Here is a 230,686-nt window from a genome sequence, read left to right on the forward strand (position 1 = left end):
GCGCTGGTAGCGGGGTCGTCGGCCTGGGCGAGGGTTTCGGGGTGTCGGTCTGGCTGATCCGGCAGTCCGACTGTGCGGTGAGTGATGAAGCGACCTGGGTCGCGAACTTGAACTCGACCCCGCCGTGACCGGCGAAGTAGACGTCGTGGTCGCCCGGCTTGTTCTTCATCACCCCAAAGCTGGTGGCACCGAACTGTTCGACGCCGTCCTTGACGATCTGCACGGCCTGCGGCCACTTGTCGTCGGGGATCGGCCCACTGAATCCCACCATAAAGTACGCCATCTTGGCGCTGGTCCATACATATTCGCCGCCACAGTGATTCCAGCTGTCAATGTCCATGGACCACGTCAGCCCCGGCACCAGGGCGGTGATGGCGTTGGCCAGCTGGGTCACCGCCGCCCGGTACTGGTCCTTGGCGGCCTCCAGCGGGGGCTTGGCGCGCAACGGGTTCTCAAGCTCGGCGACTCTCTCCGGGCTCAACGGCCCCTCCTCGCCGGCCCGCGTCCCGTGGCCGCCGGGTCCGCACCCAGTCGCCATCACACACACCAGGGCCAGCAGCCACGCCGTCGGCCACCGCATCAACGTCCCCCTCTCAGTGCTGGGCCGGGCGCTGCCGGCATGCCGCCACCCAGAATTGGCGGAAGCAGCGGCGGGCCCACCGTGTTGTCGGGCAGCCCCGCGGCGATCGCCGCCAGGTTATAGCCGGACATCCGCAGCTGCGGCTGGCCGGCGGCATCGAGGAAGGACCGCGGGTAGTCCCCGTGGGCATACACTCCGTCACGCTAGATCCCGCCCGGATCAAAACCCGCCTGTGACGACAGCTCCGTGAACCCGGGAGTCAGATAGGGGTCCAGGCCCCAGCCGTGCAGCGGCGCCAACGGCGCCACCAGAGTCGTGATGAGGTCGTGGGGAGCCTGCATGACATAGGCGTGCCCGTGATCGAGCCCGAGTTGCGCCGGGCTGTACAGCCCCAAGCCGGGTGAGCCGTAAAACACGACGTCGTTGACCGGATGGGCGCCCTGGGCGTCGAGGTCCTGCAACGCCAGCGATGCCGTCAGCGACCCATACGAGTGCCCCAACACGGTCAGGTGGCCACCGGGGTTATTGGCGCGCACCTGCTGCAAATACCGCGACAGATCGGCCGCGCCCGCGTGTGCTTGCCCATCGGTCATGGTCTGCCACAGATCGCCCGCCCTGTCGGTGTCGAGCGGGTTCGGCGGCGGGTGGTAGCCCATCCAGGCGATGGTGGCGACGGATGTCGGTTTGCCAGCATTCTTCAGTTGCCGGATTTCTTCGCCCTGCAGTGCGCGGGCTTCGGTCACCATGCCGGGCAGGGTGCCCCGGGTGGTGGACCCGACGCCGGGAACCGTCACCGACACATTGGCGGCGGTGTCGGGATTACCGACGGCCACGGCCGCCAGCACCTGCTGATTTGGGTCCTCGGGAATCTGCAGCTGGGTCAGGTAGGTCTCGGGGGCATTATGGAGCGCCTGGTCGACGGCATCGAGCTCACCCAGCCGGCCCCTGGCGGCGCTCAGCTGGTCGGTAAGCGCTGCCAGTCGGCCCACCGCGTCACCGTCGAGGAGGCCGTTGTGGTAGTCACGGGCGGCCCGCACACTCAGTTGGTCATACTCCGCCTGCAACCGCCCGAGGTGGGCCTGCAGACGGGCGCGCTCCTCGCGCAGCCGCTCCTCGTTGGCATCGCTGGCGAGCTGGGTCGGGGTCAGCCCCTCGGAACCGACCGGCGGGCCGGAATCGGCCGGGATGGGCGCGTCACCGTCGGCCATGTTGACCGCTGAGGCCAGCTCCTCGTCGACGGCATTGGCCTCGGCCATAATCGCATCCAGCTCCGCCTGCAGCTCCGTTTGCTTGGCCAGCGTCCGCGCCCACTGCGCCTCGGTGGATCGCAGCCCGGGGATCGGCACCACCTGGTTGGTCAGCGCATCGATCGTCAGCTCGGCGGCCGCGGCGGCTTGGCGTAGTGCGGCCAGCTCGGACTGAACCTTCACAATCCCGTCGGCGGCCCTGTCGGCCGCCCGGGCAACCGCCAGCGCCTCGTTGCCGTGGGCGTCGAGGTCTCGGCGAATGCCCGCGTTGTGGTGGGCCGCCGCCTCGGCGGTCTTGCCGCCGGAGTTCGCAAAGATCGACAGCGCCGCCAACTGACGCGACGCCTCGAACGTCACCTCGGCTCGGGCACTGGCCGCGTGAAACACCTCCCGGACCGCGTGCGCGTTCCACCGATCGATGTCGGCCACCGTCAACGGCACCGATCACGCCCCACGCGGGCCGGCTACAGCGTCGGCGGAAACACCCAGCCGGGCGAGCGCTCGCGCCCGCTCCGCCTCCGCCTCCGCATGCTGGAAAGCGGCCTCCCGCAGCCCGTATGCGTGATCACCGATCCTAGTCAGCAGCGCCCTCGACGCTTCCAGCCAGTCGTCCAGTTTGGCGTTGAGCGCCATCGCCGAGGCGCCCTGCCAGCCGAACTGGGCGGCCTGCATCCGATAGTCCGACGACAAATGTCCGGTTGCCAGGCTCTCCCCCTGGGTGGTCACGCGCGTCGCCGAGTGCATCCACTGCTCCGGATCGATCCGCAGCACCCCGGTTACCTCCCCCGCGTCCGTCGAATGGCACCCATTATGGATTGGCGGGAGCGCCGGCGAAATTCACCTCGCGCCGAGGGCGACGAACCCCTGTGACGACGCCGTGCCGACTTGTACACTCCCGGCAAAGAGACCGCCAGCGGACAGGGGGTGTCGTGCTCACCAAGGTGCGTCTGGTAGGAGCGATCGGCGCGCTGATCACGGCGCTCGTGTTGGGCTGGCAGTGTGCCCCGCCCGCGCCGACTGGCGGAGGGTCCGTCGAGCTGCGGTCAACCGCCGAACCTCTGTCGACCACGATGAAGAGTCCGATCGTGGAGACCACCGATCCGCGCCCGTTCGACCCGTGCGAGGACATCCCGTTCGACGCCGTGCAGCGGCTCGGCCTGGCATTCACACCTCCCCAACATGAGGACGGCCTGCGCTGCCACTATGACGCCGGCAACTACCAGATGGCCGTCGAGGCGATCATCTGGCGCAGCTACGCCCAGACGCTGCCCCCGGACGCCATCGAGACCACCATCGCCGGTCACCGCGCCGCGCAGTACTGGGTCATGAAGCCGACCTACCACAACAGCTTCTGGTATTTCTCCTGCATGGTAACGTTCAAGACCAGCTACGGGGTGATCCAGCAGTCGCTGTTCTATTCGACCGTCTACTCCGAGCCCGACGTGGACTGCCCGTCGACCAACCTGCAGCGGGCAAACGACCTCGTCCCCTACTACAAGTTCTAAGTCCCTACCCTGGGCGTCGTGAGTACCACCTCCGCTCGGCCCGAGCGGCCCACGCTACGCACCCTGACCGGACGAGTCGGTGGGCGGGCCCTGGGCGGACTGTTGGGTCTTCCCCGCGCAACCACCCGCTACACCGTCACTCACCTCCGGGTCCCGATGCGCGACGGCGTCAACCTGGCCGCCGACCACTACGCACCCGCCACGTCTCGGCCCGCCGGCACCCTGCTGGTCCGCGGACCCTATGGGCGCGGATTCCCGTTCTCCCTGGTGTTCGCCAGGCTGTATGCCGCCCGCGGCTACCACGTGGTGCTGCAGAGCGTGCGCGGCACGTTCGGCTCCGGCGGCACGTTCGAGCCGATGGTCAACGAAGCCGCCGACGGTGCCGACACGGTGGACTGGCTGCGTCGGCAGCCCTGGTTCACCGGACGGTTCGGCACCGTCGGAGTGTCGTATCTCGGATTCACCCAGTGGGCGTTGCTGTCCGATCCGCCGCCGGAGCTGGCGGCGGCCGTGATTACAGCGGGCCCGCATGACCTGCGGGCCTCGGTGTGGGGCACCGGCGCGTTCGCGGTCAACGACTTCCTGGGTTGGAGCGATCTGGTGGCCCATCAGGAGGATCCGGTGCGGGTGCGGCTCGCGATCCGCCAGCTGACCTCGCAACGGAGGATCAAGCGGGCTGCGGCCGCGTTGCCGCTCGGCGAGGGAGCCCGGAATCTGCTCGGCACCGGCGCGCCATGGTTCGAATCGTGGGTCCAACACACCGATGGGGACCATCCGTTCTGGGAGCCGCTGCGGATTGACGCCGCGCTGGACCGCGTGCGGGTGCCGGTGCTGCTGCTCGGTGGCTGGCAAGACATTTTCCTGCGCCAGACACTGCAGCAGTACCGACGGCTGCGCGGCCGCGGGGTCGACGTCGCGCTGACCGTGGGGCCATGGACCCACACGCAACTGCTCGGCAAAGGGCTGGCCACCAGCGTCCGGGAATCCCTGGACTGGCTGGATGCCCATGTGGGCGCCGGCCCCGCGGTGCGCCGTCCCAGCCCGGTCCACGTCTTCGTCACCGGGCGGGGCTGGCGCCACCTGTCGGACTGGCCGCCGGCGACCACCGAGCGGGCGTGGTACCTGCAGCCCGGCGGCGGCCTGGGCGAGACCGCACCAGCATCGGAAGCGCCTCCGGTGACCTTCCGCTATGACCCCGCCGACCCGACACCCACGACCGGAGGTCCGCTGCTGGCCCCGAGCGGCGGATACCGCGACGACAGCCGGCTGGCCACGCGCGCCGACGTGCTCGCCTTCACCGGCGCCACGCTGACCCAGGATCTTTGTGTCTACGGAAACCCCGTCGTCGAGCTGGAGCACGCGTCGGACAACCCGCATGTCGACGTGTTCGTGCGGGTCAGCGAGGTGGACCCGAAGGGCCGCTCCCGCAATGTCAGCGACGGCTACCGGCGCCTCGGTGACGCACCGGAACTGGTGCGCATCGAGCTCGATGCCGTCGCCCACCGCTTCCAGGCCGGCTCGCGGATCCGCGTGCTGATCGCCGGCGGCTGGTTTCCCCGCTACGCGCGCAACCTCGGAACCCCGGAGCCGGCGCTGACCGGCCGGCAGGTGCGGCCGGCCACCCATGCGGTGCACCTGGGACGCTCACGCCTGTTGCTTCCCGTCGGCACGGCGGATCTGGCACCCGACGGCGTCACGGCGTAGATGCGGGACGCGCGAGAGCTACGACCATAAGTCGAGATGCAGTTTCAAAGCCTCATCGAGCTGGGCAAGTTCGACGGCTGAAACTCGGCCGATCGGCCGCAGCAACCGCTCGGTAGCAATCGATCTGATTTGCTCGGCCTGCGCCTTGCAGTCGACCTGGAGACCAGTAGTGGTGGCCGACAACAACACCTGAAACGGGTAGACCTTGGCGATGTTGCTCGTCACCGGCACGACGGTGATGACGCCGCGCCCAAGACGCGTCGCGGTCGCGTTGGCCCGGTCGTTGCTGACGACGACGGCGGGGCGCTGCTTGTTCGCTTCGCTACCTCGAGCGGGGTCGAGATCGACCTGCCATATCTCACCGCGGCGCATCACCGACTCCGTCGCCGACGGTCTGCTCCCACACGTCCGTGTCGCCGGCTGCCGACCATTCTTGCCATGCGTTGGCATAGTCATCTTCGAGCGTGGGGTAGCGAAGCACGCGGATCGCATGCTGCAGGCCGGCGGAGCGGGATGGTAATCCCGCTCGTTTCACATATGCGTCCAGGATCGCGACGTCGTCATCGGACAGGCTCACGCTCAACTTCACAACCTAAGATGCTACCAGGGTCGTACCTAGGTAGTAATCGGTTCACCGGCTGGTCGCGCGCCAGTCGCGCAGCACCTCCTCGACCCGCTCCCCCACCTGACGCCGCGCCGTTTCCCGGTCGACACCCGACATCAGCAGTTCGTCGTACGAGGTGTCGGCATGCCGCACCGACGCGGCGACGGCCAGCGTCACCGCGTCGGGATCGAGCGCCCGCCCGGCCGCGCTGCGTCCGATCCTGCCGCTGCCGCGGGTGGCCGCGTGACGGGCGATCGCCTCGGCCCGGCCGGCGGGGCAGTTCGGGAACAGCGTACGAATCGCGGCGCCGAATTCGGCTTGCAGCCGCAGGTCCTCGTCGGCCCGTCGCGCCTCGTCGCGCTCCCGGCGCCGGGCGCGCACCTCCGCGTCGGCAAGGCACTCGTTTTCGGCGCGCTCCAGCGCCTGCGCCTCGACCAGGATGCCCTGACGCTCGTATCGCTTACGCGCCCGGCTCCACTTGACCACCACCGCCGAAAGCTGGCTCCCTCGCTTGGCCCGGCGGGTAAGCGCGGCGTTCCCAGAAGGCAGGAAAACGAGATGGCCCAGGTCCGCGCAGTCCAGGCACAGCGGCCCCGCATCCTCGAGGAACATCAGGTCACCGCTGCCGCTACACGACTCGCAGGTCCACTCCTTGATCGGCATGATCACGACCAGGTCGGGGGGCCGGTTCTGCCGCTCGACCGCACGCTCGGATAGCTGCGGCGACACCCAATGCGTGCGATACGCCCGTTCGATGGCGTCCTCGCCGGTGACGCTGAACCGCAGCCGACGGCGGTCGCGGGTGCGGGCGACGTAATCGGTCTCCGACGGGTTGAGCCCCCGGTCGCGGGCCCAGCGCCGGAGCGTGGCCATCGCGGTGGTGATCTTGCTGAGGTTGACCTGTACGACTTGTTCCAGCGAATCGACGCGGCCCTGCCGCCACTGGTCGACATGCGACGGCGCCAGCCAGCCCAGGCCGAGCAGCACATCGATCGCGCTGACGAACCGCTGTTGGGCCAGCGCCGCCTCCGCCGCCTGGGTGACCCGCTGCTCCAGAGGTTGACGCGCCATGACCTGCCCGAGCCTAGTCGGACTGCGCACCGAGGCCGCGGAACTGAGTTACTCCGACCAGCCGGACGCGCTCGGAGTGGCGATGCGCGACCGTCGGGAACAACAGAACCTCGTCGGTCGCCACGGAGAAACGCTTCTCGCCGAGGCCGCCTTTACCTCTGTCAGTTATCGCCGGTGTACGTGCGCTGCGATGCTCGCCTCGTCGACCAGCGCCGAAAGCTTGTCTTTGGCCTCAGTGAGCGGTACCGATTTCATAGCCACACGCTAGCCAAATTTCTAGCCACCATCTGGAAAGATTTCTAGCCTGACAAGGTTCGGGCTGCGTGATCGCGCTCGTCGGCGGCATGATCCACCAGCAAGACATCCCACGACGACAACATCAACACCGATCAGACGTCGACGAAGTACGTCTACAATACGTACATGCCCGAGACTCTGACTGGTCGCCTCAACTTCCGCCTGTCTCCTGAACAGGAGCAGGCCCTTCGCCGCGCCGCCGCGCTCACCGGCCAGAGCCTGTCGGGGTTCGTATTGTCCGCCGCGGTCGACCACGCCCACGATCTCTTGGCCCGGGCCAACCGGATCGAGCTGTCCGAGGCCGCTTTCCGCCGCTTCGTCGCCGCGCTCGACGAGCCCGACGAGGCGGCTCCCGAATTGGTGCGCCTCGCCAGACGGAAGAGCCGCATTCCCGCCCATTGAGCACCCCCGCGCTCGGCCCCGTCGAGCTGTTGGACCCGGACCGGCACGACACGGCGCGCTTCTCCAGCGGTGTTGAGGTTCTCGACCACTGGCTGCGTCGAGTCGCGCCCGTCGCGGCTGCGGCCGGCACGGCCGCTACGTGGGTGCTCTGTCGAGGCCGGCGGGTAGTTGGGTTCTACGCGCTCGCCATGGGGAGCATCGAGCGGATCCGGGTGCCATCGCGGCCGGGCCGGGGCCAACCCGACCCGATCCCGGTGCTCGTGCTCGCTCGCCTGGCACTCGACCGGCAGGAGCAGGGCACCGGTCTCGGTGGCGATCTTCTCCTCGATGCCCTCATCCGATCCGTGGCCGGCGCCCGGCAGTATGGCGCCCGCGCCCTGGTCGTAGACGCCCTCGACGACCGCGCCGCCGAGTTCTACCGTCACCACGGCTTCTTGCCCCTCGACGGTCGACGCCTCTACCGGCGGATCAGCGACATCGAGCGGGCGCTGGGAGTATGACGCGCTATCGTCGCTTAGCGACGTGCTGCCGACCTGTCACCTCGAATGGCCTCGTTGTTGCGTCGGTGATGGGGAGGGACAACGGCAAGATTTTGGACCGGGTGGTAGCCACCACGGGATGGGCCGCTTGACGGCGCGGCAGATGTTGACCGGCCCGAGGTTGCCAGGCCCGGCCGAGCAGGTCGACGGGCGTAGCCTTCGGCCTCGGGGCTTCAGCGACGAAGCCAGGGCGCTGCTGGAGCACGTGTGGGCCTTGATGGGCATGCCGTGCGGCAAGTACCGGGTGGTCATGCTTGACCTGTGGTTGCCGCTGTTGACCGCTGCCCGGTGATCTTGACAAGCCGTTCGCCATCGAGGCGTCGGTGGCCGAGTTGAAGGCGACAGCCCTACCAGGGGTGAATCGCATGCCGCACCGCGCCGCAGGGACACTCCCTGATGGCTTTCCGCCCGGGCGGTGAGGACGCGCACGTGAAAACCAACCCCCGGTACGGCCCGGCGTTCTACGCAGTGATGACGGTGTTGTTCCTGGCGCTGTTCGTGCTAAATGTGTGCACCCACGGCTCGACGCTGGGCCTGATCAGTACCGGAGGCCTCGCCGTGTTGATGGGCTACATCGGCTACCGGGGCTGGTCCGGCAAGCGCCACATAAACCGGCAATAGCGATCATCGACCGGTTCCGGCACACCTGACCAGCAACGTCGTCGGCCGCCAACCCCACGGCTCGTGTGCCAGCCGACGGTCACCGTGTCGCGGCGGCGGGACACGAGGAAACTGCCCACCAGCCACACCTAACTTCGCGCTCACTTTTATGTGAGGGTGCGACGCCCCAACCGACCGCAACAGCCCTCGGCAGTTCACGAAGCTGGCCACCCCACCCTGCTGCAACGGCGCGCCTTCGGACCTCGACGTCACTCCCCGCTCGGCTACAGGTAGGCAGCACATCCCGCAGCTGCGCCAACCGACGCGCGCAGCGCCCAGTCACCGCGGGTTGCGCCAAAGCATGACACTGGGAAGCGGTCGGAGAGTTCCTCGGCGATCTGCGGGGCCGACATCGCGCGTATGCGGGCAGCGACCAGCTCGATGGCCAGCGCCAACCCCTCTAAGCGGGCACAGATGCCCGCTATCGCGGTGGCGTTGTGGGCGTCGAGCTCGAATCCGGGCATCGCGGCGCGGGCGCGCTACACAAACAACTGCACGGCCTCATAGCCGGCCAGCGTGCGCACAGCGGTATTGTCACCGAGGGCCGGACACGACAGTGGCGAGAGGTGCAGCAGCGCTTCACCATCGACATCGACGACTTCGCGGCTGGTGGCCAGGATCCGCAGCCGTGGGCAACCCCGCAGCAGTATCTCGGTTAGTTTGGCCACATCGTCGATGAGGTGTTCACAGTTGTCGAATACCACCAGGGCCTGACGCTGCCCGAGGAAGTCGACCAGCACGTCGGTAGGACCTCGAGGACGACTGTTGACGTGCCCACGGTGCGAACCCGAACCTCGCCGCGGACGACAACATCGAAAGCGTCCTGGACGCAACGCTCATCCTCGCGACTTATCGCATGCTGTATGAAACCGCCGGCTTGCCCTGGCTGAACGTCCTCATCGGCTGATGGCTGCGAATCGCTGAAGAACATTTCGAGCACACCGGGATCACAAAGGCGTTGGCCGCGCCTGCGCTTTTGCTGCGGGAGCTCAGGATGGAGGCCACAGGCTCACTTGGCCCCGAGCCCAATCGGGCTCTTCAACCATGCCCATTCGCAACCCGCCCACTCGGCTATCCAGTCGAACGCGCCCAAGATCCACAACGACGCCACCGTCACGGCCACGGTGAACGCCATCCCAATGCCTTGCACTGCCACCTGCTGTCGAGGGAACCACCCCATTGCTGGCGTCGTAGCGACGGCGGACGTCCCGGACCCGGGTACGGGATCGCTATAAGCCCCACAGCCAGCAGCGTCAGACCGACGACACCGACGACCATGCGGTAGGCGAAATCGGCAACGAGCCAATCGCGCAGTCGTCCCACGCACGAGCCCATCGGCTCACGATTCGGCCGCGGTCTTCGTCAAGCGCGGGCGGCCGGGCGGCTACGGCAACCCGTTGTTGCCGTCGTTGCCGATCAACACGCCGTTGCCGCCGGCCCCGCCGGCGCCGCCACCATCGACCTAGCCTTCGTCGCCGCAGGACTGGCCGACGCCGCCATCATCGACGGCAACAAACCCTGGGACACCGCTGCGGGCGTACTCCTGGCACGCGAAGCCGGCGCCACCGTCACCGACCTCACCGGAAACCCGCACACAGCCACCGCGACCAGCACACTCGCCGCCACCGCCGCCATCGCAGCACGCCTCACGCAACTCATCGGCCAACCCGGCTGACCCCTATATGGGGGCGGCTACCTCCGGGCTCCACTTCGCTCCCTTCGCGTCCGTCCACTGCCGCTCCCGTCCGCGCCGGTCGCTGCACTACGCCCTGCGTCCGCCGCCCGCCACCACGACCACCACCACCCAAACGTGAAAAGCAACTGCAACGGCGGTGCCCGACGCGACCGCCTACGCCGTGTCCGCATGCAGGGCCGACTGAGCCGTCATCGCTGCAACGCATCGGTAACCCGACACCATCATCGGTGAGCTGGCCCGTGAGAACTTTCTTTACTGCTATCAAGGAGGTCAGGCTCATGCGCCGGGGTATCCCTGATGTCGCCCGGTGGTCTCGTCCCACACGTTCTCGCCCGGTGAGCATCACCGCTACAATCCCCGCATGGGCGACAGCCTTCGCGTCAACCCAGCCCAGTTGCGGGTGACCAGTACCGGCTGGCACATGGAGGTTTTCGATCTCCACGCCGCGCCACCAGCGCTGGAACCGTCTGGCGGGTGGCCCACGGTGCTCGCCGCCGCCGGGGTGACCGGCGCGGCCCAGGTCGCCACTGCCGATCTGCACACTAAGATCGCCACCACCGCCGGGATGACCCAGGTCGCGGCGACCGGTTATGAAGCCACCGACTCGGATGCCGCGGACATGCTGAAAAACGTGGCCACCACGATCACCGGAACAGCCCGTAACGCGTGATCCCCACCCAGTCGACGTTACGCGCTTACACCGTGTCGCATCTGACCGAGAATGCCGCGCACTGGCGCGAGCTGGCGGCGCGCCGCCGCTCGGTGGTGGGCACGATCAAGAGCCAGGCCGACTCGCTGGACTGGCAGGGTCACGGCGATGAGGCGATGAAAGCCGCGATGGCCCGCCACGCCGTCACCGCCGAACAGGAAGCCGAGCTGCTGGATACTGCAGCGGCCACCGCCGAGGACGGGGCCGCCATGCTGCACCAACAAAAGCACTCCATCTTCGCCACCGTCGAGCAGGCCAACCAGTCAGGGTTCGCGGTCGCCGAGGGCTGGACGGCGACCGACGCGATGTATGCGCCGGGCTCGATGGGCTGGTACGCCCGGCAGCCCAACGCCCAAGCCATCTCCGCCGATCTGCGTGTCCAGCTGACCCGTTTCACCGGCCAGGAAGTGCAGACCGCCACCGACGTGGCGCGCTCCGCCGGTGAGCTGGGCGGCGAAGGCGCGGTGCGCGGCCACATCCAGGCGGTCGCCGCCATCACCACCACCCACGCGCCGAATCCGACGGTGCCGCCATCACCGCTAGCCCCCTCAGCATCGCAGCTCGATGTCTTGACCGGCGCTAGCCCGCTGATACGGCACATATCACCGCAGGCCGCGGCCTCAGCAGCAGCACCAACGTGGCAAGCCCCACCAGCGGCCGGCGAGCTAGCGGGCATCGCGCCCCCGGTGCCGCTGCCGCCAGGTGCCGGCCCCCTGCCCGCCTTCGGCGGCAGCGTCGGTGGCGGGGCCGGGGCTGGCACCGGCGGCAGCTGGCTGTCCTCGCTGGCTGCCCGGCTGAGTTCGGGGATCGCCGCCACGGCCCCGGTCAGCAAGGGCGCGGTCTCGACGGCCGCCACCGTGACCAGCGCACCGGCCGCTGCTGCCGCGACCGCCGCGGCAACCCCGCTAGCACACGGCCAACCCCACCCGTCGCCGCCGACCGCCGAACCGCCAGCGACGCAGTTTGCCGATCCCGGGAAAGTGCGGCACGAACACGCACCGCAACACCTGCCCTCCACCGATCCGCCGCAGGCGGAATCGCCGCACGCGCGCCAATCCCCGGCCGCGCAGTCATCGCCCCCCACCCCCGCACCCGTCACACTCGAACCCGATCCCGCCGGTACCGCGCCGTCTGATACAACACCTGGTACTGGCAACAACGGTGTCCAAATGCTGGGCTTCGGCCCGCCAGGGCTCGTACCGGCCCCGACGGCACCATCTTTCCCCCTACCGCGTGACCCGGCCCTGTCACCCATGCCGGTCGACCCCAAAGACATGAGCGCCGAGCAGGCGATCGCAGAATGGGCCAATGTTAACGCTGAGATACGGGCGTGGAACGCCCGATGCGGCGTCGAAAACGTCGGGCCGCTGCCGCCGGCCCAATACAACGCCTGCATCGCCTCGCGCGGTCCTCTCCTTGAACGCCTAGCCGCAATCCGGGCCCGCTTAAACGACTTAGGCATACCCATAGGAGGCGAACACGCCCCGGCCACCACGCGGCCGGGTACAGCCGGTTCCGAGCCCCCGCCAAACCAACCGGGTACGCCTTCAAGCCAAGAGCCAGTCCCTCCAGCACAGGAAACACCGCCATTCCCGCCGCCTAACAGAATCAACGGAATCACCGATCATGGAGCAGGAAGGATCGCCGGACGCGACGGCGGTCATGGCGTCAGCGACAAGGCAATGCAAGATGCTGTTGCGAATCCTGTTGGGCCGCCCCAGTTTAAAGTGGATGAGCTTGGTAGAGGCGCTTACGTGTACGTTGGGAAAGACGCAACAGTGGTCCTAAACAAAGATGGCCAAGTGGTAACCGCCTGGGCGAACAGCCGGGCTGGATGGAGAAATCCGTGAGCAACGTTCTCGATGCTATTTCAACGGAGCACCGTCCCGTGATCGAGCAAGAATTAGAGAATCGTAATCCCGCTCTCTTCGACGAGCTTCGGCGCACAGAGAAGCCAACCAACGAACAGAGCGACGCTGTTATCGACGTGCTTTCCGACGCCTTGATGAAGACCTTTGGACCTGATTGGGTTCCGAATGATTATGGGTTGAAAATCGAACGAGCAATTGACGCATACTTAGAGACGTGGCCGATATACCGATAATCGCTTGACACCAACTATTGCCAGCACCAGGCGCGCACCGGGCATCGGGAGCGCGGCCGGGCTGGTATTCGCGTGGGACTGAAGGAGCTTAGGCAGGAACGCACATGACGTACGCAGCCAGGGACGATACGACGCTCCCCAAACTGCCCGCACAGATGCGGTGGGTGGTGCTGGTGGACAAGCGTCAGCTCGCGGTGCTGCTGCTAGAGAACGAGGTACCGGTCGCTTCCGCGACGGACACGTTGGATGCGCGCGGTGATAGCGACTATGAAAACCAGCCGGTCGACGCAGTGCAGCGGCTATGTCGGCGTTTGGCTGACCAGGCGGTGCGTCAGTGGGGTTTTATGCAGGGCCTCAAGCAGAAGCTCGGACCAGGTGTCGACGTGCGGATGAAGCTGGTGGAGTGGAACCGATGAGCTTTAATGGCTCTTCCGACTTAGCAGGGGTGTAGCTTACTGGCGCTGGGTGGCACTCGCCGTGATTGGCGGGTGCAGGCCCACCGTACCCGGCGGCGTTGGTTTTCTGGGTTGCGGAAGCCGAAGGCGACGCGGCCGACGTGTTTTACGATCCTGTTGTAGCCCTCGCTGCGCGCGTTCGACAGACCGGTGGTAATCGCGAGAAGTATTGGCTGTTGCCATGTTTCGATGATTTCGGCGAGGTCGTGGATCTCGGGGACTTTGGTGGCTCTTCATGATCGAGGGTGTAGTCGGGGTTTGAATCCGCCGGTTTCCAGGAGGGATCGGGTGATGTAGTGGGTGAGGTTGCGAAATCCCAGCGCAGAGCCGCGTAGGTGTTCGAGGCGGCCGTTGATCGCCTCGGTGGGTCCGTTGGATGTGCCCGGCCGGTCGAAGTAAGCCAGCACGTCGGCGGCGCGTTTCTTCAATGTGCGCCCCAGGGTGATGACCTCGGTCAATGCCGCGGGGACCGCGTCGCTGATCGACTCGATCAGCGCGCTCATCAGCTCGCGGCCCCTCCGGCGGTCGGGGTGGCGGTAGGCGCTGATCATGCGCTGGTAGATGCCCCAGGTCGCCTCGACTTCGATGTGGGTGTCGACGGCGAATAGCTTTGTCAGCCGGTCTTTTTGCTTGTCGGTGAGCAGGTCGGCCCCGGTCTGCAGGGTGCGCCGCGCGGCGTAGAGCGGATCAGTCTTGCGACCGCGGTGTCCACAGGTGTCGAGTTGAACGCGGCGCCGGCATTTATCCAGCGCCTCACCACCGAGCCGCACCACGTGGAAGGGATCCATCACCGCCACCGCGTCGGGCAGTCCCTCGCTGGTGGCGGTCTTAAACCCGGTGAACCCGTCCATCGCCACCACTTCCACCGCCTGGCGCCAGGATTCTTCTCGTTCGGCCAGCCAGGTCTTGAAGGCCTGCTTGGAGCGTCCTTCGACCATGTCCAGCAGCCGGGCCGGGCCGGTGCCCTCACGGATGCCGGTCAGGTCGATGATCACGGTGACGTACTTGTCGCCGCGCCGCGTGTGGCGCCACACGTGTTCGTCGACCCCGATCACCGTGACTTCGTCGAACCTGCCCGCATCGTCGATCAACACCCGCTTGCCCTCGGCCAACACGGCGTTGTTGGCGGTGTTCCACGACACCCCCAGCCCTTCGGCGACACGGGCGATGGTGAGGTGTTGGCACACAACGGCTTCCAATGCCCACCGCAGCCCATGGCGCGACAACTTCGCCCGCGGCTCGGCTGCCGCGCTGCTGTCTTGCCGCCACACATGAGCGCAGCCGGCACACCGATAGCGGCGCACGGTAAGCACCAAGGTCGTCGGGCGCCACCCGAAGGGCTCATGAGTAGCCCTGTGTCAAGCCGCCGTTTGGCGAACTTGGTTACGGAGAGCCTGCAGGGCTCGGTGTTGGGTGGGATCGTAAGCGACGCCGTCTTGCCAGCAGTGCCAGATGACGTAAAGCCAGGCGCGGGCGAGGATGCGTACGGCGTGAGGGTGGTCGTGGCCGCGGGCTCGGGCGCGGTTGTAAAGGTCGGCGGCCCAGGGGTTGGCTCGGCGGCTGTCGCCGGCGAAGTCGCAGACGGCGTCGCGGAGTTGTTTGTCTGCGGCCCAACGGAACCCGACGTGGGTGACTTTGCCGGACTGGCGGGTGGAGGGGGCGACGCCGGCCAAGCAGGCCAGCGATTCGGGCGTGGGAAAACGGGCTCGGCAGTCACCGATCTCGGCGAGCAGCCGGGCCGCGCGCACGGTGCCGGAGCGGGGCAGGGAGGTGAAGATGTGCGCGTCGGCGTGCAGGGCGAGCTGCTCGGCGATCTGCGCGTCGAGGGCCTTGATCTGCGTGGCGATGCTGGTAAGCGCAGCGAGCAGGGCGCGGGTGATGTGTGCGTTGGCGGCGCCGTCCTCACCTGTGACACCGCGCGGGGCGCCGGTGAGCCGGCCGTGAAGCACCGCGGGGTCGACGCGCCCGCAGTAGCCGGCGGCGGCCAGCCAGGCGGCCAGGCGCTTGACCGACAACCAGTCTGCGCGGTCCTGGCAGTCGAATCGGGTCAGGAACGCCAGGCTGATCGGCGAGTCGATGTCGGCGAACAGCCCGACCACGCCCGGAAAGACGATGCGCAGGTGCGCGCGCAGCTGGTTGGCCAACGCCACCCGGTGCCCGACCAGGTCTTTGCGAGCGCGACAGGTCCGGCGCAGGGTGGCCGTGGCCGCGGTGTCGGGCAGCAGTGGACGCAGCCGGGACCGGTCGGTGCGCAGCGTGTCGGCGAGCACGAACGCGTCGAAGCGGTCGTCCTTGTTGCCGGCCGAGCCGTAACGGCCGCGCAGATTCTTCAGCTGGTTCGGGCTGATCACCACCACCGTGAGCCCGGCCTCGAGCAGGGTGTCCACCACCGGGCCGTCCGGGCGTTCGATGGCGACCTCGCGCACACCGGCCCGGTTCAGCAGCTCGAGCAGCTCGCGCAGTCCGGCGGCGTTGTGCTCGATCGTGGCGCGGCGAACCTCGCGGCCACGCGCATCGACGATCGATACCGCGTGATCGTCTCGCGCCCAATCAATTCCACCCGTGACGCCGTTCTGCGGCTCGTCGCGCAATGTGGTTTCGGCAGTAGACTCCATAACAGCCTCCTCGCTGCTAGACCCAGTGGGGAGGCACCCTCGTGCGAGGCCCGAACGCGGCTGCCGCATCGCTCACTGTTCGGCGCTCGTCGGCGCTCAGTCCTGTCGACGGTCGGCGCGTCCGGGGCAACCGCCGGACTCCGCAAAACTCATGATGGACATCACGGCTGTCAAGCGAGCAGGGCGATAACCCAGCGGCGCCTCGGGTGCATCGGGCAATCCATCCAAGATCACCGACACAAGGATGGTGCACCAGTGAGCCAATCGGCGGGTCACGGTATCCCGGACGGCGCCTTGCTCGCCGCAACGTCGACACCATCGATCCTCGTCGGTGATCCGACACGCCGCCACCGCCCGCTCGGAATCCAGGTATTGGCCGGTCACCTCCACCCCGAGCTCATCAAGCCGGCAGAAAGCGGTCAGACCGGGGCGGACAAAGCCCGCACCACCGGTAGCGTCGTGCACGTCGAGGTCTTTCGGATGAGAGGTGTAGGAAACCCCATCATCGGAAGACCTCGACCCCTACCCCGGCAACGACGCGCCGACCCGCCCTACACCCTCAACTGCGAAGAGCCGGTTTTGGGTCTGACGACAGACACAAACCCGCGCACCGGCAGAAGCCCACTACCAGAGTTTCCGTCCCCTCTCGGGGTTTTGGGTCTGACGACTGATGGTGATTCGGTGGTCCTCACCTATCACGGAGAGTTTCCGTCCCCTCTCGGGGTTTTGGGTCTGACGACTTGACAGACGCGTGCTTAGCCGACGCGCGCTTGTTCGATGGTTTCCGTCCCCTCTCGGGGTTTTGGGTCTGACGACGTGGGCCAGACAATCCGGCCGACGCTACCCTTCTGGTTTCCGTCCCCTCTCGGGGTTTTGGGTCTGACGACTCTGACGACTTGCCGCCACCGACACCGATCAGGCCGTGTCGTGATGTTTCCGTCCCCTCTCGGGGTTTTGGGTCTGACGACCTGCGGGCTCGTCATGACCGGATCGCCGCGCAGAAGTTTCCGTCCCCTCTCGGGGTTTTGGGTCTGACGACGTACAGGAGAACACCGAACACCACTTCGACCTCTGGATGGTTTCCGTCCCCTCTCGGGGTTTTGGGTCTGACGACGACACGCCAACGCGCCGCCGTCGCCGGGCAACAACCAGTGTTTCCGTCCCCTCTCGGGGTTTTGGGTCTGACGACCACTGGGACAAGAAAACTGAAACCCGTTGAAACACACGTTTCCGTCCCCTCTCGGGGTTTTGGGTCTGACGACCTCGGCTGGAAAAAGGCGCGCGACAACCGCATTGTCAAGCGTTTCCGTCCCCTCTCGGGGTTTTGGGTCTGACGACTTGAATTGATCACAGTCCAAACATTTGGCGTCAACTAGTTTCCGTCCCCTCTCGGGGTTTTGGGTCTGACGACCTGTTAGGCATAAGCACACCAGCACCTCCCTTGGCAAGGGTTTCCGTCCCCTCTCGGGGTTTTGGGTCTGACGACATTAGGCGACTACGAACACACGCCTCAGCCCGGGGAGTTTCCGTCCCCTCTCGGGGTTTTGGGTCTGACGACGTGAACGAAACCCGCGGCGGCACAATCGAAGGTTTCCGTCCCCTCTCGGGGTTTTGGGTCTGACGACCCGCACTCTACTGCCGCACAGCTCGCTATGTACGCCAAGTTTCCGTCCCCTCTCGGGGTTTTGGGTCTGACGACGCTACGCGACCACCACATCCGCAACCGCGCCGCCATCGAGTTTCCGTCCCCTCTCGGGGTTTTGGGTCTGACGACTTTTTTACCCGGATACAGGCGAAACCGTCCATGCTGCTGTTTCCGTCCCCTCTCGGGGTTTTGGGTCTGACGACTGAAAGACCAGCCCACATGGCCCAATACAGCGTCGTTGAAGGTTTCCGTCCCCTCTCGGGGTTTTGGGTCTGACGACGGTTGCTGGATTCGCCCGTCGCTGCAATTTACTGAAGTTTCCGTCCCCTCTCGGGGTTTTGGGTCTGACGACTCGCCTTCGCCTGATCAGGCGTAATCGCCACATGTTTCCGTCCCCTCTCGGGGTTTTGGGTCTGACGACTTGACCGGCGCGGACTTGATCCGCGCAAACTTGTCGGTTTCCGTCCCCTCTCGGGGTTTTGGGTCTGACGACATTGAGGCTGGAAACGACGACGCGCTAGTCGGAATGTTTCCGTCCCCTCTCGGGGTTTTGGGTCTGACGACCTTCTGCGACGACCACTGGCGCGAATGTGCTTCCGGTATGTTTCCGTCCCCTCTCGGGGTTTTGGGTCTGACGACCTTCACGGACCTGTTCGTGGTCGTGCCCGATGACGCGGGTTTCCGTCCCCTCTCGGGGTTTTGGGTCTGACGACTTCTGAGCCGTGGACCTCGACGCGTAGACCTTGTTGGTTTCCGTCCCCTCTCGGGGTTTTGGGTCTGACGACACAGAGGTCTACGCTTCGCATCCATGGGGTCAGCACCGAGTTTCCGTCCCCTCTCGGGGTTTTGGGTCTGACGACCCGAGTTGGCCGCGGCCTAGTGGCCGCATCGAGCACCGCGTTTCCGTCCCCTCTCGGGGTTTTGGGTCTGACGACATCGCGGTCAACGGCGTCAAGTCATGGAAGATCACCAAGTTTCCGTCCCCTCTCGGGGTTTTGGGTCTGACGACTTCTCGGCGCCGCCGGGGCCGCTACCAGCGGGCATGTTTCCGTCCCCTCTCGGGGTTTTGGGTCTGACGACAATACCACGCAGTCGACGAATGCAACGACACCTCCAAGTTTCCGTCCCCTCTCGGGGTTTTGGGTCTGACGACTCGATGGACAATTCGTCCAGCGTGTGGTAACAATGCCTGCTGATGATGTCATAAGAACACAAACTCCTCTGCGCTGACAAGCCGTCCCCTTCCGTAGAACGTAACTGCCGCAACACCTCTTATCTTATAGATCCGGATGTTGTCGCAGTCGATGGCGAAGCGGTCGATACGTGCAACTAGTTTCGCGAGCTGGCCCTTCGTCAGCATCGCTTCGAATGCGGACTCTTGGACGCGATAGCCAAACCCGGCCAGGATCTTCGCAAGTGAAGCCCGCCGCCGGTTGTCGCTGATGTCGTATATTACGAGGACGAACATCTTGCCTATAGTGCCGCTGGATTCGTCCACTTTGAGCGGGAGATTGAAGTACTCCTCACGGCTGCGAGTGGGCATTTAGGCTCCGGATGGCTCGGAGGTGATATCGATATCGACGAGCCGCGACGGGTGCCCGGCTTCGATAACACGCACGAGGCTTTGCAGTTGCAAGTCGAGGGCGTACTGAAAGGTGTATCGGTGAGGATCGCCTTTGATGTAGGTGGCGGTTCGTGCGATTCGATTACCAAAGGCGCGCGCGATGGATCGTGTGGCTTCCCGTGTCGCGAAGACGGCCCCCGTGTCGGAGTTCTTGCTGAAAGCCCGGGTGTCGACCACACCGTCCGCGATCAATCGAAGTACGGTGTCATCGATGATCGGCGCCCGCCATACCTCCATGAGGTCGCTCGCCAACGTTGCGTGCCCTCGTGAATCCTGGTGTAGGAAACCGATATACGCGTTCAGGCTGTGACGCTCGATCGCCCCTATGATGTTCTTGTACAGCAGCGAATAGCCGAGGCTGACCATCGAGTTGAAGGCGTCCAACGGCGGCCGAGTCGAGCGGCCCTGGAATGCGAACTCCTGCGGGACGAGATGCCCCAGCGCGGTGAAGTATGCTTTTGCGGCATTTCCCTCGAACCCGTTCAACTCCGCCAGGGAGCCCGATCGATCGACCCAGGCCAGCGAGTGCTTCATCGTGCGGATGCTCTCAGCAACGTCTTGCCCCGACGTGTGTGCCCGAATCAAGGCCTGCTGATTCAGGATCTTCCTCGACACGATCCGCTTGCTTAACGACAGGCAGAACGCAGGATCGTCGGTGCGGTGAACTTGCTGACGGAGCCGCGGCGCGTATGACACGTCGGGTGTTGAGATCCGGCCCTGGTAGTGGCCGTCGGTCGTGAAGAGCTGGATGTCGCGCTCACGCTTGAGCATCTCAACGATGAAGGGCGTTGTCATCGTCGGCCGCCCAAACAGCGTGATACCGTCGAGCGTCTCGATCGGATACTGGCTCTCGCCGAGCTCCTCGCTCCACACGATCACCCGGCCGTCGGCAAAGCTGATCCGCGACACGGAGTCCGAGACATACAGCTGCACCATCTTGCGCACCTGTTAGCCCAGCGGTGCCATATCAATCTGCCGGATGATCTCGTCGTTCAACCGGTCGTAGAGCGTCAAATCAGCGCCTGTTTCGCGGGCGAGGATCTTCAACAGTTGTTCTGGGAGAAGGCCGCCATCCTTCGTGATGCGATCCTCACTGATTGAGACGATCTCGTGTGCTGCGGTGTTGCGGACCCGGCTCTCGAACCTTCCGAGTACTTCAAGAGCACCAACTCGATCGGGTGCGAATTGGCGGAGCAGTGCGAGCCAGTCCTTGGTGTAGAGGTACCACTCCGCGTTTGGCGATTTCGGAGGGTGCTTGAGCGCGCACCGTATCTCCGGCTCTCTTTCCAGCTTTCGGCGGTCGACGCGGCCCATGTCGTCGAGATAGCGGTCCTCCGGAAGGTGTTTTGCCACAGCCGCCCTGAGCACGATAGTGATTGCCGGGGTGGCTGCTCGTGCGAATTCAGCCCATTGCTCGCGCTTTGCCAGCAGCGCAAGAGCACTTACGTACTCAGCGACCTTGTTCGCGGGGTCATATGTGAACACAGTGCCTTTGAAGAACCTTGGCGCTACGAGGTGTTCCAGCCGCGAGCGGTGCATCGCGCCGCGGATCAGATTGCTCACGTGATCGGGTAGGCGTGAGTCCGCCGCGATCGTCACTGCTGCCGAGTAGTCGTACGACGCGATCAGCTGCTTCAGGTTAGCCCGCTCAAGCAGCGCGCCGAGCGCAGCGGAAGTTGTCTCAAAGCATCGGTTGGAAGCTGCAGGCTCGTTGTCGTCGTTGGCGTCCCACATCAGTTCGAGGTCGTAGGTGTCCGGGGATTCACGGTCGCCGGGCTTGCTCGATGCTCGAGCAGGCGTGCTTACTTGTACTGCCGTGGTCCTCGGAATGCCGAACACATTTATCGCCACCAGTGCCGCCTGCATCGCAGGGGTGCCGGAACTGGTATTCAGCAGGATTGTGGTGTCGGGAAACTCAGACGATAGCTGCGCCAGGTGATCGCGGAAGATCGGTACGAAGAGGTCGAATCTGTGCACCGACGGGTCGGTATGGATGACTGCGCGGACGTCGGTCTCAGGCGCGAGCCGCGTGATTGCCGCGGAGTACCGCCGGTCCGCGTTCTCAAAGGCAGCTATCTCGGCGCTGAGGAACAGCACCACGACTGTAGGTCGATAGTGGCGGACGATGTGTAGCATCGGGCCGTCGCCGAGCGCGGTGATCGGGTCCGCAGTTCCGATGGGCGAGAACAGGATCATTCGGCTCTCCTGATCGACAGCTCGCACTGACCCATCTCGTAGTACTTGTCACCGATCTTGGTCAGTTTCAAGACAAGTGGTGAGACGCCCAGGTCGCGCGTCTTGGCGACATGTTTGATCTTCGGAAATTGAGCGTCGAGCACCTTCGCCATGTCATCTTGCTGGGTCACGAATGTCTTGCTCCGATAGCCGGCTCCGCCGCCCAGATAGACGATCGGGCCGAACTGCGGATCATCGTCCCAGTACTTGGCTGCGTACTCGGCGTAGCGGGCCTTGTTCACGAATGCGACGGTGTCCGACAGCGTTTCAAGGAACCGCTCGCCCGCGGGCCAGCCGCCGCGAGCGGTGGGACTGGTGTCGACCACCACGCGGAGCGAGATTGAGGTTCCCGGCGCCAAACATTCCCGGAAGAGCGGCAGGCCATCAGGCTTGCCGTGGACATTCACATCCATCTTCTGGCAGATCAGCAGATCGCTTGTTCTCAGGCCTGGTGAGTCGGTGACCCTGATCGCCTGAAACAGGTCGTTGACCGCGTCTTGCGGACGGGTGTTGGGGCGCCCCGATTTGCGCAACTCCTTCCGCTCAAACCTTTCGCCGTACTGCCGGTGCTCCCGCGTCTGGTGTCCCGGAACACGAACAGGTTGGGCCGTCCGCTGATGCACAAGCGACTGCAGGTAGATGCTGCGAAGCATTCCCTTGACACTTGATCCTGGGACGTATGGATTCCCAAGCACGTCCTTGATGAACGAGTGAATATCGTTGAGCTGGCGCTGCTCTTGTATCATCTGACCATCGCGACCGCGATGCGCACGTCCCGGCACGATCGACCCGATCTTGACGCCGTACCCCCCATGATTCTTGGGGCTAACCTTGACTCCGTTTTCCGCTATCCATTCGTTGAATCGCTCATCCGGTTGCGCCTTACCGGTGTTCATCATGAACTCTTCGAAAGACTCCGACTTTCCTTGTGCCGCAACATCTGCATATAGACGTTCCATATCCGGGAAGTAGACCATGCTCGTGCTCGCGACATACTCCTTCGGGGTCCGCTTCTCGCCGGACCCTATGAACACCGGCCCTAGGCACCGCAGCGTGAGTTCGAAGGGCTTCAGGTATTGGCTCATGCTGCGGACTCCGGGAGTGCGAGGAATAGCGGTCGCGCGTAGCTGTAGACCGGGTGGTTTCCGCCCAGGCTGACGTCGAGGATGCCTCCTTGGAAGGGTCGCGAGAAGACCGAGCCGGCGGCGAGCTTGTAGATGTCGCGTTTGCGTCGTGGCGTCTCAGCGTATGTGGCCGACGCGACGAATCCACTGCGTTTGACGAGGCGGTATGTCGCGCCGGCGAGGGCCTGTTCAAGCTCGTCGTCGGTGGGGAGGGACGTCGTGAGCGTCATCAGGCTTGCCGCGGCGGTCGTTGGCGTGAGAGCGGCGGGTACTTCTGACTCGGTCGGGATGAACGCTCCGAACCCGCTCGTCCGTTCGCCGCCCAGCGCGGAGATCCCTTTCAACAGCCTGGTGAGTAGGCCGAGCTCGGACTCGGATCCGGTCGCCAGCAACCACAGACCCGCGTCCGGCTCGAACCGGAAGTAGCCGACACGGTACGGGTCGGCGTCTTTCTTTCCGTTGTGGATCGCTGCCTTCGCCGACACGGCGTGGACACCGATCTTGGTCTGCCGCGCCGCGAGGTCGTCAAGGTCGGCCGTGCCATCGAGGAAGCTGCCAAGCTGGGCAGCGGGAAGAAAGCCGATCTTCTTCGCCAGCTTCTTCTGCAGGCTTGAGCTGTCGGACCGAACGCTCTTGAGGGGCTTGGGAACGAGGTAGTCGGGCCCGACATAGGGCAGCAGATCGGTCAACCGCAGCGTCGAGCACGCAACGAGTTCGTCAAGCAGCTGCTGGCCACCCATCCGTAGCGCTTCAACGCAAAGCGCAGAGTAGAGGGTGTCCGCGGGGCAGCCAATCGTGGACGACTCAAGGCCGTGGTCGCCGAAGTGTGTGCGGACGACGTCGAACCTAAACAGCCGCGAGTTCATGGTTTAGCATCTCCAGCAGTGACCTGTCGAGTGTTCCGACTGCGGCCCGGGCTTTCAGGTCGCTGAACTTGACCTGCCCGTAGCCGCGAGTTCCGCTGCCGCCGAGGTAGTCGAGTTCGAGCAACTTCAGGCCGCGCGCGATGGCGTTGAAGTCCTCGATGATCTCATCGGAGGAAGGCAGAGACGCCTTCTGTTCCTCGTCGGGGGTGCCGAAGGAGACCTCGTAGACAAGTGAGAACGCGAACTCGCTGCCGGGGATCACGCGTTCCATCTGGCGAGGGTTCGCCTTGGCGGTCACCCGGTTGATGGCGTTCTCGAATTTCACCTCCGTGAGAGTCTTAGCGCCGCGAGCTTCAAGGTCGTCCTTGTTGGTGAGCTTCGTGTCGCGGAAGACGAGCCGGCCCGTCTTGTACTCCTTGGTGTCGCCGAATAGCCGACGGATCTGAGCAGGATCGTCATTCGGCTTCCTGTAAAACGTCTCTGTGTCGGCGCCGTATTGGCGGGACAACAGTGTACGGACCTTGCCCTTCAGGCTGGTACCCGGAATCATCGGCCACTTGGTCAACGGGTCACGAACGACAGGCTTGTCGACCGCACCGATGGCCGAGAAGCCATCGCCAGCACCGATGTGCAGGCCCGTCACGACGGTGATCGTGCCGGTGATCTCGATCTTCGCGTATCCAGTGATCATTCGGTTTCCTTGCTTGTCTCTTTAGGGTCGAGGAACTTCTTGTATGCGACCAGAGCCTCCATGTAGTGGCAGAATTTCAGCAGCCGGTCGCGGCTGTCGCCGATCTGCGCTAGTTCGTCCAGCAGGCCCGCCCTCTCGACGAAGACCCTGACCGCCTTCTCGCGGCCAGCCTGATAAACGAATCGCACACGGAGGTACTGAACTTTGTCCCGCAACGCAGGCGACAGGTTTTGATCGGAGCTGAGCTGCGCTTCGTCAAATAGCTGTGCGGTCAGGCTGAGTAGCACCCGCAGCTGGGTTGTGGTCAGCTCGAAGTCGCCGTTCTTCTTTGGCAGGCCGCGAATTACTTGCTCGGCCTGTTTCACATAGTCGTCTTGGATGACGCTCATTCGGACTCCTCCTTGCGGTTGCGATAGATGTAGAGGTGGAGCGCGGTCTTGAGTTGCTTGGCGTCGCTCGGATCTTGGAACCACTGGTGCAATCGGTTTGCAAACTGCTGGAAGCGCGTCGTGTCGTCGGTGGGGCCGCGCATGCGCATGAGGAAGTACACCCATCTGGCCTCTGTGATTCGATCGCCGCGTTGGTCGAGTAGTTCGAGCAGCTTGTAGATGAAGGCCATGCCGCGCTCTTCGTTGCACCTGAAGTAGTCGGCGATGTGCCGGTACTTCTCCTCGATCACCTTGCTGAGCAGCTCATCCCAGCGGAAGGTGAACTCGGGATCGAAGAGTGCAACCCCGTTCTTGCCGGGCAGCGACTTCGCCGCGCCTTCGAGATCTCCGACTTCGCGGGCCATCACGGAGATGGGGTACTTGTCGGGGAACATGCCGATGCCAGCCGACACGGTGAGTTTGCCCTGGGTGAATTCGTGGAACCGCTCCCGAAGCTCGATCCCGAACTCGATGACGTCGTCCCACGCGCCCACGACGAAGACGTCATCGCCGCCTGAGTAGATGATCGTGGCCCGCCGTGATCGCTCGGGATCGTCACCAGTAAGTGGACGCAGTTTAGGGTGTTTCAGCACGTAGTTGATGTGCTGCCGGAAGAACAACGACAGCATCCGGGAGAACGCGGCCGTGCGGCTGATCGTGTTGAACTTGCCGTTGCCCTGCTTCATGAAGCCGTGCGTGAATGCCTGGCCCAGGTTGTCGACGTCAAGGCGCAGAACCCCGAGGCGCGCGATTCCGCTCGCACGCTTCACGTAATCACCGAACTCCATCTGTGCGACGTAGTCGCCCACCCAGAGCCCGGTGCCCAAACTCTCGCCGGCGAAGAACTTGTTCTTCGCGTACAGCCTTCGCGTTTGCGGTTGCTGGAGGGCTTGCTTGGCGCCGGATTCGCTACAGAACGTGAGCGTGGCGCCGAACGGCAAGGGCAAACCATCCGAGGATTCCTCAGAGATGAGCAGGAAGCGGCGAGACTCGGATTGAATCTGCTGAGACGCAGCGGTCAGCGCTTGGCACAGGCTGCACAGGAGAAGATCGTTGATGGTTTTGATCGTGCGGTTGACCGTGTGGCACACGCTGCATTCCCGGTCACCTTTCTGACCGTCGTGATCGCTCGAGTTGAGTTCCCGCAGTTGGTCAGCGCTGTATCGGGCGAGCTTCTTCGCGGAAAGTTGCTCGCTCAACTCACGGTAGAGCCCGCTGTAGCGGAGGGCGCGGTCATGTGCCTGGGGCCCGCTCTCGTTCGGCCGACGCATCAGGTCGTTCGCGGCAAGCGGTACGCTGCCCGTGGCGATGAAGAGCCAGGTTGCGAAGTTTTCCAGCAGCCACTCGTTGGCCTCACGCTCGAATTCTTCGAGCGAATTGCGAGCGAACTCCGTGTTGGGCAGCAGCAGGTACGCGTGCCCGCCACCGGAGTAGTTGAGATTCGCGCGGCTGAGACCCACCCGCGCAAGTAGCTCGTCGATGAGATGCTCGGTCAGCATCTCCAGGTAGAAGCTGCGGGCACGCAGCATCTTCGCGGCACCCGAGGAATGGATCGTGTAGATGAAGTCCTGGATGCCTGAGACGTCGAAAGTTGTGAGCAGGAAGGCTTTTTCGTTGTAGAAGGTGTCCTGCTTGTCGAACAGCGCTGACTTGAAGTCGCTTTGTCCGGTGGCTTGTAGGTAGTGCCAGATGCAGGCGCCGAGCGCACCCGTCAGCTTCAGGTGGTCGAAGAGTGAGACGTCGACGACCTCGGACGCGTCGGTCGAGGACGGCACGAACGACAGCGTCGCCTCGAGGACGTTGAGGAGGCTGGCGAGGTAGGTGTCGGAACATTCGAGGTCGACCAGAACGGCTTCCAGCTTGTTGACGATCTCGGTGTAGCGGTACTTGTCGAACTCGATCCGGCGAGCCGACGGTATGTTCATCGGCTCGCGGTCATCGAGCATCTCCGGCGCGAACGTAAGATTCGCTGTATCAGCGCCGAATCGGTTGAACACCGAGTACAGGGGAGTGTCCGAATCCCAGGTACTCGCACCCTGGCCGTCATCGGAATCGGCCTTGCGGCGGTCAGTCCCGGCCGCGATGTTGTCAGCAATGTAAGCGACGTAGGCCGGCGCATCGGCGGCAAGGCGGCCATTCTCGGCCGCCGTACGCAGCGCAGAACTATGGTGATAGCTGATCGCGTCAAGAATGCGGCGGTCGAAGACCTCAATGTCAGGCTCGTACACCTCGTCTGCGAACTCCGACGGATTGCGCCCGTCGCGCAACCAGATTTTCTTCACGAACGCACGGCCGATTGCGCTGTGCCTACCCCGGTAGCCCAGCGCAGCCCGCTGGACCGGCTTGCCGATGTCGTGCAGGAGGCAACCGATCACGGTCTCGATAAGCGCCGGGATCATGGCTTCGGTGCGTCCTTTGGCCTCGGTGCCAGTGGCTGGACCCGGATCGCGCCCATCCCCATGGATGCCTTTATTCCGCATCCCGAGAACTCCCCGAACCACAACAGCGCCGCGATATAGCTCGCAAAAGTATCCACACCGCGGACGGTGAACGTGGCCGAGCCGGTGAAGCCGGGAACACGCGCCGCGCCCATCGCGAACGGGACCGATGCCACCCGGAACGCGGAAAGGCGAACCGACTGACCGAATTCGGCGATGAGGCCAGGATCGGGCTCTTCGCCGTCGACAACTGCGCCGTACTTCTGCGCGAGACTCTGAAACACGAGCCGCGGATCCGGCCAGAACACGTACTCGCCGGATTGCTTGAACGCGGTAGGCGTCAGGAACTCGACCCGGAACTTGCGCGTCTCGGGCCGCGCGTAGAAAATGCGCGCGAATTGACTTAGCGGGTTCTGCTCCAGCGATCGCGACGTGACCTGTGTCGTTATCCCTGTCGTGCGGAGCCGAAACCCCGCAAATACCTCGTCATTGATAGGCCCGACGATCTGCTGCCGCGCCTCGTTCGTCAGCGCGCTGACCTTCCACTCCAGCGATGTCGTCGAGCGGGCGAGCGCGTACTGACTGTACGGGTTCACCGGCACGGTGTGGAGGGTCTGCACATAATCGGCCGGGATCGACTCCATGAGGACGCCATGAAGATGCGGCCCCAGGGTCGACACTTTCGCTCGGTCGAGCGGGGCGTCGACCTCTAGAGTCAGCGTCAATCGCGACAAGTGTTCCGTCATCCGGCGATCTCCTCGGTGAGAAAAGCCCGTCAGAATAAGCGTTGGTGAAATTCAGGTCAAGCCTGCGGCGTGCCTCACCTACTTTGAGCGCGTAGCCGGTGGTGGTGCCTCAGCCATTTTGAGCGCGTGGCCCAGGAAGGCTTGCCCGATGTGGAGGGCAAGATCGATATGGCCGCGAGACGGCAGGTGACGAACAAGCTGCGGATTCAGTACCGCAAGGCGTCGAAGGCGGACAAGGGCAAGATTTTGGATCGGGTGGTGGCCACCACGGGGATGGGCCGCTCGACGGCGCGGCGGATGTTGACAGGCCCGAGATTGCCGGACCCGGCCGAGCAGGTCGACGGGCGTAGGCTGCGGGCGCGGGGGTTCAGCGACGACGCCAGGGCGCTGCTGGAGCATGTGTGGGCGTTGATGGGCATGCCGTGCGGCAAGTACCTGGTGGTCATGCTCGATCTGTGGTTGCCGCTACTGGCCGCTGCCGGTGATCTTGACAAGCCGTTCGCCACCGAGGCGTCAGTGGCCGAGTTGAAGGCGATGAGTGCGGCCACCGTGGACCGCTACCTGAAACCGGCTCGCGACCGGATGCGCATCAAGGGCATCTCGACAACGAAACCGTCTCCGCTGCTGCGTAATTCGATCAGCATTCGCACCTGCGCCGAGGAAGCGCCCAAGGCTCCGGGGGTGATCGAGGCCGACACCGTGGCGCACTGCGGCCCCACACTGATCGGCGAGTTCGCCCGCACCCTGACGATGACCGACCTGGTGATCGGCTGGACCGAGAACGCCTCGATCCGCAACAACGCCTCCAAGTGGATTGTGGAGGGCATCGAGGAGCTGCAGCAGCGGTTTCCGTTCCCAATGGTGACTTTCGACTCAGATTGCGGTGGCGAGTTCATCAATCACGACGTCGCCGCCTGGTTGCAGGCCCGCGATATCGAACAGACCCGCTCACGGCCGCACCAGAAGAACGACCAGGCGCACGTGGAGTCCAAGAACAACCACGTGGTGCGCAAGCATGCGTTCTATTGGCGCTACGACACTGAGCAGGAGCGGGAGCTGCTCAACCGGCTGTGGCGGCTGGTGTCGCTGCGTCTGAACTTTTTCACCCCGACGAAAAAGCCCGTCGGCTACACCACCACCGCCAACGGCCGCCGCAGGCGGATCTATGACAAACCGGCCACCCCCTGGCAACGCCTAAAAGCATCGAATGTAGTTGATGCCCAACATATCTCGGCTGTAACCGCACGGGTCGATGGGATCAACCCGGCCGATTTGACCCGGCAGATCAACGCCATCCAGACGCAGCTGCTCGACCTGGCCAAAACCAAGACCGAAGCCCTCGCTGCCGCCCGTCACGTCGACCTGGAAGCATTGCAACCGTCAATCAACCGATTGGTCAAGACGAAGTAGCGCAAGCCCCCCTACGCGCTCACCATGCGTGAGGCACCAGCCACTACTTCGCGCTCACTTTTGTGTGAGGCACCTCGGGGCCTGATTCCGCCGCACTCGCGCGATGTCGGCCTCGGGGCTGGCCACTCCGACGTAGCAGATCCGTCCTTCTGATGCCGCCTCGGCGAGCAGCCAAGGGATGGCTTCCTACCGACCGCGGTTTCCAACGCGGAGTCCGGGCATTCGTCTACCGCCCATTCGAGTAGCCGATTGCCCAGACCCCATCCCGCGGCGTAGGCCGTAGTTTGGCCCAATCCGGATTCGCCCCACCAATCGGCGCGCTGCCTCGTCGGGGTTGTAGCGGTCGGCGCCGGCCGCGCGGAGGATGGCGCCGCCGATGCTGCTCTTGTCTTGCCTGTCTTGCCCGCGCCGTCAATTGACGCCAGGAAGGACCGAACCGACGGCAGATCACTCACCGCGCCGACTGTGCGTACAGCTCACACCCAGGCGCTGCGCTATGGAGCGGCTCCAAAACTCAGCCCACCGCCTCGCGAACCCGGGCGGCGACCTCGGCCAGCGCGGCCTCGTCGTGCACCGGCGCCGTCAGCCGCGGCGTCACCGGCAACCGCACCCAGCTGGTGCAGCCGGCGTACTCGGGGGTGCGGGCCAGCCGAACCGGCTCCACGAGCGGGATCGCGGCGACCACCAGCACGGCCAGTTTGTGCTTGGGCCGAAAGTCGAGCCGGTCGGCGCGCACCGACTCGGCCGTCCAGATGTGCAGGCCCTCGATGGCGTCCAGACCCTCTGGCCGGTTAACGTTCACCGCGGCAACAACTTTCGCGGCGGCCCGCAGCAGCACGCACCCGTCGGTGCTGTCGGCGGCCGCCGGGCCCAGCAGGTCGCAGTGCTCGGGACGAACACGCTCGGCGTGGCTGTGCGCGACCGTCGGGAACAACAAGAACTCGTCGGCCGCCACCTCGAAGCGCTTCTCGCCGATGCCGCCCTTGCGCAGCAGCACCCACTGCCGGCCGTCCAGCAGCGCGTGTACCGCCGCACTCCACTCCTTTAGCGCCGGCGTCATGGGGATCCGGCGAGCCGGGCCACGACCTCGGGCCGGCGCAACGGCGGTACGGTCTTGGGCGGCTGCCGCCGTGGCGGCAACGCGTCCAGCAACCGCGTCGTCGTCGCGGTGACCTCGGCGACGGCGGCCTCGAACGCCTCGGCGGTGGCCGCCGACGGGTGGGTGATGCCGCTGACCTTGCGCACGTATTGGCGGGCCGCCGCCGCGATCTCGGAGGGCATGGCCGGGGGTTGCAGCCCGCGCAGTTCGGTGATGTTGCGGCACATGCTCTCAACGATAGGCGCGGCTACCAGACCGTGACCGGGCGCGGATGCCGATGACTTCGTAGCCGCCGGTCCTTGGTCACCAGCCGCCAGCCGTGTTCGATCGCCGTGGCGTAGATCAACCGGTCGGCCGGATCGCCGGGAAACGACGAGGGCAGCGCCACCGCCGTAGCGGCGACGGATGGAGTGATGCCGACGGTGCGGAGGTACTCGGCCAGCTGCCGAAGCCAGGACAGCACGGGAATCGCGAGGTGGATGCGTTCATGTTCGGCAAGCCAAGCCAGTTCGAACCACGAAATCGCGGCGACGGCAAGCTCATCGGCCTGCTCGACGGCCCGACTCGCGGTCTGGCTCAGACGTTCGGGCTCGGCCGACCACCAGTAGGCCACATGGGAGTCGAGCAACACCGTCGTCACGAGGCGTTCCAGGACACCCCGGTGGTGAAGAGTTCGTCGTCGTCGACGGCCGTCATCGCCACACCGCGGAATCGACCCTTCAGCGCGTGCGGCCCCGTCGCTCCCACCAGCCGGGCCACGGTGCGGCCGTGTTTGGTGATCTCGATCTCCTCGCCTTGGGCCACTTCATCAAGCAAGGCGAGGATCTTCGCCTTCACCTCCGTAGCGGCCATTTTTCTGGTCATGAAGATAGTTTACTGGTCCTGTTACGGTAATGGCATGACCGACGACATCCTGCTGATCGACACCGACGAGCGGGTGCGCACGCTCACCCTCAACCGGCCGCACTCCCGCAACGCGCTCTCGGCGGCGCTGCGGGACCGGTATTTCGCGGCGCTGGCCGACGCCGACACCGACGACGACATCGACGTCGTCATCCTCACTGGCGCCGATCCGGTGTTCTGCGCCGGACTGGACCTCAAGGAGCTGGCCGGGCAGACCGCGCTGCCGGACATCTCACCGCGGTGGCCGGCCATGACCAAGCCGGTGATCGGCGCGATCAACGGCGCCGCGGTCACCGGCGGGCTGGAGCTGGCGCTGTACTGCGACATCCTGATCGCCTCCGAGCACGCCCGCTTCGCCGACACCCACGCCCGGGTGGGCCTGCTGCCCACCTGGGGACTCAGCGTGCGCTTGCCGCAAAAGGTCGGCATCGGCCTGGCCCGGCGGATGAGCCTGACCGGCGACTACCTGTCCGCGACCGACGCGTTGCGGGCCGGCCTGGTCACCGAGGTGGTGGCCCACGACCAGCTGCTGCCCACCGCCCGCCGGGTGGCGGCGTCGATCGTCGGCAACAACCAGAACGCGGTGCGCGCGCTACTGGCGTCCTATCACCGCATCGACGAGTCTCAGACCGCCGCCGGGCTGTGGCTGGAAGCCTGCGCGGCCAAGCAATTTCGCACTAGCGGCGATACCATCGCCGCTAACCGCGAGGCCGTGCTGCAGCGCGGCCGCGCGCAGGTGCGTTAGCGCCAAAAGTCCTTCAGCGAAGCCGGGTCTCGGTGCGGCTGTCGAAGAGGCGCACCTCCTGCGAGTGCGGCACGATCGCTAACGACTCACCCACCCGCACCGCGGTGCGCCGGTCGGTGCGGAACACGATGCGCGGTGCGCGTGACGACCAGCCCCGCTGGTCGACCGGCGTTGCGTAGACGAAGGATTCGAAGCCGAGCTCCTCCACCAACTCGACGTGCACGGTCAACGATCCCGGGGTGCCGATCGATGCCACGTCCCAGGACTCCGGCCGCACGCCGACCAGCACCCGCTCGGCCGCCGGGTCCGGAACCGGTATCGCCAAATCCGGTGCCCGCACCACACCGTGGGCGACGGCGGCGTCGATGACGTTCATCGCCGGCGCCCCGATGAACGTGGCGACAAACGTGTTGACCGGGTCGTCATACAGCGCCCTCGGCGTGTCAACCTGTTGCAGCACACCGTCTTTGAGCACCGCCACCCGGTCGCCCATCGTCATCGCCTCCACCTGATCGTGGGTGACGTAGACGGTGGTGGTGCCCAACCGACGCTGCAATCCGGAGATCTGCGAGCGGGTGCTCACCCGCAGCTTGGCGTCCAGATTCGACAGCGGCTCGTCCATGCAGAACACCCGGGGCCGGCGCACGATCGCCCGGCCCATCGCCACCCGCTGCCGCTGCCCGCCGGAGAGCTTGGCGGGCTTGCGGTCCAGCAGCTCGGTCAGCTCCAGCATGTCGGCGACTTCCAGCACGCGCCGGCGGGTGTCCGCGCGCGACATCCCGGCGTTTCGCAGCGCGAACCCCATGTTGGCGGCCACCGTCATGTTCGGGTACAGCGCGTAGTTCTGGAACACCATCGCCACGTCACGCGCCCGCGGCGGCAGATGCGTCACATCAACGTCGCCGATGCTGATGCGCCCGCTCTCAATGGGTTCCAGCCCGGCCAGCACGCGCAGCGTGGTGGACTTGCCGCAACCGGACGGACCGACCAGAACCAGAAACTCCCCGTCGGCGATGTCGAGGTCCAAGTTGTCGACGGTCGGCGCGTCGGCGCCGGGATAGCGCTGGGTGACAGCAGAGTACTGAACGTTAGCCATGCCCCGCCAGCTTCCGCATGATCTGCCGATCCAGGATGACCTGCAACCGTTTTTGGATGTTCGTGAAGGTCTTGGTCACGTCGGCGCCGCGCAGCCCGATGGATTCCAGGCCGGCGGAGATGACCCGGTCACCACCGGGCAGGAAAACCCGTGCGTAGTCTTGTGTCCGGGTGTGTGGCAGCTGGTCGAGCGCCACCCGCGCACGGGGATTGTCCGCCAGATATTGCCGTTCGCTGGGATCGTCGACGGCGGACTTGCGCACCGGCAGATAGCCGGTGCGTTGGCTGAAAAATGCGGTATTTTCCGGGTTGGTGACGAATGCGATGAACTTGAGCGCGTTGACTTTTCGCTCCTCGGAGAGCTTGGCCGGTATCGCCAGCCCCGCACCGCCCGTCGGACAGGCGGGCGCTGCGCCCGGGCCCGTGGGCAGCGGTGCGGCGCCGAAGTCGAATCGGGCAGATGCGGTGATGCCGGCCAGCGAGCCGGTGGATGCCACGGCCGAGGCCAGGATTCCGGTGGCGAACTCGTTGGCAATATCGTTGGCGACCGCCGCATAACCCTTGCCATGGATGGAGTTCCGATAGAAGTTGCCGGCCGCGATCGTGGCGGGCTTGGTCAATGTCAATGTCCACTTGTCGGAGTAGGCACCGCCGAATGCCCAGTTCGGTCCCTGAAACGTCCACGAGATGAGGTCGGCGTTAGCCCAGCCGTGCGCCGATCGACCGGCGCCGACCACGCGCTGTAACGCCGGACCCCATTCGTCGAACTCTGACCAGGATTGCGGTCCGCGGTCGGGTAGGCCGGCCTGTTGCCACGCCGCCTTGTTGTAGTAGAACAGTGGCGTCGAGCGAGCATACGGCACAGCGTAATGGCGGCCGTTGAACTCATAGTCGGCCAACAGAGAGTCGACGTAATCCGTTGTGTCCACTCCAACTTGGCCGAACAGGTCGTCAAGGGCAGTGAGAACACCGCTGAGGGCGAAATGGAACCACCATCGGTCGTCGAGCAAAACGACGTCGGGCACGTCGGTTCCGATGAGCGCCGCATTGAATTTCTGTGCCACCTCGTCGTAGTCCTTGCCGGCGTCGATCAGCTTGACCGACAGAGTGGGGAATCGGTCCTGGAAACGACCGATCAGCTCCCGTTCCGCCGAGCTGGATTGGCCGGGATGACTGGACCAGAAGTCGATCGGACCCGAACCGGACTTCACCGAACCGCCGCCGCCCATCCCGGCGCAGCCGGCGGTCACGCCGGCGGCGGCAGCGGCCAGCGCGAGGAATTGTCGGCGGTTCAGCGGGTCCATGCCTATCCCTTGACCGCGCCCGAGGTGAGGCCCTTTATCATCTGCCGCTGCAAGGCGATGAAGACCAGCAAGATCGGCAGCATCGCCAACAGCGTCACCGCCATCACCGGGCCCCAGTTCGTCACACCCTCGGCCTGCTGCAGAAACGTCAGACCTATCGGCAGTGGCGCCACCGATTCATCGTCGGACATCAGGAACGGCCACAGGTATTCGTTCCATTCGTTGACCACGGTGATGACACCGACGGCGACCATGGTGGGCCGCGACATCGGCAACACCACCCGCAGCAGCAGTTGCCACCACCGCGCGCCGTCCATCCGGGCCGCCTCGATGATCTCGGCGGGCAGCGACAGAAAGTGGTTGCGCATCAAGAAGGTTCCAAACGCCACCCCCGCCAGAGGCAGGATGATGCCGGCAAAGGTGTTGCGCAGGCCCAGGTGTGAGATCAGCGCGTAGTTGGAAATCACGGTGATCTGGTTGGGCACCATCAACGCGGCGATGATCACCAAAAACACCGCCGTGCGGCCCGGGAACCGGACAAACACCAAGCCAAAGGCGCTGAGCACACCGAGCGTGAACTTCACCACCGCCAGCACCGACGTGATGATCAGCGAGTTGCGCAGAAACGTCCAGAACGGAATCTGCTCGGTGGCCGTGCGGTAGTTCTGCGGGTACCAGCGCGGCGGCCACCAACTGGTGCGCTGCGCATAGATGTCGGGCTGATCCTTGAACGAGGTGAAGAACACGAACAGCAACGGCCCGGCAATCAGCGTGACCACCAGCAACATGGCCGCGTAGCCAACGCTGCTACGGAGCCGATCCGGCGTCACTGCCGCTGCCCCCGATCCATCACCCGCACCTGGTAGTACGTCACGGCCAGCAGCACCAGGAACATGATCGTGGCCACCGTGGCGCCATAACCGGCCCGGAAATTGCGGAACGTCTCCACATACACCTGGTACACCATGGTGGTGGTGCCGGTGCCCTCCGGCCCGCCCCGGGTCATCACGTTGATCACATCGAACACCTGCAGCGAGTTGATCAGCACGGTGATCGACAAGAAAAACGTGGTCGGCCGCAGCTGCGGCAACAGCACTCGACGGAACACGGCCCACCGGCTGGCGCCGTCGATTTCGGCCGCCTCCAACAGATCTCGGCGTACCCCCTGCAACGCGGCCAGATAGATCACGAAGGTATAGCCGAGGTTCTTCCAGACGTAGGTGATGGTCACCATGAACAACGCCCAGCGCGCATCCTGGTAAAAGTCGGGCACCCCGACCCCGATCCGGCGCAACAGGTCTTGAATCAGACCGAAATGCGGGTCGAAGACGAACTGGGCGGCCAGGCCGACAGCGGCACCGGAGATCACGAACGGCGCGAAAACAGTGGAGCGCACCAGGTTTCGTCCACGCAACGGTCGATCGAGCAGCATCGCCAGCGCCAACCCCAGCACCATCGAGCCGATCACCGCGGCACCGGTGAAAACCGCCGTGTTGAACACGATCTGGCGGGTGTCCGACCGGGTGAACCACTCGGTGTAGTTGGATAACCCCACAAATCGGGCCGACGGATCGGAGATGTTCCAGTCGAAGAACGACAGCCGGATGTTGTCGGCCAACGGGCGATAGACGAACAGCAGCAATAGCGCCACATTGGGGCCGACCAACACGACGAACAGCGCATAATCGCGCACGCGCTCTTTCGATGACCGAAGCCGTGCTCGTTGCGGCGCCGCCATCGGCGCAGTGTAGCTCCGTATTCTGTCGGCGAGTTTGCCGCCACGGTCGATGAACCAATCACCGCCGTCACGGCAATGTCGGCCAGCTACGCCGCGCCCGTCACCGCCCACCGACCGCTGTACGCCCGCCATCCGACGAATATCAGCCGCAGCACGATAAACGTGCCCAGTCCCGACCAGATACCCGCCAGCCCCCAGCCATACGCCAGCGACAACCAGACAAGCGGCAAAAAGCCCACCAACGCACTCGCCACCGTCGCCGTCCGCATGAACGCGGCGTCGCCCGCGCCCAGCAGCACCCCGTCAACTGCGAAAACAATTCCCGCAAAAGGCAATTGGGCTACCATGAACCACCACGGCACCCCGATCGCGGCGAGTACCGATCGATCGTCGGTGAATAGCCCGGGCAGCACCGAGGAGCCTAGCCCTAACGCCGCTGCCAAAATTCCCGCCGCCAACAGCGAAAACGCCGTCACCCGCCATGCCACCGCCTTGGCGTGCCCGGCATCACCGGCACCCAACGCGGCACCAACCAGCGACTGCGCCGCAATCGCTAGCGAATCAAGAACCAGCGCAAGAAGACCCCACAACTGCAACACGACCTGGTGGGCCGCGAGCGCGGCAGCGCCGAACCTCGCGGCCACCGCCGCAGCCGAGACATAACAAACTTGGAAGGCCAGGGTCCGCACGATCAGGTCCCGCGCCATCATCAGCTGGGCGCCCAGCACGGCGCGGTCCGGCCGCAGCGACACCCGCTCGGCCAGTAACGCACCGGCAAACAGCAGCGCCGCCAGCCACTGCCCCACCAGATTGGCCACCGCCGAGCCGGTTAACCCCCAGCGGGGCAACCCCAGCCAACCGTGAACCAGCAGCGGGCACAGCAGAGCCGACGACCCGAAGCCGGCGACCACATACCGCAGCGGTCGCACGGTGTCCTGCACGCCGCGCAGCCAGCCGTTGCCGGCGAGCGAGACCAGGATCGCCGGCGTGCCCAGGATCGCGATCCGCAGCCACGGCAAGGCCGCCGCGGTGATGCCATCGCCAGAAGCGATCGCCGACACCAGCGGCGTCGCGGTGGCTTCCACCACGACGACGACCAACGCGCCCAGACCCAACGCCAACCAGGTCGCCTGTACACCTTCGGTGACCGCGGCCACCCGGTTGCCGGCACCGTAACGACGCGCCGCACGCGCTGTGGTGCCGTAGGACAAAAACGTCGCCTGGGAACCAACCAGGCCGAGCACCAGACTGCCGATGGCCAGACCCGCCAGCGATATCGCCCCCAGCCGGCCCACCACGGCGATGTCGAACAGCAGGTACAGCGGCTCGGCGGCCAGCACGCCCAGCGCGGGCAACGCCAGCTGCGCGATCTGACGGCCGCCCGCGCGGTGCCCCACCTGGCTCAACGGCGGCTAACCAAGCGCCGCGCGCAACGACGCCACAGCGTCGTCGATCGAGCCGGTGGTCGTATACCCCGCGGCCAGCCGGTGACCACCGCCACCGAACCCGGAGGCAACCGCGGCCAAATTCACGGTCTTAGCCCGCATCGACACCGACCACCGATGCGGTTCGACCTCCTTGAACACCGCCGCGACCTCGGCTTGTTGCGTGGTGCGGACGATGTCGACGATGCTTTCCACTTCCTCCGAGCGCGCAGCGACCCACTCCCGGTTGTCGACGACGACGTAAACCAGCCCGCGGCCACCGACCGCCTCGGACACCAGCTGCGCCGAACCCAACACCCGCGATAGCAACGGCAACCAGGTGAAGGGATGGCTGTCCATCAAGGTCCTGCTGACGGTGGCGTTGTCCACACCGATCTCTACCAGCCGCGCCGCCAGCCGATACCCCCGCACACTGGCCCAGCGAAACGACCCCGTGTCGGTCGCCAACCCGGCGTAGATGCAGTGCGCGACGCGCGGGTCTATCGGTTTCCCCCACGCGTCGAGGATCTCGGCAACCATCGTCGTGGTGGAATCCGCCGACGGGTCAATGAAATTCGCGGTGCCGAACAGGTCGTTGGAGGCGTGATGGTCGATTACCAGGAGCTCCCGCCCGGAATCAGTTAGATCGCCCAGAGCACCGAGCCGATCAACACTCGGAATGTCAACAGTCACAACCAAATCGACATCGCGGCGCATCACCTCAGGGCGGACCAGCAGATGGCAGCCCGGCAGCGAACGCAGCGACTCGGGCAGTGTCGCCGGCGCGGCAAAGCTGACCTCGACCCGCTTGCCGCACCCGTCCAACACCAATGCCAATGCCAATCCGGCGCCGATGGTGTCGGCATCGGGGTGGACGTGGCAGACTACCCCGACCCTGGCAGCGGCCGACAACAGCGCAGCGGCACCGACGGCGTCCACGCGGGCCCCCGCGCGACGCCGCCCGTCGACCAGCTCACTCCTTGGGTCGATCGTCGTCACCGGTGTCTCCCCCGCAAGTGAGCGGTGCCTCCACAGCCTCGGGTCTGTCGCTCGTTCTGATACCCAGTCCCCCGGGAGCCGGTGATTGCGCCACCGACCCGTTATCACGGTACGGGTCGGCCTCCCCCGCCGGTTTAGCGCCCACCCGGACCCGCGCCAGATCGGCATCCGCGGCGCGAGCGCGGGCCAGCAACTCGTCCATCCGGTGCACACTGTCCGAGATCGTGTCGAGCGTGAACGTCAAGGTGGGAGTGAACCGAACGCCGGTGCCCGCCCCGACCTTGGTGCGCAGCACCCCTTTGGCCCGTTCCAGCGCGGCGGCCGCGCCGGCGCAGTTCGGCTCGTCGTGTAGCGTGCGTCCCATCACCGTGTAGTACACCGTGGCATCGTGCAAGTCGGCGGTCACCTTCGCATCGGTGATGGTCACCCCGGCCAATCCAGGATCCTTGATCTCGTACTCGATCGCCGAGGCGACGATCGCGGCGATCCGTTTGGCCAGCCGCCGCGCCCTAGCAGCATCAGCCATCAGGCGCGTTCCTTCTGGACCAGCTCGTAGGACTCGATGACGTCGCCCTCCTTGATGTCGGCGTAACCCAGTGTCAGGCCACACTCGAAGCCGTCGCGCACCTCGGTCACGTCGTCCTTCTCCCGGCGCAGCGAAGCGATCGAAAGGTTCTCGGCGACCACGATGTTGTCCCGCAACAGCCGCGCCTTGGCGTTGCGCCGCATCACACCCGAGGTGACCAGGCAGCCGGCGATGAGGCCGACCTTCGAAGACCGGAACAACGCCCGGATCTCAGCCCGACCCAGCTGGTTTTCCTCGTAGATCGGCTTGAGCAGGCCACGCAGCGCCTGCTCGATCTCGTCGATCGCCTGGTAGATGACCGAGTAGTAGCGGATCTCCACGCCTTCGCGGCTGGCCAGCTCGGTCGCCTTGCCTTCGGCGCGCACATTGAAACCGATGATCACCGCATCGGAAGCCGACGCCAGGTTGACGTTGGTTTCGGTAATGCCGCCGACACCGCGGTCGATCACCCGCAGCACCACCTCGTCGTCCACCTGGATACCCATCAGGGCCTCTTCCAGCGCCTCGACGGTACCGGCGTTGTCGCCCTTGAGGATCAGGTTCAGCTGGCTGGTTTCCTTCAGCGCCGAGTCCAGGTCCTCCAGGCTGATCCGCTTGCGTGAGCGCGCCGCCAGGGCGTTGCGCTTGCGAGCGCTACGCCGGTCGGCGATTTGGCGGGCGATACGGTCCTCGTCGACGACGAGGAAGTTGTCGCCGGCGCCGGGCACCGACGTGAAGCCAATGACCTGCACAGGCCGCGACGGCAGCGCAACCTCGACGTCTTCGCCGTGTTCGTCGACCATGCGGCGAACACGGCCATAGGCGTCGCCGGCGACCACCGAGTCACCGACCCGCAAGGTGCCGCGCTGCACCAGCACGGTAGCCACTGGGCCTCGACCACGGTCCAAGTGCGCCTCGATCGCCACACCCTGGGCTTCCATGTCGGGGTTTGCCCGCAGGTCCAGCGCGGCGTCGGCGGTCAGCAACACGGCCTCCTCCAGCGCCTCGATATTGGTGCCCTGCTTGGCCGAGATGTCGACGAACATCGTGTCACCGCCGAATTCCTCTGGCACTAAACCATATTCGGTAAGCTGCCCGCGAATCTTGGCCGGGTCGGCACCCTCCTTGTCGATCTTGTTGACCGCCACCACGATCGGCACGTCGGCGGCCTGCGCGTGGTTGATGGCCTCGACCGTCTGCGGCATCACTCCATCGTCAGCGGCGACCACCAAAATGGCGATATCGGTCGCCTTGGCGCCACGGGCACGCATGGCGGTGAACGCCTCGTGGCCCGGGGTGTCGATAAAGGTAATCAGCCGCTGGCTGCCGTCCAGATCGACGGCCACCTGGTAGGCACCGATGTGCTGGGTGATGCCGCCGGCCTCGGCCTCGCGGACGTTGGCCTTGCGGATGGTGTCCAACAGCCGGGTCTTGCCGTGGTCGACGTGACCCATCACCGTCACCACCGGCGGGCGAACCTGAAGGTCCTCCTCGCCGCCCTCGTCCTCACCGTAGCTGAGGTCGAAGGATTCCAGCAGCTCGCGGTCTTCGTCCTCCGGGCTGACGACCTGAACGTTGTAGTTCATCTCGCTGCCCAGCAACTCCAGCGTCTCGTCGCCGACCGACTGGGTGGCCGTCACCATCTCGCCGAGGTTGAACAGCGCCTGCACCAGCGCCGCGGGGTTGGCGTCGATTTTGTCCGCGAAGTCGCTGAGCGACGCGCCGCGCGCGAGCCGGATCGTTTCGCCGTTGCCGTGCGGCAACCGCACCCCGCCGACGACCGGAGCCTGCATCGAGTCGTACTCCTGGCGCTTCTGCCGCTTGGACTTGCGGCCGCGCCGGGGCGCACCACCCGGGCGGCCGAACGCGCCGGCGGCACCGCCACGCTGCCCGGGACGGCCACCGCCGCCGCCCCCGGGACGGCCGCGGAAGCCCGTTCCGGGAGCGGCACCCACGCCGCCACCCCGGTAGTTGCCGCCGCCCGCGTCGGAACGGCCAGCGCCGGGCGCACCGGGCCGGCCCCCCGGTCGTGGCGCACCAGGACGTGGTGGACGGGCACCCCCGACAGCTCCACCGGGGCGTGGCGGCATGCTGCCGGGCGAGGCGCCCGGACGTGGAACCCCGGGCCGGGCGGTACCGGGGCGGGGAGCCGGCGGACGCGGGATGGGCCGGTCGGCGGGTTGCGCCGACGAGAACGGGTTGTTGCCGACGCGCGGGGTGCGAATCCCCGGCTTCGGCACCGGGCCCGGCCGCGCCCCGGGAGCCATGCCGGGGTGGGGTGCCTGAGGGCTGGGCGGCACTGCGGTCGGAGGCTCGGGTGCGGCGGGGGTAGTTGGGGAGACGATTGCCGCCCCGCCGGAATCGGCGGCCTTGGCGGGCGCGGCAGTCGCCTTGCCGTTGCCTGCGGCCATGTCGATCGCGGCGTCCAGCGCCTTGTCAAGGGACTTGTCGGGGCCTTTGCCGGGGGACTTGGCGGTGCCTTTCGCCGGGGCAGGTTTGCTGCCACCGAACGATTCACGCAGCCGACGGGCAACCGGTGCTTCCACCGTCGACGATGCTGATTTGACGAATTCGCCCTGCTCGCTCAGCCGGGCGAGAACTTCCTTGCTGGTTACACCGAGTTCCTTAGCCAACTCGTGTACGCGGGCCTTACCTGCTGCCACTACATCTCCTGTCCATGAGGCGACAGTCGTGGGCCGCGCCTCGGGTTTAGCTATGACGCATTGTCATCGGGACTTCACGGTGTGCTCATGTTCTATTGCTACCTGTTCTGTTGCCCGGTGGTTCGAGCTCGCCTAGAGACTCCAGGTACTCGACCACCGCGGATGTGTCCGGCGAACCGGCGATGCGCAGCGCTCTTGCGAAAGCCCGCCGCCGAATCGCTTGTTGCGCGCACTGCCGTAGCGGATGCAGCCACGCACCCCGCCCCGGCAGGCTGGTCGCTGTATCAACGATCGCGGCGTAGTTGCCGTTCCCGGTCGACACAGCCACCACTCGAAGCAGTTCGACGGCCAACCCTCGCTTTCGGCACCCGACACACGTCCGCACCGGTCCGCGGGGATTATCCGGGCGTCGATGCGCCGAGGCCGAAGGCTCGCGCTGGATCACGGCTAAGTGTAGCGTCACCGGGCAAGCCCGATTGCCCGGCTATCTGCCGTGGGATAACGCACGGCGCTAGCGGTCGTGCGCCATACCGCGGCTGACTCCGGGTTCGGGCTGACCGGGCGGGGGCGGCGGCGCATCGCCGCGAATATCGATACGCCACCCGGTGAGCCGGGCAGCCAGCCGGGCGTTCTGCCCTTCCTTTCCGATTGCCAGCGACAACTGGAAATCGGGCACCACCACGCGGGCGGCCCGGGCGGTCTGGTCGATCACCGACACCGACACCACCTTGGCCGGCGACAACGCGTTGGCGACAAAACGCGCCGGATCGTCGTCATAGTCGATGATGTCGATCTTCTCCCCGGACAGCTCGCTCATCACGTTGCGGACCCGTTGCCCCATCGGACCGATGCAAGCACCCTTGGCGTTCAAGCCGGCAACGTTGGACCGCACAGCGATCTTGGAGCGGTGGCCGGCCTCCCGGGCCACCGCGACGATCTCCACCGATCCGTCGGCGATCTCGGGGACTTCCAGCGAGAACAGCTTGCGCACCAGATTGGGGTGCGTGCGCGACAGCGTAATCAGCGGCTCGCGGGCACCTCGGGTTACACCAACTACGTAGCAGCGCAGCCGGTTGCCATGTTCATAGCTCTCCCCCGGTACCTGCTCAGCGGCCGGGATCACACCCTCGGAAGCCTTGGTCTCGGTGCCAATCCGGACGACGACCAGACCGCGGGCGTTGGCCCGGCTATCGCGCTGGATCACTCCCGCAACGATCTCGCCCTCGCGGGTGGAGAACTCGCCGTAGGTGCGCTCGTTCTCGGCGTCGCGGAATCGCTGCAACATCACTTGGCGTGCCGTCGTGGCGGCGATCCGGCCGAAGCCCTCTGGAGTGTCGTCCCACTCGCTGATGAGATTGCCAGCCTCATCGGTCTCACGGGCGATCACCCGAACGACACCGGTTTTCCGGTCGATCTCGATGCGCGCATCGGTCTGGTGACCTTGGGTGTGCCGGTAGGCAGTCAACAGCGCGGACTTGATCGTTTCGAGCAGTTCATTGACCGAGATACCCCGGTCCACCTCGATGGCATGCAGAGCAGCCATGTCGATGTTCATGCTCCGGCCTCCGTCCCGCGGGCCAGCCCCATCTCGGAAGACTGGGCCAGTTCCAACTCCGCCGGAGCCGGTGGCGAAAACTCAACCTGGACAACAGCTTTCACAATCTCAGCAAGCGGGATCTCACGGACTGCCCAGCCCCGGTCTTCCCGGATCACCAACGCCACCGTGCCAGCACGCATCTCGCCGACCCGGCCGGTCAGTCGCGATCCGTCTGACAACACCAGCTCAACCTTGCGGCCTCGAGCACGGCGGAAGTGCTTTTCGCTGGTCAGCGGGCGTTCCACACCGGGAGAGCTGACCTCGAGCAGGTAGCGGCCCCGGATCTTGTTCGCACCGTCCAGGCCGTCCAGCAAAGCCGATGCCCTGCGCGACAATGCGGCTATCGTATCCAGGTCGAGAGGGGCGTCACCGTCGGCGATCACCGCTATCCGCGGCGGGCGGGCCCGCGCATCGATGACCACGTCTTCGATCTCGTAGCCGGCGCACGCGAAATCTGCACCGAGTAGCTCGATCACCTGCCTCTGCGAAGGTAGCCCGGTGGTCACGGCGAGCTCCTCATCTTGAGTTGTCCGGTCATCTAGCGGAGGCGCCGCCAGGGCGGCTCCCAGTGTCCCGCCGGCACGCAGCAGCCGGCGTAGCTACCAACGATACGCCAGGAATCACGAATGACGCCGTGATCACGCCGTTCAACGTCTCGCCTGCCTTCGTAGCGGCGTCTTTCTGATGGCAGGATGTTGCTGTGCTTAGAGCAGCACCAGTCATCAACCGGCTCACGAATCGACCCATCAGCAGGCGGGGTGTGCTGGCCGGTGGCGCCGCGCTGGCCGCACTGGGAGTGGTGTCCGCCTGCGGCGAGTCCGCGCCCAAGGCACCCGCGGTCGAAGAGCTGCGCTCGCCGTTGGACCAGGCCCGACACGACGGTGCGCTCGCAGCTGCCGCCGCCACAGCCATCGGGATCCCGCCGCAGGTTGCCGCCGCGCTGACCGTCGTCGCCACTCAGCGAACCTCGCATGCTCGAGCGCTGGCCACCGAGATCGCCCGGGCCGCGGGCAAGCTGGTATCCGCTACGAGCGAAACCAGCAGCTCCAGTCCCAGCCCAACCGATCCGGCGGCACCGCCACCAGCGGTGTCCGACGTGATCGATTCGCTGCGCACGTCAGCGGGGGAAGCCAGTCGACTAGTGGCGACGACATCGGGCTACCGAGCAGGGTTGCTCGCCTCCATTGCCGCGTCCTGCACCGCCTCCTACACGGTTGCGCTCGTGCCTTCAGGCCCGTCGATATGACCTCGTCCGAACCCGCCCACGGTGCCACACCGAAGAGGTCCCCCTCCGAGGGGAGCGCCGACAACGCGGCGCTGTGCGATGCGCTTGCCGTCGAACACGCCACCATTTACGGCTACGGCATCGTCTCCGCGCTCTCGCCCCCTGGTGTCAACTTCTTGGTGGCGGACGCGTTGAAGCAGCACCGCCACCGTCGAGACGACGTGATCGTGATGCTGTCCGCGCGCGGAGTCACCGCCCCGATCGCTGCCGCCGGTTACCAGCTGCCCATGCAGGTCAGCAGCGCGGCCGACGCGGCACGACTAGCAGTGCGGATGGAGAACGACGGGGCAACGGCCTGGCGGGCGGTTGTCGAGCATGCCGAGACGGCCGATGACCGGGTGTTCGCTTCGACGGCTCTGACCGAGAGCGCGGTGATGGCCACCCGCTGGAACAGGGTGCTGGGCGCCTGGCCCATCACCGCGGCCTTTCCGGGCGGGGACGAATAGCTACCCGGTGACGGCCGCTGCGATATCGGTGGCCAGCGAGGCGCCGGCAACCAGCTCGCGAGTCTGACCGCTGAACCGGTCGCGCAGCTCGACCACGCCGTCCGCCCAGCCGCGCCCCACGACAACGATCCAGGGCATACCCAACAGCTCGGCATCTTTGAACTTGACGCCGGGCGATGCCTGGCGGTCGTCCAGCAACACCTCAACCCCCAGCCGATCCAGATCGGCGGCCAGCGCGGTCGCCCCGGCGCGAGCCTGCGCGTCCTTGTTCGCGATCACCAGGTGAACATCGAACGGCGCGACCGTCGACGGCCAGCGAAGGCCCAGCTCGTCGTGGTGCTGCTCGGCAACGACGGCAACCAACCGAGACACACCGATGCCGTAGGAACCCATGGTCAACCGCACCGGCTTGCCATCCTCGCCGAGCACGTCGGCGGTGAAGGCGTCGGTGTATTTGCTCCCCAGCTGGAAGATGTGCCCAATTTCGATACCGCGCGCCATGACCAGCGGACCGGCGCCGTCGGGAGATGGATCGCCTTCGCGCACCTCGGCGGCCTCAATGGTGCCGTCTGCGGTGAAGTCGCGGCCGGCCACCAAACCGACAACATGGCGGCCGGGTTGGTCCGCCCCGGTGATCCAGCTGGTGCCGTCGACTATCCGCGGGTCGACGAGATAGCGGACATTGTTCTCCCGCAACGCCTTTGGCCCGATATAACCCTTAACCAGGAACGGGTGCTTGGCGAAATCGTCGTCGTCGAGCAACGCGTAGTCAGCCGGTTCCAGCGCTGCGCCCAACCTTTTGTCATCGACCTCACGGTCGCCGGGCACGCCGATTGCCAGCAGTTCGGTGTCCCCTCCCGGCTGTCGGACTTTGATTAAGACGTTCTTCAGGGTGTCCGCGGCGGTCACCGTGCGGCCGAGATCGGCCTCGTTGGCCCAGGCCACCAGGCTGGCGATGGTTGGGGTGTCGCCGGTGTCGTGGACCACCGCCTCGGGCAGCCCATCGATGGGCAGGGTGTCCGGGCGGGCGGTGACAACCGCCTCGACGTTGGCCGCATAACCCGACTCGAGGCACCGGACAAATGCGTCCTCCCCGGACGGACTCTCAGCCAAGAACTCTTCGGACGCACTGCCGCCCATCGCCCCGGACACTGCCGAAACGATGACATAGCGCACCTGAAGTCGGTCAAATATGCGCTGGTAGGCCTCCCGGTGAGCGTGGTAGGCCGCCTTCAGCCCGGCGGCGTCGATGTCAAAGGAGTAGGAGTCCTTCATGACGAACTCCCGAGCGCGCAGGATGCCGGCCCGCGGCCGCGCCTCGTCGCGGTACTTGGTCTGGATTTGGTACAGCGTGAGCGGGAAGTCCTTGTAGGAGCTGTACTCGCCCTTCACGGTCAGGGTGAACAGCTCTTCGTGGGTGGGGCCCAGCAGGTAGTCGTTGCCGCGGCGGTCCTTGAGCCGAAACACGCTGTCGCCGTATTGGGTCCACCGGTTGGTCGTCTCGTACGGTGCCCGCGGCAGCAGGGCAGGAAATAGGATCTCCTGTCCACCGATGGCGTTCATCTCGTCGCGGATGACCCGTTCTATCTTGCGCAGCACTCGCAGGCCGAGCGGTAACCAGCTGTACAGCCCGGGCGCGACGGGCCGGATGTAGCCGGCCCGGATCAGCAGTTTGTGGCTGGCCACTTCGGCGTCGGCGGGATCGTCGCGCAGGGTGCGCAAGAACAACTCGGACATCCGGGTGATCACAGGCGGCAAGCCTAATTCGCCGAGCAGACGCAAAAGCGCCCAGGTCTGCCCGAAAAGGGGAGCTTTTATGACTGCTCGGCGGGAAGGGTTACAGCTCGCCGGCGTCGATCGCTTCCTTGACCTCCTGCGCATGGGCAACCTGCTGCGGCGTATACCCGATAAACAGCGCCATACCGCCGACGATGATGGCCGCTCCGGCCACCCACAGCAGGCCGTAGGTGTAGGCGTGGTCAAGCGCGGCCAACTGCACGTCGTTCATGAACTTCACCGGACCGGTGGTACCGCCCAGGTACAGCGTGCGCGACGTGATCACAGCCTGGATGACGGCGAGCACCAGCGGACCGCCCAGGCTCTGCAGCATCAGCGCAATTGCCGATACCGGACCGATCTGGTCGAAGCCGACGCCAGCGATCGCCGACAGAGTCAGCGGGACGACGGCCATGCCGATGCCAATCCCGCCGACGACGATCGGCATGACCAGGTTGGGGAAGTAGGGCACACCACGGTGCATGAAAAATGAGCCGTACAGCATGGCGCCGAATAGCAGATATCCGCCGCCGATGGTCAACACCCGTGGCGAAAATCGGGACACCAGCTGCGAGGACACACCTAGGCCGATTCCCATCGCGATGACGAACGGGATGAAACCTACGCCCGCGCGTAGCGCGCTGTAGCCCAAGATGTCCTGCACGTACAGGCCGATGCAGACGGTCAGGCTGAACATGACGCCGCCGGCCAACAGGATCGCGCTGAACGTGACCAACCGGTTGCGGTCGCGGAACAAATGGAACGGCACGACGGGGTTCTCGGCAGTGCGCTCCACGATGACAAACGCGACAGCGGCCGCCAAGGCCACCAGGCCCGAACCGATGGTAATGCCTGACATCCAGCCCTTTTCAGGACCGATCGAGAAGGCGAAAACCGCCGCGGTGCATGCCAGCGTGGCCAGTATGGCCCCGGTGGCGTCGAGCTTCATCCGTTCTTTGTTGGTTTCCCGTAGGGCGGTGCGGGCCAGGTAGATCATCACCAGCCCGATCGGCACGTTCACCAGGAACGCCCACCGCCATGACACCTCGGTCAGTGCTCCGCCGACCACCAGCCCCATCACCGACCCGATCGCGGTCATCGCGGCGAACACCGCCGTCGCGGCGTTGCGGGCAGGTCCCTTGGGGAACGTGGTCGCCACCAGCGCCAGACCGGTCGGAGATGCGATGGCCGACCCCACACCCTGGGACAACCGGGCGATCACCAACGTCGCCTCGTCCCAGGCGACCGCGCACAGCACCGACGAGATGGTAAATAGCGCAACGCCAACAATGAAGGTGCGTTTGCGCCCGATGGTGTCGCCAAGCCGGCCGCCGAGCAGCATCAGCCCGCCGAAGGTCAGCACGTAGGCGGTGATCACCCAGCTGCGGCCGGCATCAGACAAGCTCAGCTCGTTTTGAATCTTAGGTAGCGCGACGATGGCGACGGTGCTGTCCATGGTCGCCAGCAGCTGCATCCCGCCGATAGCAATAACCGCAGCGATAAAGCTGCGCGAGGGCAGCCAAGTCGGGTAGTACCTGCTGGGGCGCTCTGAAGCGGTCTCCTCCGAGCGCGGCGGGCGCATCGGGGCCGGACGTTGTGGGCGTCCGGCTGTCCAGTTACGGACCGCCCGCTCTGTGTCGTTGAGAGCCGTCATAGCGGGTTACCTTACAGTATTCTTAAGAATTGTTTAAACCCCGAACGCCGCTCAGGCCGACTACAGCCCCGATCACGATGATCGCGGGAGGTCGGATCCCCGCCGCGCGGACCTTCTCCGGCGTGTCGGCAAGGGTGGCCCGCAACGTCTGTTGAGCGGCGGTCGTCCCGTGTTGAACCACCAGTACCGGCGTATCCGCAGTTCGGCCACCCTTTAGCAGAACGTCAACGAAAAGCTCGATGCGTTCGACCGCCATCAGCAAAACGATGGTGCCCGTCAATGCAGCCAATGCATCCCAATTCACTAACGATTCGGGATGACCGGGCGCAAGATGGCCACTGACCACCACGAATTCGTGGGTCATGGCCCGGTGAGTGACTGGAACGCCCGCCATAGCGGGCACGGCTATGGCACTCGTCACACCTGGCACCACGGTAACCGGGATTCCGGCGTGGGCACATGCCAGCACTTCTTCATAGCCCCGGGCGAACACGAAGGGGTCGCCCCCTTTGAGACGGACCACAAAGTTGCCGGATCTGGCCCGTTCGATCAGGACAGCGTTGATCGCGTCCTGGGCCATGGCCCGGCCGTAAGGGATCTTGGCCGCGTCGATGACTTCTACGTGCGGCGGCAGCTCGGCCAGCAGTTCGGGCGGGGCGAGCCGGTCGGCGACCACGACATCGGCCTGGGCAAGCAGCCGGCGACCGCGAACCGTGATCAGTTCGGGATCGCCGGGACCGCCGCCGACCAACGCCACTCCGCCGCTGAGGACGTCGGAACTCTGCGCAGTGATGACGCCCTGCTGCAACGCCTCCCGGATTGCCGAGCGGATCGCCGCCGAACGGCGGTGCTCACCACCGGCGAGCACCCCCACCGACAGGCCCGCATAGCTGAATGACGCCGGGGTCACCGCCGTCCCCTCCACCGCGATATCGGCCCGGACGCAAAAGATCCGTCGGCGCTCCGCCTCGGCGACGACAGCCACGTTCACCCGCGCGTCATCGGTGGCCGCGATCGCATACCAGGCGCCGTCAAGGTCGCCGTCGCGGTAGTCACGCACCGACAAGGTGATCTGGTCCATCGCCTCGACGGCGGGGGTGACGCTGGGGGCGATCACGTGCACGTCCGCGCCACTGGCGATCAGCAGGGGTAACCGGCGCTGGGCGACCGTGCCCCCGCCGACCACGACGACCTTCTTGCCAGCCAGCCGTAACCCGACCAGATAGGGGTTCTCGGTCACCCGCCAAGCCTAGTGGCGATCGCAAGCGCGGGGACCGGGCGCCGCGGGTCGCCACCATCAGGGCCAGTGGCGATCGCAAGCGCGGGGACCGGGCGCCGCGGGTCGCCACCATCAGGGCCAGTGGCGATCGCAAGCGCGGGGACCGGGCGCCGCGGGTCGCCACCATCAGGGCCAGTGGCGATCGCAAGCGCGGGGACCGGGCGCCGCGGGTCGCCACCATCAGGGCCAGTGGCGATCGCAAGCGCGGGGACCGGGCGCCGCGGGTCGCCACCCCTTTGGCCGCGAATGTAACGCCACTGCGAATTTCCGGCCCGGCTTTTCGCAGTGCCGTTACGCTCGTGGAGTATTGCAGGCCGCATGTGCGACGAAACGCGCCACCGCACCGGGTGTTGCGGCCGGATGGGTATGCAGGTAGGACGCGTGCACGCCGCTGTGCACCGCGCCGTCTCGCACGTCGTCCACGTCTTGGCCCTGGTACACCCACGCGGGCTGATAGCTATCGGCGAATGTGACTGCGGTTCGGTGGAATTCATGTCCAACCACGCGCTCGCCGACGGAGTACAGCACCGAATCAACAACCGCGACGGCGTCGCGATAACCCAGCTTGAGATGCTGGGTGAACCGCGCCGATCCGGCCAGCACACCGCACATCGGGTGTCCGTCGAGTTCAGAAACCAGATAGAGCAGGCCGGCACATTCGGCATGCACCGGGGCGCCGGCAGCGGCCAGTTCGTTGATCTGCCGCCGGACGGTGTCGTTGGCGGACAACTCGGCGGTGAACTGCTCGGGGAATCCGCCGGGCAACACCACCGCGTCCGTACCCTCGGGCAGAGTTTCGCTGAGCGGGTCGAACTCGACCACTTCAGCCCCGGCGGCGCGCAACATCTCGGCGTGTTCGGCGTAGCCGAAGGTAAACGCCCTTCCGGCCGCGATGGCAACCGTGGCTGGCTGGCGGGCGGTGTTGCCGACGGCAATCACCGGGTCCCATGGCGGGTGGGCCGCCTGGCTCCCGGCGCAGGCGATCACCGCGGCCAGATCGACGTGGCGAGCGACCACAGCAGTCATCGCCTGCACGGCGAGCCGTGCGCGACGGCCGTACTCGACGGCGGTAACCAGACCCAGATACCTTGTCGGCAGCTCTAGTTCAGCTGTGCGTGGAATGGCGCCCAAGACCGCGACACCGGCCTGGTCACACGCCTGTCGCAGCACCTGTTCATGTCGGGCCGATCCGACCCGGTTGAGGATGACACCGGCGATCCGAGTTGCGGTGTCGAACGTGGAAAAGCCGTGCAGCAGTGCGGCAACGCTGTGACTCTGGCCGCGGGCATCGACCACCAGGATCACCGGGGCGCCAAGCAGAGCAGCGACGTGCGCGGTGGACCCCGCTGCGGGCGCGCCCCCGGCAGGCCCAATGCGCCCGTCGAACAGCCCCAGCACCCCTTCGATCACGGCGATGTCCGCGCCCGCAACTCCATGCGCGTACAGGGGGCCGATAAGCCGCTCCCCCACCAGTACCGGGTCGAGATTGCGGCCGGGCCGTCCCGCGGCCAGGGCGTGATAGCCGGGGTCGATAAAATCCGGGCCTACCTTAAACGGCGCGACGGTGTGACCGGCCTGCCGCAGCGCTCCGATCAAGCCCGTCGCGATCGTGGTCTTACCGCTGCCCGACGCAGGCGCGGCGACGGCCACCGCGGATACCCGCATCACCACTCGATGCCCTTCTGCCCCTTGCGGCCCGCATCCATCGGGTGCTTCACCTTGGTCATCTCGGTCACCAGATCGGCGGCCGCAACCAACCGCTGGGGTGCGTCTCGCCCGGTGATCACCACATGCTGATGGCCAGGCCGGGCTCGCAGGACATCGACGACTTCGTCGACGTCGAGCCAACCCCACTTCAGTGGGTAGGTGAACTCGTCCAGCAGATAGAAGTCGTGACGTTGCGTGGCCAGCCGGAGCGCGATCTCGGCCCAACCGTCCGCCGCCGCGGCCGCACGATCGACGTCGGTGCCGGCCTTGCGAGACGTACGTGTCCAGGACCAGCCCGCACCCATCTTGTGCCACTCCACCGCTCCGCCGATCCCGTGCTGGTCGTGCAGCCGGCCCAGTTGACGAAACGCCGCCTCCTCACCCACTTTCCACTTAGCGCTCTTGACAAACTGAAACACCGCGATGTCCAGACCAGCGTTCCACGCCCGCAACGCCATTCCGAACGCCGCGGTCGATTTTCCTTTGCCTTCACCGGTGTGTACCGCCAGTATCGGCATGTTGCGCCGGGCCCGGGTGGTCAGGCCATCGTTGGGCACTGCGAGCGGATTGCCCTGCGGCATGTGTGGTTACCTATCCATCGTCAAGCCACGCCACGCACGGCATGCACTAGATAATCCGCGTGCAACTGCTCCAACCGAACCACCGGCGCACCCAGCTGACGGGCCAGTTGCGCTGCCAAACCCAGCCGTACATACGACGTTTCGCAGTCCACCACCACCGCGGCCGCGCCCTCGGCGACCAGCCCGGCAGCCGCGGTTCGGCTGCGGCCCAACGGGTCCGGCCCGGCGGTGGCCCGGCCGTCGGTCAGCACGACCACCAGGGGGCGTCGGGCGCGGTCGCGTACCTTCTCCCGGATGATCAGCGCACGCGCGGCCAGCAGTCCCTCAGCCAGCGGGGTCTTGCCGCCGGTGCTGAATCGGGCCAGTCGCCGGCCGGCGATGTGCGCCGACGACGTCGGCGACAGCAACAGCGTTGCCTCGTGCTGGCGGAAGGTGATCACCGCCACCTTGTCCCTGCGCTGGTAGGCGTCGCGCAGCAGCGACAGGGTGGCGCCACTGACCGCAGCCATCCGGTCCCGAGCAGCCATCGATCCGGAAGCGTCGACGACGAAGATCACCAGATTGCCTTCGCGACCCTCGCGGATGGCCCGGCGCACATCGTCCGGCCACGGGCGCAACGGCCCGGCTCCGAACGCACGCTCGCCGGCGGCCAGCAGGGTAGCGAACAGGTGCAGTCCATGTGCGTCGGGGTCGCTGACCTCGGCGGCCGCCACCACACTGCCCGAGGCGTTGCGGGCCCGAGACCGTCGCCCCGGCGCGCCCGTGCCGACCCCCGGGACCCGCAGCGCGCGGGTCCGGAATATCTTTGACGGCGGCGCGCTCGGGCGCGGCGACGATCGCAAGCGCGGCGAAGCCGGGCGCGGCGGGTCGTCGCCCATCGAGCTCGGCGCACCAGGTTCTGTCGACTTCGAGCGTGAGTTCGGTTGTGAGGCAGGTTCATTGGCTGACTGGCCGCCCCCGGGCGGATCGGGCTCGGGCTCTGGGTCGACGCTCGCCAGCGCCAGCGCCTCATCCAGCTGGTCGCGGTCGATGCCGTGATCGTCGAACGGGTCGCGACGACGACGATGCGGCAACGCCAGTTCTGCTGCCGCCCGGATATCCTGCTCCTCAACGGTGCGGACACCACGCCAGGCGGCGTGCGCGGCGGCGGTCCGGGCCACTACCAGATCGGCCCGCATGCCGTCCACGTCGAACGCCGCGCACAACGCAGCGATGCGCCGCAACTCGTTGTCGCCCAACACCACATCGTCTACCGTGGCCCGGGCCGCGGCAATCCGGTGGGCCAGCTCCGCGTCGGCGTCGGCATAGCGTGCGACGAACGCATCCGGGTCGGCTTCGTAGGCCATCCGCCGGCGGATGACCTGTACCCGCACGTCGATGTCACGTGACGCCTGCACGTCGACGGTCAGCCCGAACCGGTCCAGCAGCTGCGGACGCAGTTCGCCCTCCTCCGGATTCATCGTGCCGATCAGCACGAAACGGGCCTCGTGGGAATGGGAGATGCCGTCGCGTTCGACGTGTACCCGTCCCATGGCGGCGGCGTCGAGCAGGATGTCAACCAGGTGATCATGCAGCAGATTGACCTCGTCGACGTAGAGCACGCCGCCGTGGGCGCGAGCCAGCAGTCCCGGAGAGAACGCGTGCTCGCCGTCGCGCATCACCCGCTGCAGATCCAGCGAGCCAACCACCCGGTCTTCGGTGGCCCCCAGCGGCAGCTCCACGAGGCCGGTCTCGGTGCTCCCGGTCGCGACCGACAACAACGCGGCCAGCCCGCGCACCGCCGTCGATTTCGCCGTGCCCTTCTCGCCACGGATGAGCGCCCCACCGATCTCCGGTCGCACGGCACACAACAACAACGCGAGCCGCAGCCGATCGTGCCCGACGATCGCGCTGAACGGATAAGGCTTCACGGCCGCTCCACCTGACCGGAGCCGGGCCGCAACATGGGCACATGCGGGATGCCGTCGTCCAGGAACTCGTCACCGTCGCGGACGAAGCCGTGCTGGGCATACATGGCCGTCAGGTAGGCCTGTGCATCAATCCGACAGGGGTAGTCGCCCACCTCAGCCAGTGCCGCGCACAGCAGCCGGTTGGAGTGGCCCTGTCCGCGGGCGTCGCGTTTAGTGCACAGCCGGCCGATCCGGAAGACCTTCTCACCCCCGGCGTGCTCTTCCATCAGGCGTAGCGTGCACGTCACCTCTCCGTCGGGCGTTTCCAACCAGAAATGCCTGGTCTCGGCAAGCAGGTCACGCCCGTCTAGCTCCGGGTATGGGCAGGCCTGTTCGACAACGAACACCTCCACCCTCAACTTGAGCAGCTCGTAAAGGGCCCGGGCGTCAAGGTCTTTGGCCCAGACGCGGCGCAGTGCTTCGGTCATAAGCGCCGCTCTCCCCCGCAAGCGGGCGGTACCCCCACTGTATCGTCGCCGGCGCGGGTCATGCGGCACCTAACTTCAGCGCCTTGGTGCTCCATGACCACACCTCGTCGAACAGCGCGGGTTCATTCGACAGCTGCACCCCCAGCGACGGCACCATTTCTTTGAGCGTGGGCAGCCAGGATTGATAGCGGTTGGCAAAGCATTTCTGCAGCACGTCCAGCATGATCGCCACCGCGGTCGAAGCCCCTGGGGAGCCGCCCAGTAGTCCGGCAATACTACCGTCAGCATCGCCGATGACCGTCGTGCCGAACTCGAGCACCCCGCCGTTGCGTTCATCTCGCCGGATCACCTGTACCCGCTGACCGGCTATCGTCAACTCCCAGTCCGAATCGATTGCGCTAGGGGCGAATTCGCGCAGCGCACTGACCCGCTCGGGTTCAGAGAGACGCAGCTGGCTGATCAAGTAGTTCAGCAGTCTCCGCTCGGTGAGGCCCACGCCGAGCACGGACAACAGATTGTCCGGCCTGATCGACCGGGGCAGGTCGCTGATCTGCCCGTGTTTCAAGAACTTCGGCGACCAGCCGGCGTATGGCCCGAACACCAGCCACGACTTGCCGTTGACAAACCGCAGATCCAGATGCAAGGCGCCCAACGGCGGGGCGCCCGGCGCCGGGAAGCCATATACCTTTGCCCGATGCGAGGCGGTGAGCGCCGGGTTCCCGGCGCGCAGGAACCGACCGCCAATCGGGAAGCCGGCGAAGCCTTTGACCTCTTTGATCCCGGATTTCTGCAGCACCGGCAAGGTGTCACCCCCGGCCCCGACAAAGACGAACTTGGTGTTCAACTTGCGCTTTTCGCCGGTCCGGCGGTTGCACATGGTGACCGTCCAGCTGCCGTCGGATTGCCGCGAGAGGTTGCGAACCTCGTGCCCGAACAACGCGGTAGTGCCATTTTGCACGCAATAGCCGATGAGTTGTTTGGCGAGGGCACCGAAGTCGACGTCGGTGCCGTCGGCGGCCCAGTTGAGCGCCACCGGCTCGGAGAAGGCCCGTTTAGCGGCCATGAACGGCAGCCGGCGGGCGAATTCGTCGGGACTCTCGATGAACTCGGTGCCGGCGAACAGCGGGTTGCCGGCCAACGCCTTTTGGCGGCGCCGTAGATACTCGACGCCCCGCGATCCATGGACGAAACTCACGTGCGGCACAGGGTTGAGGAAGCTGCGCACGTCGGTGAGGATGCCGTTTTCGGCCGCGTATGCCCAGAACTGGCGGGTGACCTGGAATTGCTCGTTGACACGCACCGCTTTGGTGATGTCGATCGAGCCGTCCGGCATTTCTGGGGTGTAGTTCATCTCGCACAGCGCGGAGTGCCCGGTGCCGGCGTTGTTCCAGGGACCGCTGCTTTCGGCGGCTACCGCGTCCAGCCGTTCGATCAGGGTGATTGACCAGTTCGGTTCGAGCCGACGCAGCAGCACTCCCAGCGTGGCGCTCATGATGCCCGCACCGATCAGCACGACGTCGGTTCTGGCTAGGTCTGACACCGGACGGTTGGTTCCTTCCTTGGCTGCGCCGCTCCCAGGTTATCCCGACGGGTGTTAACACGATGACGTCCGCCTCCTGGGCCAGTAACCCTGTGCAGCGCGGGGCAGCCAACCCAAGACAATTACCCCGAAGCCCACAATGTGCGTCCCTGGCCGCCATAGAATCCGCACTATCCGCCCAGTCCGGTTCTTCTTGGGAGGTAACGATGTTGTATGTAGTTGCGTCACCCGACTTGATGACCGCGGCGGCTACCAATCTGGCGGAGATTGGTTCGGCGATCAGCACGGCAAATGGTGCGGCGGCACTCCCGACTGTTGAGGTGGTGGCCGCGGCCGCCGACGAGGTGTCCACGCAGATCGCGGCTCTATTCGGAGCGCATGCCAGGAGCTACCAAACCCTCAGCACCCAGGCAGCGGCGTTTCATAGTCGGTTTGTGCAGGCGTTGACCACGGCCGCGGCTTCCTACGCCAGCGTAGAGGCCGCCAACGCGTCGCCACTTCAGGTTGCGCTAGACGTGATTAATGCGCCCGCCCAGACACTGCTCGGACGTCCGCTAATTGGTAACGGCGCCGACGGATCGACACCGGGGCAGGCCGGCGGGCCCGGCGGGTTGCTGTACGGCAACGGCGGTAATGGCGCCGCCGGTGGGCCCAACCAGGCCGGCGGCGCCGGCGGCAACGCCGGCTTGATCGGCAACGGCGGGGCGGGCGGCGCCGGGGGTGTTGGCGCGGTCGGGGGTAACGGCGGCACGGGCGGCCTGCTATTCGGCAACGGCGGGGCCGGCGGGCAAGGCGGGCTCGGCCTCGCAGGTATCAACGGCGGCAGCGGCGGGCAGGGAGGCCACGGTGGCAACGCCATCCTGTTCGGCCAGGGCGGTGCCGGCGGGCCAGGTGGCACCGGCGCCATGGGCGTCGCCGGCACCAATCCCACCCCCATCGGCACGGCAGCGCCTGGCAGCGACGGCGTAAATCAGATTGGGAACGGTGGTAACACGGACCTCACCGGCGGCGCCGGTGGCGACGGCAATGCCGGCAGCACCACCGTGAACGGCGGCAACGGCGGTACCGGCGGCGCAGCTAGGAATTCATCTGGTGGTACCGGTAACTCCTTTGGTGGTGCCGGCGGCGCCGGAGGCAACGGCGCCAACGGCGGCGACGGTGGCGCTGGCGGGGAAGCCCTCACCGAAGGCGGTGCCACCGCCGTTAGTGGTGCTGGTGGTAAGGGAGGTAACGCCGAGGCTGCCGGCGGCGCCGGCGGCAACGGCGGCAACGGTGGCTTTGCTCAGGCCACCACCAGCGTGACCAGGGGTAACGGCGGTAACGGTGGCAATGGCCACGACAGTGACGCGTCGGGCGGCGCTGGCGGCAGCGGTGGCGTCGGCGGTGACGGCGGCCGTGGCGGCCTGCTGGCCGGCAACGGCGGCACCGGCGGTGCCGGTGGCAACGGCGGTACCGGTGGCGCCGGTGCCCCCGGCGGTGCCGGCGGCGCCGGCGGCAAAGCCGACATCGCCAACAGCCTCGGCGACAATGCCACCGTAACCGGGGGCAATGGCGGGACAGGCGGAGACGGCGGCAGTGCGCTGGGCACCGGGGGGGCTGGGGGTGCCGGAGGTCTAGGTGGTCACGGGGGTGCAGGCGGGCTGCTGATTGGCAACGGTGGCGCCGGTGGCGCTGGCGGCCTCGGCGGTGCGGGCGGCGCCGGCGGTGCGGGCGGCGAGGGCGGTGCCGGCGGCGCCGGCGGCGAAGCTATTCCCGGCGGCGCGTCCACCAACTCCGCCGGCGGTGACGGAGGGGCGGGCGGTACTGGCGGCAATGGGGGTGACGGTGGTGCCGGCGGAGCCCCCGGCCTCGGTGGCGCGGGCGGGGCCGGCGGATGGTTGATCGGCCAGTCGGGCAGCACCGGCGGCGGTGGCGCCGGTGGTGCCGGTGGTGCCGGAGGTGCCGGTGGCGCGGGCGGCAGCGGCGGTGCGGGTGGCCATGGCGACACTACCTCCGGCAAGAACGGTTCGTCTGGTACCGCGGGCTTCGACGGCAACCCCGGGCAGCCCGGCTGAGCGGCACGAGATCTGAACGCGCTCTAAGCTGACCCCGTGACTGGCTGGGTGCCCGATGTGCTGCCCGGCTATTGGCAGTGCACAATTCCGCTCGGGCCGGATCCCGACGACGAGGGCGACATTGTCGCAACCCTGGTCGGCCGCGGTCCGCAAACAGGGAAAGCCCGCGGAGACACCACTGGGGCACACCACACGGTCCTGGCGGTGCACGGCTACACCGACTACTTCTTCCATACCGAGCTGGCCGATCACTTCGCCAACCGTGGCTTCGCGTTCTATGCACTTGACCTGCGCAAATGCGGCCGATCGCGAGCGCCCGGCCAGACGCCGCACTTCATCACCGACCTGGCCCGCTATGACACCGAACTCGAGCACTCCCTGTCCATCATCAACGAGCAGAACCGCTCGGCGAAGGTCCTGGTATACGGCCACTCCGCCGGCGGGCTCATCGTGTCGCTGTGGCTGGACCGGTTGCGCCAGCGCGGCGAGATCACCCGCGCGGGGGTCACCGGCCTGGTGCTCAATAGCCCGTTCCTGGATCTGCAAGGCCCGGCAATCCTGCGCCTACCGCTGACCTCGGCGTTCTTCGCCGCGATGGCGCGAATGCGCCCCAAGTGGGTAGCCCGGCCACCAAAAGAAGGCGGTTACGGTTGCACGCTGCACCGGGACTATGACGGAGAGTTCGACTACAACCTGCAATGGAAACCGGTGGGCGGTTTCCCGGTCACCTTCGGCTGGATTCATGCCAGCCGTCGTGGCCACGCACGGTTACATCGCGGGATCGACGTCGGTGTGCCCAACCTGATCCTGTGTTCGGATCACACGGTACGGGAAAAGGCCGACCCGGCGACCCTGCACCGCGGCGATGCGGTTCTCGACGTCACCCATATCACCCGCTGGGCCGGCTGCATCGGCAACCGCAGCACCGTCATCGCGGTGGCGGACGCCAAACACGATGTGTTCTTGTCGCTGCCGCAACCGCGCCAGATGGCTTATCGCCGACTGGATCTCTGGTTGGACGACTACCTCGGCACACACAACGACACCGACGCTTCGGCATCGTCGGGGAAAGGGTGATGGCCCCTACAAATGGAAACGTACGACATCGCGATCATCGGAACCGGTTCGGGCAACAGCATTCTCGACGAACGCTATGCCAGCAAGCGGGCGGCGATCTGCGAGCAGGGCACCTTCGGCGGCACCTGCCTCAATGTCGGGTGCATCCCCACAAAAATGTTCGTCTACGCCGCCGAGGTGGCCAAGACCATCCGAGGCGCGTCGCGTTACGGTATCGACGCGCACATCGACCGGGTGCGATGGGACGACGTCGTCTCGCGCGTCTTCGGGCGCATCGATCCGATCGCGCTGAGCGGCGAGGACTATCGAAGGTGTGCGCCCAACATCGACGTGTACCGCACACACACCCGTTTCGGGCCGGTTCAGGCCGATGGCCGCTACCTGTTGCGCACTGACGCGGGTGAAGAGTTCACCGCCGAGCAGGTGGTGATAGCCGCCGGATCGCGGCCGGTGATTCCGCCGGCCATCCTCGCGTCCGGCGTCGACTATCACACCAGCGATACCGTCATGCGGATCGCCGAGTTGCCGGAGCACATCGTGATCGTCGGAAGCGGCTTCATTGCAGCGGAATTCGCACATGTGTTTTCCGCTCTGGGCGTACGGGTCACCCTGGTGATCCGGGGCAGCTGCTTACTACGGCATTGTGACGACACCATCTGCGAACGGTTCACCCGCATCGCATCGACCAAATGGGAGCTGCGCACCCATCGCAACGTTGTGGACGGCCAGCAGCGCGGCTCGGGCGTCGCGCTGCGGCTAGACGATGGTTGCACCATCAACGCCGACCTACTGTTGGTAGCGACAGGCCGGGTGTCCAACGCCGACCTGCTGGATGCCGAGCAGGCCGGTGTCGATGTCGAGGACGGCCGGGTGATAGTCGACGAGTACCAACGGACTTCGGCGCGTGGGGTTTTTGCGCTGGGCGATGTCTCGTCGCCGTACTTGCTCAAGCATGTCGCCAACCACGAGGCCCGCGTCGTGCAGCACAATCTGCTCTGCGACTGGGAGGACACCCAGTCGATGATCGTCACCGACCACCGATACGTACCGGCTGCGGTATTCACCGATCCTCAGATCGCTGCCGTCGGACTCACTGAAAACCAAGCTGTGGCAAAGGGACTCGATATTTCGGTCAAGATACAGGACTATGGTGACGTCGCGTACGGCTGGGCGATGGAGGACACCAGTGGAATCGTCAAGCTCATCGCCGAGCGCGGCTCTGGGCGCTTACTGGGCGCACACATCATGGGTTACCAGGCATCCTCGCTCATCCAACCGTTGATCCAGGCGATGAGCTTTGGGCTGACCGCCGCCGAAATGGCCCGCGGCCAGTACTGGATTCATCCGGCGCTGCCGGAGGTGGTGGAAAACGCGCTGCTTGGCCTGCGTTGACCGCAACGGCGAGCCGTCGTCCGGCAAGCGATTTGCATCCCGTCAGCGCCTTACCTACAGTCGGGACATCGCGTTCTGCCCCGTGCTGGAAGGACCGACATGGCCAGCAGCCAGCTCGACAGGCAGAGGTCGCGGTCGGCCAAAATGAACCGCGCTCTGACAGCAGCAGAATGGTGGCGTCTGGGCCTGATGTTCGCGGTGATCGTCGCCTTGCATCTGGTTGGCTGGCTCACCGTGACGCTCTTGGTGGAGCCCGCGCGGCTCAGCTTGGGCGGCAAGACATTCGGCATCGGCGTCGGGCTGACGGCGTACACGCTGGGCTTACGGCACGCGTTCGACGCCGACCACATCGCCGCCATCGACAACACCACCCGCAAGCTGATGAGCGACGGACACCGACCCCTTGCCGTCGGGTTCTTCTTTTCACTGGGCCACTCCACGGTGGTCTTCGGGCTGGCGGTAATGCTGGTGACCGGACTCAAGGCTATCGTCGGACCGGTCGAGAACGACTCCTCGACGCTGCATCACTACACAGGCTTGATCGGTACCAGCATTTCCGGCGCGTTCCTGTATTTGATCGGCATCCTCAACGTCATCGTCCTGGTCGGCATCGTGCGTGTCTTCGCCCACCTGCGCCGCGGCGACTACGACGAAGCCGAACTCGAACAGCAGTTGGACAACCGCGGACTGCTCATCCGGTTCCTCGGCCGCTTCACCAAGTCACTCACCAAGTCCTGGCATATGTACCCGGTCGGATTTTTGTTCGGTCTCGGGTTCGACACCGCCACCGAGATCGCGCTGTTGGTGCTGGCGGGAACCAGTGCCGCGGCCGGCCTGCCCTGGTATGCCATCCTGTGCCTGCCCGTCTTGTTCGCCGCCGGCATGTGTCTGCTGGACACCATCGACGGTTCGTTCATGAATTTCGCGTACGGCTGGGCCTTCTCCAGCCCCGTGCGCAAGATCTACTACAACATCACCGTCACCGGACTGTCGGTGGCAGTCGCACTGTTGATTGGCAGCGTTGAGCTGCTGGGCCTGATCGCCAACCAGTTGGGTTGGCAGGGCCCGTTCTGGGACTGGCTTGGCGGCCTCGACCTCAACACCGTCGGCTTCGTCGTCGTCGCGATGTTCGCGCTCACCTGGGCCATTGCCCTGCTGGTCTGGCACTACGGCCGCGTTGAAGAGCGGTGGACCCCGGCGCCCGACCGCACAACTTGACCTCGGGCGATCAACCCTAGGGCGGTGCCGCCGGAATCGAGACGGTAGCCAAGCGAGCGGTCGACGTGTTGGAAAAGATCTTCGCCGAGAACGATGTCCGCGCGAACGTCAACCGGGCGGCGTTTGAGAACAACGGGATCCGCGCGCTGGACCTGATGAGCTCACCGGGGTCGGGGAAGACGACCGTGCTGGGCGCCGCGCTCGACGAGCACGCCGACCAATTCGCAATCGGCGTTATCGAAGGCGACATCACCACCGACCTGGATGCGGCCAATGGCCGCGGCACCCAGGTGTCGCTGCTGAACAACCAGCATGGCTTTTGCGCCGAATGCCACCTCGACGCACCTATGGTCAACCGCGCCCTAGCTGGTGCGCCCGACGGAGTTCGACGTCGGTAAGCGCCAAGGCGATGGTCTCCTCGGTCACCGAGGGCAAGGACAAGCCGCTGATGTACCCGGCGACGTTCCGCTCGAGGGATGTAGTGCTGCTCGACAAGATCGACTTGGTGCCCTTTCTGGACGCCGACGTGGACGCGTATATCGCGCATGTCCGCGAGGTCAACGCAGCCGCGACGATCCTGCCGACCAGCACGCGCACCGGAGCCGGCATGGGGTCCTGGTCATGAGCCGCCGGAAACGGCTCGTCTCATCGGCTTTCACGGTGAGGCCACCGCAGCCGAAATGGACAACGTTGATCGTCTTCCGGGCCTGACAGCAATCCGACTGTGAAATGCACTACGCGACACGCTAACCCGTTGCGCAGTTCACACTCGGGGCGCGATCACAGCGGAGTGACATAGGCCGAGCTGATCCCACCGTCGACCAGGAACGTCGAAGCGGTGATGAATGATGCGTCGTCGCTGGCTAAAAACGCTACCGCAGCAGCAATTTCGTCGGGCTCGGCGAACCGGCCCAGCGGCACATGCACCATGCGGCGAGCGGCCCGTTCCGGGTTCTTGGCGAAAAGCTCTTGCAGCAGTGGGGTGTTCACCGGCCCCGGGCACAACGCGTTGACCCGGATGCCCTGCCGAGCGAATTGCACGCCCAGTTCCCGTGACATAGCCAGCACTCCACCCTTGGAGGCGGTGTAGGAGATCTGCGACGTTGCCGAACCCATCACCGCAACGAAGGACGCCGTGTTGACGATGGAGCCTTTCCCAGCAAGCACCATGTGGCGCAGGGCCGCCCGGCAGCACAAGTACACCGACTTCAGGTTGACGTCTTGTACCCGTTGCCACGCCGCGAGCTCGGTGTTTTCGATCAGATTGTCCTCGGGTGGTGAGATGCCGGCGTTGTTGAACGCAATATCTATGCGGCCGTAGGTTTCGGCTGCTCCGTCGAACAGCCCGTTGACGGCGTCCTCATCGCAAACGTCGGTTGGCACAAACAAGCCTGATAGTTCGTCAGCGGCCGCACCACCGGCCTCGACGTCGACGTCGCCGACCACGATCGTGGCGCCTTCCGCCCGCATCCGACGGCCGGCAGCCAGGCCAATACCGCTGCCACCGCCTGTGATCACCGCCACCCGGCCGGCCAGCCGTTGGCTGAGGTCCATCACATCTCCTCCCCGACGGCGATGAACACATTTTTGGTTTCGGTGAACTGCAGCGGAGCGTCCGGCCCTAGCTCGCGGCCCACACCGGACTGCTTGAAACCGCCAAACGGGGTGTTGAAGCGCACCGACGAGTGCGAGTTTACCGACAGGTTGCCGGATTCGACCGCCCGCGCCACCCGCAGCGCGCGGGACAGGTCATCGGTCCAGATCGATCCGGACAGCCCGTACGCGGTGTCGTTGGCCAGGCTGATAGCGTCGGCCTCGTCGTCGAACGTCAGCACTACAACCACCGGCCCGAAGATTTCGTCGGTGACGGTGCGGTCGCCGCGTTTGGGTGTGAGAACGGTTGGTGGAAACCAAAATCCGCGCCCAGCCGGAGCCGTACCCCGAAACGCCACCGGAGCGTCGTCGAGCACATAACCGGCGACCTTGTCACGGTGTGCGCGCGATACCAGCGGACCCATCTCGGTGGCGCGTGATCCGGGGTCCCCGACGACAATGCTGTGTACCGCCGGCTCGAGCAGCTCCATAAACCGGTCGTAAACGCTGCGCTGCACCAGGATTCGACTTCGGGCACAGCAATCCTGCCCAGCGTTGTCGAAGACCCCGGCCGGCGCGGTCGCCGCGGCGCGCTCCAGGTCGCAGTCGTGGAAGACGATGTTGGCGCTCTTGCCACCCAGTTCCAACGTCACTCGTTTGACTTGAGCCGCGGCACCGGCCATGACCCGCTTGCCGACTTCGGTGGACCCGGTGAACACGATCTTGCGAATGTCGGGGTGGGTGACGAACCGCTCCCCGACCACCGTGCCCTTTCCCGGCAACACCTGCAGCAGGTCTTCGTCCAGCCCCGCCTCGACGGCCAGCTCACCGAGCCGCATCGTGGTCAGCGGCGTCAGTTCGGCGGGTTTGACCAGCACCGCGTTGCCGGCGGCCAGCGCCGGCGCGATGGCCCAGGACGCGATCACCATCGGGAAATTCCATGGCGTGATCACACCGACCACGCCCATCGGTTCGTTGAAAGTGACGTCCACCCCGCCGGCAACGGGAATCTGCCTGCCGGACAACCGTTCCGGGCTGGCGGCATAGAACGCCAACACGTCACGCACGTGGCCGGCTTCCCACTCGGCCGACACGATCGGATGTCCGGAATTGGCTACCTCGAGCGCGGCCAGTTCGTCGAGGTGGGCTTGCACGGCTGCCGCGAATGCGCGCAGGCCGGCCGCCCGCTGCGCCGGTGCCAACCGTGCCCAGCGCCGCTGCGCTGCTCGCGCGCGTTGCACGGCGTCGTCCACGGCGTTGGCGTCGGTGTGGTCAACTGAGGCCAGCACTTCCTCGGTGGCGGGATTGATCAGTTGCGTGGTACTCATCGTGGCTCCGCTTGGCTCTGCCGGCCCGCGTATCCGCCGGCGGCGTCCACCAACGCCTTAAACAGCCGCAGATCGTCCAACGACTTCTCCGGATGCCACTGCACCGCTAGTACGAACGTGTCCCCAGGTAGCTCCAGCGCCTCGATTACCCCGTCGACATCCACCGCACTGACCACCAGGCCCTCGCCCACCTGGTCGATGGCTTGGTGGTGGTAGCACGGCACGTCGGCGGATTCGCCGATCAGCTCGGCCAACCGGGTGCCCGATGCGGTGTGGACCGGCAACCTGGTGAAGACCCCGTTGCCCGCCCGATGCCCGCTATGGCCAAGGATGTCGGGCAGGTGCTGGTGCAGCGTGCCGCCGAGCGCGACGTTGAGCACCTGGGTGCCGCGACAGATGCCCAACACGGGCATCCCCCGCTGAAGCGCGCCCCGCAATAGCGCGAACTCCCAAGCGTCGCGGCCCGGGCGAGGGTGATCGGTGGCCGGATGCGGCTCCTGGCCATAAGCTGCCGGGTCCAGGTCGTAGCCCCCGGTGATCACCAGAGCGTGCAGGCTGTCCAGCACGCAGCCGACGCTCTCGGGGTCGACCGGCTGCGGCGGCAGCAGTACCGCAACACCCCCGGCCATGGTGATGCCTTCGAAGTAATCGGCGGGCAGATAACCCGCAGGAATATCCCAAACCCCGGTGCGCACCTGCTCCAGATAAGCCGTCAGGCCAACCACCGGGCGACTCGCGCCCAGTGGCGATCGCAAGCGCGGCGAAGCCGGGCGCAGCGGGTCGCCACCATCGGACACAGGCGATCGCAAGCGCGGCGAAGCCGGGCGCAGCGGGTCGCCACCATCGGACCTAGAGGCGCTCAAATCCACGTATCCTCTCCCAATCGGTGACCGCCGCGTTGAACGCCGCCAGCTCCACACGCGCGTTGTTCAGGTAGTGCGCGACAACATCCTCGCCGAACGCCTCGCGCACTAGCGCAGAATCCTCGAACAGCACCGCGGCGTCGGCCAGCGTAACCGGCAGCCGTTCGACATCGGCGGCTTGGTAGGCGTTGCCGACACAGGGCTCGGGCAGCTGAAGGCCCCGCTCGATACCGTACAACCCTCCAGCAATGAGAGCCGCCACCGCCAGGTACTGGTTGACATCACCGCCGGGAACCCGGCATTCGACCCGGATGTTTTGCCCGTGGCCAACCACCCGCAGGGCGCAGGTGCGATTGTCCAGCCCCCAAGCCAGCGCCGTCGGCGCGAAACTGCTATCGGCAAATCGCTTGTAGGAGTTAATGGTCGGCGCATAGCATAGCGTGAATTCGCGCAACGTGGCCAACTGGCCGGCGACGAAGCTGCGGAACATCGACGACATGCCGTGCGGCCCGTTACTGTCGGCAAACACCGCGGAGCCATCCGTGCCACGCAGCGAGACATGGATGTGACAGCTATTACCTTCGCGTTCATCGTATTTCGCCATGAACGTTAGGCTCTTGCCGTGCTGGTCGGCGATTTCCTTGGCGCCGTTCTTGTAGATCGCATGGTTGTCGCAGGTGACCAGCGCCTCGTCGTAACGAAACCCGATCTCCTGCTGGCCCATGTTGCATTCGCCTTTGACCGCCTCGAATCGCAGACCCGCACCGGCCATACCCAACCGGATGTCGCGCAGCAACGGCTCCATCCGCGAGGATGCCAATATCGCGTAGTCGATGTTGTAGTCGCTGGCCGGGGTCAGCCCGCGATACCCGCTGGCCCATGCCTGGCGATACGGCTGGTCGAACACGATGAACTCCAGCTCGGTGGCCACATCGGCGACCAGTCCGCGCGCCTTGAGCCGATCGAGCTGACGGCGCAGAATGCTGCGCGGCGAGACGGCGACCTCGCTGCCGTCGGCCCAGACCAGGTCGGCGATCACCAGCGCCGTTCCCGGTAGCCAAGGAATCAGCCGCAGAGTGGACAAGTCCGGCGTCATCACCATATCGCCGTAGCCGGTGTCCCAACTGGCCATCGCATAGCCGGGCACCGTGTTCAGGTCGACGTCCACGGCCAGCAGATAACTGCAGCACTCGACGCCGCGGGTGGCTATGTCGTCGACGAAATGCCGGCCCGATATCCGTTTGCCGGCCAGCCGGCCCTGCATGTCGGTGAACGCGACGATGACGGTGTCGACGTCACCGGCCGCGACCAATCGTTCCAACTCGGTCCACGCCAACGGCGGCGAACCGGGGCCGGTCACCGCACTTCCTCCCACACCATGGCCGCTAGTCAACCATCTATAGGCTCCGGGCCCACATGCTGGCTGTCGCGGGCACCGCGAACCGCCGGAGCCGGCGAGTAGACGCAAAAGAACATGATGGGCGCTGGTGCCCATCATGTTCTTTTGCGTCTACTCGCGCTACAGACAGGTCAGGATCTCGACGCCGGTATCGGTAACCAGCAGGGTGTGTTCGAACTGTGCGGTCCACTTGCGGTCCTTGGTGACCACCGTCCAACCGTCGTCCCAGATTTCGTAGTCCAGTGCGCCCAAGTTGATCATCGGCTCGATGGTGAAGGTCATCCCCGGCTGCATGATGGTCTCGACAGCGGGCTGGTCGTAGTGCAAGACGACCAGCCCGTTGTGGAACGTCGTGCCGATGCCATGACCAGTGAAGTCTCGAACCACGTTGTACCCGAACCGATTTGCATACGACTCGATGACACGACCGATAACGGACAACGCCCGCCCGGGCTTGACGGTGTTGATCGCACGCATGGTCGCTTCGCGGGTCCGGTCAACGAGCAACCGGTGTTCGTCTGCGACATCGCCGGCCGGAAACGTCGCGTTGGTGTCACCGTGCACCCCACCGATGTAGGCGGTGACGTCGATGTTGACGATGTCGCCGTCGGTGATCACCGTCGAGTCGGGGATTCCATGGCAGATGACCTCGTTGAGGGACGTGCAGCACGACTTCGGGAATCCCTTGTAGCCCAGCGTTGATGGGTAGGCGCCGTTGTCGACCAGGTATTCGTGCGCGATCCGGTCGAGTTCGTCGGTGGTTACCCCGGGCGCGACCGCCTTGCCCGCCTCGGCCAACGCACCTGCGGCGATCCGGCCTGCCACGCGCATCTTCTCGATGACCTCAGGTGTCTGCACCCACGGCTCGCTGCCCTCTTGGGCGGCCGGTTTGCCGACGTATTCGGGGCGCGCGATCCAGTTGGGCACCGGCCGTGTCGGGGACAGCACGCCGGGGGAGAGCGCGGTACGACTAGGCATCCCGCTAGCTTAGCCGGGCAAATTTTGGCCGCGCCCGGCTATCAGCCCCGGTGTCGGCGCAGCAGTGCGCGCCGCGGTCCCTTGATGACCACCGACCCGCACACCATCCGACCGGTCAACACGACATGCGGTGTTCCTTCCGCCGGTGCGTCCTTGCGGCGGTCGCTCGCGCTACCCACATAGACCTCGACGTCGTCGATCGACGCACTGGCGCCGTTGGGCAGCCGGACCTCAAGTGAGCCGAACATCATATCGAGTTCGATCACCACCACCGGCCCCGCGAAACGGGCCTTGACGAGGTCGAGTTCGATTGACCCCAGCCGACGCACCAGCGCCAGCCGGGTGGGCACGATCCATTCGCCGTGGCGTTTCAGGGAGCCGGCCCAGCCGCGCAGCTCCACCCGGTCGGCCGCGGACGTGACGATCGCGCCAGGCCTGGGCAGGTCACCGACCAGCCCATCCAGCTCGCTTCGCGTACGCGCGAAGGAAACCCGTGACGAGCGCTGCTCGAACTCGTCGATGTTGATAAGCCCGAGCGCCACGGCGTTGTGCAGTCGTCGCATTGTGCCGTTGCGGTCGGCGTCCGAGACCCGCAACGCCACCATGTCCCCACCGGTCTCCGTCATGGCCCATTCCCGAGAGTTCTGGCACGGCTTCAACGGCGAACTTCGCCTACCCCCCGCAACTTACCGCTGTTGAAAGGCCGCCGAAAACCTAGCAGTTTAGGTAATCCTTTCCGACGAAGAGCGGGAGGCGTTCCGGCAGCAAGCCGCAGCCCAGCAGATGTCCCTCAGTAACTGGCTGCGTCAAGCGGGGCTCAGGCAGCTCGAGGCACAGCGACAACGTCCCCTGCGCACCGCCCAGGAATTGCGCGAGTTCTTTGCGTCACGGCCCGACGAGACAGGGGCAGAACCTGATTGGCAGGCGCATCTGCAGGTGATGGCTGAATCGCGCCGTCGCGGCCTGCCGGCGCCATGATCTTCGTCGATACCAACGTCTTCATGTATGCGGTCGGTCGCGATCACCCATTGCGGATGCCCGCCCGTGAGTTCCTCGAGCACAGCCTCGAACACCAAGACCGCCTTGTCACGTCAGCCGAGGTCATGCAGGAATTGCTGAACGCGTATGTGCCCGTCGGGCGGAACTCGACGCTGGACTCAGCATTGACCTTGGTGCGGGCGCTGACGGAAATCTGGCCCGTCGAGGCGGCCGACGTCGCGCATGCGCGAACCCTGCACCACCGCCACCCCGGTCTGGGCGCGCGCGATCTGCTACACCTGGCATGCTGCCAGCGTCGCGGTGTCACGCGGATCAAGACGTTCGACCACACACTGGCCAGCGCATTCCGATCATGACGCGTCCGTGTGGGCGCGAGCGTCCGCAGTTGTACGGCCCTAACGGCGTGTCGTCGTACAAACGAGGAGGGGCGAGCCGCGCTACGCCAGGTACCCCGGCGGCAGCGATTCGAACATCACCTTGGTCATCCGCACCGCGTATTCCGAGCTACCGCCCCCGACGATCAGCGACGCAAATGCCAGATCGCCACGGTACCCGGCGAACCAGGAATGCGATCCGCCCGGGAATTCGGCTTCGCCAGTCTTACCGAACACCTCGCCACAGCCAGCGATCTCCTTGGCGGTGCCATTGGTCACCACCAACCGCATCATGGGCCGCAGCGCGTCGATCATCTTCTGGCTGATCGGTGTGGCATCGCCTTCGACGGCCGTCGGCCGGCCGGCGATCAGCTGTGGAACCGGGGTCTTCCCGGCGGCTACCGTCGCCGCCACCAAGGCCATGCCGAACGGGCTGGCCAGCACCTTGCCCTGGCCGAAACCGTCCTCGGTGCGTTCGGCCAGGTCCACCGTCGGCGGCACCGAACCGGTCACCGTGGTGATGCCGTCCACCTGGTAGTCAAGCCCGATCCCGTACCGCCGGGCCGCCTGAGTCAGACCGCGGGGAGGCAGCCTGCTGCTCAGCTCGGCGAAGGTGGTGTTGCAGGAACTGGCAAACGCGCGTGACATCGGCACCACGCCCAGATCAAAGCCACCGTAGTTGGGAATGGTGCGATGCCCGATGTCGATCTCCCCGGGGCAACCCAGCAGCGTCTCAGGGGTAGCCAGGTTACGCTCGACGGCCGCACCGGCGGTGATCATCTTGAATGTCGACCCGGGTGGATATAGACCGGTGGTCGCGACCGGACCGTCCGCATCGGCCCCGGCGTTCTGCGCGATCGCCAGGATCTCGCCGGTCGACGGCTTGATCACGACGATCATCGCCTTGCCGCCCCGGGTGTTCACCGCGTGTTGCGCGGCGTTTTGCACGACCCGATCCAACGTGATCGAAACCGACGACGCAGGTGATGGGGCGACCTCGTGCAGCACCGAGACGTCGACGCCATTTTGGTTGACGCTCACCACCCGCCAACCCGCCTTGCCGTCGAGTTCATCGACGACGGCCTTCTTGACATCGTTGAGGACCGCCGGCGCGAAGTGCTCGTCGGTCGGGAGCAGCTCGGCCTGCGGTGTGATCACCACGCCAGGCAGCTGCCCGATCGCCGCGGCCACCCGGTTGCTGTCGTCGGCGTGCAACGTGACCAGGTCCAACGGCTGGGTCGACGAGCTGGCCTGTTCGGCCAGCAGCTGCGGATCATTGAGCGTGTCGTCGAAGGGGTGCAGCGCGCCCACCACCGCGTGTGCCGTGCCGAAGAGCTCGCGGCCGGCCTGGCCGGCGTCCAGCGAGTAGTGATACAGATAGCCCGGCACCAGCACATCGGTGCCGCCGACTTCGTTCACCGAGGCGCGCCGCGGCGGGTCGGCTCGTAGCGCGAACGTTTGATGTTCGCCTAGCTTGGGATGCAACCCGCTGGTGGTCCAGCGAACGTGCCAACGCCCTTCGTCGCGGGCCATCTTCAGCTGGCCGTCATAGGTCCAGATTCGGTCCTTGGGCAGATGCCAGCTGAAGCGATAAGCGACCGTACCGGTGTCCTCGGCGTACTTGGCGCTGAGAACCTGCGCATCCAGGTGGGTGGCCTGCAGCCCCGCCCAGGCCGCGTTCAGCGCTTCGCGCGCCTCGTTGGGGTTGTCGCTGAGCTGGGCGGCGGAGGCGGTGTCACCGATGGCCAGCGCGGCGAAGAACTTTTCGGCCGCCGGACCGGGCCCTTGGGGACGCGGGGTGCAGCCCGACATGGCGACGACCGCAAGCAGCAGCAAACCTGAGGTGGCTGAGGCTAATGTTGTTTTAGTTACCATCGTTGCTGATGTTAAGAACTGTGACGGAGACACCGGCCGCGACACACCGAGACCGAACCGTTACGCCGAGACTAGGTCGCGAATGGAACACCACCGCGAAAATCGTGGCCAGAAATCGCAACCACGTTACGCTCGCGACCGCTCAATCGAGCAAGGCGCCGACCGCAAGCACCAGCAAACCTGAGACGCCGCGCACAAAGTGCGAAACCACTGGAAGGTGAGCCCTAATTTAGGGCTGAGCAGGACCTGTATAACGGCCTAGTATGGCGGTATGCGGATACTGCCGATTTCGAAGATCAAGGGCAAGCTCAATGAGTTCGTCGACGCGGTCTCGTCGACACAGGACCAGATCACCATCACCAAGAACGGTGCACCCGCAGCCGTTCTGGTCGGCGCCGACGAGTGGGAATCGTTGCAGGAGACGCTGTACTGGCTGGCGCAACCCGGAATCAGGGAGTCGATCGCTGAAGCCGACGCCGACATTGCCTCCGGCCGCACCTACGGCGAAGACGAGATCCGCGCCGAATTCGGCGTCCCGCGACGCCCCCACTGAGCGGTGCCTTACACCGTGCGGTTCACCACAACCGCGCGTCGAGACCTCCACAAGCTGCCACCGCGAATCCTCGCGGCAGTGGTCGAATTCGCGTTCGGCGATCTGTCGCGCGAGCCCCTGCGGGTGGGCAAGCCCCTTCGGCGCGAGTTGGCCGGCACGTTCAGCGCGCGTCGCGGAACGTACCGCCTGCTGTACCGGATTGACGACGAGCACACGACGGTAGTGATCCTGCGCGTCGATCACCGCGCGGACATCTACCGCCGATAGCAACTCACCGACGGGCGCTCTGCCGTCCGACGGCAGCCATGACTGAGATCGGTCGGCCGGGCGGCTCCGAAAAGACCTGAACAGAACCTCAGGATTCCTATGCTCCCGATGTGGCGGCAATCACGAACAAGCTAATCCTCGGCCAGATCCGGGAAGTGGCTGAGGCGAACGACGGCCGACCGCCCGGCCGTGAGCGCTTTTGCCGCCGAGACCGGAATTCCAGCAAGCGCGTGGCGTGGACGGTATTGCTAACCCATTCTTTCAAGACCGACGATCCTGTTGGCATCGAGAGGTACTGGCAGCGCCGACCCTTGCCAGACCGCATCGCCGTGCACAGGACGTCGTCAGCGCTGATATGCCCGCAGCTCGGCGCTCAGTCCAGCAACACCGTCGCGAACGTGCCGATCTCCTTAAAGCCCACCCGGGCGTAGGCGGCACGGGCCACCGTGTTGAAGCTGTTCACATACAGGCTGGCGATGCGCCCGCTGCCGACGATCACTGCGGCCAACGTTGCGGTACCAGCCGTGCCCAGACCGATACCGCGCCACTCCGGATGAACCCAGACCCCCTGGATCTGCCCGACGGCCGGAGATTGCGATCCCACTTCGGCCTTGAAGATCACCTGACCGTGCTCGAATCGGGCCCACGCGCGTCCGGCCGCGATGAGGCCGGCCACCCGGCGACGATAGCCGCGACCACCGTCTCCGAGCCGAGGGTCGACGCCGACTTCGCCGATGAACATGTCGACGGCGGCCACCAGGTAGGAGTCCAGTTCCTCGGGCCGTACCTGGCGTACGCCGGTGTCGATAGCGCAGCTGGGGTGAGTAGCCAGGGCCATCAGCGGTTGGTTGTCGCGGACATCCCGCGCCGGACCCCACACCGGCTCGAGCCGCTGCCACATCGGCAACACCAGGTCGGCCCTGCCGACCAGTGACGAACACCGTCGCGGCGTGCTCATCGCCACGTCGGCGAACGCATTCAGGTCGATCGGTCCGCCGCGCAGCGGGATGAGGTTGGCACCGGCGAAACACAGGGATTCGTGCGCGCCGCGTCGGGTCCACAGCTCCCCGCCAATCGCATTGGGATCGATGCCATGGTCTGCGACCCGGGCGGCGACCATGCACGATTCGATCGGGTCGTCGTCGAGTACCCGCCACACGGCGGCGGCGTCACGCACCACGGACACTTGCCGCTCGCCGACAAGCCGAGAGATGGGCGGAGCCGACATCTGCGAACTCCCTTTGGTGGGAACTGACGGCCACTGAATGAAAAGCTGACCCCTATCAGCTTACGGTCACAATAGGCGAACCGCTCGGTGTCGCGCCCGGATCTTGCTCGCCCATTTCGGCGGCCAGCCGCATCGCCTCCTCGATCAGCGTCTCGACGATCTGTGCTTCGGGCACGGTCTTGATCACTTCGCCCCGTACAAAGATCTGACCTTTGCCGTTGCCGGACGCCACGCCCAGGTCGGCCTCACGTGCTTCACCCGGACCATTGACGACACACCCCATCACGGCCACCCGCAACGGCACATCGAGACCATCCAGGCCGGCGGTTACCTCGTTGGCCAGGGTGTAGACGTCGACTTGCGCGCGACCGCACGACGGGCAAGACACGATCTCGAGCGAACGCGGCCGCAGGTTCAACGACTCGAGAACCTGATTGCCCACCTTGACTTCCTCGACCGGCGGGGCCGACAACGACACCCGGATGGTGTCGCCTATCCCCCGCGACAGCAACGCGCCGAAGGCAACCGCGGACTTGATGGTGCCCTGGAAAGCAGGGCCGGCCTCGGTGACACCGAGGTGCAGTGGGTAGTCGCACTGTGCAGCAAGCAGCTCGTAGGCGGCGACCATCACCACCGGGTCGTTGTGCTTGACGCTGATCTTGATGTCACCGAAGCCATGCTCCTCGAAAAGCGAAGCCTCCCACAGCGCCGACTCAACCAGCGCCTCGGGCGTGGCTTTGCCATACTTCTCCATGAACCGTTTGTCCAGCGAACCGGCGTTGACACCGATCCGGATCGGGATCCCGGCCGCACCCGCCGCCTTGGCGACCTCACCCACCCGGCCGTCAAACTCCTTGATGTTGCCCGGGTTGACCCGCACCGCGGCACATCCAGCGTCGATGGCGGCGAATATGTAGCGCGGCTGGAAATGTATGTCCGCGACTACCGGGATCTGGCTGTGCCGGGCGATCTCGGCCAGCGCGTCGGCGTCCTCCTGGCGCGGGCAGGCCACCCGCACGATGTCGCATCCGGCCGCGGTCAGCTCGGCGATTTGTTGCAATGTCGAGTTGACGTCGTGGGTTTTGGTGGTGCACATCGATTGCACCGAGACCGGATGGTCACTGCCCACGCCGACGTTGCCGACCATCAGCTGACGGGTGGCGCGCCGGGGAGCGAGCGTGGGTGCCGGGGGCTGCGGCATGCCCAAGCCAACAGTCACTGAAAATCCTTTCTACCTACTGGAAAAGCCTAATCGGGTTGACCAGGTCGGCGGTGACGGTCAAGAGCATGTACCCGACGACAAGAACCAAGACCACATAGGTCGCCGGCAAGAGTTTGAGGTAATTCACCGGTGCGGCCGCCACCTTGCCACGAGCCGACCGGACCATGTTGCGGATCCTCTCGAACACCGCGACGGCAATATGGCCGCCATCGAACGGCAGCAACGGCAGCAGGTTGATCGCAGCCAGGATGAGGTTCAGCTGGGCCAAGAAGAACCAGAACGCCACCCACAGCCCATGCTCGACGGTGTCGCCGCCGATGATGCTGGCGCCCACCACACTTATCGGCGTCTGCGGGTCACGCTGCCCGCCGCCGATCGCCCGCACCAGCGCACCTACCTTGGTCGGGAGGGCGGCCAGCGCCTTGCCCACCTCCACGGTCAGGTCGCCGGTGAACGCGACTGTGGCCGGCATGGCGGAGAACACGCCGTAGCGCACAGGCCCGACCCGGGCGGCGCCCACCCCAATCGCACCGACCGTTGCCGGCTGGAGCTCACCGCCCTGCCCGTTAGGGATCCAGCGTTGGGTGGATTCGATGTCCACGTAGGTAACAATCGCGGTGCCGTCACGCTCGACAACGATCGGGACGCTGCCGTGTGACTTGCGCACCGCGGCGGCCATCTCGTCGAAACTGGACACCGGGGTGTCACCGACCTTGACCACGACGTCACCGGAGCGAATTCCGGCCAGCGCCGCCGGACCGGGCCCGGTGCACTGCTCAAGCTTGCCCTGGCTCACTTCCTGTGCAACGCAGCCAGTTTCGCCGATTACGGCCCTGGTTGGCGGATGCAGGTTAGGCAGCCCCCAGACCAGCGCGATGGCATAGATCAGCACCAGGCAGATAGCGAGGTTCATTCCGGGCCCGGCGAATAACACTGCGACCCGCTTCCAGGTGGCCTGCTTGTACATCGCACGGTCACGTTCGTCGGGGTCGAGTTCCTCGACCGGGGTCATGCCGGCGATGTCACAGAAGCCGCCCAGCGGAACGGCTTTGACACCGTATTCGGTCTCGCCGCGCCGGGTCGACCACAACGTGGGGCCAAAGCCGACGAAATAGCGACGTACCTTCATCCCGGTGCGGCGCGCGACCCACATGTGACCACATTCGTGCAGGGCCACCGAAATCAGGATCGCGAGCGCGAACAGCACAATGCCGGTAACAAACATCATCGAGGTGTCAGGACCTTTCTAACGTCGATGCGTGTCGACCCGCTGCGCCCGGCTTCGCCGTGCTTGCGATCGCCACCGAAGCCATACCAGATACCGCGCGCTGCGCTCGCTCGCGGGCCCAGCGCTGCGCGTCGAGTACGTCATCCACGGTAGCGGGTTCGACGGCCCATTGGTCGGCAGCGTGCAACACGTCGGCGATGATGCCGACGATGGCCGGGAAGCCGATCCGGCCAGCAAGGAACGCCGCTGCTGCTTCTTCGTTCGCCGCATTGTAAACCGCGGTCATGCAGCCACCGGCTACGCCGGCCTGCCGGGCCAACTCGACCGCGGGGAAGACGTCGGTGTCCAACGGCTCGAACTCCCAGCTCGACGCGGTATGGAAATCACAGGCAGCAGCGGCGCCGCTGACCCGACGCGGCCAGCCCAGCGCTAACGAAATCGGTAGCTTCATGTCCGGGGGACTGGCCTGGGCGATCGTCGAACCGTCGATGAAGGTGACCATCGAATGGATGATCGACTGGGGGTGCACCACGACATCGATGCGGTCGTAGGGGATGCCGAACAGCAGGTGGGTTTCGATGACCTCAAGTCCCTTGTTGACCAGCGACGCCGAATTCAGCGTGTTCATCGGGCCCATCGACCACGTAGGATGCGCGCCGGCCTGCTCGGGGGTGACATGCTCGAGGTCGGCCGCGGACCAGCCCCGAAACGGCCCTCCCGAGGCCGTCAGCACCAGCTTGGCGACCTCGTCGGGAGTGCCGCCGCGCAGGCACTGGGCCAGCGCGGAGTGTTCGGAGTCGACCGGCACGATCTGACCGGGCCGCGCCGCCCGCAGCACCAGCGAACCACCGGCGACCAACGATTCCTTGTTGGCCAGCGCCAGCCGGGCACCCGTCTTGAGCGCGGCCAACGTCGGTCGCAGGCCCAACGCGCCGACCAGCGCATTGAGGACGACGTCGGCCTCGGTCTGCTCGACCAGCCGGGTGGCGGCGTCGGATCCGTGGTAGGGGATGTCGCCGACCCGCTGCGCCGCGTGCTCGTCAGCGACGGCAATATTGGTCACCCCGGTCTGCGCACGTTGTCGCAGCAACGTGTCCAGATGGGCGCCGCCAGCGGCCAGCCCGACTACCTCGAAACGGTCCGGATTGTCGGCGATGACCTGAAGCGCCTGGGTGCCGATCGAGCCGGTACTGCCCAGCACCACCACCCGCAACCGGCCGTCAGCGCGCCCGTCGGTCGAGTTGGTCACCTCATCATTGTGCGCCACCACCTCGTTGTCACCGCGCCGCCGGATCACGACGCGTCCACCGGTAGCCACACTTCCCCGTGGAATGCAATCGTTTTGATGCCTGCGCTTGATGCTAAGATGCCATGCGTGCGCACGACGATCCGTATCGATGACGAGCTGTACCGCGAGGTGAAAGCAAAGGCCGCTCGTTCCGGGCGTACCGTGGCCGCGGTTCTTGAAGATGCGGTGCGGCGTGGTCTCAACCCGCCTAAGCCGCAGGCCGCCGGCCGTTATCGAGTCCAGCCGTCGGGTAAGGGCGGCCTGCGGCCCGGTGTCGATCTATCGTCCAACGCCGCACTTGCCGAAGCGATGAACGACGGCGTGTCGGTCGATGCTGTGCGTTGATGTCAACGTGCTCGTTTACGCGCATCGGGCAGACCTACGGGAGCACACGGATTATCGGGGTTTGCTTGAGCGGCTGGCCAACGATGACGAGCCGCTGGGTCTACCAGATAGCGTGCTCGCCGGCTTCATCCGGGTGGTTACCAACCGCCGCGTCTTCACCGAGCCGACGAGCCCACAGGACGCATGGCAGGCAGTCGACGCCCTACTCGCGGCACCCGCAGCCATGCGACTTCGGCCTGGCGAGCGCCACTGGATGGCCTTTCGGCAGTTAGCGTCCGATGTTGATGCGAACGGCAACGACATTGCGGACGCGCACCTGGCCGCCTACGCGCTAGAGAACAACGCAACCTGGTTGAGCGCCGACCGCGGCTTTGCCCGTTTCCGTCGACTGCGCTGGCGTCATCCGTTGGACGGTCAGACCCATCTATAACCGGCCCCACTCCGAATCACTGGTGTCCACCCAGGAGGACGGCGTTCAACGCCGCCGCAGAAGCAAAGGAATCGAAGCGATGATCAACGTTCAGGCCAAACCGGTCGCAGCAGCGAGCCTCGCAGCCATCGCGATTGCGTTCTTAGCGGGTTGTTCGAGCACCAAACCCGTGTCGCAAGACACCAGCCCGAAACCGGCGACCAGCCCGGCGGCGCCCGTTACCACGGCGGCAATGGCTGACCCCGCAGCGGACCTGATTGGTCGTGGGTGCGCGCAATACGCGGCGCAAAATCCCACCGGTCCCGGATCGGTGGCCGGAATGGCGCAAGACCCGGTCGCTACCGCGGCTTCCAACAACCCGATGCTCAGTACCCTGACCTCGGCTCTGTCGGGCAAGCTGAACCCGGATGTGAATCTGGTCGACACCCTCAACGGCGGCGAGTACACCGTTTTCGCCCCCACCAACGCCGCATTCGACAAGCTGCCGGCGGCCACTATCGATCAACTCAAGACTGACGCCAAGCTGCTCAGCAGCATCCTGACCTACCACGTGATAGCCGGCCAGGCGAGTCCGAGCAGGATCGACGGCACCCATCAGACCCTGCAAGGTGCCGACCTGACGGTGATAGGCGCCCGCGACGACCTCATGGTCAACAACGCCGGTTTGGTATGTGGCGGAGTTCACACCGCCAACGCGACGGTGTACATGATCGATACGGTGCTGATGCCCCCGGCACAGTAACGTTCGGCGCGGTCAAGGCGAGGCAGCCCGTGTAGGCGGTTTGCCTCGCTCATCCGGCGGCTTCGTGCCGATAGATCACGTGATATCCCAAGCGCATGACGGTGACACCGCGCCCAGCGCAAGCCGATCCCCGCAGCATGCCTGCTGAAGTCGCGTCTCGCGAACTGCGCAACAACACCGCCGGGCTGCTACGGCGCGTGCAGGCCGGCGAAGACATCACCATCACTGCCAACGGCAAACCCGTTGCGCTGCTGACCGCAGGCAGCCCGCACGGCGCCGATGGTTGAGTCGAGACGAGCTGCTGCGGCGGCTTCGGCATACGCAAGCAGATGCGGGATTGCACCCGCGACCTCGCAACGCTCACTGGCGACACCACCGACGATCTCGGTCCCGTCCGGTGAGGGCCGCTGCCGTTGCCACGTCGCAAGGGGTGCCGGTCGTGACCCACGACGGCGACTTCGACGCCGTCGATGGTGTGGCCGATGTGGCTATCATTCGCATCTGACGGGTGGCGAGTTCGACGTGAACCGACTCTGTTAACAGCGCTCGCGTGAGCGGTCCTGCCAACTCGTTGCCGTCCCGGCAGATCCAAGACCTAAACGGCAACGAATAACCGATGTGTTGACCCTCGCACTAGTCGGCTTCCTCGGCGGCCTCATCACCGGAATATCACCATGCATTCTGCCGGTCCTGCCAGTAATCTTCTTCTCCGGCGCGCAGAGCGTCGATGCAGCGCAGGTGGCGAAACCCGAAGGCGCCGTGGCAGTCCGGCGCAAACGTGCGCTATCAGCGACATTGCGGCCCTACCGGGTGATCGGTGGTCTGGTGCTCAGTTTCGGCATGGTCACCCTGCTCGGCTCGGCATTGCTGTCAGTGCTGCATCTACCGCAGGACGCCATCCGCTGGGCCGCACTGGTCGCCTTGGTGGCAATCGGCGCCGGCCTCATTTTCCCGCGGTTTGAACAACTTCTGGAAAAACCGTTCTCCCGTATTCCGCAGAAGCAAATCGTCACTCGCAGCAACGGTTTCGGGCTGGGTCTAGCCCTGGGCGTGTTGTATGTCCCCTGCGCCGGCCCGATTCTAGCTGCGATCGTCGTGGCCGGGGCTACTGCCACCATCGGGTTGGGAACCGTCGTGCTCACCGCGACATTCGCACTCGGAGCCGCGTTGCCGTTGTTGTTCTTCGCCCTCGCCGGCCAACGGATAGCTGAGCGGGTGGGCGCTTTTCGGCGCCGCCAGCGTGAGATCAGGATCGCCACCGGTTCCGTGACGATCCTGCTGGCGGTGGCGTTGGTGTTCGATCTGCCGGCCGCGCTGCAGCGGGCTATTCCTGACTACACCGCATCGCTGCAGCAGCAGATCAGCACCGGCACGGAGATACGGGAACAACTGAACCTTGGCGGCATCGTCAACGCCCAGAACGCACAGCTGTCGAATTGCAGCGACGGGGCCGCACAACTCGAAAGCTGCGGCACTGCACCAGATCTCAAAGGCATCACCGGCTGGCTCAACACGCCCGGCAACAAGCCGATCGACCTGAAATCATTGCGTGGCAAGGTGGTGCTGATTGACTTTTGGGCCTACTCCTGCATTAACTGCCAACGGGCCATCCCCCACGTCGTCGGTTGGTATCAGGCCTACAAAGACAGTGGTTTGGCGGTCATCGGCGTGCACACCCCCGAGTACGCTTTCGAGAAGGTCCCGGGCAACGTCGCCAAAGGCGCGGCCAATCTGGGCATCAGCTATCCGATTGCGCTCGACAACAACTACGCCACTTGGACCAACTACCGGAATCGCTATTGGCCCGCCGAGTATCTGATCGACGCTACCGGGACGGTGCGGCACATCAAGTTCGGAGAAGGCGATTACAACGTCACCGAGACGTTGGTCAGGCAGTTGCTCAACGATGCCAAGCCCGGCGTCAAACTCCCCCAGCCCAGCAGCACCACCACGCCCGACCTTACCCCGCGGGCCGCACTTACTCCCGAGACGTACTTCGGAGTCGGCAAGGTGGTCAACTACGGCGGCGGCGGCGCATATGACGAAGGGTCGGCCGTGTTTGACTACCCGCCCAGTTTGGCAGCCAACAGCTTTGCACTGCGCGGCCGGTGGGCGCTGGACTATCAGGGTGCCACGTCCGACGGCAACGACGCCGCTATCAAATTGAATTACCACGCCAAAGACGTCTACATCGTTGTCGGTGGCACCGGCACCCTCACGGTCGTGAGGGACGGAAAGCCAGCCACACTACCGATCAGCGGGCCGCCGACCACCCATCAGGTGGTCGCCGGCGATCGGCTGGCGTCCGAAACACTTGAGGTGCGGCCCAGCAAGGGGCTACAGGTTTTTTCCTTCACCTACGGATGAATATCCATCCAAGACCCGGACGGCTCCGAAGAAATCATGTCGGGGGTAGCGAGACGGCACAAGCCGCCGTCTCCGGCAGCGAAGGAGTGAACGGCATGAAGGTAAAGAACACAATTGCGGCAACCAGTTTCGCGGCGGCCGGCCTGGCGGCTCTGGCGGTGGCTGTCTCACCGCCGGCGGCCGCAGGCGATCTGGTGGGCCCGGGCTGCGCGGAATACGCGGCAGCCAATCCCACTGGGCCGGCCTCGGTGCAGGGAATGTCGCAGGACCCGGTCGCGGTGGCGGCCTCGAACAATCCGGAGTTGACAACGCTGACGGCTGCACTGTCGGGCCAGCTCAATCCGCAAGTAAACCTGGTGGACACCCTCAACAGCGGTCAGTACACGGTGTTCGCACCGACCAACGCGGCATTTAGCAAGCTGCCGGCATCCACGATCGACGAGCTCAAGACCAACTCGTCACTGCTGACCAGCATCCTGACCTACCACGTAGTGGCCGGCCAAACCAGCCCGGCCAACGTCGTCGGCACCCGTCAGACCCTCCAGGGCGCCAGCGTGACGGTGACCGGTCAGGGTAACAGCCTCAAGGTCGGTAACGCCGACGTCGTCTGTGGTGGGGTGTCTACCGCCAACGCGACGGTGTACATGATTGACAGCGTGCTAATGCCTCCGGCGTAATCGTCCGCGGAGGCCGCCGACCCGCCCGAGAGCGACTGAGCATGTGCCAGAATGTTCGGGCAGTGGGAGTTCGACGTCAGTCCAACCGGAGGAATCGCCGTGGCAAGTACCGAGGTGGAGCACTTCGCCGGCTCGCAACATGAGGTCGACACCGCCGAGGTTCCATCTGCAGCGTGGGGGTGGAGCCGGATCGATCACCGCACCTGGCACATCGTCGGCCTGTGCATCTTCGGCTTCCTGCTGGCGATGCTGCGGGGCAACCACGTCGGCCACGTCGAGGACTGGTTCCTGATCACGTTTGCCGCAGTCGTGCTGTTCGTCTTGGCGCGCGACTTGTGGGGCCGACGACGCGGCTGGATCAGATAGCCAGCACACCGTTCGGTGTGCCCGACCCGGTCAGCGCCGCACCCGCCGAAACCAGGTACCGGCGAAGGCACCGACCACCAGCACAACCAGCAACACCGCCCAAGGCCATGCACCGTGCTGGTTAACCCAGCCAGCCAGGGCACCTTGCAGGCGGCCGGCCGCGGCAATCACCGCATCCTGGGGATTCGCCCCGACACCGGCAATCAGGCGCAGCTCGTAGAGACCGTAGTAACCCACGTACAGCCCGACCACCACCAGCAGCGCGCCACTGATCCGGTTGACGAACGGCAAGATTCGCCGTAGGCGGTCGGCCAGCGCCGAGCTCGCGGTCGCGGCCGCGACGGCAAGCACGCCGACAACGAGGGTCAGGCCCGCGACATAAGCCAGATAGATCGCTACGCTCCCGACGACCGAACCGCCCCGCAGGCCTGCCCCGGTAACCGCGAGAAACGGCCCGATGGTGCATGACAGCGAAGCAACCGCATAGCTGATGCCGTAGCCATACATGGAACCCAGCCGTACCGTTGGAGCCCAACGCACGCCGAGGGATCGGGGCGTCAACGCCGTCAGCCCTCGTCCCAACAGCAGCCACCCGCCGAGGGCGATGAGCGCCAGACCGATCAGCACCGTGGCATAGGGCAGGTATCGCTGCACCGCCGTGGCCGCGGAAATGGTCAGGGCTCCGAAGATGCCGAACACCGTCAAGAAGCCCAGCGCCATCCCGACCGTGGCGGCTGCCGCTCGGCCCACTGCGCTAAGCGGCCCCGTCCGGCCCGCCGAATCCTGCCCATGCACCACCAACAGCAGGTAGGCCGGCAACATGGCAAACCCGCATGGGTTCAGCGCAGCCACCAACCCGGCGGCGAACGCCAAACCGATCAGCGCCTCGTTCACCGGGTCAGGACGTCAGCGCAACCACCCGGCCGGACAGCTCGTCCTGAGACATGGCCGCGGTGGGGTTGTTGACGAACGTCGATGTGCCGTCCGCGCGATAGAACACAAATGCCGGTTGCCAAGGCACGTTGTAGCGGGCCCAGATCACACCATCGGCGTCATTGAGGTTGGTGAAATTCAGGTTGTACTTCGAGACAAAGCTCTGCATCGCCCCGACGTCGGCGCGGGTGGCGATTCCGACGAAGGTGACCGCCGGATTAGCGGCCGCTACCTGGCTGAGGCTGGGGGCTTCTGCGTTGCAGAACGGGCACCACGGCGTCCAGAACCACAACACCGCCGGCTTGCCTTGCAGGCTTGCGCCATCGAAGGGGGCACCGCTGAGCGTGGTTGCGGTGAACTGCAGACGTTCATCGGCTGCCACCGCTCGCGGTGTATTGGCCAGACCGAACATCAGGACAACCGCGATAGCAACGGCCACAATGCCGTCCGCAAACGCCTTGATCGGGGACACCAGGCGAAGACTCATGACAGACCTCACTTGTTCGTGTTTTGACCTAATGACGTAATACGCTCCGTGACGGTTCAGTACATCCCGGCGCCCCCTGCGCTCGCGGCCAGCTGTCCGCAGCGCTGGCTGATTCGGCTGCGCTCCAGCTACCCGCCTACGGCGGCCAGCTGTCCGCAGCGCTGGCTGATTCGCCTGCGCTCCAGCTACCCGCCTACGGCGGCCAGCTGTCCGCAGCGCTGGCTGATTCGCCTGCGCTCCAGCTACCCGCCTACGGCGGCCAGCTGTCCGCAGCGCTGGCTGATTCGCCTGCGCTCCAGCTACCCGCCTACGGCGGCCAGCTGTCCGCAGGCGGCGCTGATCTCCCGCCCACGGGTGTCTCGTACCGTGCAGGAAACTCCTTTCGCCCGAACCCGTTTGACGAATTCACGCTCAACCGGCTTGGGGCTGGCATCCCAATCACTGCCCGGAGTCGGGTTCAGCGGGATCAGGTTCACGTGCGCCAACGGCCCGAGAACACGATGCAGTCGCTTTCCCAGCAAGTCGGCCCGCCACGGTTGGTCGTTGACATCACGGATCAGCGCGTACTCAATAGACACCCGTCGCCCGGTCACATTGGCGTAGTACCGGGCCGCATCGAGCGCTTCGCTGATCCTCCACCGGTTGTTGACCGGAACTAGTGTATCGCGCAACCCGTCGTCGGGGGCGTGCAGCGACAGCGCCAGGGTCACACCGAGCCGCGCGTCGGCAAGGTTGCGGATAGCAGGGGCCAGACCCACCGTCGACACCGTCACCGCGCGGGCCGAAATCCCGAAACCGGACGGCGGCCGCGCGGTAATGCGCTGAACTGCGGCCAACACCCTGGCGTAGTTGGCCAGCGGCTCCCCCATACCCATGAACACCACATTCGACAACCGATCGCCGAAGTCGTCGCGCAACGCCGCGGCGCCGGCACGCACCTGCTCGAGGATCTCCGCCGTCGATAGGTTGCGAGTCAATCCGCCCTGGCCAGTGGCACAGAACGGGCAAGCCATGCCGCAGCCGGCCTGCGAGGAAATGCAGACCGTGTTGCGCCGCGGATAGCGCATCAGCACCGATTCGAACATGGTACCGTCGACGGCCCGCCACAACGTCTTTCGAGTCTGGCCGGCATCGCAGGTGATGTCGGCGGACGCGGTAAGCAAGTTCGGGAACATCGCTCCGGCGATCCGGTCGCGAACGGCCGCCGGAAGGTCGGTCATCTGACGCGGATCGGCGATCAGCCGACCGTAGTACTGGTGTGCAAGCTGCTTGGCCCGAAACGCCGGCAGCCCCAGCTCCGCGACGGCAGACGCTCGGCCCGCCGCGTCGAGATCGGCCAGGTGCCGCGGCGGCCGACCCGGACGCGGCTCATCGAACATCAACTCGGGGACCATGACCTGTCCAGTATCGCCGTTGTCAGGGCAGCAGTGTGAGGACTATCCAGGCCGCCACCGCGGAAGGCAGTATGCCGTCGAGCCGGTCCATCAGACCGCCGTGGCCGGGTAGCAGGCGGCCCATGTCTTTGATGCCGAGGTCACGTTTGACCTGCGACTCCACCAGGTCGCCCAGCGCGGTGGTGAGCACGAAAAGCACGCCGAGCAGTGCACCAATCCACGGCGTTTTGCCGACCAGGAAAGTCGCGGTGATGATCGTTGCGGTGATCCCGCACACCAGCGAACCGGCAAAGCCCTCCCACGACTTCTTCGGGCTGATCGTCGGAACCATCGGATGCTTGCCAAACAGCACCCCCACGGCGTAGCCGCCGACATCGGAAGCGATGACCGCGATCATCATGCAGAACACCCATCCCGAGCCATTTTCCGGGTAGACCAGCATTGCGCCGAAAGAGCAGAACAATGGGACCCACACGGCCAGGAAGACCGTGGCCGAGACGTCGGACAAGTAGTTTCCCGGCGACGGTGCACCGCCGGTCGTCGGGCGCGTCACGCTGTCCTGCATGAACAGTCGCCAAATCATGCAGACAACGACCATGCCACCAAAGCCCGCCAATGCGCCGACCGCGCCGAACGGCCAGGTCAGCCACACCGCGGCCTGCCCGCCAATCAGCAACGGGATAACCGGGATGAGATAGCCCGCTTCCCGCAACCTCCGCACCACCTCATGGGTAGCGACCAAGGTGGCGACGGCCACGATGGCAACCCAAACGCGCGGAACGAACACCAGCACCGCGATGAGGACTAGGCCTATGGAAAGGCCCACCACGATCGCTGCGCGCAAATCACGGCCGGCGCGGGACGTTTCGGTCGCCGGCTGCTGTTTAGCACCACGCGCCGGCTGCTCGGCGGGGTTTCCGGTGCCGGCATCGTTGGTTGTCACGGATTTTGTTGCTGAGCGGCCGCTAGACCTCCAGCAGCTCGCCTTCTTTGTGTTTAACCAGCTCATCAATTTGGGTGACGTATTGGTGCGTGGTCTTGTCGAGATCCTTTTCTGCGCGACCGACCTCATCCTCGCCGGCCTCGCCTTCCTTACGGATGCGATGGAGTTCCTCCATCGCTTTGCGACGGATATTACGCACCGAAACCTTGGCCTCCTCCCCCTTATGCTTTGCCTGTTTGACCAGCTCTCGCCGACGTTCTTCGGTGAGCTGCGGTACGGCCACGCGAATAAGGGCGCCGTCGTTGGTGGGATTCACTCCAAGGTCGGAGTTGCGAATTGCAGTCTCGATAGCGCGCAACTGATTGGCTTCATACGGCTTTATCACGACTAGCCGCGCCTCGGGGACATTGATGCTGGCCAGTTGCGTGATCGGGGTGGCCGCACCGTAGTAGTCGATGGTGATCCGAGAGAACATGCCAGGGTTGGCGCGGCCGGTACGGATAGTTGACAGGTCGTCACGTGCCACCGCCACAGCCTTCTCCATTTTCTCTTCGGCGTCGAAGAGAGCCTCATCAATCATCTGCGCCGCTCCTCCTCATCGCTGCGCTCTGCATCGTCGCCGGCGCTAACCATCTGCGCCGCTCCTCCTCATCGCTGCGCTCTGCATCGTCGCCGGCGCTAACCATCTGCGCCGCTCCTCCTCATCGCTGCGCTCTGCATCGTCGCCGGCATCAATCATCTGCGCCGCTCCTCCTCATCGCTGCGCTCTGCATCGTCGCCGGCGCTAACCATCTGCGCCGCTCCTCCTCATCGCTGCGCTCTGCATCGTCGCCGGCGCTAACCATCTGCGCCGCTCCTCCTCATCGCTGCGCTCTGCATCGTCGCCGGCGCGAAGCAGCGCGTAGTCCCCTTAGGTGGTGACCAGCGTTCCGATCTTCTCACCCCGAACAGCACGGGCGATATTGCCATCGGTCAGCAGGTTGAACACCAGGATCGGCATGCCATTGTCCATGCAAAGGCTGAACGCGGTGGCGTCGGCTACTCGCAGCCCGCGGTCGAGGACCTCACGATGACTGACGGCGGTGAGCAGTTCGGCCTCGGGGTTCACCCGCGGATCCTCAGCAAACACACCGTCGACCGCTTTAGCCATCAAGACCACGTCGGCACCGATCTCCAGCGCACGCTGCGCTGCGGTGGTATCCGTCGAAAAGTACGGCAGCCCCATGCCGGCACCGAAGATCACCACCCGTCCCTTCTCCAGGTGGCGGACGGCCCGCAACGGCAGGTACGGTTCGGCCACCTGGCCCATGGTGATCGCGGTCTGGACTCGGGTAACGATGCCTTCCTTCTCCAGGAAGTCTTGCAGTGCAAGGCTGTTCATGACAGTGCCGAGCATTCCCATATAGTCCGACCTGGTGCGCTCCATACCGAGCTGCTGCAGCTGTGCGCCCCGGAAAAAGTTGCCGCCGCCGATCACGACAGCGATCTGGACGCCGCCGCGCACCACATCGGCGATCTGGCGGGCCACCTGCGCGACGACATCGGGATCCAGCCCGACCTGGCCTCCGCCGAACATTTCCCCGCCGAGCTTGAGCAACACTCGCGAGTACCCGGACAGCTGAGCCGCCGACGCGGCGCCAGTGCTCGCAGGCTCCGGCTTCGAAGCCGGCGCGCCGGCGACATCGGGCTCTGTCATCTGACTCCTCGCACGACAGTGCCATCCCGGCACCACCAGGACGGCATCTCACATCCTGCCTCAATAGCCGCGCTCCGGCGTGGGCGGGGTGCGTTAGTCACGCAACAACGAGGGGCCGGCCGAGGCCAGGCCCGTCGACTATCTCAAGGTGTGAGCATCGCTCGAGCAACAAAGTTGGAATAGTTCTGTTCTGAACCGGGTACTCAGGGGTACCGGCAGACATCTCCGCGAGGGATGCCTACGGGCCCCACCAGGGGGAAGTGGCACCCTCATGAAGTTTGGAGATATCTCTTGGAAGTTCTACTTCTTACCGATGAAGCCGATCTTGAATCGGCTCTGCCGGAGCTGGAGTCGTTCGCGCAGTCGGTGCAGCGCGCACCGCTGGACGACCCAGGCGCGGCCAAGGGTGTGGACGCCGATGTCGCGATCATAGACGCGCGCGCCGACTTGGCGGCCGCTCGCCGGGTGTGCCGGCGGCTGACGACTAGCGCACCAGCCCTTGCCGTGGTGGCTGTTGTTGCGCCGGCCAACTTTGTGGCAGTGGACGGCGATTGGATATTCGATGACGTGCTGTTGAACGCGGCCGGCGGGGCCGAGCTGCAGGCACGGTTGCGGTTGGCGATCACACGTCGACGGAGCACGCTAGCGGGCACACTGCAATTCGGGGACCTCGTCCTTCACCCAGCCAGCTACACCGCGTCGCTGGGCGACCGGGACCTGGGGCTGACGCTCACCGAATTCAAACTCATGAATTTCCTTGTGCAGCATGCCGGTCGGGCGTTCACCCGGACTCGGCTCATGCGTGAGGTGTGGGGCTATGAGTGCCATGGTCGCATTCGTACCGTCGATGTTCACGTACGACGACTGCGCGCAAAGCTCGGAGCCGAGCACGAATCGATGATCGACACCGTTCGCGGTGTGGGTTATATGGCGGTGACGCCACCGCAGCCGCGCTGGATCATCAGCGAATCGATACTAAACCGTTGCAAGTGAGTGATCTTTAGTGGTCACGTGACTTGCACCCCGTCTCGGGGTTGTTCGCCGGCCGGGTGGCCGGTTGCCTTCCGCGCTTCACGGCCACCCGGCCGGGCCAGGCCCGGTCTTACGGTCGGCTCCACGCTTGACGGCGGCCCCAACTGGGCCGACGACGCTAGGTGGTTCCTCGTAGCGTGCGAGGTTGATCGCGGCGTTGTCGTCACGTTGGTGCGTGATCGAACAGCCGTCGCATTGCCATATTTCGTCCCAGCCGATGTCTTGCACATGCCGGCAGGCATGGCAGGTTTTCGACGATGGGAACCAGCGGTCGGCGACCACCAGACTCGATCCGTACCAGCCTGTCTTGTAGGACAGGTGACGGCGCGGGGTTGCCAGGGCTGCATCAGACAGTGCGCGCCGTCTGGCGCGCGCCCCCGGCAGTCCCTTTTGCCGCAGCATTCCCGCCGCATCCAGACCTTCGACAACGATACGGCCGTGGGTTTTGGCCAATCGTGTTGTCAGCACGTGCAGGTGGTGGGTACGGACATCGTTGACCCGACGGTGCAGCCGGGACAGTTCGGTGGTGCGCTCACAGTAGCGGCGTGAGCCTTTCGTGCAGCGTGAGCGTGCGCGGCTGACGCGGCGCAACCCGCGCAACGCAGCATCAAGCGGGCGAGGATTCGGCACTTGTTCAAGCACCGTGCCCTCAGCGTCTGCAACAGTGGCCAAACGCCGCACACCAACGTCGACACCCACCCGTGAATCAGGAAGCGCCACACGCCGCTGTTGGGGGCGTTGGACGAGCACCCGCACGCTCGCATCCAGGCGGGTGCCGTTGCGGCGCACGGTGATCGCCAGCACCCGCGCCCGACCTTTGGCGATGAGCCGCTCAACCCGGCGGGTGTTCTCGTACGTACGGATGGTGCCGATCACCGGCAAGGTGAGGTGGCGGCGGTCGGGCTCCACACGCATCGCACCGGTCGTGAAGCACACGCGATCGGCGTCGCGTCCCTTCTTCTTAAACCGGGGAAAGCCTACTGTTTTGCCAGCCCGTTTCCCGGCACGGCAGCTCTGCCAGTTCCAATACGCATCGACCGCGCCCGCGATGCCATCGGCATAGGCCTCTTTCGAGCATTCCGGCCACCACACCTGCCCGGTCTGCGCGTTGACACACACCTGGTCTTTGACCGTGTTCCACCGTTTGCGCAACACCCGCAGCGACGGCTTCGCCGACTCGGTGCCATCCGCGCGCCACGCCTTGATGTCGGCTTTAAGCGCCGTGACGGTCCAGTTGAATGCCTTACGGCGAGCACCAAAATGGCGCGCCAAGCTGGCAGCTTGCGTCTGGGTCGGGTTCAGCGTGAACCGAAACGCCTGCACACACCACCCCTCAGGCACCTTTAAGCGCGCCATCACCTAGCCTCGTGTCCCCCGGCGCGTGCCGCCGCGGCCACGGCACGCGCAGCACGGTTGCCAGCAGCGCGTTTGCCGTAGAGCCGCGCACACATCGACGTCAAGATCTCGGTGATATCGCCCACCACGTCGTCATCGCCATCGGCCGAATCGACCACAACCAGCTCACGGCCGTCAGCGGCCAGCACCGCCTGTACACACTCAAAGCCGAACCGCCCCAACCGGTCCCGACGTTTCATCACAATCCGCCTCACCGTCGGATCACCCAGCAGCGTAAGGAACGTGCGGCGGCGCCCGTACAGCGCCGACCCGACTTCAGTAACGACCTTGCCGACGGGTATCTGTTCCGCCGTGGCCCACGCGGTCACGCCTACCACTTGCCGATCCAGATCCACCTTCTGATCAGCCGACGACAACCGCGCACACACCGCCGTCCGCCCCCACCGCCCCGGCTGCCCGGCTGGCTCGTCGACAAGAATCACTCGCCCAACCCTGCGGGCGGGAACCGGCAACCGCCCGACACGCAACCAGCGATACGCAATAACCCGCGCCACACCGTTGCCCTCAGCCCACACCACCAGATTCATACTTCCGTTCCTACAACACACCACCGACAACCAACGACCACCCAAACGCAACAGCTGACAGCCCCTTCCGGGCATCGGCAGCACCGGCCGAAGACTCCACAGCGCGTTAATGCGCCCAGGTGTTTGCAACGGCGGTGTCGAAGGCTGCCGAGAACACGCCCACTGCGGCAATGCGATGTAGGCTTCACGCCCGTGGCTATGGTTCCCGCTCAAACGACCGGCGGCACTGCCCACAAGCGCCGGGAGCGCATAGGAACGATTTACCGTTCGGCCCGGCACATATGTCAGTATCCTTGACATGGGTCTAGCCGATGACGCCCCGCTGGGCTATCTGCTCTACCGGGTGGGAGCCGTACTGCGGCCAGAGGTTTCCGCTGCGCTCAGTCCACTCGGCCTGACGCTGCCTGAGTTCGTCTGCCTGAGAATGCTTTCGCAGTCACCGGGACTATCCAGCGCCGAATTGGCCCGGCACGCAAGCGTCACACCGCAGGCGATGAACACGGTGTTGCGCAAGCTGGAAGATGCCGGTGCGGTGGCCCGGCCCGCATCGGTGTCTTCCGGGCGTTCGCTACCGGCTACATTGACCGCTCGAGGCCGCGCCCTGGCGAAGCGCGCCGAGGCCGTCGTACGCGCCGCCGATGCCCGCGTCCTGGCCAGGCTGACCGCGCCTCAGCAACGCGAGTTCAAACGAATGCTGGAGAAGCTCGGGTCCGACTAGATCCGGACGCGGGCTACTCGGCGATATTTGGGGCGTGGATCCGGGCCCAGGGCCGGGCCTCTTCGAGTTCGTAAGCCAGCTCCAGCAGCAGCGCCTCGCGCCCAGTATCAGCCGAGAGCATCATGCCCACGGGCATGCCGTCCGCGGATTGAGCCAACGGTAGCGAAATCGCCGGCACCCCCGTGACGTTCTGCACTGGCGTGAACACGACCCAGCTGCTCAGCCGGTCGAGCACCGTCTGATAGTCGGTAGGCGCAAGGTATCCGACCTGCGGAGTGGCCTCCGCGACCGTTGGCGTGAGCAAGACGTCGTAGGTACCGAAGAACCGCACGCTGCGCCGCCGTAGCATGCGCAGACGCATGATCGCCAACGGCAGCCGGTGCAGGTTGCGGCCGGTATGGCGGGCCAGCCCCAAAGTCAGTTCGTCCAGCCGGGTAGGGTCGAACGTCCTGCCGAATGTGCGCCGGCCGCTGCGCACTTGCGCCAGGGCCAAGAACCCCCAATAGAGCACGAAATCGTCCACGAAACTGACCGGTGCCGGAGGGTGGTCGACGTGTTCTACCCGGTGACCTAGTTCCTCGAGCAGCCCTGCCAACTTCAGCGTCAGCTGCCGCACTTCGGGGCTGGCCTCGCGCAGAACCGAGCGGGTTACTACGGCAATCCTCAGCCGCTGCTTAACGGGGCTTGTGACGTCCCCGACCGGCGGCAGCTGGTGGTTACGCCAAAGGCGCTCGGCCTCGCGGTAGAAGGCTGCGGTGTCGCGTACCGTGCGGGTCAGGACGCCATTGGCGACGATGCCCACCGGCAACCTGCGATACTCCGGCTCCAGCGGCAACCGGCCGCGCGACGGCTTGAGCCCGACCAACCCGTTGCAGGCGGCCGGAATGCGGATCGAGCCGCCGCCGTCGTTGGCGTGCGCGATCGGCACCACGCCGGCTGCCACCAAGGCGCCCGATCCCGATGAGGAGGCACCCGCTGTGTAGTCGGTATTCCACGGATTACGGACCGGTCCCAGCCGAGGGTGTTCGGCCACGGCGCTGAAGCCGAATTCCGACAACTGCGTCTTGCCCAGGGACACCAGCCCGGTGCCCAGCACCACCCGGGTTATCTCGCTGTCGGCGACGGCCGCGTATGGTTCCCACGCGTCGGTGCCATGCATCGACGGCTGTCCGGCAACGTCGACGTTGTCCTTGATGAAGGTCGGCACTCCACTGAAGAACGCTTCCTGGCCCGTACCCATCGCGGCCGCGTCTCGCGCCACGTCGAAAGCCGCATACGCCAACGCGTTCAGTGCCGGGTTAACGGCTTCGGCGCGGGCGATGGCGGCCTCGACGACGTCTGCCCGACCCACTCGACCTGATCGGATGGCGTCGGCGAGGGCGACCGCGTCGAGGTCACCAAGGGCATCGTCAACGAAAGCGTGTACGCGCGACATACCCGGCTAAGCCTGGCCCACCTCGAAGCGGACGAACCGTGTCACCGTCACGCCGGCCACGTCGAGCAGGGCCTTGACGGTCTTCTTATTGTCGGACACCGACGCCTGCTCAAGCAGCACCGCATCCTTGAAGAAGCCGTTCAGCCGGCCCTCGACAATCTTGGGCAGCGCCTGCTCCGGCTTGCCCTCGGCCCTTGCCGTCTCCTCGGCGATGCGGCGTTCGCTGGCCACGATGTCTTCAGGCACGTCGTCGCGGGACAGGTACCGCGCCCGCAGCGCGGCGATTTGCAACGCAACGGCGTGCGCGGCGGCCGCGTCGTCGCCGCGGTACTCGACCAGTACACCCACCGCTGGCGGCAGGTCAGCGGAACGTCGATGCAGGTAGGCTTCCACGGTCCCGTCGAAAATCGCCACACGACGCAGCTCGAGCTTCTCGCCGATCTTGGCCGACAGCTCGGCGATCGCCTGCTCGACGGTCTTGTCGCCGATGCTGGCACCCTTGAGCGCGTCGACGTCGGCGGGCTTAGCTGCTGCCGCCGCCGCGACCACTTGGTCGGCCAGCGTTTGGAACTCCGCGTTCTTGGCAACAAAGTCAGTCTCGCAGTTGAGCTCGATCAGCGCGCCGTCCTTGGCCGCCACCAAGCCCTCGGCCGTAGCCCGCTCGGCACGCTTGCCGACATCCTTAGCGCCCTTGATCCGCAGCGCCTCGACGGCCTTGTCGAAGTCCCCGTCGGTTTCGGCCAGCGCGTTCTTACAGGCGAGCATGCCGGCGCCGGTCAGCTCCCTCAGCCGCTTGACGTCAGCGGCAGTGAAGTTCGCCATATCAGCCTTTCCTAGGATGCATCTGTGGTTGGTTCGGTTGCGCCTGCGGGGGCGTCGGTGAGGGCAGTTGTTGACGCGGTTGCTGATGGCGTTGCCGAAGCTGTCGCCGAGGCCAGCAGCTCTTGCTCCCATTCGGCCAGCGGCTCGGCGGCTTCGGCCTCCGGCTTGCCGTCGGCGCGCCCCAGTCCGGCACGGGCCTGCAGGCCCTCGGCGACCGCGGAAGCGATCACCCTAGTCAGCAGCGCGGCCGAGCGGATCGCGTCGTCGTTGCCTGGGATTGGGTAGTCGACCTCGTCGGGGTCGCAGTTCGTGTCAAGGATCGCGATGACCGGGATGCCCAGTTTGCGGGCCTCACCGACGGCAATGTGCTCTTTGTTCGTGTCGACGACCCAGATCGCCGACGGCACCTTGGCCATGTCGCGGATGCCGCCGAGGCTGCGCTCGAGCTTGTTCTTCTCGCGGGTCAATCCCAAGATTTCCTTCTTGGTGCGGCCCTCGAAGCCACCGGTCTGCTCCATCGCCTCAAGCTCCTTGAGGCGTTGCAGCCGCTTATGCACGGTGGAGAAGTTGGTGAGCATGCCTCCCAGCCAGCGCTGGTTCACATACGGCATGCCGACCCGGGTGGCTTCGGCGGCCACCGACTCCTGCGCCTGCTTCTTTGTGCCGACGAAGAGCACCGACCCACCGTGAGCGACGGTCTCTTTCACGAACTCGTACGCCTTATCGATGAAGGTCAACGTCTGCTGCAGGTCGATGATGTAGATGCCGTTGCGGTCGGTGAAGATGAAACGCTTCATCTTGGGATTCCAGCGACGGGTCTGATGCCCGAAGTGGGTGCCGCTGTCAAGCAGCTGCTTCATGGTGACTACGGCCATACCTATGCCTTACTCATGTGTCGGTTGTTCGCCCGGCATCGGCTGAAGCCGGGCCCTGGCGTCTGCCGCGATGCCGGACCCGGGAGGAAATCCCCGAAGGGAACCGCCGCGGGACCGCCCCGGCATGCTGTTGCGGATCCCGGAAAGGCGGGCCGCGGTGCAGACACGCGAAGTCAGCCCGCCGATGCGAGCTGCGCCGAGTAGTTTACACCGACCCAGCTGGTGATTTTCCCGGCAGCGGAATCCACAGCGACGACATTGTCCACAAAACGGGCGGCGGCGATTGGCCAAATCGCCCGCGCGGCGCTGCACTGCAAAGGTGCGGAGGGTTCTGAGCCGCAGCGTACTGATCCTTTGCTGGTCGCTGCTCGGTGCGGCGCCGGCCCATGCCGACGACTCCCGGCTGGGCTGGCCGCTGCGGCCGCCGCCGGCGGTAGTCCGGCAGTTCGACGCCGCATCGCCCAATTGGAATCCGGGGCACCGCGGTGTCGACCTGGCCGGGCGCCCCGGTCAGCCGGTATACGCGGCCGGCAGCGCGACGGTCGTATTCGCCGGGCTGCTCGCGGGACGGCCGGTGGTTTCACTGGCCCACCCGGGTGGGCTACGCACCAGCTACGAGCCGGTAGTCGCCCAGGTCCGGGTCGGTCAGCCGGTGTCGGCGCCCACCGTGATCGGCGCGCTGGCGGCCGGGCACCCCGGGTGCCAGGCCGCCGCCTGTCTGCACTGGGGGGCGATGTGGGGCCCGGCTTCGGGCGCCAACTATGTCGATCCGCTGGGCCTGCTGAAGTCCACACCGATACGGCTCAAGCCGCTATCCAGCGAAGGGCGGACGCTGCATTACCGCCAAGCGGAACCCGTATTTGTGAACGAAGCCGCCGCCGGTGCTCTGGCCGGCGCTGGCCATCGGAAATCCCCGAAGCAGGGCGTTTTCCGCGGTGCCGCGCAGGGCGGTGACATCGTCGCCCGGCAACCGCCAGGCCGCTGGGTTTGCCCATCGAGCGCGGGCGGCCCAATCGGGTGGCACCGACAATGAACCAGCCGAGCTCCCCTTCCCCAAAGCCGCCGATACCGATCCGCCAATGCTTTCTCGGTCTAGTGCCCAGTACCAGTACGGCTGGGGCGTCTGAACCCCGCCAACAGCACCGCCGCCTGCCACACTTGGGCTCGCCCGCGGGCCGGCGAAGATGGTTGGACCCCAGCTGTCAAGCACCGAGGATCCCGAGTCACCGGCGCCGCCCGGGGTGCCCGGGATCGCTTGCTGGGCGAGCGAAGCCTCGAATTGCAGTAGCCCTTCGTCGAAGTAGCTGATGCCCAGCAACCGAACGATCGTCATCCTGTTGTCAGGCGTAAGACCGAGAAGATTCTCCGCGAGCCATTGCTGCAATGCCGAGTACCACGGGATCAGTGACGTCGACGAGAGTTGCTGCAACAGTTGGGGCACCGCGGCAGTGGTGGCCACCGGTGGGACCGTCGACGATACCGTCGCCGCCGCCTGGCCGGCCAGCGCGGCAGGGCTGGTAGTCACTGGCGCCGGGGTGAACGGGGTCAACTCCGTGGCGATTGCCGCGGAGCCCGCATAGGTGTACATGGCGGCAGCGTCTTGGGCCCACATCTCGGCGTATTGGGCCTCGGTGGCCGCGATCGCCGGGGTGTTCTGCCCGAAAAAGTTGGTCGCGACCAGCGCCACCAACAGCGCGCGGTTGGCAACGACCACCGGCGGGGGCACCGTCATCGCAAACGCCAGCTCATAGGCTGCCGCGGCCGCTCTGGCCTGCATGCCCGCCTGTTCAGCCTGACCGGCGGTGGCGCTGAGCCACGCCACATAAGGCGTGACCGCGGCCACCATCGACGCCGCTGCGGGCCCCACCCAGTACGCACCGGTCAGCTCCGAGATGGCCAACCGGTAGCCGCCGGCGGCCAAGCCCAATTCAGCCGCCAAACTATCCCAGGCCGCCGCGGCGGCCATCATGGGCCCCGATCCCGGACCTGCGTACATTCGACCGGAGTTGATCTCGGGCGGCAACACCCCAAAGTCCAACGCCCATCCCTCCCTAGCCGGCCGGGATCACGGCGTGGTTACGCGCCCCACCCGAATAGGCGGTGGCACGTGATGCGGTCACGAACTGGTCTTGAATCGCCAGCCTCAGGTCGCTGATCGCTGACAGCGGCCCCGGTCGTCGAACAAGCCAGTCCATCCTGTGCCCTCATCGCTGATAGCTGGATTTTGGCGGCTTGACATCGGCCGCACCAGCGTTTCTGGGTAAGTGCTTACAAACGAGACGCATTTGCTGTGACCGGAGCCGAATGTTTGATTCCCGGCCAGCTACCGTTCACCTGAAGGAAGTCGGCGCGTTACCCACAGCTCGATATTCGGGGTCCTGCCGGCCCGAACCGCCACCGCACAATCGATGCCGGCTTCGCGGCTACCGTCGACTCCATGACCGTTGCCAGCACCGCTCACCATACACGTCGGCTACGTTTCGGGTTGGCGGCACCGTTGCCCCGCGCGGGCACCCAGATGCGCGCCTTCGCGCAGGCTGTCGAGGCCGCCGGGTTCGACGTGCTGGCCTTCCCGGACCACCTGGTGCCTTCGGTTTCGCCGTTCGCAGGCGCGACCGCCGCGGCGATGGCCACGCAACGACTGCACACCGGCACATTGGTGCTCAACAACGACTTTCGCCATCCCGTGGACACCGCTCGAGAGGCGGCCGGTGTGGCAACCCTCGCCGAAGGCCGCTTCGAACTGGGACTGGGCGCCGGACACCGGAGGTCCGAATACGACGCCGCCGGCATTACCTTCGATTCCGGGGCAACACGGGTGGCGCGGCTCATCGAATCGGCGCACCTGATCCGTGCGCTGCTGGACGCGGAGCCCGTCGACTTCGACGGGCAGCATTACCGGGTGCACGCCGAAGCGGGCTCACTGGTGGCACCGCCGAAGGTCCGGGTCCCCCTGCTAGTGGGCGGCAACGGGACCGAGGTGCTGCGGCTGGGCGGACGCATCGCCGACATTGTCGGCCTGGCCGGGATCAGCCACAACCGCGACGCCACCCAGGTCCGGTTCACCCACTTCGACGCCGACGGCCTGGCCGACCGGATCGCCGTGGTACGTCACGCGGCCGGCGATCGCTTCGAAGCCATTGAGCTCAACGCGCTGATCCAGGCGGTGGTCTGCACCAACGACCGAAACGCGGCGGCCGCCGAACTGGCCGCCACCTTGGGCGGGATCACGCCCGAGCAGGTCCTCGAGTCGCCGTTTCTGCTGCTCGGTACCCACGAGCAGATGGCCGAGGCTCTCGCCGCGCGGCAGCGGCGGTTCGGTGTCAGCTATTGGACGGTGTTCGACGAGTGGGCTGGCCGCGCGTCGGCAATGCGCGACATCGCCGAGGTCATCGCGCTCCTGCGCTACGGCTAGGCCCGCGGATGGGCCCGCTCGTGCACCGCCCGCAACCGGGCGACCGCGACGTGGGTGTACAGCTGCGTGGTCGCCAGGCTGGAATGACCGAGCAGCTCCTGGACCACCCGCAGGTCGGCGCCACCTTCCAGCAGGTGGGTCGCCGCGCTGTGCCGCAGCCCGTGCGGCCCCATATCGGGTGCGCCGTCCACCGCGGCCACGGTCTGGTGCACCGCAGTGCGTGCTTGCCGCACGTCAAGGCGCCGGCCCCGGGCACCCAGCAGCAGCGCGTGCCCGGACTCCGCGGTGACCAGCGCGCGACGGCCGTCGACCAGCCAGGCGTGCAGCGCATCGGCGGCTGGCTGCCCGAACGGGACGGTGCGCTGCTTGTTGCCCTTGCCGAGCACCCGAACCAACCGATGGCCGGTGTCGATGTCGTCGACGTCCAGGCCGCACAGCTCGCTGACCCGGATACCGGTGGCGTACAACAGCTCGACGATCAACCGGTCCCGCAGCGCCAGCGGATCACCTTGCTCTGCACCAGATTCGGCAGCCGCCATGGCGCGCAGCGCCTGATCCTGACGCAGCACCGCCGGCAAGGTGCGACGGGCCTTCGGCACCTGTAGCCGGGCCGCAGGATCACCGGCCAGTAGCCCGCGCCGCACCGCCCAGGCGGTGAATGCCTTAACCGCCGAAGTGCGCCGCGCCAGCGTCGTGCGGGCGGCGCCCGCTCCCGCCGTCGCGGCCAGCCAAGACCGCAGGACCGAAAGGGTTAGTGCGTCCAGACTCGATCCGCGATCGGCGAGAAACGCGAAGAGCGATCTTAGATCGCCCAGGTAGGCACGACGGGTGTGCACCGACCGACCGCATTGCAGGGCAAGGTATTCGTCGAACTCGTCAAGGATCGCCTGCACTCCCCCACAGTCGCAGGCATGACGTCTCGAGCCCGAGTCGACGCGCCGCACCGTGTCCGGGGTGAGATCTTTCGGCCTGGGATAGCCGACCTAGTGAGTCCCGGCCTCCGCCTCAGCCAGTTCTTTCTTCCATTTGCGGAACATCTCCTCGGTGCGTCCGCGCCGCCAGTAACCGGAGATCGACGACGCCCATTTGGCATCCACACCGCGCTCGTTGCGAACGTATGGCCGCAAGTTATGCATGACGGCTTGCGCCTCACCGTGAATAAAGACGTGGACCTGTCCCGGCAGCCACGCGGTGGTGGTGACCGCCTCGATCAGCGGCGCGTGATCACCGGCGCGGTCCTCGGGAACCAGATCGGCGCGCCCGCCGCGATAGACCCAGTTCACCTCGACGGCATCCGGCGCGGTCAGGCCGATCTCGTCGTCCGGGCCGGCAACTTCGATGAATGCCCTACCGATTGCGTCGGGGGGCAACGCTTCCAGCGCGGCGGCGATGGCGGGGATCGCCGATTCGTCACCCGCCAGCAAATGCCAGTCGGCGGCTGGGTCGGGGGCGTACGCGCCGCCGGGGCCCATCAGGTAGATCGGTTGCCCACGCTGGGCCCCAGCCGCCCACGGACCGGCTACCCCGTGCTCACCGTGCAGCACGATGTCCACGGCGATCTCGCGGGCCGCGGCGTCGACATGACGAACGGTCATGGTGCGCACCGGCGGCCGCTTCGCGGTGGGCAGGTCGGCGAAGCTGTCCAGGGTCAGCGGCCGGGGCAACCGCCCGACATCGACATCGTCGTCGACGAACACCAGCTTGATATAAGAGTCGGTGAAGTCGCTGGGGACGAATGTGTCGAAGCCGCTGCCGCCGAGCACTACCCGGACCATGTGCGGCGCGAGGTGTCGGGTAGCGACAACCTCAAAGGCGTGCAATGGTCGACCCGCCACATGTCCTCCTGTCCAGACCCGACCCGCGTCGACTATACGAGCCGGGCCGCTGCACCCTTGGCCGCGGCCTGACCACCACCGGCGCGCAATATTCGCCACCGCCCGTCGCGACACTCGGCCAACCCGGCGACCTCGAGGATTGCCAGCGGACCTAGCACCTGCGCGGGCAGCAGCCCGGAGCCGACAGCGATCTCATCAATGGTAGCGGCGCCGCGGCCCGGCAGGGCCTCGTACACTTGGCGTTCGGCTTCGCTTAGCACGTCGAGCGCTGCGCCGGGCCGCGGTTCATCACCGGCCAACTCACCGATGTGACCGACGAACTCGACGATATCGTCGGCCCGGGTGACCAACTCCGCGCCGTGGCGAAGCAGCGTATGACAGCCCGCCGATGCCGAGGATGTCACCGGGCCGGGCACCGCTGCCACCACCCGGCCCAATGCCCGCGCCCAGGCAGCGGTGTTGGCGGCGCCGCTGCGCAGGCCCGCTTCCACCACTACCGCCGCCCTCGCGACCGCGGCCACCAACCGGTTGCGGGTTAGGAACCGGTGCCGGGCCGGACGGACACCGGGCGGGTATTCGGTGAACAGCACCCCATGTTGGGCAATGCGATGTAGCAACGCCGAATGGCCCGCCGGATACGGGATGTCAAATCCGCCGGCCAGTACGGCCACGGTGATGCCCTCGGAATCCAGCGCCGCGCGGTGAGCCGCACCGTCGATCCCGTAGGCGCCACCGGAGACGACCGCGACGTCGCGCTCTGCCAACCCGGCGGCCAGATCGGCCGCGACATGCTCGCCGTAGGCCGTCGCAGCCCGGGTTCCAACGACGGCGGCCGCACGTGGTGCCACTTCGTCCAGGCGCGCGGGGCCCAGGGCCCACAACACCAGCGGCGAGTGGCCGCACGGCCTTGCCCGGGCTCCGGCGCCACTGAAAGCGGCGAACGCCAGCACCGGCCACTCGTCGTCGTCGGGAGTGATCAGACGCCCACCGCGGCGCATGAGTAGCTCGAGATCGTCTGCGGCCCGGTCTATTTCGCGTCGGGCACCGGTGTGCTGCGCCAGCTCGTTACCGACCTGCCCGCGGCGCACCCGGTCGGCGGCCTCCACGGGGCCCACACATCGCACCAGCGCGGCCAGCTGGGCGCACGGCGGTTCGGCCACCCGGGACAGATAGGCCCACGCCCGCGCCGTCGGATCGATCATCGTCGTGCTCCGGTTTGCCGGAAGCTCAGGGCGGCGGCGACCTCGTCGATGCCTGGCGATGTGCGACCGGCCAAGTCGGCCAAACTCCAGGCCACCCGCAAGGTGCGATCCACACCGCGGATGCTGAGTAGCCCGCGGTCCAGCGCGGTGCGCAACGGGAGCATCGCGGCGCTGCTGGGCCGAAACTTGCGGCGCAACAGCGGCCCGCTGACTTCGGCGTTGGTCCGGAACCCATGTGGCCGCCATCGTTGCGCGGCCGCCTCCCGGGCCAGCGCCACCCGCTGGCGAACCTGCGACGTCGACTCGCCGTCCGCGGCCGAGAACGCCCCGGCCCGAAGCCGATGCATCTGCACCCGTAGGTCCACCCGATCCAGCAACGGCCCAGACAGTTTGCCCAGATACCGTCGTTTGGTAGCCGCCGCACAGATGCAATCCTGTGGATCGGCGGGCGCGCACGGGCACGGGTTGGCGGCTAGCACGAGCTGAAACCGTGCCGGGTAGCACGCCACCCCGTCACGGCGCGCTAGGCGGATTTCACCGTCCTCCAACGGTGTTCGCAATGCTTCCAGCGCGCTAAGGCTGATCTCGGCGCACTCGTCCAGGAACAACACCCCGCGATGCGCCCTGCTGACCGCCCCTGGGCGAGCCATCCCCGATCCCCCGCCGACAAGCGCCGCAACGCTGGAACTGTGGTGCGGCGCCACGAACGGCGGCCGGGTAATCAACGGTGTGTCCCCCGACAGCAGGCCAGCCACCGAGTGGATCGCGGTCACCTCCAACGACTCGCTGCCCGACAGCGACGGCAACAGCCCCGGAAGACGTTGCGCCAGCATTGTTTTGCCGACACCCGGTGGACCAGTCAGCATGAGGTGATGCGCCCCGGCGGCGGCCACCTCGACGGCGAACCGTGCTTGGGACTGGCCCACCACATCGGCGAGGTCCGCCGCAGACTCGGGGGTGGTGTCGGCCGTGGTGATCCGCCCGGCCAAGCCGGTGGACCCGCGTAGCCAGCTCTGCAACTGCCCCAGCGTGCGAACACCCCGGACGTCGATTCCGTCCACCAGGCTGGCCTCGGGCAGGTTGTCGGCCGGAACGACGACGGCCGGCCAACCGTCACGTTTGGCTGCCAGCACGGCGGGCAACACCCCACGCACCGGACGCACCCGTCCGTCCAGCGACAATTCACCCAGCAGCAGCGTGTTCTCCAGACGTTCCCACGGCTTCTTTTGCTGCGCCGACAACACCGCCGCGGCCAGGGCGATGTCGTAGACCGAGCCCATTTTCGGCAGCGTCGCCGGCGACAGCGCGAGCGTGAGCCTGGCCATCGGCCAGCTGTTTCCGCAATTGGTGACCGCCGCGCGGACCCGGTCGCGGGACTCCTGCAATGCAGCATCGGGCAGACCCACCAGATGCACACCCGGCAACCCTGAGGTGATGTCGGCTTCGATTTCCACGATCTCGCCGTCCAGCCCCCGCACCGCGACCGAGAACGCACGCCCCAGCGCCATCAGCCGATCCCCTGCAGGTGGGTGAGCTCTGGGGTGCGGCCTGAATTCTTGGGGCCGACTCGCACGCCGATCACATCGATGCGCACCGCAGCCCAGCGCTCTTCCTGGTCGGCCAGCCACAGCCCGGCCAGGCGACGCAGGCGGCGAACCTTGCGCTCGGTCACCGCGTGCGCGAGCCCCCCATAACCGTCGCCGGTGCGGGTCTTGACCTCGACGAACACCACCGTGCGGGTGGCAGCGTCGCAGGCGATCACGTCCAGCTCGCCGTAGCGGCAACGCCAGTTGCGGTTCAAGATCCGCAACCCCATGCTGGTCAGGTAGTCCACCGCTAGGGCCTCGCCCATCGCTCCCAGCTGAACCCGAGTCATCGTCTTCAGGGTTGTCATGCGGCCAACCTGCACGCTGGCCCCGACATCACCTGCCACGAATCGCGTCTCACCGATGCCGCGACGACCAGTTATCCCCAGTCGCGGCCCTGTCCACAGCCCCAGTACTGCGCGGGATCACGACACCGCGTCCTTGTCATCATCGTCTCCGTCACATAGCAACTTCTCGGGTCCCGGCTACTCGCAACGCACCGCAGGCGGCACACGCCGATCCAGCAACATCATGTTCGGCGCCGGAAGAGTCCCGTTAGGTGATTCGGTCCGCTCTGGTGTAGACGTTCATCGAGTCCCCCCGCAGGAAAGCCACCAGCGTGATCCCGGACGCGTCGGCCAACGAAACCGCCAGCGACGACGGCGCGGATACCGCGGCCAGCACCGGAATCCCAGCCATCAGCGCCTTTTGGGTCAACTCGAACGACGCCCGCCCGCTGACCAACAACACCGAGGCGCCAAGCGGTATTCGGTCACGCTCGAAAGCCCAGCCGATGACCTTGTCGACCGCATTGTGCCGGCCGATATCCTCACGCACGGCAAGCATGGCGCCGTCCACCCCGAATAGTGCCGCAGCGTGCAGCCCACCGGTTCTCGCGAAAACCTTTTGCGCGCGCCGAAGTTGGTCCGGCATCGCCTTGAGAGTGTCGGCGGCGACGGTAGCGGGATCGCCGCCCGGTGCGAATCGGCTGACCTGGCTCACCGCCTGAAGCGACGCCTTACCACAGACTCCGCACGACGAGGTGGTGTAGAAGGTGCGGGTGACATCGACATCGGGCGGCTTGACGCCGGGCGCCAGAGCCACATCCAAAACGTTGTACGTGCTGGCCCCTGTGGCATTGCCCTCGACGCGCCTGCCACAGTAGCTAACGGTCAGCACGTCTTCGCGGTGCGCAACCACCCCTTCGGCAAGCAGAAAGCCTTGCACCAGTTCGAAATCCGATCCTGGCGTGCGCATGGTCACGGTAACCGGCGTCCCATTGACGCGGATCTCCAGCGGCTCCTCGACGGCCAAGGTTTCCGGCCGGGTGATCACCTGATCGGCGCTGAGATGCCTGACCCGCCGATGCGCCGTTGCGTACCCCACTAGGCCGTTGGCTCCAATCGCACGATGATCGCCTTCGACACCGGGGTGTTCGATTGGGCCGCGGTATGGTCGAGCGGAACCAGCGGATTGGTCTCCGGGTAGTAGGCCGCAGCATTGCCGACCGGCGTCGAATATGCCACCACCAGAAAGTCTTTTGCCCGCCGTTCTTGCAGACCGCCTTGGCCGTCGGTCCACTCCGACACCAGGTCGACACGGTCACCCGCCGTCAAACCGAACGTTTCGATGTCGGCCGGGTTGATGAACACCACCCGGCGTCCGCCCTTCACGCCGCGATATCGGTCGTCGAGCCCGTAGATCGTGGTGTTGTACTGGTCATGGCTGCGTAGGGTCTGTAGCACCAGCCGGCCGGGCGGCACCGGCACCCACTGCAACGGATTGACCGCGAAGTTAGCTTTGCCTGTGCTGGTACGGAATTCGCGCGCATCGCGCGGCGGGTGCGGCAATTGGAATCCGTCGGGCGCACGCACCTTGTGGTTGTAGTCGTCACAGCCGGGCACCACCGCGGCGATGGCGTCACGGATGGTGTCGTAGTCATCTGCGAACCGTTCCCATGGCACCGGATGTCCGGGGCCGAACAAGGCGCGGGCCAGCTGGCAGATGATCTGCACCTCGCTGCGCACCTGATCGCTGGGCGGGTGCAGGCTACCACGCGACAGATGCACCATCGACATCGAATCCTCAACCGACACCAATTGTTTGCGACCATTGCGGGTATCGCGATCGGTCCGACCCAGCGTCGGCAGGATCAGCGCGGTGGCGCCGTGGACAAGGTGGCTGCGGTTGAGCTTGGTCGAGACTTGCACAGTCAGCGCGCACCTGCGCAAGGCCGCCTCGGTGACGGCGGTGTCGGGGGTGGCCGACGCGAAGTTTCCGCCCATGCCCATGAAGACGCTGACCCGACCGTCGCGCATGGCCCGGATTGCGGCCACGGTGTCAAAGCCGTGCGCTCGGGGGCTGGTAATGCCGAACTCACGATCCAGCGCCGCCAGGAACTGCTCGGGCATCTTCTCCCAGATCCCCATCGTGCGGTCCCCTTGTACGTTGGAATGCCCGCGCACCGGGCACACCCCCGCGCCGGGTTTGCCGATCATGCCCCGCAGCAGCAGCACGTTGGTGACCTCACCGATGGTGGCCACGGCGTGGGCGTGTTGGGTCAAGCCCATAGCCCAGCAGATGACCGTGCGCTGCGACGCCATCAACATCGCGGCGACCCGCTGAAGTTGCGCGAGTTCGATGCCGGTGGCGTCCATCACGGTGTCCAAGCCGACCTGCAGAGTCCGGCGGCGGTACCCGTCGAATCCGGCACAATGGTTGTCGACGAACGACCGGTCGACAACGCTGCCGGGGACCCTCTCCTCGGCCTCCAACAACAACCTGCCTAACCCGGCGAACAATGCCATGTCCCCGCCGAGGCGGATCTGCACGAACTCGTCGGCGATCGGGATACCATGTCCCACAACCCCGTTCACCTTCTGCGGATCTTTGAACCGAATCAACCCGGCCTCGGGCAGCGGGTTCACGGCGATGATCTTGGCGCCGTTGGCCTTCGCTTTCCCCAGCACCGACAGCATGCGGGGATGATTGGTACCGGGGTTTTGTCCGGCGATCACGATCAGGTCGGCGTGCTCGACGTCACCGATGGTCACCGAGCCTTTTCCGATTCCGATCGAGTCGGTCAGCGCCGCACCCGAGGACTCGTGGCACATGTTGGAGCAGTCGGGCAGGTTGTTGGTGCCGAAAGAGCGCACGAGCAGCTGGTAACAGAACGCCGCTTCGTTGCTGGTGCGCCCCGATGTGTAGAACACGGCCCGGTCGGGACTGTCCAACCCGTTGAGCTGCTCGGCGATCAGCTGATAAGCGGCATCCCAGCTGATGGGCCGGTAGTGGTCATCACCGGGGCGCAAGACCATCGGGTGGGCGAGCCGGCCTTGCTGGGACAGCCAATATTCGGGCTTCCCGGACAGCTCCGCCACCGAGTGCCGAGCGAAGAACTCCGCAGTGACGGTACGCTTGGTGGCCTCTTCGGCGACTGCCTTGGCGCCGTTCTCGCAGAACTCGGCCAGCTTGCGTCCGCCGGGCTCCTCCGGCCACGCGCAGCCTGGGCAGTCGAAGCCGTTACGCTGATTCAACCGAGCCAGCGCCGCCGCGGTGCGCAGCGCGCCCATCTGCTGCATCCCCCGCTGCAGCGATACCATCACCGCCCGCACGCCCGCGGCCTCGCGTTTGCGCGGCGCCACCGTTACCGCCTGCTCGTCATAGTCGGCGAGGACGTCGCGAGACGCCGCCGACCGCTGCCACCTCACCGCCTCAACGTACATCCACGACCGACCGACTGCCGCACACAGCCGATTGACGTGTTACGGCGCTTGGGGCAGCTATTCCGGCAGGCGCAGCTCGGGTTTTTCGACTTCCTCGATGTTGACGTCCTTGAACGTGACCACCCGCACCTGTTTGACGAACCGTGCCGGCCGGTACATGTCCCACACCCAGGCGTCAGCCAGCCGCAGCTCGAAGTACACCTCACCGTCGGTATTCCGCGGCACCATCTCCACACTGTTTGCCAAATAGAAACGTCGCTCGGTTTCTACGACGTAGCTGAACTGGCCGACGATGTCCTTGTATTCGCGATACAGCGAGAGCTCCATCTCGGTTTCATACTTTTCGAGATCCTCTGCACTCATCTGCTCAGACGTCCTTCTCCCTGCCGGTTCCCCGGCTTCCCCGCTCAGTGCCCCTAAGTGCCCTGAGCGCGACCCGTGGCCCGCATTGTCGCTGGGTGGGAACTCTTGCTCCATCTTCCCTCACCCGTCTGTGCCGTCCCGTCCCGAGGGTCGGGTTGGCCGTCGGCGACCTCTGCGGTGTTCGACCCACTCGCCACCCGGCGAACATTGATGAACGAGTAACGGTGCTGCGGGCAGGGTCCCAATCGGGCCAGCGCCCGGCTGTGCGCCGGGGTGCTGTAACCCTTGTGCTCCGCGAAACCGTACCCGGGGTGATCGGCGTCCAACGCAACCATCACGCGGTCCCGGCTGACCTTGGCGAGCACGCTAGCCGCGGCGATGCAGGCGGCTGCCGCGTCGCCACCGATCACCGGCAACGACGGCATCGGCAGTCCTGGCACGCGAAAGCCGTCGCTGAGCACATAACCGGGCCGCACCGCCAGACCGGCCACCGCGCGCCGCATACCTTCGATATTGGCCACGTGCACGCCGCGGCGGTCGACCTCGGCCGACGGGATGAACACCACGTGATAGGCCACCGCATACCGGCAGATCAGCGGGAACAGCTTCTCCCGCGCTTGCTCGCTGAGCTTCTTCGAATCATCAAGGGCGGCAAGACTTGCTATCCGCCCGGGGCCAAGCACGCAGGCCGCGACCACCAACGGGCCAGCGCAGGCGCCGCGACCCACTTCGTCGACCCCGGCCACCGGCCCCAGACCACCACGATGCAGCGCGGACTCCAGGGTGCGCATTCCCCGCAAACCCCCAGATTTACGGATCACCGTCCGCGGTGGCCAGGTCTTGGTCATATTCCAGCCATGGCTACCGACCTTGCTGGGGATTCACCGAACGCACAACACCCCAACGCGACGGCGGCCACACGATCAACCTGGCCTTACCGATGACGTTGGCCACCGGCACGGTCCCCGGTAGCGGATCGTCAGTACATAGCAACGGGCAGTGAGCGCGGGAATCCGCCGAATGGGTGCGGTTGTCGCCCATCACCCAGACACGCCCGGGCGGGACGGTGACCGGCCCGAACTCGCTGCCCAGGCACGGGTATATCGACGGGTCGGCCATCATGGTGGCCGGATCCAGGTATGGCTCCTTCAGTGGCCTGCCGTTGACCGTCAGGCCGGTGTCGGACCGGCATTGAACCGTCTGTCCGCCGACCGCGATGACACGCTTGACCAGGTCGTTCTCGTCGGGAGGCACGAAACCGATGAACGACAACGCGTTCTGCACCCAGCGCACGGCGACGTTGTGCGAACGGATCGACTTGTAACCAACGTTCCACGACGGCGGTCCCCTGAAGACGATGACGTCGCCAGGTTGCGGTGAGCCGAAGCGGTAGCTGAGTTTGTCCACCATGATGCGGTCGCCGACGCACGTCGAACACCCGTGCAACGTGGGTTCCATCGATTCCGACGGAATCAGATAAGGGCGCGCGACAAACGTCAGCATGACGTAGTAGAGCACCACAGCAATCACCGCCAGCACCGCGAACTCCCGCAGCGTTGATCGCTTCGCGGGCCGCGGCTCGTCCGTTTTGGCCGCCTTGGAGTCGCCTTCGGAGTCCGCATCCGGGGCTGCGTCGAACGGGGCTGCGTCGAAGACCTGGCCGGCAATGTCCGGGTCCCGGGAGGAGAGCTCCGGCTCTGCCGGACCCGGCTGGCGCTCCGATGGGGAGTCCGTGGTTTCGGTCACGAGATCAGCGTAGCCAGCGCAGGTGGCGGCTTTCGAACATCGCCGAGACGTTCCCGGTCAGCGCTTCTCCTTGATCTTGGCCTTCTTTCCGCGCAGTTCGCGCAGGTAGTACAGCTTGGCGCGGCGAACATCGCCACGGGTCACCACCTCGATATGGTCGATGTTCGGCGAGTGCACGGGGAAGGTCCGTTCGACGCCGACGCCGTAGCTCTCCTTGCGCACCGTGAACGTCTCGCGGATGCCCCCGCCCTGCCGGCGGATCACCACGCCCTTGAACACCTGGAGACGTTCCTTGGCGCCCTCGATCACCTTGACATGCACGTTGATGGTGTCGCCCGGGTTGAACGCCGGGATGTCGTCGCGCAACGACGGCTTGTCGACGAAGTCCAGCCGGTTCATTGGAAATGACCATCCTTGGGGTCGCGGCGTGGTTACCCCCCACACGCAGCGTGCGGTGGTCACCAAGCCGGTGGGTTCGGGCTTATTGGTGCATCTCGCAGCAGGCGGCACGCAACCCGGCCGACCACCGCGACAGACAACTGCTCAATTGTGCCAGACGGTACGCATGCAGTGAAATCACAGGAAATCTCCGGTGGTTCGCGGCCGTCGAAAAGCGCCCGCAAATGGTACACATGACTTACATATGACTAGGGTCAAACCGCGCGTGTGGAAACCCGAAGCTTGGCGTGACACCCAACAGAGGGCACTTAAGAGGGCAATGCGGCCGCCTACCTGCACGTTTTCGCGATGTCAGAGGATGCCGAAGGAGAACAATGCGAGCACGGCCGCTGACGTTGCTCACCGCTTTGGCGGCGGTGACATTGGTGGTGGTTGCGGGCTGCGAGGCCCGAGTCGAGGCCGAAGCATATAGCGCGGCCGACCGCATTTCGTCTCGACCGCAAGCGCGACCTCAGCCGCAGCCGGTGGAGCTACTGCTGCGCGCCATCACGCCGCCTAGGGCTCCGGCGGCGTCGCCGAACGTCGGGTTTGGCGAACTGCCTACCCGGGTCCGGCAGGCAACCGATGAGGCCGCCGCCATGGGCGCCACCCTCTCGGTGGCGGTGCTCGATCGCGCCACTGGCCAGCTGGTCTCCAACGGCAACACGCAGATTATCGCTACCGCGTCGGTGGCCAAGCTGTTCATCGCCGACGATCTGCTGCTGGCCGAGGCCGAGGGCAAAGTCACATTGTCCCCAGAGGACCATCATGCGTTGGACGTCATGCTGCAGTCATCCGACGATGGTGCGGCCGAGCGATTCTGGAGTCAGGACGGCGGCAATGCCGTCGTCACTCAAGTCGCGCGCCGATATGGGCTCAGGTCGACCGCGCCTCCCAGCGACGGGCGCTGGTGGAACACAATCAGCTCCGCGCCAGACCTGATCCGCTACTACGACATGCTGCTCGACGGGTCCGGCGGCCTACCACTGGATCGGGCCGCCGTCATCATCGCCGACCTGGCCCAGTCCACACCGACCGGGATCGACGGCTACCCGCAGCGGTTCGGCATCCCCGACGGTTTGTACGCCGAACCGGTCGCAGTCAAACAGGGCTGGATGTGCTGTATCGGCAGCAGCTGGATGCATCTGTCCACCGGGGTGATCGGCCCGGAACGCCGCTACATCATGGTGATCGAGTCACTGCAGCCCGCCGACGACGCCACCGCTCGAGCAACCATCACGCAAGCCGTCAGAACGATGTTTCCCAACGGCCGGATCTGACGCTCGTCCGGTCGCCTCACCGGCGCGAGCAGACGCAAAAGCCACCACACGTTCGGCGTGTCGGGGGATTTCGCGTCTGCTCGCCAGCGGGGCTAGTCGGGGTGGGACAGGTCGGGGCGTCGTTCGCGGGTGCGCTGCAGCGAGACCTCTCTGCGCCAGGCGGCAATTCGGGCATGGTCGCCGGAGAGTAGGACCTCGGGTACATCGAGGCCACGCCAGCTCGCCGGCCGGGTGTAGCTCGGACCCTCAAGGAGCCCGTCCAGGCCCGTTGAGTGCGAATCATCTTGGTGGGAAGTGGGATTGCCGAGAACACCGGCCAACAGTCGCAGCACGGCTTCGACCATCACCACGGCCGCCGACTCCCCGCCGGGCAATACGTAGTCGCCGATCGAGACTTCTTCGACGCGCATTCGCCGGGCGGCATCCTGCACGACCCGCTGGTCGATGCCTTCGTAGCGGCCGCAGGCGAACACCAGATGGCTCTCGGTGGTCCAGCGCTGGGCGGTGGCCTGGGTAAACAACACACCGGCGGGCGTGGGAACAATCAACAACGTTTCGCTGGAACAAATTTCGTCAAGCGCTTCACCCCACACCGGCGCCTTCATCACCATTCCCGGGCCGCCGCCGTAGGGTGCGTCGTCCACCGAGTGATGCACATCGTGGGTCCAGCGCCGCAGGTCGTGCACGTTAAGGTCGACCAGGCCCGATTCGATCGCCTTGCCCGGCAACGACTGTCGCAACGGGTCCAGGCAGGCGGGGAAGATCGTCACGATATCGATGCGCACGCCTTACTCCAGATTCAGCAAGCCATGGGGCGGATCAATCTCAACGATGCCGTCGTCCAATGACACCGACGTGACGATGGCACGCACAAACGGCACCAAAACCTCATCGGAATCACGCTTGACCGCCAGCAACTCACCAGCGGCGGTGTGCACCACTTCGGTGACGACACCAACACCCTCCCCCGTCGCCGTCTGGACCATAAGCCCCACCAGCTGGTGATCGTAATAGGTGTCCGGCTCGTCGATCGGGGGCAAGTCATCGGCGTCGATCACGAACAAGCTGCCGCGCAACGCGTCGGCTGCGTCTCGATCGGCCACTCCAGCGAGTCGCACCAACAGGCGGCCGCCGTGCTGCCGCACACTTTCGATGACGTAACTCACCGCACTGCCCTCGGCACCACCGTCAAAAGGCCCCTTGGCGCGCAACCTGGTACCCGGCGCAAACCGGTCAGCTGGGTCGTCGGTGCGGATCTCGACGACGACCTCGCCGGTGACACCGTGCGACTTCACCACCCGCCCGACTACCAGCTCCATGAGCGGGGCTCCGCTACTGGTCGGTGTCCACCACGTCGACGCGGATACCGCGGCCACCGATACCGGCTACCAGAGTGCGCAATGCGGTAGCGGTGCGTCCCCCACGACCGATCACCTTGCCCAGGTCGTCTGGATGAACGTGGACTTCGACGGTGCGCCCCCGCCGACTGGTTATCAGGTCTACCCGGACATCGTCAGGATTGTCGACGATCCCACGGACCAGATGCTCAACAGCGTCAACGACGACGGCGCTCATTTCCCCGTCAGCTTTCCGCCGTCAGCTCGGCCTGCTCGCCACCCAGCGCCGGCGTGTCCGGCTGCTCAGGCTGCGGCGCTGGCTCAGCAGCCTTGGCAGCCTTTTTGGCCGGCGACTTCTTCTTCGGTTTGGTGGCCTCGGTGGTAGGACCACCGTCGGCGGCGGCCAACGCGGCGTTGAACACCTCGAGCTTGCTGGGCTTGGGTGCGGCGACCTTCAACCGGCCCTGAGCGCCAGGTAGGCCCTTAAACTTCTGCCAATCCCCGGTGATCTTCAGCAGCTTGAGGACGGGCTCGGTGGGCTGAGCACCCACCGAGAGCCAGTACTGGGCACGCTCGGAGTTGATCTCGATGAGACTCGGCTCTTCTTTGGGGTGGTACCGGCCGATTACCTCGATCGCTCGGCCGTCGCGGCGGGTGCGCGCATCGGCGACGGCGACGCGGTACTGAGGATTGCGGATCTTGCCAAGCCGAGTGAGCTTGATCTTCACAGCCATGATTGAGCGCTCCTATTGGTGTCACGCTGCAATTCAGCGACCCGGGCGGGATGCCCGGATCCGGTTTTGCCTCGCGTGTATGACCACCGGGCGGCAACCCCGAACAGGACAAGTCGTCGCGCGGTGGACAGCCGCCAATTGTGCCAGAACGTGATGCTGGGGCAGTAATTCGCCCAGCGGGCTTCACATCATTTTCTGGAAGCACTTGGTTTCGACCCGCCTGATGATCCGCCAGCCATCGGGGGTGCGCACGAAATCGTCGTCGTACCACAGTCCACAGAACAGCACTTGCTGCCGGTCGCCGGCGAACACCATCGGGTTGAAGCAGATCACCCGCGACGACGCGGTATCGCCGTCGACACGGACCGAGAAGTTGCCCAACATGTGCGCATATACCGGGAAGTTTCCCAGCACCTGCGACAGCCATTGCTTGATCTTCGGATACCTGCCGTCGATGCCACCTAGCGCGCGATAGTCGATATAGGCGTCGGGGGTGAACACCCGGTCAAGATCGTCGAATCGGCGCTGGTCAATCGCGCTGGAGTAGTCCACCAGCAACTGCTGGATTTCCAACCGGTCGGAAATTTCGGCCACGCTCAACATGCTCCGATCCAACACCGCACACATCGGCCGGACAGCCCCCGACCAGCCCGAGAATAGGCCTACCGGAGCCCTGGAAGTTAAACTCTGCGCCCATGCGAAAGCTCATGACCGCGACCGCCGCGCTCTGTGCCTGCGCAGTCACCGTCAGTGCGGGTGCCGCGTGGGCCGATGCCGACGTGCAGCCGGCCGGCTCCGTGCCGATCCCCGATGGCCCGGCTCAGACCTGGATCGTGGCCGACCTCGATAGCGGTCAGGTGCTAGCCGGCCGCGACCAAAACGTGGCCCATCCGCCCGCGAGCACCATCAAGGTGCTGTTGGCGCTGGTGGCACTCGACGAGCTGGACCTGAACTCCACGGTCGTCGCCGACGTCGCCGACACACAGGCCGAGTGCAACTGCGTCGGCGTCAAACCGGGGCGCAGCTACACCGCGCGCCAGCTGCTCGACGGCCTGTTGCTGGTGTCGGGCAACGACGCCGCCAACACGTTGGCGCACATGCTGGGTGGCCAAGACGTCACCGTGGCCAAGATGAACGCCAAAGCCGCCACCCTAGGTGCGACGTCCACCCACGCGACGACGCCGTCCGGCCTAGACGGACCCGGCGGCTCCGGGGCGTCCACCGCGCACGACCTGGTGGTCATCTTCCGGGCCGCGATGGCCAATCCGGTGTTCGCGCAGATCACCGCCGAGCCCTCGGCGATGTTCCCCAGCGATAACGGCGAACAGCTGATCGTCAACCAGGACGAGCTGCTGCAGCGGTACCCGGGCGCGATCGGCGGCAAGACGGGCTACACCAACGCCGCTCGCAAGACGTTCGTGGGTGCCGCCGCCCGCGGCGGCCGCCGCCTGGTGATCGCCATGATGTACGGGCTGGTCAAAGAGGGCGGACCGACGTATTGGGATCAGGCTGCGACCCTGTTCGACTGGGGTTTCGCCCTCAACCCGCAGGCCAGCGTCGGCTCGCTCTAGCACCGCGAGCAGACGTGGGCGCTGGTGCGCCCATCATGTTCTTTTGCGTCTGCTGGCGCTCATAGGCCGGCGGTCAGCAGCGCCGTCAGCATGGGAATCCGCTGTTCCTCGAGTTCGGGCTGCGGCAGTACCCCTCGCACAATGGCGGCGCCGTCGAAGACGTTGGTCATCAACGCCACGACGACCGGAAATGTCTCCTCCGGAAAGCTCTCGGCACCCGGCAGAGCACGCGCGGCGTCGTGGATCTTCGCGCTGTACTGCCCCAGCACATTCTGCAGCGTCTCCTTGAGCTTCTCGTCGGTGCGCGCGGCGACCATAAGCTCGTAGAGCACCGCATTCGTGGAGCCGGCCGTGATGTCCCGCAAAATCGTCAGCGCCGCCGGAAGCGCCGGCCGATCGGCCGGTATTTCGGCGACTTGCTTGGTGAACGTTTCCAGCTGACGGCGCAACACCTCGTATGCCGTGGCCGCCATGAAATCACCCATCGTTTCGAAGTGCCGGAACAGGGCGCCTACCGACACCCCAGCCCGCTTGGTGATCACGGCAGCCGATGCCCGCGCGTAGCCGACCTCGATGATCGTGTCGATGCTGGCCTGCAGAAGCCGTGCAACGGTTTCTTCGCGGCGCTGCTGCTGGGTCCTGGCCATGTCAGGCAGAACGGCTCAGAGCGGCGCCAAGCTCACCCGCCCGCAGGTAGCGACCCGACTTCACGTTCTGCCCGTAGCCGTCGCGGAACTGACCTCCGAACTGGCCTCCGCGGAATACCACGGTGCCGCCCACGCCCGTCGCAACCACGGTCGCATCGTTGCGGTTGACCATGCGTCGCAGACCGCCATAGTAGGGCACCGCCTCCTCGTGGTACCCGTCCACCGATTCATCTAGGTGGGTAGGGTCAATCACCGCGAAGTCCGCACGGTCACCCTGGCGCAACGTGCCCGCGCCTATACCGAACCACTCGGCCAACTCACCGGTGAGGCGATACACTGCCCGCTCGATGGACAGAAACGGTTGTCCGGCCCGGTCGGCGTCTCTGGCTCGTTTGAGCAGCCGAAGCCCGAAGTTGTAGAACGCCATATTGCGCAGGTGCGCGCCGGCGTCGGAGAAGCCCATGTGGACACTCGGTTCGGCGGCCAGCTTGTTCAGCTGGTTGGGCCGGTGATTGGCGACGATGGTGGTCCATCGGACATTGCGCTCCCCGTTGTCCACCAGCACATCGAGGAACGCGTCCAGCGGGTGCAGCCCGCGCTCGTCGGCTATTGCCCCGAAACTCTTACCGATCAACGACTTATCCGGGCATTCGACGATCACGGCGTCGTGGAAGTCCCGATGCCACAACGAAGGTCCGAGCTTGATGCGATCGAACTCGCGCCGGAACGACCGGCGGTAAGACCTGTCGGCCAGGAGCTCGTTGCGCTGCAGTTGGTCACGCAGATGAAGGGCCGCCGTTCCGGCGCCGAACTCCTCGAAGACCGGCAGGTCGATGCCGTCGGAGTACAGCTCGAACGGGACCGGCAGATGCTGGAATCGCACCTGAGAGCCTAAGAGCTTGTTCAGCACGCGGGTGCCCAACCCGAACACGTGTACCGCCAGCGGCATCGACTTGGCGTCGGCGGACACCAACATGCTCATTCGAACGCCCTTGCGCCGGTTGAATATCCGGCTGCTGGCCAAGAAAAACAGCAGCGCGGACACCGGGTTGTCGACGTCGGGTGCGCTCTGCAGTATCCGGCCCCGGCGGCGCAGCACCGAGATCAGCTTGCGACGCTCCCGCCAGGTCGCGAAGGTGGACGGCAGCGCACGCGAGCGGAAGCGGTCGCCGTCGAGCTTGTCGATAGCGGCGTCCATCCCGGACATGCCCAGCATCCCGGCCTCGAGCGCCTCATCGAGCAGTTTCGCCATCTTCGCCAGCTCGGCTTCGGTGGGCCGGACGGTGTCGTCGGTGGCACGATCAAGGCCCAGTACCGCGGTCCGCAGATCCGAATGGCCAAGCAGTGAACTCACATTCGGCCCGAGGGGCAGGGCGTCGATCGCTTCGATGTACTCCGCGGGCGTCGACCACGTCTGGTTGTCCCGCAGGGCACCCAGGACAAATTCGCGGGGCACCGCTTCAACACGGCTGAACAGGTCGGCGGCATCCTCGGAGTTGGCGTAGACCGTCGACAGCGAGCAGTTTCCCAGCAGCACCGTGGTGACACCGTGGCGCACCGACTCCCGCAAACCAGGATCGAGCAACACCTCGGCGTCATAGTGGGTGTGCACGTCGATGAAGCCAGGCACGACCCACTTCCCCGCCGCATCAACCACCTCCGGGCAGCCGGTCTCGTCCAGTGCGCCGGCAGCCACCGTGGCCACCACGCCGTCGCGAATGCCCAGAGTCCGAGTCAATGGCGCATTGCCGGTGCCGTCGAACCACAGTCCGTCGCGAATGATCACGTCGTAGGTCACCGTTTCCTCCAGGTCGTTGAGTTGCCGCCAAGCTAACATAGATAGCGATCACTCGCAATCTTTTTGGCTGACGCCGCTTCGCTGCCGCGGCGCTGGTCAAGTGGGTGTCAGCGACCGGGCCCCGGCGCCGTTGTGGTCGGCGGCGTCAGGGTGGCTGTGGACGTTGTATCGGGGGTATCAGGAATCGTTGCTGGGTCCGGCACGGTGACTGCCGGGGGAAGATCACCACTGCGGCTGGCCACCGCGGGAATCCGAATGACCGCTCCTTGTTGTCCACATTCGTTGCTATGCACAGTGACGACCATTTCGCCGACGAGGTCGCCCTGCGGTTGCGGTCGCAGTGCGAGCAACTGCGTCGTGGCCTGTGTACTCGGCGAGCCGTTGGGCCCGACGCACGGGAACTGCACCGTCTCCGGCCGCGACTTCCACTGGCCCTCGCCGAACTGCATGAGGAACGGCCTAACGGGCGGAGTCTTGGCCTGGGTGTGGTCGTTGTCGTCGAGCATCGTTGCGGCCGCGAGACATTCGGTCGGAGTGCACGAAGTGCGGAACGCCCACCAGGTGTTCACGTCCGGCGGTTGCGGCGTAGGGGTGTAGTCGTAGGTCTGCTTTGAGCGTTGGATCTCGATGCGGTATGTGCCGTCCAGTGGGACCGGCGCGGTGACCGCGACGGTGGTCGTCGGGGCGCTGGGCACAGCCGACCCACTGGTCGGCGGGCGCGCGACTTCGGTGGCGGTCGTGTTCGTCTTGCGCCCAATCACGATGCCGACCGCGAACAGGCCAGCCAATAGCAACACCGCTACCGCACCGACCAGGATCCGGCGTGGCCGGCGCCTGGTGGGGCTCGCCGGAGCCTTGGTGGCGGTGGAGAAGTTGTCCAGGCGGCGCGCCAGCACCCCGGCCGCTGACTGCAGCATCGAGCCGCGCCGTTGGGGGGTCGGGGCCGCCGGCGCCGGTGCCCGGGCGGATGGTTCTTTGCAGTCGACGGCCTCGGGCCAACCATAAGCCGGGTAGTCGACGACATACGCTTCCTCACCGGCCGCCGCGGTGACCTCAGAAGCGTCGACACCCCCCGAGCTCTGATCAGCGATCGCGACGCCGGCCTGTTCGTTCATCGCGTCGGCGAACTCGCGGCAGCTGCCGAACCGGTCCGCGGGCGCTGTGGCGAGCGCACGCGAGAGGACACCGTCGAGGCGTGCCAGGTCCGGGCGGAAGGCGGAGAGCTTCGGTGGCTGCAGCGGTCCGGTGTGCGAACGATCAACCGGCGGCGCACCGGCGAACAGGTGTATGGCGGTAAGCGCCAACGCGTACTGATCGGCACGCCCGTCAACGTCGGCCCCCGCCGACAGTTCGGGCGCCGGATAGCTGGGTTGGCTGGCAATTCCGAAGTCGGCCAACAGGATCCGTTGGTCGCCAGCACTCTGACTGGTTAGCACGACGTTGGCGGGGTTGACGTCACGATGCAGCAGGCCGCGCTGGTGGGCGTAGTCGAGAGCTCCGGCTACGGCAGTGACGATGGCGAGTACCTCACCAACCGGCAAGACCGCCGGAAACCGGTCGGCCATATGCTGCGTGGCGTCGATGCCATCGACGTAGTCCATCGCAATCCACAGCTGCCCGTCGAACTCACCGCGATCATGAACCTCCAGGATGTGCGGGTGAAATAGCCGCGCGGCAACCTCGGTCTCCCGTTGAAATCGGCGGCGAAATTCGTCGTCCGCAGCCATCGCCGGCGAAAGCACCTTCAGCGCCTGCCAGCCGGGGAATCCGGGATGTTGCACGAGGTAGACCTCACCCATCGCGGAACAACCCAGCATCCGCACGACGGTGTAGCCGGCAAAGGTCACGCCGCTGGCCAACGCCATTGGCCGATAGTAACCGCGTTCGGCACGGCCCGCGCGGCCAAAGCTAGGGCCCAAAAGTCCTGCCGCGCAAAATCACCAGATCGGGATGCTGTAGCACACCCGGACCCTGCCGCGGATCCTGGGCGTAGCACAACAGGTCGGCCGATGCCCTATCGTCCAGCCCGGGCCGGCCCAGCCAGCGTCGAGCATCCCAGCACGCCGCGCCCAACGCCTCGTGCGCGGTCATCCCAATCCTCTGCAGCGCCGCTACCTCGTCAGCGATCCGTCCGTGCTCGATCGTGCTGCCCGCATCGGTGCCCGCGTATACCGGCACCCCCGCCTCCCGCGCCGCAGCGACCCGCCCATAGCCGCGGGCATACAGGTCGCGCATGTGCGCGGCATAGGTTGGATAGCGCCCTGCCGCATCGGCAATGCCCGGAAAGTTTTCCAGGTTGATCAGCGTGGGGACCAACGCGGTGCCGTGCTCGAGCATCAAGGCGATGGTGTCGTCGGTGAGGCCGGTGCCGTGCTCGATGCAGTCGATGCCGGCGTTGATCAAGCCGGGCAGCGCGTCCTCGCTGAAAACGTGCGCGGTGACCCGGGCGCCCTGAGCGTGTGCCGTGTCGATGGCGGCTTTGAGCACGTCATCGGACCACAACGGGGCAAGATCGCCGATTTGACGGTCGATCCAGTCACCGACCAGCTTGACCCAGCCGTCACCGCGGCGGGCCTGCTCGGCTACCGCTGCCGGCAGCTGGGATTCGTCTTCGAGCTCGACCGCGAAGCCGGCGATGTAACGCTTGGGTCTGGCCAGGTGCCGTCCGGCGCGGATGATGCGGGGCAGGTCTTCGTGGTCGTCAAGGCCGCGGGTGTCGGTCGGCGAGCCGCAGTCCCGCAACAGCAGCGCGCCGACGTCACGTTCGGTCTCGGCCTGAGCGATCGCCTCGTCGAGTTCGACGTTGCCGTGTTTCCCAAGCCCGACATGGCAGTGCGCGTCGACCAGCCCGGGCAGGATCCAGCCGCCGTCAAAGACGGTGTCGGCTCCTGCCACCGGTTCGGTGCTAATGCGGCCGTCGACGATCCACAGTTGGATCGCCGTCTCGTCGGGCAGGCCCAAACCTCGCACGTGCAGGCGCACGGCGCGGCTACGGGGCCTGATGGTGTCGACCCGCTTCACCCGGCTCCGCCGCACTCGCGATCGCCACTACTTCTTGCCTGGGAACTTCAGCTTGGACAGGTCGAAGTCGGCCAGGCCGGGCGGCAGCTCGTCGAGACCTTTGGGCATCTGTGAGAGATCAGGGAGCCCCCCAGGTAGCCCAGCCAAGCCCGGCATCCCGGGCACGCCGAACGGGCTCTTGACCTTCGGCGGCGTCGGACCGCGCGTCCCCTTCTTACTCTTCTTGCCGGATTTGCCTTTTGCGCCCTTGCTCTTTCGCGTCGCGGATTTGCGCCCTATGCCCGGTATGCCCATGCCCCCGAGCATGGACGACATCATCTTGCGGGCTTCGAAGAAGCGCTCGACCAGCTGGTTGACCTCGGACACCGTGACGCCCGAGCCGTTGGCGATGCGCAGCCGCCGCGAGGCATTGATGATCTTGGGGTCTGCCCGTTCCTGCGGCGTCATGCCGCGAATGATGGCCTGGACACGATCGAGTTGTTTGTCGTCGACCTCGGCCAACGCGTCCTTCATCTGAGCCGCGCCGGGCAGCATGCCCAGCAGGTTGCCGATCGGGCCCATCTTGCGTACCGCGAGCATCTGCTCGAGGAAGTCCTCCAGGGTCAGCTCGCCGGCGCCGATCTTGGCTGCGGCCTCCTCGGCCTGTTGTGCATCGAAGACCTGCTCGGCCTGTTCGATCAGGCTCAGCACATCGCCCATGCCCAAGATGCGACTGGCCATCCGGTCCGGGTGGAAGACGTCGAAGTCCTCCAGCTTCTCCCCGGTGGAGGCGAAAAGGATTGGAACACCGGTCACTTCGCGCACCGATAACGCGGCACCACCGCGGGCGTCACCGTCGAGCTTGGTCAAGGCCACACCGGTGAACCCGACGCCCTCGCCGAACGCCGCAGCGGTGGTGACCGCGTCCTGGCCGATCATCGCGTCCAGGACGAACAGCACCTCGTCGGGGTTGATGGCGTCGCGGATGGCCGCGGCCTGGGCCATCAGCTCCTCGTCGATGCCCAGTCGTCCGGCGGTGTCGACGATGACGACGTCGAAGTGCTTGGCCCGGGCCTCGGCCAGCCCGGCCGCCGCCACCGCAACCGGGTCACCGGGGCCGGACTCCGGCGAGGCACCCGGATGCGGCGCGAACACCGGCACTCCGGCACGCTCGCCGACGACCTGCAGCTGGTTCACCGCGGCCGGCCGTTGCAGGTCACAAGCGACCAGCAGTGGCGTGTGTCCTTGTCCACGCAGGCGGGCGGCCAATTTGCCGGCCAGTGTCGTCTTCCCGGAGCCCTGCAGGCCGGCGAGCATCACGACGGTCGGCGGGGTCTTCGCAAACGCCAACTCGCGGGTTTCGCCGCCGAGGATGCTTATCAGTTCCTCGTTGACGATCTTGACGACCTGTTGAGCCGGGTTGAGGGCACTTGACACCTCGGCCCCGCGGGCGCGTTCTTTGATCCGGTGGATGAATGCCCGGACCACCGGTAGCGAAACATCGGCTTCCAGCAGCGCCAACCGAATTTCGCGGGTAGTGGCATCGATATCGGCATCGGTCAGTCGGCCCTTGCCGCGCAGCCCCTGCAGGGCGGCGGTCAAACGGTCAGACAGCGATTCAAACACGCCCGCCAGCCTAATGGTGATCGCGAGCGCCGCGCAGCGGCACCGTTATCCGTTGACTCTGCGTCCACCACGCAAAAGTGCGAGTAACCCGCCTGGTGGACGCAGAGTCAACACGATGCGACGTCGGACCTGCGCCGAAAAGCGTTGCCATGCTACATTTCACCGCCGCCACCTCACGGTTCCGGCTGGGGAGGGAGCGGGCAAATTCGGTCCGTAGCGACGGGGGGTGGGGAGTCTTGCAGCCGGTCAGCGCGACCTTCAACCCTCCGTTGCGGGGTTGGCAGCGCCGGGCGCTGGTGCAGTACCTGGGCACCCAGCCGCGGGATTTCCTCGCGGTGGCCACTCCCGGATCTGGCAAGACATCGTTCGCGCTGCGGATCGCAGCCGAACTACTCCGTTACCGCACTGTCGAGCAGGTCACCGTCGTCGTGCCCACAGAGCACCTCAAGGTGCAGTGGGCGCATGCTGCGGCAGCACACGGCCTTGCCCTGGACCCAAAGTTCGCCAACTCCAATCCGCAGACCTCACCGGAGTATCACGGCGTAATGGTCACCTACGCCCAGGTCGCTTCGCATCCTACGCTGCACCGAGTGCGTACCGAAGCGCGCAAGACGTTGGTGGTCTTCGACGAGATCCACCACGGCGGCGATGCCAAGACCTGGGGAGACGCCATCCGGGAAGCTTTCGGTGACGCCACCCGCCGCCTTGCCCTGACGGGTACACCGTTTCGCAGCGACGACAGCCCAATCCCGTTCGTCAGCTACCAGCCCGACGCGGATGGCGTGCTGCGTTCTCAGGCTGACCACACCTACGGCTATGCGGAAGCCCTCGCTGACGGTGTCGTCCGGCCGGTGGTCTTCCTCGCCTATTCGGGGCAGGCGCGCTGGCGGGACAGCGCCGGCGAGGAGTACGAGGCGCGACTGGGCGAGCCGCTGTCTGCCGAGCAGACCGCGCGGGCGTGGCGCACAGCGCTCGACCCGGAAGGCGAGTGGATGCCGGCGGTGATCACGGCGGCCGATCGACGGCTCCGACAACTGCGTGCGCACGTACCCGACGCGGGCGGCATGATCATCGCCTCGGATCGCACCACGGCCCGCGCTTATGCCCGCCTGCTCACCACGATGACGGCCGAAGAGCCCACGGTCGTGCTCTCCGACGACCCCGGATCGTCGGCGCGTATCACGGAATTTGCCCAGGGCACCAGCCGTTGGCTGGTCGCGGTCCGCATGGTCTCCGAAGGTGTCGACGTGCCCCGGCTTTCGGTCGGGGTTTACGCCACCAACGCCTCCACGCCGCTGTTCTTCGCACAGGCCATCGGTCGGTTCGTGAGGTCCCGCCGACCGGGTGAAACCGCGAGCATCTTCGTGCCGTCGGTGCCTAACCTGCTGCAGCTGGCCAGTGCGTTGGAGGTGCAGCGTAACCACGTGCTGGGCCGACCGCACCGCGAATCGGCCCACGATCCCCTCGATGGTGATCCCGCCACCAGGACGCAAACCGAGCGGGGCGGCGCGGAGCGGGGCTTCACCGCGTTGGGGGCCGATGCGGAACTCGATCAGGTCATCTTCGACGGTTCCTCGTTCGGCACCGCCACCCCAACCGGGAGCGACGAGGAGGCCGACTACCTAGGCATCCCCGGGCTGCTCGATGCCGAGCAGATGCGCGCCCTGCTGCACCGCCGCCAAGACGAGCAGCTGAGGAAACGGGCTCAGCTTCAGAAAGGGGCCACCCAGCCAGCAACGTCGGGGGCTTCGGCATCGGTGCATGGCCAACTGCGCGACCTGCGCCGCGAGCTCCACACGCTGGTGTCGATTGCGCACCACCGCACCGGCAAACCGCATGGCTGGATCCACGACGAACTGCGCCGCCGTTGTGGCGGGCCTCCGATCGCCGCTGCCACCCGCGCTCAGATCAAGGCACGCATCGATGCGTTGCGACAGCTCAACTCCGAGCGGTCATGAGCGTGCGATCCTAATCGCCGACGGGTTCGTCGACCACAACGTCGACGCTGGCGCCCAACACCTCCAGCAGGTGTTGCTCGACCGCGGCTCTCGCGTCCAACTCCGCGGGGACCGTCACACAGAACACATCGGCCGCGGTCGATCCGAACGTATTGACCTTCGCCCAGACAATGCCGGCTCCCGCGCCCTCCAGCGCCCCGGCCAGCAACGCGAGCAAACCCGCCCGATCCATGGCCCGAACTTCGAGGATCAGCTTGCCCGGCGCGGCGGTGTCGAGCCACAGGATGCGGGGCGGAGCGGCCGTACGAGTCACGGGCACCCCGGCCTGCACGTCCCCGGCCCGAGCGGATACCAAGCTGGCGGCATCGCTGTCCCGCTTCTGCAGCGTGCCCAGCACGTCGACGTCGCCGTTGAGGGCACCGACAAACTGCTGACGCACCAACTCCGCCGCGGGCGGGGACCCAAACAGTGGTGACACCACAAACTCGGTTATCGCGACACCCTGGTGGACGTTGACCGACGCCGAATGTACGCGCAGCGAGTTCAGCGCCAGCACCGCGGCGGCTTTCGACACCAGTCCCCGCTCGTCCGGCGCCACTATTACGGCGTCGATGCGTTCACCGTCGCGCGGACTAATCTCCACATGCACCCCGTGGTCGGCCGCCAGCGAAAGATAATGGGGTGCAGTCGGTTCGGCTTGAGGCAGCGACTCTCCGGCCATCACCATCCGGCAGCGACGCACCAGGTCATCGACCAGTGACGCCTTCCAATCGCTCCACACCCCGGGGCCGGTGGCCTTCGAGTCCGCCTCCGACAGGGCGTGCAAAACTTCGAGCAGTTGCGGATCCCCACCCAGCGCCTCGGACACCGCCTCGATGGTTTTGGGGTCGTTTAAGTCACGTCGGGTTGCCGTAATCGGCAGCAGCAGGTGGTGGCGGACCAGCTTGGAGAGCGTCCGCACGTCCGGCGGCGACAACCCCAGCCTGGTGCAAACCGGGATTACCAATTCGGCCCCGAGCACACTGTGATCGGTGCCCCGTCCCTTGCCGATGTCGTGCAGCAGCGCGCCAAGCGCAAGCAGGTCGGGACGTGCCACCCGGGTGGCCAGTGGCGCCGCATGCACCGCGGTCTCGACCACGTGTCGGTCAACCGTCCACTTGTGGGCGACGTCGCGCGGCGGAAGGTCGCGAATGGGCTCCCATTCCGGCAACAACCGGCCCCAGAGCCCGGTTCGGTCGAGCGCTTCGATGGTAGCCACCGTGGTGGGGCCGGCGGAGAGCACAACTAGTAAGTCGTCCAATGCCTCTTGCGGCCAGGGAGTCGGCAGATCCGGGACGCTGGCGGCCAACCGGCTCAGGGTGGCGGCGCCAATGGGCAATCCGGTGTCGGCCGACGCGGCGGCCACTCGGAGTACCAGGCCGGGATCGTGCTCGGGTTCGGCGTCGCGGGCGAGCACGATTTCGCCGGCATACTCGACGACACCCTCGTCGAGCGGTCGCCGCTTTGGCCGCCGCACCAAGGCCGAGATGCCGCGCCGCGGCAATGCATTCGCCGCAGTCCGCAGCCCCGCTTCGGCGTGGTAACCGATGGTGCGGCCAGCACTCGACAGTGTGCGCGCCAAATCGAATCGGTCACCGAAACCCAACGCGGCGCTGATCTCGTCGGCGAACTGGGCCAGCAGGTGGTCGCGTCCGCGGCCCGACACCCGGTGCAGTTCGGTGCGCACATCCAGCAAGGTGCGATACGCACCGTCCAGCGAACCCGCCGGCAGGTCCGTGTGGCCGATACCGTGCCGGTCGATGAGCTGGGCGAGAGCCAGCGCGTCTAGCAACTGGACGTCCCGAAGGCCGCCGCGACCCAATTTGAGATCGGGCTCTGCGCGCTGCGCGATCCGGCCACAGCGCCGCCAACGCGCATATGTCATTTCGACGAGTTCGCCCATGCGGGAACGAATTCCGTTGCGCCACTGGCGTCGCACGCCGTCGATCAACGCGAACGAGAGCTGCTGATCGCCGGCGATGTGGCGGGCTTCCAGCATGCCTAGAGCGGCCATCAGATCGGAATTGGCGATGGTCAATGCCTCACTAACCGTTCGCACACTGTGATCGAGCCGAATGTTGGCATCCCACAACGGATACCACAACCTGTCGGCGACGGGCCGCAAGATGTCAGCAGGCTTGCCATCGTGCAACAGCAACACGTCCAGGTCCGAATACGGCAGCAGCTCGCGGCGGCCGAGCCCGCCGACCCCGACGATTGCAAAACCACTGGCATCGGCGATCCCGATCTCGTCGGCCTTGTCGATCAGCCAAGACTCATGCAGATCCAGCCACGTCTGCCGCAGCCCGACCGGATCCAGCTCGCGATGGTTGCCGGACAGCAGCTCGCGTCGGGCGACAGCTAAATCGCTTGCGGCACAAGGACTTTCTGCCTCCATCTCCCTCGCTAGCGCTAATTGGTGCGGCCGGGTTGGTTCAGCACAGTGCGGCTAGTTTCATAACGCATCGTGTCCGCGTTCACCGGTGCGCACCCGCACGATGGTGTCTACCGGACTCACCCACACCTTGCCGTCGCCGATCTTGCCGGTGCGCGCCGCCCGGACAATGCTGTCCACGACCTTGTCGACAATGGAATCGTCAACAACGACCTCGATCCGAACCTTCGGTACGAAATCCACCGAGTATTCGGCCCCGCGGTAAACCTCCGTGTGGCCCTTCTGCCGTCCGTATCCCTGGATTTCGCTGACCGTCATCCCCAGCACTCCCGCGTCCTCGAGGCTCGTCTTGACGTCGTCGAGCGTGAACGGCTTCACGATCGCAGTGATCAGCTTCATTTCGGCTCCGCCTCCACTTTCTGGCCTATACGCTCCTGAATGCCGTTGCGGCTATCCTCCACGGTGACCCGCGGGGGGAGAACCGAGCCGCTGGCGACGGCGAAATCGTAGCCGCTTTCCGCGTGCTCAGCCTCGTCGATGCCGGTGCTCTCTTGCTCCGCGTCAAGCCTGAGCCCGATGGTGAATTTCAGGATCAATGCCAAGATCAGGGTGATGATTCCAGAGTAGACGAGAACACTGCAGGCACCGAGCGCCTGTCGTTCCAGCTGGGCGAAGCCTCCGCCGTAAAACAACCCCTTCGATACCCCGGCCACACCATTAATTGCCGGAGCCTCCGGAGCTGCCAGCAGACCCACCAGCAGTGTGCCCACCAGACCACCAACCAGGTGCACCCCGACCACGTCGAGCGAATCATCGAAGCCCAGTTTGAATTTCAGCCCCACCGCCAGCGCGCACAGCACCCCGGCCGACACGCCTACCGCCAAGGCACCCAGGACATTAACCGACGAGCAGGACGGCGTGATGGCGACCAGTCCGGCGACGATGCCCGACGCCGCGCCCAGCGTCGTAGCCTTGCCATCTCGGACGCGCTCCGTGAGCAGCCAGCCAAGCATGGCCGCGGCCGTCGCAATCGTGGTGGTGACAAACGTCGCCCCGGCAACACCGTTGGCGGTCGTCGCCGATCCTGCGTTGAACCCGTACCAGCCGAACCACAGCAGGGCGGCCCCGAGCATCACAAACGGCAGATTGTGCGGTCGAAACAGCGTCGCCGGCCAACCGCGTCTTTTGCCCAGCACGATCGCCAGCATCAAGGCCGCCACACCGGCGTTGATATGAACCGCGGTGCCGCCGGCGAAGTCGATGGCGTGCAGCTTGTTGGCGATCCAGCCGCCGTGCTCAGCGGCGAAACCGTCAAATGCGAAGACCCAGTGTGCGACCGGGAAATAGACGAACGTCGCCCACAAACCGGCGAACAACAGCCAGGCGCCGAACTTCAACCGGTCGGCCACCGCCCCGGAGATCAGCGCAACCGTGATGATCGCGAACATCAGCTGGAATGCCACAAACACGGTCGCCGGCAGGGTACCCGCCAGCGGAATATTCACCGCGGCGGTCTGCGTGCTCGGATCGGCAGCAACAGCATTGACGCCGATGAGACCTTTGAGACCCCAGTATTGGCTCGGGTTGCCGGCGATGTTGCCAACGTCATCACCGAACGCAATCGAGTAGCCGTAAAGCGCCCAGAGCACCGTCACGACACCCATCGCGCTGATGCTCATCATGATCATGTTCAGGACGCTCTTGGAACGCACCATGCCGCCGTAGAAAAATGCCAGACCCGGCGTCATCAACAGCACGAGCGCGGAACTCACCAGCATCCAGGCGGTGTCGCCGCCATCCGGAACGCCCATGATGGGGAATTGGTCCACTCGCTATCACCTCCAGTCGAGCGTTGGCACGGCCCCAGCCTTACGACTGACGACCTGATCCAGAACCATGCGCACTAGTTGTTGCGGCGATGGTGCCGCCATGTTTCATCAGGATTAACGTAAAACTTGCTGTGAAAGAGCTTTCCGTGGCGATCGCAAGCGCGGCGCAGCCGCGCGCAGCGGGTCGCCACCTCGGCTAGCCGAGCAGGGCGTCGACGAATGCGGCGGGTTCGAAAGGCGCCAGGTCATCGGGGCCTTCACCAAGCCCGACCAGCTTCACCGGCACCCCAAGTTCCTGTTGAACGCGGAACACAATGCCGCCCTTGGCCGTTCCGTCCAGTTTGGTGAGCACCGCGCCGCTGATGTCGACGACCTCGGCGAACACTCTGGCCTGCGCCAACCCGTTCTGTCCGATCGTGGCATCGAGCACCAGCAACACCTCGTCAACGGACGCTCGCCGAGTCACCACGCGCTTGACCTTGTCCAGCTCGTCCATCAGGCCAACCTTGGTGTGCAGCCGCCCGGCTGTATCGATGAGCACGACGTCTGCGCCGGCGGCGATGCCCTTGTCGACGGCGTCGAACGCCACCGATGCCGGGTCGGCGCCTTCGGGCCCGCGAACCACCGCTGCGCCAACCCGCGCCGCCCAGGTCTGTAGCTGATCGGCGGCGGCCGCACGGAAGGTGTCAGCCGCACCGAGTACGACCCCTCGGCCGTCGGCCACTAGTACCCGCGCCAACTTGCCGACCGTGGTGGTTTTTCCGGTGCCGTTGACGCCGACGACCAGCAACACCGAAGGATGGCCGGCGTGCGGTAGCGCGCGGATCGAGCGGTCCATGCCAGGTTGCAGTTCGTTGATCAGGACGTCACGCAATACCGCCCGGGCGTCGGCCTCGGTACGCACGTTGCCGCTGGCCAGGCGGCTGCGCAGCTGCGACACCACCGACGCGGTGGCCGCCGGTCCCAGGTCGGCGACCAGCAGGGTGTCCTCGACGTCTTGCCAGGAGTCCTCGTCCAGGTCGCCGCCGCCGATCAGTCCCAACAGGCCGCGCCCGAGGGCATTCTGCGATCTGGCGAGCCGTCCGCGCAGTCGTTCCAATCGACCTTCGGGCGGCGCGATGGCGTCAGCCTCGGGGACCTCTGGAGCCTGGGGTTCTGGCTCAAACTCGGGAAGGTGTACGTCGGCGATCGTGCGCTTGGGCGCGTCGCGAGGGACGGTCGCATCGTCGCCCACGGCGGGCAGTCCGCTCGTATCGATCCGCTCGGCCGGCTGGGTCGTCGGCGTCTGACTAAACGTGATGCCAGACGATGCGGTGTAACCGCCTGAGCGGTCGACAACGCCGCGCTCGGGCCGAGGCGACAGACTGATGCGCCGCCGACGGTAGAGCACCAGCCCCAGGGTCAGCGCAGCGATGACGACCAGGGCGGCGATGACCGCCGTGGCGATCCACAAACCTTCCCACACGCTGACAATCCTTCCAGGGGTCGCTTGCCCCGATGCTTAGGGACGAACCCTACGAGGAATTGGTAACCAGCTGATCCACCTGCTGACCGCGCATGCGCTGCGAGATGACCGCGGTGATGCCGTCGTTCTGCATGGTTACGCCGTACAGTGCGTCCGCGACCTCCATCGTCGGCTTCTGGTGGGTGATGATGATGATCTGCGACTGCTCTCGCAGCTGTTCGAACAGGCTGAGCAGTCGGCGCAGGTTCACGTCGTCGAGGGCGGCCTCCACCTCGTCCATGATGTAGAACGGCGATGGACGGGCACGAAAGATCGCGACCAGCATCGCCACCGCGGTCAGCGCCTTCTCGCCACCGGAGAGCAAAGACAGTCGGGTAATCTTCTTGCCCGGCGGGCGGGCTTCGACCTCGATGCCGGTGGTGAGCATGTCGTCGGGCTCGGTCAGCCGCAGCCGTCCTTCACCACCGGGGAACAATGCGGTGAACACGCCGCGAAATTCGCGTTCCACGTCTACGAACGCGTCATTGAACACCTGCAGGATGCGGGCGTCAACATCGGCGACGACGCCCAGCAGATCCTTGCGGGCAGCCTTGACATCCTCGAGTTGGGTGGACAGGAAATTGTAGCGCTCCTCCAAGGCAGCAAACTCTTCGAGCGCCAGCGGGTTGACCCTGCCCAACTCGGCAAGCGCACGCTCGGCGCGTTTGGCCCGGCGCTCCTGGGTAACCCGGTCGAACGGCATGGGGGCGGGCGCAATCACCTGCTCACCGCGTTCGCGGGCTTGCTCGAACTCAGCCATCTCGAGCTCGGTCGGTGGTAGCGCCACATGTGGACCGTATTCGGTGATCAAGTCGGCCGGCGCCATTCCGAACTGCTCTAGCACCATCTGCTCAAGCTGCTCGATACGCAGCGCCGCCTGCGCGTTAGCCAGCTCGTCGCGGTGCAGCGAATCGGTGAGTTCCCCCACTCGGGCGCTCAGCGTGTTCACCTCGTCGCGCACCGCGGCCATCGCCGCTAACCGCTGCTGACGTTGCGCGGCCGACGCGTCGCGCAGTTGCGACGCCCCGTCCACCGCCCGGTGCAACCGCCCGGCCAGCAGCCGTCCGCAGTCGGCGACCGCTGCGGCCACCGCGGCCGCATGCAGTCTTGCGGCGCGTGCTTGCTGAGCCCGCACCCGCGCCTCACGTTCCGCCGCAGCCGCACGGCGCAGCGAATCGGCCCGCCCGCGAACCGCGTTGGCGCGTTCCTCGGCGGTGCGCACCGCCAGCCGGGCTTCCACTTCGACACCGCGGGCGCGATCGGCAGCGGCACTGATCGCCTGGCGGTCGATCGGTTGGGCCACCTGCACCCGTTGGGTCTCCTGGGCCTTACGCAGCTGGGTCTCAAGTTGTATGACGTCGTCGAGAGTCTGTGTGCGCACGGCTTCCTGTTCCGTACGCTGCTGCAGCAACCGGTTCCACTCTTCTTCCGCCGCGCGGGCCTCCTGCCCGAGGCGGCCCAGCTGCTCGTACATCGCCGAGATGGCCGTGTCGGATTCGTTAAGCGCGGCCAAGGCTTGCTCGGCCGCGTCCTGGCGGGCGGACTGCTCGGTCAGCGCACCGGCCAGGGCCGCATTCAATTGCGCCGCCAGCGCCTCGGCAGCGGCCAGCTCACTCCTGGCCTTGTCGATCTCGGAGGTGACCTCCAAGGTGGACAGCTTGCGGTCCGATCCGCCGCTGACCCAGCCGGCGCCCACCAGATCACCGTCAACGGTGACCGCGCGTAGCTCCGGACGAATCTCGACCAGGCCCATTGCCTCAGTCAGGTCGTTGACCACCGCGACACCCGAAAGCATGGCGATCATCGCGCCAACCAACTGCGGTGGAGACTCGACCAGGTCTAGGGCCCACTGGGCGCCGCTAGGCAGCGTCTCCCCCGAGGCGGATTGGGGGGCTTGCGGGGCCGGCCAGTCACTCAGCACGAGGACCGCGCGACCGCCGTCGGCTTGTTTGAGTGCGCTGACGGCACTACCCGCGGCAGTCAGGCCGTCCACCGCAAGTGCGTCGGCCGCCGGCCCGAGCGCCGCGGCCAGTGCCGCTTCATAGCCGGAACGTACCTTCACCAATTGGGCGATCGAACCGAAAAGCCCTGCGCCACTGCGATTGTGCGCCAGCCACGCCGCGCCGTCCTTGCGCTGTAGCCCCACTGCGAGCGCATCGATGCGAGCCCGTAGCGATGCCACCTGGCGTTCGGCGGCGCGTTCGGCGGATTGCAGCTCGGCGACGCGTTCGTCGGCCAACCGCAACGCGGCCACAGTACGCTCGTGGTGCTCATCCAGGCCGACCTCGCCTTGATCCAGTTCACCGATGCGGCCCTGCACGGTTTCGAACTCGGCTCGGGTCTGCTGGGCGCGCATTGCGGCATCCTCGATCCGCTCGGACAACCGTGCCACGCTCTCATCGATCGATTCGACACGCGCCCGCATGGTCTCCACCTGGCCAGCCAGCCGCGCCAGTCCCTCACGGCGGTCCGCCTCCTCCCGGACCGCCGCCAGGTGTGCCCGGTCGGCCTCGGCGGCGCGGCGCTCCCGGTCGGCCAGCTCTGCACGGGCAGCATCGAGTCGGGCACGCGCCGCGTCCAGCTCCGCTAACAGTTGTTGCTCGGCGACGGCCACCTGCTGGGCCTCGGCTTCTAGCTCCTCGGGCTTTCTGGGGTCGGTGTCGCTGACCGCTACCGGCTCGATATCGAGATGATGGGCGCGTTCGCTGGCGATGCGCACCGTAGCGTCCACCCGTTCGGCCAGCGCAGACAGCCCGAACCAAGTGTGCTGGATCGACTCGGCCCGCGTCGAGAGTTCGGCGACCGCGGACTCATGCGCGGCCAGCTCCTCGGATGCCACCGCCAGCCGGGCGGCGGCCTCGTCATGCTCGCGGCGCATCGCAGCCTCGGCCTGAAAGACCGCTTCCCGTTCGGCTCTGCGGCTTACCAAGTCGTCGGCCGCCAGGCGCAGCCGGGCGTCGCGCAGATCGGCTTGGATGGCCGCGGCACGCTGGGCCGCCTCGGCCTGCCGGCCCAGCGGTTTGAGTTGACGCCGGAGCTCGGTGGTCAGATCGGTGAGCCGGGCCAGGTTCGCCGCCATCGTGTCGAGTTTGCGCAGAGCTTTTTCCTTGCGCTTGCGATGCTTGAGCACACCGGCGGCTTCCTCGATGAACGCCCGCCGATCCTCAGGCCGCGACTGCAAGATCTCCTCGAGCTTCCCTTGCCCAACAATCACATGCATCTCACGGCCGATGCCGGAGTCGCTCAGCAACTCCTGCACATCCATCAAACGGCAACTGCTGCCGTTGATTTCGTATTCGCTGGCACCGTCGCGAAACATTCTTCGGGTGATCGACACCTCGGTGTATTCGATAGGCAGTGCGTTGTCGGAGTTGTCGATGCTAACGGTGACTTCGGCGCGGCCCAGCGGCGCACGCGACGAGGTGCCGGCGAAGATGACGTCTTCCATCTTGCCGCCGCGCAGCGTCTTTGCCCCCTGCTCCCCCATCACCCACGCCAGGGCATCGACCACATTGGATTTGCCGGAGCCGTTGGGCCCAACGACGGCCGTAATGCCCGGCTCGAAGCGTAAAGTCGTCGGCGCGGCGAAGGACTTGAAGCCCTTCAACGTCAGACTCTTGAGGTACACGAGGGGCCAGATTACCGCTCGCTGAACCCGGTGATCTGCTCCGTCGACTGCGACCAGTCGGCGACGACTTTGGCGACGCGGCCCGGTGTCGTGTCGCCCTGCAGCAGCTGCAGCAGCTTCTGGCACGCAGCGCGCGGACCCTGGGCGACCACCAGCACGCGTCCGTCGGCGTGGTTGGCCGCGTAACCGGTCAGGCCGAGCTCCAACGCTCGGCAGCGGGTCCACCAGCGGAAACCGACTCCCTGCACCCACCCGTGCACCCAGGCGGTCAGCCGCACGTCAGGCGCCGACATCGACGACCTCCAAGTTGACCGTGGTGCCCGACTTGAGGGTGCGCCCGACGGTGCACGCCAGCTCCACCGCGCGGTTGATGACCACCAGCAGACGCTCCTTTTCGTCCTCGGTGAGGCCCGACAAGTCGAGCTCCATGGTCTCCTCGATCAGGGGATAGCGCTCCTGGTCGCGGTCGGCCGCACCGGATACCTTGACCACCGCCTGGTAGTCGTCGCCGAGCCGCCGGGCCAGCGGCTGGTCACTGGCCATCCCGCTGCATGCGGCGAGTGCGATCTTGAGCAGCTCTCCGGGGGTGAATACCCCGTCGACGTCCTCGGAGCCAACCAGCACCTGCGCCCCCCGCGTGCTGCGTCCGATGTAACGGCGCGTGCCGGTGCGCTCGACCCACAGTTGCGTCATGGCTTCTTTCTACCCGGGGGTCTTTGCGTCGAGATCGACGGCAGCGCCCCCGCGAGAGAGAGCATCGCGCTGACGTCGATCTCGATGCGTCAACACCCGCCCTACTTTCGGGGCCGCGGCTGGCATCGCGGGCAGTAGAACGACGAGCGGTTCATAAACCTCTCCCGGCGTATCACCGCGCCGCAGCGCCGACAGTTTTCGCCTTCGCGGCCATAAGCGTCCAGCGACCGCTCGAAGTAGCCCGACTCGCCGTTGACGTTGACATACAAAGAGTCGAACGAGGTGCCACCTTTCGCCAGCGCTTCGCGCATCACGTCGGCGGCGGCATGCAGGACCGCTCCCAGACGCCGGCACCTTAGTGTGGCGGCGACGTGGGCGCCGTTCACCTTGGCCCGCCACAGCGCCTCATCGGCATAGATGTTGCCGATTCCCGACACCACCCGCTGATCCAGCAGCTGGCGCTTGAGTTCGGAATGCTTGCGCCGCAACACTTTAACTACAGCGTCACAATCGAACCGCGGGTCAAGCGGGTCGCGCGCCAGGTGGGCGACCGGCACCGGTACCACGCTGCCGTCCACCGTCACCAGGTCGGCAAGCAGCCACCCTCCGAAGGTCCGTTGGTCAGCGAAGCTCAGCACGGTCCCGTCGTCGAGCAGCGCGGAAATCCGGACGTGAGCGGCACACGGCACCGCCCCGAGCAGCATCTGCCCACTCATGCCCAGGTGCACCACGAGTGCGGTGTCCGTCGGCCTATGGACCCCAGCCGTATTGAGTGTCAACCACAGGTACTTGCCGCGCCGATCGGTTCCGTTGATCCGCGCTCCCCGCAGCCGCGCCGTCAGATCCGCGGGCCCGGCATCGTGGCGGCGCACAGCGCGGGGGTGGTGCACCCGAACCTCGGTGATGGTCCGGCCGGTCACGTGAGCCTGCAAGCCGCGCCGCACCACCTCGACTTCGGGCAGCTCGGGCATCCAGTGATGATCGCAAGCGCGGCGAAGCCGGGCGCAGCGGGTCATCACCATCGAACCAGTGATGATCGCAAGCGCGGCGAAGCCGGGCGCAGCGGGTCATCACCATCGAACCAGTGATGATCGCAAGCGCGGCGAAGCCGGGCGCAGTCCCCCGCAAGCGGGAGGTGCCCCCAGGTCATCACCATCGAACCAGTGATGATCGCAAGCGCGGCGAAGCCGGGCGCAGTCCCCCGCAAGCGCGGCAAAGCCGGCGCCCCCAGGTCATCACCATCAATCCAGTTAGGCGGAGGTTTTGCCCGGCATGGCGTTGTCGAGCACTTCCAGGGCTTTCCAAGCGGCCGCCGCGGCTTTTTGCTCGGCTTCTTTTTTGGACCGGCCCACTCCTGAACCGTATTCGCTGTCCATCACGACAACCACCGCGGTGAATTCCTTATCGTGGTCCGGGCCGGTGGAGGTGACCAGGTATGACGGCGCACCCAGCCCTCGCGCTGCAGTCAGCTCCTGCAAGCTGGTCTTCCAATCCAATCCCGCACCCAGGGTCGGCGCGGCGTCCAGCAACGGGCCAAACAGCCGCAGGATCACCTCACGGGCCTTCTCCATACCGTGTTGCAGGTAGATCGCGCCCAGCAGCGATTCCATACCGTCGGCCAGAATGCTGGACTTGTCGGCCCCGCCGGTGTTCGCCTCGCCGCGACCCAATAGCACGTGAACACCGAGGCCTTCCGCACAGAGGCGGCGTGCGACGTCGGCCAGGGCCTGGGTGTTGACTACGCTGGCCCGCAGTTTGGCCAGATCCCCCTCCGACCGATCAGGATGACGATGGAACAGCGCGTCGGTGATGGTCAGCCCTAGCACGGCATCGCCGAGAAACTCCAAACGCTCGTTGGTCGGCAGCCCGCCGTTCTCGTAGGCGTAGCTGCGGTGGGTCAACGCCAGTGAGAGCAGCTCGTCCGGGAGGTCCACACCGAGTGCGTCGAGCAGGGGTTGTCGTGACCGGATCATCGCTCACCTCGTAATGTGTCGGACTCCGGCCCGAGCATTTCGACCAACTTCGCCCACCGCGGGTCGATCTGTTCATGGCGATGACCTGGCTCGCTGGCCAGCGGGACACCGCACTGCGGGCAAAGACCCGGGCAGTCCGGCCGGCACACCGGCGAAAACGGCAATTCCAGACCGACCGCATCGATGATCGGCTGCTCGAGATCGATGGTTTCGTCGACGACGCGTCCGACCTCGTCTTCCTCGGTGGTCTCGTCGGTGGCGCTATCCGGATAGGCAAACAGTTCGGTCAGGGCTACCTGAACGCGACCCCGCACCGGGCTGAGGCAACGAGCACACTCGCCGACGGTCGGGGCGGCCACGGTCCCGGTCACCAACACGCCTTCGGACACCGACTCGACCCGCAGATCCAGGTCCAGAAGGGCGCCCTGGTCAATCGCGATCAGCTCCAGCCCGATGCGTGCGGGGCTGTGCACGGTGTCATGCAGCTCGAACATCGCTCCCGGTCGTCGCCCCAACCGTGCGATGTCGACCGTCATCGGCGACGCCACATGTCGCTGCGCAGTGGGACCGTGCTGCCTGGCCATAAGAGAAATCCTACGGCGCACGCCACCCAGATCCACGCCGCGTTGGGCGTTGGCCGGCGCTTGATCCTTGCGCCGGGTGAATGGTGTTAGCGCACCGCGTAGTCGTGAGTGCCGGCCGCTGTGCGGAGCTGGTGGCGACCGCGGCCAACGGACCGCAGGGTGCCGTTGAGGAATTCCTCGAATTCGGCGAGCTTGTTGTCGACGTAGATATCGCATTCGCCGCGTAGCCGGTCCGCCTCGGCGTGCGCCGTGTCGACGAGGCGGGTCGATTCCGCGTTGGCCGCCGCAACCACCTCGTTCTGCGATACCAGGCGCTGCTGCTCTTTGATGCCCTCCTGCACGGCTTTCTCGTAGGAGATGTTGCCGTTTTCGATCAGCCGGTCGCATTCGGCCTGGGCGCGACTGACGCTGGCCTCGTATTCGCGTTTCGCGGCGGTGGCGATGCGAATCGCCTCCTCGCGTGCATCGGCGACCATTCGCTCGCTGTGCTGGCGTGCCTCGCTGACCATCCGATCAGCCTGCGCCTTCGCGTCAGACAGGATCCGGTCAGCCTCGGTGCGGGCGTGGTTGAGTATCGACTCCGCCTCAGTGGTCGCCGAGGACACCATAGAGTCTGCGTGCGTCTTAGCGTCCTGCAACATCGAATCACGTGCGTCGAGGACGTCCTGCGCGTCATCCAGCTCACCGGGGATCGCATCCTTGATGTCGTCGATCAACTCCAGCACATCCCCACGCGGGACGACGCAACCTGCCGTCATCGGCACGCCTCGGGCTTCTTCGACTATGGCGCTCAATTCGTCCAGCGCTTCAAAGACTCGGTACACGGCCACACCCTCCTGGCATCTTGCAAGATCCCTGTTGTTACCAGTGTGCCTGGTGTTTCGTCTGTGACTGCACTGGTGGCGCCGGTGTGTCGGGACACAATTTCATATTCGACGGGCCCGGGCGACCACTCAGACCACGCGGCCTGCTGGGCGCGTGTCGTAAACCGTTCGGCGGCCGGCGGGTGAGCCTACGTCGTCTGGGCGATCTTGCCCGAGCGTGCCGACAGCGTAGGTGTCGATGCTGGCCCGTCACGGACCACGCTATGGTGGCTCGGTGAACGGGCACTCAGACGGCAGTAGCGGCGAGGCGAAGCAAGCCGCACCCACGCTGTATATTTTCCCGCATGCCGGCGGCACCGCGAAAGACTATGTCGCATTTTCCCGAGAATTTTCCGCCGACGTAAAGCGGATTGCTGTCCAGTACCCCGGCCAGCACGATCGTTCTGGCCTGCCACCGCTTGAGAGTATTCCCACCCTCGCTGACGAAATCTTTGCAATGATGAAACCGTCGGCTCGGATCGACGATCCGGTGGCATTCTTTGGGCACAGTATGGGCGGAATGCTAGCCTTCGAAGTAGCGTTGCGATACCAATCGGCGGGCCATCGAGTCCTGGCATTCTTTGTGTCGGCCTGCTCAGCACCGGGTCATATCAGATACAAGCAGCTCCAAGATTTATCAGATCGCGAGATGTTGGACTTGTTCACCCGAATGACAGGAATGAATCCAGATTTCTTTACCGACGACGAATTTTTCGTTGGAGCGCTACCCACGTTGCGAGCGGTCCGAGCCATCGCCGGTTATTCCTGCCCACCAGAGACGAAGCTCTCGTGTCCGATTTATGCCTTTATCGGAGATAAAGATTGGATCGCAACGCAAGACGACATGGATCCGTGGCGCGATCGGACGACGGAAGAGTTCTCTATCCGTGTATTCCCTGGGGATCACTTCTACCTCAACGACAATTTGCCAGAGCTAGTCAGCGACATAGAAGACAAAACACTCCAATGGCATGATCGAGCTTAGCTATGCTCCGGATGTAGCTGGCCGAAGATCCAACTGGCCGAAGGGCTCGGGGGTCAACACCTGGACAGCCATTCGCTGGACATTTGCTGACGATTCACCGTACGTCGGCACCGGTCTGGAGCGGATGGCTTCAGACACACACGGGGGCGGTGGCGGCCGACCGGTCACCCCGCCCCCGCCCGGTATGCACCATCTCGGGTGCAGCCGAGGCGTGTTGTTAATCTCGTCACAACGGGACGCCGGTCACAAGACGTGCGACCCAGCCGCCGGCGGCACTCTGACCTCGGTTCTTACCTGACTACCAATTCGTCACCGGCATCGCACACGTCACACCAACCACAGCGGACGCGGCACGGCACGCGGAAGGGACGTTAGACTCGGCTAGTACCACCACCGTGCCCAGGCAACGACGCCGGCCGTCGCTAAGAAATTTGGTTGACTTCATGAATAAGGCCGCGCCCGCCCCGACAAATGATTACCTTACATTTGCGGGCTAGGCATAGCGGAGCAGGGGTTTTAGTCTAGGGGGAGATCGGCTGGCGCTGCGCAGACATGCTGCGGAAGCAGAACTGCGTAATCGTCAGGTGGCTTGGTCAGTTCAGACCGGCACGTTTCAGAGCGGTGGGGATGTCCCGACGTGCGATCCGACAGGGGTTCGCAGGGTCCGCAAAAAACATAGTGAACGCCAGAAAGCCGAATGGGAGTACAAGGCGATGCCGGTGACCGACCGTTCAGTGCCCTCTTTGCTGCAAGAGAGGGCCGACCAGCAGCCTGACAGCACTGCATATACGTACATCGACTACGGATCCGACCCCAAGGGATTTGCTGACAGCTTGACTTGGTCGCAGGTCTACAGTCGTGCATGCATCATTGCTGAAGAACTCAAGTTATGCGGGTTACCCGGAGATCGAGTGGCGGTTTTAGCGCCACAAGGACTGGAATATGTCCTTGCATTCCTGGGCGCACTTCAGGCTGGATTTATCGCGGTTCCGCTGTCAACTCCACAGTATGGCATTCACGATGACCGCGTTTCTGCGGTGTTGCAGGATTCCAAGCCGGTAGCCATTCTCACGACTTCGTCCGTGGTAGGCGATGTAACGAAATACGCAGCCAGCCACGACGGGCAGCCTGCCCCGGTCGTAATTGAGGTTGATCTGCTTGATTTGGACTCGCCGCGACAGATGCCGGCTTTCTCTCATCAGCACACCGGGGCGGCTTATCTCCAATACACGTCCGGATCGACGCGTACGCCGGCCGGAGTCATTGTGTCGCACACGAATGTCATTGCCAATGTGACACAAAGTATGTACGGCTATTTCGGCGATCCCGCAAAGATTCCGACCGGGACTGTGGTGTCGTGGCTGCCTTTGTATCACGATATGGGCCTGATTCTCGGAATTTGCGCACCGCTGGTGGCCCGACGCCGCGCGGTGTTGATGAGCCCAATGTCATTTTTGCGCCGTCCGGCCCGCTGGATGCAACTGCTTGCCACCAGCGGCCGGTGCTTTTCTGCGGCACCGAATTTCGCCTTCGAGCTGGCCGTGCGCAGAACATCTGACCAGGACATGGCGGGGCTCGACCTGCGCGACGTGGTCGGCATCGTCAGTGGCAGTGAGCGAATCCATGTGGCAACCGTGCGGCGGTTCACCGAGCGGTTCGCGCCGTACAATCTCAGCCCCACCGCGATACGGCCGTCGTACGGGCTCGCGGAAGCGACCTTATATGTGGCAGCTCCCGAAGCCGGCGCCGCGCCCAAGACGGTCCGTTTTGACTACGAGCAGCTGACCGCCGGGCAGGCTCGGCCCTGCGGAACCGATGGGTCGGTCGGCACCGAACTGATCAGCTACGGCTCCCCCGACCCATCGTCTGTGCGAATCGTCAACCCGGAGACCATGGTTGAGAATCCGCCTGGAGTGGTCGGTGAGATCTGGGTGCATGGCGACCACGTGACTATGGGGTATTGGCAGAAGCCGAAGCAGACCGCGCAGGTCTTCGACGCCAAGCTGGTCGATCCCGCGCCGGCAGCCCCGGAGGGGCCGTGGCTGCGCACCGGCGACCTGGGCGTCATTTCCGATGGTGAGCTGTTCATCATGGGCCGCATCAAAGACCTGCTCATCGTGGACGGGCGCAACCACTACCCCGACGACATCGAGGCAACGATCCAGGAGATCACCGGTGGACGGGCCGCGGCGATCGCAGTGCCCGACGACATCACCGAACAACTGGTGGCGATCATCGAATTCAAGCGACGCGGTAGTACCGCCGAAGAGGTCATGCTCAAGCTCCGCTCGGTGAAGCGTGAGGTCACCTCCGCGATATCGAAGTCACACAGCCTGCGGGTGGCCGATCTCGTTCTGGTGTCACCTGGTTCGATTCCCATCACCACCAGCGGCAAGATCCGGCGGTCAGCCTGCGTCGAACGCTATCGCAGCGACGGCTTCAAGCGGCTGGACGTAGCCGTATGACGGGAAGCATCAGTGGTGAAGCCGACCTTCGCCACTGGCTAATCGACTACCTAGTAACCAATATCGGCTGCACACCTGACGAGGTGGACCCCGATCTGTCGCTTGCCGACCTCGGCGTCAGCTCCCGCGACGCTGTCGTACTGTCCGGCGAACTGTCAGAGCTGCTGGGCAGGACCGTATCGCCGATTGACTTCTGGGAGCACCCGACGATCAACGCGCTGGCCGCGTATCTGGCCGCACCCGAGCCGAGCCCCGACTCCGACGCCGCAGTCAAGCGTGGTGCCCGGAACTCACTCGACGAGCCAATCGCCGTCGTCGGCATGGGATGTCGTTTCCCTGGCGGGATTTCGTGCCCAGAAGCATTGTGGGACTTTCTCTGTGAACGCCGTTCCTCGATCAGCCAGGTGCCGCCGCAACGATGGCAGCCATTCGAAGGCGGGCCACCCGAGGTAGCCGCGGCGCTAGCGCGCACTACACGGTGGGGCTCATTTTTGCCCGACATCGACGCCTTCGACGCGGAATTCTTCGAGATCTCCCCCAGCGAAGCCGACAAGATGGACCCCCAGCAACGCCTGCTGCTGGAAGTGGCCTGGGAAGCGTTGGAGCACGCGGGAATCCCGCCCGGCACGCTGCGCCGCTCGGCGACAGGAGTGTTTGCCGGGGCATGCCTGAGCGAATACGGTGCGATGGCTTCCGCCGATCTGTCGCAGGTCGATGGTTGGAGCAATAGCGGTGGCGCGATGAGCATCATCGCCAACCGCCTCTCGTATTTCCTTGACCTGCGCGGCCCGTCGGTGGCGGTAGACACCGCATGCTCGTCGTCGTTGGTAGCGATCCACCTGGCCTGCCAGAGCCTTCGGACCCAGGACTGTCACCTGGCAATCGCAGCCGGCGTGAATTCGTTGTTGTCCCCGGCGGTATTTCGCGGTTTCGACCAAGTCGGCGCCTTGTCCCCGACAGGTCAGTGCCGTGCGTTCGATGCGACCGCCGACGGGTTTGTCCGCGGCGAGGGTGCCGGGGTAGTGGTGCTCAAGCGGTTGACCGATGCACAGCGCGACGGGGATCGGGTGCTTGCGGTCATCTGCGGTTCTGCGGTCAACCAGGACGGCCGATCCAACGGGCTGATGGCCCCCAACCCAGCGGCCCAGATGGCGGTGCTGCGTGCCGCCTACACCAACGCGGGGATGCAGCCCAGCGAGGTCGACTACGTCGAAGCGCACGGAACAGGGACGCTGTTGGGCGACCCGATCGAAGCCCGCGCTCTCGGAACGGTGCTGGGTCGCGGCCGGCCCGAGGATTCTCCGTTGCTCATCGGCTCTGTCAAGACCAACCTCGGTCACACCGAGGCTGCGGCTGGAATCGCGGGCTTCATCAAGACGGTGCTGGCTGTGCAGCATGGCCAGATTCCGCCAAATCAGCACTTCGAAACCGCGAACCCGCACATTCCCTTTACCGACTTGCGGATGAAAGTCGTTGACACACAAACTGAATGGCCGGCAACGGGCCATCCCCGCCGTGCCGGTGTGTCGTCGTTCGGCTTCGGTGGCACAAACGCGCACGTGGTGATCGAGCAGGGCCAGGAGGTGCGCCCCGCGCCTGGACAAGGCTTAAGTCCGGCGGTGTCGACCCTGGTAGTGGCCGGCAAGACTGTGCAGCGGGTGTCCGCGACCGCGGGGATGCTAGCCGATTGGATGGAAGGGCCCGGCGCTGACGTGGCCTTGGCCGACGTGGCCCACACCCTCAATCACCACCGATCGCGGCAACCCAAGTTCGGCACGGTGGTGGCCCGTGACCGTACCCAGGCGATAGCCGGATTGCGTGCGCTGGCCGCCGGCCAACACGCCCCCGGCGTGGTCAACCCTGCCGAGGGCTCGCCGGGGCCGGGCACCGTGTTCGTCTACTCCGGCCGCGGTTCACAGTGGGCTGGCATGGGCCGTCAATTGTTGGCCGACGAGCCGGCTTTCGCGGCCGCGGTCGCCGAATTGGAACCGGTGTTTGTCGAGCAAGCCGGCTTTTCGTTGCACGACGTGCTGGCTAACGGCGAGGAACTGGTCGGTATCGAGCAGATTCAGCTCGGGTTGATCGGGATGCAGCTGGCCCTGACCGAATTATGGTGTTCCTACGGGGTGCGGCCCGACCTGGTGATCGGCCACTCCATGGGCGAGGTGGCCGCCGCCGTGGTCGCCGGGGCACTGACCCCGGCCGAGGGTCTGCGGGTGACCGCCACCCGGTCACGGCTGATGGCACCGTTGTCCGGCCAGGGCGGCATGGCACTGCTGGAACTCGACGCGCCCACTACCGAGGCGTTGATTGCCGACTTCCCACAGGTGACGCTCGGTATTTACAACTCACCACGGCAAACGGTGATCGCCGGGCCCACCGAGCAGATCGATGAGTTGATCACTCGCGTGCGCGCTAGGGACCGATTCGCCAGCCGGGTCAATATCGAAGTGGCCCCGCACAATCCGGCCATGGATGCTTTGCAGCCGGCGATGCGTTCGGAGCTGGCCGATCTGACCCCACGGACCCCCACCATCGGAATCATCTCCACCACCTACGCAGACTTGCACACCCAACCGGTCTTCGACGCCGAACACTGGGCCACCAACATGCGCAACCCCGTGCATTTCCAGCAGGCCATCGCTTCGGCCGGTAGCGGCGCCGACGGCGCCTACCACACCTTCATCGAAATCAGCGCACACCCGCTGCTGACCCAGGCCATCATCGACACTCTGCACAGCGCTCAACCCGGAGCCAGATACACCAGCCTCGGGACCCTGCAACGCGACACCGACGACGTCGTGACCTTCCGGACCAACCTCAACAAGGCCCACACCATCCACCCACCGCACACCCCCCACCCCCCCGAGCCACATCCGCCCATCCCCACCACCCCGTGGCAACACACCCGTCACTGGATCACCACCAAATATCCGGCCGGCTCTGTTGGATCGGCCCCCCGAGCGGGCACACTGCTCGGCCAACACACCACCGTCGCCACGGTCTCAGCGAGTCCGCCCTCCCACCTCTGGCAAGCAAGGCTGGCTCCGGACGCCAAGCCGTACCAGGGCGGTCATCGATTCCACCAAGTCGAGGTGGTCCCAGCTTCTGTTGTGCTGCACACAATCCTTTCCGCTGCAACAGAATTGGGCTACTCCGCGTTGTCCGAGGTCCGATTCGAGCAACCCATTTTCGCCGACCGGCCACGTCTAATCCAGGTCGTCGCCGACAACCGGGCGATCAGCCTGGCCTCGAGTCCGGCTGCCGGAACACCCTCAGACCGGTGGACGCGGCATGTTACCGCACAACTTTCCTCGTCACCGTCGGATTCGGCCAGCAGCTTGAACGAGCACCATCGCGCCAACGGGCAGCCGCCCGAACGTGCTCACCGCGACCTGATTCCCGACCTGGCCGAGCTGCTCGCAATGCGCGGCATCGATGGCCTGCCTTTCTCATGGACCGTCGCGTCGTGGACACAGCAGTCGAGCAACCTCACGGTTGCGATCGATCTCCCCGAAGCTCTGCCCGAAGGGTCGACTGGGCCGCTCCTTGACGCCGCGGTGCACCTCGCCGCGCTATCGGACGTCGCTGATTCGCGGCTCTACGTGCCGGCAAGCATCGAGCAGATATCGCTCGGCGATGTCGTCACCGGGCCGCGTAGCTCGGTGACGCTGAACCGCACCGCTCACGACGACGACGGGATCACCGTCGATGTCACCGTTGCAGCCCACGGCGAAGTGCCGTCCCTGTCGATGAGGTCGCTTCGATACCGGGCTCTGGACTTTGGCCTAGACGTTGGTAGGGCGCAACCGCCCGCGTCGACCGGTCCGGTCGAGGCCTACTGTGATGCCACCAATTTCGTACACACGATCGACTGGCAACCGCAGACCGTTCCGGACGCGACGCACCCAGGGGCCGAACAGGTAACCCATCCAGGACCCGTCGCGATAATCGGCGATGACGGCGCAGCGCTGTGTGAGACCCTCGAAGGGGCGGGCTACCAGCCGGCCGTGATGTCCGATGGGGTGTCGCAGGCCCGCTACGTCGTTTACGTCGCGGATTCTGATCCGGCTGGCGCCGACGAGACCGACGTCGACTTCGCCGTCCGGATCTGTACCGAAATCACCGGTCTGGTGCGGACTCTCGCGGAACGCGATGCGGATAAGCCCGCGGCGCTATGGATCCTCACCCGCGGAGTTCACGAATCGGTCGCCCCGTCCGCGCTGCGCCAGAGTTTCCTGTGGGGCCTTGCCGGTGTCATCGCCGCCGAACATCCCGAGCTGTGGGGCGGACTGGTCGATCTCGCGATCAACGACGACTTAGGCGAATTCGGGCCGGCACTTGCCGAACTGCTTGCCAAACCAAGCAAGTCGATCTTGGTGCGTCGTGACGGCGTGGTGCTCGCCCCGGCCTTGGCTCCCGTCCGTGGCGAGCCGGCGCGCAAGTCCTTGCAGTGCAGGCCCGACGCGGCCTACCTCATCACCGGCGGCCTGGGCGCCCTTGGCCTGCTGATGGCCGATTGGCTCGCCGACCGCGGCGCTCATCGATTGGTGTTGACCGGCCGCACGCCATTGCCGCCACGGCGGGACTGGCAACTCGACACCCTCGACACCGAGCTGCGCCGGAGGATCGACGCGATCCGCGCCCTGGAAATGCGCGGGGTGACTGTCGAAGCCGTCGCCGCCGACGTCGGCTGCCGCGAAGACGTGCAGGCCCTGTTGGCCGCGCGCGACCGTGACGGAGCGGCACCGATCCGCGGGATCATCCACGCCGCGGGCATTACCAACGATCAATTGGTGACGAGCATGACCGGCGATGCGGTGCGACAGGTTATGTGGCCGAAGATCGGCGGCAGCCAGGTCCTACACGACGCATTTCCGCCCGGCAGCGTGGACTTCTTCTACTTGACCGCCTCGGCTGCCGGGATATTCGGCATTCCAGGGCAGGGTTCCTACGCCGCCGCCAATTCCTACTTGGACGCGCTGGCGCGGGCGCGCCGGCAACAGGGCTGCCACACCATGAGCCTCGACTGGGTAGCCTGGCGGGGGCTCGGATTGGCCGCGGACGCCCAGCTCGTCAGCGAAGAGCTAGCGCGAATGGGTTCGCGTGACATCACGCCGTCGGAGGCATTCACCGCTTGGGAATTCGTCGATGGCTACGACGTCGCGCAAGCGGTCGTGGTGCCCATGCCCGCTCCGGCGGGCGCCGATGGATCCGGTGCGAACGCTTACCTATTGCCGGCGCGGAACTGGTCGGTGATGGCAGCGACCGAGGTGCGATCCGAGCTCGAACAGGGGTTACGCCGCATCATTGCAGCCGAGCTGCGAGTGCCTGAGAAAGAGCTGGACACCGACCGCCCGTTCGCCGAGTTGGGTCTCAATTCCCTTATGGCAATGGCGATTCGGCGCGAGGCCGAGCAGTTTGTCGGCATCGAGTTGTCTGCCACCATGTTGTTCAACCACCCAACGGTCAAATCACTCGCCAGCTACCTTGCCAAACGTGTGGCACCGCACGATGTGTCGCAAGACAACCAGATTTCCGCGCTATCCTCGTCGGCCGGAAGTGTGTTGGACAGTCTATTCGATCGCATCGAATCGGCGCCGCCTGAGGCCGAGAGGTCGGTGTGATGCGAACGGCTTTCAGCCGGATTTCCGGTATGACCGCGCAACAGCGCACCTCCCTAGCCGACGAGTTCGACAGGGTCTCTCGCATCGCCGTGGCCGAGCCGGTTGCGGTGGTTGGCATCGGCTGCCGCTTTCCGGGAGATGTGGATGGACCAGAGAGTTTCTGGGACTTTCTGGTCGCGGGCAGGAATGCGATCTCGACGGTGCCGGCAGATCGATGGGACGCAGAAGCGTTTTACCACCCCGACCCGCTAACACCGGGGCGGATGACGACGAAGTGGGGCGGCTTCGTCCCTGACGTCGCGGGCTTCGACGCCGAATTCTTCGGTATCACACCGCGGGAAGCCGCGGCGATGGACCCGCAGCAGCGAATGCTGCTGGAGGTTGCCTGGGAAGCACTCGAACATGCCGGCATACCACCGGATTCCCTCGGCGGCACCCGAACCGCCGTCATGATGGGGGTCTATTTCAACGAGTATCAGTCCATGTTGGCCGCCAGTCCGCAGAACGTAGACGCCTACAGCGGGACCGGAAATGCACACAGCATCACGGTGGGTCGCATCTCCTACCTGTTGGGATTACGGGGTCCGGCGGTCGCGGTGGACACCGCCTGCTCGTCGTCGTTGGTGGCTGTGCACCTGGCGTGTCAGAGTCTGAGGCTGCGCGAGACCGATCTGGCTCTCGCCGGTGGAGTGAGTATCACCCTTCGCCCAGAGACCCAAATCGCTATCTCTGCCTGGGGATTGCTGTCCCCGCAGGGCCGGTGCGCCGCATTCGATGCGGCGGCAGACGGATTTGTGCGCGGTGAGGGCGCCGGAGTGGTAGTGCTCAAGCGGTTGACGGACGCGGTGCGCGACGGCGACCAGGTGCTGGCGGTGGTGCGCGGTTCGGCAGTCAACCAGGACGGCAGGTCCAATGGCGTAACGGCGCCGAATACGGCAGCCCAGTGCGATGTGATCGCCGATGCCTTGCGATCCGGCGATGTGGCGCCTGACAGCGTGAATTACGTAGAGGCCCATGGAACCGGCACGGTGCTGGGCGACCCGATCGAATTCGAGGCCCTGGCCGCCACGTATGGCCACGGCGGGGACGCATGCGCGTTGGGTGCGGTGAAAACCAACATCGGTCATCTGGAGGCGGCCGCCGGGATCGCGGGGTTCATCAAGGCGACGCTGGCGGTACAACGCGCGACGATCCCGCCGAATCTGCATTTCTCGCAATGGAATCCAGCTATCGATGCCGCGTCGACCAGGTTTTTCGTTCCCACGCAGAACTCCCCGTGGCCAACCGCGGAGGGGCCGCGCCGGGCGGCGGTGTCGTCGTTCGGATTGGGCGGGACGAACGCACACGTGATCATCGAGCAAGGTAGCGAGCTGGCTCCGGTATCCGAAGGCGGCGAGGACACCGGGGTGTCGACGTTGGTGGTGACGGGTAAGACGGCCCAGCGGATGGCCGCGACGGCGCAGGTGCTGGCCGACTGGATGGAAGGTCCGGGCGCCGAGGTGGCCGTAGCTGATGTCGCCCACACGGTCAACCATCACCGGGCCCGCCAAGCCACGTTCGGCACCGTCGTAGCCCGTGACCGCGCCCAGGCGATAGCCGGACTGCGCGCGCTGGCCGCCGGCCAACACGCTCCCGGAGTGGTGAGCCACCAGGACGGTTCGCCGGGGCCGGGCACCGTATTCGTCTACTCCGGCCGCGGCTCGCAGTGGGCCGGGATGGGTCGCCAATTGTTGGCCGACGAGCCGGCTTTCGCCGCCGCGGTCGCCGAGCTGGAACCGGTGTTTATCGAGCAAGCCGGCTTCTCGCTGCGCGACGTGATCGCCACCGGCAAGGAGCTAGTCGGTATCGAGCAGATCCAGCTTGGCCTGATCGGCATGCAACTGACATTGACTGAGTTATGGCGCTCCTACGGGGTGCAGCCCGACCTGGTGATCGGCCACTCCATGGGCGAGGTGGCCGCCGCCGTGGTCGCCGGAGCGCTGACTCCGGCCGAGGGTCTGCGGGTGACCGCCACCCGCGCACGGTTGATGGCGCCATTGTCCGGCCAGGGCGGCATGGCACTGCTGGGACTCGATGCTGCGGCCACCGAAGCGTTAATCGCGGACTACCCGCAGGTGACAGTGGGGATCTACAACTCGCCGCGGCAGACCGTGATCGCCGGGCCGACCGAACAAATCGATGAGTTGATCGCCCGGGTGCGCGCGCAAAACCGGTTTGCCAGTCGGGTCAATATCGAAGTCGCCCCGCACAATCCGGCCATGGATGCTTTGCAGCCGGCGATGCGTTCGGAGCTGGCCGATCTGACCCCACGGACCCCCACCATCGGAATCATCTCCACCACCTACGCAGACTTGCACACCCAACCGATCTTCGACGCCGAACACTGGGCCACCAACATGCGCAACCCCGTGCGCTTCCAGCAGGCCATCGCTTCCGCCGGTAGCGGCGCCGACGGCGCCTACCACACCTTCATCGAGATCAGCGCACACCCGCTGCTGACCCAGGCGATTGCCGACACCTTGGAAGACGCGCACCGCCCAACCAAGTCCGCAGCGAAATACTTGAGCATTGGCACCTTGCAGCGTGATGCCGATGACACGGTCACCTTCCGCACCAACCTCTACACCGCCGACATCGCCCACCCACCGCATACCTGTCACCCGCCCGAGCCGCACCCCACCATCCCAACCACACCCTGGCAACACACCCACCACTGGATCGCCACCACGCACCCGAGCACGGCAGCGCCAGAAGATCCGGGCAGCAATAAGGTTGTGGCGAACGGACAATCGACATCCGAGAGCCGTGCGCTCGAAGACTGGTGCCACCAGCTGGCCTGGCCGATCCGCCCGGCAGTCAGCGCCGACCCGCCCAGCACCGCCGCCTGGCTCGTGGTGGCAGACAACGAACTCTGCCACGAGCTGGCCCGTGCGGCCGATTCTCGGGTAGACAGCCTCTCGCCGCCGGCGCTCGCAGCAGGCAGCGATCCGGCCGCACTGCTCGACGCGCTGCGCGGTGTGGACAACGTGCTCTACGCTCCACCCGTCCCCGGTGAACTCCTCGATATTGAATCGGCCTACCAGGTTTTCCACGCAACGCGACGGCTAGCCGCCGCGATGGTCGCCAGCAGCGCCACGGCTATTTCCCCGCCGAAGTTGTTCATCATGACCCGCAACGCCCAGCCCATCTCGGAAGGCGACCGAGCCAACCCTGGCCACGCTGTGCTGTGGGGTCTCGGCCGGTCGCTGGCACTAGAGCATCCTGAAATCTGGGGCGGCATAATCGATCTCGACGATTCGATGCCCGCAGAGCTGGCCGTGCGGCATGTGCTGACTGCAGCCCACGGTACCGACGGGGAGGATCAGGTCGTATACCGGTCGGGCGCACGCCATGTACCCCGGCTGCAGAGGCGAACTCTTCCGGGGAAACCGGTCACGTTGAATGCCGACGCCAGCCAGCTCGTCATCGGTGCGACCGGCAACATCGGACCGCATCTCATCCGACAGCTCGCGCGGATGGGGGCTAAGACAATCGTCGCGATGGCTCGCAAGCCCGGCGCGCTCGACGAGTTGACCCAATGTCTCGCTGCGACCGGAACAGATCTCATCGCGGTGGCCGCCGATGCGACCGATCCCGCCGCCATGCAAACCCTGTTCGACCGATTCGGCACGGAGCTACCGCCACTGGAGGGAATCTATCTGGCGGCCTTTGCGGGCCGCCCAGCGCTGCTGAGCGAGATGACCGACGACGACGTGACCACCATGTTTCGTCCCAAGTTGGACGCCTTGGCGTTGTTGCACCGACTGTCACTGAAGAGCCCAGTGCGCCACTTCGTTTTGTTCTCTTCGGTGTCAGGTCTGCTGGGTTCTCGATGGCTCGCCCATTACACCGCGACCAGCGCCTTCCTGGACAGCTTCGCCGGCGCGCGTCGCACCATGGGCCTGCCGGCCACCGTCGTCGACTGGGGACTGTGGAAGTCGCTGGCCGATGTGCAAAAAGACGCGACTCAAATCAGCGCGGAATCCGGGCTGCAACCCATGGCTGACGAGGTGGCCATCGGCGCGCTACCGCTGGTGATGAACCCCGATGCGGCAGTCGCGACCGTGGTGGTTGCCGCGGACTGGCCCTTGTTGGCCGCGGCATATCGAACGCGGGGAGCCCTTCGCATAGTCGACGACCTGTTGCCGGCACCGGAAGACGTCGGGAAGGGCGAAAGCGAATTCCGCACATCGTTGCGTAGCTGCCCGGCGGAGAAACGACGGGACATGTTGTTCGACCATGTGGGCGCCTTGGCCGCCACGGTGATGGGAATGCCGCCCACGGAGCCGCTCGATCCGTCGGCCGGCTTCTTCCAACTCGGCATGGACTCGCTAATGAGCGTGACACTTCAGCGGGCGTTGTCGGAAAGCCTGGGCGAGTTCTTGCCGGCGTCCGTGGTTTTCGACTATCCGACCGTTTACAGCCTCACCGACTACCTGGCCACCGTCCTGCCTGAGCTCCTCGAAATTGGGGCAACCGCAGTCGCAACCCAGCAAGCCACCGACTGCTACCACGAACTGACCGAAGCCGAGTTGTTGGAACAACTTTCGGAACGACTAAGAGGAACACAATGACCGCAGCGACACCAGATCGCCGAGCGATCATCACCGAGGCGCTGCACAAGATCGATGATCTCACGGCGCGCCTGGAAATCGCCGAAAAATCCAGCAGCGAACCGATCGCGGTGATCGGCATGGGTTGCCGGTTCCCGGGCGGGGTCAACAACCCCGAACAGTTCTGGGATTTGTTGTGCGCCGGCCGAAGCGGCATCGTCCGGGTTCCCGCGCAGCGGTGGGACGCCGACGCCTACTACTGTGATGATCACACCGTGCCGGGGACCATCTGCAGCACCGAAGGCGGTTTTCTCACCAGCTGGCAGCCAGATGAGTTCGATGCGGAGTTCTTCTCAATCTCCCCGCGCGAAGCGGCGGCGATGGACCCGCAGCAGCGATTGTTGATTGAAGTTGCGTGGGAAGCGCTAGAAGACGCGGGCGTCCCGCAACACACCATTCGCGGTACGCAAACCTCGGTATTCGTCGGTGTCACCGCCTACGACTACATGCTCACGCTGGCGGGCCGGCTACGACCTGTTGACCTCGACGCGTACATCCCAACCGGGAACTCGGCGAACTTCGCCGCCGGACGGCTGGCCTACATCCTCGGGGCACGCGGACCCGCGGTGGTCATCGACACGGCCTGCTCATCGTCGTTGGTGGCGGTGCACCTGGCATGCCAGAGCCTGCGCGGGCGGGAAAGCGATATGGCGTTGGTGGGTGGAACCAACCTTTTGCTGAGCCCGGGACCCAGCATCGCTTGCTCGCGATGGGGGATGCTGTCACCGGAGGGGCGGTGCAAGACCTTCGATGCGTCCGCCGATGGGTACGTGCGCGGCGAGGGTGCCGCGGTGGTGGTGCTCAAGCGGCTGGATGACGCGGTGCGCGACGGCAACCGCATTCTTGCGGTGGTGCGCGGTTCGGCGGTCAACCAGGACGGTGCCAGCAGCGGAGTGACCGTTCCCAACGGGCCAGCGCAACAGGCGTTGCTCACCAAAGCATTGACGTCGTCGAAGTTGACAGCGGCCGATATCGACTACGTCGAGGCCCATGGAACTGGTACTCCGCTGGGCGACCCGATCGAACTCGATTCACTGAGTAAGGTTTTCAGCGATCGAGCGGGTTCGGATCAGTTGGTGATTGGATCGGTGAAGACCAATCTCGGTCACCTGGAAGCGGCGGCCGGTGTCGCCGGGCTGATGAAAGCCGTGCTCGCGGTACACAACGGCTACATTCCGCGGCATCTTAACTTCCACCAGCTGACACCACATGCAAGTGAGGCCGCATCTCGGCTGAGGATCGCCGCCGATGGTATTGACTGGCCAACCACCGGTCGACCTCGCCGGGCGGGGGTGTCGTCGTTCGGCGTCAGTGGGACGAATGCACACGTGGTGATCGAGCAGGCACCCGATCCGATGGCCGCTGCGGGAACGGAGCCGCAGCGCGGCCCCGTTCCCGCGGTGTCGACGCTGGTGGTGTTCGGCAAGACCGCACCGCGGGTGGCTGCGACGGCATCGGTGCTGGCAGATTGGCTGGACGGCCCCGGCGCGGCGGTGCCGCTGGCCGATGTCGCGCACACCCTCAACCATCACCGGGCCCGTCAGACCAGGTTCGGCACGGTAGCCGCTGTCGATCGGCGCCAAGCGGTGATCGGGTTACGCGCGCTGGCCGCGGGTCAATCCGCCCCCGGGGTGGTGGCACCCCGCGAAGGCTCCATCGGCGGCGGCACGGTGTTCGTCTACTCGGGACGAGGATCGCAGTGGGCCGGAATGGGGCGCCAACTGCTGGCCGACGAGCCGGCATTCGCCGCTGCCATCGCCGAACTGGAGCCGGAATTCGTTGCTCAAGGCGGGTTTTCGCTGCGCGACGTGATCGCCGGCGGAAAAGAGTTGGTTGGCATCGAACAGATCCAGCTGGGACTGATCGGGATGCAGCTGGCGCTGACCGCGTTGTGGCGCTCATACGGCGTGACACCCGATGCGGTGATAGGTCACTCGATGGGCGAAGTGGCCGCCGCGGTGGTGGCCGGGGCGCTGACCCCGGCCCAGGGATTACGGGTGACCGCGGTCCGGTCGAGGCTGATGGCGCCGCTGTCCGGGCAGGGCACGATGGCGTTGCTGGAACTCGACGCCGAAGCCACTGAGGCGCTGATTGCCGACTACCCCGAGGTGAGCCTGGGGATCTATGCCTCCCCACGCCAAACCGTGATTTCCGGGCCGCCGCTATTGATCGACGAGCTCATCGACAAGGTGCGCCAACAGAACGGCTTCGCTACCCGAGTCAACATCGAGGTGGCCCCCCACAACCCGGCCATGGATGCACTGCAACCGGCGATGCGTTCGGAATTGGCCGATCTCACCCCGCAACCGCCGACCATCCCGATCATCTCCACCACCTACGCCGACCTCGGCATTTCCCTGGGTTCCGGCCCCAGGTTCGACGCCGAGCACTGGGCAACCAACATGCGCAACCCGGTACGGTTCCACCAGGCCATCGCTCATGCCGGCGCCGATCACCACACCTTCATCGAGATCAGCGCCCACCCGCTGCTGACCCACTCGATCAGCGACACCCTGCGCGCCAGCTACGATGTCGACAACTATCTGAGCATCGGCACCTTGCAACGCGACGCTCACGACACCCTCGAGTTCCACACGAACCTCAACACGACCCACACCACCCATCCCCCCCAGACTCCCCACCCCCCCGAACCCCACCCCGTGCTGCCCACCACCCCATGGCAGCACACCCAGCACTGGATCACCGCCACGTCGGCCGCTTACCACAGGCCCGACACCCACCCGTTGCTTGGCGTCGGTGTCACCGACCCCACTAACGGCACCCGGGTTTGGGAAAGCGAGCTCGACCCTGATCTGCTGTGGCTCGCCGATCACGTCATCGACGATCTCGTTGTGCTGCCCGGGGCGGCCTACGCTGAGATCGCGCTGGCGGCCGCGACCGACACCTTCGCAGTCGAGCAAGATCAGCCCTGGATGATCAGCGAGCTCGACCTTCGGCAGATGCTGCATGTGACCCCAGGCACCGTGTTGGTCACCACGCTCACCGGCGACGAGCAGCGATGCCAGGTCGAAATACGCACCCGCAGCGGGTCTTCGGGATGGACCACCCACGCCACCGCCACCGTTGCCCGCGCCGAGCCGTTAGCACCGCTGGATCACGAAGGACAGCGGCGCGAGGTAACCACTGCCGACCTCGAGGACCAACTGGATCCCGACGACCTGTATCAGCGCCTGCGCGGCGCCGGCCAACAGCACGGACCCGCGTTTCAAGGCATCGTGGGGCTGGCCGTCACGCAAGCTGGCGTGGCCCGTGCGCAAGTACGGCTACCCGCATCGGCCAGAACGGGTTCCCGTGAGTTCATGCTGCACCCGGTGATGATGGATATCGCGTTGCAGACACTGGGAGCCACCCGGACGGCGACCGATCTGGCCGGCGGCCAGGACGCCCGGCAGGGCCCATCTTCCAACTCGGCCTTGGTGGTACCGGTGCGTTTCGCCGGTGTCCACGTGTACGGCGATATCACCCGCGGGGTTCGCGCGGTCGGCTCTCTGGCCGCAGCCGGTGACCGGCTGGTCGGCGAGGTAGTTCTGACCGACGCGGATGGCCAACCGCTGCTGGTCGTCGATGAAGTCGAGATGGCGGTGCTCGGATCCGGCAGTGGCGCAACGGAACTCACCAACCGCCTATTCATGTTGGAGTGGGAGCCCGCACCGCTGGAAAAGACCGCCGAGGCTACGGGTGCCCTGTTGCTGATCGGTGACCCCGCCGCGGGTGACCCGCTGCTGCCCGCGCTGCAGTCGTCGCTGCGCGACCGCATCACCGACCTCGAGCTGGCATCCGCGGCCGACGAAGCCACGCTGCGCGCGGCGATCAGCCGAACCTCCTGGGACGGGATCGTTGTGGTCTGTCCGCCCCGAGCGAACGACGAATCGATGCCGGACGAGGCTCAACTGGAGTTGGCACGCACACGCACGCTGCTGGTCGCCAGCGTGGTCGAGACCGTGACGCGAATGGGTGCCCGCAAGAGTCCCCGACTGTGGATCGTCACCCGTGGCGCTGCACAGTTCGACGCAGGCGAGTCGGTCACGTTGGCGCAGACCGGCCTACGTGGCATCGCACGGGTGCTGACATTTGAGCATTCGGAGTTGAATACCACCCTCGTAGATATCGAACCGGACGGCACCGGCTCGCTGGCCGCCCTGGCCGAGGAGTTGCTTGCCGGTTCCGAGGCCGACGAGGTCGCCTTGCGCGACGGTCAACGCTATGTCAACCGGCTGGTGCCCGCACCCACCACGACCAGTGGTGATCTCGCCGCCGAAGCTCGCCACCAGGTGGTGAACCTGGACAGCTCGGGCGCTTCCAGGGCAGCTGTCCGACTGCAGATCGATCAACCCGGACGGCTGGACGCACTAAACGTTCACGAGGTGAAACGGGGCAGACCGCAAGGCGATCAAGTCGAGGTTCGCGTCGTCGCCGCCGGACTCAACTTCAGCGACGTGCTCAAGGCGATGGGCGTGTATCCGGGACTCGACGGTGCCGCGCCGGTGATCGGCGGCGAATGTGTCGGCTACGTGACGGCCATCGGTGACGAGGTTGACGGCGTCGAGGTCGGACAGCGAGTTATCGCATTCGGCCCTGGCACATTCGGGACCCATCTGGGGACCATCGCCGATCTCGTCGTCCCAATTCCGGACACGCTAGCCGACAACGAGGCGGCCACGTTCGGCGTCGCCTATCTCACCGCCTGGCACTCGCTGTGCGAGGTCGGGCGCCTATCCCCCGGCGAACGCGTGCTCATCCATTCCGCCACCGGCGGTGTTGGAATGGCGGCGGTCTCGATCGCGAAGATGATCGGCGCCCGCATCTACACGACGGCCGGTTCGGACGCCAAACGGGAAATGCTTTCCAGGCTCGGTGTCGAGTACGTCGGCGACTCGCGAAGCGTGGATTTCGCTGACGAGATCCTCGAGCTGACAGACGGCTACGGTGTGGACGTCGTTCTCAATTCGCTGGCGGGCGAGGCGATTCAACGCGGCGTGCAGATCCTTGCGCCCGGTGGCCGGTTCATCGAACTGGGCAAGAAGGACGTCTACGCCGATGCCAGCTTGGGCTTGGCCGCGCTAGCCAAGAGCGCGTCCTTCTCCGTGGTCGACCTCGACCTGAATCTCAAGCTGCAGCCGGCGCGCTACCGCCAACTCCTGCAACACATCCTGCAGCACGTGGCGGATGGCAAACTCGAGGTACTTCCCGTCACCGCATTTAGCCTGCACGATGCGGCCGACGCATTCCGGCTTATGGCATCCGGTAAACACACCGGCAAGATCGTCATCTCGATACCCCAGCACGGCAGCATCGAGGCGATCGCTGCCCCGCCACCACTTCCTCTGGTCAGCCGCGACGGCGGCTACCTCATCGTCGGCGGTATGGGTGGTCTCGGATTCGTCGTCGCGCGCTGGCTGGCTGAGCAAGGTGCGGGACTGATTGTCCTCAACGGACGCTCGGCCCCCAGCGACGAGGTGGCAGCCGCTATCGCGGAGCTGAACGCCTCCGGTAGCCGGATCGAGGTGATCACCGGCGACATCACCGAGCCAGACACCGCCGAGCGGCTGGTGCGGGCGGTCGAAGACGCCGGGTTCCGGCTGGCCGGGGTGGTGCACAGCGCGATGGTTCTCGCCGACGAGATCGTGTTGAACATGACCGATTCCGCCGCTCGGCGAGTGTTCGCCCCGAAGGTCACCGGCAGCTGGCGGCTTCATGTGGCCACCGCCGCGCGCGACGTCGACTGGTGGCTGACCTTCTCCTCGGCCGCCGCGCTGCTGGGCACTCCCGGGCAGGGCGCGTACGCCGCCGCCAACTCGTGGGTCGACGGCCTGGTCGCGCATCGGCGCTCGGCCGGACTTCCCGCTGTCGGGATCAACTGGGGCCCGTGGGCCGACGTTGGACGCGCGCAGTTCTTCAAAGACCTCGGGGTGGAGATGATCAACGCCGAGCAGGGGCTTGCCGCCATGCAGGCGGTACTCACCGCCGATCGCGGGCGCACCGGTGTGTTCAGCCTCGACGCGCGGCAGTGGTTCCAATCGTTCCCCGCTGTGGCGGGGTCCTCGCTGTTCGCGAAGCTGCATGACTCGGCGGCCCGCAAAAGTGGGCAGCGGCGCGGCGGGGGCGCGATTCGCGCTCAGCTAGACGCCCTCGACGCGGCCGAACGCCCAGGCCACCTCGCGTCCGCGATCGCCGACGAGATCCGTGCGGTGCTGCGCTCAGGCGATCCCATCGATCACCACCGACCGCTGGAAACCCTGGGACTCGACTCGCTGATGGGCCTGGAATTGCGCAATCGGCTGGAAGCAAGTCTGGGCATCACGTTGCCGGTCGCGTTGGTGTGGGCATACCCGACGATCAGCGATCTCGCGACCGCCCTGTGCGAACGAATGGACTACGCGACACCCGCGGCTGCGCAGGAGATTTCCGATACAGAACCCGAACTGTCCGACGAGGAGATGGATTTGCTCGCCGATCTGGTTGACGCCAGCGAGCTGGAAGCTGCGACGCGAGGCGAGTCATGACAAGTCTGGCGGAGCGCGCGGCGCAACTGTCGCCGAACGCGCGAGCGGCCCTGGCGCGCGAGCTCGTCCGTGCGGGTACGACCTTCCCGACCGACATCTGCGAGCCGGTGGCGGTGGTGGGCATCGGCTGTCGCTTTCCGGGGAATGTGACTGGGCCAGAGAGCTTTTGGCAGCTACTGGCCGACGGTGTGGACACAATCGAGCAGGTGCCGCCTGATCGGTGGGATGCGGACGCGTTCTACGATCCCGATCCTTCGGCGTCGGGTCGGATGACGACGAAATGGGGTGGTTTCGTTTCCGATGTCGACGCATTCGACGCCGACTTTTTCGGAATCACTCCTCGGGAAGCCGTGGCGATGGACCCGCAGCATCGGATGCTGCTCGAGGTTGCCTGGGAAGCGTTGGAGCACGCGGGTATTCCGCCGGATTCCTTGAGCGGCACTCGAACCGGCGTGATGATGGGTCTGTCGTCGTGGGACTACACGATCGTCAATATTGAGCGCAGAGCCGACATCGACGCGTACCTGAGCACCGGAACCCCGCACTGTGCCGCGGTGGGGCGGATCGCGTATCTGTTGGGATTGCGTGGTCCGGCCGTCGCCGTAGATACCGCTTGTTCGTCGTCGCTGGTGGCAATTCACTTGGCGTGTCAGAGCCTTCGCCTGCGTGAAACCGACGTGGCATTGGCGGGCGGGGTGCAGCTCACCTTGTCACCGTTCACCGCCATCGCGCTGTCCAAGTGGTCGGCGCTGTCACCGACCGGCCGATGCAACAGCTTCGACGCCAACGCGGATGGATTCGTGCGCGGCGAGGGCTGCGGCGTGGTGGTGCTCAAGCGGTTGGCCGACGCGGTGCGCGACCAGGACCGGGTGCTTGCGGTGGTCCGCGGTTCGGCAACTAACTCCGATGGTCGGTCCAACGGCATGACCGCACCGAACGCGCTGGCGCAGCGTGACGTGATCACATCCGCCCTCAAGCTTGCGGATGTTACCCCTGACAGCGTGAACTATGTCGAAACACACGGCACCGGAACGGTGTTGGGGGATCCCATCGAGTTCGAGTCGCTGGCGGCCACTTATGGCCTGGGTAAAGGCCAGGGCGAGAGCCCGTGCGCATTGGGGTCGGTCAAGACCAACATCGGCCACCTGGAGGCGGCCGCCGGTGTGGCTGGATTCATCAAGGCGGTGCTGGCGGTGCAACGTGGGCACATTCCTCGCAACTTGCACTTCACCCGGTGGAACCCGGCCATCGACGCGTCGGCGACGCGGCTGTTCGTGCCGACCGAAAGCGCCCCGTGGCCGGCGGCTGCCGGTCCACGCAGGGCTGCGGTGTCATCGTTCGGCCTCAGCGGGACCAACGCGCACGTGGTGGTCGAGCAGGCACCCGACACCGCAGTAGCCGCAGCCGGCGGCATGCCGTATGTTTCGGCGCTGAACGTCTCCGGCAAGACGGCCGCGCGGGTGGCGTCGGCGGCGGCGGTGCTGGCCGACTGGATGTCGGGGCCGGGCGCGGCGGCACCACTGGCCGACGTGGCACACACGTTGAACCGGCACCGGGCCCGGCACGCCAAGTTCGCCACCGTCATCGCGCGTGACCGCGCCGAGGCGATCGCGGGGTTGCGAGCGCTGGCGGCCGGACAACCACGCGTTGGGGTGGTGGATTGCGACCAGCATGCCGGTGGGCCTGGCCGGGTTTTTGTGTATTCGGGTCAGGGCTCGCAGTGGGCGTCGATGGGCCAGCAGTTGCTGGCCGACGAACCGGCGTTCGCCAAGGCGGTAGCCGAGCTGGATCCGATATTCGTTGACCAGGTTGGCTTTTCGCTGCAGCAAACGCTTATCGACGGCGACCAGGTGGTGGGCATCGACCGCATCCAGCCGGTGCTGGTCGGGATGCAGTTGGCGCTGACCGAGTTATGGCGGTCCTATGGGGTGATTCCAGATGCCGTGATCGGGCACTCGATGGGTGAGGTGTCGGCGGCAGTGGTGGCCGGCGCGTTGACGCCCGAGCAGGGCTTGCGGGTCATCACCACCCGGTCGCGGTTGATGGCGCGGCTGTCGGGGCAGGGAGCGATGGCGCTGCTCGAGCTGGATGCCGACGCCGCCGAGGCGCTGATTGCCGGCTATCCGCAGGTGACGCTGGCGGTGCATGCGTCACCGCGCCAGACGGTGATCGCCGGGCCGCCCGAGCAGGTGGACGCGGTGATCGCGGCGGTAGCGACGCAAAACCGGTTGGCGCGCCGCGTCGAAGTCGACGTGGCCTCCCATCACCCGATCATCGATCCCATACTGCCCGAGTTGCGAAGCGCGTTAGCGGATTTGACTCCGCAGCCGCCGAGCATCCCGATCATTTCCACTACGTACGAAAGCGCGCAGCCGGTGGCGGATGCCGACTATTGGTCGGCCAACCTGCGCAACCCGGTGCGATTCCACCAGGCCGTCACCGCCGCCGGTGTCGACCACAACACCTTCATCGAAATCAGCCCTCACCCCGTGCTCACGCACGCACTCACCGACACCCTGGATCCGGACGGCAGCCATACAGTCATGTCGACGATGAACCGCGAACTGGACCAGACGCTGTATTTCCACGCCCAACTCGCCGCGGTCGGTGTGGCTGCGTCCGAGCACACCACCGGTCGCCTTGTCGACCTGCCCCCCACACCGTGGCACCATCAGCGATTCTGGGTCACGGATCGTTCGGCGATGTCCGAACTGGCCGCGACCCACCCGCTCCTGGGCGCGCACATCGAGATGCCGCGCAACGGAGACCATGTCTGGCAGACCGATGTCGGCACCGAGGTCTGTCCCTGGTTGGCAGACCACAAGGTGTTCGGTCAACCCATCATGCCGGCCGCGGGGTTCGCCGAGATCGCCTTGGCGGCGGCCAGCGAAGCCCTCGGCACAGCCGCCGACGCCGTCGCACCCAACATCGTGATCAACCAGTTCGAGGTGGAGCAGATGCTGCCCCTCGACGGCCACACGCCGCTAACGACGCAGTTAATTCGCGGCGGGGACAGCCAGATTCGGGTCGAGATCTATTCCCGCACGCGTGGCGGAGAGTTCTGCCGACACGCCACGGCCAAGGTTGAACAATCGCCGCGCGAATGTGCGCACGCGCACCCGGAAGCCCAAGGTCCCGCCACCGGGACAACAGTGTCGCCGGCCGATTTTTATGCCCTGCTCCGCCAAACCGGCCAACACCATGGTCCGGCGTTCGCGGCCTTAAGCCGGATCGTGCGCCTGGCCGATGGTTCCGCGGAAACCGAGATCAGCATTCCCGACGAGGCGCCGCGCCATCCCGGGTATCGGCTGCACCCCGTGGTATTGGATGCGGCATTGCAAAGCGTGGGTGCCGCGATACCCGACGGCGAGATCGCGGGGTCGGCGGAAGCCAGCTATCTGCCAGTGTCGTTCGAGACCATCCGGGTGTACCGCGACATCGGCCGGCACGTCAGGTGTCGTGCCCACCTGACAAACCTCGACGGCGGCACCGGAAAGATGGGCAGGATCGTCCTAATCAACGACGCCGGCCACATAGCGGCCGAAGTGGACGGCATCTATCTGCGTCGTGTCGAACGCCGTGCGGTACCCCTGCCACTAGAGCAGAAGATCTTCGATGCCGAATGGACCGAAAGCCCGATCGCAGCCGTGCCGGCTCCGGAGCCAGCTGCCGAGACGACGCGGGGAAGTTGGCTGGTACTCGCCGATGCAACGGTGGATGCGCCAGGCAAGGCCCAGGCCAAGTCGATGGCCGACGACTTCGTGCAGCAGTGGCGCTCGCCGATGCGGCGGGTGCACACCGCCGATATCCACGACGAATCGGCGGTGCTGGCCGCATTTGCAGAAACGGCAGGCGATCCCGAGCACCCGCCGGTTGGCGTGGTGGTGTTCGTCGGCGGTGCCTCGAGTCGACTGGACGACGAGCTGGCGGCGGCGCGCGACACGGTGTGGTCGATCACCACGGTGGTTCGTGCGGTCGTCGGCACGTGGCACGGCCGATCACCGCGGCTATGGCTGGTCACCGGGGGCGGACTTTCCGTTGCCGACGACGAGCCGGGAACACCCGCGGCGGCTTCCTTGAAAGGGCTGGTGCGGGTGCTCGCCTTCGAGCACCCGGACATGCGCACCACCCTGGTCGATCTGGACATCACACAAGACCCGCTGACCGCGCTGAGCGCGGAACTGCGGAATGCCGGGAGTGGGTCGCGCCATGATGACGTGATCGCGTGGCGCGGCGAGCGCAGGTTCGTCGAACGGCTGTCGCGCGCCACGATCGATGTATCCAAAGGGCATCCGGTGGTGCGCCAGGGAGCGTCGTACGTCGTCACCGGCGGCCTCGGCGGTCTCGGCCTGGTCGTCGCTCGTTGGCTGGTGGACCGCGGCGCCGGCCGGGTGGTGCTGGGTGGCCGCAGCGATCCCACTGACGAGCAGTGCAAGGTCCTGGCCGAACTGCAGACCCGCGCCGAGATCGTGGTTGTCCGCGGCGACGTGGCATCGCCGGGGGTGGCAGAAAAGCTGATTGAGACGGCCCGACAGTCTGGGGGCCAATTGCGCGGCGTCGTGCACGCCGCCGCGGTCATCGAAGACAGCCTGGTGTTCTCTATGAGCAGGGACAACCTAGAACGGGTGTGGGCACCCAAGGCCACCGGTGCGCTGCGCATGCACGAAGCCACCGCTGACTGCGAGCTCGACTGGTGGCTCGGATTCTCTTCCGCCGCTTCGCTATTGGGTTCTCCCGGGCAAGCGGCCTACGCGTGCGCCAGCGCGTGGCTGGACGCGCTGGTCGGATGGCGCAGGGCATCCGGCCTACCGGCCGCGGTGATCAACTGGGGTCCGTGGTCGGAGGTAGGCGTCGCCCAGGCCTTGGTGGGCAGTGTTCTCGACACGATCAGTGTCGCAGAAGGCATCGAGGCTCTCGACTCATTGCTTGCCGCCGACCGGATCCGCACTGGAGTGGCTCGGCTGCGTGCCGATCGGGCCCTGGTCGCATTCCCGGAGATCCGCAGCATCAGCTACTTCACCCAGGTGGTCGAGGAGCTGGACTCGGCGGGTGACCTCGGCGACTGGGGCGGGCCCGACGCGCTTGCCGACCTCGACCCGGGCGAGGCGCGGCGCGCGGTGACCGAGCGGATGTGTGCGCGCATCGCTGCGGTGATGGGCTACACTGACCAGTCGACTGTCGAACCCGCCGTGCCCTTGGACAAGCCCCTGACCGAGCTGGGGCTGGATTCTCTGATGGCGGTACGAATACGCAACGGCGCGCGGGCGGATTTCGGCGTGGAACCGCCGGTAGCGCTGATACTGCAAGGCGCGTCCTTGCATGACCTGACGGCGGACTTAATGCGCCAACTCGGGCTCAATGATCCCGATCCGGCGCTCAACAACGCTGACACTATTCGCGACCGGGCGCGCCAGCGCGCGGCAGCGCGACACGGAGCCGCGATGCGGCGCCGACCTAAACCTGAAGTACAGGGAGGATAAGACCTGTGAGCATCCCCGAGAACGCGATCGCGGTGGTCGGCATGGCCGGCCGATTTCCGGGCGCCAAGGATGTTTCGGCGTTCTGGAGCAACCTTCGGCGCGGTAAGGAGTCGATCGTCACCCTGTCCGAACAGGAGCTGCGCGACGCCGGCGTCAGCGACAAGACGCTGGCCGATCCGGCGTATGTGCGTCGCGCCCCGCTTCTTGACGGGATCGACGAGTTCGACGCCGGCTTCTTCGGGTTCCCGCCGCTGGCCGCGCAGGTGCTGGATCCCCAACACCGGTTGTTCCTGCAGTGTGCATGGCATGCGCTCGAGGACGCGGGCGCTGACCCCGCACGGTTCGACGGCTCGATCGGCGTATACGGAACCAGCTCCCCCAGCGGCTATCTGCTGCACAACCTGCTGTCGCATCGCGACCCGAACGCTGTGTTGGCCGAGGGCCTCAACTTCGACCAGTTCAGCCTGTTCTTGCAGAATGACAAGGACTTTCTGGCAACCCGGATTTCGCACGCGTTCAACCTGCGCGGGCCGAGCATCGCAGTGCAAACCGCGTGTTCATCGTCGCTGGTAGCGGTGCATCTGGCCTGCCTGAGCCTGCTATCCGGCGAATGCGACATGGCGTTGGCCGGCGGGTCGTCGCTATGCATCCCGCACCGTGTCGGCTACTTCACCTCACCGGGATCGATGGTGTCGGCGGTGGGCCACTGTCGGCCCTTCGACGTGCGGGCCGACGGCACGGTCTTCGGCAGCGGTGTCGGGTTGGTGGTGCTCAAGCCGCTGGCGGCCGCCATCGACGCCGGAGACCGGATTCACGCCGTCATCCGCGGATCGGCGATCAACAACGACGGATCGGCGAAGATGGGGTATGCGGCGCCCAACCCGGCCGCTCAAGCCGATGTCATCGCCGAAGCCCATGCGGTGTCCGGCATCGATTCGTCGACCGTGAGCTATGTCGAGTGCCACGGAACCGGCACCCCGCTCGGTGATCCTATCGAAATCCAGGGCCTGCGAGCGGCGTTCGAGGTGTCGCAGACGAGCCGTTCGGCCCCTTGTGTTCTGGGGTCGGTCAAGTCGAACATCGGCCACCTGGAAGTCGCTGCCGGCATCGCGGGTCTGATCAAAACGATCCTGTGCCTAAAGAACAAGGCACTACCCGCGACGCTGCACTACACCAGCCCGAACCCGGAACTGCGCTTGGACCAAAGTCCGTTCGCCGTGCAAAGCAAGTACGGCCCCTGGGAGTGCGACGGCGTTCGTCGCGCCGGGGTGAGTTCGTTCGGGGTCGGGGGTACCAACGCGCACGTCGTCTTGGAGGAGGCGCCAGCAGAAGCACCGGAGGTTTCAGCGCACGCCGAGCCGGCTGGCCCTCAGGTAATCCTGCTCTCGGCGCAAACGGCCGCGGCGCTCGGCGAGTCGCGGACCGCCCTGGCCGCGGCGCTAGAAACGCAAGACGGCCCGCGCCTGTCCGACGTGGCCTACACGCTCGCCCGGCGCCGCAAGCACAACGTCACGATGGCCGCCGTCGTGCACGACCGCGAGCACGCGGCCACCGTGCTGCGGGCGGCCGAGCACGACAACGTTTTCGTTGGCGAAGCCGCCCACGATGGGGAGCATGGCGATCGCGCCGACGCCGCACCCACGTCGGATCGCGTCGTTTTCCTGTTTCCCGGACAGGGCGCTCAGCACGTCGGAATGGCAAAAGGGCTCTATGACACCGAGCCGGTCTTCGCCCAACACTTCGACACCTGCGCCGCCGGATTCCGCGACGAGACAGGCATCGACTTGCATGCCGAAGTGTTCGACGGGACCGCAACAGATCTTGAGCGCATTGACCGTTCGCAACCGGCGTTGTTCACGGTGGAATACGCGCTCGCGAAGTTGGTCGACACTTTCGGCGTGCGCGCCGGGGCGTACATCGGATACAGCACCGGCGAATACATCGCGGCCACCCTGGCCGGCGTATTCGACCTGCAGACAGCGATCAAAACGGTGTCGCTGCGCGCCCGCCTTATGCATGAGTCGCCGCCCGGTGCCATGGTCGCGGTGGCTCTTGGCCCCGATGACGTCACGCAGTACCTGCCACCGGGGGTCGAGCTGTCCGCGGTAAACGATCCTGGTAACTGTGTGGTCGCCGGGCCCAAAGACCAGATCCGTGCACTGCGCCAACGTCTTACCGAGGCAGGGATTCCCGTTCGCCGCGTCCGGGCAACCCACGCGTTCCATACCAGCGCGATGGATCCCATGCTGGGCCAATTCCAAGAATTCCTGTCCCGTCAACAGCTACGTCCTTCACGCACACCGCTGCTGAGCAACCTCACCGGTAGCTGGATGTCCGACCAGCAAGTAGTCGATCCCGCCAGCTGGACGCGTCAAATCAGCTCCCCCATCAGGTTCGCCGACGAGCTGGACGTGGTGCTGGCAGCTCCAAGTCGAATCCTGGTCGAGGTTGGTCCGGGCGGCAGCCTGACCGGTTCGGCTATGCGCCACCCGAAGTGGTCGACCACGCACCGCACCGTTCGGCTTATGCGCCACCCACTGCAAGACGTGGACGACCGCGACACTTTTCTGCGCGCGCTGGGCGAACTCTGGTCTGCCGGAGTCGAGGTCGACTGGACGCCGCGGCGTCCGGCGGTGCCGCACCTCGTTTCCCTGCCGGGTTATCCATTTGCCCGTCAACGGCATTGGGTCGAACCTAACCACACGGTTTGGGCGCAGGCTCCCGGCGCAAACAACGGCTCACCGGCCGGCACTGCGGATGGTTCCACGGCCGCCACCGTCGATGCAGCCCGCAACGGAGAGTCGCAGACCGAGGTTACGCTGCAACGCATCTGGTCACAGTGCCTCGGCGTCAGCTCGGTCGATCGGAACGCCAATTTCTTCGACCTCGGCGGCGATTCTTTGATGGCGATCAGCATCGCGATGGCCGCCGCCAACGAGGGTCTGACCATCACGCCGCAGGATCTGTACGAATACCCGACCCTGGCCTCGCTGACGGCCGCCGTCGACGCGTCGTTCGCGTCCAGCGGGTTGGCGAAGCCCCCGGAGGCACAGGCGAACCCGGCGGTTCCACCCAACGTCACGTACTTCCTCGACCGCGGATTGCGCGACACCGGCCGCTGTCGTGTCCCGCTGATCCTGCGCCTGGATCCCAAGATCGGGCTACCGGATATTCGAGCGGTGCTGACCGCAGTGGTCAACCACCACGACGCATTGCGCCTGCACCTGGTCGGCAACGATGGGATATGGGAGCAGCACATCGCGGCACCCGCAGAATTCACCGGGCTTTCCAACCGGTCGGTGCCCGACGGCGTGGCTGCAGGCAGCCCCGAGGAACGGGCCGCGGTCTTGGGCATCCTGGCCGAACTCCTTGAGGATCAAACGGATCCGAACGCGCCGCTGGCTGCCGTTCATATCGCCGCCGCGCACGGCGGTCCGCACTATCTGTGCCTTGCCATACATGCGATGGTCACCGACGACTCATCGCGCCAGATCCTGGCGACCGACATCGTCACCGCGTTTGGACAACGGCTGGCAGGCGAGGAGATCACGCTGGAACCGGTCAGCACGGGGTGGCGGGAATGGTCACTGCGTTGCGCGGCCCTCGCGACGCATCCGGCGGCGCTGGACACTCGCTCGTACTGGATCGAGAATTCGACCAAGGCGACTTTGTGGCTGGCCGATGCCCTTCCCAACGCGGATACCGCCCATCCGCCCCGCGCCGACGAGCTCACCAAGTTGTCGAGCACGCTAAGCGTCGAGCAGACATCCGAGCTGGACGACGGCCGGCGCAGGTTCCGCCGGTCGATTCAGACGATCCTGCTTGCCGCCCTCGGCCGCACAATAGCTCAGACGGTAGGTGAGGGTGTGGTCGCCGTGGAGCTCGAAGGCGAGGGCCGCTCGGTGCTGCGGCCGGATGTCGACCTGCGCAGAACGGTCGGCTGGTTCACGACGTACTACCCGGTACCGCTGGCATGCGCAACAGGGCTGGGCGCGCTTGCGCAGCTGGACGCGGTGCACAACACTCTTAAGTCCGTTCCGCACTACGGAATTGGATACGGGCTGCTGCGCTACGTTTACGCCCCGACCGGACGTGTCCTGGGCGCTCAGCGCACACCCGACATTCACTTCCGGTATGCGGGCGTGATCCCCGAGCTACCGTCCGGCGATGCTCCAGTACAGTTCGACTCGGACATGACGCTTCCGGTGCGCGAACCGATCCCAGGGATGGGCCACGCCATCGAACTTCGGGTGTATCGGTTTGGTGGCTCACTGCATCTCGATTGGTGGTACGACACCCGCCGGATCCCGGCGGCAACGGCAGAAGCGCTGGAGCGGACCTTCCCGCTGGCCCTCAGCGCGCTGATCCAGGAGGCCATCGCGGCCGAGCACACAGAGCACGACGACAGCGAGATAGTCGGGGAACCCGAGGCGGGCGCTCTGGTGGACCTGTCGAGCATGGATGCCGGCTGAGGAGGATCGGATGCGCAACGACGACATGGCGGTGGTGGTTAACGGGGTTCGCAAGACCTACGGCAAGGGCAAGATTGTGGCCCTCGATGACGTGAGTTTCAAGGTGCGCCGCGGTGAAGTGATCGGGCTGCTGGGCCCCAACGGGGCCGGCAAGACGACCATGGTGGACATCTTGTCGACGCTGACCCGACCGGATGCCGGCTCGGCGATCATCGCTGGCTACGATGTTGTTTCCGAACCGGCCGGTGTACGCCGCTCGATCATGGTCACCGGGCAGCAGGTGGCCGTCGACGACGCGCTTTCCGGTGAGCAGAACCTGGTGTTGTTTGGTCGTCTGTGGGGACTGAGCAAGTCCGCGGCGCGCAAACGCGCCGCCGAACTGCTCGAGCAATTCAGCCTCGTACATGCCGGAAAGAGGCGGGTGGGCACCTACTCCGGCGGAATGCGCCGACGAATAGACATCGCGTGCGGATTGGTGGTCCAACCCCAGGTGGCGTTCTTAGACGAGCCCACCACCGGGCTCGATCCCAGGAGCCGGCAAGCTATTTGGGATCTGGTGGCCAGCTTCAAGAAGCTGGGCATTGCCACGTTGTTGACCACGCAGTATCTCGAGGAGGCGGATGCGCTCAGTGACCGCATCATCCTGATCGATCACGGCATAATCATCGCCGAAGGCACCGCGAATGAACTCAAGCACCGCGCCGGCGACACCTTCTGCGAAATAGTGCCCCGCGATCTGAAGGATCTGGACGCTATCGTCGCGGCGCTCGGTTCGCTGTTGCCCGAGCACCACAGGGCGATGCTGACGCCCGACTCAGACCGCATTACGATGCCGGCGCCTGACGGCATACGTATGCTCGTCGAGGCAGCGCGCCGGATCGACGAGGCGAGGATCGAGCTAGCCGATATTGCGCTGCGCCGACCGTCACTCGACGACGTATTCCTGGCCATGACGACCGATCCCACCGAGTCTCTGACCCATCTGGTGTCGGGGTCCGCGCGATGAGCGGCCCGGCCATAGATGCGAGCCCCGCCCTGACCTTCAACCAGTCAAGCGCGAGCATTCAGCAGCGACGCTTATCGACCGGGCGACAGATGTGGGTGCTCTATCGGCGTTTCGCCGCGCCGAGCCTACTCAACGGTGAAGTACTCACCACGGTGGGCGCGCCGATAATTTTCATGGTGGGCTTCTATATCCCGTTCGCCATACCGTGGAACCAATTTGTGGGTGGCGCCAGCTCGGGCGTCGCCAGCAACTTAGGGCAATACATCACGCCGTTGGTCACACTGCAGGCGGTCTCGTTCGCCGCGATCGGGTCGGGCTTTCGAGCCGCAACCGATTCGCTGCTAGGCGTCAATCGTCGGTTTCAGTCCATGCCGATGGCCCCGTTGACGCCACTGCTTGCCCGCGTGTGGGTGGCTGTGGACCGATGCTTCACGGGTTTGGTGATATCGCTAGTTTGCGGCTACGTCATCGGATTCCGTTTTCATCGCGGGGCCCTCTATATCGTCGGTTTTTGCCTACTGGTTATCGCGATCGGGGCGGTGCTGTCATTCGCCGCTGACCTGGTTGGCACCGTTACCAGGAACCCAGACGCGATGCTGCCGCTGCTGAGCTTGCCCATTTTGATCTTCGGACTGCTGTCCATTGGTCTCATGCCGTTAAAGCTGTTTCCGCACTGGATCCATCCATTTGTTCGCAACCAGCCGATCTCCCAGTTCGTCGCGGCGCTGCGGGCATTGGCCGGAGATACCACCAAGACAGCCTCACAGGTGAGTTGGCCTGTGATGGCTCCGACGTTGACGTGGTTGTTCGCTTTCGTGGTGATCCTGGCGCTTTCATCCACCATTGTTTTGGCTAGGCGGCCATGATCACGACGACAAGTCAGGAAATCGAGCTTGCACCCACACGTTTGCCAGGCTCGCAAAACGCTGCTCGGCTGTTCGTTGCGCAGACCCTTTTGCAGACCAACCGGTTGCTAACTCGATGGGCACGTGACTATATCACCGTTATCGGAGCGATCGTGTTACCGATTCTCTTCATGGTGGTGTTGAACATTGTGCTAGGTAACCTAGCTTATGTCGTAACCCACGACAGCGGGCTCTACAGCATTGTTCCGCTGATCGCACTCGGCGCCGCGATCACTGGGTCAACTTTTGTCGCGATAGACCTGATGCGCGAGCGCTCCTTCGGACTGCTTGCCCGACTGTGGGTGCTGCCCGTGCACCGAGCATCGGGCCTGATCTCTCGAATCCTGGCAAACGCGATTCGGACTCTGGTCACCACTTTAGTGATGCTAGGTACTGGGGTGGTATTGGGTTTCCGGTTTCGACAAGGCCTGATCCCGAGCCTCATGTGGATTAGTGTCCCGGTGATACTGGGCATCGCAATCGCGGCTATGGTCACTACCGTCGCGCTTTACACAGCACAAACCGTTGTTGTCGAAGGCGTCGAGCTGGTGCAAGCAATCGCGATCTTCTTCTCCACGGGTTTGGTGCCGCTCAACTCGTATCCAGGCTGGATTCAGCCGTTCGTCGCCCATCAGCCGGTGAGCTACGCCATCGCGGCGATGCGCGGTTTTGCAATGGGTGGTCCGGTCCTCTCTCCGATGATCGGGATGCTGGTGTGGACCGCGGGTATCTGCGTCGTATGCGCCGTACCCTTGGCCATTGGCTACCGACGGGCCAGCACGCATTGACCAGCACCGCTGGCCCGGGATGCCGTGACGAGTTGGGAGTGTTGAGATGTTTCCCGGATCTGTGATCCGAAAGCTGTCGCACAGCGAGGAAGTCTTCGCGCAGTACGAGGTTTTTACTTCCATGACAATCCAGCTGCGCGGTGTTATCGATGTCGATGCGCTGTCGGATGCCTTCGACGCCCTCTTGGAAACCCACCCAGTCCTGGCCAGCCACCTTGAGCAAAGCTCCGACGGCGGTTGGAATCTCGTTGCCGACGACCTGCTGCACTCTGGAATCTGTGTCATCGACGGCACGGCCGCCACCAACGGGTCACCGTCGGGAAACGCCGAACTACGGCTCGACCAGAGCGTGTCCCTATTGCATCTGCAGCTGATCCTCCGCGAAGGAGGAGCCGAGCTGACGCTATACCTCCATCACTGCATGGCCGATGGTCATCACGGGGCCGTTCTCGTCGACGAGCTGTTCTCCCGCTACACCGACGCGGTCACTACCGGTGACCCCGGCCCGATAACCCCGCAGCCCACGCCGCTGTCAATGGAGGCTGTGCTGGCACAGCGGGGTATCAGGAAGCAAGGGCTTTCGGGAGCTGAACGTTTTATGTCGGTGATGTATGCCTATGAGATCCCTGCCACCGAGACGCCGGCGGTCCTCGCGCATCCTGGGCTGCCCCAAGCTGTTCCGGTCACCCGACTCTGGCTTTCCAAGCAGCAGACATCGGACCTCATGGCGTTCGGCCGCGAGCATCGCCTCAGCCTTAACGCCGTGGTCGCGGCAGCCATCCTGCTGACCGAGTGGCAGCTGCGCAACACCCCGCACGTCCCGATTCCCTACGTTTACCCCGTCGACCTGCGGTTTGTTCTAGCTCCCCCAGTGGCCCCGACAGAAGCTACCAATCTACTCGGGGCGGCGTCCTACCTCGCTGAGATCGGGCCGAATACCGACATCGTGGATCTGGCAAGCGATATCGTTGCCACACTTCGGGCTGACTTGGCCAATGGTGTGATTCAGCAGTCGGGGCTCCACTTCGGCACGGCATTCGAAGGAACTCCTCCCGGCCTACCACCACTTGTCTTCTGCACGGACGCCACTTCATTTCCCACCATGCGCACACCGCCGGGCCTGGAGATCGAAGACATTAAGGGCCAATTCTATTGTTCGATCAGCGTCCCCCTCGATCTGTACTCGTGTGCCGTTTACGCAGGACAACTGATCATCGAGCATCATGGGCACATCGCGGAACCGGGGAAGTCCCTCGAGGCGATACGTTCACTGCTGTGCACCGTTCCCTCGGAGTATGGCTGGATCATGGAGTGACCTAACGAACCAGCTCGCCGATCGGGCTTCGGCCAGATCACGCACTCGCGTCCCGAACCGATCATCATATCCGCCCCAGCTGCGGTCGCGGCTGACAAGCCTTACCCCGCAGCTCACCTCATGATCTCACCACGAGGCTTGCGGCACAACAGAATTCGACCGCTATGATGCCGCCGGTGCCGCCGCTTGCTCCTCGGCCAGCGTGTCCGCCAAGTACTGGGCCAAAGCGCGGGCGGTGTTGTTTGTGGCGATGACCTTGGGGGTCAGGCGTATCCCGGTCTCGGTTTCAACGTGGGTACGCATCTCGAGCATGCCCAGCGAATCCAGGCCGTACTCGATGAATGAGCGGTCAGCGTCGATCGTGCGACGCAGGATCACACTGGCCTGCTCAACCAGCAGACGCCGTAGCCGGCCGGCCCATTCATCTTGCGGCAGCGAAAGGAGCTCCATGCGGAATTTGCTTGGGCCCCTTGACCCCTGCCCAGTGGATGCGAACATTTCACCCCACGGGCTGCGTCGGACAAGGTCGGCCAGCCATGGCGCCCCGAGGATCGGAATGTAACCGCTGTAGGCGCGGTCGTGGCGCACGAGCGTCTCGAAGGCATACGCACCTTCCTCCGGGGTGATCATGATTTCGCCCCCCTCGGCCAAGAACGTGGCGCGGCCGACCTCGCCCCACGCACCCCACGCAATCGCGCTGACCGGCAGGCCCTGGGCGCGGCGCCAGTGCGCGAAGACGTCGACCCAGCTGTTGGCCGCCGCGTAGGCGCCCTGACCCGGCGAGCCGAGCAATGCCGCTCCCGAGGAGAACAAGCAGAACCAGTCCAGCGGCTGACCGAGGGTGGCGCGGTGTAGGTTCCAGGATCCGAACACCTTGGGCGACCAGTCGCGATCGATGAGCTCATCGGTGATGTTGGTCAGCGTGGCATCCTCGACCACCGCCGCCGAGTGCAGCACACCGCGCAGCGGAAGCCCGGTAGCGGTCGCCGCACTCACCAGCCGGTCCGCCGTGTCGGGTTCGGCGATGTTGCCACACTCCACCACGATGTCGGCCCCAGCCGCGCGCAGGCCTTCGATGGTCTGCCGCGCTTTGGGGTTGGGCTGGGAACGTGCGGTCAGCACGATCCGGCCACAGCCCGCCGCGGCCAGCTTCGAGGCGAAGAACAGGCCGAGGCCACCCAGGCCGCCGGTGATGATGTAGGAGCCGTCGCGGCGGTACAGCGGAGCTTGCTCCGGGGGGACCGCCACGCTTCTACGGCCGCTACGCGGTACGTCGAGCACGAGTTTGCCGGTGTGCTCGGCGTTGCTCATTGCCCGGATGGCGTCGGCCGCTTCGGCCAACGGGTAATGAGTGCATTGCGGTGCGGTCAGCACACCGTCTGCGGTGAGCTTGAACACCGTGGCCAGCAACTCACGGACCCGGTCGGGCTGGGTGACCGACATCAGCGCGAGGTCCAAGTAGTAGAAGGTCAGTCCGCGACGGAACGGGAACAGCCCCAGCCGGGTGTTGCCGTAAACGTCGGCCTTGCCGATTTCGACGAAGCGTCCGCCGAAGGCCAACAACTCCAGCCCCGCACGTTGGGCGGCGCCGGTCAGCGAGTTCAGCACGATATCCACGCCGTACCCGTCGGTGTCGCGCCGGATCTGCTCGGCGAACTCGACGCTGCGCGAATCGTAGACATGCTCGACGCCCATGTCGCGCAGCATGGCTCGCTTCGCGGGATTGCCGGCGGTCGCGAAAATCTCCGCTCCCTTGGCGCGGGCAATCGATATGGCCGCCTGCCCCACACCGCCGGTGGCGGAGTGAATCAACACTTTGTCACCGGCCTTGATCTGAGCCAGGTCGTTGAGCCCATACCAGGCGGTGGCATGCGCGGTGGCCGCCGTGATCGCCTGCTCATCGGTCAAGCCGGGCGGCAGCGTGACCGCGAGGTTGGCGTCACAGGTGAGGAACGTCCGCCAACAGCCACCTTCGGAGAAACCGCCAACACGATCACCGACCTGGTGACCGGTGACACCTTCCCCGACCGCAGTCACCACACCGACGAAATCCATACCCAACTGCGGCTCGCGGTCATCGATAATGGGGAATCGTCCAAACGCGATCAAAACGTCGGCGAAGTTGATGCTGGACATGCTGACCGCGACTTCGATTTGCCCGGGGCCGGGCGGAACTCGGTCACTCGCAACGAATTCCAACGTTTGCAAGTCTCCCGGCCTGCGGACCTGCACCCGCATACCGTCGTGGTCGGGATCCAAGACCGCGGTGCGCCGCTCTTCATGGCCCAGCGGACTGGGGGTCAAGCGGGCCACATACCAGTCGCCATTCCGCCAGGCCGTCTCGTCCTCTTCCGATCCGCTCAGCAGCTGCTGGGCCACCCGCTCAACGTCCGTGTGTTCGTCCACATCGATCAAGGTGGTGCGCAGCATCGGATGTTCACTGCTGATCACCCGTAGCAGACCACGCAGGCCGGCCTGCTCCAGGTTGGCTCTTTCTCCCGAGTCGTGCGGCTTCACTATCTGGGCTTGTCTGGTCACCACGAACAAGCGCGGCAGCTCGCCCTCGAATTCAGCCAGTTCCCGGGTGATCCGAACCAGGTGACGGACCTGTTCACGACCGGCCAGCAGACTGTGCTCATCGGGGTCGCCGACGCGGGGCCCATACACGATCACCACACCATCGCGGCCACGCAGCTGGCTGCCCAGCTTTTCGAGGCCAGCTTGATCGTTGGGCGGGGTGTCCTGGACCGACCAGGACAGGCTGGCGCATTCGGTGCCTTGGGGGCCGTGGGACTTCAGCGCGTCCGTCAACGTGGAAGCCAACATGTCGGGGGTGTCGACGGCGTTGGAAGTGTCGATCAATAGCCACGATCCAGCCTCGCCGTCGCCAACCTCGGGCAGCGCTCGCTGCTGCCATCCGAGGGTCAGTAGCCGCTCGCTGACTAGGCGGTCACGCTCGTCGCGTTCGGAGGTCCCGGTTCCCATGCGTAGCCCACGCACGGCCAACAGGACGGTCCCGTGCTCGTCCAGCACGTCGAGGTCGGCCTCACCACCTCGGGTCCCGTCGTTGAAGGCCTTGGTCAACCGCGTGTAGCAGTAGCGGGCATTGCGGGTAGGCCCGTAGGCACGCAGGCTGCGCACACCCAACGGCAACAGTAGGCCACCAGTGGCCGTACCGGCCTGGACGCCCGCGCCGACCGACTGGAAACAAGCGTCCAGCAGCGCCGGGTGGATTCGGTAGGCGCCCTGCTGGAACCGGATCGACGCGGGCAGCGCGACCTCGGCCAGCACCGTCGCGGCTCCCGCCTCGGCGGTATGCGCGGTGGTCAGACCACCGAACGCGGCGCCCAAAGTAACACCACGCTCGGCGAACGATTCCCGCATGGCGGTCCCGTTCACGGCGTGCGGATGCGCCTGCAGCAGAGCGGTGATGTCGTACCCCGGCGGCGGGCAGTCATCTTCGGCGGCGCGCAGCGCCGCGGTGGCATGCCGGGTGGTTTCACCGTCCCGGTTGGTCTCCACGGTGAAGTTGACGACACCAGGCGCGTCGATCGATGCGACGGCGTCGATCGGGGTCTGCTCGTCGAGCAACAACATCTGCTCAAAGGCGATGTCGCGAACCTCAGCCGCTTCGCCGAAGACCTCAGCGGCCGCAGCCAAAGCCATCTCGCAGTAGGCGGCGCCGGGAAGGGCGGCAACGTTATGCACCTGATGATCGCTGAGCCAGGACAGCACCGAGGTGCCAACGTCGCCCTGCCAGACGTGGCGCTCAGGTTCCTCAGTCAGCCGCACATGCGAGCCAAGCAACGGATGCACGGTGATGGTGCAGGCACCTTGTGCCCGCTGTTCTTGCCCATCATCGTCGATGAATAGGCGGGCGTGGGTCCACGCCGGCAGCGGCGCATCCACCAGCCGCCCAGCGGGATACAGCGCCGAATAGTCCAAAGCGGCGCCCGCGCGGTGCAGCTCCGTCAGCAAGCCACGCAGACCATGCGGCAGCGGCTGCTCTCGCCGCATGCCGGCCAGGGCGGCGACCGACATGTCGAGGCTTCGGCCCGTCTGTTCGACGGCGTGGGTAAGCAGCGGGTGGGGCGACAGCTCCGCGAAGACCCGGTAGCCGTCCTCCATCGCAGCCTGCACCGCCGCGGCGAACTGCACCGTGTTGCGCAGATTGTCCACCCAGTAAGCGCCATCGCACACCGGCTGCTCGCGCGGGTCGAACAGGGTCGCCGAGTAGTACGGCACCTTGGGCGTCATCGGAGCAATGTCCGCCAGCGCCGCGGCCAAATCGTCGAGTATCGGATCGACTTGAGGCGAGTGCGACGCCACGTCGACGGCCACCTCGCGCGCCATCACGTCCCGCTGCTCCCAACGGGCGATCAGGTCACGAACGGTGTCGCTCGTACCGCCGATCACCGTGGATTGCGGGGACGCCACCACCGAGACCACAACATCGTCGATTCCGCGTGCCATCAGCTCCGAATTCACTTGCTTGGCGGGCAATTCCACCGAGCCCATGGCACCAGCACCGGCTATGCGGGTCATCAGCTTCGAGCGGCGGCAAATGACGCGCGCCGCGTCCTCGAGCGACAGTGCCCCCGCGACGACGGCCGCGGCCGACTCACCCATCGAGTGTCCGACGACCGCGCCCGGCCGCACTCCGTAGGTTTGCTCCATGGTGGCGGCCAACGCGACCTGAACGGCGAACACTGCCGGCTGCACTTTGTCGATTCCGGTCACGGTCTGCTGCGCCGTTATCGCCTCGGTCACCGAGAATCCCGATTCTGCGGCGATCACCGGCTCCAGCTTGGCGATGGTGGCCGCGAACACTGGTTCGCTGGCGAGCAATTGCGTGCCCATCGCCGCCCACTGCGACCCTTGCCCGGAGAAGACCCAGACCGGTCCTCGATCACCGTGTCCCACCGCCGCGTCATAGAGGGCGTCACCGTCGGCCACCTCGCGCAAACCCTCGACGAGCTCCGGCAGGTTGGCGGCAACCACCGCGGTGCGCACCGGCCGGTGCGCGCGGCCACGCGCCAGCGTGTAGGCCAGATCCGAGGCCGCCACGCAGTCCTGGTGTTCTTCCACCCAGGTGGCTAGTTGGCGGGCCGTCTGGCGCAGTGCGTCGCTGGACGTGGACGACAGCATGAATAGCCGCGGGCCCACCTCAGCGTCGCCCGGTGAACTCTCGGGTGCGGAAGCTTCTGCTGGGGCCTCTTCCACGATGGCATGCACGTTGGTCCCGGACATCCCGAACGAGGACACCGCGACCCGCTTCGGTGTGTGATCATTACCGTTGGGCCACGGCGTAACCGCTTGCGGCACAAAGAGCCCGGTCTCGACGTCGGAAAGCTCATCGGGCAGCCGATTGAAATGCAGCAGCGGCGGCACCACCCCGTGCCGCAGTGACAGAATTGCCTTGATCAGCCCGACGGTCCCCGCCGATGCCGTGCTGTGCCCCATGTTGCTCTTGGCCGATCCAAGCGCGCAGGGGGTGCCCGCGCCATACACCCGCGCCAGGCTGCGGTACTCAATCGGGTCGCCGATTGGCGTACCGGTGCCGTGCGCCTCGACCACACCGACCGTTTCGGGCTGCACGCCCGCCGCCGCCAACGCCGCACGGTACACGGCAACCTGGGCGTCCTCGGACGGCATGGTGAGCGTCTCCGTGCGGCCGTCCTGATTGGTGGCCGTGCCACGCACCACGGCGAAGATCCGATTACCGTCGCGCAGCGCATCCGGCAGTCGCTTCAGCAACACCATCGCGCAGCCCTCGGAACGCACAAACCCATCCGCGTCAGCATCGAATGAATGGCACCGACCGGTTGACGACAGCATGCCCTGCGCAGACGCCGCCACACTGGCATGCGGCTCCAGCAGCACCGCACAACCGCCCGCCAAAGCGAGGTCAGCTTCGCCGTCATGCAGGCTGCGGCAGGCCAGGTGCACCGCCATCAGACCCGAAGAACACGCGGTGTCAAACGTCATCGCCGGACCATGTAGACCCAATGTGTGCGCGATCCGCCCTGACGCCACACTGTTGTTGAGGCCGGTAACCACATATGGACTGGCCAAACCGCCCGCCGTTGTGGTGAGTACCAGGTAGTCCTCGTGGGTCAGCCCAGTAAAAACGGCCGTCGAGGACCCGGCCAACGACGCCGGATCCAGACCAGCATGCTCGATCGCCTCCCACGACGTTTCCAGCAGTAGCCGCTGCTGCGGATCGATCGAGGTCGCTTCCCGCTCGCTAATCCCGAAGAACTCAGCATCGAAACCGGCGACGTCGTCAAGGAACCCACCCCACCGGGACACCGACCGCCCGGGAACCCCTGGCTCAGGGTCGTAATAGTCGTCGGCGTCCCAGCGGTCGGGCGGAATCTCGGTGACCAAGTCATCACCGCGCAGCAACGACTCCCACAGTTTGTCGGGCGAGTTGATCCCCCCAGGAAGCCGACATCCCATCCCGATCACCGCAACGGGAGTGACACGTGATTCCATACTCTTCCAACCTCGTCTCAGCTCAACCGGTGTTACCCGACGACATCAGCGAATTTTCACACCGGGAATGAAACGGCCGCGGTGCCGCTCTCCCAGCTCTTAAGTAATCCGAGCCAACCCGGATCCCGACACCAAAGACAAGTGTTACACGACGCCAAGACCCCCCGCGGGTAGCGCTGGAATACTAACACGAGCACATGTGCTCGCGACCGAGTCTCACCTCGGACCTGGGCAAATGACCCCATGTCGCAGGTGCATGGAGTTGTTCGGGCAGTCTCGGCGAGGTTGCAGGGCTGTTCGACCAGCGGATTTCGACACTCGGTAACGCAAGCCAGTTAGGGGCGGTCATCGGTGATGCTGCGCCACGAAGCACTACATCCGTTGCACCGCAATTATTTTCGGTGCCCGCATGACGGGCACAATGCCTTAATTGCGTTAGCCGGCGACCCGCCGCGGGGGCGGCGCCACATCACATCCGACCGTGTCCGATGGTGGACCCATGGCGAGCCGGCAACCCCCTGCTGAGCTGGCCAGATGCGACTTGGCTAAGACCGCGGAGCGCGAGCACACCCCGACGGCGACTGCGACAACTCCAAGCGTGGCCGGTAACGTGATGCCCATGAGTGTGCGTTCCCTTCCCGCTGCGTTGCGCGCGTGTGCGCGTCTGCAACCCCATGACCCGGCCTTCACGTTTATGGATTACGAACAGGACTGGGACGGCGTTGCGATAACCCTGACGTGGTCGCAGCTGTATCGGCGAACGCTGAATGTGGCACAGGAGCTGAGCCGTTGTGGTTCCACGGGTGACCGCGTGGTGATCTCTGCTCCGCAGGGACTCGAGTACGTCGTCGCCTTTCTCGGCGCGTTGCAGGCCGGGCGCATCGCCGTGCCGCTTTCGGTTCCACAAGGCGGCGTTACCGATGAACGTTCCGATTCGGTACTGAGTGATTCGTCGCCGGTGGCCATTCTCACTACATCGTCTGCCGTGGACGACGTCGTGCAACATGTTGCGCGGCGGCCCGGGGAATCCCCGCCATCAATTATCGAAGTTGATTTGCTCGATCTGGACGCTCCGAATGGGTATACCTTCAAAGAAGACGAGTATCCATCTACCGCGTATTTGCAATACACCTCCGGGTCCACCCGCACGCCCGCTGGCGTGGTGATGTCCCATCAGAACGTTCGGGTTAATTTCGAACAGCTGATGTCTGGCTACTTTGCGGATACCGACGGGATTCCACCGCCAAATTCCGCACTCGTATCCTGGCTACCCTTCTACCACGACATGGGTTTGGTAATAGGAATTTGCGCACCAATTCTGGGTGGATACCCCGCGATGCTCACCAGCCCGGTGTCGTTCCTGCAGCGCCCGGCCCGGTGGATGCACTTGATGGCCAGCGATTTTCACGCCTTTTCGGCAGCACCGAATTTCGCCTTTGAACTAGCGGCACGAAGAACAACCGACGACGACATGGCCGGGCGTGACCTCGGCAACATACTGACCATCCTCAGCGGTAGCGAGCGGGTACAGGCCGCGACGATCAAGCGCTTCGCCGACCGCTTTGCTCGCTTCAATCTGCAGGAGAGGGTGATCCGGCCTTCATACGGGCTCGCAGAAGCAACGGTGTACGTGGCGACGAGCAAACCGGGTCAACCACCGGAGACCGTCGACTTCGATACTGAAAGTTTATCCGCCGGCCATGCGAAGCCGTGCGCAGGCGGCGGCGCTACATCGTTGATCAGCTACATGTTGCCGCGGTCACCGATCGTGCGGATCGTCGACTCGGACACCTGCATCGAATGTCCGGACGGAACCGTCGGCGAGATCTGGGTGCACGGCGACAACGTCGCTAATGGCTATTGGCAAAAACCCGACGAGAGTGAGCGCACGTTCGGCGGAAAGATTGTCACCCCTTCGCCGGGCACACCCGAAGGTCCTTGGCTAAGAACGGGCGACTCAGGTTTCGTCACCGATGGCAAAATGTTCATCATCGGTCGGATCAAAGATCTCCTAATTGTGTACGGACGCAACCACTCCCCCGACGACATCGAGGCAACGATCCAGGAGATCACCCGCGGGCGCTGCGCGGCGATCTCGGTTCCCGGTGACCGCAGCACCGAAAAGCTGGTCGCCATTATCGAACTCAAGAAGCGTGGCGACTCAGATCAGGACGCGATGGCTAGACTGGGCGCTATTAAACGCGAAGTCACGTCGGCTTTATCGAGTTCGCACGGTCTCAGCGTCGCGGATCTGGTTCTGGTTGCGCCTGGCTCGATCCCCATTACCACCAGCGGGAAGGTCAGGAGAGGGGCGTGTGTCGAGCAATATCGACAGGATCAATTCGCCCGCTTGGATGCCTAGTCCGGCTGGCCGTCTACACAGAATTCGGTATATCCGTTTGAAAAAGTCCTCCCCGGACTCCCGCGCCACCATCACCAGCGGGTCAGCCGACGGTCAGCGAAGGTCACCCCGGCTCACCAACCTGCTCATCGTCGCCGCCTGGGTTGCCGCGGCGGTGATCGCAAATCTGCTTCTCACGTTCACGCAAGCAGAACCGCACGACACCAGCCCGGCGCTGCTGCCACAAGATGCCAAGACAGCCGCCGCCACCAGCCGGATTGCGCAGGCTTTCCCCGGCACCGGTAGCAACGCTATCGCCTACCTCGTCGTGGAAGGCGGCAGCACGCTTGAGCCGCAGGACCAGCCTTACTACGACGCCGCCGTCGGTGCCCTGCGCGCCGACACCCGCCACGTGGGATCCGTCCTCGACTGGTGGTCAGATCCCGTCACCGCCCCGCTGGGAACCAGCCCCGACGGCCGCTCCGCTACGGCCATGGTGTGGCTGCGGGGCGAGGCGGGCACCACCCAAGCTGCCGAATCCCTCGATGCCGTCCGATCGGTGCTGCGCCAGTTACCGCCCAGTGAGGGGCTTCGCGCCAGCATCGTGGTCCCGGCAATCACCAACGACATGCCGATGCAGATGACCGCCTGGCAGAGCGCGACGATCGTGACCGTTGCGGCGGTGATCGCCGTCCTACTGCTGCTGCGGGCGCGCCTGTCGGTGCGGGCCGCGGCGATCGTGCTGCTGACCGCGGACTTGTCGCTTGCGGTGGCCTGGCCGCTGGCCGCGGTGGTGCGGGGACACGATTGGGGAACCGATTCGGTATTTTCTTGGACGCTGGCCGCGGTCCTGACGACCGGAACCATCACCGCAGCCACCATGCTGGCCGCGCGGCTCGGGTCCGACGCAGGTCATTCGGCCGCGCCCACATACCGCGACAGCCTGCCCGCGTTCGCCCTGCCCGGGGCGTGTGTCGCCATATTCACCGGCCCGCTGCTGCTGGCCCGAACCCCAGCGCTGCACGGAGTTGGCACTGCCGGGCTAGGTGTCTTTGTGGCACTTGCGGCTTCGTTGACGGTGCTGCCTGCCCTGATCGCGCTTGCCGGAGCGTCACGGCAGTTACCGGCACCAACCACGGGTGCCGGCTGGACAGGCCGGTTGTCGCTATCCGTCTCTTCTGCTTCGGCCCTGGGCACCGCGGCAGTGCTGGCGATCTGCATGCTACCCATCATCGGGATGCGGTGGGGTGTGGCCGAGAACCCGACAAGGCAAGGCGGCGCACAAGTCCTTCCGGGGAATGCGCTTCCCGATGTGGTGGTGATCAAATCCGCTCGGGACCTGAGGGACCCAGCCGCGCTCATCGCCATCAACCAGGTCAGCCACCGTCTGGTGGAGGTTCCCGGTGTGCGCAAGGTGGAGTCGGCGGCATGGCCGGCCGGTGTCCCGTGGACCGACGCCTCGCTCAGTTCCGCGGCCGGCAGGCTCGCCGACCAGCTGGGTCAGCAGGCCGGATCGTTCGTGCCGGCGGTGACTGCGATCAAATCGATGAAGTCCATAATCGAACAGATGAGCGGCGCGGTCGACCAACTGGACAGCACCGTGAACGTGACTCTCGCCGGGGCAAGGCAAGCACAGCAATACCTCGATCCCATGCTCGCCGCCGCGCGGAACCTCAAAAACAAAACCACCGAACTGTCGGAATACCTGGAAACGATCCACACCTGGATTGTCGGCTTCACAAACTGCCCCGACGACGTCCTGTGCACGGCCATGCGCAAGGTCATTGAACCCTACGACATCGTGGTCACCGGCATGAACGAGCTGTCCACTGGCGCCGACCGCATCTCCGCGATATCGACACAGACAATGAGCGCGTTGTCCTCGGCACCGCGGATGGTGGCGCAGATGCGGTCGGCGCTAGCACAGGTGCGCTCGTTCGTACCCAAGCTGGAAACAACCATCCAGGACGCCATGCCGCAAATAGCGCAGGCGTCGGCGATGCTGAAGAATCTCAGCGCCGATTTCGCCGATACCGGTGAGGGCGGCTTCCACCTGTCCAGGAAGGACCTGGCGGACCCGTCGTACCGGCACGTACGGGAATCGATGTTCTCGTCAGACGGAACCGCCACCCGGCTGTTCCTCTATTCTGACGGACAACTGGACCTTGCTGCGGCAGCACGCGCGCAGCAGCTCGAGATCGCCGCGGGCAAGGCGATGAAATACGGAAGCCTGGTCGACAGCCAGGTCACGGTGGGTGGGGCCGCGCAAATAGCCGCGGCTGTCCGCGATGCCCTCATCCACGATGCTGTGCTACTGGCCGTTATCTTGCTCACGGTAGTGGCTCTGGCCAGCATGTGGCGCGGTGCCGTCCACGGTGCTGCGGTTGGCGTGGGTGTGCTGGCCTCTTACCTCGCCGCCCTGGGGGTCTCGATTGCACTGTGGCAACACCTACTGGATCGCGAGCTCAACGCCTTGGTCCCGCTGGTGTCGTTCGCCATCCTCGCTTCGTGCGGCGTCCCGTATCTCGTTGCCGGCATCAAAGCCGGTCGTATCGCCGACGAGGCAACGGGTGCGCGGTCCAAGGGGGCGGTATCCGGGCGGGGAGCGGTTGCGCCGCTTGCGGCGCTCGGTGGCGTATTCGGCGCTGGCCTGGTGCTGGTGTCGGGAGGTTCCTTCAGCGTGCTCAGTCAGATTGGCACGGTTGTTGTGCTCGGTCTGGGCGTGCTGATCGCGGTGCAGCGAGCGTGGCTTCCGACCACGCCAGGGCGGCGTTGACCGCCTGTTCGAGACCCCATGCCACGCTCGGCTGGCCGACGACGATCACCCATCGCAGACACCACACTTGGTAGGGGTTGCCAGTTGTTGGCCGGGTGAGTGGTCGGCGCGCCGTTGCCCGGGGTAGGGTTCGAGGTCTTTGGATGATGGGCGTTTCCACGCTGCCCAAAGGATGACCTCGACGTGTCCGAGTTCACGTTGACCGCGTGAAGTTAAACCGGTGCCGAGCGTGCACTGAGGGCGAAATCCGGCGCCGATTTTCCGCCCTGAGTTCACGTTGGGCGACGGCGCCCATGAACGACGCCACATCGCACATGGCGCTCAGGCCAAGCACCAGCCCATCTCCGTCGCCGGCCACCGTCACCGATCGAACGACCTCGACCCCCGCCCTGGCAACAACACGCCGCTGCCCTCTACACCCCCGCGCTGTCGAAAATTGTCACGGAGCCTTGCGGGGGCTGGTGCGACTGATATGACGCACCTTCCGCCAGAGGCTAGCCCGACGTTTACTGACGTTACTGCTGCTTACCGTTCACAAGGGCGTTTCGAGCAACGCGTCGACGCAACTTCGGCCTAGTCGACGTTGACGGGTTCGTTCCATTTCGACTGCGTGAGCTGAATCGACCCGGATCCGAGGTCGATGCTCGCTCGGACGAGGTGGTGCGAGCCGTCCTGGGCAATCCACACGGTCGCCGGCCTTGCACTCTTGGCGCCAGGATCAAGCATCTTGACAGAGCTCGCGGGGATGGTCCCGGTGATTTTGGTGGTCGAAATTCCGTCGATCACTTCGGTACCTTGCGCTTGGAGGTTCGTGACACCGGACAGCAGCTGCGTCACCCCAGCGGCAGGATCGAGCACGCGTGAAGTTGACAGTTCAGAAATCGAGCCGAGATTGCTCCAGTCGTCGAACAGTTTCACCGAGATGTTGTCGCCTTGTACCCGAAACGGGACACCCTGCTCGTCGTTGTAGGTGCATACGCCCTTTGCCGCGAGCGGATTGGCCCGGACGTCGACATCGGCACTGGTAATACCCAGCAAGCTGTCGACTTTCCCGGTTGTTCGGACCGCTACGTGCACGCTGGTCAACCCTTTTGTCGCATCAAGCGACTGCCTGATCTCAGCCAGGAGCGCGGGGTCGGACGCCGTCGGGCTCACGGGAACACCCTGTTCCTCGGCATCAGGTTTCGGCGAAGAACATCCTGATAGCCACAACGCCAGGCAGGCACCTAGCACCACCAGAACAGCGGACGTCACCGCCCGTTTTCCATCATTCATTTGCGCTCACTACCTCGATTGTCAAATGGGCCCGCAGGCCGAATGCAGGTTGATTGGATCACGCTGGGCATGACTGCCCGCCTCCTCACTCGCGCCATTCCGGCGCTCGCCGTCGCCGGGCCCCGCCAAATTGCCCGCCTCCTCACTCGCGCCATTCCGGCGCTCGCCGTCGCCGGGTCCCGCCAAATTGCCCGCCTCCTCACTCGCGCCATTCCGGCGCTCGCCGTCGCCGGGCCCCGCCAAATTGCCCGCCTCCTCACTCGCGCCATTCCGGCGCTCGCCGTCGCCGGGCCCCGCCAAATTGCCCGCCTCCTCACTCGCGCCATTCCGGCGCTCGCCGTCGCCGGGCTAGGCATGGACCGACACTTCCGCGGCGGCGGGTTCGACAACCTGCGACGTCGGATCACCGGATTCCGTTGGGCGGCTGCCAGACATTTGCTGGGCGACATACTCGGCGACCGCAGTGGGAGTGGGATGATCGAAAATCACGGTAGGTGGCAGCGTCAGTCCGGTGGCGGTTTTGAGGCGGTTGCGTAACTCCACAGCCGTTAATGAGTCGAAACCGAGGTCGCCGAATTCGGTGTCGGGGTCGACGTCCTCGGCGGAGGGCCTACCCAGCACTGCCGCTGCCTGCAGACACACCAGCCCCACTAGCAGCTCGAGTTGTTCGTCCGCGGCCAGCCCGTGTAGGCGTTGAGCCAGCGCCGACTTCGACGAGGTGGCGTCACCGGTGTCGTCGATTTGGCGTCGGCGTGGGCGGCGCGCGAGCCCGCTGAACAGCGCCGGCAACGCACCGGCCTGGGCCCGGGCGTCTAGTGCAGCCCGGTCCAAGAGCGTGGCCACCGCCAGAGGGTGATCGATGGCCAGCGCAGCGTCAAACAATTCCACCGCTTCGGCAGGGCTCATCGGAGCCAGCCCGCTGCGGCTCATGCGGGCCAGATCTCGGCTGCTCAAATGCGCGGTCATGCCGCCAGGCTGTTCCCACAAACCCCACGCCAGTGATATCCCGGCCAACCCTGCGGCCTGCCGGTGAGCGGCCAACCCGTCCAGAAACGCGTTTGCCGCCGAGTAGTTGCCCTGCCCCGGCGAGCCGACCGTGGCCGCGATCGATGAGCACAGCGCAAACATCGACAAATCCAGGTCACTGGTGGCCTGGTGCAGGTTCCACGCCGCGTCCACCTTGGCCCGCAACACCGTATCAATGCGGTCCGGTGTCAACGAGGTGATCACTGCGTCATCGAGCACGCCGGCGGCATGAATCACCCCGCGCACCGGCGGGTACTCCCGCGACAGCTGGGCAAACAACCCCGCTACCGCAGCGCGATCGGCCACGTCACAGGCCACCACCTGCACCTTGGCGCCGGCCTCCGTCAAGTCGGCGGCCAATTCGGCCGCTCCCTCCGCGCGATCGCCCCGCCGACTGGCCAACACCAGATGACGCACCCCATAGGCGCCAACCAGGTGGCGGGCCAACACCCCACCAACCGCCCCGGTGGCACCGGTGATCACCACCGTGCCGTCGGCAAGCCGGTCGGCCAACGCCGAGGGCATGGTTAAGACAACCTTGCCGATATGGCGGGCCTGGCTCATGAACCGGAAGGCCGCCGGGGCGCAGCGCACATCCCACGTGGTGACCGGTAGCCGGTGCAGCTCCTGGGTGTCGAACAGCTCCCGCACCTCGGCCAACATCTCCTGCATGCGTGCCGGGCCGGCCTCCGACAGGTCGAACGCCCGATACTGCACGCCGGGATAATTAGCGGCGATCTCCTGCGCATCGCGGATATCCGTCTTGCCCATCTCGAGGAAACGCCCACCGCGGACCAGTAAGCGCAGCGACGCATCCACGAACTCACCGGCCAGCGAGTCGAGCACCACATCAACCCCGCGGCCCTCGGTGACCGCCAGGAACTTCTCCTCGAACTCGCATGTGCGGGAATCGCCGATATGGTCGTCGTCAAACCCCATGGCGCGCAGCGTGTCCCACTTGCCACGGCTGGCGGTGACGAAAACCTCCACGCCCCACTGGCGAGCCAGCTGCACAGCCGCCATGCCCACACCGCCGGTACCGGCATGGATCAGCACCGATTCGCCCGCCTTGATCTCGGCTAAATCGGCCAACCCGTACCAGGCCGTCAAGAACACCACCGGCACAGCGGCTGCCTGAGCAAACGACCAGCCTTGCGGCACCCGGGTAACCAGTTGCTGATCCACCACCGCCAGCGGACCGGCCCCGCCCAGGAATCCCATCACGGCGTCACCGACGGCAAGATCGGTCACTTCGGGACCGGTCTCAAGCACCACCCCGGCGCCTTCGGCACCCAGCGGTGGGGCCTGGCCGGGATACATCCCTAGGGCGGCCACCACATCGCGGAAGTTGACCCCGACGGCCGCCACCGCCACGCGCACCTGCCCCGCCTGTAGCGGTGCCTGTACCTCCGGGCAGGGCTGGATCACCAAATCCTCCAGGGTCCCGCCACCACCGGCGGCCAATCGCCACGCCGACTCTGCCGCCGGTAACGCTAGCAACGCCGGGGCCGGGGACAGCCGGGGGGCGTGCACAGTGCCGCCGCGCACCAGCAGCTGGGGTTCCCCGACGCCGGCTAGCACCGAGGCATCCACCGCCGCATCGGTGTCGATCAACACGATCCGGCCGGGATTTTCGGCCTGCGCGGAACGCGCCATGCCCCACACCGCGGCGGCGGCCAGGTCGCTGATGTCCTCGCCAGCCAGCCCCACGCCACCATGGGTCAACACCACCAACGTGGCCGCCCGATCCGCGCCGAGCCAGGACTGCAACACCTCCAGGGCGGTGTGGGTGGCCGCATACACCGAGCCCACCACCGAGGATGCTTGGCCACCGGCAGACTCGAGTTCCCACACCACGACACTGGCGTCACCATCACTGCCGGCGCAAAAGTCCGCCCAAGACACCGGGGCAGGTGGGGCGGACCCGTTAGCGCCGCCGCTGACCACCGAGATCGGCGACCACACCACTTCCAGCGGCCCCTGATCGGACGCACCGCCGGCCGCGGTCACGGCGGCGCGCAGCTGTTCTGCGGTTATCGGGCGAGTAACCAGCGAGCGCACCGTCAACACCGGCAGCCCAGTGGCGTCGCAGACGTCCACGGAAATCGCATCCGCGCCCACGGACGCGAAGCGGGCCCGCACCCGTCCAGCGCCGCCGGCATGCAGCGACACCCCACGCCAGCAAAACGGCAGTCTCGTCTCGGTGCTCGCCTGGGTCTTCTCGACGGCCAGCCCGAGGGCATGCAGCACCGCGTCCAACACCGCCGGATGCATCCCCATTCGGTCGACGGCCACGCCGGCCTCGCCGGGGGCTACAACTTCGGCGAACAGCTCCGACCCCCGCCGCCAGATCGCCACCAGACCCTGAAACGCGGGGCCGTAGGCATAACCGCGCTCGGCCAACTGCGCATAGCCGTCCGAGATATCCACACTCTCCGCGCCCTCGGGCGGCCACACGGACAAATCCATCGGCGTCTCAGCGGCAGCCACCCCCAGCATGCCTTCGGCGTTCAGCAACCAACCCTGGGATTGATCACCGCGGGAATACACCGACACCGCACGGTGCCCGGATTCATCGGCAGCCCCGACGACCACCTGCACCTGAACCCCGACACCCGGGTGCATCACCAACGGTGCGGCCAGCACCAACTCTTCGATGAGCGCGCACCCGACCTCATCACCGGCGCGGATCACCAACTCCACAAAACCCGCCCCGGGGAACAGCACCACCCCGTTCACCACGTGGTCGGCCAGCCACGGCTGATCCGCAAGCGACAACCGGCCGGTCAGCACCACCTCGTCAGAATCGGGCCGCTCGACCACCGCACCCAACAAGGCATGCTCGGTCGCGCCCAGACCCAACCCGGCCGCATCGGCGGGCCCATCCGCGCCCGGCGTCTCCCAAAACCGCCGTCGCTGAAACGCATACGTGGGCAGCTGCACCCGCCGTCCACCCGAGCCGGCGAACACCGCCGACCACTGCACCGGCACACCGGTGGTGAACACCTGACCGGCAGCACCGAGCGCCGAGGCCAGCTCGGGCCGGTCTTTGCCCAGCATCGACACCACCATCGCCTCACCCGGGGCCAAGGACTGCTCGATCGAGCCAGTCAAACCACTTCCCGGGCCGGCCTCGATGAAGTGGGTCGCCCCAAGGGTCTGCAAATGACGCGCACTGTCCGCGAAGCGCACCGGCCGACGAACGTGGTCCACCCAGTACTGCGCCGACCCGAAATCAGGGCCGGCCAACTCGCCCGTCACGTTCGACACCAGCCCAAGCTGGGGCTCGCGTGCCTGCACCCGGGCCGCGACACGCGCGAACTCCTCGAGCATCGGCTCCATCAACGGCGAATGAAACGCATGCGAGACCGCCAACTGGTGCACCCGCCGACCCTGCGCGGCGAACCGATCCGCAATCGCATTTGCCGCGGCCTGCGCACCGGAGATCACCACCGATTCGGGCGCGTTGATCGCAGCGATCCCCACACCCTCACCCAGCAGCGGCTCCACCTCGTCCTCACTGGCAGCCACCGCCACCATCGCACCGCCTGCCGGCAGCGCCTGCATCAACCGGCCCCGCGCCACCACCAGCATCGCCGCGTCCGCCAACGTCAACACACCGGCCGCGTGCGCCGCCGCCAGCTCTCCAACGGAGTGACCCATGACGAAGTCCGGAAGCACACCCCAATCCCGCAACACCGCGAACGATGCCACCTCCACCGCGAACAACGCGGGCTGAGCAAATTCGGTGCTGTCAAGCAAATCCGCATCGGCACCCCAAATAACGTCGCGCAGCGGCAACCGCAGATGCCGGTCCAACTCGTCGGCCACCGCATCGAATGCCTGCGCAAACACGGGCAACTCGCCGTACAACTCGCGGCCCATCCCGATGCGCTGCGCGCCCTGCCCAGGAAACACGACCACCGTCTTGCCCACCGACCCTGGCTGACCGACCGCCACGCCGGCACCCGGCTCGCCCGCCGCGAGCCCAGCCAGCCCGGCAATCAGTTGCTCACGGCTTGCGCCGACCACCACCGCTCGGTGCTCAAACACCGAGCGACTGGCCAACGAGCACCCCACATCGATCGGATCCAGCCCTGGGTTGGCCTGCACGTGGGCCATAAGTCGACCCGCCTGCGCCGTCAACGCCTCAGCCGATCTCGCCGAAATCACCCACGGCACCATCGACGGCCGCGGCCCGCGGCCCCCGGTGCTTTCGCTCGCCTCAACCGGCGCCTCTGCGGGGGCTGGTACGGGGGCCTCTTCCAAGATCAGATGCGCGTTGGTGCCGCTGATCCCAAAGGAGGACACCGCCGCCCGGCGCGGACGCCCGTCAACCGACCACTCCCTGGCCTCGGTCAACACCGACACCGCGCCGCTGGTCCAATCCACCCGCGGGGAAGGCTCATCCACATGCAACGTCGCCGGCATCACCCCATGACGCATCGCCTGCACCATCTTGATCACCCCGGCGACCCCCGCGGCGGCCTGGGTGTGGCCCATGTTCGACTTGATTGAGCCCACCCACAGCGGCTGCTCCGCTGGACGTCCCTGCCCGTAGGTGGACAGCAATGCCTGCGCTTCGATGGGATCACCCAACGTGGTGGCGGTCCCGTGTGCCTCCACCACGTCTACGTCTGCGGCGGACAACCCGGCGTTGGCCAACGCCGCCTGGATCACTCGCTGCTGGGCGAGCCCATTGGGCGCGGTCAGCCCATTGGACGCACCATCCTGGTTGACCGCGCTCCCCCGCACCACCGCCAGCACCGAATGCCCCAACCGCCGGGCGTCCGATAGCCGCTCCAGCACAACCACCCCGGCGCCCTCGCCCCACCCCGTGCCGTCGGCCGCGGCCGCAAACGCCTTACATCGCCCATCGGCAGCCAACCCCCGCTGCCGGGAAAACCCCACAAAAATCGACGGCAGCCCCATCACCGTCACCCCACCGGCCAACGCCAAATCACACTCCCCGGAGCGCAATGACGACATCGCCCAATGGATCGCCACCAACGACGACGAACAAGCGGTATCCACTGACACCGCCGGGCCCTGCAGCCCCAATACGTACGACACACGTCCCGAGGCCACGCTGATTGACGTGCCGGTCAACCCGTACCCTTGCAGCCCCCCGGTATCCCTATTGCCGTAACTCGCCGCGAAAATGCCGGTGTACACCCCGGTCGCCGAACCACGCAACGACAACGGGTCAATCCCCGCGTGCTCCAACGCCTCCCACGAAACCTCCAGCATCAACCGCTGCTGAGGATCCATCGCCAACACTTCACTAGGAGCGATGCCGAAGAACCCGGCGTCAAAGCCGGTGGCGTCGTCTAGAAATGCCCCCCATCGCGTGTAGGTTTTGCCCTCAGCGTCGGGATCCGGATCGTATAGCCCCTCAACATCCCAGCCCCGATCGGTCGGAAACTCCGACACCACGTCGCGCCCCGCCGAAACGACATCCCAGAGTCCGTCCGGGCCATCCACGCCGCCCGGAAATCGGCAGCCGATTCCCACCACCGCCACCGGTTCTGTCGCGCGTTGCTCATATTCACGCAGCCGAGCGCGTGTCTCATCGAGCTCGACAGCAACCTTCTTTAGGTAGTGGAAAAGCTTTTCGCTCTGCTGGTCGGCACCTTCAACGCTCATCGTCCGTTGCTCCTCTATCACTTCCCAAGTTCGGAATCGATTAGCTGGAAAATTTCGTCGGGAGTCGAAGCAGCCTGGATCAGCTTGCCCAGGCCCGCCTCGCTGCCGGCAATGGTGCCCAGCAGGGCACGCAAACGGTCGGCCACCCGCTGCTTCTCGCCGTCGGCGATGACGGCCACCAGCTCTTCGACCTTGTTCAACTGCTCTTCGATTGCCCAAAGACCCGTCGCGCCGCTATTCACCGGACCGGCTGATTTCAATCGACCATGCCCGCCGGCCAGTTCGGCCTCCAAATACTGGGCTAATCCCGATATCGACCCGTAGTCCCACCCAACCGTCTCGGGTAACCGCAGGCCGGTAACTGCCGCCAATCGCTTGCACAGCGTGACTGTCATTTGCGAGTCAAAACCCAGCTCCGAGAAGGCGAGATCCTGATCGACCGACCAAGGATCTGGCTCACCTAACATCTTCGCGGCCTCGGCGCATACGGCATCCACCACCAGTCGCTGACGTTCTTGCCGCAAGGCGACCAACCGCTCGCGAAGAGTCGCCCCGCCGTCGTTTCCTCCAGCGATCGTCATGTTGGACGCCGACAGGTCATCACGCTGCGCCCGCACGCCGGACCCAGGTTCAGTCAACGAGAGTTCCCAAATCGGTTTGGTTGGACTCTGCTTGCGCAGGGCGCCACGCACCAATTTCCCGTTCGGGGTTCGAGGGAGTCGATCAACAACGGCAAACCTATGCGGCACCTTGAACGCAGACAGTCGGTTGAGCAATCCGCGGTGAAGGTCTCGCATGACCGACCCATCGATGGTGGCACCGCTGGTCGCAACCAGAAAAGCCTGCAGTGTCGACGCGCCCGTGGACTCCCTTACCGCGACAACCGCGGCCTCAGCCACGGCGTCGTCCTCGATGATGAGCCGCTCGACCTCACGCGGATCAACGTTGACCCCTCCGATAACCTCGGTGTCGTCGGCGCGGCAGCGGTAGGTAACCCACCCGTCGCTGTCGATACACACCCTGTCCCGCGTGTCGAGCCAACCCTCATTCGCGACGGGGGAATCAGGCCGATTCCAATAGCCCTTAGCGATCGCCGGTCCGCGGACCCATAGGTCGCCCTCAACCCCAGGCCCGGCAGTTGTTCCATCCGGCGCTACAACACGAATCTCGTAGGGCGGCAGCACCCTTCCCAGCGTCCCCAGGCGCCATTCGTCAACCCGATTCGATACGAACGTCTGCCCGACCTCCGTAGATCCAATGCCGTCCAGAATGGGGATGCCGCCAAAGAATTCCATGAGCCGCTCGGCAAGACCCAGCTCAAGGGCCTCCCCGGCTGACACCACACATCGAAGCGAACGGAAGGAATCAGGAGTACATGAGTCGATGACTCTGGCAAAGAAATTTGGCACACCGTAGAGCACCGATGGCCCAAATCGCGCGCTTAGAATGGCCGCTGCTTCTGGAGTTACCGGCGCCGAATTAATGACCGCGGAACCACCTGTCGCGAGTGGAAACCAGACCGAATTTCCTAGGCCATAAGCAAAATACATGCGTGCACTACATAGCCCAGTATCTTCAGGAGTGAGCCGCAAGGCTTTACGACACATAGCGTCCACGAACGTCAACGGGTCGGCGTGCCGATGAATCGCCGCCTTCGGCGGACCCGTGGTACCAGACGTATACGTAGCGTATGCGAGTGCGTCACCACCCACCGGTTCGTAGCCTCCAGGCGCGCCTCGAGCCGCCTCGGACATGAGTTCCGCGGCTTCGGCCACCCGCGACGGCTGAAACCGATCGCGCAGCGCATCCGAGGTGACGACAAGCGCCGGTTCCGTGTTGCGTTCGGCCAACGCATGGTCGTCGCGATGCAGCTCCGGATTCGCTAGAAACGCCATAACCCCACGAGCCAGGCACGCCAGCAATAGCTGCACCAGGTCCGGCGAATCCGGCAGGCACAACAGAACCCGATCACCACTGGATAGTCCGCGGTTTCTCAGCACTTCCCCAAGACGTGCGGCACCGTCGTGGATTTGACCATGAGTCACCACATCGGCCGCATAGAAGGCCGGCCGGTCGTACCATCCCGCCTCCGATGCCTGCTCAGCCAGGAGCCCCGCTAGATTCCCATTCCGCATTTATTGGATGACCGCCCTAGCGCGCCAGAGTGATGGCATTTGAAAACTGCCAGCGATCAGGTTCTTCATGCGGAGCATCTCGAAATACGCTTCGTAGAAAGTGCTCCGTCACCACCATGATCGGCTGGCCTCCGGAAATAACGCGATAACGGCGGGCAACGGCTCTCTTTCGGGAATTCTGATACCCGTGGAGCGCGAGCCAACCTGGCAAATCTCCGACCCAGACTTTAGCCTCTTCCTTGAAGGTCTCGATGTGGCTGGCTGCCATAACCTCGCCGAGAGGATCGTTTGTCTGCGTCAACCTTGTTATAATTGCAGCCGGCAACCGATCAATCGCAATCAACGACTCCGCGGCTACAAATAAGTGTTCCGAGTTCCGACCTTTAAGTATGATGTACCGCTGCAGAACACGGCCGACCCCCACCTGCCCTAGCTGCTCGAATTCGGATAGCTTCGGTGAAACATCGTGAATCCGCTGCTTGACGATTTGCACGATCACCTCATCGTCAGCGACAATGTTGAGCACCCTAGTGAGGGTGCCATTAGCTGCTATCAGTATTCGAAGGTCACGATTGAGCTTTCGGATCTCTTGATCAGATAGAAAACACTCGGTCATATTCTTCCCCCACATACATGCGCTGTTATGCCATAGCATCTAGGCGGCTGAATTCGTGATGCAGGTAACGCTCAACGCTGGCCGAACGCCGAACCTTACCGCTGGTGGTGACCGGAATAGAACCCGGCGCCACCATAACGACATCCGCGACGCGCAGACGATGTGACCTGGATATCGCGGAGGCGACTTCACGTTTGACGGTGCGGAGTCGATTCTTTTCCTCCTCATCTGTGCGACCCCGCTTCATGAGTTCGATAATGGTTACCAGCTTTTCAGTACGGTCATCGGGCACCGCAATCGCCACAACCCGGCCGCCGGTGATTTCCTGGATCGTCGCCTCGATGTCTTCCGGATAGTGGTTGGCCCCATCCACCACCAACAGCTCCTTGATGCGACCCGTGATGAACAGTTCGCCCTCGAAAATGACGCCGAGGTCTCCGGTCCGCAGCCACGGACCTTCCGAAGTCCCGGGCGAGGGAGTGACGAGCCGCGCGCGGAACGTCGCCTCCGTCTGCTGCGGGTTGCGCCAGTAGCCCAAGCCGACGTTGTCTCCCTGCACCCAGATTTCGCCAACCGTCCCCGCGGGATTCTCCATCCTGGTTTCGGGGTCGACGATCCGCACGGTTGACGCCCGGGGAGCTCCATAACTCACCAGGTTGGCTCCCTCGCTGCCGTTCTCGGTACGCTTCGCCTGACCGACCGACAGCTGCTGGTAGTCAAAGCAAACACTCTTCGGCGCGCGTCCCGGTCCGGCGGTCGCCACGTACACCGTCGCCTCCGCGAGCCCATATGACGGCCGGATTGCCGTCTCGCTGAGGTTGAACGGGGCGAACCGCTCGGTGAAGCGCCGCAGCGTCGCGACGTTTACTCGTTCGGCGCCGGTGACGATCGTCCGCACATGCCCGAGGTCAAGTCCAGCCATATCGTCGTCGGATGTTCTGCGTACCGCCAATTCGAAACCGAAATTCGGTGCGCTGGAAATCTGTGCGCGGTGTTTGGCTAATAATTGCATCCAACGGGCCGGCCGCTGCAAGAATGCCATGGGACTCATCAACACCGCGGTGTCTTGATTGATCATCGGGAGAATGATGCCCAGCATCAACCCCATGTCGTGATAGAACGGCAGCCACGATACGGGAGTTGACGGAACCTTTTCCGAATCCCCGATGTAATCGGACATTAGCTGTACGCAGTTGGTGATGACATTCTTGTGCGAGAGGACAACACCGGCCGGCGCGCGGGTCGAACCGGATGTGTACTGTAGATATGCTGTGCTCGGACGCTCGAACCGAGTCGGATCGAGCGCTCTGGATGAGCTCAAGTCCAGAGCGTCCACAGCCACGACGATGGGCGCGGACTGGCCCTGTGCGGCGCACGCATGTGGCGCATATGTCGTGACCTCGTCAATAACCGACGAGGTCGTAAGAATAATGGACGGCGCAGAGTCTCGTAATGCCGAAGATATTCGTTCGTCGTGAATGCCGAATTGTGGCACCGGAAGAGGAACCGCGATGAGACCAGCCTGCAGCACACCCATAAAGGCGATGATGTATTCAAGGCCCTGCGGGGCCAATATCGCGACCCGATCGCCGCTTGATGCGTATATCCAGAGCTCCTCTGCCACGATCATCGCTCGCCGGTGGACTTGCCACCACGTCACGGTTTCGGTGAAGCCAGCCGGATCCGTGTCATAGTCAATGAACTTGTACGCCGCGCGATTGGGGTACTGGCTCGCCGCCTTCTGTAGGAGATCAGCGAGCGACGACTCGCTCATAGCGAATCGCGATGTGCTCCCGTTCAGCGGTTGTGCCGCTTGCTCACCGGTGCCCCATGCCGGTTGTGTCGCCACCTCGCCCGCGGCATGAAATGACGAGTTGGTTTTCATGGTCTTCCTTCAGCTATGGACGGCAGAGAGCAGACGGCTGCGCTGCCGCTTTCATACGAATCCGAGTCGGCGCATAGCGTCTGTACCTTGCCCGGGCTCGCGACGCGATTCGTTAAGGTCTCACGACCATAGCAGGTACGGGCCACACCCGAGGGCCTAATGGGATTGACGGAATCGTCAGCCGCGGCGTCAGCGCTGGCTGCAGCCCCATTCGCGAAACACACCGTTGGGCTGGCTTCGCTAAGCCTAATGAGCACCGTCTTCGATGTCGACCTGCTGATCGTGCCGGAGCGAATTCGCCAGCGCCGTGCGATTCGTTCGATCCGGTCGCGACGGGTGGCACCCGCAGAGCGCTGTCAGACCCCACAGGTCACAGTTCAGAGACCGCAACCGACTGATCCCGCCGGTACACCGTGCCCCCACCAACACGAATCACGGCAAGCCCGTTGCGGCGAGGCCGAACCGAGTAACCGCTGATCAATGGCCTGACCTCAAGTCAGCTGAACGTGCGCACGGCTGACCTGTGGGCACTCTGGGAAATTCACATCGAGTTCCAAGCTCGACACGCCGAAATCGCCTGCCGCACGCCGCGATTGGCACGCCAGCCGCTGGGCCGGCTTACCCCATCTTCGCGAGAGTGGCGCAAATCATAGCTTCTTGAGCCCGCGCAAAACCTTGGCGTGCGGCAGGACAGCCGTCACCGTCTTGCGCAGGCTGGGGTTAACCAAACTGCCGTTGATCAGCACAACGTAGCGCAGCCCGTGATCTCGCCATTCCGCTACTTGATCGATGACTTCGTCAGGGGTTCCACTGAAGACGACTTCTTTCATAAGCGCAGCCGGGACCTTGGCCGCGTAGGACAAAACCGTCTGTTTGTCCATGGTTTGCGGGATGATGTCCTGCACACCGGAGAAGTCGGCTCCCATTGGATGCTCGACGCCGTGACGCGCCCAGGCTTCCCCAGGTACCCCGAGCGCGGTCATCTTCACAACGACAGATTCCAGCGCCTCTTCCACGTCGTCGCGATTCCGTCCAGTGATGATGCCGCGCACCGCCGCCGGAGTAATCGACATTGGGTCGCGTCCGGCGTCGGACGCCGCGCTGCGCACCGCTTCGAGTGCGCGACTGTAGTCGCTGGGACGAACCACAACAATGGGAATCCAGGCATCGGCGTAACGTCCGGTGGCCCGTAACATCCGCGGCCCGTGGGCCGCGACCCAGATTTCGGGCCATTTCCCACGGTATGGCGGAAGGTCGAACAAGGCGTTATGTAACGGAAAGTATGGCGATTCACGTGAGACAAGCTCCCCGTTTGAATTCCACAACGCGCGAATGGTGGCCAGGGCTTCTTCGAACCGCGCCACCGGTTTGGTCCACTCCACACCGTAGGGCTCGTTGCCTTCACGTTCCCCGACACCGATACCCAATATGGCTCGGCCTCGGGTAAGCAACTGCAAAGTCGCGGCAGCCTGGGCTGTGACCGCTGGATTGCGCCGACCTGCATCGGTCACGCACACGCCCAGTCGCAGACGGCTGGGCAACCCGAAGGCGAGGTTTCCAAGCATCGTCCACGGTTCGTAATTGGCATCGATCTTGGGCACGAATTTCGCCGCAATTCCGAGATATTCGGAAGTCGCAATCGAGCGCGGCACCAGCGCATTCAGATGGTCGCCGACCCAATACGAGTCGGCGCCCATCACGGTGGCGGCCGCCATGCTAGACCGTGCCGGCAGGGTCGGCGGCAACCGCGAGTGCACGAGGGCATCAACAAAACCGAAACGAAGTCCGCCCACGCCTACCCCTTGTCTACTGCGCTGTTGACCAACGTCATGGCTAGGAACGCTACCTCAGCGAGTCATGTCCGCGCGGTCGCGCGTTGAGCAACACCGGGGTCGGATGTCATGGCATCGACCGCGGGCTCGGTGTTGCGCCAACTTCTCTTCTGACGCATCGCTCGTGCATACTGTCTGCCATACTCCTTGCCCATGGCCTTCAGTCGAACCCACAGCCTCCTCGCCCGCGCGGGCAGTACCTCGACCTACAAGAGAGTTTGGCGGTACTGGTACCCGTTGATGACGCGCGGACTCGGTAACGACGAAATCGTGTTCATCAACTGGGCCTATGAGGAAGATCCGCCGATGGACCTGCCACTGGAGGCATCCGACGAGCCCAACCGAGCCCACATCAACCTGTACCACCGCACCGCGACCCAGGTCGATCTGGGCGGCAAGCAGGTGCTGGAGGTCAGTTGCGGACACGGCGGCGGAGCCTCTTACCTCACACGCACGTTGCACCCGGCCTCCTACACCGGCCTGGACTTGAACCAGGCGGGAATCAAGTTGTGCAAGAAACGACACCGGCTGCCTGGTTTGGACTTCGTGCGAGGTGACGCCGAAAACCTGCCCTTCGACGACGAATCCTTCGATGTTGTGCTCAATGTCGAAGCCTCGCACTGTTACCCGCACTTTCGGCGTTTCCTCGCCGAGGTGGTTCGCGTGCTGCGCCCAGGAGGGTACTTCCCATACGCCGACCTGCGCCCCAGCAATGAGATCGCCGCATGGGAGGCCGACCTCGCTGCTACCCCGCTGCGGCAACTGTCGCAGCGGCAAATCAACGCCGAAGTGCTGCGCGGCATCGGAAACAATTCACAGAAGTCACGGGACCTGGTCGACCGCCATTTGCCGGCCTTCCTGCGTTTCGCGGGCCGTGAATTCATCGGTGTGCAGGGCACGCAGCTGTCCCGCTACCTGGAAGGCGGGGAACTCTCGTACCGGATGTACTGCTTCACCAAGGACTGAGCCAGTTTCGGGTAATGTCGCCCGGATGAGCCCAGCTGAGCGCGAGTTCGACATCGTTCTATATGGCGCCACCGGCTTCTCCGGCAAGCTGACCGCCGAACACCTCGCTCACAGCGGGTCAACAGCACGGATCGCATTGGCCGGTCGGTCAAGCGCACGGCTGCGGGGCGTGCGGATGATGTTGGGCCCGAACGCAGCGGACTGGCCGCTGATCCTCGCCGACGCATCCCAACCCTTGACGCTCGAGGCGATGGCCGCGCGGGCCCAGGTGGTGCTGACCACGGTCGGCCCCTACACGCGTTACGGCCTGCCGCTGGTGGCGGCCTGCGCGAAGGCCGGAACCGACTATGCCGACCTGACTGGCGAGTTGATGTTCTGCCGAAACAGCATCGATCTGTACCACAAACAAGCCGCCGACACGGGCGCCCGGATAATCCTGGCGTGCGGATTCGATTCGATCCCTTCGGATTTGAACGTGTATCAGCTGTACCGTCGGTCCGTCGAGGACGGCACCGGTGAACTGTGTGACACCGACCTCGTGCTGCGTTCATTCTCGCAACGCTGGGTCTCCGGCGGCTCGGTAGCAACGTATTCCGAAGCAATGCGCACGGCATCCAGCGACCCCGAGGCCCGTCGGCTCGTCACCGACCCGTACACGCTGACCACGGACCGGGGCGCCGAACCCGAACTTGGTGCGCAGCCGGATTTTCTTCGGCGTCCAGGACGTGATCTGGCGCCCGAACTTGCCGGCTTCTGGACCGGCGGGTTTGTGCAGGCTCCGTTTAACACTCGAATCGTTCGGCGTAGCAACGCATTACAGGAGTGGGCTTATGGCCGGCGGTTCCGCTACTCGGAAACAATGAGTCTGGGAAAGTCGATGGCGGCGCCGATTCTCGCCGCAGCCGTCACCGGCACTGTGGCGGGCACCATCGGGTTGGGGAATAAGTATTTCGACCGACTACCCCGACGATTAGTGGAGCGCGTCACGCCAAAGCCAGGCACCGGTCCGAGCCGGAAAACGCAAGAGCGGGGCCATTACACCTTCGAGACGTACACCACCACGACGACCGGTGCCCGCTACAGGGCGACTTTCGCGCACAACGTCGACGCGTACAAGTCGACCGCGGTGTTGCTCGCGCAGAGTGGTCTGGCGCTGGCGCTCGATCGCGATCGGCTCGCCGAGCTGCGGGGGGTGCTCACTCCCGCAGCGGCGATGGGCGATGCGTTGTTGGCGCGCCTCCCGGGCGCCGGCGTGGTCATGGGAACGACCAGGCTGAGCTAACATCTCCACCCCGGCCGCCAGCAAGATTAGCTATGCCATGGGCACATTAGCCCAATCCTGTTCTCCCAGATCTGGGCCTTTGCCGCCGAGAATCAAACTCCTGACGACAACCCACGTTCACATGTGGGCTTCAGCACCGGCGCTGCACCATCGGAAGCTCCTCGACCAGGGTCGGCAGGTTCAGCGGAGCCCGCGAAGCGACAAACACCGCACGAGCCAAACCTGTGGAAGCTATCGGTCCGTTCGCCCGCCAATCCAGTGGAAACTGCCGGTGCCGGGGCTGCGTAGCGGTCACATATACGTGCGGCATCTTCTCCCTCAGTCGGTTCATCACCCACACGCGCGAAGGCCGACACCCCGTGCCGGTTATCGCCTGGCTCGGCGAGGAAGCCCTCTCACTAACCAGAAAAGGCTCGTCTTCGCCGGAATAGCTCACGCATGTCTCCAGCAGCAGAAGGTCCACTGCGCGGTCACACATCCACGCCAGCGCCTCGGCAGGACGGGAGAGGTGGTAGAGCACTCCATAGCAGTACACCACGTCGTATTGGTGCGCTTCTGCTGGGAGATCGCCGTCGAGATCTAGGTGGTCGACTGTGACATTGGGATTGGACCCGAAGCGTTGGCGAATGACATCCAGATTCTCCCCCCGGGGCTCGGTGCAGAGCACCTTGCACCCGCGGTCGAGGAAGAACTGCGTGTGATCGCCGATCCCGGCACCAACCTCCAGCACGCTCTTGTTGCCGAGGTCGAGCCCCAGCGTGGCCAGGTGCTCCTGACGGCGGGCGTTGTGCCGAAGGTAAAAGATGCTGTGAAAATGCCGTTCCGCAGTCGGGCGCAACATGCCGGGGAGTCGCATCAGGCGAGGATAGCGCACCTCGCCGAGGAGAAACGCTCGCCGATGGCTATCGAGCTGCTGACACGTCTGCGGCCCCAGCGTATCGACCTCCTCGAGCCCACGCCCGCTTGGCCCTGGACGCCACCGCCACCCAGCAGCGCAAACGCCCGGGGCAAGCACTCGAGGTAGAGAGCGGCAGCCGGCGCCAGCTATCCCTTCCGGCTCGGAATAAAGAAGTAGCAGTACCGGTCGTCGCGGTGCCGTTGGTAGGGCTGCAGCCCCGCATCGTCGGCGTAGACGAACGGTTCGTACCCGTACGCGCGGATGTCCGCAATGGTCCGTTCCGGGTCCGGATTAGAGGCGGCGCCCCCGTAGATCTCCACCAGCAGGACCGGGCGATCGCGCCGCAGAAGCTCCGCGGCGCCCGCGATGACCGCGCGCTCGAGGCCCTCAACGTCGATCTTCAGCAGACCCACCGGGAGGGGCAGCTCGGCGGCGAGCGCGTCCAGCGTGGTACACGGCACCCGTGTCCGCTCGCGAATCCGAATTCGTCCCGTGTCGTTTAGCGAACTGAAGGCGCTGTCGGCCGCCACGAAAAAGTCGACCTCGCCGACCGCGTCCCCGGCGGCCGTCCGCAGCGTGCGGATGCGGTCTTGCAGGCCGTTGGCGGCCACGTTGGCCTCCAACCGCGAATGGGTGCCCGGCGCCGGCTCCAGGGCTACCACCGGGGCTAACCTCGCCCAGGCCAGGCTGTGTATGCCGACGTTGGCTCCGACGTCGAGGATGCAGCGGTCTGGGTAGAGCGCGGAATAGAGCGCCGCCGCGATGTCGATCTCGGTCTCCTCGAACCCGCCGGTCAACCGAACGATCCACGCGATGGCCGACCCCGGCTCAAGGGTGACCTGGAGGCCGCGCCAATACCAGGGGGCCAGCCGCCACCGATGGGGGGGCAAGCCAAACGGCCGCCAGCGTTGCAGGCTTCGAACGAGGCGGTTTGGCATGGCGCACTCTAACATCCGGATCGCCCGCATCCGGTAGGTCGGCCGTTGAGCTCCGAGGTTCTCGAAACAACCAGTGGTGCCCAGATCCAAAGGGCGCCAACGCCGCTGGCCCTTCGCCGGCCCAAGCCGTCTGCACACTACCACCCGCATCAGGCGCACATCTTGGAACTGCACCAGGTCCAATCGTCAGCAGCGCCTGGCGTTGTGACCGAACCTCGGGTCCGCAGACCCACTACAATGTTGCGCGACCCAAACTATCCCCCGGGGCGGAGTATTTAGCGTGTTAGTGTTGCACAGTGAAATCGTTGAAACTCGCTCGTTTCATCGCGCGTAGCGCCGCCTTCGAGGTTTCGCGCCGCTATTCTGAGCGAGACCTGAAGCACCAGTTTGTGAAGCAACTCAAATCGCGTCGGGTAGATGTCGTTTTCGATGTCGGCGCCAACTCAGGACAATACGCCGCCGGCCTCCGCCGAGCAGCATATAAGGGCCGCATTGTCTCGTTCGAACCGCTATCCGGACCGTTTACGATCTTGGAAAGCAAAGCGTCAACGGATCCACTTTGGGATTGCCGGCAGCATGCGTTGGGCGATTCTGATGGAACGGTTACGATCAATATCGCAGGAAACGCCGGTCAGAGCAGTTCCGTCTTGCCCATGCTGAAAAGTCATCAGAACGCTTTTCCCCCGGCAAACTATGTCGGTACCCAAGAGGCGTCCATACATCGACTTGATTCCGTGGCGCCAGAATTTCTAGGCATGAACGGTGTCGCTTTTCTCAAGGTCGACGTTCAAGGCTTTGAAAAGCAGGTGCTCGCCGGGGGCAAATCAACCATAGATGACCATTGCGTCGGCATGCAACTCGAACTGTCCTTCCTGCCGTTGTACGAAGGTGGCATGCTCATTCCTGAAGCCCTCGATCTCGTGTATTCCTTGGGCTTCACGTTGACGGGATTGCTGCCTTGTTTCATTGATGCAAATAATGGTCGAATGTTGCAGGCCGACGGCATCTTTTTCCGCGAGGACGATTGATTGGAATCGCTTCGCGAGGCCCGGCACCAGACCGGGCACCAGAGGTCCGCGCAGATCGCCTGGGTCGAAGATGGTGCAGACGAAACGATACGCCGGCTTGACCGCAGCTAACACAAAGAAAGTCGCCATGGCCGCACCAATGTTTTCGATCATCATCCCCACCTTGAACGTGGCTGCGGTATTGCCTGCCTGCCTCGACAGCATCGCCCGTCAGACCTGCGGTGACTTCGAGCTGGTACTGGTCGACGGCGGCTCGACGGACGAAACCCTCGACATCGCCAACATTTTCGCCCCCAACCTCGGCGAGCGGTTGATCATTCATCGCGACACCGACCAGGGCGTCTACGACGCCATGAACCGCGGCGTGGACCTGGCCACCGGAACGTGGTTGCTCTTTCTGGGCGCGGACGACAGCCTGTACGAGGCTGACACCCTGGCGCGGGTGGCCGCCTTCATTGGCGAACACGAGCCCAGCGATCTGGTATATGGCGACGTGATCATGCGCTCAACCAATTTCCGCTGGGGTGGCGCCTTCGACCTCGACCGTCTGTTGTTCAAGCGCAACATCTGCCATCAGGCGATCTTCTACCGCCGCGGACTCTTCGGCACCATCGGTCCCTACAACCTCCGCTACCGGGTCCTGGCCGACTGGGACTTCAATATTCGCTGCTTTTCCAACCCAGCGCTCGTCACCCGCTACATGCACGTGGTCGTTGCAAGCTACAACGAATTCGGCGGGCTCAGCAATACGATCGTCGACAAGGAGTTTTTGAAGCGGCTGCCGATGTCCACGAGACTCGGCATAAGGCTGGTCATAGTTCTGGTGCGCAGGTGGCCAAAGGTGATCAGCAGGGCCATGGTAATGCGCACCGTCATTTCTTGGCGGCGCCGACGTTAGCGCGATACCACCGCAACGTTGACTCGATGCCCTTGGGCGGCGTGATCTTGGGTGGCCAACCCGCCTCTTGCAAGACCGACACGTCTAACAGCTTGCGTGGTGCGGCGCCTGTCAAGCTCTTTGCGCCAGTGTCTCATTATGTGGACGCTATTTCGGATCTGGGGTGGGCGGGTTGATCCATGCCGCGGTCGCCGGTTTCGGGGGTTGCGGTGAGACGCCGAATGGATTCGGGTTGGCCGAGTAGGCGTTGGCCATGGCCGCGCCCATGTGGCCTGGCCAGGTGCGGGCGTGTTCGATCGAATCGAACCGTTCAGGAGAGTCGTTGCGGTACTTCAGCGTTTTGAACTGCGACACGCTCCCGAATCAGGTGCTCGACCGGACATCCGTTGGCTAGCCGGCGATATCGTGGGCACCCTTTAGCGGCTCTTCATGATCGAGGGTGTAGTCGGGGTTTGAATCCGCCGGTTTCCAGGAGGGATCGGGTGATGTAGTGGGTGAGGTTGCGAAATCCCAGCGCAGAGCCGCGTAGGTGTTCGAGGCGGCCGTTGATCGCCTCGGTGGGTCCGTTGGATGTGCCAGGCCGGTCGAAGTAGGCCAGCACGTCGGCGGCGCGTTTCTTCAATGTGCGCCCCAGGGTGATGACCTCGGTCAGTGCCGCGGGGACCGCGTCGCTGATCGACTCGATCAGCGTGCTCATCAGCTCGCGGCCCCTGCGGCGGTCGGGGTTGCGGTAGGCGCTGATCATGCGCTGGTAGATGCCCCAGGTCGCCTCGACTTCGATGTGGGTGTCGACGGCGAATAGCTTTGTCAGCCGGTCTTTTTGCTTGTCGGTGAGCAGGTCGGCTCCGGTCTGCAGGGTGCGCCGCGCGGCGTAGAGCGGATCGGTCTTGCGACCGCGGTGTCCGCAGGTGTCGAGTTGAACGCGGCGCCGGCATTTATCCAGCGCCTCACCACCGAGCCGCACCACGTGGAAGGGATCCATCACCGCCACCGCGTCGGGCAGTTCCTCGCTGGTGGCGGTCTTAAACCCGGTGAACCCGTCCATCGCCACCACTTCCACCGCCTGGCGCCAGGATTCTTCTCGTTCGGCCAGCCAGGTCTTGAAGGCCTGTTTGGAGCGTCCTTCGACCATGTCCAGCAGCCGGGCCGGGCCGGTGCCCTCACGGATGCCGGTCAGGTCGATGATCACGGTGACGTACTTGTCGCCGCGCCGCGTGTGGCGCCACACGTGTTCGTCGACCCCGATCACCGTGACTTCGTCGAACCTGCCCGCATTGTCGATCAACACCCGCTTGCCCTCGGCCAACACGGCGTTGTTGGCGGTGTTCCACGACACCCCCAGCCCTTCGGCGACACGGGCGATGGTGAGGTGTTGGCACACAACGGCTTCCAATGCCCACCGCAGCCCATGGCGCGACAACTTCGCTCGCGGCTCGGCTGCCGCGCTGCTGTCTTGCCGCCACACATGAGCGCAGCCGGCACACCGATAGCGGCGCACGGTAAGCACCAAGGTCGTCGGGCGCCACCCGAAGGGCTCATGAGTAGCCCTGTGTCAAGCCGCCGTTTGGCGAACTTGGTTACGGAGAGCCTGCAGGGCTCGGTGTTGGGTGGGATCGTAAGCGACGCCGTCTTGCCAGCAGTGCCAGATGACGTAAAGCCAGGCGCGGGCGAGGATGCGTACGGCGTGAGGGTGGTCGTGGCCGCGGGCTCGGGCGCGGTTGTAAAGGTCGGCGGCCCAGGGGTTGGCTCGGCGGCTGTCGCCGGCGAAGTCGCAGACGGCGTCGCGGAGTTGTTTGTCTGCGGCCCAACGGAACCCGACGTGGGTGACTTTGCCGGACTGGCGGGTGGAGGGGGCGACGCCGGCCAAGCAGGCCAGCGATTCGGGCGTGGGAAAACGGGCTCGGCAGTCACCGATCTCGGCGAGCAGCCGGGCCGCGCGCACGGTGCCGGAGCGGGGCAGGGAGGTGAAGATGTGCGCGTCGGCGTGCAGGGCGAGCTGCTCGGCGATCTGCGCGTCGAGGGCCTTGATCTGCGTGGCGATGCTGGTAAGCGCAGCGAGCAGGGCGCGGGTGATGTGTGCGTTGGCGGCGCCGTCCTCACCTGTGACACCGCGCGGGGCGCCGGTGAGCCGGCCGTGAAGCACCGCGGGGTCGACGCGCCCGCAGTAGCCGGCGGCGGCCAGCCAGGCGGCCAGGCGCTTGACCGACAACCAGTCTGCGCGGTCCTGGCAGTCGAATCGGGTCAGGAACGCCAGGCTGATCGGCGAGTCGATGTCGGCGAACAGCCCGACCACGCCCGGAAAGACGATGCGCAGGTGCGCGCGCAGCTGGTTGGCCAACGCCACCCGGTGCCCGACCAGGTCTTTGCGAGCGCGACAGGTCCGGCGCAGGGTGGCCGTGGCCGCGGTGTCGGGCAGCAGTGGACGCAGCCGGGACCGGTCGGTGCGCAGCGTGTCGGCGAGCACGAACGCGTCGAAGCGGTCGTCCTTGTTGCCGGCCGAGCCGTAACGGCCGCGCAGATTCTTCAGCTGGTTCGGGCTGATCACCACCACCGTGAGCCCGGCCTCGAGCAGGGTGTCCACCACCGGGCCGTCCGGGCGTTCGATGGCGACCTCGCGCACACCGGCCCGGTTCAGCAGCTCGAGCAGCTCGCGCAGTCCGGCGGCGTTGTGCTCGATCGTGGCGCGGCGAACCTCGCGGCCACGCGCATCGACGATCGATACCGCGTGATCGTCTCGCGCCCAATCAATTCCACCCGTGACGCCGTTCTGCGGCTCGTCGCGCAATGTGGTTTCGGCAGTAGACTCCATAACAGCCTCCTCGCTGCTAGACCCAGTGGGGAGGCACCCTCGTGCGAGGCCCGAACGCGGCTGCCGCATCGCTCACTGTTCGGCGCTCGTCGGCGCTCAGTCCTGTCGACGGTCGGCGCGTCCGGGGCAACCGCCGGACTCCGCAAAACTCATGATGGACATCACGGCTGTCAAGCGAGCAGGGCGATAACCCAGCGGCGCCTCGGGTGCATCGGGCAATCCATCCAAGATCACCGACACAAGGATGGTGCACCAGTGAGCCAATCGGCGGGTCACGGTATCCCGGACGGCGCCTTGCTCGCCGCAACGTCGACACCATCGATCCTCGTCGGTGATCCGACACGCCGCCACCGCCCGCTCGGAATCCAGGTGTTGGCCGGTCACCTCCACCCCGAGCTCATCAAGCCGGCAGAAAGCGGTCAGATCGGGGCGGACAAAGCCCGCACCACCGGTAGCGTCGTGCACGTCGAGGTCTTTCGGATGAGAGGTGTAGGAAACCCCATCATCGGAAGACCTCGACCCCTACCCCGGCAACGACGCGCCGACCCGCCCTACACCCTCAACTGCGAAGAGCCCCTTTAGCAGACGAGCCGCAGCGCACTTTCGATGTGCTGCGGGAATCCGGCAAAGTCTGGTCCGAAGGCTTCGGCAAGCCGCCGGGCGGCTTGTCGGAACTCGGCCCCACTGAGCACCTGCTTTACGGCTGCCGCCACGCCTTCAGTGTTGAGCCGCTCGGTTCGCAGGAGAACGCCGGCGCCGGCCCGCTCAAGGGCCTCCATGTTCAAGTGCTGGTCCATGTTGCTGGGGAGCCCGATCACCGGCACCCCGGCCGCCAACGCCTGCTGCGTCGTCGGGCTGCCGCCGTTGCAGAGCACCACGGCGGAGCGCGCTGCAGCCGCTTCGCCCGGCAGGTAGTCCGCGACGAAGGCGTTGGCCGGCACGTTCTTCAGGTGGTTCCGGCCAGCGGTGGCCGCGATCACCGTCACGGGTAAATCGGCCAGGGCGTTCAAAACCACCTGCAACAGGTTCTTTCCGCCGGAACTGCCGAGGGTCGCATAAATAATCGGCCGGTCTGTCGGCAGCGAGTGCCACCAAGTCGGCGGTTTTACGTCGGGCGACCACAGGACGGGTCCGAGATATCGATGGTTGGCCGGCAGGTTGTATGTCGGCACCAGCTCGGGTACGTCGGCATACAGGGTGTAGTCACCGTCGGTGAAAATGCGGCACAAATCCCAGCCCAGACTCGACAGCCCGTGCTTCCGGCGGAGCCAGTTGAGCGGGAGACAATAGAGGGCAAAGATCAACGGACGGTACAGGCGGTACAGGATGCTGACCGGCCTGACCCCGAAGAAGCGGGTCCACGGCACGTCTGGCAGCGGAAACCGACGGCGGGCCTGAGGACTCCAGTAGGCGTTCGCGATGGCGATGTACGGAATGCCGGCTAGTCGGGCGCTGACCGAGAGCGAAAGACGGTTGTCACCGACGACTACGTCCGGTGCGATCTCGTTCAGGATCTTCCTGTCAGCCGCGATGTATTTGCGCAACGTCCGCGTGTTGTAGAAGAGGCGGCCCTGAGCGATTTTAAGGAGAACCTCCTCGCTGGGGACGGTGTGAATCGGGTGATGTGGGAACGGGAGCGGGCCCAAAAGCTTATTGAACCGCGGGTCGCAGGCAAAGTGGACCTCATAACGACTCGGGTCCAGCGACCGCGCCAACACGAACGGCCGGACGACGTGGGCCAGGGTCGCGGCCTCCCCTACAAACAGGATCCGTTGCCTGCGAGCGACAGGCTCCGGTGCGGCGTTGGGCGCCGTGCTCGTCCCAGCGTCCGGTCCCGGGTCGCCGGCGACGCTTGTTTCCTCCATACTCGCCCCCTAATCTCGAGGCAGCCCGTACCCGCAGGCAACCTCCCAAAAATACAATCCCCCAAAATGCAATGCGTCGAGCTATTTCTCACACCGACCGCTAGTTGCGGATCAGAAATCCGTTGGGCGCGGAAGTCCAGCCGAATTTGTTCTCCCGCTCCGCATCATGCTTGTAATCGTTTGGAAATTCATCCTCATATGCCTCGATCGCTTCATAAGGTCCAGGCCCAAACCCGGGCAGGACTGGGTGGCCGTTGATGTTGGAATCCTCGACTACTAGGTAGTCACCGGCGGAGAGTAGCGGCCGTAGTAATTTCATCTCGGCCAGCACATGATTCATCGAGTGGTCGCTATCTAAGATGGCGAAGATCTTGCCAGGGTATTCGTTTTTGAGGCGTTGAATTTGTTCGGCAATCGCCGGGTCGGTGGATGACGATTCAACGAACAAAACATCTGGTTCGCGCCGGGCTCTTGGATCGAGGGCTTTGTGTGAGTTGTCCACGGTAAGTACCTTGAATGGCTGGCCGATCTGCCTCATGATGTTGGCAAAATACACCGCCGAGCCGCCGTAGCGGGTGCCGAACTCGATGACGAGGGATGGTTGCAACTCGCTCAGGATCTCCTGGTAATTCCACATATCGCTGACGGATTTCCAGCAATTGATCCCCATATAAGTGGTCTTCGTCCACACTAAGTTGCCGTAGTACCACTTGTGGTATTCTTCCGCCACTGCGTCGCTCGGCCGGTAGAATAACTGGGCCGCAAAACTCGCCACTAACCTGACTAGTCCGATCAGTTGCCCTACAAGACTAGTCCGACTGCGCCACACTAGCCCCATTCCATCATCTCCTCACTGCGAAACCGTAGTCAGTCGAATGTTGGTCATTTAGCAAGCCTCTTTAAGAGAACTGATGAGGTCGAAGCGGACTCAATACATGGCTGCGGCAATTCGTTAGACCGCGTTCGCGCCCACGTTGTGAGCTCCGCGCGCCGCATCCTTGGGGCTCGGTGCCGGGCATACGCGACCCAGCTTGCGGCTGAGCATCTTCTGGACACCGCCACCGCACGGCGGATGGTAGCAACAGATTGGGGTTACCCTCAACCGCGGGTTATGGACTGCCAAAGGTAGCCAGCTTGTCCTGCTCGCGGTGACAGCGCAACCACGGGTAGTGACACTACCGCCGTGGCGTTCCTCCCCACGGCAGAAGGCCGAGGCCGGTCGAGTTCGGGCACAAGCCCCAGATCGTCGACAACGACGATGGCATCGTCCTGGATCACACCGTGGAGCACGGCAATCCGCATGACGCGCCGCAGCTAGCGCCCGCGGTCGAACGGATCACCACACGCGCCGGACGCCCGCCCGGCACCGTCACCGCCGACCGCGGCTACGGCGAGAAACGCGTCGAAGATGACCTGCACGACCTCGGTGTACGTACGGTCGCGATACCGCGTAAAGGCAGACCCTCCCAGGCCCGGCGCGCCGAAGAACACCGGCCATCGTTCCGACGAACAGTCAAGTGGCGCACCGGCAGCGAAGGCCGCATCAGCACCCTCAAACGAAGCCTCGCAGCATGACCCGGCTCCCAGAGCACGAAGCTCTGCCCCACCAACAGTCCGGCGGCATTCGCCCACAAACGACTCACTTAGTCGCCGTCACTTTTTCAGGTCGAAGTAACTAGCTGGCCAACCATGTCCGGGGCCGGTTCTCCGGCATGAGGCGCAGAGCATTCTCCACATGCTGCGGGAATCCAACGCGGTCTCGTCCGAAGGCATCGGCGAGTCGCGCGGCGGCTTGTCGGTACTCGGACCGACTGATCACCTGCATCACGGCCCCTGCCACCCGCTGACTCTTCAGCCGCTCAGTTCGCAGCAGCACGCCCGCCCCGGCCCGCTCAACGGCCTCCATATTCAAGTGCTGATCGAGATTGCCCGCGACCCCGATCACCGGCACCCCGGCCACCAAGGCCTGCTGGGTCGTCAAACTCCCGCCATTGCAGACCACCACGGCCGAGCGAGCCGCAGCGGCCTCACCCGGCAGGTAGTCCGCGACGAAGGCGTTGGCCGGCACGGTCTTCAGGTCACTGCGGCCCGCGGTGGCCGCGATCACCGTCACCGGCAACGCAGCCAAGGCGTTCAACACCAGTTGCAACAGATTTCTCCCGCCGGACGTGCCCAGGGTTGCGTACACGATCGGCCGGTCGGTTGGCAGCGAATCCCACCATGTCGGCGGCTTCCCGGCGGGCGACCACAGGACCGGGCCAAGGTACTCGTGGTTGGCCGGCAAGTCGTAGGTGGGCATCAGCTCGGGCACGTCGGCATACAGGGTGTGGTCCCCGTCGGTGAAGATGCGGCACAGGTTCCACCCCAGACTCGACAGCCCGTGCCTGCGGCGGACCCAGTTGAGCGGCATGCACTGCAGGGCGAAGAGCAAAGGGCGTTCCAGGCGGTAGAGGAGCTTGACCAACCTGACGCCGAACAAGCGGGTCCATATCACGTCGGGCAGCGGAAAACGCCGCTGCGCGTACGGACTCCAGTAGGCATTCGCGATCGCGATGTAAGGAATGCCGGCCAGTCGGGCGCTGACCGACAGTGAAATGCGAAGGTCACCGACGACGAGGTCCGGCGCGATCTCATCCAGGACCCGCAGGTCCGCCTCAACGTACTTCCGCAGCGTCCGCATGGCATAGAAACGACCCTGAGCCAGATTGCCGAAAAACCGCTCGCTGGGGATGGTGTGAATCGCATGGTGACGGAAAGGGAGCGGACCTAGAAGCTGGTTGTAGCGCGGGTCGCAGGCGAAGTGCACTTCATAACGACTAGGGTCCAGCGACTGCGCAAGCGCGAATGGCCGGACGACGTGAGCCAGGGTCACTGCTTCCGCGACGAAAAGGATCCGGCGCCTGCGTGCGGCAAGCCCAGGTGCGGCGTCCGGTGTCGTGCTGATGGCCGCGTCCCCTCTCACCTCGCTAGCAACCGGTGGCCCGCCCCACCTCGACGCCGTAGCGTACACGCACGACACGCGCACTCGGGGAAAACCTCGGCAAGAGTGGGGCGGCGATACGTTTAGCGGCACCACTGCGCGGTCGTTGCCCACCCCGGTGACTATACCCCCGGGTGGTATATGGTGGAGGGCAGAGCGTGACCTCAACCAAAGTGGAGGACCGAGTGACGGCAGCAGTGCTGGGAGCGATCGGGCACGCACTGGCGCTGACCGCGTCGATGACCTGGGAAATCCTGTGGGCGCTGATCCTGGGCTTCGCGCTGTCGGCGGTGGTTCAAGCCGTGGTGCGCCGCTCCACGATCGTCACGCTGCTCGGCGACGATCGGCCGCGCACCCTGGTAATCGCCACCGGCCTGGGCGCGGCCTCGTCGTCGTGCTCGTATGCCGCGGTGGCTTTGGCTCGGTCACTATTCCGCAAAGGGGCCAACTTCACTGCCGCTATGGCGTTCGAGATCGGTTCCACCAACCTCGTGGTGGAGTTGGGCATCATCCTGGCCCTGCTGATGGGCTGGCAGTTCACCGCCGCCGAGTTCGTTGGCGGTCCAATAATGATCCTTGTCCTGGCCGTGTTGTTCCGGTTGTTCGTCGGCGCCCGGCTCATCGACGCCGCCCGGGAACAGGCCGAACGGGGACTCGCAGGCTCGATGGAAGGCCATGCCGCCATGGACATGTCCATCAAGCGGGAAGGCTCATTTTGGCGACGACTCCTTTCCCCACCGGGATTTACCTCCATCGCCCATGTGTTCGTGATGGAGTGGTTGGCGATCCTGCGCGACCTCATTCTCGGGCTGCTGATCGCCGGTGCTATCGCGGCATGGGTACCCGAATCGTTCTGGCAGAGCTTCTTTTTAGCCAATCATCCGGCCTGGTCGGCGGTCTGGGGTCCGATCATAGGACCCATCGTGGCCATCGTTTCGTTTGTTTGCTCGATCGGCAACGTGCCACTTGCCGCGGTGCTGTGGAACGGAGGCATCAGCTTCGGCGGGGTCATCGCGTTCATCTTCGCCGACCTACTGATACTGCCGATCCTGAATATCTACCGTAAATACTATGGCGCCAGGATGATGCTGGTGCTGCTCGGCACCTTCTACGCATCGATGGTCGTCGCTGGCTATCTCATCGAACTTCTCTTCGGTACAACGAATCTCATCCCGAGCCAGCGCAGCGCTACGGTCATGACCGCAGAAATATCGTGGAACTACACCACCTGGCTCAACGTCATCTTTCTGGTGATCGCGGCGGCCTTGGTGGTCCGATTCATCACATCGGGCGGTCTCCCGATGCTACGCATGATGGGCGGCTCACCGGATGCCCCGCATGACCACCATGACCGCCACGACGATCACCTCGGCCACTAGCGCCACCACGCCGATCAGTCGGCGCCGAAAAGGCCACCGGCGGCGGTATCCTGGCCTGCGGGTATTCCACCCATGGGCAAAGGGAGCATGACCGCGCACGCAACGCCGAACGAGCCGGATTATCCGCCACCGCCTGGCGGTCCACCGCCGCCGGCCGATATTGGCCGGTTACTGCTTCGGTGCCACGACCGCCCTGGAATCATCGCCGCGGTGAGCACCTTCCTGGCCCGGGCCGGCGCCAACATCATTTCTCTGGACCAGCACTCCACCGCGCCGGAGGGCGGAACGTTCTTGCAGCGCGCAATCTTTCACCTGCCCGGTCTCACGGCCGCCGTCGACGAACTGCAGCGCGACTTCGGCAGCACTGTGGCGGACAAGTTCGGCATCGACTACCGATTTGCCGAAGCAGCCAAGCCTAAGCGGGTCGCAATCATGGCATCGACAGAGGACCACTGCTTGCTGGACTTGTTGTGGCGCAACCGTCGCGGCGAGCTAGAAATGTCGGTTGTCATGGTGATTGCCAATCATCCTGACCTGGCCGCGCACGTACGCCCGTTCGGTGTGCCATTCATACATATTCCCGCCACTCGCGACACTCGTACGGAAGCCGAACAGCGTCAGCTTCAGTTGCTAAGCGGCAATGTGGATTTAGTAGTGCTGGCACGCTACATGCAGATACTCAGCCCGGGGTTCTTGGAGGCGATCGGCTGCCCGCTGATCAACATTCACCATTCGTTCCTTCCAGCCTTCACCGGCGCGGCCCCGTACCAGCGCGCACGAGAACGCGGCGTCAAACTGATCGGCGCGACCGCCCACTACGTGACCGAAGTTCTCGACGAGGGGCCCATCATCGAACAAGACGTCGTTCGTGTCGACCACACCCACACCGTCGATGATCTGGTGCGTGTCGGCGCCGACGTCGAACGCGCAGTGCTTTCCCGCGCCGTGCTCTGGCACTGCCAAGACCGCGTCATCGTGCATCACAACCAGACCATCGTCTTCTGACATGGGTGACTGCGCGCGGTGCGGTCAACTTCTTGGTGCCCATGATGGTCACGGCGTCGACTGGCCGTTTCGGCGCCGTCGCCCAGCGTGAACTGAGGGCGGAAAATCGGCTGGCCCGAATCTCGCCCTCAGTGCACGCTCGGCGCCGTTTGGCCTCACCCGGTCAACGTGAACTGTCCGGGTGGGCGCTGTCACGTAGCGAGCCCACGTGGGGCCGGGGTCGGCCCGCCAAAAACGCCCCGGCGCGGCCAGCTCATGAGCGGGTACGCAAGCTCAAGGGACACCCGCTTTGCACTGTGGAAAAACCCCGAAGACCTGGCCTGCGGCAGGTGCGGTCAAAGGAGCGGAGTGTAGACAGGACCGGTGGGTCTGCTCAGCGCGGCCCCGAGTTAGGACAATTTTCGCACCTAGCGCATCCAATATCGCTTTCGAAGATCGTTCACGCCAGTCCCACTGGGCCGGTGCGACTGGTGCAACGCGCCTTTCGTCGAAGGAAACGCCGTCCGCCACCGAGCCCGCGCTAGGCAAGTCGGTCCCAAGAACGTCGCAAGGATCCGCCAAGCGGCCGCGCTCAATCTTGACTTGTCGGCCACCGCCGGCAAACCAACATTCAGCCACAACGCGACAGAGAGGTACCCAATGTTCACTGCCCGTATCCGCGCCCTCGCCGGCATGTCTCTGCTAGCCTCGGCGATCGGGCTGGCGGCCTTCGGAGCCGCTACCGGCACCGCCAATGCCGCCCCGACCCACCAACCCGAGTGGGGCACCTACACCTGCTACGACTACGCAACCCAGACGTTCTACGAGTGCTTTGACCCCAGCTAGTCGGCGAAGGCCTCACACGATCGGACCTACTCCCGCAAAGGAGCTAGGTCCGTTCGGTGTTGAGCCTGTCCCGCAGCCGGCGATTCACCGGTTCGGGCAGCAACTCGGACACGTCACCGCCCAGCATCGCGACTTCTTTGGCCAGTGAGGACGACACGAACGAATACCGTGGCGCGGTCGCGACGAAAAAGGTGTCCACACCGGCAATGTGTTTGTTCATTTGCGCCATCTGCAGCTCGTATTCGAAGTCGGTGCCGGTGCGCAGCCCCTTCACGATCGCGGTCATCCCGCAAGACCTGACAAAGTCGACCACCAAGCCATGCCCGACCTGCACGCGCAGATTGGGCAGGTGCGTTGTCGACTCCTTGACCATCGCGATCCGCTCGTCGAGGTCGAACATGCCCGTCTTTGCAGGGTTAACCAGGATGGCAACCACCACCTCGTCGAATTGGGCTGCGGCGCGTTCGAAAATGTCGACGTGGCCTAACGTCACCGGGTCAAATGACCCTGGGCATACCGCGCCCGTCATCTGCGCCGCTCCTCCTCATCGCTGCGTCCCCCGCAAGCGGGCACGGCCCCCACTGCATCGTCGCCGGCGGTCATGACCGATGACGCTACACGTTGGCAAAAAGCCGTTCGGCCAGTTCCAAACGGGTGTCGCCGTAAACACGCTGGGGCCATCGGCGCCAGCCCTCCGGCCAGGTCAACGGCGCGCACGTGGTCGCACGCTCCACCACCGCTACGGTTCCCTCGCGCGTCCAACCGTTGGTGCCCAGTGCGGTCAGGATGGCGTCAACGTCGGCGGAGTCGACGTTGTAGGGCGGGTCGGCCAACACCAGATCCACCGGGGATGTGGTCCCGGCCGCCACGACGGCCGCCACCGCGCCCCGGCGCAGCGTCGCACCGGAGAGACCTAGGGCCTCGATGTTGCGCGCAATGACGGCCGCGCTGCGCTGGTCGGACTCCACGAACAGCACGGACGCCGCTCCCCGCGACAACGCCTCCAGCCCCAGGGCGCCGGAACCCGCATAGAGGTCCAACACCGCCAGACCGGTCAGATCCCGCCGCGCAGTCACGATGTTGAAGAGCGACTCGCGCACCCGATCGGTGGTAGGTCTGGTTCCGCGTGGTGGGACGGCAATGCGCCGGCCTCCGGCGACACCGCCGATGATCCGGGTCAAGTGCGCCGCTCTCCCTCGCAAGCGGGCGGTACCCCCACCTCATCGCTTCGTCCCCCGCAAGCGGGCGGTACCCCCACTGCATCGTCGCCGGCGGTGCTCATCTGCGCCGCTCATCCGCAAGCGGGCAGTACCCCCACCTCATCGCTTCGTCCCCCGCAAGCGGGCGGTACCCCCACTGCATCGTCGCCGGGGCGGTCAGCTCACCACCACCAACAGGTCTCCGCCCTCCACCTGGGCGGTGTCCGACACCGCCACCCGCTCCACGGTGCCGGCAACCGGGGCGGTGATCGGGGCTTCCATCTTCATCGCCTCGATGGTGGCGATGGTTTGGCCGGCGCCGACCCGCTCGCCGACGCACACCCCGACCGTGACGACTCCGGCAAATGGCGCGGCGATGTGTCCGGGATTGCCGCGGTCGGCCTTCTCGGCGGCCGGAACGGCACTGGCAATGCTGCGGTCGCGCACTAGCACCGGCCGCAGCTGCCCGTTGAGGATGCACATCACCGTTCGCATGCCGCGTTCGTCGGGTTCGGAAATGGCCTCCAGCCCGATCAACAGCTCCACCCCACGCTCCAGCTTCACCCGATGCTCTTCACCTTGGCGCAGACCATAGAAGAACTGGTTGGCCGACAATTGCGACGTGTCGCCGTAGGCTTCCCGGTGCTCATTGAATTCCTTTGTTGGACTGGGAAATAACAGCCTGTTCAGGGTGGCCTGACGCTTGGCTCCGGCCGACGATAGGGCAATCTCGTCGTCCGCCGCCAATTGCGCAGTGGGCCTGGCCGCCCCGCGACCGGCCAGCGCCGCAGTGCGCAGCGGTTCGGGCCACCCGCCGGGCGGATCACCCAGCTCGCCCCGCAGAAATCCGAGTACCGATTCCGGGATGTCAAATCGCGCTGGATCGGAGGCGAATTCGTCTGCACTGACACCGGCGCCGACCAGTGCCAGCGCCAGATCGCCGACCACCTTGGACGTTGGCGTGACCTTAACCAGCCTGCCCAACACTCGGTCGGCGCCCGCGTAGGCCTCTTCGATCTCTTCGAATCGATCTCCCAGACCAAGAGCAATTGCTTGCTGGCGCAGATTGGACAGTTGGCCGCCCGGAATCTCGTGGTGATAAACCCGCCCCGTCGGCCCCGGCAACCCAGACTCGAACGGCGCATACACTTTTCGTAACGCCTCCCAGTACGGCTCCAGGGCGCACACCGCCGAAAGCGACAAGCCGGTGTCGTACTCGGTGTGGGCAGCGGCAGCAACGATCGAGCTCAGCGCGGGCTGGCTGGTCGTTCCCGCCAGCGGCGCGGCGGCGCCGTCGACGGCATCGGCCCCGGCGTGCCAAGCGGCCACATAGCTGGCGAGCTGGCCACCCGGTGTGTCGTGGGTGTGCAGGTGAACGGGCAGGTCGAAGCGACTGCGCAGGGCGCTGACCAACCTTTGAGCGGCCGGCGGGCGCAACAGTCCAGCCATATCCTTGATCGCCAGCACATGGGCGCCGGCGTCCACGATCTGCTCAGCCAGTTTCAGGTAGTAGTCCAGCGTGTACAGCTGTTCACCCGGATCGGTAAGGTCGCCCGTGTAGCACATCGCGACTTCTGCTATCGCAGAACCTGTTTCGCGTACTGCGTCGATCGCCGGACGCATCGACTCGATGTTGTTGAGCGCGTCGAAGATACGAAAGATGTCGATACCGGTGGCTGTTGCTTCTTGCACAAACGCCGACGTCACGATTTCCGGGTACGGCGTGTAGCCCACGGTATTGCGGCCCCGCAATAGCATCTGCAAGCAGATATTGGGCATTGCTGCACGCAGTGTGGCCAGCCGTTCCCAGGGATCCTCCTTGAGAAAGCGCAGCGCCACATCGTAAGTCGCACCGCCCCAACACTCCACGGACAACAGCTGCGGCATGGTCCGCGCGAGATACGGTGCCACCCGCGACAGTCCGCTGGTGCGTACTCGGGTAGCCAGTAACGACTGGTGAGCATCCCGGAATGTGGTATCGGTGACCCCGACCGCGGCCGACTCCCGCAGCCAACGAGCAAATCCTTCCGGCCCCAACTTGACTAGTCGCTGCTTGGACCCGGCCGGTGGTGCGGCCCGCAGATCAAGATCGGGCAGCTTGTCGTCCGGGTAGATCGTTGACGGACGCGAGCCATACGGGTTGTTGACGGTGACATCGGCCAGGAAGTTAAGGATCTTGGTGCCGCGGTCGGCCGAGGCGCGCGCGGTCAGCAGCTGCGGCCGCTCATCAATGAAGGACGTGGTGACCCGGCCCGCTCGGAAGTCCGGGTCATCCAGGACCGCTTGCAGGAACGGAATATTCGTCGATACCCCGCGGATCCGGAACTCCGCGATCGCCCGGCGCGCACGGCTCACTGCGGTAGGGAGGTCACGGCCCCGACAGGTCAGCTTGACCAGCATGGAGTCGAAGTACGGGCTGATTTCTGCGCCCAGGTTGGTGCTGCCGTCCAGGCGGACACCGGCACCGCCGGCGGTGCGCAACGCGCTGATCCGGCCCGTGTCCGGCCGGAAGCCGTTGGCCGGATCCTCGGTGGTGATCCGGCACTGTAGTGCGGCGCCATGCGGTGCGATGTCCTCCTGCCGCAGGCCCAATTGTTCGAGCGTCTCCCCGGCGGCAATGCGCAGCTGGCTGGCGACCAGGTCGACGTCGGTAATCTCCTCGGTCACCGTGTGCTCCACCTGAACCCGCGGATTCATCTCGATGAAGACATACTCCCCTCGCTCGTCCAGCAGGAACTCGACGGTGCCCGCGCAGCTGTACCCGATATGGCGGGCGAAGGCGACCGCATCGACGCACATCTTGTAACGCAACTCGGCGTCCAGGTGCGGCGCGGGCGCCAGCTCGATGACCTTCTGATGGCGACGCTGCACACTGCAGTCACGCTCATAGAGATGGATCACGTCGCCGAGGTTGTCCGCCAGAATCTGCACCTCGATGTGGCGTGGATTGATCACTGCCTGCTCGAGATAGACCGTCGGGTCCCCGAACGCCGACTCGGCTTCCCGGCTGGCGGCTTCGATCGCCTCCGGAAGCGCCGCGATATCGCCGACACGACGCATACCCCGGCCCCCGCCACCGGCAACTGCCTTGACGAACAACGGAAACGGCATGCCGGCCGCAACCGACAGCAGTTCGTCGACCGAGGCCGACGGCGCCGAGGACATCAGCACGGGCAAGCCGGCTTCGCGGGCCGCCGCGATGGCGCGAGACTTATTCCCAGCCAGCTCAAGCACTTCGGCGCTGGGACCGACGAAGCTGATGCCCGCCGCCGCGCATGCCGCAGCAAGATCCGGATTCTCCGATAGAAACCCGTAGCCAGGGTAGATAGCGTCGGCACCCGCCCGACGGGCCGTCGCGACGATCTCGTCGACCGACAGGTATGCATGCACCGGGTGACCGATGTCGCCGATCTGGTAAGACTCGTCCGCCTTGAGACGGTGCTGCGAATTGCGGTCCTCGTACGGATAAACGGCCACGGTTCCGACGCCCAGTTCGTAGGCGGCACGAAAGGCCCGGATCGCGATCTCCCCGCGATTGGCGACGAGCACCTTGGAAAACACGTGTGGCTCCCTTATCCGGATGTCTCAGATCAGCGTCGACCAATAGTCCCAAAAGCGGACCATGATCAGCAGGAATACTGTCGTGAACCAGAGCGTGGCCAGCGACCATCGCCATTGATAGAGCAGCCGTGCCCCGACGCGCTCCTGGCTTCCCCGGTTTTCCCGCATCGGACCGAAAACGATGGACGCGACCACCACCAGCAGTGTGGCGATGACCGCCCAGACCACCATGCAGTATGGGCACAGGGCACCGATACGGTACAGGCTCTGGAATATCAGCCAATGCACGAACGCCACACCAACCAGGATCCCGACCGCCAGGCCGATCCAATACCACCTGGGCAACGGCACTTTCGCCACCGCCAGCACCCCGGTGACCACCACCACGGTGAAGCCCGCAATGCCGAGAAGCGGGTTGGGAAAGCCCAGCAACGACGCCTGCGGTGTGGTCATCACCGAGCCGCACGACACTATCGGGTTGACATTGCATGACGGCACATAGATCGGATCGAGCAGAATCCTGACCTTCTCCACCGTGAGCGTCATCGAAGCGAACAGCCCGATCACACCGCCGATCAGCACCCACCACGCGCTAGGCACCGGCACCCGCACCGCAGCCGGGTCGCCGGATCGCTCGGCAGGTCGAGCTGCCACCACAATCGTCAGGATGTCGCGGTAGCAGCGGCCGAGTCAATGCCCGGCACATCACCCACCATTTCTTTGATCTTGGCGACCAGCGCCGCCGGCGTCGACCACTCGTACTCTGTGCCATTGACCCGGACCGTCGGGGTCGCGTGCACGTTGACCGCCGCCGCCAGCCCGTCGACTTTTTCGATGTACTTGCCGCTGTTGATGCAGTCGGGCACCTTGCCCACGACGCCGGCTTCGCGGGCAAGTTCGATCAACCGCGCGTTGTCGGGGAAATCCTTGCCGAGCTCGGCAGGCTGGATGTCCTTGCTGAACAAGGCGGCGTGGAAGCGGCGGAACGCCTCGATCGATTCGTCGGCAACGCAATAAGCCGCAGCAGCCGCTCGCGACGAATAGTGTTGATTGCTGGGGCTATCGAGAATGGCCACCATCGTGTAATCGGCCGCGACAGCGCCGATGTCCACGAGCCTGGACACGGTTGGCCCGAAACCGCGCTCGAATATGCCGCACGCCGGACACAGGAAATCCTCGTAGAAGGACACCACGGCCTTGGGGTTGCTGGTTCCGGGCTGGGTGACCAGCTTGCTCGACGTCACCCGTACTGCATCGCCGGGGCCCGCGACGCCGTCCTTCTTGTCGTCGCGCGACGTCACGATGTAGAAGACCAGGGCGACGGCAAAAACGACGACGATGGTGGTGCCACCAATCTGGACGAGCCGGCCGAAGCTGCCGTCGGCGGACTTCAGATCGAATCGCGGGGGGCGTTTGGATTTGTCGGCCACAGTTTCGCTGATCCTCACGTGCTCGATTTGTCGGCTTGTCGCGGCCGCGGTCAGGCGACGGCGCCTCTAGCGTACCGGCGGCAAGCCAGCCTCGACTCAAACCCGGCTAAGGTGCGCGCGCAGCGCGGAGATCAGCTCGTTGGTCCCGGCAGCACTGCCTCCCCCCAGCTGAAACAGGTTGAGGAAGCCATGCGTCAGCGAACCCAGATACCGCAAGTCCACTGCAGTCCCGGCAGCCCGCAGCGCCTTCGCATAGCTTTCTCCTTCGTCGCGCAATGGGTCGAAGCCCGCGACCGCGATGAGAGCAGGCGCCAGCCCGGACAGCGATTCGGCCAACAACGGCGACAACCGCGGATCCGCCGGATCGACATCGGAATCCCTGAGGTATTGCGTGTGGAACCAATCGATGTCCCGCTTGGTCAGCAGGAAGCCATTGCCGAACAGGCCCATTGAGCGAGTCTGTGCGGTGAAATCGGTCCTGGGATACAGCAGCCACTGCAGCACCGGGGTGGGCCCACCCTCGTAGCGAGCCTTGTCGCGCGCCAACTGACACACCACGGCCGACAGGTTGCCGCCCGCACTGTCCCCGCCCACCGCGACCCGCCCGGGGAGCGCACCGAACTCATCGGAAGCGTGCTCATGGGCCCATACAAAAGCCGCATAGGCATCTTCAACCGCGGCCGGCGCCGGATGCTCGGGAGCCAACCGGTAGTCGATCGACAGTACCTGGATGTCGGCGTCGCGACAGGTCAACCGGCACAGCGCGTCATGGGTGTCCAAGTCCCCGAGCGTCCAGCCGCCACCGTGGTAAAAGACCAGCAGCGGCGTGGCGCCACCGCCGCTGGGGCGGTAGTGCCGCGCCGGGATCTCACCGGCTGGTCCGGGTATTGACAGGTCGGTCACGTCGACGTGGATCTGCGGACCGGGCATCGCCTCGCATATCGCGCGCATGTGCGCGCGAGAGGCGACGATGTCGTCGTCTACGGCCAGGCCGTCGACACCGAAGATCCGCGAAGTCGACAACATCAGCTGCAGGGTGGGGTCAAGCGTATTGCCATCGATAATGACCGATCGGCCGGCCGACAGGATCCGTTTGGCAGGCGTCGGGATCCACGGAAGGACCTTGACTCCGACGTTGACGACGGTGCCCTGCACACGCCGTGTCCACATGCGCGGGTGGTTTGCTCCGAGACGGAGGTCTGCCACACCTGGCAGACTCTTGGTCATGGGCTGCTCCCTACAAAACTCTGTCACGCGCAGCAACGGACACTCGATCCGCGCCGTCAGGCTGGATGTCTTTCGGGTCCTGCCGGCCGACACCGGGCAAGCGGTAGGTGCCGCGAGTCCGGCGTGCCCAACGGCCAACTCTACGTGGTGACCAAAGTGTCGAATGCCGACCAGCACTATTCGCGGCTTACGCCGCCGTCGCCGAAGGCTGTGGCTCAGCACATGCCCAGGTGTTGATTAGGTGGCATATCCAACTCGGTAATATCGTGATCCCCAAGTCGGTGAACCCAATGCGGATTGCGAGCAACTTCGACGCGTTCGATTTCCCTCGCTCGATGACGGAACCCGGCTTGGTCCGAATCCGAAAACCTTCAATTTCACAGGCAGGTGAGATGACGTGACTGGCGAGTCGGGCGCCGCCGCCGCACCCTCGATTACCCTCAACGACGAGCATACGATGCCGGTGCTTGGCCTCGGCGTCGCGGAATTGTCGGACGACGAGACCGAACGTGCGGTGTCCGCGGCGCTGGAAATTGGCTGCCGGCTGATCGACACCGCCTACGCCTATGGCAACGAGGCCGCGGTCGGCCGCGCAATTGCAGCCTCCGGCGTTGCCCGCGAAGAGCTGTTCGTCACCACCAAGCTAGCCACCCCCGACCAGGGTTTCACCCGTTCCCAGGAAGCATGTAGAGCCAGTTTGGACCGCCTCGGCCTCGACTACGTCGACCTTTACCTAATTCACTGGCCGGCCCCGCCGGTGGGCAAGTATGTGGACGCCTGGGGAGGCATGATTCAATCCCGCGGAGAGGGCCATGCCCGATCGATCGGCGTGTCCAACTTCACCGCGGAGCACATCGAAAACCTTATCGACCTCACATTCGTCACGCCGGCGGTCAACCAGATCGAGCTGCACCCGCTGCTCAACCAGGACGAACTGCGCAAAGCTAACGCCCAGCACACCGTCGTCACACAGTCCTACTGCCCCCTGGCACTCGGCAGGCTGCTGGACAACCCAACCGTCACATCAATCGCCAGCGAATACGTCAAGACGCCCGCACAAGTGCTGCTGCGGTGGAACCTGCAATTGGGCAATGCGGTGGTCGTCCGCTCGGCCAGACCCGAGCGCATCGCCAGCAACTTCGACGTCTTCGACTTCGAGTTGGCGGCCGAACACATGGATGCATTGGGCGGGCTCAATGACGGCACCCGGGTGCGCGAGGATCCACTGACCTACGCCGGCACCTGATACGCCGCCGACTGTGAACCGCGCGACGTCTCCTCGGCGTGTCACGTCGTGAGATTCACCGTCGGCGCGTGGACTAGCCCGTCGGGCAGGTGGCCGCGGCCTGACGCAGTACGTCGGACGATGGCTGATCCACTGGCAGTGAATAGCCGCGCAGCACGGCGATGAATTGCATCGCGTACTGACAGGCGAAGGCCTTGTTGGGTGGCATCCATTGGGCCGGTGGCGAATCGCCCTTGTCCTGATTTGCCTGCCCCTGCACGGCCAGCAGGTTGGCCGGATCGTTGGCGAAGCGCATTCGCTCGGAGTTCGGCCACCGATAGGCGCCCATGTCCCAGGCATACGAGAGCGGAACGATGTGGTCGATCTGGACCGATTGGCCAACACTGGCGCCGCGTTGGAAGGCAACGGTGGTGTTGGTGTACGGATCGCGCAGGGTGCCGGTGGCCACCGCATTCGGACACCGCTTGATCGACACATATGTCTTGTCGACCAGATCCCGGTCGAGGATGTCGTCGCGGGTGTCGCACCCGTTGTGCCCTCCCGGCGCGTCATTGCGATCGTCCCAGGGGTGACCGAATGCGGACCTGCGGTAGTCGTAGCGGTGGATCCGTTTGGGTAGCACGGCGATGCCGGCGAGCACGTCGGCACCGGGTTGCACGGTTGGCACGCCAGCGCGGGCGGCGAACTCGTCAGCGTGCCTGCCCGCCGATGATCCCAGCGTCTGATACGCGACCACCAGCGCCAGCGCCGCGATCGCCGACAGCCACAGTAGCGTTCTGCGGTTCATGACTTATCTAAGTATTCGATGCGGTCGGTGCTGGTGAATCGCGCGGCCATCAGCGCCAATGCGGGGTCTGTGGGGTTCTTGTAAGCCTCGATGCAGAAGTCCCGCGCGGCCACTATGTATTCCTCGTGTTCGGCCAATGACAGCAACCGCAGCGTGATGGCCTTGCCGGATTGGTTGCGGCCCAGCACATCTCCCTCCTTGCGCTCCTTCAGATCCAGATCGGCGAGGGCGAACCCGTCCATTGTCCCGGCGACCGCACGCAGCCGCTGACCCGCCGGCGAATCCGGCGGCACCCAGCTGGCCAGCAGACACGCGCTGGGATGTTCGCCGCGCCCGATGCGGCCGCGCAGCTGGTGCAATTGGCTGATGCCGAACCGGTCGGCGTCCATCACCAGCATGACCGTAGCGTTGGGGACATCGACGCCAACCTCAATGACCGTGGTGCACACCAGCACATCGACCTCACCGGCCCGGAAAGCCGCCATCGCAGCGTCCTTGTCGTCGGCCGACAACCGTCCATGCATGAGCGCCAACCGCAACTCTGCGAGCTCGGCGGAACGCAACCGGGAGAACAGGCCTTCGGCAGTGGCCGATGGTCGGACGCCGCCTTGAACGTCGGTGTCGTCGGACTCATCGATGCGGGGCGCTACCACATAGGCCTGGCGGCCGGCGGCAGCCTCTTCGATGATGCGCCGCCAGGCACGGTCGAGCCAGGCGGGCTTGTCCTTGACAAAGATGACGTTGGTGGCAATCGGCTGGCGCCCGAGCGGAAGTTCGCGCAGCGTAGAGGTTTCCAGGTCGCCATAGACGGTCAGCGCGACCGTGCGCGGTATCGGCGTCGCGGTCATCACCAGCAGGTGCGGGGTAATGCCGGCGGGGGCCTTGGCGCGCAACTGATCTCGCTGCTCGACACCAAACCGGTGTTGCTCGTCGACCACCACCATGCCCAGGTTGTGAAAGTCGACGGCCTCCTGCAGCAGCGCGTGCGTGCCGATGACGATGCCGACCTGACCGCTGGCGATTTCGGCGCGAACTTGCTTCTTCTGCCCTGCCGTCATCGAACCGGTGAGCAGTGCCACCCGGGTGGCGTTTTCGGCGCCTCCCAGTTGGCCGCCCATGGCCAGCGACCCTAGGACATCGCGGATCGATCGCAAGTGTTGTGCGGCAAGGACTTCCGTTGGCGCCAGCAGGGCACACTGGTAACCCGCGTCCACCATCTGCAGCATCGCCAACACCGCAACGATCGTTTTGCCCGAGCCCACTTCGCCTTGCAGCAGGCGATTCAGCGGGCGGTTCGCCGCGAGCCCGTCGGACAACACGTCGAGCACCTCACGCTGTCCCGCCGTCAGCTCAAAAGGCAACCGCCGCAGTAGCTCAGCGGCAAGACCGTTAGATTTCCAGGCCGCCGAGGGCCCGGATTCCGACAGTTCACCGTGCCGTCGGGCCACCAGCGCCCACTGCAGACCCACGGCCTCGTCGAAGGTCAGGCGTTCCCGGGCGCGCTCGCGTAACGACTGGCTTTCGGCAAGGTGAATGGCGCGCAGTGCCTCGTCCTCGGGGATCAGGCCGTGCTTGGCGCGTAGTTCCGCGGGCAACGGATCGTCGACCCGGTCGAGAACATCGAGCACCTGCCGCACGCATTTGAAGATGTCCCAGCTCTGCACTTTTGTGCTGGCCGGATAGATCGGGAAGAAACGACGCTCGAACTCCTCCACGACCAATTCACCGCTGATGGCCTTGGAGGCATCAGCGATGCTTTTGAGCGACCTGGTGCCGTGGTTCTTCCCGTCCGGCGAGTCGAGGATGAGAAACGCCGGATGCGTGAGCTGCATCGCGCCCTTGTAGTAACCGACTTCCCCGGAGAGCATCACCTTCGTGTGCTTGGTGAGGTCCCGCATGATGTAGTCCGCGTTGAAGAACGTGGCCGTCACCTTGTTGCGGCCGCCGCCGACGGTGATGCGCAGACATTTCCGATTCGGCTTCTTTTTCATCGGAAACGAATACGTATCGGTGATCACGTCGACGATGGTGATGTGCTCGCCAGCTTCCGGTCGCGCGTCACCGATACCCACCCGCGCCGCGCCCTCGACGTAGCTGCGCGGGTAGTGGCGGAGCAGGTCGTCGACGGTCCGCATGCCGAACTGCTCGTCGAGGGCATCGGCTGCCGTGGCGCCGAGGACGCGATCGAGCCGATCGCTTAACGACGCCACCGCTACTCGACCCCGATCAGCAGCGCGTCGCCGCGGTGTCCGGTGCGGTAGGAGACCAGCTCGGTGCCTGGATGGTGGTCGTGCACATGCCGTTCCAGGACGACAGCCACGTCTTCGGTTACGCCGGCGCCAATTAGCACCGTCACCAGATCGCCTCCCGATGCCAACAACAGGTCGACCAGACCGATGGCCGCCGCGGCGACATCGTCGGCGACGATCAGCACCTCGTCGCCCGCGATACCCAGACCGTCGCCCGGCTTGCAGGTACCGGCCCAGGTCAGCGCCTTTTGGGTGGCAATGCGCACCGATCCGTGCCGGGAAGCACCGGCGGCACGGGCCATGCTGTAGCCGTCGTCGACGGCCTGGCGGGCCGCGTCATGCACGGCCAGCGCGGCCAACCCCTGCACCATCGATCCGGTCGGCACGGGTACCACGTCGACGCCCCAGCCGATCGCCGCGGTACACCCGGCCACCAGTTCTTCGGCGGCCACATAGCCATTGGGCAGCACCATCACGTGCGCGGCGCCGGTGTCTACCACGGCCCGCACCAGCTGGTGGGCACTGATATCGGCGGCCGGTGTCACGGCGTCTGGACCCGGTCGCAGCACGCAGGCGCCCTCCCCGGCGAACAGCTCGGCGGCACCGTCGCCGTCGACGACCGCCAGCACGGCGCGGCCCCGCGTCCAGCCACCGGCCGGCAATCCGCTGGTCCCGGAACCGAGCGCCGAGATCACGATCCGGCTAACTCGCCCCACCGCCAATCCGGCTTCCACGGCGGCACCGGCGTCGTCGGTGTGGACGTGTACGGAGTAGCTGTCGGGCGGAGCAGCGGCGATGGCCACCGACTCACCCAATTCCTTGAGTCGATCCCGCAACTGGTCCGCCGCTGCAGCATCACATACCGCCAACAGATACATCACCTCGAATTGCGGGGCGGGGCGTTGGGTAGCCGTGTCGGTCGGCAACGCGCGCGGCGAGGGTTCGTAGACCGCCCGGGCAGGTGCCTGCCCGCAGATGGTGGAGCGCAACGCGTCCAGCAGAACCAGCAGGCCCCGTCCGCCGGCGTCCACCGCGCCCGCATCGGCGAGCACGTCAAGCTGTTCGGGGGTCTTTTCCAGCGCGATGACCGCCGCGTCACCGGCGGCGGTGACCGCACCGGCCAACCCCTCGTGCGCGCACTGGTCGACGGCTCCGGCGGCGGCCCGCAGCACCGAGACGATAGTTCCCGGCACCTCCACGCCACCCATCGACGCGACGACCAACTCGACGCCGCGCCACAACGCGGCCCCGAGGGCGTTGGCGTCGACCGCCCGCAATACCGCGCCAGAGGCGGCGGCCGCAGTCGCGGTCACCTCTGCGATCCCGCGCAGGATCTGGGACAGGATCACGCCGGAGTTGCCGCGAGCTCCGTTCAACGCGCCGGCCGCGAGAGCGGCCGCAACCCGCGCCACGTCTTCGGCGTCAGCCTGCGAATTCGCGTGCAAATCAGCTTCTACGACCGCGGCACGCATGGTGAACAGCATGTTGACGCCGGTATCGGAGTCAGCGACCGGGAACACATTGAGCCGGTTGATCTCGTCGATGTGGAGGATCAGATCGCTGACGACGGCGTGTGCCCAGTCCCGCAAGGCCGAGGCGTCCAACGGCCGATCCGCCGTCCCCACTACAACACACCTCCTCCGCAACACACCTCCTCCGCGCCAGCCCGCGCCCCGAGCCTAACCAGACGTGGTGACAGCACGGTCACGACGCCGCTCTCCCGGCCAAGGCGGGTGCTGACATGTCCGCGAAGGGCTGATCGTTTTGGCGCTACCGCACAACAATGGCTATCCTGTGCTAGCCGCGGGCTACACGTAGGCGTCCCGGCCAGGTCGCCGGACCTAAGAGATTTGAGGAGCTTGACGAATGGCCGCTGTGTGCGATATCTGCGGGAAAGGCCCCGGCTTCGGCAAGTCGGTGTCGCACTCCCACCGCCGCACCAGCCGCCGGTGGGATCCGAACATCCAGACTGTGCACGCCGTGACCCGTCCCGGCGGCAACAAGAAGCGACTCAACGTTTGCACATCCTGCATCAAGGCGGGCAAGATCACCCGCGGCTGACGCCCGGTAACACCTGCACGACTCAGGGCAACCGCCAATCGATCGGCTCGGCACCCATCCCGACGAGCAGTTCGTTGGCGCGGCTGAACGGACGCGAGCCGAAGAACCCGCGCGATGCCGATAGCGGTGAAGGATGCGGCGACTCGATCGCAACGCAGTTGCCCGCGGCCAGCATCGGCTTCAGAGTCGACGCGTCACGACCCCACAGGATCGCCACCAGCGGCGCTGCGCGCGCCGCCAGGGCGCGAATCGCGCATTCCGTGACCGCTTCCCAGCCCTTGCCCCGGTGCGACGCCGGGTTGCTGGGTCGCACCGTCAGCACCCTGTTCAACAGCAACACACCGCGTTGCGCCCAGGGCGTCAGATCGCCGTTCGAGGGCAGCGGATAGCCCAAATCCGCGGTGTACTCGTCGAAGATGTTGGCCAGACTGCGCGGCCACGGACGTACATCAGGGGCCACCGAGAAGCTAAGACCCACAGCATGTCCTGGAGTGGGATAAGGGTCTTGGCCAACGATAAGGACACGGACGTTGTCGAACGGGAAAGTGAAGGCGCGCAACACATTCGATCCGGCGGGCAGGTATCTGCGCCCGGCCGCGATCTCGGCCCGCAAGAACTGCCCCATGTGGGCCACCTGGTCGGCCACCGGCTCGAGCGCGGCGGCCCACCCCCGCTCGACGAGCTCACTCAACGGCCGTGCGGTCACTGCATCCCTTTCGCGTACAGACGGTCACCGCGTCACCCTAGCGAACCTTGATTGTCTGGCTCCCCAAACGATTGCCAGCCCGCGTATCCAGTCCACTCCTCGCCGTCGACCAGCACCCTAGCCGGCCCGTCGAGAACCCGGCCAATGGTGCGCCACCCGGCCGGCACCGGACCGACGAAACAGGCGACCAGGGCATGATCTTCACCCCCGCTTAGCACCCACGGCCAGGGGTCGGTGCCCAGAGCGGTTGCGGCCGCAGTCAAAGCGTCGCGGTCAGCGGCCAACGCCGCGGCGGACAGGTCGATGCGCACGCCGGATGCCTCGGCGACGTGCCGCAGATCGGCGAGCAGCCCGTCGGAGACATCGATCATCGCTTGAGCCCCGACAGCCGCGGCCGCCGCGCCGTGGCCGTAGGGCGGCTGCGGCACCAAATGGCGGCGGCGCAGTTCGGCGAAGTCTTCAATCCCGTTGCACCACAGCGCATAGCCAGCAGCCGAGCGGCCCAGCTCACCGACGACGGCCAGCACCGAGCCGGCCTTCGCCCCGGAGCGCAGCACCGGGGCACGACCGTCAAGGTCACCAATCGCGGTGACCGACACCACCCACTGCCGGCAGCTGACCAGATCGCCGCCGACGATGCCGGCACCAATGCGCCCCGCCTCCTCCCACATTCCGTCGACCAACGCGCTCGCCTGCGCCGCCGGCGTCTCAGCGGGTGCTCCAAAGCCGACCACGAACGCGGTGGCCCGCGCCCCCATCGCCTCGATGTCGGCGGCATTCTGGGCGATCGCCTTGCGGCCGACGTCCTGCGGTGTCGACCAGTCCAGCCGGAAGTGACTATCTTGCACCAGCATGTCCGTCGACACCACAGTGCGACCATCGCCGGCAGACACCAGCGCGGCATCGTCGCCGGGCCCGAGCAGTACCGTGGCGGGTTGTCGGCGCCCCCGCACCAGCCGGTCGATCACGGCGAACTCGCCGAGCTGCTGCAGCGTCGGGGACTCCGTTGCAAGTGAGTGATCTTTAGTGGTCACGCGACTTGCACCCCGTCTCGGGGTTGTTCGGCAGCCTTGGGGCTGCTTCCCTTCCGCGCTTCACAGCCACCTGCCGGGCGAGGCCCGGTCTTACGGTCGGCTCCACGCTTGACGGCGGCCCCAACTGGGCCGACGATGCTGGATGTTTCCTCGTAGCGTGCGAGGTTGATGGCAGCGCAGTCATCACGCTGATGGACCACTGAGCATCGGTCGCATTGCCATTGTTCGTCCCAGCCGATGTCTTGCACATGCCGGCAGGCGTGGCAGGTTTTCGACGACGGGAACCAGCGGTCGGCGACCACCAGCGCCGACCCGTACCAGACTGTCTTGTAGGACAAGTGCCGACGCGGAGTGCCCAGGGCCGCATCCGACAGTCCGCGCCGACGAGCGCGGGCACCCGGCAACCCTTTTTGCCGCAACATCTCTGTCGCGTCCAAGCCTTCGACAACAATGCGGCCGTGGGTTTGAGCCAACCGTGTCGTCAGGACGTGCAGGTGATGGGTGCGGACATCGTTGACCCGGCGATGCAACCGGGAAATCTGAGTGGTGCGCTCACGGTAGCGCCGTGAACCTTTCGTGCAACGCGAACGGGCCCGGCACACGTGGCGTAGCTCGCGCAGCGCGGCGTCGAGCGGTCGTGGGTTCTCAACCTGCTCGATCGCCGTGCCGTCAGCGGTGGCGACCGTCGCCAGGCGCCGGACCCCGACATCGACACCAACCCGCGAACCGGGGTGCACCACCTTCGGCTGCTGCGGACGCTGGACAAGCACCCGCACACTGGCATCCAGACGAGTGCCGTTGCGGCGCACCGAGATCGCCAATACTCGCGCCCGACCGGCCTTGATCAGGCGTTCGATACGGCGGGTGTTCTCGTGCGTGCGGACGGTCCCGATGACCGGCAGGGTGAGGTGACGGCGGTCGGGTTCCACACGCATCGCTCCGGTCGTGAACGACACTCGATCCTGGTCGCGGCCTTTGCGTTTGAAACGGGGAAACCCGACCCGTTTACCGGCGCGTTTGCCGGCGCGGGAGGTCTGCCAGTTCCAGTACGCCTCGACCGCACCCGCGATGCCATCGGCGTAGGCCTCTTTTGAGCATTCAGGCCACCACGCGACACCGGTCTCGGTGTTGACGCACACGTCGTCCTTGACGGTGTTCCAGCGTTTGCGCAGCACGCGCAGCGACGGTTTCGCTGTCACGGTCCCGCTGGCATGCCACGCCTGGATGTCGGCTTTCAGGGTGGCCACGGTCCAGTTGTATGCCTTGCGACGAGCACCGAAATGGCGTGCCAGCGCCTTGGCCTGGTCCTCGGTCGGGTCCAGCGTGAACCGAAACGCTTGGACCGTCCAGCCATCGGGAACCTCGAACTTGGGCATCAGGCGGCCTCATGGTCCTCGCCAGCAGCGGCCGCCAATGCGCGCTTGGTTCGATTCTCGGCAGCCCGTTTGCCATACAGACGGGCGCACATCGACGTCAGGATCTCGGTCATATCCCGCACCAGGTCGTCATCGACCTCGGCAGAGTCGACTACCACCAGTTCGCGGCCCTGCGCCGCAAACGCTGCCTGCACGTACTTCGAGCCCAACCGGCAGAACCGATCCCGGTGCTCCACCACGATCCGGTGGACTGACGGGTCGCGCAGCAGTGAAAGGAACTTACGGCGGTGCTCGTTGAACGCGGAACCGACCTCGGTCACGACCTTGTCGACTGGCATCTGTTGGGCCGTGGCCCACGCGGTCACCCGCGCGACCTGCCGATCCAGATCGGCTTTCTGATCGGCCGACGACACCCGTGCATACACCGCGGTCGGTGATCGCATGCCAGCGTCCCCAGCCGGTTCGTCGACGAGAATCAGTCGGCCCACTCGCCTCGCCATCACCGACAACAGACCAGCACGAAACCAGCGGTAGGCGGTCCCCCGAGCAACACCGTTGCGCTCCGCCCACGTCGCCAGGTTCATATCTCTGTTCCTACCGCACGCC

Annotated in this window: 184 protein-coding genes, 17 pseudogenes and 1 CRISPR repeat array (1 of these 202 cut by a window edge); of the genes and pseudogenes, 68 read left to right on the plus strand and 133 right to left on the minus strand. The window is 65.4% G+C overall.

Annotation, left to right across the window (positions count from 1 at the left end):
* The 3 genes and pseudogenes from MCAN_RS14805 to MCAN_RS14815 form a co-directional block, all read right to left on the minus strand.
* On the minus strand, window positions 1-580 hold the 5' portion of the coding sequence (locus MCAN_RS14805; RefSeq protein ID WP_014001426.1) for an LppA family lipoprotein. The gene continues 17 nt to the left of window position 1, outside the view; 580 of the gene's 597 nt are visible here — the first part of the coding sequence; the start codon lies at window positions 578-580; the stop codon falls past the left edge of the window.
* Window positions 580-2,268: pseudogene (locus MCAN_RS14810) on the minus strand (alpha/beta hydrolase family protein). Before MCAN_RS14810 ends, MCAN_RS14805 begins: the two are co-directional and overlap by 1 nt.
* A gap of 3 nt (window positions 2,269-2,271) precedes the next feature.
* Entirely contained in the window at window positions 2,272-2,598 is a 327-nt protein-coding gene (locus MCAN_RS14815) for a WXG100 family type VII secretion target (RefSeq protein ID WP_014001427.1), read from the minus strand.
* A gap of 158 nt (window positions 2,599-2,756) precedes the next feature.
* Between MCAN_RS14815 and MCAN_RS14820 the strand changes: the two genes are divergently transcribed.
* Both MCAN_RS14820 and MCAN_RS14825 read left to right on the plus strand, forming a co-directional pair.
* Window positions 2,757-3,332 carry a DUF3558 domain-containing protein gene (locus tag MCAN_RS14820; protein WP_014001428.1) on the plus strand — a complete coding sequence of 192 codons (576 nt, stop codon included), beginning with the start codon at window positions 2,757-2,759 and terminating at the stop codon, window positions 3,330-3,332.
* Window positions 3,333-3,350: 18 nt separating this feature from the next.
* Complete coding sequence (locus tag MCAN_RS14825) at window positions 3,351-5,036, plus strand: CocE/NonD family hydrolase (RefSeq protein WP_014001429.1); 1,686 nt, start codon at window positions 3,351-3,353, stop codon at window positions 5,034-5,036.
* An 18-nt stretch (window positions 5,037-5,054) separates the two neighbouring features.
* Here MCAN_RS14825 and mazF9 read toward each other — a convergent pair whose 3' ends face one another.
* The 4 genes from mazF9 to MCAN_RS24190 are packed head-to-tail and all read right to left on the minus strand — an operon-like array spanning window position 5,055 to window position 6,835.
* On the minus strand, window positions 5,055-5,411 hold the full coding sequence (gene mazF9, locus MCAN_RS14830) for a type II toxin-antitoxin system toxin endoribonuclease MazF9 (RefSeq protein WP_014001430.1): 357 nt from the start codon (window positions 5,409-5,411) through the stop codon (window positions 5,055-5,057).
* Window positions 5,395-5,625, minus strand: a complete 231-nt coding sequence (gene mazE9 / locus MCAN_RS14835) for a type II toxin-antitoxin system antitoxin MazE9 (RefSeq protein WP_015288373.1) — start codon at window positions 5,623-5,625, stop codon at window positions 5,395-5,397. The genes mazF9 and mazE9 overlap by 17 nt, the downstream gene beginning before the upstream one ends.
* A 42-nt stretch (window positions 5,626-5,667) precedes the next feature.
* Window positions 5,668-6,711, minus strand: coding sequence for a DUF2293 domain-containing protein (locus MCAN_RS14840; RefSeq protein ID WP_014001431.1), 1,044 nt, complete (start codon window positions 6,709-6,711; stop codon window positions 5,668-5,670).
* 13 nt (window positions 6,712-6,724) lie between these two features.
* A complete protein-coding gene (locus tag MCAN_RS24190; RefSeq protein ID WP_407635589.1) occupies window positions 6,725-6,835 on the minus strand; it encodes a hypothetical protein in 111 nt (36 codons plus the stop codon).
* A gap of 299 nt (window positions 6,836-7,134) precedes the next feature.
* Here MCAN_RS24190 and MCAN_RS14850 point away from each other — a divergent pair, with 299 nt between their 5' ends.
* From MCAN_RS14850 to MCAN_RS14865, 4 genes and pseudogenes are all read left to right on the plus strand, one after another.
* Window positions 7,135-7,410, plus strand: coding sequence for a type II toxin-antitoxin system TacA family antitoxin (locus MCAN_RS14850; protein WP_014001432.1), 276 nt, complete (start codon window positions 7,135-7,137; stop codon window positions 7,408-7,410).
* Window positions 7,407-7,910, plus strand: a complete 504-nt coding sequence (locus tag MCAN_RS21760) for a GNAT family N-acetyltransferase (RefSeq protein ID WP_015288375.1) — start codon at window positions 7,407-7,409, stop codon at window positions 7,908-7,910. Before MCAN_RS14850 ends, MCAN_RS21760 begins: the two co-directional genes overlap by 4 nt.
* 68 nt (window positions 7,911-7,978) lie before the next feature.
* Window positions 7,979-8,382 (plus strand): annotated as a pseudogene (locus MCAN_RS14860) (hypothetical protein).
* A complete protein-coding gene (locus MCAN_RS14865; protein WP_014001435.1) occupies window positions 8,379-8,570 on the plus strand; it encodes a hypothetical protein in 192 nt (63 codons plus the stop codon). Before MCAN_RS14860 ends, MCAN_RS14865 begins: the two are co-directional and overlap by 4 nt.
* Before the next feature lie 263 nt (window positions 8,571-8,833).
* Here MCAN_RS14865 and MCAN_RS14870 read toward each other — a convergent pair whose 3' ends face one another.
* The 4 genes from MCAN_RS14870 to MCAN_RS24195 all read right to left on the minus strand — a co-directional run bounded on the left by MCAN_RS14870 (window position 8,834) and on the right by MCAN_RS24195 (window position 9,944).
* Window positions 8,834-9,073, minus strand: a complete 240-nt coding sequence (locus MCAN_RS14870) for a hypothetical protein (protein WP_015288376.1) — start codon at window positions 9,071-9,073, stop codon at window positions 8,834-8,836.
* 15 nt (window positions 9,074-9,088) lie between these two features.
* Complete coding sequence (locus MCAN_RS14875) at window positions 9,089-9,349, minus strand: hypothetical protein (RefSeq protein WP_015288377.1); 261 nt, start codon at window positions 9,347-9,349, stop codon at window positions 9,089-9,091.
* Between the two features lie 269 nt (window positions 9,350-9,618).
* Window positions 9,619-9,789 carry a hypothetical protein gene (locus tag MCAN_RS23675; RefSeq protein ID WP_225038056.1) on the minus strand — a complete coding sequence of 57 codons (171 nt, stop codon included), beginning with the start codon at window positions 9,787-9,789 and terminating at the stop codon, window positions 9,619-9,621.
* A complete protein-coding gene (locus MCAN_RS24195; RefSeq protein ID WP_015288378.1) occupies window positions 9,723-9,944 on the minus strand; it encodes a PGPGW domain-containing protein in 222 nt (73 codons plus the stop codon). The genes MCAN_RS23675 and MCAN_RS24195 overlap by 67 nt, the downstream gene beginning before the upstream one ends.
* Window positions 9,945-10,092: 148 nt before the next feature.
* Here MCAN_RS24195 and MCAN_RS23680 point away from each other — a divergent pair, with 148 nt between their 5' ends.
* The 5 genes from MCAN_RS23680 to MCAN_RS14905 all read left to right on the plus strand — a co-directional run bounded on the left by MCAN_RS23680 (window position 10,093) and on the right by MCAN_RS14905 (window position 13,534).
* Window positions 10,093-10,284 carry an inositol monophosphatase family protein gene (locus tag MCAN_RS23680; RefSeq protein ID WP_230864531.1) on the plus strand — a complete coding sequence of 64 codons (192 nt, stop codon included), beginning with the start codon at window positions 10,093-10,095 and terminating at the stop codon, window positions 10,282-10,284.
* A gap of 382 nt (window positions 10,285-10,666) precedes the next feature.
* A complete protein-coding gene (locus MCAN_RS14890) occupies window positions 10,667-10,975 on the plus strand; it encodes a hypothetical protein (protein WP_220130326.1) in 309 nt (102 codons plus the stop codon).
* Entirely contained in the window at window positions 10,972-12,864 is a 1,893-nt protein-coding gene (locus MCAN_RS14895) for a hypothetical protein (protein ID WP_230865083.1), read from the plus strand. Before MCAN_RS14890 ends, MCAN_RS14895 begins: the two co-directional genes overlap by 4 nt.
* The gene (locus MCAN_RS14900) at window positions 12,861-13,118 is read left to right on the plus strand and encodes a hypothetical protein (RefSeq protein ID WP_003899489.1); all 258 of its coding nucleotides are present in this window, start codon (window positions 12,861-12,863) and stop codon (window positions 13,116-13,118) included. Before MCAN_RS14895 ends, MCAN_RS14900 begins: the two co-directional genes overlap by 4 nt.
* Window positions 13,119-13,222: 104 nt before the next feature.
* Entirely contained in the window at window positions 13,223-13,534 is a 312-nt protein-coding gene (locus tag MCAN_RS14905) for a hypothetical protein (RefSeq protein WP_014001437.1), read from the plus strand.
* 20 nt (window positions 13,535-13,554) lie between these two features.
* On the opposite strand, the pseudogene MCAN_RS21775 reads toward MCAN_RS14905, so the two are convergent.
* From MCAN_RS21775 to MCAN_RS14920, 3 genes and pseudogenes are all read right to left on the minus strand, one after another.
* Window positions 13,555-13,803: pseudogene (locus MCAN_RS21775) on the minus strand (transposase); the annotation flags it as partial.
* 3 nt (window positions 13,804-13,806) lie between these two features.
* Window positions 13,807-14,928, minus strand: a pseudogene (locus tag MCAN_RS14915) (ISL3 family transposase); the annotation flags it as partial.
* Window positions 14,929-14,931: 3 nt separating this feature from the next.
* Window positions 14,932-16,188 carry an IS110 family RNA-guided transposase gene (locus MCAN_RS14920; RefSeq protein ID WP_014001439.1) on the minus strand — a complete coding sequence of 419 codons (1,257 nt, stop codon included), beginning with the start codon at window positions 16,186-16,188 and terminating at the stop codon, window positions 14,932-14,934.
* Window positions 16,189-16,266: 78 nt separating this feature from the next.
* On the opposite strand from MCAN_RS14920, the pseudogene MCAN_RS23180 reads away from it, so the two are divergent.
* Window positions 16,267-16,447, plus strand: a pseudogene (locus tag MCAN_RS23180) (hypothetical protein); the annotation flags it as partial.
* A 373-nt stretch (window positions 16,448-16,820) separates the two neighbouring features.
* Window positions 16,821-18,986: direct repeats of the CRISPR family, unit length 36 nt; unit sequence GTTTCCGTCCCCTCTCGGGGTTTTGGGTCTGACGAC.
* A 48-nt stretch (window positions 18,987-19,034) separates the two neighbouring features.
* Here the strand turns inward: MCAN_RS23180 and cas2 are convergent.
* The 9 genes from cas2 to cas6 are packed head-to-tail and all read right to left on the minus strand — an operon-like array spanning window position 19,035 to window position 27,985.
* Window positions 19,035-19,376 carry a CRISPR-associated endonuclease Cas2 gene (gene cas2 / locus MCAN_RS14930; RefSeq protein ID WP_014001440.1) on the minus strand — a complete coding sequence of 114 codons (342 nt, stop codon included), beginning with the start codon at window positions 19,374-19,376 and terminating at the stop codon, window positions 19,035-19,037.
* The gene (cas1, locus tag MCAN_RS14935; RefSeq protein WP_003414279.1) at window positions 19,377-20,393 is read right to left on the minus strand and encodes a CRISPR-associated endonuclease Cas1; all 1,017 of its coding nucleotides are present in this window, start codon (window positions 20,391-20,393) and stop codon (window positions 19,377-19,379) included.
* Between the two features lie 12 nt (window positions 20,394-20,405).
* Window positions 20,406-21,653, minus strand: a complete 1,248-nt coding sequence (gene csm6 / locus MCAN_RS14940; RefSeq protein ID WP_041180132.1) for a type III-A CRISPR-associated CARF protein Csm6 — start codon at window positions 21,651-21,653, stop codon at window positions 20,406-20,408.
* Window positions 21,650-22,777, minus strand: coding sequence for a type III-A CRISPR-associated RAMP protein Csm5 (gene csm5 / locus MCAN_RS14945; RefSeq protein WP_014001442.1), 1,128 nt, complete (start codon window positions 22,775-22,777; stop codon window positions 21,650-21,652). Before csm5 ends, csm6 begins: the two co-directional genes overlap by 4 nt.
* Window positions 22,774-23,682 (minus strand): type III-A CRISPR-associated RAMP protein Csm4, encoded by a 909-nt coding sequence (gene csm4, locus MCAN_RS14950; RefSeq protein WP_014001443.1) that lies wholly within the window; start codon window positions 23,680-23,682, stop codon window positions 22,774-22,776. Before csm4 ends, csm5 begins: the two co-directional genes overlap by 4 nt.
* The gene (gene csm3, locus MCAN_RS14955; protein WP_014001444.1) at window positions 23,663-24,373 is read right to left on the minus strand and encodes a type III-A CRISPR-associated RAMP protein Csm3; all 711 of its coding nucleotides are present in this window, start codon (window positions 24,371-24,373) and stop codon (window positions 23,663-23,665) included. Before csm3 ends, csm4 begins: the two co-directional genes overlap by 20 nt.
* Window positions 24,370-24,762 (minus strand): type III-A CRISPR-associated protein Csm2, encoded by a 393-nt coding sequence (gene csm2, locus MCAN_RS14960; RefSeq protein ID WP_014001445.1) that lies wholly within the window; start codon window positions 24,760-24,762, stop codon window positions 24,370-24,372. Before csm2 ends, csm3 begins: the two co-directional genes overlap by 4 nt.
* Window positions 24,759-27,200 (minus strand): type III-A CRISPR-associated protein Cas10/Csm1, encoded by a 2,442-nt coding sequence (gene cas10 / locus MCAN_RS14965; protein WP_014001446.1) that lies wholly within the window; start codon window positions 27,198-27,200, stop codon window positions 24,759-24,761. The genes csm2 and cas10 overlap by 4 nt, the downstream gene beginning before the upstream one ends.
* Window positions 27,197-27,985, minus strand: a complete 789-nt coding sequence (gene cas6 / locus MCAN_RS14970; protein ID WP_015288384.1) for a CRISPR-associated endoribonuclease Cas6 — start codon at window positions 27,983-27,985, stop codon at window positions 27,197-27,199. Before cas6 ends, cas10 begins: the two co-directional genes overlap by 4 nt.
* A gap of 273 nt (window positions 27,986-28,258) precedes the next feature.
* Between cas6 and MCAN_RS23685 the strand changes: the two are divergent.
* Window positions 28,259-28,543 (plus strand): annotated as a pseudogene (locus MCAN_RS23685) (integrase catalytic domain-containing protein); the annotation flags it as partial.
* A 24-nt stretch (window positions 28,544-28,567) separates the two neighbouring features.
* Window positions 28,568-29,395: an integrase catalytic domain-containing protein gene (locus MCAN_RS23985; protein ID WP_328514394.1), complete on the plus strand. Its 828-nt coding sequence runs from the start codon at window positions 28,568-28,570 to the stop codon at window positions 29,393-29,395.
* A 514-nt stretch (window positions 29,396-29,909) separates the two neighbouring features.
* On the opposite strand, the gene MCAN_RS14980 is transcribed toward MCAN_RS23985, so the two are convergent.
* The 4 genes from MCAN_RS14980 to MCAN_RS14995 are packed head-to-tail and all read right to left on the minus strand — an operon-like array spanning window position 29,910 to window position 31,346.
* Window positions 29,910-30,455: a DUF1802 family protein gene (locus MCAN_RS14980; protein WP_014001448.1), complete on the minus strand. Its 546-nt coding sequence runs from the start codon at window positions 30,453-30,455 to the stop codon at window positions 29,910-29,912.
* Window positions 30,452-30,721 carry a DUF2277 domain-containing protein gene (locus MCAN_RS14985; RefSeq protein WP_015288386.1) on the minus strand — a complete coding sequence of 90 codons (270 nt, stop codon included), beginning with the start codon at window positions 30,719-30,721 and terminating at the stop codon, window positions 30,452-30,454. Before MCAN_RS14985 ends, MCAN_RS14980 begins: the two co-directional genes overlap by 4 nt.
* 20 nt (window positions 30,722-30,741) lie before the next feature.
* Window positions 30,742-31,134 carry a type II toxin-antitoxin system VapC family toxin gene (locus tag MCAN_RS14990; protein ID WP_014001449.1) on the minus strand — a complete coding sequence of 131 codons (393 nt, stop codon included), beginning with the start codon at window positions 31,132-31,134 and terminating at the stop codon, window positions 30,742-30,744.
* Window positions 31,131-31,346, minus strand: coding sequence for a type II toxin-antitoxin system Phd/YefM family antitoxin (locus MCAN_RS14995; RefSeq protein WP_014001450.1), 216 nt, complete (start codon window positions 31,344-31,346; stop codon window positions 31,131-31,133). Before MCAN_RS14995 ends, MCAN_RS14990 begins: the two co-directional genes overlap by 4 nt.
* 46 nt (window positions 31,347-31,392) lie before the next feature.
* Here MCAN_RS14995 and MCAN_RS15000 point away from each other — a divergent pair, with 46 nt between their 5' ends.
* Window positions 31,393-32,142, plus strand: coding sequence for an enoyl-CoA hydratase (locus MCAN_RS15000; RefSeq protein WP_014001451.1), 750 nt, complete (start codon window positions 31,393-31,395; stop codon window positions 32,140-32,142).
* Between the two features lie 13 nt (window positions 32,143-32,155).
* Here MCAN_RS15000 and MCAN_RS15005 read toward each other — a convergent pair whose 3' ends face one another.
* The 11 genes from MCAN_RS15005 to rimP all read right to left on the minus strand — a co-directional run bounded on the left by MCAN_RS15005 (window position 32,156) and on the right by rimP (window position 44,033).
* Window positions 32,156-33,238 carry an ABC transporter ATP-binding protein gene (locus tag MCAN_RS15005; protein WP_014001452.1) on the minus strand — a complete coding sequence of 361 codons (1,083 nt, stop codon included), beginning with the start codon at window positions 33,236-33,238 and terminating at the stop codon, window positions 32,156-32,158.
* Complete coding sequence (locus tag MCAN_RS15010; RefSeq protein ID WP_014001453.1) at window positions 33,231-34,541, minus strand: ABC transporter substrate-binding protein; 1,311 nt, start codon at window positions 34,539-34,541, stop codon at window positions 33,231-33,233. The genes MCAN_RS15005 and MCAN_RS15010 overlap by 8 nt, the downstream gene beginning before the upstream one ends.
* Window positions 34,542-34,543: 2 nt before the next feature.
* Window positions 34,544-35,371 carry a carbohydrate ABC transporter permease gene (locus MCAN_RS15015; protein ID WP_014001454.1) on the minus strand — a complete coding sequence of 276 codons (828 nt, stop codon included), beginning with the start codon at window positions 35,369-35,371 and terminating at the stop codon, window positions 34,544-34,546.
* A complete protein-coding gene (locus MCAN_RS15020; protein ID WP_014001455.1) occupies window positions 35,368-36,279 on the minus strand; it encodes a carbohydrate ABC transporter permease in 912 nt (303 codons plus the stop codon). The genes MCAN_RS15015 and MCAN_RS15020 overlap by 4 nt, the downstream gene beginning before the upstream one ends.
* Before the next feature lie 86 nt (window positions 36,280-36,365).
* A complete protein-coding gene (locus MCAN_RS15025; protein ID WP_014001456.1) occupies window positions 36,366-37,685 on the minus strand; it encodes an MATE family efflux transporter in 1,320 nt (439 codons plus the stop codon).
* A gap of 6 nt (window positions 37,686-37,691) precedes the next feature.
* Window positions 37,692-38,702, minus strand: coding sequence for a bifunctional oligoribonuclease/PAP phosphatase NrnA (nrnA, locus tag MCAN_RS15030; RefSeq protein WP_003414507.1), 1,011 nt, complete (start codon window positions 38,700-38,702; stop codon window positions 37,692-37,694).
* Entirely contained in the window at window positions 38,677-39,228 is a 552-nt protein-coding gene (gene rbfA, locus MCAN_RS15035; RefSeq protein WP_014001457.1) for a 30S ribosome-binding factor RbfA, read from the minus strand. Before rbfA ends, nrnA begins: the two co-directional genes overlap by 26 nt.
* Complete coding sequence (infB, locus tag MCAN_RS15040) at window positions 39,228-41,930, minus strand: translation initiation factor IF-2 (RefSeq protein WP_003899505.1); 2,703 nt, start codon at window positions 41,928-41,930, stop codon at window positions 39,228-39,230. The genes rbfA and infB overlap by 1 nt, the downstream gene beginning before the upstream one ends.
* Before the next feature lie 85 nt (window positions 41,931-42,015).
* Window positions 42,016-42,393 carry a YlxR family protein gene (locus MCAN_RS15045; protein WP_407635590.1) on the minus strand — a complete coding sequence of 126 codons (378 nt, stop codon included), beginning with the start codon at window positions 42,391-42,393 and terminating at the stop codon, window positions 42,016-42,018.
* Between the two features lie 48 nt (window positions 42,394-42,441).
* Window positions 42,442-43,485: a transcription termination factor NusA gene (nusA, locus tag MCAN_RS15050; protein ID WP_003414511.1), complete on the minus strand. Its 1,044-nt coding sequence runs from the start codon at window positions 43,483-43,485 to the stop codon at window positions 42,442-42,444.
* Window positions 43,482-44,033 (minus strand): ribosome maturation factor RimP, encoded by a 552-nt coding sequence (rimP, locus tag MCAN_RS15055; RefSeq protein ID WP_003899507.1) that lies wholly within the window; start codon window positions 44,031-44,033, stop codon window positions 43,482-43,484. Before rimP ends, nusA begins: the two co-directional genes overlap by 4 nt.
* Window positions 44,034-44,227: 194 nt before the next feature.
* On the opposite strand from rimP, the gene MCAN_RS15060 reads away from it, so the two are divergent.
* Both MCAN_RS15060 and MCAN_RS15065 read left to right on the plus strand, forming a co-directional pair.
* Window positions 44,228-44,773, plus strand: coding sequence for a hypothetical protein (locus tag MCAN_RS15060; RefSeq protein WP_003414516.1), 546 nt, complete (start codon window positions 44,228-44,230; stop codon window positions 44,771-44,773).
* Window positions 44,770-45,258 (plus strand): ferritin-like domain-containing protein, encoded by a 489-nt coding sequence (locus tag MCAN_RS15065; RefSeq protein ID WP_003414522.1) that lies wholly within the window; start codon window positions 44,770-44,772, stop codon window positions 45,256-45,258. The genes MCAN_RS15060 and MCAN_RS15065 overlap by 4 nt, the downstream gene beginning before the upstream one ends.
* On the opposite strand, the gene MCAN_RS15070 is transcribed toward MCAN_RS15065, so the two are convergent.
* The 8 genes from MCAN_RS15070 to mqo form a co-directional block, all read right to left on the minus strand.
* A complete protein-coding gene (locus MCAN_RS15070; RefSeq protein ID WP_014001459.1) occupies window positions 45,259-47,007 on the minus strand; it encodes a proline--tRNA ligase in 1,749 nt (582 codons plus the stop codon).
* An 88-nt stretch (window positions 47,008-47,095) separates the two neighbouring features.
* On the minus strand, window positions 47,096-48,688 hold the full coding sequence (gene efpA / locus MCAN_RS15075) for a multidrug efflux MFS transporter EfpA (protein WP_014001460.1): 1,593 nt from the start codon (window positions 48,686-48,688) through the stop codon (window positions 47,096-47,098).
* A gap of 22 nt (window positions 48,689-48,710) precedes the next feature.
* Entirely contained in the window at window positions 48,711-49,928 is a 1,218-nt protein-coding gene (cobA, locus tag MCAN_RS15080) for a uroporphyrinogen-III C-methyltransferase (protein WP_003414535.1), read from the minus strand.
* Window positions 49,929-50,258: 330 nt separating this feature from the next.
* Window positions 50,259-51,632, minus strand: coding sequence for a cobyrinate a,c-diamide synthase (locus MCAN_RS15085; RefSeq protein ID WP_014001461.1), 1,374 nt, complete (start codon window positions 51,630-51,632; stop codon window positions 50,259-50,261).
* On the minus strand, window positions 51,632-52,255 hold the full coding sequence (gene cobO / locus MCAN_RS15090; protein WP_003414539.1) for a cob(I)yrinic acid a,c-diamide adenosyltransferase: 624 nt from the start codon (window positions 52,253-52,255) through the stop codon (window positions 51,632-51,634). Before cobO ends, MCAN_RS15085 begins: the two co-directional genes overlap by 1 nt.
* Before the next feature lie 20 nt (window positions 52,256-52,275).
* The gene (locus MCAN_RS15095) at window positions 52,276-54,165 is read right to left on the minus strand and encodes a magnesium chelatase subunit D family protein (RefSeq protein ID WP_003901481.1); all 1,890 of its coding nucleotides are present in this window, start codon (window positions 54,163-54,165) and stop codon (window positions 52,276-52,278) included.
* Window positions 54,162-54,632, minus strand: a complete 471-nt coding sequence (locus MCAN_RS15100; protein ID WP_003414543.1) for a GNAT family N-acetyltransferase — start codon at window positions 54,630-54,632, stop codon at window positions 54,162-54,164. Before MCAN_RS15100 ends, MCAN_RS15095 begins: the two co-directional genes overlap by 4 nt.
* Window positions 54,633-54,690: 58 nt before the next feature.
* Window positions 54,691-56,172 carry a malate dehydrogenase (quinone) gene (gene mqo, locus MCAN_RS15105; protein WP_003414545.1) on the minus strand — a complete coding sequence of 494 codons (1,482 nt, stop codon included), beginning with the start codon at window positions 56,170-56,172 and terminating at the stop codon, window positions 54,691-54,693.
* Window positions 56,173-56,378: 206 nt separating this feature from the next.
* Here mqo and MCAN_RS15110 point away from each other — a divergent pair, with 206 nt between their 5' ends.
* From MCAN_RS15110 to MCAN_RS23870, 6 genes are all read left to right on the plus strand, one after another.
* On the plus strand, window positions 56,379-58,226 hold the full coding sequence (locus MCAN_RS15110) for a PE family protein (RefSeq protein ID WP_014001462.1): 1,848 nt from the start codon (window positions 56,379-56,381) through the stop codon (window positions 58,224-58,226).
* A 36-nt stretch (window positions 58,227-58,262) separates the two neighbouring features.
* A complete protein-coding gene (locus tag MCAN_RS15115) occupies window positions 58,263-59,303 on the plus strand; it encodes an alpha/beta hydrolase (protein ID WP_003414553.1) in 1,041 nt (346 codons plus the stop codon).
* 12 nt (window positions 59,304-59,315) lie between these two features.
* Window positions 59,316-60,695 (plus strand): mycothione reductase, encoded by a 1,380-nt coding sequence (gene mtr / locus MCAN_RS15120; RefSeq protein ID WP_014001463.1) that lies wholly within the window; start codon window positions 59,316-59,318, stop codon window positions 60,693-60,695.
* A 99-nt stretch (window positions 60,696-60,794) separates the two neighbouring features.
* Window positions 60,795-61,913 (plus strand): Nickel transporter NicT, encoded by a 1,119-nt coding sequence (gene nicT / locus MCAN_RS15125; protein WP_014001464.1) that lies wholly within the window; start codon window positions 60,795-60,797, stop codon window positions 61,911-61,913.
* 65 nt (window positions 61,914-61,978) lie between these two features.
* Window positions 61,979-62,311, plus strand: coding sequence for a GTP-binding protein (locus MCAN_RS23865; protein ID WP_003414562.1), 333 nt, complete (start codon window positions 61,979-61,981; stop codon window positions 62,309-62,311).
* Window positions 62,312-62,322: 11 nt separating this feature from the next.
* Window positions 62,323-62,538, plus strand: a complete 216-nt coding sequence (locus MCAN_RS23870; protein ID WP_003414566.1) for a P-loop NTPase family protein — start codon at window positions 62,323-62,325, stop codon at window positions 62,536-62,538.
* A gap of 155 nt (window positions 62,539-62,693) precedes the next feature.
* Here the strand turns inward: MCAN_RS23870 and MCAN_RS15140 are convergent, their stop codons facing one another.
* The 6 genes from MCAN_RS15140 to MCAN_RS15165 all read right to left on the minus strand — a co-directional run bounded on the left by MCAN_RS15140 (window position 62,694) and on the right by MCAN_RS15165 (window position 68,700).
* On the minus strand, window positions 62,694-63,470 hold the full coding sequence (locus MCAN_RS15140) for a 3-oxoacyl-ACP reductase (RefSeq protein WP_003414570.1): 777 nt from the start codon (window positions 63,468-63,470) through the stop codon (window positions 62,694-62,696).
* Window positions 63,467-64,834 (minus strand): aldehyde dehydrogenase family protein, encoded by a 1,368-nt coding sequence (locus tag MCAN_RS15145; RefSeq protein ID WP_014001465.1) that lies wholly within the window; start codon window positions 64,832-64,834, stop codon window positions 63,467-63,469. Before MCAN_RS15145 ends, MCAN_RS15140 begins: the two co-directional genes overlap by 4 nt.
* Entirely contained in the window at window positions 64,831-65,718 is an 888-nt protein-coding gene (locus MCAN_RS15150) for a gamma-glutamyl-gamma-aminobutyrate hydrolase family protein (protein WP_082226975.1), read from the minus strand. Before MCAN_RS15150 ends, MCAN_RS15145 begins: the two co-directional genes overlap by 4 nt.
* The gene (locus MCAN_RS15155) at window positions 65,684-67,057 is read right to left on the minus strand and encodes a glutamine synthetase family protein (RefSeq protein WP_014001467.1); all 1,374 of its coding nucleotides are present in this window, start codon (window positions 67,055-67,057) and stop codon (window positions 65,684-65,686) included. The genes MCAN_RS15150 and MCAN_RS15155 overlap by 35 nt, the downstream gene beginning before the upstream one ends.
* 159 nt (window positions 67,058-67,216) lie before the next feature.
* Window positions 67,217-68,074 (minus strand): type I methionyl aminopeptidase, encoded by an 858-nt coding sequence (map, locus tag MCAN_RS15160; RefSeq protein WP_003899513.1) that lies wholly within the window; start codon window positions 68,072-68,074, stop codon window positions 67,217-67,219.
* Window positions 68,075-68,115: 41 nt separating this feature from the next.
* Window positions 68,116-68,700 carry a DUF1707 SHOCT-like domain-containing protein gene (locus MCAN_RS15165; protein WP_003414585.1) on the minus strand — a complete coding sequence of 195 codons (585 nt, stop codon included), beginning with the start codon at window positions 68,698-68,700 and terminating at the stop codon, window positions 68,116-68,118.
* A 103-nt stretch (window positions 68,701-68,803) separates the two neighbouring features.
* On the opposite strand from MCAN_RS15165, the gene MCAN_RS15170 reads away from it, so the two are divergent.
* Together MCAN_RS15170 and MCAN_RS15175 are read left to right on the plus strand one after the other, a co-directional pair.
* Complete coding sequence (locus MCAN_RS15170; protein ID WP_003913411.1) at window positions 68,804-69,052, plus strand: antitoxin VapB23; 249 nt, start codon at window positions 68,804-68,806, stop codon at window positions 69,050-69,052.
* Complete coding sequence (locus MCAN_RS15175; RefSeq protein ID WP_014001468.1) at window positions 69,049-69,429, plus strand: type II toxin-antitoxin system VapC family toxin; 381 nt, start codon at window positions 69,049-69,051, stop codon at window positions 69,427-69,429. Before MCAN_RS15170 ends, MCAN_RS15175 begins: the two co-directional genes overlap by 4 nt.
* 81 nt (window positions 69,430-69,510) lie before the next feature.
* Here MCAN_RS15175 and MCAN_RS15180 read toward each other — a convergent pair whose 3' ends face one another.
* Window positions 69,511-71,322, minus strand: coding sequence for a penicillin-binding transpeptidase domain-containing protein (locus MCAN_RS15180; RefSeq protein ID WP_014001469.1), 1,812 nt, complete (start codon window positions 71,320-71,322; stop codon window positions 69,511-69,513).
* 271 nt (window positions 71,323-71,593) lie between these two features.
* Here MCAN_RS15180 and relF point away from each other — a divergent pair, with 271 nt between their 5' ends.
* Window positions 71,594-71,875, plus strand: a complete 282-nt coding sequence (gene relF / locus MCAN_RS15185) for a type II toxin-antitoxin system antitoxin RelF (protein ID WP_014001470.1) — start codon at window positions 71,594-71,596, stop codon at window positions 71,873-71,875.
* 3 nt (window positions 71,876-71,878) lie between these two features.
* Complete coding sequence (locus tag MCAN_RS15190; RefSeq protein ID WP_003414602.1) at window positions 71,879-72,142, plus strand: type II toxin-antitoxin system RelE family toxin; 264 nt, start codon at window positions 71,879-71,881, stop codon at window positions 72,140-72,142.
* Window positions 72,143-72,515: 373 nt separating this feature from the next.
* On the opposite strand, the gene MCAN_RS15195 is transcribed toward MCAN_RS15190, so the two are convergent.
* The 4 genes from MCAN_RS15195 to dxr are packed head-to-tail and all read right to left on the minus strand — an operon-like array spanning window position 72,516 to window position 77,069.
* Window positions 72,516-73,370 carry a GNAT family N-acetyltransferase gene (locus MCAN_RS15195; RefSeq protein WP_003899516.1) on the minus strand — a complete coding sequence of 285 codons (855 nt, stop codon included), beginning with the start codon at window positions 73,368-73,370 and terminating at the stop codon, window positions 72,516-72,518.
* A gap of 55 nt (window positions 73,371-73,425) precedes the next feature.
* The gene (ispG, locus tag MCAN_RS15200; RefSeq protein WP_014001471.1) at window positions 73,426-74,589 is read right to left on the minus strand and encodes a flavodoxin-dependent (E)-4-hydroxy-3-methylbut-2-enyl-diphosphate synthase; all 1,164 of its coding nucleotides are present in this window, start codon (window positions 74,587-74,589) and stop codon (window positions 73,426-73,428) included.
* Window positions 74,590-74,605: 16 nt separating this feature from the next.
* Complete coding sequence (rip, locus tag MCAN_RS15205) at window positions 74,606-75,820, minus strand: zinc metalloprotease Rip (protein ID WP_014001472.1); 1,215 nt, start codon at window positions 75,818-75,820, stop codon at window positions 74,606-74,608.
* A 7-nt stretch (window positions 75,821-75,827) separates the two neighbouring features.
* Window positions 75,828-77,069: a 1-deoxy-D-xylulose-5-phosphate reductoisomerase gene (gene dxr, locus MCAN_RS15210; protein ID WP_003414613.1), complete on the minus strand. Its 1,242-nt coding sequence runs from the start codon at window positions 77,067-77,069 to the stop codon at window positions 75,828-75,830.
* Window positions 77,070-77,195: 126 nt separating this feature from the next.
* On the opposite strand from dxr, the gene MCAN_RS15215 reads away from it, so the two are divergent.
* The 7 genes from MCAN_RS15215 (at window position 77,196) to MCAN_RS15245 (ending at window position 82,035) form a co-directional block, all read left to right on the plus strand.
* Entirely contained in the window at window positions 77,196-77,453 is a 258-nt protein-coding gene (locus MCAN_RS15215; RefSeq protein ID WP_003414620.1) for a ribbon-helix-helix domain-containing protein, read from the plus strand.
* On the plus strand, window positions 77,440-77,883 hold the full coding sequence (locus MCAN_RS15220; protein ID WP_014001473.1) for a type II toxin-antitoxin system VapC family toxin: 444 nt from the start codon (window positions 77,440-77,442) through the stop codon (window positions 77,881-77,883). Before MCAN_RS15215 ends, MCAN_RS15220 begins: the two co-directional genes overlap by 14 nt.
* A 79-nt stretch (window positions 77,884-77,962) precedes the next feature.
* Entirely contained in the window at window positions 77,963-78,625 is a 663-nt protein-coding gene (gene mpt83, locus MCAN_RS15225) for a cell surface glycolipoprotein Mpt83 (RefSeq protein ID WP_014001474.1), read from the plus strand.
* Window positions 78,626-78,720: 95 nt separating this feature from the next.
* Entirely contained in the window at window positions 78,721-78,912 is a 192-nt protein-coding gene (locus MCAN_RS15230; RefSeq protein ID WP_003414632.1) for a type II toxin-antitoxin system Phd/YefM family antitoxin, read from the plus strand.
* A gap of 331 nt (window positions 78,913-79,243) precedes the next feature.
* On the plus strand, window positions 79,244-80,992 hold the full coding sequence (locus tag MCAN_RS15235; protein ID WP_003912869.1) for a cytochrome c biogenesis protein DipZ: 1,749 nt from the start codon (window positions 79,244-79,246) through the stop codon (window positions 80,990-80,992).
* Between the two features lie 95 nt (window positions 80,993-81,087).
* Window positions 81,088-81,669 (plus strand): fasciclin domain-containing protein, encoded by a 582-nt coding sequence (locus tag MCAN_RS15240; RefSeq protein WP_003414644.1) that lies wholly within the window; start codon window positions 81,088-81,090, stop codon window positions 81,667-81,669.
* Between the two features lie 99 nt (window positions 81,670-81,768).
* Window positions 81,769-82,035: a DUF2631 domain-containing protein gene (locus tag MCAN_RS15245; protein WP_015456449.1), complete on the plus strand. Its 267-nt coding sequence runs from the start codon at window positions 81,769-81,771 to the stop codon at window positions 82,033-82,035.
* 30 nt (window positions 82,036-82,065) lie between these two features.
* Here the strand turns inward: MCAN_RS15245 and MCAN_RS15250 are convergent, their stop codons facing one another.
* The 7 genes and pseudogenes from MCAN_RS15250 to pyrH form a co-directional block, all read right to left on the minus strand.
* Entirely contained in the window at window positions 82,066-82,929 is an 864-nt protein-coding gene (locus tag MCAN_RS15250) for a cytochrome c biogenesis CcdA family protein (RefSeq protein WP_003904947.1), read from the minus strand.
* A gap of 4 nt (window positions 82,930-82,933) precedes the next feature.
* Window positions 82,934-83,455 carry a protein disulfide oxidoreductase gene (locus MCAN_RS15255; protein WP_014001475.1) on the minus strand — a complete coding sequence of 174 codons (522 nt, stop codon included), beginning with the start codon at window positions 83,453-83,455 and terminating at the stop codon, window positions 82,934-82,936.
* A 299-nt stretch (window positions 83,456-83,754) separates the two neighbouring features.
* The gene (gene rlmN / locus MCAN_RS15260) at window positions 83,755-84,849 is read right to left on the minus strand and encodes a 23S rRNA (adenine(2503)-C(2))-methyltransferase RlmN (protein ID WP_003414658.1); all 1,095 of its coding nucleotides are present in this window, start codon (window positions 84,847-84,849) and stop codon (window positions 83,755-83,757) included.
* Window positions 84,850-84,871: 22 nt separating this feature from the next.
* Window positions 84,872-85,792, minus strand: a complete 921-nt coding sequence (locus tag MCAN_RS15265; RefSeq protein ID WP_003414661.1) for a phosphatidate cytidylyltransferase — start codon at window positions 85,790-85,792, stop codon at window positions 84,872-84,874.
* 22 nt (window positions 85,793-85,814) lie between these two features.
* Window positions 85,815-86,372 (minus strand): ribosome recycling factor, encoded by a 558-nt coding sequence (frr, locus tag MCAN_RS15270; protein WP_003414663.1) that lies wholly within the window; start codon window positions 86,370-86,372, stop codon window positions 85,815-85,817.
* Between the two features lie 225 nt (window positions 86,373-86,597).
* Window positions 86,598-86,671, minus strand: a pseudogene (locus tag MCAN_RS24200) (hypothetical protein); the annotation flags it as partial.
* 31 nt (window positions 86,672-86,702) lie between these two features.
* Window positions 86,703-87,488 carry a UMP kinase gene (pyrH, locus tag MCAN_RS15275; protein ID WP_003414665.1) on the minus strand — a complete coding sequence of 262 codons (786 nt, stop codon included), beginning with the start codon at window positions 87,486-87,488 and terminating at the stop codon, window positions 86,703-86,705.
* Window positions 87,489-87,722: 234 nt separating this feature from the next.
* Between pyrH and MCAN_RS15280 the strand changes: the two genes are divergently transcribed.
* Window positions 87,723-88,481, plus strand: coding sequence for a winged helix-turn-helix domain-containing protein (locus tag MCAN_RS15280; protein ID WP_014001476.1), 759 nt, complete (start codon window positions 87,723-87,725; stop codon window positions 88,479-88,481).
* Between the two features lie 14 nt (window positions 88,482-88,495).
* Here MCAN_RS15280 and tnpB (MCAN_RS15285) read toward each other — a convergent pair.
* Both tnpB (MCAN_RS15285) and MCAN_RS15290 read right to left on the minus strand, forming a co-directional pair.
* Window positions 88,496-89,876: pseudogene (gene tnpB, locus MCAN_RS15285) on the minus strand (IS607 family element RNA-guided endonuclease TnpB).
* Window positions 89,876-90,463: an IS607-like element IS1539 family transposase gene (locus tag MCAN_RS15290; RefSeq protein WP_015288402.1), complete on the minus strand. Its 588-nt coding sequence runs from the start codon at window positions 90,461-90,463 to the stop codon at window positions 89,876-89,878. The pseudogene tnpB (MCAN_RS15285) and the gene MCAN_RS15290 overlap by 1 nt, the downstream one beginning before the upstream one ends.
* A gap of 298 nt (window positions 90,464-90,761) precedes the next feature.
* Between MCAN_RS15290 and MCAN_RS15295 the strand changes: the two genes are divergently transcribed.
* Window positions 90,762-91,181, plus strand: a complete 420-nt coding sequence (locus MCAN_RS15295) for a MarR family winged helix-turn-helix transcriptional regulator (protein WP_003899525.1) — start codon at window positions 90,762-90,764, stop codon at window positions 91,179-91,181.
* A gap of 13 nt (window positions 91,182-91,194) precedes the next feature.
* Here MCAN_RS15295 and MCAN_RS15300 read toward each other — a convergent pair whose 3' ends face one another.
* Genes MCAN_RS15300 through rpsB form a run of 3 tightly spaced genes read right to left on the minus strand, consistent with a single transcriptional unit; the run spans window position 91,195 to window position 94,313 of the window.
* Window positions 91,195-92,616, minus strand: coding sequence for an amidase (locus MCAN_RS15300; RefSeq protein ID WP_014001478.1), 1,422 nt, complete (start codon window positions 92,614-92,616; stop codon window positions 91,195-91,197).
* Between the two features lie 6 nt (window positions 92,617-92,622).
* Window positions 92,623-93,438, minus strand: a complete 816-nt coding sequence (gene tsf, locus MCAN_RS15305) for a translation elongation factor Ts (RefSeq protein ID WP_003899527.1) — start codon at window positions 93,436-93,438, stop codon at window positions 92,623-92,625.
* A gap of 11 nt (window positions 93,439-93,449) precedes the next feature.
* Entirely contained in the window at window positions 93,450-94,313 is an 864-nt protein-coding gene (gene rpsB, locus MCAN_RS15310; RefSeq protein WP_003899528.1) for a 30S ribosomal protein S2, read from the minus strand.
* A gap of 319 nt (window positions 94,314-94,632) precedes the next feature.
* Here rpsB and MCAN_RS23075 point away from each other — a divergent pair.
* Window positions 94,633-94,992, plus strand: a pseudogene (locus tag MCAN_RS23075) (M23 family metallopeptidase); the annotation flags it as partial.
* A 132-nt stretch (window positions 94,993-95,124) separates the two neighbouring features.
* Here the strand turns inward: MCAN_RS23075 and MCAN_RS23080 are convergent.
* Complete coding sequence (locus tag MCAN_RS23080; RefSeq protein WP_014001479.1) at window positions 95,125-96,351, minus strand: PPE family protein; 1,227 nt, start codon at window positions 96,349-96,351, stop codon at window positions 95,125-95,127.
* A 399-nt stretch (window positions 96,352-96,750) separates the two neighbouring features.
* On the opposite strand from MCAN_RS23080, the gene MCAN_RS15325 reads away from it, so the two are divergent.
* Window positions 96,751-97,728, plus strand: a complete 978-nt coding sequence (locus tag MCAN_RS15325) for an LLM class F420-dependent oxidoreductase (protein ID WP_003414686.1) — start codon at window positions 96,751-96,753, stop codon at window positions 97,726-97,728.
* On the opposite strand, the gene MCAN_RS15330 is transcribed toward MCAN_RS15325, so the two are convergent.
* The 11 genes from MCAN_RS15330 to rplS form a co-directional block, all read right to left on the minus strand.
* Window positions 97,725-98,621, minus strand: a complete 897-nt coding sequence (locus MCAN_RS15330; protein WP_003414689.1) for a tyrosine recombinase XerC — start codon at window positions 98,619-98,621, stop codon at window positions 97,725-97,727. The genes MCAN_RS15325 and MCAN_RS15330 overlap by 4 nt on opposite strands.
* A 90-nt stretch (window positions 98,622-98,711) precedes the next feature.
* The gene (locus MCAN_RS15335) at window positions 98,712-99,563 is read right to left on the minus strand and encodes a siderophore-interacting protein (RefSeq protein WP_003900590.1); all 852 of its coding nucleotides are present in this window, start codon (window positions 99,561-99,563) and stop codon (window positions 98,712-98,714) included.
* A 32-nt stretch (window positions 99,564-99,595) separates the two neighbouring features.
* Window positions 99,596-100,765 carry a DNA-processing protein DprA gene (gene dprA, locus MCAN_RS15340; protein WP_014001480.1) on the minus strand — a complete coding sequence of 390 codons (1,170 nt, stop codon included), beginning with the start codon at window positions 100,763-100,765 and terminating at the stop codon, window positions 99,596-99,598.
* Window positions 100,762-102,273, minus strand: coding sequence for a YifB family Mg chelatase-like AAA ATPase (locus MCAN_RS15345; RefSeq protein WP_003414700.1), 1,512 nt, complete (start codon window positions 102,271-102,273; stop codon window positions 100,762-100,764). Before MCAN_RS15345 ends, dprA begins: the two co-directional genes overlap by 4 nt.
* The gene (locus tag MCAN_RS15350; protein WP_003414702.1) at window positions 102,273-102,659 is read right to left on the minus strand and encodes a YraN family protein; all 387 of its coding nucleotides are present in this window, start codon (window positions 102,657-102,659) and stop codon (window positions 102,273-102,275) included. Before MCAN_RS15350 ends, MCAN_RS15345 begins: the two co-directional genes overlap by 1 nt.
* A gap of 247 nt (window positions 102,660-102,906) precedes the next feature.
* The gene (gene fdhD / locus MCAN_RS15355) at window positions 102,907-103,737 is read right to left on the minus strand and encodes a formate dehydrogenase accessory sulfurtransferase FdhD (RefSeq protein WP_003414705.1); all 831 of its coding nucleotides are present in this window, start codon (window positions 103,735-103,737) and stop codon (window positions 102,907-102,909) included.
* The gene (locus tag MCAN_RS15360; RefSeq protein WP_014001481.1) at window positions 103,737-106,076 is read right to left on the minus strand and encodes an FdhF/YdeP family oxidoreductase; all 2,340 of its coding nucleotides are present in this window, start codon (window positions 106,074-106,076) and stop codon (window positions 103,737-103,739) included. Before MCAN_RS15360 ends, fdhD begins: the two co-directional genes overlap by 1 nt.
* A 57-nt stretch (window positions 106,077-106,133) precedes the next feature.
* Window positions 106,134-106,439, minus strand: coding sequence for a DUF2469 domain-containing protein (locus tag MCAN_RS15365; RefSeq protein ID WP_003414710.1), 306 nt, complete (start codon window positions 106,437-106,439; stop codon window positions 106,134-106,136).
* Between the two features lie 53 nt (window positions 106,440-106,492).
* Complete coding sequence (locus MCAN_RS15370; protein ID WP_003414713.1) at window positions 106,493-107,287, minus strand: ribonuclease HII; 795 nt, start codon at window positions 107,285-107,287, stop codon at window positions 106,493-106,495.
* 13 nt (window positions 107,288-107,300) lie between these two features.
* Window positions 107,301-108,185, minus strand: a complete 885-nt coding sequence (gene lepB, locus MCAN_RS15375) for a signal peptidase I (RefSeq protein ID WP_003414715.1) — start codon at window positions 108,183-108,185, stop codon at window positions 107,301-107,303.
* Window positions 108,186-108,242: 57 nt separating this feature from the next.
* Complete coding sequence (rplS, locus tag MCAN_RS15380) at window positions 108,243-108,584, minus strand: 50S ribosomal protein L19 (RefSeq protein ID WP_003414717.1); 342 nt, start codon at window positions 108,582-108,584, stop codon at window positions 108,243-108,245.
* 374 nt (window positions 108,585-108,958) lie between these two features.
* Here rplS and MCAN_RS15385 point away from each other — a divergent pair, with 374 nt between their 5' ends.
* Window positions 108,959-109,903 carry a serine hydrolase gene (locus tag MCAN_RS15385; RefSeq protein ID WP_003414720.1) on the plus strand — a complete coding sequence of 315 codons (945 nt, stop codon included), beginning with the start codon at window positions 108,959-108,961 and terminating at the stop codon, window positions 109,901-109,903.
* Window positions 109,904-109,995: 92 nt separating this feature from the next.
* Here MCAN_RS15385 and trmD read toward each other — a convergent pair whose 3' ends face one another.
* The 5 genes from trmD to MCAN_RS15410 all read right to left on the minus strand — a co-directional run bounded on the left by trmD (window position 109,996) and on the right by MCAN_RS15410 (window position 112,577).
* Entirely contained in the window at window positions 109,996-110,688 is a 693-nt protein-coding gene (gene trmD / locus MCAN_RS15390) for a tRNA (guanosine(37)-N1)-methyltransferase TrmD (protein ID WP_014001482.1), read from the minus strand.
* 3 nt (window positions 110,689-110,691) lie between these two features.
* Window positions 110,692-111,222, minus strand: coding sequence for a ribosome maturation factor RimM (gene rimM, locus MCAN_RS15395; RefSeq protein WP_003414726.1), 531 nt, complete (start codon window positions 111,220-111,222; stop codon window positions 110,692-110,694).
* Window positions 111,223-111,235: 13 nt separating this feature from the next.
* The gene (locus MCAN_RS15400; RefSeq protein WP_003414728.1) at window positions 111,236-111,478 is read right to left on the minus strand and encodes an RNA-binding protein; all 243 of its coding nucleotides are present in this window, start codon (window positions 111,476-111,478) and stop codon (window positions 111,236-111,238) included.
* Between the two features lie 7 nt (window positions 111,479-111,485).
* Entirely contained in the window at window positions 111,486-111,974 is a 489-nt protein-coding gene (gene rpsP, locus MCAN_RS15405) for a 30S ribosomal protein S16 (protein ID WP_003414731.1), read from the minus strand.
* 183 nt (window positions 111,975-112,157) lie between these two features.
* Entirely contained in the window at window positions 112,158-112,577 is a 420-nt protein-coding gene (locus MCAN_RS15410) for a nuclear transport factor 2 family protein (RefSeq protein WP_003912031.1), read from the minus strand.
* A gap of 92 nt (window positions 112,578-112,669) precedes the next feature.
* Here MCAN_RS15410 and dacB2 point away from each other — a divergent pair, with 92 nt between their 5' ends.
* Window positions 112,670-113,545, plus strand: a complete 876-nt coding sequence (dacB2, locus tag MCAN_RS15415; protein WP_003414736.1) for a D-alanyl-D-alanine carboxypeptidase DacB2 — start codon at window positions 112,670-112,672, stop codon at window positions 113,543-113,545.
* Between the two features lie 59 nt (window positions 113,546-113,604).
* On the opposite strand, the gene MCAN_RS15420 is transcribed toward dacB2, so the two are convergent.
* From MCAN_RS15420 to ffh, 5 genes are all read right to left on the minus strand, one after another.
* The gene (locus MCAN_RS15420; protein ID WP_014001483.1) at window positions 113,605-114,192 is read right to left on the minus strand and encodes a TetR/AcrR family transcriptional regulator; all 588 of its coding nucleotides are present in this window, start codon (window positions 114,190-114,192) and stop codon (window positions 113,605-113,607) included.
* A 1-nt stretch (window position 114,193) separates the two neighbouring features.
* Entirely contained in the window at window positions 114,194-116,029 is a 1,836-nt protein-coding gene (locus MCAN_RS15425; RefSeq protein ID WP_014001484.1) for an N-acyl-D-amino-acid deacylase family protein, read from the minus strand.
* Between the two features lie 68 nt (window positions 116,030-116,097).
* On the minus strand, window positions 116,098-117,855 hold the full coding sequence (gene pknI / locus MCAN_RS15430) for a serine/threonine protein kinase PknI (RefSeq protein WP_003900593.1): 1,758 nt from the start codon (window positions 117,853-117,855) through the stop codon (window positions 116,098-116,100).
* Window positions 117,856-117,898: 43 nt separating this feature from the next.
* Window positions 117,899-119,011, minus strand: coding sequence for a metal-dependent hydrolase family protein (locus MCAN_RS15435; RefSeq protein WP_003899537.1), 1,113 nt, complete (start codon window positions 119,009-119,011; stop codon window positions 117,899-117,901).
* Between the two features lie 27 nt (window positions 119,012-119,038).
* Window positions 119,039-120,616 (minus strand): signal recognition particle protein, encoded by a 1,578-nt coding sequence (ffh, locus tag MCAN_RS15440; RefSeq protein ID WP_003414748.1) that lies wholly within the window; start codon window positions 120,614-120,616, stop codon window positions 119,039-119,041.
* Window positions 120,617-120,765: 149 nt separating this feature from the next.
* On the opposite strand from ffh, the gene MCAN_RS15445 reads away from it, so the two are divergent.
* A complete protein-coding gene (locus tag MCAN_RS15445; protein WP_230864487.1) occupies window positions 120,766-122,574 on the plus strand; it encodes a DEAD/DEAH box helicase in 1,809 nt (602 codons plus the stop codon).
* 10 nt (window positions 122,575-122,584) lie between these two features.
* Here the strand turns inward: MCAN_RS15445 and MCAN_RS15450 are convergent, their stop codons facing one another.
* The 11 genes from MCAN_RS15450 to sepIVA all read right to left on the minus strand — a co-directional run bounded on the left by MCAN_RS15450 (window position 122,585) and on the right by sepIVA (window position 136,043).
* Window positions 122,585-125,011: a [protein-PII] uridylyltransferase gene (locus tag MCAN_RS15450; protein ID WP_014001486.1), complete on the minus strand. Its 2,427-nt coding sequence runs from the start codon at window positions 125,009-125,011 to the stop codon at window positions 122,585-122,587.
* Window positions 125,012-125,068: 57 nt separating this feature from the next.
* On the minus strand, window positions 125,069-125,407 hold the full coding sequence (glnB, locus tag MCAN_RS15455) for a nitrogen regulatory protein P-II (RefSeq protein WP_003414756.1): 339 nt from the start codon (window positions 125,405-125,407) through the stop codon (window positions 125,069-125,071).
* Window positions 125,404-126,837: an ammonium transporter gene (locus MCAN_RS15460; RefSeq protein WP_003899540.1), complete on the minus strand. Its 1,434-nt coding sequence runs from the start codon at window positions 126,835-126,837 to the stop codon at window positions 125,404-125,406. The genes glnB and MCAN_RS15460 overlap by 4 nt, the downstream gene beginning before the upstream one ends.
* A gap of 196 nt (window positions 126,838-127,033) precedes the next feature.
* Window positions 127,034-128,302 (minus strand): signal recognition particle-docking protein FtsY, encoded by a 1,269-nt coding sequence (gene ftsY / locus MCAN_RS15465; RefSeq protein ID WP_014001487.1) that lies wholly within the window; start codon window positions 128,300-128,302, stop codon window positions 127,034-127,036.
* A gap of 49 nt (window positions 128,303-128,351) precedes the next feature.
* Entirely contained in the window at window positions 128,352-131,969 is a 3,618-nt protein-coding gene (gene smc, locus MCAN_RS15470) for a chromosome segregation protein SMC (RefSeq protein WP_014001488.1), read from the minus strand.
* A gap of 11 nt (window positions 131,970-131,980) precedes the next feature.
* Window positions 131,981-132,262: an acylphosphatase gene (locus tag MCAN_RS15475; protein WP_003414811.1), complete on the minus strand. Its 282-nt coding sequence runs from the start codon at window positions 132,260-132,262 to the stop codon at window positions 131,981-131,983.
* Window positions 132,249-132,662, minus strand: coding sequence for an OsmC family protein (locus tag MCAN_RS15480; RefSeq protein ID WP_003414812.1), 414 nt, complete (start codon window positions 132,660-132,662; stop codon window positions 132,249-132,251). The genes MCAN_RS15475 and MCAN_RS15480 overlap by 14 nt, the downstream gene beginning before the upstream one ends.
* A gap of 101 nt (window positions 132,663-132,763) precedes the next feature.
* Window positions 132,764-133,633 (minus strand): DNA-formamidopyrimidine glycosylase, encoded by an 870-nt coding sequence (mutM, locus tag MCAN_RS15485; RefSeq protein ID WP_003414814.1) that lies wholly within the window; start codon window positions 133,631-133,633, stop codon window positions 132,764-132,766.
* 279 nt (window positions 133,634-133,912) lie between these two features.
* Window positions 133,913-134,635: a ribonuclease III gene (gene rnc / locus MCAN_RS15490; protein ID WP_003414820.1), complete on the minus strand. Its 723-nt coding sequence runs from the start codon at window positions 134,633-134,635 to the stop codon at window positions 133,913-133,915.
* Complete coding sequence (locus MCAN_RS15495) at window positions 134,632-135,219, minus strand: YceD family protein (RefSeq protein ID WP_003912009.1); 588 nt, start codon at window positions 135,217-135,219, stop codon at window positions 134,632-134,634. Before MCAN_RS15495 ends, rnc begins: the two co-directional genes overlap by 4 nt.
* An 86-nt stretch (window positions 135,220-135,305) precedes the next feature.
* Window positions 135,306-136,043: a cell division protein SepIVA gene (gene sepIVA / locus MCAN_RS15500; RefSeq protein ID WP_003414826.1), complete on the minus strand. Its 738-nt coding sequence runs from the start codon at window positions 136,041-136,043 to the stop codon at window positions 135,306-135,308.
* Window positions 136,044-136,281: 238 nt separating this feature from the next.
* Here sepIVA and tesA point away from each other — a divergent pair, with 238 nt between their 5' ends.
* The 12 genes from tesA to MCAN_RS15560 all read left to right on the plus strand — a co-directional run bounded on the left by tesA (window position 136,282) and on the right by MCAN_RS15560 (window position 170,301).
* Window positions 136,282-137,067 carry a thioesterase TesA gene (gene tesA / locus MCAN_RS15505; RefSeq protein ID WP_014001489.1) on the plus strand — a complete coding sequence of 262 codons (786 nt, stop codon included), beginning with the start codon at window positions 136,282-136,284 and terminating at the stop codon, window positions 137,065-137,067.
* Entirely contained in the window at window positions 137,054-137,365 is a 312-nt protein-coding gene (locus tag MCAN_RS15510) for a hypothetical protein (protein ID WP_014001490.1), read from the plus strand. Before tesA ends, MCAN_RS15510 begins: the two co-directional genes overlap by 14 nt.
* A 415-nt stretch (window positions 137,366-137,780) precedes the next feature.
* Complete coding sequence (gene fadD26 / locus MCAN_RS15515) at window positions 137,781-139,532, plus strand: long-chain-fatty-acid--AMP ligase FAAL26/FadD26 (protein WP_014001491.1); 1,752 nt, start codon at window positions 137,781-137,783, stop codon at window positions 139,530-139,532.
* A complete protein-coding gene (ppsA, locus tag MCAN_RS15520; protein ID WP_014001492.1) occupies window positions 139,529-145,159 on the plus strand; it encodes a phthiocerol type I polyketide synthase PpsA in 5,631 nt (1,876 codons plus the stop codon). The genes fadD26 and ppsA overlap by 4 nt, the downstream gene beginning before the upstream one ends.
* On the plus strand, window positions 145,156-149,772 hold the full coding sequence (gene ppsB, locus MCAN_RS15525; protein ID WP_014001493.1) for a phthiocerol type I polyketide synthase PpsB: 4,617 nt from the start codon (window positions 145,156-145,158) through the stop codon (window positions 149,770-149,772). Before ppsA ends, ppsB begins: the two co-directional genes overlap by 4 nt.
* Window positions 149,769-156,335 carry a phthiocerol type I polyketide synthase PpsC gene (gene ppsC / locus MCAN_RS15530; protein ID WP_014001494.1) on the plus strand — a complete coding sequence of 2,189 codons (6,567 nt, stop codon included), beginning with the start codon at window positions 149,769-149,771 and terminating at the stop codon, window positions 156,333-156,335. The genes ppsB and ppsC overlap by 4 nt, the downstream gene beginning before the upstream one ends.
* Window positions 156,332-161,815, plus strand: a complete 5,484-nt coding sequence (gene ppsD / locus MCAN_RS15535) for a phthiocerol type I polyketide synthase PpsD (protein ID WP_014001495.1) — start codon at window positions 156,332-156,334, stop codon at window positions 161,813-161,815. Before ppsC ends, ppsD begins: the two co-directional genes overlap by 4 nt.
* Before the next feature lie 5 nt (window positions 161,816-161,820).
* Window positions 161,821-166,287 (plus strand): phthiocerol type I polyketide synthase PpsE, encoded by a 4,467-nt coding sequence (gene ppsE, locus MCAN_RS15540; RefSeq protein ID WP_014001496.1) that lies wholly within the window; start codon window positions 161,821-161,823, stop codon window positions 166,285-166,287.
* 10 nt (window positions 166,288-166,297) lie between these two features.
* Window positions 166,298-167,293 (plus strand): daunorubicin ABC transporter ATP-binding protein DrrA, encoded by a 996-nt coding sequence (gene drrA / locus MCAN_RS15545; RefSeq protein WP_003414846.1) that lies wholly within the window; start codon window positions 166,298-166,300, stop codon window positions 167,291-167,293.
* Window positions 167,290-168,159 carry a daunorubicin ABC transporter permease DrrB gene (drrB, locus tag MCAN_RS15550; RefSeq protein ID WP_003414848.1) on the plus strand — a complete coding sequence of 290 codons (870 nt, stop codon included), beginning with the start codon at window positions 167,290-167,292 and terminating at the stop codon, window positions 168,157-168,159. Before drrA ends, drrB begins: the two co-directional genes overlap by 4 nt.
* Window positions 168,156-168,986: an ABC transporter permease gene (locus MCAN_RS15555; protein ID WP_003414851.1), complete on the plus strand. Its 831-nt coding sequence runs from the start codon at window positions 168,156-168,158 to the stop codon at window positions 168,984-168,986. The genes drrB and MCAN_RS15555 overlap by 4 nt, the downstream gene beginning before the upstream one ends.
* A 46-nt stretch (window positions 168,987-169,032) precedes the next feature.
* Window positions 169,033-170,301, plus strand: a complete 1,269-nt coding sequence (locus tag MCAN_RS15560) for a phthiocerol/phthiodiolone dimycocerosyl transferase (RefSeq protein WP_003414853.1) — start codon at window positions 169,033-169,035, stop codon at window positions 170,299-170,301.
* 162 nt (window positions 170,302-170,463) lie between these two features.
* On the opposite strand, the gene mas is transcribed toward MCAN_RS15560, so the two are convergent.
* Complete coding sequence (gene mas / locus MCAN_RS15565) at window positions 170,464-176,799, minus strand: mycocerosate synthase (RefSeq protein WP_014001497.1); 6,336 nt, start codon at window positions 176,797-176,799, stop codon at window positions 170,464-170,466.
* Between the two features lie 619 nt (window positions 176,800-177,418).
* Here mas and fadD28 point away from each other — a divergent pair.
* Window positions 177,419-179,161 carry a fatty-acid--AMP ligase FAAL28/FadD28 gene (gene fadD28 / locus MCAN_RS15570; RefSeq protein WP_014001498.1) on the plus strand — a complete coding sequence of 581 codons (1,743 nt, stop codon included), beginning with the start codon at window positions 177,419-177,421 and terminating at the stop codon, window positions 179,159-179,161.
* Window positions 179,154-181,916, plus strand: a complete 2,763-nt coding sequence (gene mmpL7 / locus MCAN_RS15575; protein ID WP_014001499.1) for a phthiocerol dimycocerosate RND transporter MmpL7 — start codon at window positions 179,154-179,156, stop codon at window positions 181,914-181,916. Before fadD28 ends, mmpL7 begins: the two co-directional genes overlap by 8 nt.
* A gap of 573 nt (window positions 181,917-182,489) precedes the next feature.
* Here the strand turns inward: mmpL7 and MCAN_RS15580 are convergent.
* The 6 genes from MCAN_RS15580 to MCAN_RS15610 all read right to left on the minus strand — a co-directional run bounded on the left by MCAN_RS15580 (window position 182,490) and on the right by MCAN_RS15610 (window position 196,292).
* Window positions 182,490-183,191 carry an LppX_LprAFG lipoprotein gene (locus MCAN_RS15580; protein ID WP_003414872.1) on the minus strand — a complete coding sequence of 234 codons (702 nt, stop codon included), beginning with the start codon at window positions 183,189-183,191 and terminating at the stop codon, window positions 182,490-182,492.
* Between the two features lie 348 nt (window positions 183,192-183,539).
* Window positions 183,540-189,863, minus strand: a complete 6,324-nt coding sequence (locus MCAN_RS15590) for a type I polyketide synthase (RefSeq protein WP_041180293.1) — start codon at window positions 189,861-189,863, stop codon at window positions 183,540-183,542.
* 17 nt (window positions 189,864-189,880) lie between these two features.
* Window positions 189,881-191,998, minus strand: coding sequence for a p-hydroxybenzoic acid--AMP ligase FadD22 (locus MCAN_RS15595; RefSeq protein ID WP_014001501.1), 2,118 nt, complete (start codon window positions 191,996-191,998; stop codon window positions 189,881-189,883).
* 16 nt (window positions 191,999-192,014) lie between these two features.
* Window positions 192,015-192,614: a chorismate--pyruvate lyase family protein gene (locus tag MCAN_RS15600; RefSeq protein WP_003414887.1), complete on the minus strand. Its 600-nt coding sequence runs from the start codon at window positions 192,612-192,614 to the stop codon at window positions 192,015-192,017.
* Between the two features lie 25 nt (window positions 192,615-192,639).
* Window positions 192,640-194,388 carry a 4-hydroxyphenylalkanoate adenylyltransferase FadD29 gene (fadD29, locus tag MCAN_RS15605; RefSeq protein WP_010950805.1) on the minus strand — a complete coding sequence of 583 codons (1,749 nt, stop codon included), beginning with the start codon at window positions 194,386-194,388 and terminating at the stop codon, window positions 192,640-192,642.
* A gap of 758 nt (window positions 194,389-195,146) precedes the next feature.
* The gene (locus MCAN_RS15610) at window positions 195,147-196,292 is read right to left on the minus strand and encodes a phthiodiolone/phenolphthiodiolone dimycocerosates ketoreductase (RefSeq protein ID WP_014001502.1); all 1,146 of its coding nucleotides are present in this window, start codon (window positions 196,290-196,292) and stop codon (window positions 195,147-195,149) included.
* A 192-nt stretch (window positions 196,293-196,484) separates the two neighbouring features.
* Here MCAN_RS15610 and MCAN_RS15615 point away from each other — a divergent pair, with 192 nt between their 5' ends.
* Complete coding sequence (locus MCAN_RS15615; RefSeq protein ID WP_014001503.1) at window positions 196,485-197,297, plus strand: phthiotriol/phenolphthiotriol dimycocerosates methyltransferase; 813 nt, start codon at window positions 196,485-196,487, stop codon at window positions 197,295-197,297.
* 25 nt (window positions 197,298-197,322) lie between these two features.
* Complete coding sequence (locus MCAN_RS15620; protein ID WP_014001504.1) at window positions 197,323-198,579, plus strand: trans-acting enoyl reductase; 1,257 nt, start codon at window positions 197,323-197,325, stop codon at window positions 198,577-198,579.
* A 130-nt stretch (window positions 198,580-198,709) separates the two neighbouring features.
* On the opposite strand, the gene MCAN_RS15625 is transcribed toward MCAN_RS15620, so the two are convergent.
* Window positions 198,710-199,435: a [2,4-di-O-methyl-alpha-L-fucopyranosyl-(1->3)-alpha-L-rhamnopyranosyl-(1->3)-2-O-methyl-alpha-L-rhamnopyranosyl] dimycocerosyl phenol-phthiocerol 3'''-O-methyltransferase gene (locus MCAN_RS15625; RefSeq protein ID WP_003414905.1), complete on the minus strand. Its 726-nt coding sequence runs from the start codon at window positions 199,433-199,435 to the stop codon at window positions 198,710-198,712.
* Window positions 199,436-199,623: 188 nt separating this feature from the next.
* Complete coding sequence (locus MCAN_RS15630; protein WP_003414906.1) at window positions 199,624-200,589, minus strand: [2-O-methyl-alpha-L-fucopyranosyl-(1->3)-alpha-L-rhamnopyranosyl-(1->3)-2-O-methyl-alpha-L-rhamnopyranosyl] dimycocerosyl phenol-phthiocerol 4'''-O-methyltransferase; 966 nt, start codon at window positions 200,587-200,589, stop codon at window positions 199,624-199,626.
* A gap of 122 nt (window positions 200,590-200,711) precedes the next feature.
* Between MCAN_RS15630 and MCAN_RS15635 the strand changes: the two genes are divergently transcribed.
* Entirely contained in the window at window positions 200,712-201,443 is a 732-nt protein-coding gene (locus MCAN_RS15635) for a [alpha-L-fucopyranosyl-(1->3)-alpha-L-rhamnopyranosyl-(1->3)-2-O-methyl-alpha-L-rhamnopyranosyl] dimycocerosyl phenol-phthiocerol 2'''-O-methyltransferase (protein ID WP_003899556.1), read from the plus strand.
* 70 nt (window positions 201,444-201,513) lie between these two features.
* Complete coding sequence (locus MCAN_RS15640) at window positions 201,514-202,341, plus strand: PGL/p-HBAD biosynthesis glycosyltransferase (RefSeq protein WP_003414909.1); 828 nt, start codon at window positions 201,514-201,516, stop codon at window positions 202,339-202,341.
* A 147-nt stretch (window positions 202,342-202,488) separates the two neighbouring features.
* Here the strand turns inward: MCAN_RS15640 and MCAN_RS15645 are convergent, their stop codons facing one another.
* From MCAN_RS15645 to MCAN_RS15655, 3 genes and pseudogenes are all read right to left on the minus strand, one after another.
* Entirely contained in the window at window positions 202,489-202,695 is a 207-nt protein-coding gene (locus MCAN_RS15645) for a hypothetical protein (protein WP_003901502.1), read from the minus strand.
* A gap of 73 nt (window positions 202,696-202,768) precedes the next feature.
* Window positions 202,769-203,890 (minus strand): annotated as a pseudogene (locus tag MCAN_RS15650) (ISL3 family transposase); the annotation flags it as partial.
* Window positions 203,891-203,893: 3 nt separating this feature from the next.
* Window positions 203,894-205,150, minus strand: coding sequence for an IS110 family RNA-guided transposase (locus tag MCAN_RS15655; protein ID WP_014001439.1), 1,257 nt, complete (start codon window positions 205,148-205,150; stop codon window positions 203,894-203,896).
* A 78-nt stretch (window positions 205,151-205,228) separates the two neighbouring features.
* On the opposite strand from MCAN_RS15655, the pseudogene MCAN_RS23185 reads away from it, so the two are divergent.
* A pseudogene (locus tag MCAN_RS23185) lies at window positions 205,229-205,409 on the plus strand (hypothetical protein); the annotation flags it as partial.
* On the opposite strand, the pseudogene MCAN_RS23285 reads toward MCAN_RS23185, so the two are convergent.
* The 4 genes and pseudogenes from MCAN_RS23285 to MCAN_RS15675 form a co-directional block, all read right to left on the minus strand.
* Window positions 205,406-205,615 (minus strand): annotated as a pseudogene (locus MCAN_RS23285) (ISL3 family transposase); the annotation flags it as partial. The pseudogenes MCAN_RS23185 and MCAN_RS23285 sit on opposite strands and share 4 nt — an antisense overlap.
* A gap of 113 nt (window positions 205,616-205,728) precedes the next feature.
* Window positions 205,729-207,015 carry a PGL/p-HBAD biosynthesis glycosyltransferase gene (locus MCAN_RS15665; protein ID WP_003899557.1) on the minus strand — a complete coding sequence of 429 codons (1,287 nt, stop codon included), beginning with the start codon at window positions 207,013-207,015 and terminating at the stop codon, window positions 205,729-205,731.
* A 100-nt stretch (window positions 207,016-207,115) separates the two neighbouring features.
* Complete coding sequence (locus tag MCAN_RS15670) at window positions 207,116-207,853, minus strand: rhamnosyl O-methyltransferase (protein WP_003414919.1); 738 nt, start codon at window positions 207,851-207,853, stop codon at window positions 207,116-207,118.
* Window positions 207,854-207,967: 114 nt separating this feature from the next.
* Window positions 207,968-208,215 (minus strand): annotated as a pseudogene (locus MCAN_RS15675) (hypothetical protein).
* Here MCAN_RS15675 and MCAN_RS15680 point away from each other — a divergent pair.
* Window positions 208,216-208,575: pseudogene (locus tag MCAN_RS15680) on the plus strand (transposase); the annotation flags it as partial. It lies immediately after the preceding pseudogene.
* 115 nt (window positions 208,576-208,690) lie between these two features.
* On the opposite strand, the gene MCAN_RS15685 reads toward MCAN_RS15680, so the two are convergent.
* Entirely contained in the window at window positions 208,691-210,040 is a 1,350-nt protein-coding gene (locus MCAN_RS15685; RefSeq protein ID WP_014001506.1) for a PGL/p-HBAD biosynthesis rhamnosyltransferase, read from the minus strand.
* A 113-nt stretch (window positions 210,041-210,153) separates the two neighbouring features.
* Between MCAN_RS15685 and MCAN_RS15690 the strand changes: the two genes are divergently transcribed.
* The 4 genes and pseudogenes from MCAN_RS15690 (at window position 210,154) to MCAN_RS15700 (ending at window position 213,204) form a co-directional block, all read left to right on the plus strand.
* Window positions 210,154-211,374: a permease gene (locus MCAN_RS15690; RefSeq protein ID WP_003414924.1), complete on the plus strand. Its 1,221-nt coding sequence runs from the start codon at window positions 210,154-210,156 to the stop codon at window positions 211,372-211,374.
* 72 nt (window positions 211,375-211,446) lie between these two features.
* Window positions 211,447-212,379, plus strand: a complete 933-nt coding sequence (gene purU, locus MCAN_RS15695) for a formyltetrahydrofolate deformylase (RefSeq protein ID WP_003899559.1) — start codon at window positions 211,447-211,449, stop codon at window positions 212,377-212,379.
* A gap of 185 nt (window positions 212,380-212,564) precedes the next feature.
* Window positions 212,565-212,697 (plus strand): annotated as a pseudogene (locus tag MCAN_RS24205) (ISL3-like element ISAar34 family transposase); the annotation flags it as partial.
* 321 nt (window positions 212,698-213,018) lie between these two features.
* Entirely contained in the window at window positions 213,019-213,204 is a 186-nt protein-coding gene (locus tag MCAN_RS15700) for a hypothetical protein (RefSeq protein ID WP_003414994.1), read from the plus strand.
* A gap of 43 nt (window positions 213,205-213,247) precedes the next feature.
* Here MCAN_RS15700 and coaD read toward each other — a convergent pair whose 3' ends face one another.
* From coaD to lipN, 7 genes and pseudogenes are all read right to left on the minus strand, one after another.
* Window positions 213,248-213,733, minus strand: a complete 486-nt coding sequence (gene coaD, locus MCAN_RS15705) for a pantetheine-phosphate adenylyltransferase (protein ID WP_003414998.1) — start codon at window positions 213,731-213,733, stop codon at window positions 213,248-213,250.
* A gap of 85 nt (window positions 213,734-213,818) precedes the next feature.
* The gene (gene rsmD, locus MCAN_RS15710) at window positions 213,819-214,385 is read right to left on the minus strand and encodes a 16S rRNA (guanine(966)-N(2))-methyltransferase RsmD (RefSeq protein WP_014001507.1); all 567 of its coding nucleotides are present in this window, start codon (window positions 214,383-214,385) and stop codon (window positions 213,819-213,821) included.
* Window positions 214,384-214,486, minus strand: a pseudogene (locus tag MCAN_RS24210) (hypothetical protein); the annotation flags it as partial. The pseudogene MCAN_RS24210 and the gene rsmD, both read right to left, overlap by 2 nt.
* A gap of 94 nt (window positions 214,487-214,580) precedes the next feature.
* Entirely contained in the window at window positions 214,581-217,964 is a 3,384-nt protein-coding gene (locus tag MCAN_RS15715) for a pyruvate carboxylase (protein WP_014001508.1), read from the minus strand.
* A 24-nt stretch (window positions 217,965-217,988) separates the two neighbouring features.
* Window positions 217,989-218,621 (minus strand): vitamin K epoxide reductase family protein, encoded by a 633-nt coding sequence (locus MCAN_RS15720; RefSeq protein ID WP_003415007.1) that lies wholly within the window; start codon window positions 218,619-218,621, stop codon window positions 217,989-217,991.
* A 5-nt stretch (window positions 218,622-218,626) separates the two neighbouring features.
* Window positions 218,627-219,394 (minus strand): mycothiol-dependent reductase, encoded by a 768-nt coding sequence (locus MCAN_RS15725; RefSeq protein WP_014001509.1) that lies wholly within the window; start codon window positions 219,392-219,394, stop codon window positions 218,627-218,629.
* Window positions 219,395-219,490: 96 nt separating this feature from the next.
* A complete protein-coding gene (gene lipN, locus MCAN_RS15730) occupies window positions 219,491-220,621 on the minus strand; it encodes a lipase/esterase LipN (protein ID WP_003415015.1) in 1,131 nt (376 codons plus the stop codon).
* A gap of 197 nt (window positions 220,622-220,818) precedes the next feature.
* Here lipN and MCAN_RS23190 point away from each other — a divergent pair.
* Window positions 220,819-221,012: pseudogene (locus tag MCAN_RS23190) on the plus strand (aldo/keto reductase); the annotation flags it as partial.
* 6 nt (window positions 221,013-221,018) lie between these two features.
* Window positions 221,019-221,867, plus strand: coding sequence for an aldo/keto reductase (locus MCAN_RS15740; protein ID WP_003415022.1), 849 nt, complete (start codon window positions 221,019-221,021; stop codon window positions 221,865-221,867).
* Window positions 221,868-221,940: 73 nt separating this feature from the next.
* On the opposite strand, the gene MCAN_RS15745 is transcribed toward MCAN_RS15740, so the two are convergent.
* Genes MCAN_RS15745 through MCAN_RS15755 form a run of 3 tightly spaced genes read right to left on the minus strand, consistent with a single transcriptional unit; the run spans window position 221,941 to window position 226,528 of the window.
* Window positions 221,941-222,654 (minus strand): HNH endonuclease family protein, encoded by a 714-nt coding sequence (locus MCAN_RS15745; protein WP_003415024.1) that lies wholly within the window; start codon window positions 222,652-222,654, stop codon window positions 221,941-221,943.
* Window positions 222,651-224,864 (minus strand): ATP-dependent DNA helicase RecG, encoded by a 2,214-nt coding sequence (recG, locus tag MCAN_RS15750; protein WP_014001510.1) that lies wholly within the window; start codon window positions 224,862-224,864, stop codon window positions 222,651-222,653. The genes MCAN_RS15745 and recG overlap by 4 nt, the downstream gene beginning before the upstream one ends.
* A gap of 2 nt (window positions 224,865-224,866) precedes the next feature.
* Entirely contained in the window at window positions 224,867-226,528 is a 1,662-nt protein-coding gene (locus tag MCAN_RS15755; protein WP_003902383.1) for a DAK2 domain-containing protein, read from the minus strand.
* A gap of 241 nt (window positions 226,529-226,769) precedes the next feature.
* Here MCAN_RS15755 and rpmB point away from each other — a divergent pair, with 241 nt between their 5' ends.
* Complete coding sequence (gene rpmB, locus MCAN_RS15760) at window positions 226,770-226,964, plus strand: 50S ribosomal protein L28 (protein WP_003415030.1); 195 nt, start codon at window positions 226,770-226,772, stop codon at window positions 226,962-226,964.
* Window positions 226,965-226,986: 22 nt separating this feature from the next.
* On the opposite strand, the gene MCAN_RS15765 is transcribed toward rpmB, so the two are convergent.
* The 4 genes from MCAN_RS15765 to MCAN_RS15780 are packed head-to-tail and all read right to left on the minus strand — an operon-like array spanning window position 226,987 to window position 230,664.
* Window positions 226,987-227,670, minus strand: a complete 684-nt coding sequence (locus MCAN_RS15765) for a uracil-DNA glycosylase (RefSeq protein WP_003899565.1) — start codon at window positions 227,668-227,670, stop codon at window positions 226,987-226,989.
* Window positions 227,671-227,702: 32 nt separating this feature from the next.
* Window positions 227,703-228,704, minus strand: a complete 1,002-nt coding sequence (locus MCAN_RS15770; RefSeq protein ID WP_014001511.1) for a thiamine-phosphate kinase — start codon at window positions 228,702-228,704, stop codon at window positions 227,703-227,705.
* Complete coding sequence (gene tnpB, locus MCAN_RS15775) at window positions 228,701-230,080, minus strand: IS607 family element RNA-guided endonuclease TnpB (protein ID WP_014001512.1); 1,380 nt, start codon at window positions 230,078-230,080, stop codon at window positions 228,701-228,703. Before tnpB (MCAN_RS15775) ends, MCAN_RS15770 begins: the two co-directional genes overlap by 4 nt.
* Entirely contained in the window at window positions 230,080-230,664 is a 585-nt protein-coding gene (locus MCAN_RS15780) for an IS607 family transposase (RefSeq protein ID WP_003415039.1), read from the minus strand. Before MCAN_RS15780 ends, tnpB (MCAN_RS15775) begins: the two co-directional genes overlap by 1 nt.
* Window positions 230,665-230,686 lie beyond the last annotated feature (22 nt).

It is taken from the genome of Mycobacterium canetti CIPT 140010059 (assembly GCF_000253375.1).
In the GTDB taxonomy this organism is placed as follows: Bacteria; Actinomycetota; Actinomycetes; order Mycobacteriales; family Mycobacteriaceae; genus Mycobacterium; species Mycobacterium tuberculosis.

Coding starts and splice junctions, on each gene's coding strand:
- MCAN_RS15145 (WP_014001465.1), bottom strand. CDS start 64,834: ATGAGTACCACGCAACTGATCAATCCCGCCACCGAGGAAGTGCTGGCC.
- csm5 (WP_014001442.1), bottom strand. CDS start 22,777: ATGAGCCAATACCTGAAGCCCTTCGAACTCACGCTGCGGTGCCTAGGG.
- MCAN_RS15000 (WP_014001451.1), top strand. CDS start 31,393: ATGACCGACGACATCCTGCTGATCGACACCGACGAGCGGGTGCGCACG.
- MCAN_RS15350 (WP_003414702.1), bottom strand. CDS start 102,659: ATGACAACCCTGAAGACGATGACTCGGGTTCAGCTGGGAGCGATGGGC.
- MCAN_RS15325 (WP_003414686.1), top strand. CDS start 96,751: ATGACCGTTGCCAGCACCGCTCACCATACACGTCGGCTACGTTTCGGG.
- MCAN_RS15620 (WP_014001504.1), top strand. CDS start 197,323: ATGAGCCCAGCTGAGCGCGAGTTCGACATCGTTCTATATGGCGCCACC.
- rplS (WP_003414717.1), bottom strand. CDS start 108,584: ATGAACCGGCTGGACTTCGTCGACAAGCCGTCGTTGCGCGACGACATC.
- csm4 (WP_014001443.1), bottom strand. CDS start 23,682: ATGAACTCGCGGCTGTTTAGGTTCGACGTCGTCCGCACACACTTCGGC.
- rbfA (WP_014001457.1), bottom strand. CDS start 39,228: ATGGCTGATGCTGCTAGGGCGCGGCGGCTGGCCAAACGGATCGCCGCG.
- MCAN_RS15560 (WP_003414853.1), top strand. CDS start 169,033: ATGTTTCCCGGATCTGTGATCCGAAAGCTGTCGCACAGCGAGGAAGTC.
- MCAN_RS15445 (WP_230864487.1), top strand. CDS start 120,766: ATGCTACATTTCACCGCCGCCACCTCACGGTTCCGGCTGGGGAGGGAG.
- MCAN_RS15110 (WP_014001462.1), top strand. CDS start 56,379: ATGTTGTATGTAGTTGCGTCACCCGACTTGATGACCGCGGCGGCTACC.
- MCAN_RS15165 (WP_003414585.1), bottom strand. CDS start 68,700: ATGACGGAGACCGGTGGGGACATGGTGGCGTTGCGGGTCTCGGACGCC.
- fadD29 (WP_010950805.1), bottom strand. CDS start 194,388: ATGAGCGAGTCGTCGCTCGCTGATCTCCTACAGAAGGCGGCGAGCCAG.
- MCAN_RS15600 (WP_003414887.1), bottom strand. CDS start 192,614: ATGACCGAGTGTTTTCTATCTGATCAAGAGATCCGAAAGCTCAATCGT.
- MCAN_RS14995 (WP_014001450.1), bottom strand. CDS start 31,346: ATGGCCGCTACGGAGGTGAAGGCGAAGATCCTCGCCTTGCTTGATGAA.
- MCAN_RS15180 (WP_014001469.1), bottom strand. CDS start 71,322: ATGGTAACTAAAACAACATTAGCCTCAGCCACCTCAGGTTTGCTGCTG.
- rpmB (WP_003415030.1), top strand. CDS start 226,770: ATGGCCGCTGTGTGCGATATCTGCGGGAAAGGCCCCGGCTTCGGCAAG.
- MCAN_RS23675 (WP_225038056.1), bottom strand. CDS start 9,789: ATGGGGTGGTTCCCTCGACAGCAGGTGGCAGTGCAAGGCATTGGGATG.
- mas (WP_014001497.1), bottom strand. CDS start 176,799: ATGGAATCACGTGTCACTCCCGTTGCGGTGATCGGGATGGGATGTCGG.
- mutM (WP_003414814.1), bottom strand. CDS start 133,633: ATGCCCGAGCTGCCCGAAGTCGAGGTGGTGCGGCGCGGCTTGCAGGCT.
- MCAN_RS15195 (WP_003899516.1), bottom strand. CDS start 73,370: ATGTCGGCTCCGCCCATCTCTCGGCTTGTCGGCGAGCGGCAAGTGTCC.
- MCAN_RS15230 (WP_003414632.1), top strand. CDS start 78,721: ATGACGGTGACACCGCGCCCAGCGCAAGCCGATCCCCGCAGCATGCCT.
- rimM (WP_003414726.1), bottom strand. CDS start 111,222: ATGGAGCTGGTAGTCGGGCGGGTGGTGAAGTCGCACGGTGTCACCGGC.
- fadD28 (WP_014001498.1), top strand. CDS start 177,419: ATGAGTGTGCGTTCCCTTCCCGCTGCGTTGCGCGCGTGTGCGCGTCTG.
- MCAN_RS15745 (WP_003415024.1), bottom strand. CDS start 222,654: ATGAACCGCAGAACGCTACTGTGGCTGTCGGCGATCGCGGCGCTGGCG.
- purU (WP_003899559.1), top strand. CDS start 211,447: ATGGGCAAAGGGAGCATGACCGCGCACGCAACGCCGAACGAGCCGGAT.
- MCAN_RS15700 (WP_003414994.1), top strand. CDS start 213,019: ATGTTCACTGCCCGTATCCGCGCCCTCGCCGGCATGTCTCTGCTAGCC.
- MCAN_RS15385 (WP_003414720.1), top strand. CDS start 108,959: ATGCGAGCACGGCCGCTGACGTTGCTCACCGCTTTGGCGGCGGTGACA.
- coaD (WP_003414998.1), bottom strand. CDS start 213,733: ATGACGGGCGCGGTATGCCCAGGGTCATTTGACCCGGTGACGTTAGGC.
- cas1 (WP_003414279.1), bottom strand. CDS start 20,393: ATGGTGCAGCTGTATGTCTCGGACTCCGTGTCGCGGATCAGCTTTGCC.
- MCAN_RS15625 (WP_003414905.1), bottom strand. CDS start 199,435: ATGCGACTCCCCGGCATGTTGCGCCCGACTGCGGAACGGCATTTTCAC.
- MCAN_RS15295 (WP_003899525.1), top strand. CDS start 90,762: ATGGGTCTAGCCGATGACGCCCCGCTGGGCTATCTGCTCTACCGGGTG.
- MCAN_RS14980 (WP_014001448.1), bottom strand. CDS start 30,455: ATGACGCCGGCGCTAAAGGAGTGGAGTGCGGCGGTACACGCGCTGCTG.
- MCAN_RS15290 (WP_015288402.1), bottom strand. CDS start 90,463: ATGAATCTGGTGGTGTGGGCTGAGGGCAACGGTGTGGCGCGGGTTATT.
- pknI (WP_003900593.1), bottom strand. CDS start 117,855: ATGGCGTTGGCCAGCGGCGTGACCTTTGCCGGCTACACCGTCGTGCGG.
- MCAN_RS14870 (WP_015288376.1), bottom strand. CDS start 9,073: ATGCCCGGATTCGAGCTCGACGCCCACAACGCCACCGCGATAGCGGGC.
- nicT (WP_014001464.1), top strand. CDS start 60,795: ATGGCCAGCAGCCAGCTCGACAGGCAGAGGTCGCGGTCGGCCAAAATG.
- MCAN_RS15240 (WP_003414644.1), top strand. CDS start 81,088: ATGAAGGTAAAGAACACAATTGCGGCAACCAGTTTCGCGGCGGCCGGC.
- MCAN_RS23870 (WP_003414566.1), top strand. CDS start 62,323: ATGGTCTCCTCGGTCACCGAGGGCAAGGACAAGCCGCTGATGTACCCG.
- MCAN_RS15175 (WP_014001468.1), top strand. CDS start 69,049: ATGATCTTCGTCGATACCAACGTCTTCATGTATGCGGTCGGTCGCGAT.
- pyrH (WP_003414665.1), bottom strand. CDS start 87,488: ATGACAGAGCCCGATGTCGCCGGCGCGCCGGCTTCGAAGCCGGAGCCT.
- nusA (WP_003414511.1), bottom strand. CDS start 43,485: ATGAACATCGACATGGCTGCTCTGCATGCCATCGAGGTGGACCGGGGT.
- rip (WP_014001472.1), bottom strand. CDS start 75,820: ATGATGTTTGTTACCGGCATTGTGCTGTTCGCGCTCGCGATCCTGATT.
- rpsB (WP_003899528.1), bottom strand. CDS start 94,313: ATGGCCGTAGTCACCATGAAGCAGCTGCTTGACAGCGGCACCCACTTC.
- ppsA (WP_014001492.1), top strand. CDS start 139,529: ATGACGGGAAGCATCAGTGGTGAAGCCGACCTTCGCCACTGGCTAATC.
- MCAN_RS15590 (WP_041180293.1), bottom strand. CDS start 189,863: ATGAGCGTTGAAGGTGCCGACCAGCAGAGCGAAAAGCTTTTCCACTAC.
- MCAN_RS15665 (WP_003899557.1), bottom strand. CDS start 207,015: ATGGAGGAAACAAGCGTCGCCGGCGACCCGGGACCGGACGCTGGGACG.
- MCAN_RS15100 (WP_003414543.1), bottom strand. CDS start 54,632: ATGACCGAAGCACTGCGCCGCGTCTGGGCCAAAGACCTTGACGCCCGG.
- glnB (WP_003414756.1), bottom strand. CDS start 125,407: ATGAAGCTGATCACTGCGATCGTGAAGCCGTTCACGCTCGACGACGTC.
- MCAN_RS15370 (WP_003414713.1), bottom strand. CDS start 107,287: ATGACCAAGACCTGGCCACCGCGGACGGTGATCCGTAAATCTGGGGGT.
- cobO (WP_003414539.1), bottom strand. CDS start 52,255: ATGCCGCAGGGCAATCCGCTCGCAGTGCCCAACGATGGCCTGACCACC.
- MCAN_RS15065 (WP_003414522.1), top strand. CDS start 44,770: ATGACCTCGTCCGAACCCGCCCACGGTGCCACACCGAAGAGGTCCCCC.
- csm3 (WP_014001444.1), bottom strand. CDS start 24,373: ATGATCACTGGATACGCGAAGATCGAGATCACCGGCACGATCACCGTC.
- MCAN_RS15255 (WP_014001475.1), bottom strand. CDS start 83,455: ATGAGTCTTCGCCTGGTGTCCCCGATCAAGGCGTTTGCGGACGGCATT.
- rpsP (WP_003414731.1), bottom strand. CDS start 111,974: ATGGCTGTGAAGATCAAGCTCACTCGGCTTGGCAAGATCCGCAATCCT.
- MCAN_RS14890 (WP_220130326.1), top strand. CDS start 10,667: ATGGGCGACAGCCTTCGCGTCAACCCAGCCCAGTTGCGGGTGACCAGT.
- cas6 (WP_015288384.1), bottom strand. CDS start 27,985: ATGACGGAACACTTGTCGCGATTGACGCTGACTCTAGAGGTCGACGCC.
- MCAN_RS15220 (WP_014001473.1), top strand. CDS start 77,440: ATGCTGTGCGTTGATGTCAACGTGCTCGTTTACGCGCATCGGGCAGAC.
- mpt83 (WP_014001474.1), top strand. CDS start 77,963: ATGATCAACGTTCAGGCCAAACCGGTCGCAGCAGCGAGCCTCGCAGCC.
- fadD26 (WP_014001491.1), top strand. CDS start 137,781: ATGCCGGTGACCGACCGTTCAGTGCCCTCTTTGCTGCAAGAGAGGGCC.
- relF (WP_014001470.1), top strand. CDS start 71,594: ATGCGGATACTGCCGATTTCGAAGATCAAGGGCAAGCTCAATGAGTTC.
- MCAN_RS23985 (WP_328514394.1), top strand. CDS start 28,568: ATGCGCATCAAGGGCATCTCGACAACGAAACCGTCTCCGCTGCTGCGT.
- MCAN_RS15020 (WP_014001455.1), bottom strand. CDS start 36,279: ATGGCGGCGCCGCAACGAGCACGGCTTCGGTCATCGAAAGAGCGCGTG.
- MCAN_RS15280 (WP_014001476.1), top strand. CDS start 87,723: ATGCCTACGGGCCCCACCAGGGGGAAGTGGCACCCTCATGAAGTTTGG.
- MCAN_RS15670 (WP_003414919.1), bottom strand. CDS start 207,853: ATGGGGCTAGTGTGGCGCAGTCGGACTAGTCTTGTAGGGCAACTGATC.
- MCAN_RS14840 (WP_014001431.1), bottom strand. CDS start 6,711: ATGGCGCGTCAACCTCTGGAGCAGCGGGTCACCCAGGCGGCGGAGGCG.
- tnpB (WP_014001512.1), bottom strand. CDS start 230,080: ATGCCCAAGTTCGAGGTTCCCGATGGCTGGACGGTCCAAGCGTTTCGG.
- MCAN_RS15010 (WP_014001453.1), bottom strand. CDS start 34,541: ATGGACCCGCTGAACCGCCGACAATTCCTCGCGCTGGCCGCTGCCGCC.
- MCAN_RS14905 (WP_014001437.1), top strand. CDS start 13,223: ATGACGTACGCAGCCAGGGACGATACGACGCTCCCCAAACTGCCCGCA.
- MCAN_RS15780 (WP_003415039.1), bottom strand. CDS start 230,664: ATGAACCTGGCGACGTGGGCGGAGCGCAACGGTGTTGCTCGGGGGACC.
- MCAN_RS15400 (WP_003414728.1), bottom strand. CDS start 111,478: ATGAGCGCCGTCGTCGTTGACGCTGTTGAGCATCTGGTCCGTGGGATC.
- rnc (WP_003414820.1), bottom strand. CDS start 134,635: ATGATCCGGTCACGACAACCCCTGCTCGACGCACTCGGTGTGGACCTC.
- MCAN_RS15555 (WP_003414851.1), top strand. CDS start 168,156: ATGATCACGACGACAAGTCAGGAAATCGAGCTTGCACCCACACGTTTG.
- MCAN_RS15005 (WP_014001452.1), bottom strand. CDS start 33,238: ATGGCTAACGTTCAGTACTCTGCTGTCACCCAGCGCTATCCCGGCGCC.
- MCAN_RS15615 (WP_014001503.1), top strand. CDS start 196,485: ATGGCCTTCAGTCGAACCCACAGCCTCCTCGCCCGCGCGGGCAGTACC.
- mmpL7 (WP_014001499.1), top strand. CDS start 179,154: ATGCCTAGTCCGGCTGGCCGTCTACACAGAATTCGGTATATCCGTTTG.
- drrB (WP_003414848.1), top strand. CDS start 167,290: ATGAGCGGCCCGGCCATAGATGCGAGCCCCGCCCTGACCTTCAACCAG.
- csm2 (WP_014001445.1), bottom strand. CDS start 24,762: ATGAGCGTCATCCAAGACGACTATGTGAAACAGGCCGAGCAAGTAATT.
- tsf (WP_003899527.1), bottom strand. CDS start 93,438: ATGGCGAACTTCACTGCCGCTGACGTCAAGCGGCTGAGGGAGCTGACC.
- MCAN_RS15495 (WP_003912009.1), bottom strand. CDS start 135,219: ATGGCCAGGCAGCACGGTCCCACTGCGCAGCGACATGTGGCGTCGCCG.
- frr (WP_003414663.1), bottom strand. CDS start 86,372: ATGATTGATGAGGCTCTCTTCGACGCCGAAGAGAAAATGGAGAAGGCT.
- dacB2 (WP_003414736.1), top strand. CDS start 112,670: ATGCGAAAGCTCATGACCGCGACCGCCGCGCTCTGTGCCTGCGCAGTC.
- MCAN_RS24195 (WP_015288378.1), bottom strand. CDS start 9,944: ATGGGCTCGTGCGTGGGACGACTGCGCGATTGGCTCGTTGCCGATTTC.
- MCAN_RS15365 (WP_003414710.1), bottom strand. CDS start 106,439: ATGAGTGCAGAGGATCTCGAAAAGTATGAAACCGAGATGGAGCTCTCG.
- MCAN_RS15510 (WP_014001490.1), top strand. CDS start 137,054: ATGATCGAGCTTAGCTATGCTCCGGATGTAGCTGGCCGAAGATCCAAC.
- cas10 (WP_014001446.1), bottom strand. CDS start 27,200: ATGATCCCGGCGCTTATCGAGACCGTGATCGGTTGCCTCCTGCACGAC.
- MCAN_RS15450 (WP_014001486.1), bottom strand. CDS start 125,011: ATGGAGGCAGAAAGTCCTTGTGCCGCAAGCGATTTAGCTGTCGCCCGA.
- MCAN_RS15595 (WP_014001501.1), bottom strand. CDS start 191,998: ATGCGGAATGGGAATCTAGCGGGGCTCCTGGCTGAGCAGGCATCGGAG.
- MCAN_RS14920 (WP_014001439.1), bottom strand. CDS start 16,188: ATGGAGTCTACTGCCGAAACCACATTGCGCGACGAGCCGCAGAACGGC.
- MCAN_RS15300 (WP_014001478.1), bottom strand. CDS start 92,616: ATGTCGCGCGTACACGCTTTCGTTGACGATGCCCTTGGTGACCTCGAC.
- MCAN_RS15420 (WP_014001483.1), bottom strand. CDS start 114,192: ATGGCCAGGACCCAGCAGCAGCGCCGCGAAGAAACCGTTGCACGGCTT.
- rlmN (WP_003414658.1), bottom strand. CDS start 84,849: ATGGTCCCCGAGTTGATGTTCGATGAGCCGCGTCCGGGTCGGCCGCCG.
- MCAN_RS15345 (WP_003414700.1), bottom strand. CDS start 102,273: ATGGCGCTGGGGCGTGCGTTCTCGGTCGCGGTGCGGGGGCTGGACGGC.
- MCAN_RS15475 (WP_003414811.1), bottom strand. CDS start 132,262: ATGTCGGCGCCTGACGTGCGGCTGACCGCCTGGGTGCACGGGTGGGTG.
- lipN (WP_003415015.1), bottom strand. CDS start 220,621: ATGACCAAGAGTCTGCCAGGTGTGGCAGACCTCCGTCTCGGAGCAAAC.
- MCAN_RS15640 (WP_003414909.1), top strand. CDS start 201,514: ATGGTGCAGACGAAACGATACGCCGGCTTGACCGCAGCTAACACAAAG.
- MCAN_RS15580 (WP_003414872.1), bottom strand. CDS start 183,191: ATGAATGATGGAAAACGGGCGGTGACGTCCGCTGTTCTGGTGGTGCTA.
- tesA (WP_014001489.1), top strand. CDS start 136,282: ATGCTGGCCCGTCACGGACCACGCTATGGTGGCTCGGTGAACGGGCAC.
- MCAN_RS15360 (WP_014001481.1), bottom strand. CDS start 106,076: ATGTACGTTGAGGCGGTGAGGTGGCAGCGGTCGGCGGCGTCTCGCGAC.
- ppsC (WP_014001494.1), top strand. CDS start 149,769: ATGACCGCAGCGACACCAGATCGCCGAGCGATCATCACCGAGGCGCTG.
- MCAN_RS15425 (WP_014001484.1), bottom strand. CDS start 116,029: ATGTTAGCTTGGCGGCAACTCAACGACCTGGAGGAAACGGTGACCTAC.
- MCAN_RS14985 (WP_015288386.1), bottom strand. CDS start 30,721: ATGTGCCGCAACATCACCGAACTGCGCGGGCTGCAACCCCCGGCCATG.
- map (WP_003899513.1), bottom strand. CDS start 68,074: ATGCCTAGTCGTACCGCGCTCTCCCCCGGCGTGCTGTCCCCGACACGG.
- mtr (WP_014001463.1), top strand. CDS start 59,316: ATGGAAACGTACGACATCGCGATCATCGGAACCGGTTCGGGCAACAGC.
- MCAN_RS15410 (WP_003912031.1), bottom strand. CDS start 112,577: ATGTTGAGCGTGGCCGAAATTTCCGACCGGTTGGAAATCCAGCAGTTG.
- drrA (WP_003414846.1), top strand. CDS start 166,298: ATGCGCAACGACGACATGGCGGTGGTGGTTAACGGGGTTCGCAAGACC.
- MCAN_RS15480 (WP_003414812.1), bottom strand. CDS start 132,662: ATGACGCAACTGTGGGTCGAGCGCACCGGCACGCGCCGTTACATCGGA.
- efpA (WP_014001460.1), bottom strand. CDS start 48,688: ATGACGGCTCTCAACGACACAGAGCGGGCGGTCCGTAACTGGACAGCC.
- MCAN_RS15085 (WP_014001461.1), bottom strand. CDS start 51,632: ATGCGGGTATCCGCGGTGGCCGTCGCCGCGCCTGCGTCGGGCAGCGGT.
- ppsD (WP_014001495.1), top strand. CDS start 156,332: ATGACAAGTCTGGCGGAGCGCGCGGCGCAACTGTCGCCGAACGCGCGA.
- cas2 (WP_014001440.1), bottom strand. CDS start 19,376: ATGCCCACTCGCAGCCGTGAGGAGTACTTCAATCTCCCGCTCAAAGTG.
- MCAN_RS14850 (WP_014001432.1), top strand. CDS start 7,135: ATGCCCGAGACTCTGACTGGTCGCCTCAACTTCCGCCTGTCTCCTGAA.
- dprA (WP_014001480.1), bottom strand. CDS start 100,765: ATGATCGATCCGACGGCGCGGGCGTGGGCCTATCTGTCCCGGGTGGCC.
- MCAN_RS15655 (WP_014001439.1), bottom strand. CDS start 205,150: ATGGAGTCTACTGCCGAAACCACATTGCGCGACGAGCCGCAGAACGGC.
- csm6 (WP_041180132.1), bottom strand. CDS start 21,653: ATGATCCTGTTCTCGCCCATCGGAACTGCGGACCCGATCACCGCGCTC.